At 55.2% G+C, this 230686-nt stretch carries 209 protein-coding genes, 2 tRNA genes, 2 pseudogenes and 1 other annotated feature (1 of these 214 only partly in view); of the genes and pseudogenes, 111 read left to right on the top strand and 102 right to left on the bottom strand.

Translation table 11 applies throughout. The features are described from left to right. On the bottom strand, window positions 1-1154 hold the 5' portion of the coding sequence (locus ACK13D_RS06120) for a SpoVR family protein (RefSeq protein ID WP_010260586.1). Its footprint begins 382 nt before the window's first position; the window shows 1154 of its 1536 coding nt (coding positions 1-1154); the start codon lies at window positions 1152-1154; the stop codon falls past the left edge of the window. A 504-nt stretch (window positions 1155-1658) separates the two neighbouring features. On the opposite strand from ACK13D_RS06120, the gene ACK13D_RS06115 reads away from it, so the two are divergent. Beyond that, window positions 1659-2960, top strand: coding sequence for a D-amino acid dehydrogenase (locus tag ACK13D_RS06115; protein WP_010260588.1), 1302 nt, complete (start codon window positions 1659-1661; stop codon window positions 2958-2960). Between the two features lie 19 nt (window positions 2961-2979). Continuing rightward, the gene (gene dadX, locus ACK13D_RS06110) at window positions 2980-4050 is read left to right on the top strand and encodes a catabolic alanine racemase DadX (RefSeq protein ID WP_346450097.1); all 1071 of its coding nucleotides are present in this window, start codon (window positions 2980-2982) and stop codon (window positions 4048-4050) included. On the opposite strand, the gene ACK13D_RS06105 is transcribed toward dadX, so the two are convergent. From ACK13D_RS06105 to yeaG, 6 genes are all read right to left on the bottom strand, one after another. Further along, entirely contained in the window at window positions 4043-5236 is a 1194-nt protein-coding gene (locus ACK13D_RS06105) for a multidrug effflux MFS transporter (protein WP_346450098.1), read from the bottom strand. The two genes, dadX and ACK13D_RS06105, sit on opposite strands and share 8 nt — an antisense overlap. A gap of 127 nt (window positions 5237-5363) precedes the next feature. Further along, a complete protein-coding gene (wbaP, locus tag ACK13D_RS06100) occupies window positions 5364-6830 on the bottom strand; it encodes an undecaprenyl-phosphate galactose phosphotransferase WbaP (RefSeq protein WP_346450099.1) in 1467 nt (488 codons plus the stop codon). A 377-nt stretch (window positions 6831-7207) separates the two neighbouring features. Beyond that, entirely contained in the window at window positions 7208-7441 is a 234-nt protein-coding gene (locus ACK13D_RS06095) for a DUF1480 family protein (RefSeq protein WP_010260598.1), read from the bottom strand. 78 nt (window positions 7442-7519) lie between these two features. Next, entirely contained in the window at window positions 7520-9247 is a 1728-nt protein-coding gene (locus ACK13D_RS06090; protein WP_132498747.1) for a potassium/proton antiporter, read from the bottom strand. A gap of 248 nt (window positions 9248-9495) precedes the next feature. Next, window positions 9496-10770, bottom strand: coding sequence for a YeaH/YhbH family protein (locus tag ACK13D_RS06085; RefSeq protein ID WP_061901390.1), 1275 nt, complete (start codon window positions 10768-10770; stop codon window positions 9496-9498). A gap of 89 nt (window positions 10771-10859) precedes the next feature. Beyond that, a complete protein-coding gene (yeaG, locus tag ACK13D_RS06080) occupies window positions 10860-12794 on the bottom strand; it encodes a protein kinase YeaG (protein ID WP_010260606.1) in 1935 nt (644 codons plus the stop codon). A 420-nt stretch (window positions 12795-13214) separates the two neighbouring features. On the opposite strand from yeaG, the gene ACK13D_RS06075 reads away from it, so the two are divergent. Then, window positions 13215-13964, top strand: coding sequence for a MipA/OmpV family protein (locus ACK13D_RS06075; RefSeq protein ID WP_010260609.1), 750 nt, complete (start codon window positions 13215-13217; stop codon window positions 13962-13964). A gap of 72 nt (window positions 13965-14036) precedes the next feature. Next, window positions 14037-14888, top strand: a complete 852-nt coding sequence (locus tag ACK13D_RS06070) for an aldo/keto reductase (RefSeq protein WP_418795926.1) — start codon at window positions 14037-14039, stop codon at window positions 14886-14888. Here the strand turns inward: ACK13D_RS06070 and ACK13D_RS06065 are convergent. Continuing rightward, on the bottom strand, window positions 14885-15784 hold the full coding sequence (locus ACK13D_RS06065; protein WP_122888819.1) for a D-hexose-6-phosphate mutarotase: 900 nt from the start codon (window positions 15782-15784) through the stop codon (window positions 14885-14887). The genes ACK13D_RS06070 and ACK13D_RS06065 overlap by 4 nt on opposite strands. 74 nt (window positions 15785-15858) lie before the next feature. Further along, window positions 15859-16857 (bottom strand): glyceraldehyde-3-phosphate dehydrogenase, encoded by a 999-nt coding sequence (gene gapA / locus ACK13D_RS06060; protein WP_003852747.1) that lies wholly within the window; start codon window positions 16855-16857, stop codon window positions 15859-15861. Between the two features lie 341 nt (window positions 16858-17198). Between gapA and msrB the strand changes: the two genes are divergently transcribed. Then, a complete protein-coding gene (gene msrB, locus ACK13D_RS06055; protein ID WP_010670269.1) occupies window positions 17199-17609 on the top strand; it encodes a peptide-methionine (R)-S-oxide reductase MsrB in 411 nt (136 codons plus the stop codon). 5 nt (window positions 17610-17614) lie between these two features. Next, window positions 17615-17896, top strand: coding sequence for a YeaC family protein (locus ACK13D_RS06050; protein WP_003852750.1), 282 nt, complete (start codon window positions 17615-17617; stop codon window positions 17894-17896). Window positions 17897-17925: 29 nt separating this feature from the next. Here ACK13D_RS06050 and pncA read toward each other — a convergent pair whose 3' ends face one another. The 3 genes from pncA to sppA all read right to left on the bottom strand — a co-directional run bounded on the left by pncA (window position 17926) and on the right by sppA (window position 21512). After that, on the bottom strand, window positions 17926-18534 hold the full coding sequence (gene pncA / locus ACK13D_RS06045) for a bifunctional nicotinamidase/pyrazinamidase (protein ID WP_010260626.1): 609 nt from the start codon (window positions 18532-18534) through the stop codon (window positions 17926-17928). A 16-nt stretch (window positions 18535-18550) separates the two neighbouring features. Beyond that, window positions 18551-19564 carry an asparaginase gene (gene ansA, locus ACK13D_RS06040; protein ID WP_033787679.1) on the bottom strand — a complete coding sequence of 338 codons (1014 nt, stop codon included), beginning with the start codon at window positions 19562-19564 and terminating at the stop codon, window positions 18551-18553. Between the two features lie 85 nt (window positions 19565-19649). Beyond that, a complete protein-coding gene (sppA, locus tag ACK13D_RS06035; protein WP_418795923.1) occupies window positions 19650-21512 on the bottom strand; it encodes a signal peptide peptidase SppA in 1863 nt (620 codons plus the stop codon). A 173-nt stretch (window positions 21513-21685) separates the two neighbouring features. Here sppA and ACK13D_RS06030 point away from each other — a divergent pair, with 173 nt between their 5' ends. From ACK13D_RS06030 to ACK13D_RS06020, 3 genes are all read left to right on the top strand, one after another. Beyond that, window positions 21686-22237: an NAD(P)H nitroreductase gene (locus ACK13D_RS06030; RefSeq protein WP_010260634.1), complete on the top strand. Its 552-nt coding sequence runs from the start codon at window positions 21686-21688 to the stop codon at window positions 22235-22237. Between the two features lie 197 nt (window positions 22238-22434). Continuing rightward, window positions 22435-24351 (top strand): DNA topoisomerase III, encoded by a 1917-nt coding sequence (locus ACK13D_RS06025; RefSeq protein WP_163851736.1) that lies wholly within the window; start codon window positions 22435-22437, stop codon window positions 24349-24351. Continuing rightward, a complete protein-coding gene (locus ACK13D_RS06020) occupies window positions 24348-24659 on the top strand; it encodes a DUF1496 domain-containing protein (protein WP_010670267.1) in 312 nt (103 codons plus the stop codon). The genes ACK13D_RS06025 and ACK13D_RS06020 overlap by 4 nt, the downstream gene beginning before the upstream one ends. A gap of 33 nt (window positions 24660-24692) precedes the next feature. On the opposite strand, the gene xthA is transcribed toward ACK13D_RS06020, so the two are convergent. The 5 genes from xthA to ACK13D_RS05995 all read right to left on the bottom strand — a co-directional run bounded on the left by xthA (window position 24693) and on the right by ACK13D_RS05995 (window position 27371). Then, window positions 24693-25499 carry an exodeoxyribonuclease III gene (gene xthA, locus ACK13D_RS06015; protein WP_010260640.1) on the bottom strand — a complete coding sequence of 269 codons (807 nt, stop codon included), beginning with the start codon at window positions 25497-25499 and terminating at the stop codon, window positions 24693-24695. 159 nt (window positions 25500-25658) lie between these two features. Continuing rightward, a tRNA-Tyr gene (locus ACK13D_RS06010) sits at window positions 25659-25743 on the bottom strand. A 38-nt stretch (window positions 25744-25781) separates the two neighbouring features. Further along, a tRNA-Tyr gene (locus tag ACK13D_RS06005) sits at window positions 25782-25866 on the bottom strand. 144 nt (window positions 25867-26010) lie between these two features. After that, complete coding sequence (gene purU / locus ACK13D_RS06000; protein WP_003852258.1) at window positions 26011-26859, bottom strand: formyltetrahydrofolate deformylase; 849 nt, start codon at window positions 26857-26859, stop codon at window positions 26011-26013. A gap of 56 nt (window positions 26860-26915) precedes the next feature. Beyond that, on the bottom strand, window positions 26916-27371 hold the full coding sequence (locus ACK13D_RS05995) for a YchJ family protein (protein ID WP_256844641.1): 456 nt from the start codon (window positions 27369-27371) through the stop codon (window positions 26916-26918). A gap of 96 nt (window positions 27372-27467) precedes the next feature. On the opposite strand from ACK13D_RS05995, the gene rssA reads away from it, so the two are divergent. The 5 genes from rssA to ACK13D_RS05970 all read left to right on the top strand — a co-directional run bounded on the left by rssA (window position 27468) and on the right by ACK13D_RS05970 (window position 32976). Then, the gene (gene rssA / locus ACK13D_RS05990; RefSeq protein WP_010244341.1) at window positions 27468-28373 is read left to right on the top strand and encodes a patatin-like phospholipase RssA; all 906 of its coding nucleotides are present in this window, start codon (window positions 27468-27470) and stop codon (window positions 28371-28373) included. Between the two features lie 99 nt (window positions 28374-28472). Further along, the gene (rssB, locus tag ACK13D_RS05985; RefSeq protein ID WP_010244345.1) at window positions 28473-29489 is read left to right on the top strand and encodes a two-component system response regulator RssB; all 1017 of its coding nucleotides are present in this window, start codon (window positions 28473-28475) and stop codon (window positions 29487-29489) included. Between the two features lie 193 nt (window positions 29490-29682). Further along, window positions 29683-30591: a UTP--glucose-1-phosphate uridylyltransferase GalU gene (gene galU / locus ACK13D_RS05980; RefSeq protein WP_008925296.1), complete on the top strand. Its 909-nt coding sequence runs from the start codon at window positions 29683-29685 to the stop codon at window positions 30589-30591. Between the two features lie 22 nt (window positions 30592-30613). Beyond that, window positions 30614-31954: a UDP-glucose dehydrogenase family protein gene (locus ACK13D_RS05975; RefSeq protein WP_031593141.1), complete on the top strand. Its 1341-nt coding sequence runs from the start codon at window positions 30614-30616 to the stop codon at window positions 31952-31954. A 14-nt stretch (window positions 31955-31968) separates the two neighbouring features. Beyond that, window positions 31969-32976: an NAD-dependent epimerase gene (locus tag ACK13D_RS05970; protein ID WP_010244357.1), complete on the top strand. Its 1008-nt coding sequence runs from the start codon at window positions 31969-31971 to the stop codon at window positions 32974-32976. Window positions 32977-33063: 87 nt separating this feature from the next. Here the strand turns inward: ACK13D_RS05970 and hns are convergent, their stop codons facing one another. Then, window positions 33064-33471: a histone-like nucleoid-structuring protein H-NS gene (hns, locus tag ACK13D_RS05965; protein WP_010244359.1), complete on the bottom strand. Its 408-nt coding sequence runs from the start codon at window positions 33469-33471 to the stop codon at window positions 33064-33066. Between the two features lie 409 nt (window positions 33472-33880). On the opposite strand from hns, the gene tdk reads away from it, so the two are divergent. Further along, entirely contained in the window at window positions 33881-34501 is a 621-nt protein-coding gene (gene tdk / locus ACK13D_RS05960; protein ID WP_010244362.1) for a thymidine kinase, read from the top strand. A gap of 67 nt (window positions 34502-34568) precedes the next feature. Here tdk and adhE read toward each other — a convergent pair whose 3' ends face one another. Then, window positions 34569-37256: a bifunctional acetaldehyde-CoA/alcohol dehydrogenase gene (adhE, locus tag ACK13D_RS05955; protein ID WP_010244364.1), complete on the bottom strand. Its 2688-nt coding sequence runs from the start codon at window positions 37254-37256 to the stop codon at window positions 34569-34571. 460 nt (window positions 37257-37716) lie between these two features. Here adhE and ACK13D_RS05950 point away from each other — a divergent pair, with 460 nt between their 5' ends. The 7 genes from ACK13D_RS05950 (at window position 37717) to oppF (ending at window position 46328) form a co-directional block, all read left to right on the top strand. Then, entirely contained in the window at window positions 37717-38364 is a 648-nt protein-coding gene (locus ACK13D_RS05950) for a YchE family NAAT transporter (RefSeq protein ID WP_010244367.1), read from the top strand. A gap of 582 nt (window positions 38365-38946) precedes the next feature. Then, on the top strand, window positions 38947-40572 hold the full coding sequence (locus ACK13D_RS05945; RefSeq protein WP_418795917.1) for an ABC transporter substrate-binding protein: 1626 nt from the start codon (window positions 38947-38949) through the stop codon (window positions 40570-40572). A 156-nt stretch (window positions 40573-40728) separates the two neighbouring features. After that, window positions 40729-42369: an oligopeptide ABC transporter substrate-binding protein OppA gene (oppA, locus tag ACK13D_RS05940; protein ID WP_418795915.1), complete on the top strand. Its 1641-nt coding sequence runs from the start codon at window positions 40729-40731 to the stop codon at window positions 42367-42369. A 92-nt stretch (window positions 42370-42461) separates the two neighbouring features. Further along, window positions 42462-43382 (top strand): oligopeptide ABC transporter permease OppB, encoded by a 921-nt coding sequence (gene oppB, locus ACK13D_RS05935; RefSeq protein ID WP_010244379.1) that lies wholly within the window; start codon window positions 42462-42464, stop codon window positions 43380-43382. Between the two features lie 14 nt (window positions 43383-43396). Continuing rightward, the gene (oppC, locus tag ACK13D_RS05930; RefSeq protein ID WP_010244382.1) at window positions 43397-44305 is read left to right on the top strand and encodes an oligopeptide ABC transporter permease OppC; all 909 of its coding nucleotides are present in this window, start codon (window positions 43397-43399) and stop codon (window positions 44303-44305) included. A gap of 11 nt (window positions 44306-44316) precedes the next feature. Next, entirely contained in the window at window positions 44317-45330 is a 1014-nt protein-coding gene (locus ACK13D_RS05925; protein WP_010244386.1) for an ABC transporter ATP-binding protein, read from the top strand. Beyond that, entirely contained in the window at window positions 45327-46328 is a 1002-nt protein-coding gene (oppF, locus tag ACK13D_RS05920) for a murein tripeptide/oligopeptide ABC transporter ATP binding protein OppF (RefSeq protein ID WP_010244389.1), read from the top strand. Before ACK13D_RS05925 ends, oppF begins: the two co-directional genes overlap by 4 nt. Before the next feature lie 48 nt (window positions 46329-46376). Here oppF and ACK13D_RS05915 read toward each other — a convergent pair whose 3' ends face one another. Next, window positions 46377-46700 carry an HI1450 family dsDNA-mimic protein gene (locus ACK13D_RS05915; protein WP_003853921.1) on the bottom strand — a complete coding sequence of 108 codons (324 nt, stop codon included), beginning with the start codon at window positions 46698-46700 and terminating at the stop codon, window positions 46377-46379. Window positions 46701-46745: 45 nt separating this feature from the next. Continuing rightward, entirely contained in the window at window positions 46746-48206 is a 1461-nt protein-coding gene (gene cls / locus ACK13D_RS05910; protein ID WP_010244396.1) for a cardiolipin synthase, read from the bottom strand. A gap of 170 nt (window positions 48207-48376) precedes the next feature. Here cls and ACK13D_RS05905 point away from each other — a divergent pair, with 170 nt between their 5' ends. Beyond that, a complete protein-coding gene (locus ACK13D_RS05905) occupies window positions 48377-48550 on the top strand; it encodes a YciY family protein (protein WP_003853917.1) in 174 nt (57 codons plus the stop codon). Window positions 48551-48604: 54 nt separating this feature from the next. Here the strand turns inward: ACK13D_RS05905 and ACK13D_RS05900 are convergent, their stop codons facing one another. Continuing rightward, a complete protein-coding gene (locus ACK13D_RS05900) occupies window positions 48605-48832 on the bottom strand; it encodes a hypothetical protein (protein WP_223563847.1) in 228 nt (75 codons plus the stop codon). A 448-nt stretch (window positions 48833-49280) separates the two neighbouring features. Here ACK13D_RS05900 and ycgZ point away from each other — a divergent pair, with 448 nt between their 5' ends. After that, on the top strand, window positions 49281-49523 hold the full coding sequence (gene ycgZ / locus ACK13D_RS05895; protein ID WP_010244401.1) for a regulatory protein YcgZ: 243 nt from the start codon (window positions 49281-49283) through the stop codon (window positions 49521-49523). A 224-nt stretch (window positions 49524-49747) separates the two neighbouring features. Here the strand turns inward: ycgZ and ACK13D_RS05890 are convergent, their stop codons facing one another. Together ACK13D_RS05890 and ACK13D_RS05885 are read right to left on the bottom strand one after the other, a co-directional pair. After that, a complete protein-coding gene (locus ACK13D_RS05890) occupies window positions 49748-49933 on the bottom strand; it encodes a hypothetical protein (protein ID WP_010670260.1) in 186 nt (61 codons plus the stop codon). Between the two features lie 77 nt (window positions 49934-50010). After that, the gene (locus ACK13D_RS05885) at window positions 50011-50307 is read right to left on the bottom strand and encodes a YciI family protein (protein WP_010244407.1); all 297 of its coding nucleotides are present in this window, start codon (window positions 50305-50307) and stop codon (window positions 50011-50013) included. A gap of 197 nt (window positions 50308-50504) precedes the next feature. Between ACK13D_RS05885 and tonB the strand changes: the two genes are divergently transcribed. Further along, window positions 50505-51284: a TonB system transport protein TonB gene (gene tonB, locus ACK13D_RS05880; protein ID WP_418795912.1), complete on the top strand. Its 780-nt coding sequence runs from the start codon at window positions 50505-50507 to the stop codon at window positions 51282-51284. 36 nt (window positions 51285-51320) lie between these two features. Here tonB and yciA read toward each other — a convergent pair whose 3' ends face one another. From yciA to ACK13D_RS05860, 4 genes are read right to left on the bottom strand one after another with little or no spacing between them, the layout of a single operon-like run. Continuing rightward, window positions 51321-51743 carry an acyl-CoA thioester hydrolase YciA gene (gene yciA / locus ACK13D_RS05875; RefSeq protein WP_010244413.1) on the bottom strand — a complete coding sequence of 141 codons (423 nt, stop codon included), beginning with the start codon at window positions 51741-51743 and terminating at the stop codon, window positions 51321-51323. A 58-nt stretch (window positions 51744-51801) separates the two neighbouring features. Then, window positions 51802-52341, bottom strand: coding sequence for a septation protein A (locus tag ACK13D_RS05870; RefSeq protein WP_010244416.1), 540 nt, complete (start codon window positions 52339-52341; stop codon window positions 51802-51804). Window positions 52342-52392: 51 nt separating this feature from the next. Further along, window positions 52393-53127: a YciC family protein gene (locus tag ACK13D_RS05865; RefSeq protein ID WP_010244420.1), complete on the bottom strand. Its 735-nt coding sequence runs from the start codon at window positions 53125-53127 to the stop codon at window positions 52393-52395. Between the two features lie 27 nt (window positions 53128-53154). Beyond that, a complete protein-coding gene (locus tag ACK13D_RS05860; protein ID WP_187506979.1) occupies window positions 53155-53571 on the bottom strand; it encodes a YkgJ family cysteine cluster protein in 417 nt (138 codons plus the stop codon). A 249-nt stretch (window positions 53572-53820) separates the two neighbouring features. Here ACK13D_RS05860 and ompW point away from each other — a divergent pair, with 249 nt between their 5' ends. After that, on the top strand, window positions 53821-54456 hold the full coding sequence (gene ompW, locus ACK13D_RS05855) for an outer membrane protein OmpW (protein ID WP_029519099.1): 636 nt from the start codon (window positions 53821-53823) through the stop codon (window positions 54454-54456). A gap of 56 nt (window positions 54457-54512) precedes the next feature. On the opposite strand, the gene ACK13D_RS05850 is transcribed toward ompW, so the two are convergent. The 6 genes and pseudogenes from ACK13D_RS05850 to ACK13D_RS05825 all read right to left on the bottom strand — a co-directional run bounded on the left by ACK13D_RS05850 (window position 54513) and on the right by ACK13D_RS05825 (window position 61540). Continuing rightward, the gene (locus tag ACK13D_RS05850) at window positions 54513-54827 is read right to left on the bottom strand and encodes a BON domain-containing protein (protein ID WP_010244430.1); all 315 of its coding nucleotides are present in this window, start codon (window positions 54825-54827) and stop codon (window positions 54513-54515) included. Window positions 54828-54976: 149 nt separating this feature from the next. Further along, window positions 54977-55780, bottom strand: coding sequence for a tryptophan synthase subunit alpha (gene trpA, locus ACK13D_RS05845; protein ID WP_010670255.1), 804 nt, complete (start codon window positions 55778-55780; stop codon window positions 54977-54979). Beyond that, window positions 55780-56970, bottom strand: coding sequence for a tryptophan synthase subunit beta (gene trpB / locus ACK13D_RS05840; RefSeq protein WP_010244436.1), 1191 nt, complete (start codon window positions 56968-56970; stop codon window positions 55780-55782). Before trpB ends, trpA begins: the two co-directional genes overlap by 1 nt. A 46-nt stretch (window positions 56971-57016) precedes the next feature. Further along, window positions 57017-58378, bottom strand: a complete 1362-nt coding sequence (trpCF, locus tag ACK13D_RS05835; RefSeq protein WP_336998732.1) for a bifunctional indole-3-glycerol-phosphate synthase TrpC/phosphoribosylanthranilate isomerase TrpF — start codon at window positions 58376-58378, stop codon at window positions 57017-57019. 2 nt (window positions 58379-58380) lie between these two features. After that, window positions 58381-59975: pseudogene (trpD, locus tag ACK13D_RS05830) on the bottom strand (bifunctional anthranilate synthase glutamate amidotransferase component TrpG/anthranilate phosphoribosyltransferase TrpD). Continuing rightward, window positions 59975-61540: an anthranilate synthase component 1 gene (locus tag ACK13D_RS05825; RefSeq protein ID WP_010670253.1), complete on the bottom strand. Its 1566-nt coding sequence runs from the start codon at window positions 61538-61540 to the stop codon at window positions 59975-59977. Before ACK13D_RS05825 ends, trpD begins: the two are co-directional and overlap by 1 nt. 23 nt (window positions 61541-61563) lie before the next feature. Next, window positions 61564-61665 (bottom strand) — a sequence feature (Trp leader region). 153 nt (window positions 61666-61818) lie between these two features. Between ACK13D_RS05825 and rnm the strand changes: the two genes are divergently transcribed. Together rnm and ACK13D_RS05815 are read left to right on the top strand one after the other, a co-directional pair. Further along, complete coding sequence (rnm, locus tag ACK13D_RS05820; RefSeq protein ID WP_010244449.1) at window positions 61819-62703, top strand: RNase RNM; 885 nt, start codon at window positions 61819-61821, stop codon at window positions 62701-62703. A 12-nt stretch (window positions 62704-62715) separates the two neighbouring features. Next, a complete protein-coding gene (locus tag ACK13D_RS05815; protein ID WP_003853883.1) occupies window positions 62716-63336 on the top strand; it encodes an L-threonylcarbamoyladenylate synthase in 621 nt (206 codons plus the stop codon). 10 nt (window positions 63337-63346) lie between these two features. On the opposite strand, the gene ACK13D_RS05810 is transcribed toward ACK13D_RS05815, so the two are convergent. Beyond that, window positions 63347-63994 carry a hypothetical protein gene (locus ACK13D_RS05810; RefSeq protein WP_010244455.1) on the bottom strand — a complete coding sequence of 216 codons (648 nt, stop codon included), beginning with the start codon at window positions 63992-63994 and terminating at the stop codon, window positions 63347-63349. 779 nt (window positions 63995-64773) lie between these two features. Between ACK13D_RS05810 and rluB the strand changes: the two genes are divergently transcribed. After that, window positions 64774-65664 carry a 23S rRNA pseudouridine(2605) synthase RluB gene (gene rluB, locus ACK13D_RS05805; RefSeq protein WP_010670251.1) on the top strand — a complete coding sequence of 297 codons (891 nt, stop codon included), beginning with the start codon at window positions 64774-64776 and terminating at the stop codon, window positions 65662-65664. A gap of 54 nt (window positions 65665-65718) precedes the next feature. Here the strand turns inward: rluB and cobO are convergent, their stop codons facing one another. Together cobO and ACK13D_RS05795 are read right to left on the bottom strand one after the other, a co-directional pair. Then, window positions 65719-66309, bottom strand: a complete 591-nt coding sequence (cobO, locus tag ACK13D_RS05800) for a cob(I)yrinic acid a,c-diamide adenosyltransferase (RefSeq protein ID WP_111533853.1) — start codon at window positions 66307-66309, stop codon at window positions 65719-65721. After that, window positions 66309-67070, bottom strand: coding sequence for a YciK family oxidoreductase (locus ACK13D_RS05795; protein ID WP_010244466.1), 762 nt, complete (start codon window positions 67068-67070; stop codon window positions 66309-66311). The genes cobO and ACK13D_RS05795 overlap by 1 nt, the downstream gene beginning before the upstream one ends. Window positions 67071-67243: 173 nt before the next feature. Between ACK13D_RS05795 and sohB the strand changes: the two genes are divergently transcribed. After that, window positions 67244-68290, top strand: a complete 1047-nt coding sequence (gene sohB, locus ACK13D_RS05790; RefSeq protein ID WP_010244469.1) for a protease SohB — start codon at window positions 67244-67246, stop codon at window positions 68288-68290. A 31-nt stretch (window positions 68291-68321) separates the two neighbouring features. Here sohB and ACK13D_RS05785 read toward each other — a convergent pair whose 3' ends face one another. Beyond that, the gene (locus tag ACK13D_RS05785; RefSeq protein WP_167423074.1) at window positions 68322-68570 is read right to left on the bottom strand and encodes a YciN family protein; all 249 of its coding nucleotides are present in this window, start codon (window positions 68568-68570) and stop codon (window positions 68322-68324) included. Window positions 68571-68941: 371 nt separating this feature from the next. Here ACK13D_RS05785 and topA point away from each other — a divergent pair, with 371 nt between their 5' ends. From topA to acnA, 4 genes are all read left to right on the top strand, one after another. Next, window positions 68942-71566 (top strand): type I DNA topoisomerase, encoded by a 2625-nt coding sequence (topA, locus tag ACK13D_RS05780; RefSeq protein ID WP_418795907.1) that lies wholly within the window; start codon window positions 68942-68944, stop codon window positions 71564-71566. A gap of 184 nt (window positions 71567-71750) precedes the next feature. Continuing rightward, window positions 71751-72725 (top strand): HTH-type transcriptional regulator CysB, encoded by a 975-nt coding sequence (cysB, locus tag ACK13D_RS05775; protein WP_003853865.1) that lies wholly within the window; start codon window positions 71751-71753, stop codon window positions 72723-72725. Window positions 72726-73221: 496 nt separating this feature from the next. After that, window positions 73222-73380 carry a YmiA family putative membrane protein gene (locus ACK13D_RS05770; protein WP_071778593.1) on the top strand — a complete coding sequence of 53 codons (159 nt, stop codon included), beginning with the start codon at window positions 73222-73224 and terminating at the stop codon, window positions 73378-73380. A gap of 601 nt (window positions 73381-73981) precedes the next feature. Further along, window positions 73982-76663: an aconitate hydratase AcnA gene (gene acnA, locus ACK13D_RS05765; protein ID WP_033769164.1), complete on the top strand. Its 2682-nt coding sequence runs from the start codon at window positions 73982-73984 to the stop codon at window positions 76661-76663. A gap of 342 nt (window positions 76664-77005) precedes the next feature. Here the strand turns inward: acnA and ribA are convergent, their stop codons facing one another. Continuing rightward, window positions 77006-77599: a GTP cyclohydrolase II gene (gene ribA / locus ACK13D_RS05760; protein WP_010244482.1), complete on the bottom strand. Its 594-nt coding sequence runs from the start codon at window positions 77597-77599 to the stop codon at window positions 77006-77008. Window positions 77600-77826: 227 nt separating this feature from the next. Between ribA and pgpB the strand changes: the two genes are divergently transcribed. From pgpB to yciH, 5 genes are all read left to right on the top strand, one after another. After that, window positions 77827-78585 (top strand): phosphatidylglycerophosphatase B, encoded by a 759-nt coding sequence (pgpB, locus tag ACK13D_RS05755; RefSeq protein ID WP_010244484.1) that lies wholly within the window; start codon window positions 77827-77829, stop codon window positions 78583-78585. Between the two features lie 134 nt (window positions 78586-78719). Continuing rightward, window positions 78720-79028, top strand: a complete 309-nt coding sequence (locus ACK13D_RS05750; RefSeq protein ID WP_010670247.1) for a LapA family protein — start codon at window positions 78720-78722, stop codon at window positions 79026-79028. Window positions 79029-79034: 6 nt separating this feature from the next. Then, window positions 79035-80204: a lipopolysaccharide assembly protein LapB gene (gene lapB, locus ACK13D_RS05745; protein WP_010244490.1), complete on the top strand. Its 1170-nt coding sequence runs from the start codon at window positions 79035-79037 to the stop codon at window positions 80202-80204. A gap of 198 nt (window positions 80205-80402) precedes the next feature. Continuing rightward, complete coding sequence (pyrF, locus tag ACK13D_RS05740; RefSeq protein WP_022625580.1) at window positions 80403-81122, top strand: orotidine-5'-phosphate decarboxylase; 720 nt, start codon at window positions 80403-80405, stop codon at window positions 81120-81122. Further along, a complete protein-coding gene (gene yciH, locus ACK13D_RS05735) occupies window positions 81122-81445 on the top strand; it encodes a stress response translation initiation inhibitor YciH (RefSeq protein WP_010244495.1) in 324 nt (107 codons plus the stop codon). The genes pyrF and yciH overlap by 1 nt, the downstream gene beginning before the upstream one ends. Before the next feature lie 77 nt (window positions 81446-81522). On the opposite strand, the gene osmB is transcribed toward yciH, so the two are convergent. Then, window positions 81523-81738: an osmotically-inducible lipoprotein OsmB gene (osmB, locus tag ACK13D_RS05730; RefSeq protein ID WP_003853848.1), complete on the bottom strand. Its 216-nt coding sequence runs from the start codon at window positions 81736-81738 to the stop codon at window positions 81523-81525. Window positions 81739-82085: 347 nt separating this feature from the next. Between osmB and araD the strand changes: the two genes are divergently transcribed. From araD to ACK13D_RS05715, 3 genes are all read left to right on the top strand, one after another. Then, complete coding sequence (gene araD / locus ACK13D_RS05725) at window positions 82086-82784, top strand: L-ribulose-5-phosphate 4-epimerase (RefSeq protein WP_010244508.1); 699 nt, start codon at window positions 82086-82088, stop codon at window positions 82782-82784. A gap of 218 nt (window positions 82785-83002) precedes the next feature. Next, window positions 83003-83986, top strand: coding sequence for a 2-keto-3-deoxygluconate transporter (kdgT, locus tag ACK13D_RS05720; RefSeq protein WP_010244511.1), 984 nt, complete (start codon window positions 83003-83005; stop codon window positions 83984-83986). Window positions 83987-84130: 144 nt separating this feature from the next. Further along, window positions 84131-84997 (top strand): crotonase/enoyl-CoA hydratase family protein, encoded by an 867-nt coding sequence (locus ACK13D_RS05715; RefSeq protein ID WP_003853843.1) that lies wholly within the window; start codon window positions 84131-84133, stop codon window positions 84995-84997. Between the two features lie 12 nt (window positions 84998-85009). On the opposite strand, the gene pdeR is transcribed toward ACK13D_RS05715, so the two are convergent. From pdeR to ACK13D_RS05690, 5 genes are all read right to left on the bottom strand, one after another. Further along, complete coding sequence (pdeR, locus tag ACK13D_RS05710) at window positions 85010-86995, bottom strand: cyclic di-GMP phosphodiesterase (RefSeq protein WP_010244518.1); 1986 nt, start codon at window positions 86993-86995, stop codon at window positions 85010-85012. A 159-nt stretch (window positions 86996-87154) separates the two neighbouring features. Beyond that, window positions 87155-87445: a YbdD/YjiX family protein gene (locus tag ACK13D_RS05705; protein ID WP_010244521.1), complete on the bottom strand. Its 291-nt coding sequence runs from the start codon at window positions 87443-87445 to the stop codon at window positions 87155-87157. Continuing rightward, window positions 87438-89507, bottom strand: a complete 2070-nt coding sequence (locus ACK13D_RS05700) for a carbon starvation CstA family protein (protein ID WP_010244523.1) — start codon at window positions 89505-89507, stop codon at window positions 87438-87440. Before ACK13D_RS05700 ends, ACK13D_RS05705 begins: the two co-directional genes overlap by 8 nt. Before the next feature lie 201 nt (window positions 89508-89708). After that, window positions 89709-91643, bottom strand: a complete 1935-nt coding sequence (locus tag ACK13D_RS05695) for an exoribonuclease II (protein WP_010244527.1) — start codon at window positions 91641-91643, stop codon at window positions 89709-89711. 112 nt (window positions 91644-91755) lie between these two features. Then, window positions 91756-94059, bottom strand: a complete 2304-nt coding sequence (locus tag ACK13D_RS05690; RefSeq protein WP_418795905.1) for an FdhF/YdeP family oxidoreductase — start codon at window positions 94057-94059, stop codon at window positions 91756-91758. A gap of 261 nt (window positions 94060-94320) precedes the next feature. On the opposite strand from ACK13D_RS05690, the gene ACK13D_RS05685 reads away from it, so the two are divergent. The 4 genes from ACK13D_RS05685 (at window position 94321) to ACK13D_RS05670 (ending at window position 99609) form a co-directional block, all read left to right on the top strand. Next, window positions 94321-95907, top strand: coding sequence for a PTS transporter subunit EIIC (locus ACK13D_RS05685; RefSeq protein ID WP_086905469.1), 1587 nt, complete (start codon window positions 94321-94323; stop codon window positions 95905-95907). Between the two features lie 186 nt (window positions 95908-96093). Beyond that, window positions 96094-97638, top strand: coding sequence for a methyl-accepting chemotaxis protein (locus tag ACK13D_RS05680; protein WP_061901407.1), 1545 nt, complete (start codon window positions 96094-96096; stop codon window positions 97636-97638). Between the two features lie 151 nt (window positions 97639-97789). Further along, the gene (locus tag ACK13D_RS05675; RefSeq protein WP_052271812.1) at window positions 97790-98521 is read left to right on the top strand and encodes a YoaK family protein; all 732 of its coding nucleotides are present in this window, start codon (window positions 97790-97792) and stop codon (window positions 98519-98521) included. Window positions 98522-98712: 191 nt separating this feature from the next. After that, entirely contained in the window at window positions 98713-99609 is an 897-nt protein-coding gene (locus tag ACK13D_RS05670; RefSeq protein ID WP_029519092.1) for a LysR family transcriptional regulator, read from the top strand. 5 nt (window positions 99610-99614) lie between these two features. Here ACK13D_RS05670 and ACK13D_RS05665 read toward each other — a convergent pair whose 3' ends face one another. The 5 genes from ACK13D_RS05665 to sapC form a co-directional block, all read right to left on the bottom strand. After that, window positions 99615-100727 (bottom strand): CMD domain-containing protein, encoded by a 1113-nt coding sequence (locus ACK13D_RS05665; RefSeq protein ID WP_159226461.1) that lies wholly within the window; start codon window positions 100725-100727, stop codon window positions 99615-99617. A 217-nt stretch (window positions 100728-100944) separates the two neighbouring features. Further along, window positions 100945-101733: an enoyl-ACP reductase FabI gene (fabI, locus tag ACK13D_RS05660; protein ID WP_010244547.1), complete on the bottom strand. Its 789-nt coding sequence runs from the start codon at window positions 101731-101733 to the stop codon at window positions 100945-100947. A 141-nt stretch (window positions 101734-101874) separates the two neighbouring features. Continuing rightward, a complete protein-coding gene (gene sapF / locus ACK13D_RS05655; RefSeq protein WP_010244550.1) occupies window positions 101875-102678 on the bottom strand; it encodes a putrescine export ABC transporter ATP-binding protein SapF in 804 nt (267 codons plus the stop codon). Between the two features lies 1 nt (window position 102679). Then, window positions 102680-103675: a putrescine export ABC transporter ATP-binding protein SapD gene (gene sapD, locus ACK13D_RS05650; protein WP_418795902.1), complete on the bottom strand. Its 996-nt coding sequence runs from the start codon at window positions 103673-103675 to the stop codon at window positions 102680-102682. After that, window positions 103676-104566, bottom strand: a complete 891-nt coding sequence (sapC, locus tag ACK13D_RS05645) for a putrescine export ABC transporter permease SapC (RefSeq protein ID WP_010670235.1) — start codon at window positions 104564-104566, stop codon at window positions 103676-103678. 173 nt (window positions 104567-104739) lie between these two features. On the opposite strand from sapC, the pseudogene ACK13D_RS05640 reads away from it, so the two are divergent. Continuing rightward, window positions 104740-105029, top strand: a pseudogene (locus ACK13D_RS05640) (Arm DNA-binding domain-containing protein); the annotation flags it as partial. Between the two features lie 68 nt (window positions 105030-105097). Here the strand turns inward: ACK13D_RS05640 and ACK13D_RS05635 are convergent. Further along, window positions 105098-105301 (bottom strand): hypothetical protein, encoded by a 204-nt coding sequence (locus ACK13D_RS05635; protein ID WP_010244562.1) that lies wholly within the window; start codon window positions 105299-105301, stop codon window positions 105098-105100. Between the two features lie 583 nt (window positions 105302-105884). Between ACK13D_RS05635 and ACK13D_RS05630 the strand changes: the two genes are divergently transcribed. Then, window positions 105885-106295: a helix-turn-helix domain-containing protein gene (locus tag ACK13D_RS05630; RefSeq protein ID WP_418795899.1), complete on the top strand. Its 411-nt coding sequence runs from the start codon at window positions 105885-105887 to the stop codon at window positions 106293-106295. Between the two features lie 205 nt (window positions 106296-106500). Here the strand turns inward: ACK13D_RS05630 and ACK13D_RS05625 are convergent, their stop codons facing one another. The 4 genes from ACK13D_RS05625 to sapA form a co-directional block, all read right to left on the bottom strand. After that, complete coding sequence (locus ACK13D_RS05625; protein ID WP_111533848.1) at window positions 106501-107391, bottom strand: hypothetical protein; 891 nt, start codon at window positions 107389-107391, stop codon at window positions 106501-106503. A 295-nt stretch (window positions 107392-107686) separates the two neighbouring features. Continuing rightward, a complete protein-coding gene (locus tag ACK13D_RS05620) occupies window positions 107687-107893 on the bottom strand; it encodes a hypothetical protein (protein WP_010244571.1) in 207 nt (68 codons plus the stop codon). Window positions 107894-108063: 170 nt separating this feature from the next. Next, on the bottom strand, window positions 108064-109029 hold the full coding sequence (sapB, locus tag ACK13D_RS05615) for a putrescine export ABC transporter permease SapB (protein WP_010244573.1): 966 nt from the start codon (window positions 109027-109029) through the stop codon (window positions 108064-108066). Beyond that, window positions 109030-110652 (bottom strand): ABC transporter substrate-binding protein SapA, encoded by a 1623-nt coding sequence (gene sapA, locus ACK13D_RS05610; RefSeq protein WP_031292936.1) that lies wholly within the window; start codon window positions 110650-110652, stop codon window positions 109030-109032. Between the two features lie 171 nt (window positions 110653-110823). On the opposite strand from sapA, the gene ACK13D_RS05605 reads away from it, so the two are divergent. Further along, complete coding sequence (locus ACK13D_RS05605) at window positions 110824-111027, top strand: hypothetical protein (protein ID WP_072014594.1); 204 nt, start codon at window positions 110824-110826, stop codon at window positions 111025-111027. Here ACK13D_RS05605 and ACK13D_RS05600 read toward each other — a convergent pair. Genes ACK13D_RS05600 through ACK13D_RS05590 form a run of 3 tightly spaced genes read right to left on the bottom strand, consistent with a single transcriptional unit; the run spans window position 110988 to window position 112299 of the window. Next, window positions 110988-111416 carry a hypothetical protein gene (locus tag ACK13D_RS05600; protein ID WP_033757796.1) on the bottom strand — a complete coding sequence of 143 codons (429 nt, stop codon included), beginning with the start codon at window positions 111414-111416 and terminating at the stop codon, window positions 110988-110990. The genes ACK13D_RS05605 and ACK13D_RS05600 overlap by 40 nt on opposite strands. Then, window positions 111394-111810 (bottom strand): polymorphic toxin type 44 domain-containing protein, encoded by a 417-nt coding sequence (locus tag ACK13D_RS05595; RefSeq protein WP_418795895.1) that lies wholly within the window; start codon window positions 111808-111810, stop codon window positions 111394-111396. Before ACK13D_RS05595 ends, ACK13D_RS05600 begins: the two co-directional genes overlap by 23 nt. A gap of 3 nt (window positions 111811-111813) precedes the next feature. After that, window positions 111814-112299, bottom strand: a complete 486-nt coding sequence (locus ACK13D_RS05590; RefSeq protein WP_346451096.1) for an Hcp family type VI secretion system effector — start codon at window positions 112297-112299, stop codon at window positions 111814-111816. Between the two features lie 424 nt (window positions 112300-112723). Here ACK13D_RS05590 and ACK13D_RS05585 point away from each other — a divergent pair, with 424 nt between their 5' ends. Further along, window positions 112724-113959, top strand: coding sequence for an MFS transporter (locus tag ACK13D_RS05585; RefSeq protein WP_346451098.1), 1236 nt, complete (start codon window positions 112724-112726; stop codon window positions 113957-113959). A 92-nt stretch (window positions 113960-114051) separates the two neighbouring features. Here ACK13D_RS05585 and pspF read toward each other — a convergent pair whose 3' ends face one another. Then, window positions 114052-115053, bottom strand: a complete 1002-nt coding sequence (gene pspF / locus ACK13D_RS05580) for a phage shock protein operon transcriptional activator (protein ID WP_010670227.1) — start codon at window positions 115051-115053, stop codon at window positions 114052-114054. Window positions 115054-115217: 164 nt separating this feature from the next. Here pspF and pspA point away from each other — a divergent pair, with 164 nt between their 5' ends. The 7 genes from pspA (at window position 115218) to tyrR (ending at window position 121141) form a co-directional block, all read left to right on the top strand. Beyond that, window positions 115218-115883 carry a phage shock protein PspA gene (pspA, locus tag ACK13D_RS05575; RefSeq protein WP_010244588.1) on the top strand — a complete coding sequence of 222 codons (666 nt, stop codon included), beginning with the start codon at window positions 115218-115220 and terminating at the stop codon, window positions 115881-115883. Window positions 115884-115918: 35 nt separating this feature from the next. Continuing rightward, the gene (pspB, locus tag ACK13D_RS05570) at window positions 115919-116146 is read left to right on the top strand and encodes an envelope stress response membrane protein PspB (protein WP_010244592.1); all 228 of its coding nucleotides are present in this window, start codon (window positions 115919-115921) and stop codon (window positions 116144-116146) included. Then, a complete protein-coding gene (gene pspC, locus ACK13D_RS05565; protein ID WP_354438319.1) occupies window positions 116143-116493 on the top strand; it encodes an envelope stress response membrane protein PspC in 351 nt (116 codons plus the stop codon). Before pspB ends, pspC begins: the two co-directional genes overlap by 4 nt. 61 nt (window positions 116494-116554) lie before the next feature. Further along, a complete protein-coding gene (gene pspD, locus ACK13D_RS05560; protein WP_010670225.1) occupies window positions 116555-116803 on the top strand; it encodes a phage shock protein PspD in 249 nt (82 codons plus the stop codon). Beyond that, complete coding sequence (locus tag ACK13D_RS05555; protein ID WP_069026332.1) at window positions 116784-118181, top strand: YcjX family GTP-binding protein; 1398 nt, start codon at window positions 116784-116786, stop codon at window positions 118179-118181. Before pspD ends, ACK13D_RS05555 begins: the two co-directional genes overlap by 20 nt. Next, complete coding sequence (locus ACK13D_RS05550; protein WP_163851601.1) at window positions 118178-119239, top strand: YcjF family protein; 1062 nt, start codon at window positions 118178-118180, stop codon at window positions 119237-119239. Before ACK13D_RS05555 ends, ACK13D_RS05550 begins: the two co-directional genes overlap by 4 nt. Before the next feature lie 336 nt (window positions 119240-119575). Further along, on the top strand, window positions 119576-121141 hold the full coding sequence (tyrR, locus tag ACK13D_RS05545; RefSeq protein WP_010244616.1) for a transcriptional regulator TyrR: 1566 nt from the start codon (window positions 119576-119578) through the stop codon (window positions 121139-121141). Window positions 121142-121191: 50 nt separating this feature from the next. Here tyrR and tpx read toward each other — a convergent pair whose 3' ends face one another. Further along, window positions 121192-121695 (bottom strand): thiol peroxidase, encoded by a 504-nt coding sequence (gene tpx, locus ACK13D_RS05540; RefSeq protein ID WP_052271823.1) that lies wholly within the window; start codon window positions 121693-121695, stop codon window positions 121192-121194. A 146-nt stretch (window positions 121696-121841) separates the two neighbouring features. Between tpx and ycjG the strand changes: the two genes are divergently transcribed. Further along, the gene (ycjG, locus tag ACK13D_RS05535) at window positions 121842-122825 is read left to right on the top strand and encodes an L-Ala-D/L-Glu epimerase (RefSeq protein WP_064691347.1); all 984 of its coding nucleotides are present in this window, start codon (window positions 121842-121844) and stop codon (window positions 122823-122825) included. On the opposite strand, the gene mpaA is transcribed toward ycjG, so the two are convergent. Then, window positions 122800-123507 carry a murein tripeptide amidase MpaA gene (gene mpaA, locus ACK13D_RS05530; protein ID WP_010670220.1) on the bottom strand — a complete coding sequence of 236 codons (708 nt, stop codon included), beginning with the start codon at window positions 123505-123507 and terminating at the stop codon, window positions 122800-122802. The genes ycjG and mpaA overlap by 26 nt on opposite strands. 152 nt (window positions 123508-123659) lie before the next feature. On the opposite strand from mpaA, the gene ACK13D_RS05525 reads away from it, so the two are divergent. After that, a complete protein-coding gene (locus ACK13D_RS05525; protein WP_323170170.1) occupies window positions 123660-125279 on the top strand; it encodes a peptide ABC transporter substrate-binding protein in 1620 nt (539 codons plus the stop codon). Between the two features lie 117 nt (window positions 125280-125396). After that, window positions 125397-126380 (top strand): zinc transporter ZntB, encoded by a 984-nt coding sequence (gene zntB, locus ACK13D_RS05520; protein WP_010244630.1) that lies wholly within the window; start codon window positions 125397-125399, stop codon window positions 126378-126380. A gap of 486 nt (window positions 126381-126866) precedes the next feature. Here the strand turns inward: zntB and ttcA are convergent, their stop codons facing one another. The 4 genes from ttcA to ACK13D_RS05500 form a co-directional block, all read right to left on the bottom strand. Further along, a complete protein-coding gene (gene ttcA, locus ACK13D_RS05515; RefSeq protein WP_039386354.1) occupies window positions 126867-127802 on the bottom strand; it encodes a tRNA 2-thiocytidine(32) synthetase TtcA in 936 nt (311 codons plus the stop codon). A 306-nt stretch (window positions 127803-128108) separates the two neighbouring features. Next, complete coding sequence (locus ACK13D_RS05510; RefSeq protein ID WP_182504707.1) at window positions 128109-128267, bottom strand: hypothetical protein; 159 nt, start codon at window positions 128265-128267, stop codon at window positions 128109-128111. Window positions 128268-128959: 692 nt separating this feature from the next. Next, entirely contained in the window at window positions 128960-129220 is a 261-nt protein-coding gene (locus ACK13D_RS05505; protein WP_022625602.1) for a hypothetical protein, read from the bottom strand. 213 nt (window positions 129221-129433) lie between these two features. Beyond that, window positions 129434-130090, bottom strand: coding sequence for an MgtC/SapB family protein (locus ACK13D_RS05500; RefSeq protein WP_250327530.1), 657 nt, complete (start codon window positions 130088-130090; stop codon window positions 129434-129436). A gap of 184 nt (window positions 130091-130274) precedes the next feature. Between ACK13D_RS05500 and ACK13D_RS05495 the strand changes: the two genes are divergently transcribed. Next, window positions 130275-130550: a putative hemolysin gene (locus ACK13D_RS05495; RefSeq protein WP_003853763.1), complete on the top strand. Its 276-nt coding sequence runs from the start codon at window positions 130275-130277 to the stop codon at window positions 130548-130550. A 31-nt stretch (window positions 130551-130581) separates the two neighbouring features. On the opposite strand, the gene ACK13D_RS05490 is transcribed toward ACK13D_RS05495, so the two are convergent. Continuing rightward, on the bottom strand, window positions 130582-131574 hold the full coding sequence (locus tag ACK13D_RS05490; protein ID WP_010244644.1) for a 2-hydroxyacid dehydrogenase: 993 nt from the start codon (window positions 131572-131574) through the stop codon (window positions 130582-130584). Window positions 131575-131720: 146 nt separating this feature from the next. Here ACK13D_RS05490 and ACK13D_RS05485 point away from each other — a divergent pair, with 146 nt between their 5' ends. Genes ACK13D_RS05485 through ACK13D_RS05475 form a run of 3 tightly spaced genes read left to right on the top strand, consistent with a single transcriptional unit; the run spans window position 131721 to window position 134886 of the window. Then, on the top strand, window positions 131721-134351 hold the full coding sequence (locus ACK13D_RS05485; protein WP_310735844.1) for a YdbH family protein: 2631 nt from the start codon (window positions 131721-131723) through the stop codon (window positions 134349-134351). Further along, window positions 134348-134536 (top strand): YnbE family lipoprotein, encoded by a 189-nt coding sequence (locus ACK13D_RS05480; protein ID WP_009090058.1) that lies wholly within the window; start codon window positions 134348-134350, stop codon window positions 134534-134536. Before ACK13D_RS05485 ends, ACK13D_RS05480 begins: the two co-directional genes overlap by 4 nt. A gap of 11 nt (window positions 134537-134547) precedes the next feature. Then, the gene (locus tag ACK13D_RS05475) at window positions 134548-134886 is read left to right on the top strand and encodes a YdbL family protein (protein WP_033779117.1); all 339 of its coding nucleotides are present in this window, start codon (window positions 134548-134550) and stop codon (window positions 134884-134886) included. 64 nt (window positions 134887-134950) lie between these two features. Here the strand turns inward: ACK13D_RS05475 and azoR are convergent, their stop codons facing one another. Beyond that, a complete protein-coding gene (gene azoR / locus ACK13D_RS05470) occupies window positions 134951-135550 on the bottom strand; it encodes an FMN-dependent NADH-azoreductase (RefSeq protein ID WP_010244651.1) in 600 nt (199 codons plus the stop codon). Between the two features lie 258 nt (window positions 135551-135808). Here azoR and hrpA point away from each other — a divergent pair, with 258 nt between their 5' ends. Then, on the top strand, window positions 135809-139711 hold the full coding sequence (hrpA, locus tag ACK13D_RS05465) for an ATP-dependent RNA helicase HrpA (protein WP_346450179.1): 3903 nt from the start codon (window positions 135809-135811) through the stop codon (window positions 139709-139711). A gap of 58 nt (window positions 139712-139769) precedes the next feature. On the opposite strand, the gene ACK13D_RS05460 is transcribed toward hrpA, so the two are convergent. The 5 genes from ACK13D_RS05460 to rstA all read right to left on the bottom strand — a co-directional run bounded on the left by ACK13D_RS05460 (window position 139770) and on the right by rstA (window position 145074). Continuing rightward, on the bottom strand, window positions 139770-140579 hold the full coding sequence (locus ACK13D_RS05460; RefSeq protein WP_010670211.1) for a trypsin-like serine peptidase: 810 nt from the start codon (window positions 140577-140579) through the stop codon (window positions 139770-139772). A 277-nt stretch (window positions 140580-140856) separates the two neighbouring features. Continuing rightward, a complete protein-coding gene (gene asr, locus ACK13D_RS05455; RefSeq protein WP_071785070.1) occupies window positions 140857-141384 on the bottom strand; it encodes an acid resistance repetitive basic protein Asr in 528 nt (175 codons plus the stop codon). Between the two features lie 159 nt (window positions 141385-141543). Then, the gene (locus tag ACK13D_RS05450) at window positions 141544-143031 is read right to left on the bottom strand and encodes a carboxypeptidase M32 (RefSeq protein WP_346450180.1); all 1488 of its coding nucleotides are present in this window, start codon (window positions 143029-143031) and stop codon (window positions 141544-141546) included. Window positions 143032-143050: 19 nt separating this feature from the next. Next, window positions 143051-144352, bottom strand: coding sequence for a two-component system sensor histidine kinase RstB (gene rstB / locus ACK13D_RS05445; protein WP_010244663.1), 1302 nt, complete (start codon window positions 144350-144352; stop codon window positions 143051-143053). Next, complete coding sequence (gene rstA / locus ACK13D_RS05440) at window positions 144349-145074, bottom strand: two-component system response regulator RstA (protein ID WP_010244666.1); 726 nt, start codon at window positions 145072-145074, stop codon at window positions 144349-144351. Before rstA ends, rstB begins: the two co-directional genes overlap by 4 nt. 178 nt (window positions 145075-145252) lie before the next feature. On the opposite strand from rstA, the gene ACK13D_RS05435 reads away from it, so the two are divergent. Continuing rightward, entirely contained in the window at window positions 145253-145666 is a 414-nt protein-coding gene (locus tag ACK13D_RS05435) for a hypothetical protein (protein ID WP_010244668.1), read from the top strand. A 127-nt stretch (window positions 145667-145793) separates the two neighbouring features. Here the strand turns inward: ACK13D_RS05435 and ACK13D_RS05430 are convergent, their stop codons facing one another. Further along, window positions 145794-147185, bottom strand: coding sequence for a basic amino acid/polyamine antiporter (locus tag ACK13D_RS05430; protein ID WP_033757764.1), 1392 nt, complete (start codon window positions 147183-147185; stop codon window positions 145794-145796). 206 nt (window positions 147186-147391) lie between these two features. Next, the gene (ydgH, locus tag ACK13D_RS05425) at window positions 147392-148345 is read right to left on the bottom strand and encodes a DUF1471 family protein YdgH (RefSeq protein ID WP_010244673.1); all 954 of its coding nucleotides are present in this window, start codon (window positions 148343-148345) and stop codon (window positions 147392-147394) included. Window positions 148346-148885: 540 nt separating this feature from the next. On the opposite strand from ydgH, the gene pntA reads away from it, so the two are divergent. Together pntA and pntB are read left to right on the top strand one after the other, a co-directional pair. Next, window positions 148886-150418, top strand: coding sequence for a Re/Si-specific NAD(P)(+) transhydrogenase subunit alpha (gene pntA, locus ACK13D_RS05420; protein ID WP_187511979.1), 1533 nt, complete (start codon window positions 148886-148888; stop codon window positions 150416-150418). Between the two features lie 3 nt (window positions 150419-150421). Beyond that, window positions 150422-151810: a Re/Si-specific NAD(P)(+) transhydrogenase subunit beta gene (gene pntB / locus ACK13D_RS05415; RefSeq protein WP_010670206.1), complete on the top strand. Its 1389-nt coding sequence runs from the start codon at window positions 150422-150424 to the stop codon at window positions 151808-151810. 46 nt (window positions 151811-151856) lie between these two features. Here pntB and uspE read toward each other — a convergent pair whose 3' ends face one another. Together uspE and ACK13D_RS05405 are read right to left on the bottom strand one after the other, a co-directional pair. Continuing rightward, window positions 151857-152813 carry a universal stress protein UspE gene (uspE, locus tag ACK13D_RS05410; protein ID WP_010244683.1) on the bottom strand — a complete coding sequence of 319 codons (957 nt, stop codon included), beginning with the start codon at window positions 152811-152813 and terminating at the stop codon, window positions 151857-151859. A 117-nt stretch (window positions 152814-152930) separates the two neighbouring features. Continuing rightward, entirely contained in the window at window positions 152931-153683 is a 753-nt protein-coding gene (locus ACK13D_RS05405) for an FNR family transcription factor (RefSeq protein ID WP_010244686.1), read from the bottom strand. Between the two features lie 317 nt (window positions 153684-154000). Here ACK13D_RS05405 and smrA point away from each other — a divergent pair, with 317 nt between their 5' ends. Further along, window positions 154001-154567, top strand: coding sequence for a DNA endonuclease SmrA (smrA, locus tag ACK13D_RS05400; protein ID WP_346460904.1), 567 nt, complete (start codon window positions 154001-154003; stop codon window positions 154565-154567). Here smrA and ACK13D_RS05395 read toward each other — a convergent pair. Further along, entirely contained in the window at window positions 154564-155484 is a 921-nt protein-coding gene (locus tag ACK13D_RS05395; protein ID WP_010670205.1) for a LysR substrate-binding domain-containing protein, read from the bottom strand. The two genes, smrA and ACK13D_RS05395, sit on opposite strands and share 4 nt — an antisense overlap. Window positions 155485-155806: 322 nt before the next feature. On the opposite strand from ACK13D_RS05395, the gene ACK13D_RS05390 reads away from it, so the two are divergent. The 4 genes from ACK13D_RS05390 (at window position 155807) to ACK13D_RS05375 (ending at window position 162383) form a co-directional block, all read left to right on the top strand. Beyond that, window positions 155807-157141: an MFS transporter gene (locus ACK13D_RS05390; RefSeq protein ID WP_010244695.1), complete on the top strand. Its 1335-nt coding sequence runs from the start codon at window positions 155807-155809 to the stop codon at window positions 157139-157141. Between the two features lie 67 nt (window positions 157142-157208). Next, window positions 157209-158552: a 2-oxoadipate dioxygenase/decarboxylase HglS gene (hglS, locus tag ACK13D_RS05385; RefSeq protein WP_418795884.1), complete on the top strand. Its 1344-nt coding sequence runs from the start codon at window positions 157209-157211 to the stop codon at window positions 158550-158552. Window positions 158553-158983: 431 nt separating this feature from the next. Continuing rightward, on the top strand, window positions 158984-160504 hold the full coding sequence (locus tag ACK13D_RS05380; RefSeq protein ID WP_346450184.1) for a carboxylesterase/lipase family protein: 1521 nt from the start codon (window positions 158984-158986) through the stop codon (window positions 160502-160504). Between the two features lie 217 nt (window positions 160505-160721). Continuing rightward, on the top strand, window positions 160722-162383 hold the full coding sequence (locus tag ACK13D_RS05375; RefSeq protein ID WP_346450185.1) for a methyl-accepting chemotaxis protein: 1662 nt from the start codon (window positions 160722-160724) through the stop codon (window positions 162381-162383). Here the strand turns inward: ACK13D_RS05375 and ACK13D_RS05370 are convergent. Further along, window positions 162344-163222, bottom strand: coding sequence for a LysR substrate-binding domain-containing protein (locus ACK13D_RS05370; protein ID WP_346450186.1), 879 nt, complete (start codon window positions 163220-163222; stop codon window positions 162344-162346). The two genes, ACK13D_RS05375 and ACK13D_RS05370, sit on opposite strands and share 40 nt — an antisense overlap. Window positions 163223-163348: 126 nt before the next feature. On the opposite strand from ACK13D_RS05370, the gene ACK13D_RS05365 reads away from it, so the two are divergent. Next, window positions 163349-164515 carry a methionine aminotransferase gene (locus ACK13D_RS05365; protein WP_346450187.1) on the top strand — a complete coding sequence of 389 codons (1167 nt, stop codon included), beginning with the start codon at window positions 163349-163351 and terminating at the stop codon, window positions 164513-164515. Between the two features lie 60 nt (window positions 164516-164575). Further along, window positions 164576-165352 (top strand): transporter substrate-binding domain-containing protein, encoded by a 777-nt coding sequence (locus ACK13D_RS05360; protein ID WP_418795882.1) that lies wholly within the window; start codon window positions 164576-164578, stop codon window positions 165350-165352. A 36-nt stretch (window positions 165353-165388) separates the two neighbouring features. On the opposite strand, the gene pepT is transcribed toward ACK13D_RS05360, so the two are convergent. After that, complete coding sequence (pepT, locus tag ACK13D_RS05355) at window positions 165389-166615, bottom strand: peptidase T (RefSeq protein WP_418795881.1); 1227 nt, start codon at window positions 166613-166615, stop codon at window positions 165389-165391. A 127-nt stretch (window positions 166616-166742) separates the two neighbouring features. Between pepT and ACK13D_RS05350 the strand changes: the two genes are divergently transcribed. Next, on the top strand, window positions 166743-168338 hold the full coding sequence (locus ACK13D_RS05350; protein WP_346450191.1) for an ABC transporter substrate-binding protein: 1596 nt from the start codon (window positions 166743-166745) through the stop codon (window positions 168336-168338). A gap of 349 nt (window positions 168339-168687) precedes the next feature. Here the strand turns inward: ACK13D_RS05350 and ACK13D_RS05345 are convergent, their stop codons facing one another. After that, complete coding sequence (locus tag ACK13D_RS05345; RefSeq protein ID WP_418795880.1) at window positions 168688-169602, bottom strand: LysR family transcriptional regulator; 915 nt, start codon at window positions 169600-169602, stop codon at window positions 168688-168690. Window positions 169603-169742: 140 nt separating this feature from the next. On the opposite strand from ACK13D_RS05345, the gene ACK13D_RS05340 reads away from it, so the two are divergent. Both ACK13D_RS05340 and ACK13D_RS05335 read left to right on the top strand, forming a co-directional pair. Beyond that, window positions 169743-171164 (top strand): M20 family metallopeptidase, encoded by a 1422-nt coding sequence (locus ACK13D_RS05340; protein ID WP_228312137.1) that lies wholly within the window; start codon window positions 169743-169745, stop codon window positions 171162-171164. Then, on the top strand, window positions 171161-172429 hold the full coding sequence (locus ACK13D_RS05335) for an MFS transporter (RefSeq protein WP_010244731.1): 1269 nt from the start codon (window positions 171161-171163) through the stop codon (window positions 172427-172429). Before ACK13D_RS05340 ends, ACK13D_RS05335 begins: the two co-directional genes overlap by 4 nt. Window positions 172430-172504: 75 nt before the next feature. Here the strand turns inward: ACK13D_RS05335 and aldA are convergent, their stop codons facing one another. Continuing rightward, window positions 172505-173941 (bottom strand): aldehyde dehydrogenase, encoded by a 1437-nt coding sequence (gene aldA / locus ACK13D_RS05330; protein WP_010244734.1) that lies wholly within the window; start codon window positions 173939-173941, stop codon window positions 172505-172507. Between the two features lie 196 nt (window positions 173942-174137). Here aldA and ACK13D_RS05325 point away from each other — a divergent pair, with 196 nt between their 5' ends. Further along, complete coding sequence (locus ACK13D_RS05325) at window positions 174138-174404, top strand: DksA/TraR family C4-type zinc finger protein (protein WP_010244737.1); 267 nt, start codon at window positions 174138-174140, stop codon at window positions 174402-174404. A 3-nt stretch (window positions 174405-174407) separates the two neighbouring features. Here ACK13D_RS05325 and ACK13D_RS05320 read toward each other — a convergent pair whose 3' ends face one another. After that, window positions 174408-174506: a YoaK family small membrane protein gene (locus tag ACK13D_RS05320; protein ID WP_008925225.1), complete on the bottom strand. Its 99-nt coding sequence runs from the start codon at window positions 174504-174506 to the stop codon at window positions 174408-174410. Between the two features lie 43 nt (window positions 174507-174549). Next, window positions 174550-174873 carry a hypothetical protein gene (locus tag ACK13D_RS05315; protein ID WP_010244743.1) on the bottom strand — a complete coding sequence of 108 codons (324 nt, stop codon included), beginning with the start codon at window positions 174871-174873 and terminating at the stop codon, window positions 174550-174552. Window positions 174874-175232: 359 nt separating this feature from the next. Between ACK13D_RS05315 and rhaT the strand changes: the two genes are divergently transcribed. Continuing rightward, window positions 175233-176267: an L-rhamnose/proton symporter RhaT gene (rhaT, locus tag ACK13D_RS05310; protein ID WP_010670192.1), complete on the top strand. Its 1035-nt coding sequence runs from the start codon at window positions 175233-175235 to the stop codon at window positions 176265-176267. A gap of 347 nt (window positions 176268-176614) precedes the next feature. Here the strand turns inward: rhaT and rhaR are convergent, their stop codons facing one another. Then, the gene (gene rhaR, locus ACK13D_RS05305; RefSeq protein ID WP_062757684.1) at window positions 176615-177478 is read right to left on the bottom strand and encodes an HTH-type transcriptional activator RhaR; all 864 of its coding nucleotides are present in this window, start codon (window positions 177476-177478) and stop codon (window positions 176615-176617) included. 11 nt (window positions 177479-177489) lie between these two features. Continuing rightward, window positions 177490-178311 carry an HTH-type transcriptional activator RhaS gene (gene rhaS / locus ACK13D_RS05300; RefSeq protein WP_029519526.1) on the bottom strand — a complete coding sequence of 274 codons (822 nt, stop codon included), beginning with the start codon at window positions 178309-178311 and terminating at the stop codon, window positions 177490-177492. A gap of 291 nt (window positions 178312-178602) precedes the next feature. Here rhaS and rhaB point away from each other — a divergent pair, with 291 nt between their 5' ends. Genes rhaB through rhaM form a run of 4 tightly spaced genes read left to right on the top strand, consistent with a single transcriptional unit; the run spans window position 178603 to window position 182481 of the window. Next, window positions 178603-180075 (top strand): rhamnulokinase, encoded by a 1473-nt coding sequence (gene rhaB / locus ACK13D_RS05295; RefSeq protein WP_418795937.1) that lies wholly within the window; start codon window positions 178603-178605, stop codon window positions 180073-180075. Beyond that, complete coding sequence (locus ACK13D_RS05290; RefSeq protein WP_010244756.1) at window positions 180068-181324, top strand: L-rhamnose isomerase; 1257 nt, start codon at window positions 180068-180070, stop codon at window positions 181322-181324. The genes rhaB and ACK13D_RS05290 overlap by 8 nt, the downstream gene beginning before the upstream one ends. A gap of 10 nt (window positions 181325-181334) precedes the next feature. Beyond that, on the top strand, window positions 181335-182177 hold the full coding sequence (gene rhaD / locus ACK13D_RS05285) for a rhamnulose-1-phosphate aldolase (protein WP_045140329.1): 843 nt from the start codon (window positions 181335-181337) through the stop codon (window positions 182175-182177). After that, window positions 182167-182481, top strand: coding sequence for an L-rhamnose mutarotase (gene rhaM, locus ACK13D_RS05280; RefSeq protein WP_010670186.1), 315 nt, complete (start codon window positions 182167-182169; stop codon window positions 182479-182481). Before rhaD ends, rhaM begins: the two co-directional genes overlap by 11 nt. Window positions 182482-182528: 47 nt before the next feature. Here rhaM and ACK13D_RS05275 read toward each other — a convergent pair whose 3' ends face one another. Then, a complete protein-coding gene (locus tag ACK13D_RS05275) occupies window positions 182529-183179 on the bottom strand; it encodes a TetR/AcrR family transcriptional regulator (protein WP_159226441.1) in 651 nt (216 codons plus the stop codon). A 307-nt stretch (window positions 183180-183486) separates the two neighbouring features. On the opposite strand from ACK13D_RS05275, the gene bhsA (ACK13D_RS05270) reads away from it, so the two are divergent. Both bhsA (ACK13D_RS05270) and bhsA (ACK13D_RS05265) read left to right on the top strand, forming a co-directional pair. Beyond that, window positions 183487-183744 (top strand): multiple stress resistance protein BhsA, encoded by a 258-nt coding sequence (gene bhsA / locus ACK13D_RS05270; protein ID WP_010244768.1) that lies wholly within the window; start codon window positions 183487-183489, stop codon window positions 183742-183744. A 37-nt stretch (window positions 183745-183781) separates the two neighbouring features. Continuing rightward, entirely contained in the window at window positions 183782-184039 is a 258-nt protein-coding gene (gene bhsA / locus ACK13D_RS05265; RefSeq protein WP_010670183.1) for a multiple stress resistance protein BhsA, read from the top strand. Between the two features lie 61 nt (window positions 184040-184100). Here bhsA (ACK13D_RS05265) and ACK13D_RS05260 read toward each other — a convergent pair whose 3' ends face one another. The 4 genes from ACK13D_RS05260 to ACK13D_RS05245 form a co-directional block, all read right to left on the bottom strand. Next, a complete protein-coding gene (locus tag ACK13D_RS05260; protein ID WP_010244774.1) occupies window positions 184101-185285 on the bottom strand; it encodes a sugar transporter in 1185 nt (394 codons plus the stop codon). A 174-nt stretch (window positions 185286-185459) separates the two neighbouring features. Further along, the gene (gene cybB, locus ACK13D_RS05255; RefSeq protein ID WP_418795878.1) at window positions 185460-186002 is read right to left on the bottom strand and encodes a cytochrome b561; all 543 of its coding nucleotides are present in this window, start codon (window positions 186000-186002) and stop codon (window positions 185460-185462) included. A 112-nt stretch (window positions 186003-186114) separates the two neighbouring features. Beyond that, window positions 186115-186375, bottom strand: a complete 261-nt coding sequence (locus ACK13D_RS05250) for a hypothetical protein (protein ID WP_031592383.1) — start codon at window positions 186373-186375, stop codon at window positions 186115-186117. A gap of 167 nt (window positions 186376-186542) precedes the next feature. Then, window positions 186543-187796 (bottom strand): MFS transporter, encoded by a 1254-nt coding sequence (locus ACK13D_RS05245; protein ID WP_418795877.1) that lies wholly within the window; start codon window positions 187794-187796, stop codon window positions 186543-186545. 95 nt (window positions 187797-187891) lie between these two features. On the opposite strand from ACK13D_RS05245, the gene ACK13D_RS05240 reads away from it, so the two are divergent. The 4 genes from ACK13D_RS05240 (at window position 187892) to ACK13D_RS05225 (ending at window position 192502) form a co-directional block, all read left to right on the top strand. Further along, window positions 187892-188785 (top strand): LysR family transcriptional regulator, encoded by an 894-nt coding sequence (locus ACK13D_RS05240; protein ID WP_010670180.1) that lies wholly within the window; start codon window positions 187892-187894, stop codon window positions 188783-188785. 130 nt (window positions 188786-188915) lie between these two features. Continuing rightward, the gene (gene mlc, locus ACK13D_RS05235) at window positions 188916-190133 is read left to right on the top strand and encodes a sugar metabolism global transcriptional regulator Mlc (RefSeq protein WP_010244790.1); all 1218 of its coding nucleotides are present in this window, start codon (window positions 188916-188918) and stop codon (window positions 190131-190133) included. A gap of 113 nt (window positions 190134-190246) precedes the next feature. Beyond that, window positions 190247-190945 carry a dethiobiotin synthase gene (bioD, locus tag ACK13D_RS05230; protein ID WP_045140332.1) on the top strand — a complete coding sequence of 233 codons (699 nt, stop codon included), beginning with the start codon at window positions 190247-190249 and terminating at the stop codon, window positions 190943-190945. A 180-nt stretch (window positions 190946-191125) separates the two neighbouring features. After that, a complete protein-coding gene (locus tag ACK13D_RS05225; protein WP_010670178.1) occupies window positions 191126-192502 on the top strand; it encodes a nucleobase:cation symporter-2 family protein in 1377 nt (458 codons plus the stop codon). 508 nt (window positions 192503-193010) lie between these two features. On the opposite strand, the gene osmV is transcribed toward ACK13D_RS05225, so the two are convergent. The 4 genes from osmV to ACK13D_RS05205 are packed head-to-tail and all read right to left on the bottom strand — an operon-like array spanning window position 193011 to window position 196449. Beyond that, the gene (osmV, locus tag ACK13D_RS05220) at window positions 193011-194147 is read right to left on the bottom strand and encodes an osmoprotectant ABC transporter ATP-binding protein OsmV (RefSeq protein ID WP_418795874.1); all 1137 of its coding nucleotides are present in this window, start codon (window positions 194145-194147) and stop codon (window positions 193011-193013) included. Further along, the gene (gene osmW, locus ACK13D_RS05215; protein ID WP_010244802.1) at window positions 194147-194794 is read right to left on the bottom strand and encodes an osmoprotectant ABC transporter permease OsmW; all 648 of its coding nucleotides are present in this window, start codon (window positions 194792-194794) and stop codon (window positions 194147-194149) included. Before osmW ends, osmV begins: the two co-directional genes overlap by 1 nt. Before the next feature lie 9 nt (window positions 194795-194803). After that, window positions 194804-195715, bottom strand: a complete 912-nt coding sequence (locus ACK13D_RS05210; RefSeq protein WP_010670177.1) for a glycine betaine ABC transporter substrate-binding protein — start codon at window positions 195713-195715, stop codon at window positions 194804-194806. A gap of 17 nt (window positions 195716-195732) precedes the next feature. Beyond that, the gene (locus tag ACK13D_RS05205; protein ID WP_010244807.1) at window positions 195733-196449 is read right to left on the bottom strand and encodes an ABC transporter permease; all 717 of its coding nucleotides are present in this window, start codon (window positions 196447-196449) and stop codon (window positions 195733-195735) included. Window positions 196450-196841: 392 nt separating this feature from the next. On the opposite strand from ACK13D_RS05205, the gene ACK13D_RS05200 reads away from it, so the two are divergent. After that, window positions 196842-198308, top strand: a complete 1467-nt coding sequence (locus tag ACK13D_RS05200) for an MDR family MFS transporter (protein ID WP_192072680.1) — start codon at window positions 196842-196844, stop codon at window positions 198306-198308. A gap of 39 nt (window positions 198309-198347) precedes the next feature. On the opposite strand, the gene ACK13D_RS05195 is transcribed toward ACK13D_RS05200, so the two are convergent. After that, entirely contained in the window at window positions 198348-198644 is a 297-nt protein-coding gene (locus tag ACK13D_RS05195; RefSeq protein ID WP_033757708.1) for a DUF1161 domain-containing protein, read from the bottom strand. A 44-nt stretch (window positions 198645-198688) separates the two neighbouring features. Then, window positions 198689-199012, bottom strand: coding sequence for a DUF1283 family protein (locus tag ACK13D_RS05190; protein WP_010244816.1), 324 nt, complete (start codon window positions 199010-199012; stop codon window positions 198689-198691). 280 nt (window positions 199013-199292) lie between these two features. Here ACK13D_RS05190 and ACK13D_RS05185 point away from each other — a divergent pair, with 280 nt between their 5' ends. Next, window positions 199293-199619: a YnfA family protein gene (locus ACK13D_RS05185; RefSeq protein WP_029519527.1), complete on the top strand. Its 327-nt coding sequence runs from the start codon at window positions 199293-199295 to the stop codon at window positions 199617-199619. A gap of 31 nt (window positions 199620-199650) precedes the next feature. Here ACK13D_RS05185 and ydfG read toward each other — a convergent pair whose 3' ends face one another. After that, entirely contained in the window at window positions 199651-200397 is a 747-nt protein-coding gene (gene ydfG / locus ACK13D_RS05180; protein WP_010244822.1) for a bifunctional NADP-dependent 3-hydroxy acid dehydrogenase/3-hydroxypropionate dehydrogenase YdfG, read from the bottom strand. Between the two features lie 401 nt (window positions 200398-200798). On the opposite strand from ydfG, the gene guaD reads away from it, so the two are divergent. The 5 genes from guaD to dcp all read left to right on the top strand — a co-directional run bounded on the left by guaD (window position 200799) and on the right by dcp (window position 208792). Beyond that, window positions 200799-202127 (top strand): guanine deaminase, encoded by a 1329-nt coding sequence (gene guaD / locus ACK13D_RS05175; RefSeq protein ID WP_010244825.1) that lies wholly within the window; start codon window positions 200799-200801, stop codon window positions 202125-202127. Next, window positions 202124-203566 (top strand): xanthine dehydrogenase small subunit, encoded by a 1443-nt coding sequence (gene xdhA / locus ACK13D_RS05170; RefSeq protein WP_418795869.1) that lies wholly within the window; start codon window positions 202124-202126, stop codon window positions 203564-203566. The genes guaD and xdhA overlap by 4 nt, the downstream gene beginning before the upstream one ends. Continuing rightward, entirely contained in the window at window positions 203556-205922 is a 2367-nt protein-coding gene (xdhB, locus tag ACK13D_RS05165) for a xanthine dehydrogenase molybdopterin binding subunit (RefSeq protein ID WP_187500058.1), read from the top strand. The genes xdhA and xdhB overlap by 11 nt, the downstream gene beginning before the upstream one ends. Next, the gene (gene xdhC, locus ACK13D_RS05160) at window positions 205909-206685 is read left to right on the top strand and encodes a xanthine dehydrogenase accessory protein XdhC (RefSeq protein ID WP_187495574.1); all 777 of its coding nucleotides are present in this window, start codon (window positions 205909-205911) and stop codon (window positions 206683-206685) included. Before xdhB ends, xdhC begins: the two co-directional genes overlap by 14 nt. 61 nt (window positions 206686-206746) lie before the next feature. Then, complete coding sequence (gene dcp / locus ACK13D_RS05155) at window positions 206747-208792, top strand: peptidyl-dipeptidase Dcp (protein ID WP_418795866.1); 2046 nt, start codon at window positions 206747-206749, stop codon at window positions 208790-208792. Window positions 208793-209138: 346 nt separating this feature from the next. Here the strand turns inward: dcp and hpxO are convergent, their stop codons facing one another. Continuing rightward, window positions 209139-210296 (bottom strand): FAD-dependent urate hydroxylase HpxO, encoded by a 1158-nt coding sequence (hpxO, locus tag ACK13D_RS05150; RefSeq protein WP_418795864.1) that lies wholly within the window; start codon window positions 210294-210296, stop codon window positions 209139-209141. A gap of 619 nt (window positions 210297-210915) precedes the next feature. On the opposite strand from hpxO, the gene ACK13D_RS05145 reads away from it, so the two are divergent. The 5 genes from ACK13D_RS05145 to ACK13D_RS05125 all read left to right on the top strand — a co-directional run bounded on the left by ACK13D_RS05145 (window position 210916) and on the right by ACK13D_RS05125 (window position 214608). Next, window positions 210916-212097 (top strand): glycosyltransferase family 4 protein, encoded by a 1182-nt coding sequence (locus ACK13D_RS05145; protein ID WP_022625633.1) that lies wholly within the window; start codon window positions 210916-210918, stop codon window positions 212095-212097. Window positions 212098-212164: 67 nt separating this feature from the next. Next, on the top strand, window positions 212165-212410 hold the full coding sequence (locus tag ACK13D_RS05140; RefSeq protein WP_418795862.1) for a hypothetical protein: 246 nt from the start codon (window positions 212165-212167) through the stop codon (window positions 212408-212410). A gap of 31 nt (window positions 212411-212441) precedes the next feature. Continuing rightward, entirely contained in the window at window positions 212442-213596 is a 1155-nt protein-coding gene (gene ampC / locus ACK13D_RS05135) for a class C beta-lactamase (RefSeq protein WP_418795861.1), read from the top strand. An 89-nt stretch (window positions 213597-213685) separates the two neighbouring features. Further along, window positions 213686-214138, top strand: coding sequence for a type II RES/Xre toxin-antitoxin system antitoxin (gene parS / locus ACK13D_RS05130; protein WP_010244850.1), 453 nt, complete (start codon window positions 213686-213688; stop codon window positions 214136-214138). Then, window positions 214138-214608, top strand: a complete 471-nt coding sequence (locus ACK13D_RS05125; protein WP_033771790.1) for an RES family NAD+ phosphorylase — start codon at window positions 214138-214140, stop codon at window positions 214606-214608. The genes parS and ACK13D_RS05125 overlap by 1 nt, the downstream gene beginning before the upstream one ends. Before the next feature lie 39 nt (window positions 214609-214647). Here the strand turns inward: ACK13D_RS05125 and ACK13D_RS05120 are convergent, their stop codons facing one another. The 3 genes from ACK13D_RS05120 to ACK13D_RS05110 form a co-directional block, all read right to left on the bottom strand. After that, window positions 214648-216471: a glycoside hydrolase family 15 protein gene (locus ACK13D_RS05120; protein WP_418795859.1), complete on the bottom strand. Its 1824-nt coding sequence runs from the start codon at window positions 216469-216471 to the stop codon at window positions 214648-214650. Between the two features lie 93 nt (window positions 216472-216564). Continuing rightward, window positions 216565-217458, bottom strand: coding sequence for an SDR family oxidoreductase (locus ACK13D_RS05115; RefSeq protein ID WP_010244858.1), 894 nt, complete (start codon window positions 217456-217458; stop codon window positions 216565-216567). A gap of 264 nt (window positions 217459-217722) precedes the next feature. Beyond that, the gene (locus tag ACK13D_RS05110; RefSeq protein ID WP_045140340.1) at window positions 217723-218757 is read right to left on the bottom strand and encodes a LacI family DNA-binding transcriptional regulator; all 1035 of its coding nucleotides are present in this window, start codon (window positions 218755-218757) and stop codon (window positions 217723-217725) included. Window positions 218758-218978: 221 nt separating this feature from the next. Between ACK13D_RS05110 and ACK13D_RS05105 the strand changes: the two genes are divergently transcribed. The 4 genes from ACK13D_RS05105 (at window position 218979) to ACK13D_RS05090 (ending at window position 224193) form a co-directional block, all read left to right on the top strand. Further along, window positions 218979-220004 carry an ABC transporter substrate-binding protein gene (locus tag ACK13D_RS05105; RefSeq protein ID WP_033757674.1) on the top strand — a complete coding sequence of 342 codons (1026 nt, stop codon included), beginning with the start codon at window positions 218979-218981 and terminating at the stop codon, window positions 220002-220004. An 87-nt stretch (window positions 220005-220091) separates the two neighbouring features. Next, the gene (locus tag ACK13D_RS05100; protein ID WP_191917039.1) at window positions 220092-222317 is read left to right on the top strand and encodes an ABC transporter permease; all 2226 of its coding nucleotides are present in this window, start codon (window positions 220092-220094) and stop codon (window positions 222315-222317) included. Beyond that, entirely contained in the window at window positions 222314-223375 is a 1062-nt protein-coding gene (locus ACK13D_RS05095; protein ID WP_033757668.1) for an ABC transporter ATP-binding protein, read from the top strand. The genes ACK13D_RS05100 and ACK13D_RS05095 overlap by 4 nt, the downstream gene beginning before the upstream one ends. Window positions 223376-223398: 23 nt before the next feature. After that, window positions 223399-224193, top strand: a complete 795-nt coding sequence (locus tag ACK13D_RS05090) for an inositol monophosphatase family protein (RefSeq protein WP_263056025.1) — start codon at window positions 223399-223401, stop codon at window positions 224191-224193. 33 nt (window positions 224194-224226) lie between these two features. Here the strand turns inward: ACK13D_RS05090 and ACK13D_RS05085 are convergent, their stop codons facing one another. Then, complete coding sequence (locus ACK13D_RS05085; RefSeq protein ID WP_320513185.1) at window positions 224227-224664, bottom strand: GNAT family N-acetyltransferase; 438 nt, start codon at window positions 224662-224664, stop codon at window positions 224227-224229. 180 nt (window positions 224665-224844) lie between these two features. On the opposite strand from ACK13D_RS05085, the gene hipB reads away from it, so the two are divergent. The 5 genes from hipB to ACK13D_RS05060 all read left to right on the top strand — a co-directional run bounded on the left by hipB (window position 224845) and on the right by ACK13D_RS05060 (window position 230438). Continuing rightward, the gene (hipB, locus tag ACK13D_RS05080) at window positions 224845-225093 is read left to right on the top strand and encodes a type II toxin-antitoxin system antitoxin HipB (protein ID WP_022625644.1); all 249 of its coding nucleotides are present in this window, start codon (window positions 224845-224847) and stop codon (window positions 225091-225093) included. Next, window positions 225093-226406 (top strand): type II toxin-antitoxin system HipA family toxin, encoded by a 1314-nt coding sequence (locus ACK13D_RS05075; protein ID WP_346457732.1) that lies wholly within the window; start codon window positions 225093-225095, stop codon window positions 226404-226406. The genes hipB and ACK13D_RS05075 overlap by 1 nt, the downstream gene beginning before the upstream one ends. Before the next feature lie 104 nt (window positions 226407-226510). After that, on the top strand, window positions 226511-226717 hold the full coding sequence (locus ACK13D_RS05070) for a type II toxin-antitoxin system MqsA family antitoxin (protein WP_010244885.1): 207 nt from the start codon (window positions 226511-226513) through the stop codon (window positions 226715-226717). 178 nt (window positions 226718-226895) lie between these two features. Next, complete coding sequence (locus ACK13D_RS05065) at window positions 226896-228317, top strand: M24 family metallopeptidase (RefSeq protein WP_418795854.1); 1422 nt, start codon at window positions 226896-226898, stop codon at window positions 228315-228317. 75 nt (window positions 228318-228392) lie between these two features. Continuing rightward, the gene (locus ACK13D_RS05060; RefSeq protein ID WP_010244891.1) at window positions 228393-230438 is read left to right on the top strand and encodes an FUSC family protein; all 2046 of its coding nucleotides are present in this window, start codon (window positions 228393-228395) and stop codon (window positions 230436-230438) included. Window positions 230439-230686 lie beyond the last annotated feature (248 nt).

Genomic DNA, 230686 nt, shown 5'->3' with positions numbered 1-230686 from the left:
AAACTCTCATCCTTGAACTCGCGCATCGCAAAATGCAGCGTTTCCAGCCAGTCGGAACCGGCGATATCCGGGAACCAGTAGCGATCCTCCTCGGTCGGCGACTGACAGATACGCTTGATATCCTGCATCATCGCGAACCCTAACGCATAGGGGTTGATGCCGTTATACCACTGACTGTTATAGGGCGGCTGAAACACGACGTTGGTGTGGCTGTGCAGGAACTCCATCATAAAGCGTTCCGACACTTTGCCTTCATCATAGAGGTGATTGAGGATGGTGTAGTGCCAGAATGTTGCCCAGCCTTCATTCATTACCTGGGTCTGTTTCTGCGGATAGAAATACTGGCTCACCTTGCGCACAATGCGCAGGATCTCACGCTGCCATGACTCCAGCAGCGGGGCGTTTTTCTCCATAAAATAGAGCAGGTTTTCCTGCGGCTCAGAGGGGTAGCGCGCGGCTTCAAAGGTCACGGTCTCTTTCTCACGCCGTGGCAGCGTTCGCCACAGGGTGTTCACCTGACTTTGCAGATACTCTTCACGGCTTTTCTGCCGCGCCTTCTCCTCCTGCAGAGAGATTTTCTGCGGGCGCTTATAGCGATCGACGCCATAATTCATTAAGGCATGGCAGGAGTCGAGCAGCCGCTCTACCTCTTCGACGCCATAGCGCTCTTCGCAGTCACTGATATAGTTTTTGGCGAACAACAGGTAATCGACAATCGACCCGGCATCCGTCCAGCTGCGGAACAGATAGTTATTTTTAAAGAAAGAGTTGTGGCCATAGCAGGCATGCGCCATCACCAGCGCCTGCATGGTCATGGTGTTCTCTTCCATCAGGTAGGCGATGCAGGGATTAGAGTTGATGACAATCTCATAGGCCAGACCCTGCTGACCATGCTTATAGCGCTGCTCGGTCTCGATAAACTTTTTGCCGAATGACCAGTGTGAATAGTTGATTGGCATGCCGACGCTGGAGTAGGCATCCATCATCTGTTCAGAGGTAATCACTTCGATTTGGTGCGGGTAGGTATCAAGCCGGTAGAGTTTAGCCACCCGGTCGATCTCGGCTAAGTAGACATCAAGCAGTTCGAATGTCCAGTCTGGTCCGTCATTGAGTCGTTTGCTGTCTCTGATGGCTTCGTCAAAGATTGTCGTCATAGCGCACCTCTTTTTTGCAAACCGGCTGACCCGAAAGACAACCCGTTCTGGTTATTTAAGGCTTCATCCTGAAAAAGGGAACCCGAAAAAAACTGAGCGAACACAACAATGATAGCCCACTGTCGCTTATCCGAAATGCGAACTCAAACGAATTCTTTGGCACAAAATCATTAAGAGTGGTGCGGCAGAGAATTTAACAGCCTTTAATACTAGCCTTATTATAAATTGCGGAATCTAATCCTGTTTATAAGCGGAATGTATGGGGTTGAATGAATCTCCTGCAACAGGCAGATTTAACTGCCTTCGTTGTCATTTATTTCTGTGTTTAAGGATTAAGACGCATAAAGCGCTGAAATTGGCCGTGCGACAAGATTTTAGTTACCTGAAAAGTAAAAAAGATGTGAAATGGATGGTGAAATTCTGTGGTGGTGTCCGCTATGTAAATCCGCTGACTATCATCAGTTGAACAGTGAATTATGCTTTTACAGGTCGGGTGGGGGAGCTATGCACGTTGTAATTCTTGGAAGTGGTGTGGTCGGGGTGGCAAGTGCCTGGTATCTGGCGCGTGCCGGACATCAGGTGACGGTCATTGATCGTCAGCCCGCCGCAGCGATGGAGACCAGTGCAGGGAATGCCGGTCAGATCTCTCCGGGTTATGCCGCACCCTGGGCAGCGCCCGGCGTGCCATTGAAAGCGGTGAAGTGGATGTTTCAGCGCCACGCGCCGCTGGCTATCCGGCTGGATGGCAGTAGTTTTCAGCTGGAGTGGATGTGGCACATGCTGCGCAACTGCGACATCAATCACTATCAGCAGAACAAAAGCCGCATGGTGCGGATTGCCGAATATAGCCGTGACTGTCTGAAAGCGCTGCGCAGTGAAACCGGCATCGCCTATGAGGGCCGTCAGGGCGGGACGCTGCAACTGTTCCGTACCCAGCAGCAGTTCGACAGCGCCAGCAAAGATATTGCGGTGCTGCGCGACGCGGGCGTGCCCTATGAGCTGCTGCAGGCGCATGAACTGTCTCGCGTTGAACCGGCACTGGCGGCAACCCAGCATAAACTCACCGGCGGATTACGCCTGCCCAATGATGAAACCGGCGACTGTCAGCTCTTTACTCAGCGGCTGGCAAAAATGGCCGAAGAGGCGGGCGTGGTCTTCCGCTTTAATACTCCGGTCGACCACCTGCTGCGCGATGGCAATCGCATCTATGGCGTGAAGTGCGGCGATGAGATTATCAAGGCGGACAGCTATGTGGTGGCGTTCGGTTCCTACTCGACCGCGCTGTTAAAAAATGTCATCGATATTCCGGTCTATCCGCTGAAAGGCTATTCACTCACTATTCCGATTAAAAATCCTGATGCCGCACCGGTTTCAACTATCCTGGATGAGACCTACAAAGTGGCGGTGACGCGGTTTGACGATCGTATTCGTGTCGGCGGCATGGCGGAAATTGTTGGTTTTAACACCAAACTCACCGAAGCGCGGCGGGAAACGCTGGAGATGGTGGTCAGTGATCTCTATCCTGAAGGCGGTCATCTCGCGCAGGCGAGTTTCTGGACCGGTCTGCGTCCGATGACGCCAGACGGTACGCCGATTGTGGGCGCCACACCGATCTCTAATCTCTGGCTCAATACCGGTCACGGTACGCTGGGCTGGACGATGGCGTGTGGTTCTGGTCAGTTGCTGGCCGATCTCATCTCCGGTAAAAAGCCGGCCATTGCGGCGGATGACTTAGCGGTGTTCCGCTACTTACCCGGTTTCGCGGCGACCTCATCGCCGCTGCGTAACGCCAACGCAACTCGTTAAGTATTCAGGGAGAGAGAGGATGTCACGTCCGATTGTCGCTATCATCAACCAGCAGGCGTTACATCATAACCTGACTGTTGTTCGCCAGGCGGCACCCGCCTCCCGCGTCTGGTCAGTGGTGAAAGCTAATGCTTATGGCCATGGCATTGATCGCGTGCGCGAGGCGTTATCTGCCACTGACGGCTTCGCGCTTCTTAATATGGAAGAGGCGATCCAGCTGCGCGAACAGGGCTGGAAAAAGCCGATTCTGCTGCTGGAAGGTTTCTTCCAGCCAGAGGATCTGCAGCTGATTGACCGTTATCGTCTCACCACCAGCGTACACAGTAACTGGCAAATCAACGCGCTGGCCAGTGCCAGACTTGCAGCACCGGTTGATATCTATCTCAAAATGAACAGCGGGATGAACCGGCTGGGTTTTCGCCCGGAACAGGTCAACGGTGCATGGCAAAAGCTGCGGGCGCTCAGTACGGTAGGTGAGATGACGCTGATGGCCCATTTTGCCGATGCGGAAAATCCGCAGGGTCTGATTGCGCCACTGCAGCGCGTAGAGCAGGCGGCTGAGGGGCTGAACTGCCCGCGATCGCTCTCCAACTCCGCCTGCACCCTGTGGCATCCTGAAGCGCACTTTGACTGGGTCCGTCCCGGCATCATTCTGTATGGCGCGTCGCCCAGCGGTGACTGGCAGGACATTGCAGGCAGTGGCCTGAAGCCAGTGATGACCTTAAGCAGTGAGATTATTGCGGTCCAGCAGCTACAGGCGGGCGATGGAGTGGGTTACGGCTACCGCTATCACGCCAGTGCAGCGCAGCGAATTGGCGTGGTGGCCTGTGGCTACGCGGATGGCTATCCACGGCATGCCCCGACGGGTACGCCCGTCTGTGTCGATGGTGTGATGACTCAGGTGGTTGGTGCGGTTTCGATGGATATGATCACCGTCGACTTGACCCCCTGTCCCCAGGCCGGTATTGGCTCAGCCGTGGAGCTGTGGGGTGAGCAGGTGAAAATCGATCAGGTGGCAAAAGCGGCCGGAACGGTAGGGTACGAGCTGATGTGTGCGCTGGCACCCCGCGTTCCGGTAACCGTTATTTAAGCGCGGTCAGGCTGCCGCGCATCTTTCTGCTGCAGCGCCAGGCGATAAAGGCCAGCGCTGCACCCAGCAGCATCATCAGACTCAGCGACAGCTTCTCCGGCACCGGCAGCGCCACAATGACCAGGCTGCCTGACGCGCCACCGGCCATCTGAATGAATCCCTGCAAGGCGGACGCCACGCCCGCCTGTTGCTGATAGGGCTCCAGCGCATAGCTGGTGGCCGGTCCCACCGTAAAGGCCAGCCCGGCAACTGAAACGGCCACCGGGAACATGTAAAGCGCCCAGTGCGTCTGCATCTCCGCCGGGAAGATCTGCATCCCCGCAACCAGCAGCACCGCGCCCATCAGCATAGTGAAAAACCCCATCGCCAGGCAGAAAGGGCGACCCGCTTTGCGAATCGCTTTATTCACGAACATGCTGACAAACATGATCCAGAAACCGTTGGCGCCAAAAGCAAAAGAGAACTGGATTGGCGTCAGCCCGCCTTCGGTCATTAATACCTGCGGTGCCAGCGACACGTAGGTCAGCACCATGCCTAGCGCACCGGCATTGGCGAACGCGAACGCCAGAAAGCGCGGCTGACGCAGGATCGCGGCATACTGTTTAATCGGTAATCCTTTCACCCGCAGGGTATCCGCCGGGCGCGTCTCTGGCAGCCAGATAATCACCAGCAGCGTAATCAGCACGCCGTAGGCGCAGAGAAACCAGAAGGGTGCGCGCCAGTCAAAGGCGCTGGCCAGCAAACCGCCCAGCAGCGGAGCCAGGGCCGGGACGATGTTTAATGCGCCATTCAGGAAGCCATACGCACGGGCGGCATCATCACCGCTCAGGCGATCACGCACGCCGCTAAAGGCCACGACCGCGCTGCAGCAGACGCCACAGCCCTGCACCAGGCGGGCAAGGACGAACAGCGGGAATGAGGTAGCGGTGGCGGCGATGGCACTCCCCGTGATGTAAAGCGCCAGGCCCAGCAAGGCGATCGGCTTACGGCCATAGTTGTCCACCAGCGGGCCGGTCACCAGTTGTCCCAGCCCCATGACCAGCAGAAACAGGGGAATGGTGGTCTGCACCAGATTAACCGGCGTATCCAGCCCTTCTGCGATTTGTGGCAGCGTGGGCAAATAGAGATCGATGCCTAAGGGTGCCAGCAGCACCAGGCTTAATAACAGCAGAGTAAATTTTTGCATAACAACCAGAGGGTAAGCGTTCTGTTAAAAAACGATCGCAGAGGGTAATGATTCAGCGGCAAAAAAGATAGAGGAAGTCGTGCGGAAAGTGCGATGCCTGCTGTAAACAGGCATCGCAGAGGTCTGATTAGTAAGCGCCGTCGCGGCGTAACACCACGCCTGCGGTTTTGAACAGGATCGCAATATCGGTCCAGAGCGCCCAGTTTTTGACATACCAGGAGTCAAAATAGACGCGGGTATCATAGTCGATATCGTTACGTCCGCTGACCTGCCACAGACCGGTCATACCCGGCTTGGCCATCAGGTAGTAGTCGACATCACCGGCATAACGCTCCAGCTCAGCTTCAATCACCGGACGCGGGCCAACCAGGCTCATCTCGCCACGAATCACGTTCCACAGCTGCGGCAACTCGTCCAGGCTGGTTTTACGCAGGAAACTACCAATCCGGGTCACGCGCGGGTCATTCTTCAGTTTGAAATCTTTGTCCCACTCAATTCGTGCCTCTTCGCTGGTTGCCAGTAATTTCTCCAGCACCTCTTTGGAATTGGTCACCATGGAACGGAATTTCAGACATTTGAATTTTTTGCCATTCTGGCCCACACGCTCGTGACCATAAATGGCATTGCCGCCATCACGTTTTACCATATAACAGAGCAGGGCGAAGATTGGGCCGAGGAACAGCAGCAACATCGACGCCACCACGATATCAAAGGCGCGCTTCATGAAACGGGAGGAGTGTTTCGCCAGGTTGTTGCTGACGCGCAGAATCATCACTTCATGGCTGAAGATAAAGGACATGTCCGTGCCGTAAAGCGGCACGCCGCGCAGCGTCGGGATCACTGAAACTGAACGGCAGTTCATTTTCGACAGGAATTTCAGCCAGCGATCGCGCATCGGCTGCTGCTCATACTCCATCGCCACAATAAACTGCACGTTGTCGCGGTCAATGGTCTGCCAGTTGATATCTTTCCAGGTGATCACCGGCACGCCATTCACGCTCTGCTGAGCCGGGACATCATCGACCGAGATAAAGGCCTGTACGTTGTAGCCCAGAATCTCTTCACTCTGCAGCGCCGCGTAAGCTTCGGTGGCGTTTCTGCCGGAGCCAATAATGATGGTCTCTTTCTGCCACTGACCCGCCTTGTGAATGGCGCGTTTAACCAGAGCACGCATCAGCGGCAGCAGCAGCAGGGCATATGTCCAGCTGAAGACCCACACCATGCGGGAGAAGTCCCATTTAGAGAAGGCGATCAACGCGAGGTCGAGCAGCGAGAAAACAAATAATGTTTTAATGATCTCTTTCAGCTCAAACCAGAAGGGTTTGCGATAGGTATAGTGACGCAGGCGTACCCAGAACCAGCCGGTACACATAACTGACATAATAAACTGTGCCACAAAACGATATTCAATTTGATGAGGTGGAATAAAGGAATCCAGCTCGCCCCAAATACCCTGTATCGTCGCGGCAGATAAAAACAGTGCGAGGTTAAGTGCAATCAGATCGGAAAAGCTCAGGGCGAATTTCACGATGATATTTTTACGCGTGCCGCTCCACGAGCGGCTCGGGCTATTCATTATCAATGTACTTGCCATAAAACCTGCTCTCTTTCTCAAGTAAAAGATGGCCTGACCAGAATCATGTACGCGCTCAGGGGTGGGCTTCTGAAAAATTAAAAAATAATTTTCAGTCTGTTGCAGTCAGTAAAGCCAGTGCAGCTGCAAAAAAGATAACGGCTAAAGCGTGATAGTACTCACGAAATGTTGCAGCATTGAGAATGAGTATGCAGGAGTTATTTGACAGAGTTAATACGGAAAAAATCTGAAAACATCAAAAGTGATTAAAGTTTTAAATGGCTAAGTTTTGGTTTTTACTGGATAAAATAAGGCGGGAGTTGGTTATAACCAAACTGTTTAAGACGCTTTTTAGGAATTACCGCCAAATCTTACGACTGGCGGTAGTGGTAACGGACTCAGGCAGGTTTTTTTAAAATCCAGCGGTCCTGCTGTTTATCGTAATGACCAATCTGCAGATCCACCGGTTCTCCGTCAATCCATGCCGGAACGCTGGTATCGCGATCCCAGCCATCAAGTTGGGTAATTAAGCCGGGATTGGTGTGACAGGGGATGCTGACGGTGTCGAGGTTCTCACTGTCAAGATCGGCATCAACAATCTCATAACGACCAATTTTAACCACGTGTCCCATTCATTTCTCCCGTTTTTGCTGGCATAGACTTTTAAGCTTAGCGTATCGACAGAAAATAACGTGGCTGAATGATTAGGATTATTCCTTCTCTTCAGCCGGACGGACACCAATCTTCACAATACGGTTATCCTCTTTCTCCGCGACGGTCCACGTCAGCTGATTCCACTCAACCTGATCGCCAACCACCGGCGCGCCGCCCAGCATACTCAGCACCAGTTGTCCCAGCGACTGCTGATCGTTGGTGTTCTCATCCAGTTCCAGTCCGTAAATCTGCGCAATATCGCGCAGGCGAGCTTCAGCATCCAGAATAAAGTCACCAAAGAAACGCTGGTCGAGGGAAACCGGCGGCGACTGGCTGAACATCTTACCCAGCGCCGGCAGATCGCGCTCACGGCCAATCACGCAGATGACGTCGTTCTCCCTGAGACGCGTCCCATCATTCGGATGCATCAGCACATTGTCACGGAACAGGGCGGCGATGCGGGTCTCACGCGGCATCTGCAGGTCACGCAGTGCGGCGCCGACGCACCACTTGTCAGCGCTGAGCTGGTAGACAAACTGCTCCCACGGATTTTCGGGGTGGATATCCAGACCGATACGGCTGATAGGCGATGCGGTAGGCGGCACCACTACTTTGGCTTTTTTCGCTGCAAAGCCCAGCGAGGTGCCCTGCAACATCAGGGAGACCAGCACCACAAAGAAGGCGATATTAAAATAGAGCGACGCGTTTTCTAATCCGGCCATCATCGGGAAGACCGCAAGGATAATCGGTACCGCGCCGCGTAAACCGACCCAGCTGATAAAGACGCGTTCGCGGGTGGTAAAACTGCGAAACGGCAGCAGACCAATAAAGACCGACAGTGGGCGCGCAACCAGAATCAGCCATAGCGAGAGGATCATCGCCGGAACCGCGATATGCCACAAATCAGACGGGGTTACCAGCAATCCCAGCACGATGAACATGCCAATCTGACTCAGCCACGCCATGCCGTCAAAGGTCTGCAGAATGCCGTGACGGTTGCGAATCGGCCTGTTGCCCAGTAAAAAGCCGCACAGATAGACCGCCAGGATGCCGCTGCCCTCTAATACCGTGGTCAGGGCGAACACCAGAATGCCGCCACTCAACGCCAGCAGCGGATAGAGCCCACCGGCCAGACTGATACGGTTAATCAGCTGCTGTAGCGCCCAGCCGCCGCCCAGGCCCAGCACAATACCCAGACCAAACTGCTGCACCAGATGCACCAGGAACATCCAGTCAAGGCCGCTGCGGCCCTGCTCGATCATCTCAATCAGCGTAATGGTCAGGAACACCGCCATCGGATCGTTACTGCCCGATTCAATCTCCAGCGTGGAGCTGACGCGCTCATTCAGACCTTTGTCACCCAGCAGGGAGAAGACGGCGGCGGCATCCGTGGAGCCGATGATCGCGCCAATCAGGAAGCCCTGCATCATATCCAGGTTAAACAACCAGGCGGCGACCACACCGGTTAAGCCTGCGGTAATCATGACCCCGACGGTCGCCAGCGACAGCGCTGGCCCCAGGGCAACTTTAAATGAGCTGGCTTTGGTCCGCATGCCGCCATCCAGCAGGATAATCGCCAGCGCCAGGTTCGAGATTAAGTAAGCCGCCGGATAGTTATCAAAGGCGATGCCGCCGATACCATCAACCCCGGTCAGCATGCCCAGGGCAAGGAAGATCACCAGAATGGGGATGCCCAGTCTGGATGAGAAAGAGCTGAGCAGAATGCTCGATGCGACCAGCACGGAACCGATGATAAACAGACTGTAGACAATAGTGTGGTTCAAACCCGATCTCCTGAGATATGACAGTGCGGTGCAGCGACTGGTGACAAATATCCATGCTATCTCTGAAAGATAATGTTTTATCAAGGAGTTGTCATTGTGAAAATGATCATTATACGAATTGCTTAACAGCATATGGAATCAGATTAATGTGAAGAATGAGGGGGTTGGCAGGCAAGCGGCAGAAAACAGACTGTTTTAGCAGGTTATTCTGAAGATAAAAAAAGCCGGCGATGAGCCGGCTTAGTGCATCAGGCTTCCGTTGCCTGTTTATGGAACAGCGATCGGAACACCGGGTAGATATCTTCCGGCTCACGAATGTGTTCGATAGCAAAGTTATCGAACGTCGACTGCAGATGCTCATACTCGCGCCACAGCGTCTGATGTGCACGGCGGGTAATCTCGATATAACTGTAATAACGCACCACTGGCAGAATATGCTTCGCCAGGATCTCGTGACAGAGCGGTGAATCGTCGGCCCAGTTATCGCCATCCGACGCCTGCGCAGCATATATGTTCCACTGCGCCGGGTCATAGCGCTCTTTCACCACCTCATCCATGAGTTTCAGTGCACTCGAAACGATGGTGCCACCGGTCTCCTGGGAGTAGAAGAACTCCTGTTCATCCACCTCTTTGGCCTGCGTGTGATGACGAATGTAAACCACATCAACATTCTTGTAGGTGCGGCTCAGGAACAGGTAAAGCAGGATATAGAAGCGTTTCGCCATATCCTTGGTGGCCTGATCCATGGATCCGGATACATCCATCAGACAGAACATCACTGCCTGGCTGGAAGGCTCCGGCCGTTTCTCAAAGTTTTTGTAGCGCAGGTCGAAGGTGTCGATAAAAGGCACCCGATCGATACGCGCCCGCAACTCGGCGATCTCTTTGCGCAGCCGCTCCTCCTCCAGAAGCTGAGCCGGTTCAGAGTTCTCAATCTCCAGCAGCGTTTCTTCCAGTTCGTGCAGCATCCGGCGTTTACCCGCCGTCATCGCCGTACGACGCGCCAGCGAGTTCTGCAACGAACGTACGACGCTGATATTGGCAGGCACACCGTTGGAGGTGAAGCCGGCACGGTGGGTCTTATACTCATTCAACTGACGATGCTGGTTCCGGCGCAGGTTAGGCAGGGCGAGATCTTCAAACAGCAGGTCCAGATATTCATCTTTCGATATCTGAAAGACAAATTCATCCTGACCTTCACCATCCTGACTGGCATTGCCCTGGCCACTGCCGCCGCCACCGCCACCCTGCGGGCGCTCGACCCGGTCATTCTGCACAAAATGATCGTTGCCCGGATGGACCCGATGGCGGTTGCCGCCGCGTCCCTGATGGAAAATTGGCTCATTGATGTCGTCAATCGGGATAGAGACAGACTCACCGCTGCTTACATCGGTCACCGAGCGTTTATTGATGGCCTCGGAGATCGACTGCTTAATTTGCGACTTATAACGGCGCAAGAAGCGCTGGCGGTTTACCGCGCTCTTGTTTTTGCCGTTAAGTCGGCGATCGATGAAATAGGCCATGGTATTCCCCCAAACTACATTGTAAGCAGGCCGGGCAAACCCGACCTTGTCAGACCGGTATCACTTACCGGCAAGCTTACAGACTCTTATCAGGACGATTTACGCACACGCAAATACCATTCACACAGCAGGCGAACCTGTTTGCGGGTATAGCCTTTTTCCATCATGCGATCGACAAAATCATCATGCTTTTTCTGCTCATCGGTAGAGGTCTTGGTATTAAACGAAATCACCGGCAGCAACTCTTCCGTATTTGAGAACATTTTCTTCTCGATCACGGTGCGTAATTTCTCGTAACTGGTCCAGTTCGGGTTGCGGCCGTTATTGTGTGCCCTGGCGCGCAGCACGAAGTTGACGATCTCATTACGGAAATCTTTCGGGTTACTGATGCCAGCGGGCTTCTCGATTTTCTCCAGTTCCGCGTTGAGCGATTCACGATCAAACAGCTGTCCGGTATCGGGATCGCGATACTCCTGATCCTGAATCCAGAAGTCGGCATAGGTCACATAGCGGTCAAAGATGTTCTGACCATATTCAGAGTAAGATTCCAGATAGGCGGTCTGAATCTCTTTGCCGATAAACTCAGCATATTTGGGGATCAGATAGCCTTTGAGGTGCTCAAGGTATTTCTCGGCCTGATCCTGTGGGAACTGTTCGCGCTCAATCTGCTGCTCCAGTACATAGAACAGGTGCACCGGGTTGGCCGCCACTTCGGCGTGGTCAAAGTTAAATACCCGCGACAGAATCTTAAAGGCAAAGCGGGTTGAAAGGCCGTTCATCCCCTCATCCACACCGGCGTAATCATGATACTCCTGCCATGACTTCGCCTTAGGGTCGGTATCTTTCAGGCTTTCACCATCGTAGACCCGCATTTTGGAATAGATGCTGGAGTTATCCGGATCCTTGAGACGTGACAGGATAGAGAAGCGTGCCAGCGTTTCCAGCGTACCCGGTGCGCAGGGCGAGGTCGCCAGCTCACTGTGATTAAGTAACTTGTCGTAGATTTTGATCTCTTCAGAGACCCGCAGGCAGTAGGGCACCTTGACGATATAGACACGGTCAAGGAACGCCTCATTATTCTTGTTATTACGGAACGTCACCCACTCTGATTCGTTGGAGTGCGCCAGAATAATGCCGTTAAACGGCAGCGCCGAAATCCCCTCGGTGCCGTTGTAGTTCCCTTCCTGCGTCGCCGTCAGTAAGGGGTGCAGCACCTTGATAGGCGCTTTGAACATCTCAACGAATTCCATGATGCCCTGGTTGGCACGGCAGAGTGCGCCGGAGTAACCGTAAGCATCAGGATCGTTTTGCGCGTGGTTTTCCAGTTTACGGATATCCACTTTACCGACCAGCGCAGAGATATCCTGGTTGTTCTCATCACCCGGTTCAGTTTTGGCAATCGCCAGCTGTTCCAGGATCGACGGCCAGACTTTCACCACTTTGAAACGCGAGATATCGCCGCCAAAGTCGTGCAGTCGCTTAGCGGCCCACGGCGACATGATCGTGCCGAGATAACGGCGCGGCACGCCATACTCTTTTTCGAGAATATGCGCATCTTCCTGCGGGTTAAACAGGCAGAGAGGGTGGTCATTAACCGGGCTGCGTTCCCCGTCGGCGCTCAGTACATAGATGGGTACCCGCTGCATCAGCGACTTAAGCCGTTCCGCCAGTGAGGATTTACCGCCACCTACCGGCCCCAGTAAATAGAGGATCTGTTTCTTCTCTTCCAGTCCCTGAGCGGCATGTTTCAGGTAGGAGACGATCTGTTCAATCGCTTCCTCCATGCCGTAAAACTCCTCGAACGCCGGATAGCGTCCCATCACACGGTTGGAGAATATTCTGGAAAGGCGTGGCTCCTGAGCAGTATCGACCATTACCGGCTCTCCGATAGCCATTAACAGTCGCTCTGCAGCGTTGGCGTATGCACTGCGATCCTGCTTACAGATAGCAAGAAATTCCTGCAGTGTGAACTCTTCGTCCTTGGCAGCTTCATAACGCTGACGATAGTGATCGAATATATTCATAGCGATGCCCGTCCTTTCGTTTTTAGCACAGGTAAGGAGCGTAATTAGAGGCTTATAGCAGCTCCCGGAAGATATTCTCTGTTGAGTACAGCAACCCTTATGCCAACCTGATCTTTCTTATCGGGATACACAACTTTTGTGGTTACTCTGCTCGTACAAAATGTCTGCTGTTACTTCTAACTGTAGATGGCTTCTAGGAAATTTCCTCCACGGGTTTGGGTTAATGAGGGGAAGATCAACTGTACAGCGGGTCTGTTGTGAGATGCGTTCTTATGGGTGATGCTTTAACTTAACGTGTTTTTAACCTTTAATGCCACTTTCATCGATCAGTCACTTAAAGGATTTCGATATAAGTTAATCCAGCCGTGAAAAAACGTTAGACTTCCTGTTTGATTGTTATATTTATGGAATGAATAAATTGTGAACCAATTCAAATTTAAGACGCTTGTTGCACTTCTGCCCTGTTATTTACTGGCCACGCACGCGAATGCCGCACCGCTTTCCATTGGCGCATCGGTCATCTATGCCGATTCACCTTATCGCGGCGGCCAGGACCGGTATATCCCGCTTCCGGTTATCAATTACGAGGGTGAAGACTTCTGGTTCCGCAGCCTGCAGGGCGGCTACTACCTGTGGAAAGATCCTCAGAACCAGCTGTCACTGACGCTGCTGGGTTCACCGCAGGAGTACAAACCCAGCGACAACGACCTGGGCGACATGAAAGGGCTGGATAAACGCCGCATGACGCTGATGGGTGGCGCAACCTATCGTCACACCGCTGACTGGGGGATTGTCCGTACCTCATTGCTGGGGGATGTGCTCAATAACAGCAATGGGATGATCTGGGACCTGACATACCTCTATCGCTTCCAGATGGGTGACTTCAGCCTGACGCCGGGCATCGGGGCCACATGGAACAGCGCCAATCAAAACCGTTATTACTATGGGGTATCCGGGCATGAAAGCGCCCGTACCGGCATCAGCCGTTACAACCCGGATGACAGCTGGTCACCTTATGTGGAACTGAGCGCCAGCTATCAGATTGCGCCGCAGTGGAATGCCAGCGTTATGGGGCGTTATATCCGTTTCGACAGCGAAATCAAAGACAGCCCGATGATTGATAAAAGCGGGCAGGCGTTAATCTGGACGGGTGTCAGCTATACCTTCTGATAACGCACCAAAAGAGGGCATTTATTGCCCTCTGTTCTTTTACAGGGCCTCAGAATGGGGCGGGAGAGCAGAATGCGTAACACGATTAACTTTGCCGGTTTTGGCGATCTGCCGGTGATCGGTCAGGGCACCTGGTATATGGGTGAAAACCCGGCGCAGCGTGCTGATGAAGTCGCTGCATTGCAGGCGGGTCTTGAGTGCGGCTTGAAGCTTATCGATACCGCCGAAATGTATGCAGATGGCGGAGCCGAAGAGGTGGTCGGGCAGGCACTGCTGGGCCGTCGCGACCGGGCGCTGCTGGTCTCCAAAGTTTATCCGTGGAATGCGGGCGAAGTGGATGCCATTGCAGCCTGTGAGCGCAGCCTGCAACGTCTGCAAACCGATTATCTCGATCTCTACCTGTTGCACTGGCGCGGCAATATTCCGCTGGAAGAGACACTGCGCGCGATGGAACGCCTGCAGCAGCAGGGCAAAATTCGTCACTGGGGCGTATCGAATTTTGACACCGATGATATGGCCGAACTGTGGGATGAAGAGAAGGGCGAGGCCTGCGCGACCAATCAGGTGCTCTATCATCTGGCTTCACGCGGCATTGAATTTGATCTGCTGCCGGCATGTCAGCAGCGTGGCGTACCGGTCATGGCTTACTGTCCGCTGGCCCAGGCCGGACGGCTACGTGACTCACTCTTTACCGATCCTCAGCTGACTCAGATTGCACAGCAGAAGGGCATCAGCGTGGCGCAATTGCTGCTGGCCTGGGTGATTCGTCAGCCAGGAGTGATTGCCATTCCTAAAGCCAGTTCAGTGGCCCACGTTCAGGATAATGCGGCGACGCTGGAGGTGGAACTGACCGATGAGGATTTGCAGCTCATCGATCGCGCCTGGCCAGCGCCACAGCATAAGTTGCCGCTGGATATTGTTTAGCCGTTAACGTTGTCGCTGGCTGCGGCTTTCTTTTTGAGACGGAACGTCGTGGCCAGTCGTGCCGGTTTTTCTCCCGCGCTGCGTAACGGTTTGCTGATACGCGCCGTCTCCACACAGACCATGGTCTTATAGCCCTCATTCGCCATATCCGTCATGCTGCAGGAGAGTTCCACACCCGGATTCCACGTGACAACGTCACTATGATGATGGTGGTACACCTCGATCTGCCGTTCTCCCGCAGTATCATTAATCACTGAACAATCTTCTGCTGCGGTAAAGATACGGTCGATGCGTCCAGGATAACGCTGTTTGCCGTCGCTGCTGGCCACCTCGCCGTTATTCACTTTGTCGATATAGCTATTGCCCAGACCCGAGACTTCCACACCGTTGATGTCGCTGACGGTAAAGTAGCTGTGCAGAGCCGCCGTCGCTTCAAAGTCACCATAGGCTTCCAGCTCAATCTCACAATGCTGGCCCAGCCGGAAGCGGGCAATCAGGGTGAATTCATGCGGCCAGAGCTTCAGCGTCTGAGGGTTGCTCTCCAGCACCAGCGTCAGCATGACGCCATCTTCATTTTCATCATGCGCCGTGAGCTTCCACGGCTGAACCCGCGCAAAGCCGTGTGCCGGTTCGCCCGCCGGGCCGAACCACGGCCAGCAGATCGGAACGCCGCCACGAATCGCCTTACCCGGTGCAAAGAGACTCTTATCACTCAGCCAGAGTACCGGCTTTTCGCCGCTGGGTTGCCAGGCGATGAGGTGCGCGCCCTGAAGCGTAATGGCTGCCCGCACTTTAGGGTGACTCACAACAATGGCGGGGAGTTCACCTATCTGGCGCTGGGTGAGGTAAGGGGAGATCTGCGTGACCACCGGCAGAGAAAACAGTTTATCTTGCATGTTCGATTCCTTCCTGTGCGGATCAAAAAAAGGGCGACCGAAGTCGCCCTTATTCTCAATGATGTCTGACTGCCTTATTTAGCAGAAACCAGTGCAATCAGGTCGAGAACTTTGTTTGAGTAGCCAGTTTCGTTGTCGTACCAGGAAACCAGTTTCACAAAGTTGTCGTTCAGCGCGATACCGGCTTTAGCGTCAAACACTGAAGTCAGGATTTCGCCGTTGAAGTCGGTAGAAACCACGTCATCTTCAACGTAGCCCAGAACGTCTTTCATCTCACCTTCTGCAGCCGCTTTAATTGCAGCACAGATTTCTTTGTAAGAAGCCGCTTTTTCCAGACGCACGGTCAGGTCAACAACGGAAACGTTAGGGGTTGGTACGCGGAATGCCATACCGGTCAGTTTGCCGTTCAGCTCTGGCAGAACTTTACCAACGGCTTTAGCTGCGCCAGTTGATGAAGGAATGATGTTCTGCGATGCGCCGCGGCCGCCGCGCCAGTCTTTATGAGAAGGGCCATCAACGGTTTTCTGGGTAGCAGTGGTGGCGTGAACGGTCGTCATCAGACCTTCAACGATGCCAAACTTGTCGTTGATCACTTTTGCCAGCGGTGCCAGGCAGTTAGTGGTACAGGATGCGTTAGACACGATATCCTGGCCATCATATTTGTCGAAGTTTGCACCACGAACAAACATTGGGGTGTCATCTTTAGATGGACCGGTCAGAACGACTTTCTTAGCACCTGCGGTGATGTGTTTACGCGCGGTTTCGTCGGTCAGGAAGATACCGGTTGCTTCAGCAACAACGTCAACGCCCACTTCATCCCACTTCAGGTTGGCCGGATCACGTTCAGCGGTAACACGGATTTTTTTACCGTTAACCACCAGTGCGCCATCCTGAACTTCTACTGTGCCGTCGAAACGACCGTGAGTAGAGTCATACTTCAGCATGTACGCCATGTAATCCGCGTCCAGCAGGTCGTTGATAGCAACGATTTCGATGTCAGAACGCTTTTGAGCAGCACGGAAAACGATGCGACCGATACGGCCGAAACCGTTGATACCTACTTTGATAGTCATATATTCCACCAGCTATTGGTTAGTGAATAAAAGGTTGCCTGTAAAATTACAAAAACCTTACCAGGCGTCAAGCGGAATCGTGTCAATTGTTGCGACAAATCAATTCGCCTGAGAGGAATTATTCGATGCGCAACCGCTTGCGCGCCGCCAATGATATCGCGCTTCGTTGAATCAATCGCCGAATATATAGGGATGCTCCGGATAAAAGGTGATCGATGTCACAAATCCGCTTAGCAGAGAGCAGGCTGAAAGGGTGAGCACAAAAAAAGACCCGGGTTATGTTGATCATTTGTTAGAATAATAGTCGAATTTTTCAGAATGGCACTGCCCGGAATCCTAAAATGGCTAAAGACACCGCACCCGAAGCAAAAATTGCACAGTTGACTGAAATGCAACGCTACGTCACTCAGCAACGCGGAACGGAACCGCCTTACAGCGGCGCACTGCTGCACAACAAGCAGGAAGGGATCTACCACTGTCTGATCTGTGAGGCGCCACTTTTTCTCTCTGAGACGAAGTATGACTCTGGCTGTGGCTGGCCCAGTTTCTACCAGCCGGTCAGTGATGATGCGATTCGCTATATTGAAGATGATTCACACGGCATGCAGCGTATTGAGATCCGCTGTGGCAGTTGCGATGCGCACCTGGGACATGTCTTCCCTGACGGCCCGCAGCCGACCGGCGAACGCTATTGTGTTAACTCCGCCTCGCTGAATTTCACCGACGAGCAGGGCGAACAGACCAAAGGGTAATGGCGATGAAGGAACAGCTTGAAGCAATGCTTGCATCGATGACGCCTGAAGTCTATCAGCGTCTTGCCACGGCGGTTGAGATTGGTAAATGGCCGGATGGCGTGGCACTGACCCAGGAGCAGCGCGACAATTGCCTGCAGCTGGTCATGATGTGGCAGGCGCGGCACAACGACGCGCCCCAGCACATGACCATCGGCAAAGGTGGCGAAATGGTGATGAAGTCGAAAAAAGAGCTCAAAGAAGAGTTTGGAATTGACCCTGACGTGACCCGCATCCATCTGCATTAAAAAAAAGCTGGCGTCATGCCAGCTCCATTTTAAATCAGAATTGCGCCCTGAGCCGTCATCTGGGCAAAGGCAATTTCACTGTCTTCGGGATTCAGATTGACGCCGCGGCAGCCCTCTTTAACCACCTCAACGTGGTATCCCAGCTCCAGCGCATCCAGCACGCTATATTTTACGCAGTAATCCGTCGCCAGCCCCAGCATCACCAGATGGGTGATCCCACGCTCACGCAGCCAGCTGTCCAGCTCGGTCTTACGGCGATGGCCATTGTCGAAAAAGGCGCTATAGCTGTCGACATCCTGATCCTGGCCCTTATGGAACGTCGCATCGAACAGTGAGCGATCCAGACCTGGATGAAAATCAGCGCCAGTCGAGCCCTGAATGCCGTGATCGGGCCACCAGATCTGGGCCAGACCATTTAACTCGCCCAGCGTGTAAACCGGTTCGCCGGAAACCGAGGCAAAACTGCCGTGATCGGCCGGATGCCAGTCCTGCAGCGCCAGTACGCATTCACCGTTTTCACGGAACAGTCGCGCATAACGATTCGCCACCTCGACCGTATGGTCACCCTCATGGACTGCCATCGGGCCGCCGGGGCAAAAATCGTTCTGAATATCAATAATGATGAGTGCCCGCTTCATTACATATCGCTCCGTTTCAGTCTTCAGTCAGTTCGCCGCGCAAATTCTGCTGCATTCTGGCTCGGATTTGATCGGCCGAAAGATCCTGGCTGAGTAAAAAGTGTAGCTTTGTCAGCGCCGCTTCCACGGTGAGGTCAAATCCGCTGATGACACCAGCATGTTCCAGCGCATTGCCGGTAGCGTATCCGCCCATATTCACTTTGCCGGAAATACACTGGGTGAGATTTACCACCACGATGCCACGCTCGCTGGCCTGCTGCAATTCTGCCAGAAATTCCTTGTTCTGCGGTGCATTACCCACACCATAGGAGCGCAGGATCAATGCTTTGACTGGCTGACGCAGAAAGTTACGCACAACGTCGGCTGAAATGCCGGGATAGATGGTGACCACACCGATGGGCTGAGGCGTAATGGTGTGAACCTTCAGTTCACCCTGACCGGCTGGGGCAGGCGGTGTATTGAGGCGACGAATATGAATGCCCGCTTCCAGCAGCGCAGAGAGGTTGGGCGAAGCAAAGGCGTTGAAGCCGTCTGCATGTGCCTTGGTGGTCCGGTTACCGCGATAGAGCGTGTTATTGAAAAACAGCGACACTTCGCTGATCGGATAGTTGGCCGCCACATAGAGCGAATTTAAGAGATTCTGCTGACCATCTGAACGTAATTCCGCTAACGGAATCTGCGAGCCCGTGACGATAACCGGCTTGGCCAGATTTTCCAGCATAAAGGAGAGTGCTGAGGCGGTAAATGCCATGGTGTCGGTGCCATGCAGGATCACAAAACCATCATAGCGATCATAGTTCTGACGGATATCTTCTGCGATAGAGTGCCAGTCCTGCGGGGTCATGTCGGAAGAGTCGATCAGCGGCTGATACTCATGAATGGTGAAATCAGGCATCTCAGGGCGGTGGAACTCCGGCATGTTAGCCAGCTGTTGCTGCAGGTGTCCGGAGACGGGAATATAACCCTGCGCCGAACGCTGCATACCGATCGTCCCGCCAGTGTAGGCTACGTAGATGTTTTTCTTTTGCATTAGAGAACTCAGACTCGCCATAAAACGCGCAGTATAAGGGGAATAGCGGGGAAAAGCAGCCCGACCAGCGGCCGGGCTGCGAGGTTTATCGCACTTCGCCGCAGTTCAGGCAGAATGCATAACGGTTCTGAGGATCGTTCTGCTTGTCGAACAGACCAGGCTGGGCTTTCATAGCACTCATCACATCCAGCATCGGTGCTGGCAGCCAGGCTTTCAGCGTATCAGGCAGGACAGCCTGCACCGACGCGTTCATCTGGCTCAGCATCATATCCAGGAAGCTCGGGTCATCCTGATACCAGCTCAGCTGCGGATTACTGACTTTCGCCAGCTCGCCCGCCTTCTTCACGGCATCATCGAAGTCACCCAATGCATCAACCAGACCATTGGCTTTCGCATCGCTGCCGGTCCAGACGTGGCCCTGTGCAATGGCATCAATCTGCTCTGGGGTTTTGTGACGTGACTTCGCCACCAGACCGACAAAGTTGCGGTAGCCATTTTCGATGGTCAGCTGCATCAGTTGCTGAACTTCCGTTGGCAGCGCTTTGGTGGTTGAGATATCCGCCAGCGGTGAGGTCGCAACACCGTCTGTGTGCACGCCAATACTGTCCAGGCTGTTCTCCAGCGTATTGATCACGCCGAAGATGCCAATCGAGCCAGTCAGCGTGCTGGGGTTCGCCACAATGTAGCTGGCAGGGGTTGAGATCCAGTAACCGCCAGACGCCGCCATGCCTCCCATCGAGACCACAATCGGCTTACCGGCCGCCTGCGCTGCCGCCAGCTCTTCACGAATCGCTTCCGAGGCGGTGACGCTGCCACCCGGGCTATTCACCCGCAGAATAATCGCTTTGATTTTCGGATCGAGACGCGCATCGCGGATCTGCGCCGCCGTCGTGTCGCTACCGACGTTGCCCGGCGTCTCTTCACCATCCATGATGGCACCGCTGGCCATGACTACCGCGATGTTGCCATCCTGCTGCGTGGAGGTGGTTTTCACGCTGTAGTCATAGATGCTGACGCTACGGTAATCGTTGCTCTGCTTATCCAGACCAAAGGTTTTTACCAGCTCCTGATCGGCTGCCGCACGTGAACCCAGGGCATCGACCAGCTTGTTATCCAGCGCATATTGCGCGGTATCGCCTTTCACGGCGTTTAATCCGGCAATAATCGCAGCAGCACCGGGGAAGAGTTGCTCCGGCGTAATCTGGCGGTTCGCTGCCATGGTGTTCAGGTAGTTCTGCCACAGCTGACCGACCCAGCGGCTGTCTGCATCCCGTGCGGCAGGGGACATGTCGTCACGCAGGAACGGCTCAACCGCTGATTTGTAGGTCCCGACACGGAAGACGTGTGAGGTGACTTTCAGCTTCTCCAGCAGGGTTTTGTAATAGAGTCCGTTGGTGGCGAAACCATGCAGATCTACGGTGCCCTGTGGTGACAGATAGATTTTGGTGGCGTAGCTGGCAAGGTAATACTGCGCCTGGCTGTAGCTGTCGCCCAGTGCATAAATCGGCTTGCCGCTGTCGCGGAATTCGCGCAGCGCTTTACCCACATATTGCAGTGAAGGCTGATCGCCACCGGCAAATTCGCGTAAATCGAGCACCATGCCTTTAATGTTGCTGTCATCTTTTGCCTGACGAATAGCGTCGACCACATCAAACAGCGAATTTTCCTGTAAACGATCACTGCTGGCACCCAGCAGCTGGCGGCCAATTTTGCTCAGACGATTGCTTACCGACGGTTTATCCACCAGCACGCCGCTGAGATCCACTTTCAGTGCGCCTTGCTGAATCGGCGCTGAACTGCCGCCCGACCCGCTGACCTGCAGCCAGATCCCTACACCCACAACAATCAACAAAATCAGGAAAATATTCAGAATAAATTCCCTGATAAAATTCAGTACCCGCCAGCTCCAGCGGAACAGACCTGCAATTATTCGCCACAATGTGCGCATCAGACTCTCCATAAATATGTAGCAGGAAGTGGCCGCCGCGCGGACCAGACTTCCCCGACGAGCTCATCCTAAAGAGCGGCGTGTTAAAAGTCAGCAGGAAATCACTGCGCACTGTTACAAAAAATCTGCCTGTGCCAGGATAACTGCAACATTACAGAGATCGGGAGAGAAACATGGACGCACTGGAGTTACTGGTCAACCGACGTTCGGCCTCACGCCTGACTGAGCCGGCACCTGCGGGTGACGCACTGGAAAATATCCTGCGGGCTGGTATGCGCGCCCCGGATCACGGCACGCTGCAACCCTGGCGCTTTATCATTGTGGAAAATGAGGGTCGCGACCGGCTGAGCCAGCTGCTGGAGCAGGCAGCACGCGATAAACAGCTGGATGAAAAGGCGATTAACAAAGCGAGCCAGTCACCTTTTCGGGCACCGATGATCATTACGGTGGTGGCACATTGTGAAGCGCACCACAAAGTGCCGCGCTGGGAGCAGATCGCCTCGGCAAGCTGTGCAGTGATGGCCATGCAGATGGCGGCCGTCGCTCAGGGTTACAACGGTATCTGGCGCAGTGGTCCCTGGACCGATGACGAGCAGGTACGCCAGGGGTTTGGCTGCCGCGAACAGGATGCTATCGTCGGCTTTCTCTATCTGGGCACCCCGCAACTGAAATCCAGCACCACGGTGCTCCCACCTGACACGGCGCCTTTCGTCCGTTACTTCTGACTACAATGCTTGTCCGGTTCCGGCAGGGTGCATTTCAGCCCTGCTTTTTGCACGGTTCCTGTGCGAACGATCGCTAACGCCGCGCATCACACTTACGCCAGCGGGCCTGCCAGGCTAACATAGCCCCAGTATTCAAACCGACAGCGGACAACCGGTTATCACTGCGTTCCCCCTGATGTTAAGGATTACCTGATTCAATGCGTTTGTTTATTGCGGAAAAACCGAGCCTGGGGCGTGCTATCGCAGATGTGCTGCCGAAACCGCATCGACGCGGTGATGGATTCATCGCCTGCGGCAACGATCAGATCGTCACCTGGTGTGTAGGCCATCTTCTGGAGCAGGCGCAACCCGACAGTTATGACAGCCGTTATGCGCGCTGGTCGCTGGCGGATTTACCCATCATTCCGGAAAAATGGCAGCTAAAACCGCGTCCCTCGGTCGCTAAGCAACTGAAAGTGGTTGAGGGCTTGCTGGCGCAGGCGAATGAAGTGGTGCACGCCGGTGACCCGGATCGGGAAGGGCAGTTGCTGGTGGATGAGGTGCTCGACTACCTGAACCTGCCGGCTGAAAAACGCAGCAAGGTGCAGCGCTGTCTGATTAACGATCTCAATCCTCAGGCGGTGGACCGGGCAGTAAACCGCCTGCGTGAAAATCGCGAGTTTATTCCGTTGTGCGTCTCGGCGCTGGCCCGCGCCCGGGCGGACTGGCTCTATGGCATTAACATGACCCGCGCCTGGACGCTGCTGGGACGCAATGCAGGCTATGATGGCGTACTGTCGGTGGGCCGGGTGCAGACGCCGGTACTTGGGCTGGTGGTCCGGCGCGATGAAGAGATCGAGAACTTCGTGCCGAAAGATTACTTCGAAGTGAAAGCGCACATCCTCACGCCTGACGGCGCCCGATTTATCGCCAGCTGGGTCCCCAGTGAAGCCTGTGAACCGTGGCAGGATGAAGAGGGCCGCCTGCTCAAACGCGCGCTGGCGGAGCATGTGGTGGCGCGTATTACGGGCCAGCCGGCGATCGTCACTGCTTACAGCGATAAACGCGAAAATGAGGTGGCGCCGCTGCCCTTTTCCTTATCCAGCCTGCAGATTGAGGCCGCTAAACGTTACGGGCTGAGTGCGCAGACGGTGCTGGATACCTGCCAGCGGCTTTACGAAACCCACAAACTGATTACCTATCCCCGTTCGGACAGCCGCTATCTGCCTGAAGAGCATTTTGCCGGTCGTCATGCGGTGTTAAAGGCGATACAGGCGCATCAGTCACAGCTGACCCCACCGGCAGATTTCGATGCCGATCGCAGAAATCGTTGCTGGGATGATAAAAAAGTGGATGCCCACCACGCCATTATTCCAACGGCCCGTGCCAGCGCGGTGAAACTCAGTGAAAACGAGCAGCATATCTATGAACTGGTGGCGCGCCAGTATCTGATGCAGTTCTGCCCGGATGCGGTATTCCGCAAATGTGTCATCGATCTCGATATTGCCGGCGGAAAATTCGTGGCGAAAGCGCGCTTCCTGGCGGAAGCGGGGTGGCGTGCGCTGCTGGGCAACAAAGAGCGTGATGAAGAGAACGACGGCATGCCGTTGCCGGTGGTAGCGAAAGGGGATGAGCTGCTGTGTGAGCGCGGAGAGGTGCTGGCGAAGCAAACCCAGCCGCCACGCCCGTTTACCGATGCCACCATTCTTTCTGCAATGACCGGCATTGCCCGTTTCGTTCAGGATAAAGAATTAAAGAAAGTACTGCGTGCGACCGATGGTTTAGGAACGGAAGCCACACGCGCCGGCATTATCGAATTACTGTTTCGTCGTGGCTTCCTGGTGAAGAAGGGCCGCTATATCAATTCTACGGATGCCGGACGCGCCCTGATTCACTCCCTGCCCGATCTGGCAGCACGCCCGGATATGACGGCGCAGTGGGAATCGACACTGACGCGTATCAGCGAAAAGGCCTGCCGCTATGATGAATTCATGCAGCCGCTGGTGCAGACCTTAACCGGTCTGATCCAGCAGGCGCGACAGCAGCCTGCGGCGCATGCATTTCGGGGATTACCGTCCACCGGACAGAAACGTCCGGTGCGCAAAACCAGGCGTAAAGTGAAGGAGACGGAATGAGGCGTTATTCAGTATTACTGCTCGTGGCCCTGTCGCTGGCGACCAGCGTGGCGCAGGCCAACAGTCGTTATCAGTCGATGCCACAGCAGGGCAGCAACGGTGGTAACACCGATGTCGTGGTGGATATGCCACCCGAGGCATGGACACAGGCAGAGAGACGTCAGCCAGACTGTCTCCGCTGCTGTATCTTTGAGAACCGTAACTACACGGAAGGCGCGGTGGTGAAATCAGAGGGGGTGTTGCTGCAATGTACCCGTGATGAACACTCCATCGGCACCAATAACCTGATCTGGAAAATAGTGAAATAGCCGTCGCGTGGCGCTCTGCCACGCGACCGTCAGTTAAAAGCGGAAGGTTGACCAGATGGGCGCGTGGTCAGACGGTTTTTCCATGCCCCGGATCTCATAATCAATGCCGGTCTCAACGCAGTGCGACGCCAGGGTTTTGCTCGCCAGCACCAGATCGATGCGTAACCCGCGATTATCATCAAACCCTTTCGAACGGTAATCGAACCAGGAGAAGCGATCCGCAACCTCCGGATTGTGCTCACGCCAGGTATCAACCAGTCCCCAGCCCAGCAGGCGGTCCATCCACTCGCGCTCTTCCGGCAGGAAGGAGCATTTGCCGGTGCGCAGCCAGCGCTTGCGGCTCTCCTCACCAATACCAATATCCCGATCGGTGCTGCTGATATTCATGTCGCCCATAATCAGAACCGGCTTATCAGCAGGCAGATCCTCGGTCAGCAGACGTTGCAGATCGCGATAGAATTTCTCTTTAGCCGGAAACTTGGTGGGATGGTCGCGGCTCTCGCCCTGCGGAAAATAGCCGTTAATTACCGTGATGTCGCCAATCGGGCTGGGAAGTTCCGCGATGATCAGGCGGCGCTGGGATTCTTCGTCATCACCCGGGAAACCCCGGCTCACTGACACTGGCTCAGCTTTGGTTAACAGGGCAACGCCGTAGTGACCTTTCTGTCCATGATAGAAGACGTGATAGCCGAGCTTTGACACCTCTTCCAGCGGGAACATGTCGTCATGGACCTTGGTTTCCTGCAGACCGATAACATCGGGCTGATGCTGTTCGACAAGTGCCTGAAGCTGATGCGGGCGGGCACGCAACCCATTGATGTTAAATGAAACAAATTTCATGAGATCGACCGTTGTTCAGAAATGTCAGGCGGAGATGGTAGCGATTTTTGCTGAAAAAGTCATGGCGGAACAGGCTGAGATTGTGTGAAAGCGGGCAGGAGTGTGGGGGCGAACAGGAAGCTTAGGTATTATTTTGGGGATGATGTGCAACATACGAGATGGTGGTGGGAGAAGGATTCGAACCTTCGAAGTCTGTGACGGCAGATTTACAGTCTGCTCCCTTTGGCCGCTCGGGAATCCCACCTGGGATAGTGATGTGGCTTAAGATGATTCAGATTCAGATGGTGGTGGGAGAAGGATTCGAACCTTCGAAGTCTGTGACGGCAGATTTACAGTCTGCTCCCTTTGGCCGCTCGGGAATCCCACCATGGCCTGAATCTTTCTCTCTTAAAGCGGGGCGCATCATACCAAATGCGATAAGGGTGTAAAGCGCCCACTGGCAAAACCGCAACTGTTTGCCCACTTTTTACGCGTAGCGCTGAATCTGCAGACAATTCAGCGCACTGGCTGATTAAAGAATAATCGTGCGGTTGCCGTAAACAAACACGCGCTGCCCCAGCACTTTATACAGTGCGTTGCTCAGGACATTCTTTTCTACGTCGCGACCGGCGCGCATCATCTCATCGGCGGTGTAGCTGTGATCAACGTTTATCACATCCTGCATGATGATTGGGCCTTCATCGAGATTGTCGTTCACATAGTGCGCGGTGGCACCGATGATCTTCACGCCACGTTCATAAGCCTGATGATAGGGACGGGCACCGATAAAGGCGGGCAGGAAGGAGTGGTGAATATTGATAATCTGGTTCGGATAACGCTGCACAAAGGCGGGCGTCAGGACGCGCATATATTTCGCCAGCACCACGTAATCGGGCTGATAGCGGTCAATCTCTTCCACCATGCGGTTATCGTGCTCTTCCCGCGTCAGTCCCTCATGGCTCACCAGCACAAACGGAATGTCAAAACGCTCAACCAGCGAACGCAGGGTGTCGTGGTTACCCACTACCGCCGCAATTTCCATATCCAGGCCGCCAAACGCGCTCTTCATTAACAGATCGCCCAGGCAATGCGCCTCTTTAGTGACCAGAATCACCACGCGGCGACGACCGGCGCTGTGCAGTTCCCGGACTGAACCCTGGGGCAGGGCGCTGTCGAGGTCGGCGAGCAGGGTGTTGTCGTTGAAGATCCCTTCCAGTTCGGTACGCATGAAAAAACGCCCGGTGCGATGATCAACAAACTCATTGTTCTGCACGATATTAAGTTCGTGCTTGTAACAAATATTGGTGATTTTGGCGATCAGACCTTTTGCATCGGGACAAATGGTTCGTAAAACTTTTCTTTGCATGGTTTGCGCTTGCATCTCAATCAGAGTCCTGTCAAAGCATTAGGGGTAAAACCGCTGGGGTAGCCGTCAGCTTAACCACAACATTTTTTGTATTTTTTTTCACTGCCACACGGGCAGCGATCGTTACGCCCCACGGGCGGTGCTGTACCGTCAACATAGTACCAGCGTTGATCCTCGTGAAGAAAGCGTGAACATTCATGAATGGCCTGAATGTTGGTTTTCTCGCGGTATCGCGCAAAAAAGGTAACGAAAGCTTCGTTCTCATGGCTTCCATGATTACAACGGGTTACATTCAGGCTGAGCCAGTCGGTTCCTGGAAAACTTTCAGATAAAAGCCCTGACAGCGCCGGATGACGCTTCTCAGGATGCCAGGTCGCAACCAGATAGTCCGCATTATGCTGAACATAAGCGCAATAACGGGATCGCATAAGTTGTTCAGCTGTAACAGGAATCTGGTTACCCTGAAGAAAGGGCTCGCAACATACGCTATACTGCTCTCCGCTACAACATGGGCAGGTTTCTGACACATTATCTCCCGGGAATGATGGGTCGGTTTTACAAGCGCGCTATGTTAGCTGACCCCGTGTTGTGATGCTACGTATTGACGGCAGGACCAGACAGAAATGAGAAAGGTAAAAATTGGATTGGCTCTGGGTTCTGGAGCGGCCAAAGGATGGGCGCATATCGGCGTGATCAACGCGCTGGAGCGTGCAGGTATTGAGATCGACGTCGTTGCGGGCTGCTCTGTCGGGGCATTAGTCGGATCTGCCTATGTGAATAACCGCCTGCCGCTGATGGAAAAATGGGTCAGTGCATTTCGCTACTGGGATGTTATTCGCCTGATGGATGTCTCCTGGCAGCGTGGCGGACTGCTGCGCGGTGAGCGGGTCTTTAGCCATGTTCGTCAGCTGATCCCCAATGACACGATAGAGCACTGTCATAAACCCTTTGGCGTGGTGGCGACCAACCTCAGTACCGGTCGTGAACTCTGGCTGACAGAGGGCGATCTGCATCAGGCAGTACGCGCTTCATGCAGTATGCCAGGTTTATTACCGCCGGTGGGCTACAATGGGTATTGGCTGGTGGATGGTGCCGTGGTCAACCCGGTGCCGATTTCACTTACCCGTGCCCTGGGGGCAGACATTGTTATCGCCGTTGACTTACAGCATGACGCGCATTTAATGCAGCAGGATCTCTTTTCCGTGACACCACAGAATAGCGAAGAAGAAGCCGCCGCAGCGGCATTGAGTTGGGGTGGGAAGCTGCGTCAGCGTCTGGTGAATTTCAGCCAGCGCCGTGCGTCTCAGTCACCTGGCGCGATGGAGATTATGTCCACCTCTATCCAGGTGCTGGAAAATCGCCTGAAGCGGAATCGCATGGCAGGCGATCCGCCCGATGTTTTGATTCAGCCGGTCTGTCCGCAAATTTCGACGCTGGACTTTCATCGTGCTGAGGAAGCCATTGAAGCAGGCAAGGCCGCCGTAGAGAAGAAAATGGATGAACTATTACCACTGGTCCGTGGCAGATAATCAGGTTGTTCATTCAAAGCGGTGACTTCAGCCAATTCTTAAAGGCGCAACTGCGTTTTATGAACCACTATTGAAATATCTGGTACGCAGGGGGAAAGAATGGAAAAACCACTACTCGGCAAAAAGATACTCATTGTCGAAGATGAGGCTGTTTTCCGTTCGTTGCTGGACCAATTTTTGTTATCGATGGGTGCTGTGACGTTACAAGCGGAAGATGGTCTGGAAGCAATTGCACAACTACAACAGCATACTGTCGACCTGATTATCTGCGATCTGGAAATGCCCCGCATGAGCGGCATCCAGTTCGTTGAGCACATTCGTACCCGCGGCAACATCGTGCCGATTTTAATCATCTCAGCTACCGAGAACATGTCGGATATTGCGCATGTATTGCGTCTTGGGGTGCAGGATGTGCTGCTTAAACCACTTAAAAACTTTGAGCGCTTCCGTGAAGCGGTCTATGAGTGTCTCTATCCCTCTATGTTCACTTCGAAAGTGGAAGAGGATGAACAACTGTTCCAGGACTGGGATGCGCTGGTTCGTGATCCTAAAGCGGCTGCCAAGCTGCTCAAGCAACTCCAGCCACCGGTGCAGCAGACTATTGCCAACTGCCGGGTTAACTATCGTCAGCTGACGATGGCCGAGCAGCCTGGCCTGGTGCTTGATATCGCGGCGCTCTCCGATAAAGATCTGGCGTTCTACTGTCTGGACGTGACCCGTGCCGGTGATAATGGCGTGCTGGCAGCGTTGCTGCTGCGGGCGCTGTTCAATGGCCTGCTGCAGGAGCAACTGACCGGGCAGAAACAGCGTCTGCCGGAACTCAATGGGCTGCTCAGACAGGTCAATCTTTTACTGCGCCAGGCGAACCTGAGCGGCCAGTTCCCGTTACTGGTTGGGTACTATCATCGCGGATTAAAGAACTTAATTCTGGTTTCGGCCGGATTGAACGCCACACTCCATGTTCATGCCCATCAGATTCAGCTCAGCAATGGTGTCCCCCTTGGCACTATGGGCAGCACCCATCTTAACCAGATCAGTCAGCGCGCAGAAAACTGGCAATGCCACGTCTGGGGCGCGGGCGGGCGCATTCGGCTGATGCTATCGACGGAAGAATAAGCCGTAAAAACAGAGGAATTCTGGCGCTGAGGACAGGGCCAGAGTTTAGCTTTACAGTTGGGTAATAGTCTTAATTTCGACGGTTTGGTGCCTTCCAGGATAAATCCGTTCGATACTAACTGATATACTCATTTCCGATTTTAAACCGACATATCAAGTATTAACTTGAACGGCCTATAAGAGAGGTATCTTAATGTCTGCCAATAATACCAAAGTAAAAAAAGCGGTAATCCCGGTAGCGGGTTTGGGTACGCGTATGCTCCCGGCTACCAAAGCGATTCCTAAAGAAATGTTACCGCTGGTTGATAAGCCGTTAATCCAGTATGTCGTTAACGAGTGTATCGCTGCTGGCATCAACGAAATTGTGCTGGTAACGCATTCATCAAAAAATGCCATCGAAAACCACTTTGATACCAGCTTCGAACTGGAATCAATGCTGGAAAAACGCGTTAAGCGTCAGCTGCTGGATGAAATCCAGTCAATCTGCCCGCCACACGTCACCATCATGCAGGTTCGTCAGGGCATCGCTAAAGGTCTGGGTCACGCTGTAATGTGTGCACACCCACTGATCGGTGATGAGCCGTTTGCGGTTATCCTGCCAGACGTCATCATCGACGAATATGAATCTAACCCAACCAAAGATAACCTGGCAGAGATGCTGAGCCGTTATGAAGAGTCTGGCCGCAGCCAGATCATGGTTGAGCCGGTTGCCGATGTGACTGCATACGGTGTTGTCGATTGCCAGGGCGCAGAACTGAACCCAGGCGACAGCGCACCAATGGTCGGTGTGGTTGAGAAGCCTAAAGCGTCAGAATCCCCATCAAACCTGGCCGTTGTAGGTCGTTATGTTCTCTCTTCAGAGATCTGGCCACTGCTGGCTAAAACGCCTCCAGGTGCAGGCGGCGAAGTTCAGCTGACTGACTCCATTGCAATGCTGATGGAAAAAGAGACAGTTGAAGCATATCACCTGAAAGGCGTCAGCCATGACTGTGGTAACAAACTGGGCTACATGCAGGCTTTCGTTGAGTACGGTGTTCGTCATCCGGTATTGGGCAAAGATTTTTCTGAATGGCTCGATGGCGCAGTTGGCAACAAAAAGTAATTCATAAACACAGGATAACTCGATGAAAGTCACTGTATTTGGTATCGGCTATGTCGGTCTGGTTCAGGCTGCGGTGTTAGCCGAAGTCGGACATGACGTTCTCTGCATTGATGTCGACGAAAACAAAGTCGAAAATCTGAAAAAAGGCATCATTCCTATTTTCGAACCAGGTTTAACGCCGCTGGTAATGTCCAATTACGAAGCGGGTCGTCTGAAGTTCAGCACTGATGCTGAGATGGGCGTAAACCATGGTGTTATGCAGTTTATTGCAGTTGGTACTCCACCAGATGAAGACGGCTCTGCCGATCTGAAATATGTGACCGCCGTAGCGCGCACCATTGCGCAGCATATGAACGATCACAAAGTGGTTATCGACAAATCAACCGTTCCGGTTGGCACAGCAGACAAAGTTCGTGCGGTAATGACGGAAGCGCTGAAAGCGCGTGACGCCAACATCACTTTTGATGTGGTATCTAACCCGGAATTCCTCAAAGAAGGTGCTGCAGTCAATGACTGTATGCGTCCAGAACGTATCGTTGTCGGTACTGACAACGACGACGTGGTAGAACTGTTACGCGAGCTCTATGAGCCGTTTAACCGTAACCACGATCGTATGATCATGATGGATATCCGCAGCGCAGAGCTGACCAAGTATGCAGCAAACTGCATGCTGGCCACCAAAATCAGCTTTATGAATGAGATGTCTAACCTGGCTGAACGTTTAGGCGCGGATATTGAAAAAGTACGCCAGGGCATCGGTTCCGATCCCCGCATTGGCTACCACTTTATCTATCCTGGCTGTGGTTACGGCGGCTCCTGCTTCCCGAAAGATGTGCAGGCGTTAATACGTACCGCTGAGTCAATTGGCTATCAGCCACGTCTGTTGCAGGCCGTGGAAGATGTGAATGACAACCAGAAAAACAAGCTGCCAACCTTTATCAAACGTCATTTTGGTGACGATCTGAAAGGTAAAACGTTTGCGCTCTGGGGCCTGTCATTTAAGCCGAACACTGACGACATGCGTGAAGCCTCCAGCCGTGTGCTGATGGAAACGCTGTGGGAAGCTGGCGCATCTGTTCAGGCGTTTGACCCTGAAGCGATGGATGAAGCACAGCGTATCTACGGTCACCGCAGCGATCTTAAGCTGATGGGTACCAAAGAAGCCGCACTGCAGGGCGCTGACGGTCTGGTCATCTGTACGGAGTGGCAAAACTTCCGTGCGCCTGACTTCGACATCATCAAAAATGCACTGAAAGAAGCCGTGATTTTTGATGGTCGTAACCTGTATGATCCAGAGCGTATCAGCAAACGCGGTTTCGTTTATTATGCAATCGGCCGCGGAGCGTCTATTCAAACTGCATAATTAACGAGGGATTTATGAACTTTCTGGTCACCGGCGCCGCAGGTTTTATTGGTTTTCATGTCAGCCAGCGTCTGCTGGCCGCCGGTCACCAGGTTGTCGGTATCGACAACCTGAATGATTATTACGACGTAAATCTCAAGCATGCCCGTCTCAATTTAATTAAGGCCGATCCTGGTTTTACTTTTATTGAGATGGACCTGGCGGACCGTGACGCAATGGCGTCACTGTTCGATCAGCAAAAATTCCAGCGCGTTATCCATCTTGGCGCTCAGGCTGGTGTCCGGTATTCCATTGAAAATCCTCATGCCTACGCAGACTCCAATCTGACGGGTCACCTCAATATCCTTGAAGGTTGCCGTCATCATAAAATTGAACATCTGCTCTACGCCTCATCCAGTTCAGTCTATGGTCTGAATCGCAAGATGCCGTTCTCAACCGAAGATAGCGTTGATCATCCGGTTTCTTTATATGCAGCGACCAAAAAAGCCAACGAGTTAATGTCACACACTTACTCGCATCTCTATCAGCTGCCGACCACTGGATTGCGCTTCTTTACGGTCTATGGCCCGTGGGGCCGTCCGGATATGGCGTTATTCAAATTCACCCGAGCAATGATTGCCGGTGAGGCGATTGACGTTTATAACCAGGGCCAGATGAAACGCGACTTTACCTATATTGACGATATTGCTGAAGCCATTGTTCGCCTGCAGGATGTTATTCCACAACAGGACGACAACTGGACAGTTGAAACCGGATCGCCGGCAACCAGTTCAGCGCCTTATCGTGTTTATAATATTGGAAACAGTCAGCCTGTCACGTTGATGAACTATATCGAAGCGATTGAAAAAGCCCTGGGCATTACTGCGAAGAAAAATCTGATGCCAATGCAGCCTGGAGATGTACTGGAAACCAGTGCGGATACCGAAGCCTTGTTTAAGGCAATTGGATTCAAACCGCAGACCGGGGTCGAAGAGGGCGTTAAAAACTTTGTGGACTGGTACCGCGACTTTTACCGCGTCTGAGTATCTGCTTAAAAGAAAAAAAGGAAGCTCCGGCTTCCTTTTTTATTGCGCATCAGGCTGCCAGGAAGGCAGTCACACTGCGGGTTTTTACAGTAAAAAATCGTCCAGCTTTTTACCCTGTTCTTCCAGCGCTTTTTTAATCACGGCCGGTGTGCGGCCCTGACCGGTCCAGGTTCTTGACTCGCCTTTTTCATCGGTGTAACCATATTTAGCCGGACGTACTGAGCGTTTACCTTTTGCCGCAGTCCGTGTGTCGGTCAGCGTGTTAATCAGTTCATTCGGGTCAATACCATCAGCCAGTAGCATTTCACGATACTGATTAAGTTTACGTGTGCGTTCTTCATTTTCTGCCTGAAAATGAGACTCTTCTTCGCGGCGCTCTTTTACTACTACGTCCAGCTTTTCCAGCATCTCTTCCAGTATTTCAACGGAATACTCTCTGGCCTGGGCGCGCAGCGTACGGATATTATTAAGAACTTTTAGTGCTTCGCTCATTGTCCTGGTCTCTGAATAAGGGAAAAGTTGTGTTGCCCGCTAATAGTAGTGGCGACATAAAATAACTGCAATCATAAAAATATGTATATCACTAATTACCCAGGTGACTAAAAATAATTTTCACCAGAAAATTGCACAGTTGTGCAGAATAAAAATATTTTCCTTTAGTCCGATATCAAATAAATTTAATGTATTCAGGTCAGCAACAAAAACGTCATTGATTTGGTTGCGGGTAAAATAAGCAAAACTTATCCCGTTCGGCACTGCACATAACAGGCGCTGGAAACGGCATGCAGAGGAATAAACGGCCAGCCGTTACACTTTATTCACTCATCAACCGCAACGTATTGCCGCCGCTTTGTGGTAATATGCGCGCCATTCCATTCAGTCCTGATGAAGATACGCGCCGATGGCTCAACTCTATTTCTATTACTCTGCCATGAATGCAGGGAAATCAACCGCACTGCTACAATCCTCATATAACTATCATGAGCGCGGCATGCGTTCACTGGTTTACACCGCTGAAATCGATAATCGCTTTGGTGCCGGGCAGGTGAGTTCCCGTATCGGACTATCGTCACCGGCCTTGCTATACAACGCAGAGACATCACTCTACAGCGACATCGCTGCTGAACATGCCGTTCAGCCTGTCCATTGCGTGCTGGTTGATGAGAGTCAGTTCCTGACCCGTGAGCAGGTTAAAGCGCTGTCAGATGTCGTAGACGACCTTGATATCCCGGTGCTCTGTTATGGTCTGCGCACGGATTTTCGCGGTGAACTGTTTGTTGGCAGTCAGTATCTGCTGGCGTGGGCAGATAAGCTGGTTGAACTCAAAACTATTTGTCACTGTGGGCGCAAGGCCAGTATGGTTCTGCGACTGGATAGCGAGGGCAAACCTTTCAGTGAGGGTGAGCAGGTGGTGATTGGCGGTAACGAACGTTATATCTCAGTCTGCCGTAAGCATTATAAACAGGCGATAGAGCAGGGATCGTTGCAGGCGATCCATGGCGCTCAGACTCCGCTGAATTAACCCTATTATTCAGGCAATAAAAAACCCGCCGAAGCGGGTTTTTTATCAGACAGTCAGAACGGCACTATCAGACTTTTTTGGCTTTCTTCTCAAGCTTAATACCTTTTACCGGCTGCTCAGCAATGGCTTCGGCTACGCTTGAGAACGGTTCGACAAATTCACGACCGTAGTAGGTATCAAGCATAATCTGTTTCAGTTCAGCAATCAGCGGATAACGTGGGTTAGCGCCGGTACACTGGTCATCAAACGCATCATCGGCCAGTTTATCGACTTTCGCCAGGAAGTCCGCTTCCTGCACACCCGCCTCACGGATAGAGGTTGGAATACCAAGTTCAGTTTTAATCTCATCCAGCCAGGCGAGCAGCTTCTCAATTTTCTGCGCGGTGCGGTCGCCTGGTGCGCTCAGACCCAGATGGTCAGCAATCTCGGCGTAGCGACGGCGTGCCTGAGGGCGATCGTACTGGCTGAAAGCGGTCTGTTTAGTCGGGTTGTCATTCGCGTTGTAGCGAATAACGTTAGAGATTAACAGGGCGTTGGCCAGGCCGTGTGGGATATGGAACTCTGAACCCAGCTTATGCGCCATTGAGTGACAAACCCCGAGGAAGGCGTTGGCAAACGCAATACCGGCGATAGTGGCGGCATTGTGTACGCGCTCACGCGCCACCGGATTTTTGGCGCCTTCGGCATAGCTGGCTGGCAGATTCTCTTTCAGCAGTTTCAGCGCCTGCAGCGCCTGTCCGTCAGAGTATTCATTCGCCAGTACTGAAACATAAGCTTCCAGCGCGTGGGTCACGGCATCCAGACCGCCGAAGGCGCAGAGTGAACGCGGCATATCCATCACCAGGTTGGCATCGACAATCGCCATATCAGGCGTCAGTGCGTAGTCAGCGAGCGGATATTTCTGACCCGTCGCATCATCGGTCACTACAGCAAACGGCGTGACTTCAGAACCGGTACCGGACGTGGTGGTGATGGCAATCATGCGCGCTTTGACACCCATTTTCGGGAACTTGTAGATACGTTTACGGATATCCATGAAACGTAACGCCAGCTCCTCGAAGTGAGTTTCCGGATGTTCGTACATCACCCACATGATTTTCGCGGCATCCATCGGTGAGCCACCGCCCAGCGCGATGATGACATCCGGTTTGAAGCTGTTCATCTGCTCAGCACCTTTACGCACGATGCTCAGCGTCGGGTCAGCTTCAACTTCGAAGAACACTTCCGTTTCAATGCCGTGTGATTTCAGCACGCGGGTCACCTGGTCGGCATAGCCGTTATTGAACAGGAAGCGGTCAGTGACGATAAAGGCACGTTTCGCGCCATCCGTTGCCACTTCTTCCAGCGCAATTGGCAGTGAACCCCGACGGAAGTAGATGGATTTTGGAAGTTTATGCCACAACATATTCTCAGCTCGCTTGGCGACAGTTTTGGTATTGATCAGATGTTTTGGACCGACGTTCTCTGAAATAGAGTTTCCGCCCCACGAACCACAACCCAGCGTCAGAGACGGCGCCAGTTTAAAGTTGTAGAGGTCGCCGATACCACCCTGCGAGGCGGGGGTGTTGATCAGAATACGCGCGGTTTTCATTTTGTCGCCGAAGTAGTGAACGCGTTCGGTCTGGTTGTCCTGATCGGTATAGAGACAGGAGGTGTGGCCGATACCGCCCATGGCGACCAGTTTTTCTGCTTTCGCGACCGCATCCTGGAAATCTTTCGCCCGATACATCGCAAGGGTTGGTGAGAGTTTTTCATGGGCGAACGGCTCAGACTCATCCACCAGCTTCACTTCGCCAATCAGAATCTTAGTGCTCGGTGGCACGCTGATACCGGCCATCTCCGCAATTTTGAACGCTGGCTGGCCTACGATAGCCGCATTCAGGCCGCCGTTTTTCAGAATAATATTCTGCACCGCACTCAGTTCGGCACCCTGCAGCATATAACCGCCGTGGCTGGCGAAACGTTCACGCACCGCGTCATAGACTGAATCAACCACAATCACCGATTGTTCAGAGGCGCAGATAACCCCGTTATCAAAGGTTTTCGACATCAGAATCGACGCAACCGCACGTTTCAGATCGGCGGTTTCATCAATCACGACCGGCGTATTACCCGCACCGACACCAATCGCAGGTTTACCGGAGCTGTAAGCCGCTTTCACCATGCCCGGACCGCCAGTGGCGAGAATCAGGTTGATGTCAGGGTGATGCATCAGTTGATTTGACAGCTCAACGGAAGGTGCGTCGATCCAGCCGATAATATCTTTTGGCGCACCGGCAGCCACCGCCGCCTGCAATACGATGTCTGCAGCTTTGTTGGTCGCATCTTTGGCGCGTGGATGGGGAGAGAAAATGATGCCGTTACGGGTTTTAAGGCTGATTAATGCTTTGAAGATGGCGGTTGAAGTGGGGTTGGTCGTCGGGACGATACCGCAAATCAGGCCAATAGGTTCGGCGATGGTAATGGTGCCGAAAGTATCATCCGTGGCTAACACACCACAGGTTTTTTCATCTTTATAAGCGTTGTAGATATATTCTGAAGCAAAATGGTTTTTGATCACTTTGTCTTCGACGATGCCCATACCGGATTCGGCAACGGCCATCTTGGCAAGCGGGATTCGGGCGTCTGCGGCGGCGAGGGCGGCGGCACGGAAGATGGCGTCGACCTGTTGTTGAGAAAAGTTGGCATATTCACGCTGGGCTTTTTTTACACGTTCAACCAGTGCATTAAGTTCGGCGACATTGGTTACGGCCATGGTGTTCTCCTGAAGGAAGTTAAACTTTTTTAGTAAACAATCCTGCGCCCTGAGTATAGTCACGTTGCCATAAGGCGTTGGACTGGGTCAGAACGCCCGGATTTTCAACTGTTTACTGAACTAGTCTTCTGTTGCAGTCAGTGAGATTTTCTTCGCTGCCGCTAATACTTCCGTTGCGAAAAGATTACCTGGTTTGGGGTAGGGCAATTTTGATGCAGATCAATTTAACCGCAAGCTGACACCTTTCAGCTCCCCTTTACGCCCTTTGTTTATCAAATTGGTTACCTCTTCACGTCATCTGCCTGGTAGCGGCTAAATCCAGTCACTTTTTAATCTCTGGGGTAACGCGCTGGATGCGCCGTCATTCAACAGTATAAATAGCTGAGTCAGCATCTGGCGTCCGTGCCTGTTTTCACATACATTAGGCGCGTTTTCCCCCCCTGTGGTACGGAGTAAAGTCGTGAACCCTGCGCTGTTAGATTTATCAGGCTATATAAAATTTTTTGTCGGGCTCTTTGCGCTGGTCAATCCGGTGGGAATTATTCCGGTCTTTATCAGCATGACCCGTTATCAGGGGGTGGCTGAGCGTAACAAAACCAACCTCACTGCCAATCTGGCGGTTGCTATTATTCTCTGGACGTCACTGTTCCTTGGGGATGCGATTCTGCATGTGTTTGGCATCTCGATTGACTCCTTCCGCATCGCGGGTGGGATCCTGGTCGTCACCATTGCGATGTCGATGATCAGCGGCAAGCTGGGCGAAGATAAGCAGAATAAGCAGGAGAAGTCAGAAACGGCGATTCGTGAAAGTGTGGGGGTTGTGCCGCTGGCGTTGCCTCTGATGGCGGGGCCGGGTGCTATCAGCTCGACCATTGTCTGGAGCACCCGCTACCACAGCTGGATAAATCTGCTGGGGTTCACCCTGGCGATTGCGATCTTTGCATTCTGCTGCTGGTTACTCTTTCGGGCCGCGCCGTTAATGGTGCGTATTCTTGGCCAGACCGGTATCAACGTCATTACGCGTATTATGGGTCTGTTACTGATGGCGCTGGGCATCGAATTTGTTGTCACCGGCATGAAGTCCATTTTTCCCGGCTTACTCAATTAAACGCTCACTTATTTCAGAGAGTGAAGTGAAATAATGATCCGTAATGGTGCAGGAGGGGCATTTTATGCACCATTACGATGCAATTATTCGTTGTGCTTAACAGAATCAGGCAATTATAAATTTCATTACTGCGCGCTGGCTCACAGACTTTTTTCTGCGAAATAATGTCACTATTTTCACACGATATTCTGCTCTCTATTTTCGTGTAAGCCTCACAAACTGCCAGAATAATCACGCTATCTTAAATTTCATCACGCTGAAGCCAGATTCCCCAATATAAGTGCCAAAAAAGAGGCTGTTTGTCGCTGCTTTCCGCTCCTGAGAGGGGTTTCCAGCTAAATAGTCTATTTTTCATATCGATATGATATTTTCAGGACGAAAATTAACACTTCCGCTGCCTGACTTCTCATGATAAAAGAGAATTAGTTAACATTTTAGCTATTTTGCTTTGGCGCGCCTTCGCGGCTTCTGATAATTTTTGGCCCAACGTAAAATTTTTTCTCCGAAAGCCCAAAGTGAGAACGCTTTTTGCTTAAGCCTGTCGGGATACTTAATTTAAGGTTGGCGTTTCGCATGATTGGGATGAAGAATTTGCAGCAGCAGCGGTCAACACTCGCAGTCGTTTTGTTAATGGCTTTTTCGCCAGCCTATGCCGCCACGGTGCCGCCGGGTACAACACTGGCCGCGCAGCAACAGATTGTGATCAATAACGGCAGTGAAGTCTCCTCGCTGGATCCGCATAAAACCGAAGGCGTGCCGGAATCCAATATTATTCACAACCTGCTGGACGGCCTGGTCAATACCGATAACAGCGGGCAGGTGGTTCCTGGCGTCGCTAAAAGCTGGGAAAACCCGCAACCCACCGTCTGGATTTTTAATCTTCGGGAGGATGCGAAGTGGAGCAACGGTGAGCCGGTTACCGCCGTTGATTTCGTCTACAGCTGGCGCCGTCTGGTGGACCCGACAACCGCGTCGCCTTACTCCAGCTATCTGCAGGCAGCCCATTTTGCCAATATCGATGCCATCCTTGCCGGTAAAGCGTCACCCGATCAGCTGGGCGTGAAGGCGCTGGATGCCCATCGGCTGCAAATTACCCTGAGTGAGCCGGTGCCTTACCTGGTGGCGATGTTAGCGCATACGGCGATGAAACCGGTTTATGAGCCAGCCATTAAGCAGTGGGGGGAAGCCTGGACCCGCCCGGGTCACTACATCGGCAACGGCGCCTACACGCTAAGCGACTGGGTAGTGAATGAAAAAATTGTCGTGAAGCGTAATCCTCGCTACTGGGATAATGCGCACACCGTGATTGAACAGGGGACATTCCTGCCGATCGCCTCTGAAAACAGCGATATCAATCGCTACCGCAGCGGCGGCACGGATATTACCAACAGTGCGGTGCCACCAGAGATGTTTGGCAAGCTGCGCAAAGAGCTGGGCGATGAAGTGAAGGTCAGCCCGCTACTCTGCACCTTCTACTACGAGATTAATAACAAAAAGCCGCCGTTTACCGATGCACGGGTGCGTGCCGCGCTGAAAATGACACTCGATCGCGAGGTGATAGCCAATAAGATCATGGCCCAGGGGCAGATTCCGGCTTACAGCCTGACACCGCCTTTTACCGCCGGTATCAAACTCACTCCACCTGCCTGGTTTACCTGGACGCAGGCGCAGCGTAATGAAGCCGCGAAGAAACTGCTGGCAGAGGCCGGCTTTGATGCTGCCCATCCGCTGACCTTTACGCTGCTCTATAACACTTCCGATCAGAACAAACGACAGGCGATTGCGGCCGCGTCGATGTGGCAAAAAAACCTGGGTGCTAAGGTGACGCTGCAGAATCAGGAGTGGAAAACCATGCTGGAGACCCGGCATCAGGCGCAGTATGACGTAGTGCGCGCCACCTGGTGTGCCGACTACAACGAACCCTCAACCTTCCTGAACATGCTGATCAGCAACGCCTCGATCAACACCGCGTTTTACAGCAGCGCGATCTTTGATCGTCTGATGGCGGAGACGCTGACGGCGGGCAGCGAGGCGCAGCGCGCCGGCCTGTATCAGCAGGCTGAAACACAACTCGACAAAGACTCACCAATTGTGCCAGTTTACTACCGCGTAAGTGTGCGCCTGGTGAAGCCCTGGGTTGGCGGCTTCACGGGCAAAGACCCGCAGGACATGACAGACCTGAAGTACTATTTCATCAAAAAACACTGATCTGATCGCCCGTTCGGCGAGACAGTCGGAAAGCGCATCAGCAAACAGACCTTTTTTTGGGGTCAATCTCCCTGGTAACAGGCCAGGGAGCCCGCAGACGGGGGACGCCGGGGCAGAGCATCGCCACGGTGACGATAATAAAACTGGAGTGTAATAATGAACAACATCACGAAAAAAAGCCTGATTGCAGCGGGCGTTTTCGCCGCAGTGAGTGCCCTGGCAGGGAATGCGGCTTTCGCAGCAACGGTGCCTGCGGGCGTTGAGCTGGCCGCAAAACAGGAGCTGGTTCGCGGCAATGGCGATGAAGTGCAGTCGCTCGATCCGCACAAAATTGAAGGTGTGCCGGAAGACAACGTAGCGCGTGATCTTTACGAAGGTCTGCTGGTCAATGACAGCAACGGTAAACCGATCCCGGCCGTAGCGGAAAGCTATGAAAATAAAGATTTCAAAGTGTGGACTTTCCACTTACGTAAAAATGCCAAATGGTCCAATGGCGAGCCGGTCACCGCGCAGGACTTCGTCTACAGCTGGGAGCGTCTGGTCGATCCTAAAACCGCCTCACCGTATGCCAGCTATCCGCAGTATGGTCATATCCTGAACGTCGATGACATCATCGCCGGTAAAAAACCAGTTACCGATCTGGGCGTAAAAGCTATTGATGACCACACGCTGGAAGTCACCCTGAGCGAGCCGGTTCCCTATTTTGATAAGCTGCTGATTAACTCCGTCATGTCACCGGTTTACAAACCGGCGATTGAGAAATTTGGCGATCAGTGGACGCAGCCGCAGAACTGGGTCGGCAACGGTGCCTTTAAGCTTGAAGCGCACGTGATTAACGAACGTATCACCCTGGTGCGTAACCCGAACTACTGGGACAATGAGCATACGGTGCTGAACAAAGTCACCTTCCTGCCGATCAGTTCAGAAGTCAGTGACGTTAACCGTTACTTCTCCGAGAACGGCAGCGACATGACCTATAACAACCTGCCAATTGAGCTGTTTAAAAAGCTGCAGCGTGACAACGGTAAAGAGCTGCACGTCGATCCATATCTCTGCACCTATTACTACGAAATCAACAACCAGAAAGCGCCATTCACCGATCCGCGCGTGCGCGCTGCCCTGAAGCTGGGTCTGGATCGTGACATCATGGTGAATAAAGTGCTGGCGCAGGGCCAGAAACCTGCCTATAGCTACACGCCACCAGCGACCGACGGCATGGACATTCTGCCGCCAGACTGGTTCAAATGGTCACAGGACAAGCGTAATGCCGAGGCGAAAAAGCTGCTGGCCGAAGCGGGCTACACCGCCGACAAACCGCTGACCTTTAACCTGCTCTATAACACCTCCGATCTGCACAAAAAGCTGGCGATTGCTGCCTCCTCGATCTGGAAGAAAAATATCGGCGTGAACATCAAGCTGGAAAACCAGGAGTGGAAAACCTTCCTGGATACCCGTCATCAGGGTAACTACGATGTTTCCCGTGCGGCATGGTGTGCGGACTACAATGAACCGACTTCCTTCCTGAACACCATGCTGTCCAACAGCAGCAGTAACACCTCGCACTATAAGAGCGATGCGTTTGACAAAGTGATTCGCGACGCGATTAAGGCCCCGGATGCTAAAGCCCGTGCAGCTGACTATCAGCAGGCCGAGCAGATCATGGATAAAGACAGCACCATCGTCCCGGTTTACTACTACGTGAACACCCGTCTGGTGAAACCTTATGTCGGCGGTTATACCGGTAAAGATCCACTGGATAAAACGCTCGATAAAAACATCTACATCATCAAACACTAATAGCATTCAGGCTATCAGCAGTGGCGGCGCGTCTGGCGCCGCCTTTTAATTTTTTTTATATGTTGTGAAGCAACAGCCTGGTAGGTACGGCAATGTTAAAATTCATCCTGCGTCGCTTGCTTGAAGCGCTCCCGACGCTGTTCGTCCTGATTACCATCTCCTTCTTTATGATGCGACTGGCACCCGGCAGCCCGTTTACTGGCGAGCGCACCCTGGCACCGGAAGTGATGGCCAACATTGAGGCGAAATATCACCTCAACGATCCTATCGGTAAGCAGTATGTCGATTACCTGGTGCAGCTGGCGCACGGCGACTTCGGCCCATCCTTTAAATACAAAGATTATTCGGTCAACTACCTGGTCGCGCATGCGTTCCCGGTCTCGGCCAAACTTGGGCTGGCCGCGTTTCTGCTGGCGGTGGTACTTGGCGTCACGGCCGGAGTTATCGCTGCGCTCAAACAGAACAGCTTGTGGGATTTTGCGGTGATGGGGGTGGCAATGACCGGCGTGGTGATACCCAGCTTCGTGGTCGCGCCGTTGCTGGTTCTGCTGTTCGCCATCACCCTGAAGTGGCTGCCGGGCGGCGGCTGGAATGGTGGGCAGTGGAACTACATGCTGCTGCCGATGGTGGCGCTGTCGCTGGCTTACATCGCCAGTATCGCGCGTATCACCCGTGGATCGATGATTGAAGTGATGCACTCCAACTTTATCCGCACCGCGCGCGCCAAAGGCTTACCGCTGCGCCGCATTGTAATGCGTCATGCACTGAAACCGGCGTTGCTGCCGGTGATCTCCTACATGGGACCGGCATTTGTCGGCATCATCACCGGGTCGATGGTGATTGAGTCGATCTACGGTCTGCCGGGCATCGGTCAGCTGTTTGTGAACGGCGCCCTGAACCGTGACTACTCACTGGTGATGAGCCTGACCATTCTGGTGGGTTTGCTGACCATCGTATTCAACGCGATTGTTGACGTGCTCTATGCCGTTATCGATCCCAAAATTCGTTACTGATTGCGGAGTTCGCCATGATGTTAAGTAAGAAAAACAGCGAAGCTCTTGATGCGTTCAGTGAGAAGCTGGAAGTAGAAGGGCGTAGTCTCTGGCAGGACGCGCGTCGTCGTTTTATTCATAACCGCGCTGCCTCCATCAGCCTGCTGGTGCTGTTCCTGATCACCCTGTTCGTGATCTTTGCGCCGATGCTGGCGCAGTTCACCTACGACGATACCGACTGGGCCATGATGTCCTCGCCGCCCGATACCACCTCTGGTCACTGGTTCGGCACTGATTCTTCGGGTCGTGACCTGCTGGTGCGAGTGGCTATCGGTGGCCGCATCTCGCTGATGGTGGGCGTGGCTTCTGCGCTGATCGCGGTGATTGTCGGGACGCTCTATGGCTCGATTGCTGGCTATCTCGGCGGCAAAACAGACTCGGTGATGATGCGTATTCTGGAAATCCTTAACTCCTTCCCGTTTATGTTCTTCGTGATCCTGCTGGTGACCTTTTTTGGTCGCAATATCCTGCTGATTTTTGCTGCTATCGGCATGGTTTCGTGGCTCGATATGGCGCGTATTGTGCGTGGCCAGACGCTGAGCCTGAAGCGCAAAGAGTTTATCGAAGCGGCCCATGTGGGCGGGGTATCGACCTGGAAAATCGTGGTGCGCCACATCGTGCCGAACGTGCTGGGCGTGGTAGTGGTTTACGCCTCGCTGCTGGTGCCGAGCATGATCCTGTTTGAATCCTTCCTGAGCTTCCTGGGACTGGGTACGCAGGAGCCGCTGAGCAGCTGGGGCGCACTCCTCAGCGACGGGGCAAACTCGATGGAAGTGTCGCCGTGGCTGCTGCTCTATCCGGCAGGTTTCCTGGTAGTCACGCTGTTCTGTTTCAACTTTATCGGCGATGGCCTGCGTGATGCCCTCGACCCGAAAGATCGTTAAGGAGTTTCCCGATGACTATTCATGAATTCCAGCCAGCAATGGCGGCCCGCGCGGGAAGCGAACAGCTACTTACGGTCAAAGATTTACGCGTTACTTTTGGCACGCACGATGGTGATGTTACCGCCGTTAACGACCTGAACTTCTCGCTGCGCGCCGGTGAGACGCTGGGCATTGTCGGTGAGTCCGGTTCCGGCAAATCACAAACCGCCTTTGCCCTGATGGGGCTGCTGGCGAAAAATGGCCGCATTGGCGGTTCGGCGATGTTCAATGGCAAAGAGATCCTGAATCTGCCCGAGAACAAGCTCAATAAACTGCGCGCCGAACAGATTGCGATGATTTTCCAGGACCCGATGACCTCGCTGAACCCCTATATGCGGGTGGGCGAGCAGCTGATGGAAGTGCTTAAGCTGCATAAAGGGATGAACAACGCGCAGGCGTTTGAAGAGTCGGTGAGAATGCTGGATGCGGTGAAAATGCCGGAAGCGCGCAAGCGGATGAAGATGTATCCGCATGAGTTCTCCGGCGGTATGCGTCAGCGCGTCATGATCGCCATGGCGCTGCTGTGCCGTCCCAAACTGCTGATTGCCGACGAGCCGACCACTGCGCTGGATGTTACCGTCCAGGCGCAGATTATGACGCTGCTCAACGACCTCAAGCGCGAGTTCAACACCGCCATTATCATGATCACCCACGATCTGGGTGTGGTGGCGGGGATCTGCGACAAAGTGCTGGTGATGTATGCCGGACGCACCATGGAGTATGGCCGTGCCCGCGATGTCTTTTATCAGCCGTCACATCCTTACTCGATTGGTCTGCTTAATGCGGTGCCGCGTCTGGATGCGGAAGGGGAAAGTCTGACGACGATTCCGGGTAATCCACCCAACCTGCTGCGTCTGCCGCAGGGCTGCCCGTTCCAGCCGCGTTGTCCGCACGCTATGGATATCTGCACCCAGGCACCACCGCTGGAACCCTTTGGCGAAGGCCGTCTGCGTGCCTGCTTTAAGCCGGTGGAGGAGTTAGTATGAGCACCGTAGCTGAAAAAAGAGTGTTGCTGGAAATCGCCGACCTCAAGGTGCATTTCGACATCAAAGATGGCAGGCAGTGGTTCTGGCAGCCATCAAAAACCCTGAAAGCAGTCGATGGGGTCAGCCTGCGTCTGTATGAGGGGGAAACCCTGGGCGTGGTAGGCGAGTCTGGCTGTGGTAAATCGACCCTGGCGCGCGCCATTATCGGGCTGGTGAAGGCGACCGAAGGTCGGGTCGCCTGGTTAGGCCGTGATCTGCTGGGGCAAAGTGAAGAGGAGTGGCGCAAGGCGCGAAGCGATATCCAGATGATATTCCAGGATCCGCTGGCGTCGCTGAACCCGCGTATGACCATCGGCGATATTATCGCAGAGCCACTGCGTACCTATCATCCAAAAATGGCGCGTCAGGAAGTGAAAGACCGCGTTAAAAATATGATGATGAAGGTGGGGCTGCTGCCTAACCTGATTAACCGCTATCCGCACGAGTTCTCGGGCGGTCAGTGTCAGCGTATCGGTATCGCCCGCGCGCTGATTCTGGAGCCAAAGCTGATTATCTGTGATGAGCCGGTCTCCGCACTGGACGTCTCAATTCAGGCCCAGGTGGTTAACCTGTTGCAGCAGCTGCAGCGTGAAATGGGCTTATCGCTGATCTTCATTGCGCACGATCTGGCGGTGGTGAAACATATCTCTGACCGGGTGCTGGTAATGTATCTGGGGCATGCGGTGGAGCTGGGTACCTACAAAGAGGTCTACAGCAATCCTCAGCATCCTTATACCCGTGCGCTGATGTCCGCGGTGCCGATTCCCGATCCGGACAAGGAGAAGAACAAGCAGATTCAGCTGCTGGAGGGGGAGCTGCCGTCGCCGATCAATCCGCCATCAGGCTGCGTGTTCCGCACCCGTTGTCCGATTGCCGGTCCGGAGTGTGCGAAAACCCGGCCGCTGCTGGAAGGCAGCTTCAATCACGCGGTCTCCTGTCTGAAAGTCGACCCGCTATAATGCAAAACGCCGGGCAATCGCCCGGCGTTTTCTTATCAAATCTGACGCTTACTCACGCCACAGGATATGACAGAGTTTGTGGTCTTTCTCGCGGCACAGCAGCACGCGAGCAAAGACGTCGGTGATCGGTTCACCGTCCGCTTCACCCAGCCCAATCACCACCTCGGCGAAGAAGTCCGGGTTCAGATCGAAATCGACATGATCTTTCCAGTCTTCAGAGGGATCGAACAGCTCTGCGCCACCGCGCTCTTCGAACTGCAGATTGAAGAGAATGACGTCTGCCGGATCAAGATTGTCGACTGCCAGTTCGAGAAAAATATCGTAGGCTTGTTCCAGCGTTTCATCTTCGGTAAGGCGATTATTTAAATCCATAGTCTGTCCTGTCGGCCTGCGGCCATTTACACAATCTGGCTCGTTTTACAGTAAAGGACTGAAGAAGTAAAACAGTCGTTCGACGATGCGTTGCCACCAGGCACGTTTTGCCCAGCGCTTGCCATCCAGCAGGCGGGAACGGGCGATATAGTCATCCTGCACACAGGCGAGATCGCTGCCAAAACCCGCATCATCAACCACCAGCGTCACTTCAAAATTCAGCCATAAACTGCGCATATCGAGATTCACGGTTCCCACCAGGCTCAGTTGTCCGTCGACCAGCACGCTTTTGGTATGCAGCAGGCCATCTTCAAACTGATAAATTTTCACGCCCGCTTCCAGCAACTCACTGAAGAAGGAGCGGCTGGCCCAGCCAACCAGCAGCGAGTCATTGTGACGAGGCACAATCACGCTGACATTGACGCCACGCTGCGCCGCCGTACAGATAGCATGCAGCAGATCGTCGCTCGGCACTAAGTAGGGCGTGGTCATGATCAACTGTTCACGCGCCGAATAGACCGCAGTCAGCAGCGCCTGATGGATCATATCTTCCGGGAAGCCGGGGCCGGAGGCGATCACCTGCACGGTGTGGCCGCTCTCCTGTTCAAACGGCATAATGTTGCGATCGGGCGGCGGCGGTAAAATGCGTTTGCCGGTCTCTATCTCCCAGTCGCAGCTGAAAACAATCCCCATCGCCGTCGCCACCGGGCCTTCCATTCGCGCCATCAGGTCAATCCACTGACCGACACCCGCGCTCTGTTTAAAGAAGCGCGGATCGACCAGGTTCATGCTGCCGGTATAAGCGATGTAGTTATCAATGAGTACGATTTTGCGGTGCTGACGCAGATCCATCCGTCGCAGGAAGACGCGCAGCAGGCTGACCTGCAACGCTTCCACCACATCGATTCCGGCATTGCGCATCATGCCGACCCAGGGACTGCGGAAAAAGGTAACACTGCCCGCAGAGTCGAGCAGCAGACGGCAATGAACGCCACGGCGTGATGCCGCCATCAGCGATTCCGCCACTTCATCCGCCAGACCGCCGGGATGCCATATATAGAACACCATCTCAATGTTGTGGCGAGCCAGCTGGATATCACGAATCAACGCCTGCATCACGTCGTCGGCGCTGGTGAGCAGCTGCAGCTGGTTGCCCTTGACCCCGGCGATGCCCTGACGATGGTAGCAAAGCTCAAACAGCGAACGCGCAACGTCGCTGTGTTCGGTGGCAAAAATTTCACGGCACTGCTTAAGGTCAGTAAGCCAGCGGGCAGTGGATGGCCACATGGTGCGGGCGCGCTCCGCACGACGTTTACCCAGATGGAGTTCGCCAAAAGAGAGATAAGCGATAATCCCTACCAGCGGCAGAATATAGATAACCAGTAGCCAGGCCATCGCGGATGTCACTGCCCGTCGCTTCATCAATACGCGCAGCGTAACCCCGGCGATCAGTAGCCAGTAACCAAACACCAGCAACCAGCTGATCAGGGTATAAAAAGTGGTCATAAAGTGGACATCCCGTTCGCGCTTTCGTCCGGCAAGTTTACGTGCAGATGACGGCTAACGGAACCCTTTATCCCGGACATCCTCGATGAAGGATCCGATTTGGCATTACCGCAGAGATCTCTATAATGCCCTCGCGTATATCTCGTGTGTATGACGTCAGAGAGGAAGTGATGAAACGAAGCAGAAATGAAGTGGCGCGCTGGAGAATGTTACGGCAGGTGCATCGCCGCCGCTCGCGCTGGCTGGAAGGGCAGTCGCGGCGGTATAAGCGTATCCACTGCATTCGCCATCAGCTGGCACAACAGCAGCGTCGTTCGATTCTGTTTATTACGCAGATAATATAGCGAAAGCCCGGTGAATTCAGCCTGTCGGACAAAGCAGGCTATTCAGACTTCAAATCAGGCTTCAAAAAAAACCGATTCTGCCATCGCCCGTCGCGCTATCAGGTGCTCCTGATGCGACGCGCCACGATCGCTGACTTCGCGCATCAGACATTCCATTGAGCTGCCCAGCTCACTCGGCCTGTGGTAACCCACACGATCGTACCATTCGTAAGACCACTTACGCGATTTACGCTGATAATAAACAGTGAGCCACACTGAGCAATTAGCAGGGTAACCACTCATTACTTCTATTTTGGGGTCAACAATAGAAAGGAGCCGGGATAACAGCGGGTCGAGCAATGTAAGGGACTGGCCAGAATAAGTTTTATGCATAATGTGCCCGCGACTGTGCTGTGCATCCATTCAGAGGTTCAACTCACAAGGGGTAAATGTAGACAGCTCTGCGAGATAATTCCTCTTTAATACTAAAAAAAGGACGGAAAGATCATTTTTTAATAGTAAAACAGGTCATGCAGGCGCGGACTAAAGAGGGAATATTAACAGGATAAAAACAGCAGGCTAAAAAGTTGTACAACTTTACAGTGTTGTAATGTGCTGTTATTTATGGGTTTGTTCTCATTAAAACAAGACGATCTGATTTTTTAAGCTAAATATCTGTACAGATAGCTCGTTGTTGTATAACTTTATCGCATCGGTTATTAATCTTAAATGAATCCTATGAGGGTCAACCATGCAGACTAACGTTCGTATTCCCGCTTCAGTCTCTGACATCTCCGCGTATTTACACAGCGCCGCGCAGCCCTCACAACAGGCCATTCTTGGCTCCGTCGTGACGGAAATTATCAGTTCGGGCCGTAGTCTGAATCGTAAAGCGATCTGCTCAAAACTGATCGGCCGCTTACAGCATGTCACCAGCCCGGAAGAAGAACAGCACTATCATGCGCTGATTGGCCTGATTCTGGATCGCGGTTAACTCATCGCTGAAAATAGCCAGTGGCGGGATATTAAAGAGCGTGTATTACTGAAAGACCAGGCCGGTGTACTGCCGGTTTATTATCAATGTCGTTCAGAACAACGCTTTAATTTATTAAGATCAATTGGTCGCTGCGTTTATTCGCGAGGCAGAATATTCAGACCGGCCGGTTGCTGCGACAGAGAGTGATGTGCTGCTCTGTCGCAATGAAACCTCAGGTCTGATTAACCAGCGAGACGTTGTGTCGTCATCATCAGCGTTACGTTCACCAGCTGCAGTGCCGCCGCCAGCACGATCAGCATGACAATCCACTGCTTTTTATTACGCCAGCCCTGAGTTCGCCAGAGATAAACCGCGCTTCCGATCAGTAAAGCGATAATGGCCAGTAGCCCCAGAATGATTATCTGCATCTTTCCTCTCTTGAACGATCAAAATAAAAATGGCTTCTGTGCCAGGCACAGAAGCCATTTTCAATGCTGAGTCACGATCAGAAGACGCGTTTAAACGGCTTAACCGAAACCTGCTTATAGACGCCCGCGGCGAAGTAGGGATCATCCTGTGCCCAGGATTGTGCTTCTTCTAATGACGGGAATTCAGCTATCACGGTTGAGCCGGTAAAGCCCGCTACACCAGGATCGTTGCTGTCGACAGCAGGCATCGGGCCTGCAATGATCAGGCGTCCCTCTTCCTGCAGCAGTTTGAGCCGTGCCAGATGGGCAGGGCGCACGGCGTTACGTTTTTCCAGTGAATCTGCAGTATCTTCTGCATAAATGACGTAAAGCACTAAGGAACTCCCATTAACCAGAATTTCGCAACACGTTAAGGGATTGCCCCTCAGAGTGCAAATGAAACCTCAGAGTGGTTAATGGCTCAGCATAAAGGGCTAAAAAGCGCTTTTCTTCAGGCGGGATGGCGGGAGTTATTGAAACTGATTGCTATTTGCATTTAAAATCGCTGCTTCATTCAATCACTGCGACTGTTATGACCACGCTGACTATGCCATTACCTAAACGCACGCCTGTCTCCATGTTGTTGTCTGTTGCTTTGCATGGGGCCGTGATAGCCGGAATTCTGTATGCTTCATTCCAGCAGGTGATTGAGGTGCCCAAAGCGTCGCAGCCCATCAGCGTTACCATGGTTGCCCCTGAAGTTCAGCCTGAGCCTGCACCGGCCATCGTGGAGCCGCCTGCGCCACAGCCAGAACCTCAGCCAGAACCTCAGCCAGAACCTGAACCGGTGCCGGAACCTCAGCCCGTGCCCGAACCGCCGAAAGCGGAGCCGGTGCCGATTCCCAAACCTGAGCCTAAGCCTAAGCCTAAGCCAAAGCCCAAACCGAAACCAGAGCACAAGCGGGAGCAGCCTAAACGCGAGGTGAAGCCGCGTCAGGAGAGCAAACCGCAGGCCGATCCGTTTAAGCAGGAAGCCCCGGCGACGCAGAACAAACCGACCACGGCGCCAAAATCTACGCCGTCACCCACCTCATCGGCCTCAACCGGCCCAAAAGCACTGAACGTCAGTAAGCCTGGCTATCCACAACGCGCATTTGCACTGCGTGTAGAGGGGCGGGTACGGGTGAAGTTTGATGTGGATAGTGAGGGACGGGTGGATAACATCCAGATCCTCTCTGCTGAGCCGCGCAATATGTTTGAGCGTGAAGTTAAGCAGGCGATGAAAAAGTGGCGCTATCAGAGCGGACGGCCAGGGCAGGGTCTGACCATGAATATCGTGTTTAAGATTAATGGTGGGGCCAGCATAGAATAAAGCGTCAGGTCAGGCTGAAACAGCCTGACCTGTTTTTCATTCGCCGGGTTGCTGGTTAGCGCGACCGGCTGGCAGAGGACGGGAATTACCCTCATTGTCGACCGCCACATAAATAAACACCGCTTCCGTCGCAATGTAAGTTTGTCCAATCGGCTCAGACGACACTTTTTTGATCCACACTTCCACATTAATCGTCATGGAACTGTTGCCGGTACGAAGACAGCTCGCATGGCAGCTCACCACATCGCCCACCGCGACGGGCTTCATAAATGACATGCCGTCGACGCGAACCGTCACCACGCGTCCTTCAGCGATCTCTTTCGCCAGGATAGCGCCACCCATATCCATCTGTGACATCAGCCAGCCACCAAAAATATCGCCGTTGGCGTTGGTGTCTGCTGGCATGGCGAGCGTACGCAGCACCATTTCGCCTTTCGGCAATGTATGTTTTTCGCCCATTGCTTCCACTTCTATGCAGGTGAATGCTAAAAAAATGCCCGGCGGACCGGGCAGATGATTATTTTTGTTCCTGCTGCGGCATCTGTCGCCAGATGTAAAGCCCGCTGAGCAGGGTAAACAGTAAGGTCAGACCGGAGAGACCGAACACTTTAAAGTTAACCCAAAACGCCTGAGATAACCAAAAGGCGACATAGATGTTTACCAGGCCGCAGATAAAGAAGAACAGCGCCCAGGCAACGTTGAGCCGGCGCCAGACCGCGTCGGGCAGCTGCAGCTCTTTGCCCAGCATGCGCTGAATCAGCGTCTGCTCCATAAACCACTGGCTGTAGAGCAGGGCGGCGGCAAACAGGCTGTAGATAACCGTGACTTTCCACTTAATGAACTCATCGTTGTGGAACACCAGCGTCAGGGTGCCAAAAACCGCCACCAGCACAAAGGTGAAAATCGTCATCTTTTCCAGCTTGCGATAGAGCACCCAGCTGACAACCAGCGCCAGACCGGTCGCGACAATCAGCGCGCCCGAGGCGACAAAAATGTCATACAGCTTGTAGAAGATGAAAAAGACCACCAGGGGAAGAAAGTCGAGTAGCTGCTTCATAGTTTTTCCATTCAGAGTTGGCTGCAAATGTGCCCGAAGGCACATCGTCAATCAACGTAACAGCATATAGAGCCGATAAAGATAGATAATCAACATCGCCGAAACCACATTGCCTGCCGCGGTGAAAATCACCGACGAGACATTCAGCGGTAAAACCGTCAGCGAAGAGAAGAACAGCATCACCACCACTTTGGCCAGCAGCCAGAGCAGAATAGCGGGGGCAATCAGCTTCACATTCTTCCACGCCATCCGCATGCTGGCCCGCATGGCGGCAAAGACACCCATCTTCTCACTGGCCACCATCACCGGAGCCAGCGACAGCAGAATCGTCAGCAGAATGCCTGGCACCACCAGCACCATAAAGCCCAGTTGCGCCACCAGCGTCATCAGGAAGGTGAGCAGCAGCAGCTTTGGCAGCAGCGGCGCTGAAGCACCAATCGCCCGCAACGCACTGACACGCTGGCCGGAAGAGACCATCGGGATCAGATAGAGCATTCCGCCAAGCAGCAGCGTGTTCCCCATCAGCGCAGCGAAGGTGCTGGCCGCCGAGGCGCGCAGCAGCACCTGCTGCTGTTCCGGTGACATATTCTGCACCATCTCAAACAGCGAACCGGCGCTATCGTCACCCTGTTGCAGGAGGGCCATCTGATCGGCACCTGGCGTCAGCACATGCACCAGCATGACGGTGATAAAAGCGGCCAGCAGCGACATCAACAGCACCGTAGCCAGTTGATGGCGCGCGAAATTTCCTGTGTCACGGTATAACGAGCTTGCCGTGATAGACATGTACACTCCTTTGAGGAACCGGGTTAATTAACCCGGCGATTGTACATGTTCTGGCAGCTCGCGGGCACCCGCTGTGGCATAACTTTCTGTCATGACAGGTAAAGATGGGGAAAAAAGGGCGGGAAGACCATACCGGGCGCGGGCGCGATCGCAGGCTTCATTGTGGATACCCGCTTCGCCCGACATCGAAAATTCCCGACAGGGCGTCGGACGTTGTTCGTAAATTCCGCAGGAGACACAGCCGCCAATGTCGCCTTCAAGGGCAACGCAGCGCGGCGCGCGATCGTTCGTTCCACGCATATTGCGCATTAACAGGCTGAGCGGTTCGGTTAATGCGGTCGGCACCGGGCCGCCTGCATCATCGGCTTCGGCCCAGTAAAATGAGACGCGGAAATGGGCGCAGCAGGCGCCACAGCTGACACAAGGGTTAGTTATTTCACTCATTTGATCACCCGCCCCTCCCAGGGCATCGAACCAAAATCACCAGAGAAGATAAGCAAAATAGGCCTGGCGAAATTATTCAGCAAGGGGAATTTTGCTGCGCCAGCCCGAGCCGAAATTGATCTAAATCAATTCATTGTTTTTTAAGTAATTTATCTGAAGGGTACAGAGTGCAATTTTCTGTAAATCACGTTAAATATTTGCCAGCAAAAAGCGATGACGTTCGCGACATTAACATTAAGCAAAGGAGTGATGATGAAACTGGCAAAATGCGCGATGCTGCTGGCTCTGGCTTTTCCCCAACTGTCGATGGCCCACGAAGCAGGCGACTTCTTTATGCGTGCCGGTAGTGCCACCGTCCGGCCCACCGAAGGTTCCGATAATGTGTTAGGGATGGGCGAGTTCAGCGCATCCAACGACACGCAGCTGGGCCTGACCTTTACTTACATGGCAACGGATAACATTGGTGTCGAATTACTGGCCGCCACACCGTTCCGTCACAAGGTAGGCCTGGGCCCGACCGGAACACTGGCAACGGTACGCCAGTTACCGCCTACGCTGATGGCGCAGTACTACTTCTTTGACAGCAAGAGCAAAGCGCGTCCTTACGTTGGCGTGGGTATCAACTACACCACCTTTTACGATGCCGATTTCAATCAAACGGGCCGCGATGCGGGCCTGACCGATCTCAGCGTGAAGGATTCCTGGGGTGTGGCGGGTCAGGTCGGTCTGGATTATCAGATTAACCGTGACTGGATGCTGAATGCGTCGGTGTGGTACATGGATATTGATACGGAAGTGAAGTTTAAAGCGGGTGGCGAGCAGCAGAATATCAATATGCGCATCGATCCCTGGGTCTTCTTCTTCGGAGCGGGTTACCGTTTCTGATGATAAAGATGATAAAAAGGCCGCTAAATCAGCGGCCTTTTTTGTCTGTTAAGACGTTATTTGATCTGCATATTGTTAACAACGGACTTCACGCCCGCCACGCTGCGCGTAACCTGAACGGCACGGTTAGCCATCTGTGGTGATGAAACAAAACCGCTCAGCTGAACTTTACCTTTAAAGGTTTCTACGTTGATTTCAGTTGATTTCAGCGAGTCATCTTTCAGCAGTTCACCCTTAACTTTTGTGGTCACCACGGTGTCATCAATATAGCCACCGGTTCCCTCTTTGGTTGCGGTTGGCGCACAGGCGCTCAGTGTCAGCGCAACCACGCCCGCCAGTACAGCACCTGTCAGCAGTTTAACGAATTTCATTGCTTTCTCTCCCTGTCACAAAATGGATGCGACGTTACCGTAACGGCGCATTGTCATTGTGGTGCAGATTTTGCAAAAAGGGCAAATGGGGGAATGAAAAAAAAGGAAACAAATCATGCCTTATCGCGCGATAAGGCATGCTGGCAGGATTAACGGCTGGCGGCTTTAAGACGGCTGACAAAGTTCTTCAGCTCGCTCAGCATCACCTCAGGCTCTGAATGATGTTTTTCGATGATTCTGACAATCGCAGAGCCGGAGATCGCACCCGCAGCGCCCGCGGCGATCGCTTCCTTCACCTGTTCAGGCTCAGAGATACCAAAGCCCTGCAGCGGCGGGGCTGCATGGTATTCACGCAGCTTGTCGATCAGATGCTGCAACGGCAGGCTGGCACGGTTTTCAGCACCGGTCACGCCCGCGCGCGACAGCAGGTAGGTGTAACCCCGTCCGTGTGAAGCGATCTCGCGCAGCAGCTCATCGCTGGCGTTAGGCGGACAGATGAAGATGGGTGCCACGCCATGACGCAGCGCAGCCTGACGGAAGGGCGCGGACTCTTCAACGGGCACATCCGCCACCAGCACCGAATCCACACCCGCCTCTGCACAACGGGCATAGAACTCATCCACACCGTTGGTGAAGACCAGATTGGCGTACATCAGCAATCCAATCGGCAGATCCGGATACTTACGGCGGATAGTGGCCAGCATTTCAAAGCATTGGCTGGTGTTGGTGCCCGCCGCAAAGGCGCGTAACGTCGCATTCTGGATGGTCGGGCCATCTGCAAGGGGATCGGAAAAGGGAATACCCAGCTCCAGTGCATCCGCGCCTCCTTCAACCAGGGCATCAATCACACGCAGTGAAAGCTCCGGTGACGGATCGCCCAGCGTAACAAAAGGAACGAAAGCCCCTTCGTTATTCGCTGACAGACGCGTAAACAGTTGATTGTAACGTTCCATCAGATTTCTCCCTGCGCTGTCAAAATGTCATGAACGGTGAAAATATCTTTGTCGCCGCGGCCAGAGAGGTTGACCACAATCAACTGCTCTTTTTCCGGCTCAGCCTGAATCATCTTCATGGCGTGCGCCAGGGCGTGGGATGACTCCAGCGCCGGAATAATACCTTCATCGCGACAGAGCTGTTTAAAGGCGGCCAGCGCTTCGTTATCGGTGATGGAGACATATTCCGCACGACCGATGCTGTTCAGGTGCGCATGCTGCGGGCCTACCGACGGGAAGTCGAGACCGGCAGAGATCGAGTAAGACTCCTCAATCTGGCCATCATGGGTCTGCATCATCGGCGATTTCATACCGAAGTAGATGCCGACGCGACCGTGCTTGAGCGGCGCGCCATGCTCGCCGGTCTCAATGCCGTGGCCCGCAGGCTCTACGCCGATCAGCTTCACGCTGGTCTCATCGATAAAGTCGGCAAACATGCCGATGGCGTTGGAGCCGCCGCCCACACAGGCGAGGATCGCATCGGGCAGACGCCCCTCTCTTTCCAGAATCTGCTTTTTAGTCTCTTCGCCAATCATGCGCTGGAACTCACGCACAATCGTCGGGAAGGGATGCGGACCCGCTGCGGTGCCGAGCATATAGTGTGATGTCTCGTAGCTGCCAGACCAGTCGCGCAGCGCTTCATTACAGGCATCTTTCAGCGTGGCGGAGCCGCTGTGCACCGGGATCACTTCTGCGCCCATCAGACGCATACGGAAGACGTTGGGTGACTGACGCTCCACATCTTTTGCGCCCATATAGATGCGGCATTTCATGCCCAGCAGCGCACAGGCCAGCGCTGAAGCTACGCCGTGCTGACCCGCACCGGTTTCGGCAATGATTTCGTTTTTGCCCATGCGTTTGGCTAACAGCGCCTGACCCAGCACCTGGTTGGTCTTGTGCGCGCCACCGTGCAGCAGATCTTCACGCTTAAGATAGAGGCGGGTTTTGGTGCCTTTAGTCAGGTTTTTGCACAGCGTCAGGGCGGTAGGGCGACCCGCATAGTTCTTCAGCAGGTCGGTAAACTCGGCCTGAAACTCAGGATCTTTCTGGGCGTCGACAAACGCCTGTTCCAGCTGGCGCAGGGCTGGCATCAGGATTTGCGGAACATACATTCCGCCAAATTCGCCAAAGTAGGGATTAAGTAACGTCATTTTTTATCTTCCTTTCTCGGGCCCGCCGTTGAGCAGGCCAGGCAAATCAGTAGGCTCGCAGTGTCTGAAACACAGCGGCAATTTTACGGGCATCTTTGATGCCAGGCGCGCTTTCCACGCCAGAGTTGAAGTCCAGTCCGGCACAGCCGAGCTGCGCGGCTTCAACACAGTTATCCGCGCTCAGGCCACCGGCCAGCAGCACGTTGTTGAGCGTCTGCCCCTGCAACAGCGACCAGTCGAAACGCTGTCCGGTTCCGCCGTCGCCATTATCAAACACATAACGGTCAACATGAGGCCAGTCGCGCGCCGGTAAGGTGCCTTCAATGCGCAGCGCCTTCCAGATTTGAATCTCAGCTGGCAGAGCCGCACGCAGTTCAGCCACAAACGCCGGCGTCTCGTTACCATGCAGCTGCACCGCAGAGAGTGAAAGCGCACCGGCTTGCGTGACAATGTCACTTATAGCGGCATTGCGGAACACGCCGACGTAGCGCAGCGGCGCCGCAGCGATCACGGTCTGCGCCGTAACGGTGTCAATCTGGCGCGGTGAACCTTCCGCGAAGATTAGACCACCATAGATTGCCCCGGCTTCATAGGCGGCACGCGCATCCTCGGCACGGGTCAGGCCGCACACTTTATTGCTGCCCAGCGTGACCCGACGCACCGCTGCGGTCAGGTCGGCTTCTTCCATCAGTGCAGAACCAATCAGGAAGCCGTTGGCAAAATGGCTCAGCTCGCGAATATCGGCATAGCTGTTAATGCCTGATTCGCTGATTACTGTGACGCCGTGTGACAGGCGCGGTGCCAGCTGCCGGGTGCGGTTAAGATCGATAGAGAGGTCACGCAGATCGCGGTTGTTGATACCCACGACTTTGGCCTGCAGCGCGATAGCCCGCTCCAGTTCCTCTTCATTACTCACTTCAGTCAGAATGCCCATCTTCAGGCTGTGCGCCACGGCGGCCAGCTGACGATACTGCTCATCATCCAGCACTGACAGCATCAGCAGAATCGCATCTGCCTGGTAGTAACGAGCCAGATAGATCTGATAAGGGTCGATGATAAAATCTTTGCACAGCACCGGCTGGGTGATGGCCGCGCTGACAATCGGCAGAAAGGCGAAGTCGCCCTGAAAATATTTCTCATCGGTCAGCACAGATACCGCGGAAGCGTAGTGGCGGTAGACCCCGGCAATGGCGGCTGGATCGAAATCCTCGCGAATAATGCCTTTCGAAGGAGAGGCCTTTTTACACTCCAGGATAAACGCGGTTCTTGCACCCTGCAGCGCGTCGTAGAAATGACGGCTGGCAGGTTCAATGCTGTTCTGAAAGGTAGAGAGAGGCTGCTGCTGCTGACGGGCTTCAACCCAAATCGCTTTGTCCTGAACAATTTTTTCTAACACGGTGCCTTTCATGATTATCCTCTTGCTGCCAGTGCGACAACACGCTCATAAGCCTGTCCGCTGCGGATGGCGTTAAGCGCCTGCTGTGCGTTTTCACGCAGATCTTCCTGACCGAATACTTTAAGCAACATCGCCACGTTGACGGCGACGGCCTCCTCATGGGCCTGCTGGCCATTACCCTGGAGTAAAGAGGTCAGAATGTCACGATTTTCTTCCGGCGTGCCGCCCGCCAGCGCCTCTTTGGGATGGAAGCCAAAACCAAAGTCCTCTGGCGAGAGCTGATAGCGCGTAATTTCACCTTCACGCAGTTCGGCCACATGGGTCACGTCGTGCAGCGCCACCTCATCCATTCCGCCACCGTGAACCACCGCCGCGCGCTGATAACCCAGCACTTTCAGCGTCTGAGCAATCGGCATCACCAGTTCCGGGCTGTAGACGCCAATCACCGCCAGTGGCGGGCGTGCCGGATTGATCAGCGGACCCAGCACGTTAAACAGCGTACGGGTCTTAAGCTGCTGGCGGACCGGCATCGCGTGGCGAAAACCGGTGTGATACTGCGGCGCAAACAGGAAGCAGACATTGAGATCGTCCAGCGCCTGGCGCGCCCGGTCAGCAGGCATATCGAGATTGATGCCAAAGGCGGCCAGCAGATCGGAGGAGCCCGATTTGCTGGAGACGCTGCGGTTGCCGTGCTTCGCCACTTTCAGACCGCAGGTCGCAGCGACAAAGGCGCTGGCAGTCGAGATATTAATGCTGTTACTGCCGTCGCCGCCGGTGCCCACAATGTCCGCAAACGCATAATCAGGGCGGGGAAAAGGTTTGGCATCTTCCAGCAGCGCGGTGGCGGCTCCGGCAATCTCTTCCGGCGTTTCACCGCGCACTTTCATGGCGATCAGCGCGGCAGCGAGCTGCGTTGGCTCCAGCTGTCCGGTAATGATGGCGCTGAACAGCTGATGACTCTCAGCCTGATTCAGCGTCTGCGCCTGGTAAAGTTTTTCCAGTGTCTGTTGCATGTTTATTCTCCCTGTTACTTTGCCAGCGCCCAGGCCAGCGTCTGCTCAAGCAGGCGCGCGCCCTGAGAAGTCAAAATCGATTCAGGATGGAACTGAAACCCGCATACGCGATCGGTTTCATGGCGAACGGCCATCACCATCCCGTTGTAACTGGCGTTCACCGTCAGCTCTTCCGGCGTGTTGCTGCCCACCAGCGAGTGATAGCGCGCCACCGGCAGCGGATTGCTCAGACCGGCAAACATCGCCTCGCCGTCATGGTCGATTGAAGAGGCTTTGCCGTGCAGGATCTCGCCTGCCTGGCCCACATGGCCGCCATAGGCTTCGACAATCGCCTGGTGACCCAGACAGATACCGATAATTGGCAGACGACCACGCAGCACCCGCAGCAGCTCCGGCATACAGCCAGCATCTTTTGGCGCGCCGGGACCGGGAGAGAGCATCAGCACCGGGTTCTCCATCCGCTGCAGCTGTTCAATAAGCAGTTCGGCGGGCAGGTTGTTGCGGTAAATCACCACGTTGTGACCAAAGGTCCGCAGCTGATCAACCAGGTTATAGGTAAAAGAGTCGATGTTATCGAGCAGCAGAATATCAGCCATCAGAAGATCTCCTTGCAGTGATGGGCAGTCGCGATAGCGCGCAGTACGGCGCGCGCTTTGTTGCGGCTTTCATCAGCTTCAGCCTGCGGATTTGAATCCAGTACCACACCTGCGCCCGCCTGAACGGTGGCGACGCCGTCTTCTACGTAGGCGGAGCGGATAACGATACAGGTATCGAGATCGCCCTGGGCGGTGAAGTAGCCCACCGCGCCGCCGTAGCTGCCGCGACGGGTGCGTTCAGCCCCGGCAATCAACTGCATGGCGCGAACTTTTGGTGCTCCGCTCAGCGTGCCCATGTTCATACAGGCACGATAAGCGTGCAGCACATCGAGGTCCGCGCGCAGCGTACCCACCACGCGGGAAACCAGATGCATCACAAACGAGTAGCGGTCGACTTTGGTCAGGTCAGCCACGTAACGGCTGCCGGGCACGCAGATACGCGCCAGATCGTTACGCGCCAGATCCACCAGCATCAGATGCTCAGCCAGCTCTTTATGGTCGGTACGCATCTCCAGCTCAATGCGGCTGTCGAGATCGCGGTCCAGTGAGCCATCAGCATGGCGGCCACGCGGGCGGGTACCGGCAATCGGGTAGATCTCAATCTGACGGGAGGTGGCGTCATACTTCAGCGAACTCTCCGGCGACGCGCCAAACAATGAGAAATCCTGATCCTGCATGAAAAACATGTAGGGGCTGGGATTGCTGTTTTTCAGTGTCTCATAAGCAGCCAGCGGCGACGGGCACGGCAGCGAGAAGCGACGTGACGGCACGACCTGGAAAATTTCGCCGATGCGAACAGCCTGTTGAAGTGTGCGTACTACGTCGCAATACTCTTCATCACTCTGGCTGGTGGTCAGCGTCATCTGTTCTACCGGCTGGACCGGCAGAGCCGGTGCCGGTTGCAGCATCTGGCCGTGCAACTGCTCGATGCGGCGCTGCAGGCGCTGGAACTCGCTGGTGGATGGGCAGAACAGGCTGGCCTGCAGACGCGCACTGCGGGTCTGGTGATCGATCACCAGTAAGGTTTCTGCCAGGTAAAAACAGTAGTCGGGGCAGCGTTGCTGATTATCCAGCTCCGGCAGGGTTTCAAAACCGGCAACCAGATCATAAGCAAACAGGCCACCCAGCAGTACGGCTTCGCGCTCATCGGCAGGGGAGTTGACCAGTTGTGGAATCAGACGCAAAGCATCAAACACCGACAGTGCCTTGAGGCGGGAATCTTCATCCTGCTGATGGTCGGTGCTCTGCGGGAAAGTCAGCTCGCGTCCATCGGGACGAACCTGATTGCTGACCGACGCAGGCAGGGCCTCATCCAGCAGCGGCAGCAGGGCGCGGCCATTTTCTGACAACGCCTGAACGGTGACATTGTTGCCCATTGCGCTGACGCGCAGCGCGCTGTCGACAATCAGCAGGCTTTTTAAGTTGCGCTTGCTGTCGATGTCAGCGGATTCAAGCAGCAGGGTTGCCGGACGTGCGCCGCACAGCTGGTGAAACACTGCGGCCGGATCTTCGCGGTAGGGTGCGGTGCCGGTAATCAACTTCACTGTAGGTTTCGCATTTGGCATGATGATTTCTCTGAATTTCGCTCAAAAAAAAGCCCGCTCGGTGGCGGGCTCAGGTATTAGCACAGCGTTTACGCAAAGTGTGCACGACCCTGTCGCCCGTTTTCGGGAACATCGCGCCAACCGTTTAAATGCGTGATTACAACAGCCATGATTGAATACCCGTTACGTGTGAACTTGTGTACTAGTTAACGGGTTCAGGGCGGAAATGTCAATACACTTTTTCACTGACCGTGAAAATCGTTATCATGCTGGCCGGTTTAGTTTTTGCAGGAGTTCTCTTGAGCGATATCGCCCGTTTCCCGGTTTATGATTTACACAGCCACACGCGTGCCTCCGACGGCTTACTGACCCCAGCCGCCCTGGTGCAGCGAGCGGTTGAGATGCGCGTCGGCGTACTGGCGATCACCGATCACGACAGCGTTGCAGGGGTAGATGAAGCGCAGCAAACGGCAATCGATCACGATTTACCGATAAAAGTGCTGGCAGGCGCAGAAATCTCCACCCTGTGGGAAAACCATGAGATTCACATCGTGGGACTGAACATTGATATCCGCCATCCGGCGATGGTGGCGTTTCTGGCCGGACAACATGCCTGTCGGCAAGCACGTGCAGAAGAGATTGGTGAGCGACTGGCGAAGGCACGTATCCCGGATGCGCTGGCGGGAGCCACGCGACTGGCTGATGGCGGCATCATTACCCGCGGTCACTTTGCCCGCTTCCTGATTGAGCAGGGTAAAGCAGAGAATATGGCGCAGGTGTTCAAAAATTATCTGGCGCGTGGCAAAACCGGTTACGTGCCGCCACAATGGTGTACAATTAAACAAGCTATTGATGCTATTCATCATTCTGGTGGCTGCGCCGTGCTAGCGCATCCTGGCCGTTACGGTTTATCGGCAAAGTGGCTCAAACGGCTGGTCGCCCATTTCCGCGAAGTGGGCGGTGATGCGATGGAAGTCGCGCAGTGCCAGCAGCCACCTAATGAGCGCACGACGCTGGCGCAATACGCCAGAGATAATGAACTGGCCGCATCACAAGGTTCTGATTTTCATCAACCCTGTCCGTGGATTGAACTGGGCCGCAAACTCTGGCTGCCCGCGGCGGTTGAGCCGGTCTGGGAGCGCTTCCCGGATCTGGCTCCCAGCCTGGCAATCACGGAAAGGTGACACGAGGTTTCTATGAGTCAATTGTTTCATATTCATCCGGACAACCCGCAGCCTCGCCTGATTAATCAGGCGGTTGACTACCTGAACAAAGGCAGCGTCATTGTTTATCCAACCGATTCCGGCTATGCGCTGGGCTGTCGGCTGGAGGAGAAGGGCGCGATGGAGCGTATCTGTCGTATCCGTCAGCTCGACGGGCACCACAACTTTACCCTGATGTGCCGGGATCTCTCTGAGCTGTCGGTCTATTCGCAGGTGGGCAACTCAGCGTTTCGCCTGCTGAAAAACAACACGCCAGGCAACTACACCTTTATTCTCAAGGCGACCAAAGAGGTGCCGCGCCGCCTGATGAATGAAAAACGTAAGACCATTGGTCTGCGCGTGCCCTCTAATCCCGTGGCGCTGGCGCTGCTGGAAGCACTGAATCAGCCGATGATGTCGACCTCATTAATTCTGCCGGGCAACGATTTCACCGAGTCCGATCCGGAAGAGATCCAGCACAGCATCGGCAAGCTGGTCGATCTGATTATCGACGGCGGCACGCTGGGCCAGCAGCCGACCACGGTGGTCGATCTGACCACCGATGCGCCGGAAATTGTGCGTGAAGGGGTGGGCGATACCCGCCCGTTCCTGTAAGCCCTCAGGCTCAGGCACCGCGTGTCGGTGTCTGGGCCAGATTCGACTCTAGCCAGCTTTTAAACTGGCCGTAAGGAATATAAAGTGACACATCTTTCAGGATCACTTTGTTATTACGCCCATTTTTAATCGAGTCAGAATAGCCAACAATCACGCCGCCCAGCGTATCATCACGGTTATAAACGCCGCCGCCCGACATCCCCTGAACAACACCTGCATTGGAGGCCATGGCTATACAGGGACTTTTATTCCAGTTATTCCGAATAGCCGTACGGGCTAAATTAACTCCGGTCGATTCAACCGGCATCGCTGAAATAAAACTGTAGCCATACATTTTAACCGGATCGCCGATGTCGCTGCTGCGGAACTTAGTCAGCGTGCTGGCGTCATTCTTGTGATAAATAATCGCAAGGTCGCAATAAGGGTGATAAGACTTGACGCGCTGCACGGCAGTTTTGGCAACGTGCGCAGCTGTCAGGCTATATTCAGGCGTCAGAGGAATGCTGGTGCCCAGTGTGCCGAGACCGAGGATCGTCGGAATGCCAGTCACGCTCATATCTACGTGCTGCATCGCCGTACGACTGTACTCAGTATGGCCCACAGAACACCCGCTCAGCACCAGTGCAGCAAGCACCGGGCACAGCAACAGGTTTTTCATGATGGGTTTCTTTATTCAGGCATGTCGGGAAATCCCTGGTGAAGATTTTTGACATGCAAGCAAGGTTCATCACTGAACCGTATTAACGCAACAACTCCGGATGCGCCGGTTTATTGGATTAATCTAAAAAGACTATTTTTATAAACGAATAACAAAAGCCGGACTTCATTGTTGCAGGACCCCTCTGTCGTGAGTCCTGCTTTTTATTGTGCTACAGGAATAAAGTATATCAGCTTAATAGTGTCGTACAATTTATTAAAGCTAATAAGAATCAAATGTCCTTGAAAATAAGGCCTTAAATAAATCTGCGTTAGAAAAAATCTGGGTTTTTTGTATTTACCGAGCGGTTATAATGGATTAAGTCATTAAAACAGTTGTTTGTGCTAACTTTAATGTTTTTTTAAGAAGAATAAAAGCAAGGGAAAACCAGCGAAAGTGTAAGATAGTGTTAAGGTTTTTATCACCAGAACATTACGTTGATGAAACTAAAGTGGTTAGAAAATTTAATTGTCATCAGCTATAAAGTTTTTAATACATGCATTTTATTAATCTTATTCCTGTCAGATGCACGGGGATTATTTAAATCAGCGTCAGATATTATCAGATCTAAAACTATCAGAGGCTGACCCTTCTTAATTCGCTTCAGACCCACTCATAAAGCGCGTTACTTCAGGGGTAAATGCCTGTATAATGGGGCCGAATTAATAGGTTAACCTGTTGATTCAGAAAGAATTATCACCCTACCGTGACGCCTGGGAAGGCGACAAAGAGGAAGCTCAATGAGCGAAAAGTTACAGAAAGTCTTAGCGCGTGCCGGTCATGGCTCGCGTCGTGAAATCGAATCAATGATTGCCGCTGGCCGTGTCAGCGTCGACGGCAAGATCGCCACCCTGGGCGACCGCGTTGAAAGCAGCAAATCTCTGAAAATCCGTATTGATGGCCATCTGGTCTCGATTGCTGAATCAGCAACCGAAGTTTGCCGCGTGCTTGCTTACTACAAACCAGAAGGTGAACTCTGTACCCGCAGCGATCCTGAAGGGCGCCCAACGGTATTTGACCGTCTGCCTCGTCTGCGCGGTTCACGCTGGATTGCCGTTGGCCGTCTGGATGTGAACACCTGTGGTCTGATGCTCTTCACCACTGACGGTGAACTGGCGAACCGCCTGATGCATCCGAGCCGTGAAGTGGAACGTGAATATGCGGTGCGCGTCTTTGGTCAGGTCGACGATGATAAAATTCGTCAGCTGAGCAAGGGCGTTCAGCTGGAAGATGGCCCGGCTGCCTTTAAAACCCTGAAATTTGGCGGTGGAGAAGGGATCAACCAGTGGTACAACGTGACCCTGACCGAAGGACGCAACCGTGAAGTGCGTCGTTTATGGGAAGCGGTCGGCGTGCAGGTCAGTCGTCTGATGCGTGTTCGCTACGGCGATATCACCTTACCAAAAGGCCTGCCACGCGGTGGCTGGACCGAACTGGATCTGCCTGCGGTTAACTACCTGCGTAATCTGGTGGAGATGGATGATGAAACGGTTACCAAACTGGTGGTCGAAAAAGATCGTCGTCGCACCAAAGCGAACCAGATTCGTCGTGCCGTGAAACGTCACAGTAAAGTGAGCAGCACCCCACGTGCACCACGCCGCAATCCGGGCAGCAAACGTAACTCCGGTTAATCACGTTGCCCGATCGCTAAAAACGCAGCCCCAGGGCTGCGTTTTCTTTTTCTGTTACCAGTCAATTCCCTGCTGAGCCTGTATCCCGGCATCAAAAGCGTGCTTAACCGGCCGCATCTCAGTCACCGTATCCGCCATCTCAGTCAGGCTGCGATGACAGCCACGTCCGGTAATGATGACGCTCTGATGCGCCGGGCGCTGTTGCAGGGCCGCTATCAGCTCTTCCAGTGGCAGATAATCCATGCTGACCATATAGGTGATTTCGTCGAGCACCACCAGATCCAGCTGCTCATCGGCCAGCATCCGTTTTGCATGCTGCCACACCGCCAGACAGGCAGCGGTATCCGTTTCGCGGTTCTGCGTATCCCAGGTAAAGCCGGTTGCCATCACCTGAAATTCAACACCGTGCTGTTCCAGCAGGTTTCGCTCGCCATTCGGCCAGTCACCTTTAATGAACTGGATAGCCGCCACGCGTTTGCCATGACCGGTGGCGCGGAGTGCGGTGCCAAAGGCCGCAGTCGTTTTGCCTTTGCCATTGCCGGTAAAGACCATCAGGATGCCACGAACCTCCGTGGCTGCAGCAATACGCGCATCTACCTGTTCTTTTAACCGTTGCTGACGCTGTTGATGACGATCCTCAGCCATTATTCAGCGGCTCCCGGTTTTCTGCCTGGCTGGGCATCAAAGCTGATCCCGGTTTTGCGACGGCTGTCATCACCCATCAGATAAAGGTAGAGCGGCATCAAATCGGCAGGGGTTTTCAGCTTATTGGCATCTTCCTGCGGGAACGCGCTGGCACGCATTTTGGTTCGCGTCCCGCCCGGATTAATACAGTTCACCCGCAATGCCTGCGTTTTATACTCATCAGCCAGTACCTGCATCATGCCTTCGGTAGCAAATTTAGAGACGGCGTAAGCCCCCCAGCCCGCGCGACCGGTACGGCCCACGCTGGAGGTGGTAAACACCAGTGAACCGGCATCAGATTTTAACAGCAGCGGCAACAGCGCCTGCGTCAGGAAGAAGGTGGCGTCCAGGTTGATGTTCATCACCTGCTGCCAGACCTGTGGGTCGAGCTCAGCCAGCGGCACAATCTCACCGAGGATACCGGCGTTATGCAGCACGCCGTCAAGACGCGGAAACTGCTGTGCCAGCTGTTCTGCCACCTGCTGACAACGTTCCGGTGTCGCTTCGGCCAGATCGAACACCACAGTGTGAGCAGGACAGAGATTGAGTTGATTGATCGCCTGTTCGACCTGCTGAAGCTTCTCAGGGTTACGGCCCATCAGGATCACTTCTGCGCCATAGCGGGCATAAGTCAGCGCCGCTTCCCGGCCAATGCCATCTGAAGCGCCAGTGACCAGGATAATGCGATGATTGAGCAGGTCGCTTTTCGGTTGATAATGCACAGCGGGGTCCTCCAGCGAAAACAGCATGATTCCGCTTTATGCCTGAATTTACGAATGGGCGCAATCGCCAACCCACGCATTCTGTGCCAGCTGCTGGCATTTCAGGCGACGAAGCGGGGCAAAACGGCTAAACTGGCGAACTGTTTTTGATTCTCAGTTTACTAAGGCGACCTATGGATTTTATTTCAACGTATGGACTGTTTTTAGCGAAAGTGGTGACACTGGTGGTTGCCGTCGCTGTGATTGTCATGATTGTGATGAATGCCGCGTTACGCAAACGGGCACAAAACGGTCAGCTTCGACTGACACATCTGGATGATGACTATCAACAGATGAAAGAGGATTTGCAGCTGGCAAAAATGAAGCCTCAGGCACAAAAAGTCTGGCTGAAAAATCATAAGAAAAGTGAAAAGCTGAAAGCCAAAGCGGAAAAGCAGGCGGCGAAGCAGGGGCAGACAGACAGTGCGAAGCCCACGCTCTATGTACTCGACTTCAAAGGCAGCATGGATGCCCATGAGGTGACTTCACTGCGCGAAGAGATTTCAGCCGTGCTGGCCGTCAAGCAGCCTGGCGATGAAGTGCTGCTGCGTCTTGAAAGCCCTGGCGGCGTGGTTCATGGCTATGGCCTGGCAGCCTCGCAGCTGCAGCGTCTGCGCGATCAGGGTCTGCGCATCACGGCGGCCGTGGATAAAGTGGCGGCCAGCGGCGGCTACATGATGGCCTGCGTAGCCGATCGTATTGTGGCGGCACCTTTCTCGATTATTGGCTCCATCGGCGTGGTCGCGCAGATCCCCAATTTCAACCGCCTGCTGAAACGGAACGATATTGATATTGAGCTGCATACCGCCGGACAGTACAAGCGCACGCTGACGCTGTTTGGTGAAAACACCGAAGAGGGACGTGAGAAATTCCAGGAAGATCTCGACGAAACGCACCTGCTGTTCAAGCAGTTTGTCCACCAGATGCGCCCGTCACTCGACATCGATCAGGTGGCAACCGGTGAACACTGGTATGGACGCCAGGCGCTGGACCTCGGACTGGTTGACGAAATCGGCACCAGCGATGATCTGATCATCCGTCAGATGGATAAATTCAGCGTGCTCGGCGTGCATTATGCCCGCCGCCGTAAGGTGATGGATCGATTTACGCAGAGCGCCGGCTCGGTGGCAGAGCGCCTGCTGCTGAAACTCTGGCAGCGCGGCGAAAAGCCACTGCTCTGATGATGCGAAACCCGGCCTGCGCCGGGTTTTTTCATTCCAGGTGGTAGAGCGGCGACAGCTCCACGGCAAGGTGTTTGAACACGTTAAACACCGCCGTGGTTTTAGCCGTCGGCACTCCATCGGCATCGAGAAAAAACGGTCCGCGAAATACCAGCACTTCTCCCTGCTGAATCACCTCATCCGCCTGCATTCCCGCTAAATAATCATCATGTTCTTTGATCAGCGCATTGGCCTTTTCCAGCAACGCCTGGCGGGAAATAGCCTGAGTTGAACTCTGCATTTATTGACTCCTGTTTGACAGTACTCCAATCCTTTCTATATTACTGGCGAGTCACACGCTGTGACAAATCGGTGTAATCGATGAAAACCTGGCGTAAGTCCGGGCTGAGTGCTAATTAAGTTGCGTAACAGATTTTATCAGGTAGAGTGTGGGCGATTCCGATTTCAGGGATTTTGCACCAGGATGTGCGATGAGTTCAGATAGAAAAAGCACTCTTTATCATGCAGTTGCATAACGCCACATCATCTGATCTGAGATTGACCCCTCCGCCTTGAAATGTTAAACAGGCGCAGCAATATTGAACCCATTGGGTTTTTGGGCATCCAATCCTCTCCCGTTAAGCAGGATGTTTTCATTAGGTAAAGGTAAATATGGGTAAAGCACTCGTTATTGTTGAGTCCCCGGCAAAGGCTAAAACAATCAATAAATACCTGGGTAGTGATTACGTGGTTAAATCCAGCGTGGGTCATATCCGGGATCTGCCGACCAGTGGTTCAACCGCGAAGAAAAGTGCTGACGCCTCGACAGATAAGAAAGTCAAAGACGCTTCGACTGACAAGAAAGTCAAAAAAGTTAAAAAAGATGAGAAGGCCGCACTCGTCAGCCGCATGGGTGTTGACCCCTATCACGGCTGGGAAGCGGACTATCAGATTCTGCCCGGCAAAGAGAAAGTGGTCGCCGAACTGAAGGCGTTAGCCGCCAATGCTGACCACATCTATCTCGCAACCGACCTTGACCGCGAAGGGGAAGCCATTGCCTGGCACCTGCGGGAAGTGATTGGTGGTGATGACTCGCGCTTCAGCCGCGTCGTGTTTAACGAAATAACCAAGAATGCGATTCGTCAGGCGTTTGAAAAGCCGGGCGAACTGAATATTGATCGGGTTAATGCTCAGCAGGCGCGTCGCTTTATGGACCGCGTGGTGGGCTACATGGTCTCGCCACTGCTGTGGAAAAAGATCGCTCGTGGTCTCTCTGCCGGACGTGTGCAATCCGTTGCCGTTCGCCTCGTGGTGGAACGTGAACGTGAGATTAAAGCTTTTGTTCCCGAAGAGTACTGGGAAGTTAATGCCGCGCTGACCACGCCGAAAGGCGATGAGCTGTCGATGGACGTGACGCACAAAGGCGATAAAGCCTTCCGTCCGGTCAACCGCGACGAGACGTATGCCGCCGTCGCGCTGCTGGAAAAAGCGCGCTATGAGATCGTGGATCGTGAAGATAAGCCGACCAGCAGCAAGCCGGGCGCGCCTTATATCACCTCGACACTGCAGCAGGCTGCCAGCACCCGTCTCGGCTTTGGCGTTAAGAAGACCATGATGATGGCCCAGCGGCTGTATGAAGCGGGCCACATTACTTATATGCGTACCGATTCGACCAACCTGAGTCAGGATGCGGTCGCCATGGCGCGTGGCTATATCGAAAGCAATTTCGGTAAAAAGTATCTGCCTGAAAACGCCATAACTTACGCCAGCAAAGAGAACTCCCAGGAAGCGCACGAAGCGATTCGTCCTTCTGATGTGGAAGTGGTGGCGGAAAAGCTGAAAGATATGGAAGCGGATGCGCAGAAACTCTATCAGCTGATCTGGCGTCAGTTTGTTGCCTGTCAGATGACACCAGCAAAATATGACTCCAGCACCATTACTGCCGCCGCCGGTGATTTCCGGCTCAAAGCGAAAGGCCGTATTCTGCGTTTCGACGGCTGGACCAAAGTGATGCCTGCGCTGCGTAAGAATGATGAAGATCGTACGCTGCCTGCGGTAAGCGTGGGTGATGTTCTGGACCTGCAACAACTGCTACCCGGTCAGCACTTCACCAAGCCACCGGCGCGCTTCAGCGAAGCGTCACTGGTGCGCGAGCTGGAGAAGCGCGGAATTGGTCGTCCATCCACCTACGCCGCCATTACCTCGACGATTCAGGATCGTGGCTACGTACGGGTTGAAAACCGCCGTTTTTATGCGGAAAAAATGGGTGAAATCGTCACCGATCGTCTGGAAGAGAACTTCCGCGAACTGATGAATTATGATTTCACCGCCCGCATGGAGAGCAACCTTGACCAGGTTGCCAATAACCAGGCGCAATGGAAAGCGGTACTCGACTACTTCTTCACCGATTTTACCCAGCAGCTTGAACTGGCTGAGAAAGATCCTGAAGAGGGCGGGATGCAGCCGAACCAGATGGTGCTGACCTCGATTGACTGCCCGACCTGTAGCCGTCCGATGGGGATTCGAACTGCCAGTACCGGCGTCTTCCTGGGCTGTTCCGGCTATGCGCTGCCACCTAAAGAGCGCTGCAAACAGACCATCAACCTGATCCCGGAAAATGAAGTTCTCAATATTCTGGAAGGGGATGATGCTGAAACCAACGCCCTGCGTGCCCGTCGTCGCTGCCAGAAGTGTGGCACGGCCATGGACAGCTACCTGATCGATAACGAACGTAAACTGCATGTCTGTGGTAATAACCCGGAGTGTGATGGTTACGAGATTGAGAAGGGCGAATTCCGCATCAAAGGCTATGACGGCCCGGTAGTGGAGTGCGAGAAGTGTGGTTCGGAGATGCACCTGAAGATGGGACGCTTTGGTAAGTACATGGCGTGTACCAATGAAGAGTGCAAAAACACCCGCAAGATCCTGCGTAGTGGTGAAGTTGCTCCGCCGAAAGAGGATCCGGTTCCGCTGCCAGAGCTGGCGTGTGAGAAGTCAGATGCTTACTTCGTGTTGCGTGACGGTGCGGCGGGCGTTTTCCTCGCGGCCAACACCTTCCCGAAATCACGCGAGACGCGTGCGCCGCTGGTGGAAGAGCTTCAGCGCTTCAAAGATCGTCTGCCTGAGAAGCTGAAATATCTGGCCGACGCGCCAGCAGCCGATCCGGAAGGCAACAAAACGCTGGTGCGGTTCAGCCGCAAGACCAAACAGCAGTATGTCTCCTCAGAAAAAGAGGGCAAGGCAACCGGCTGGTCCGCCTTCTATATAGATGGCAAATGGCAGGAAGCGAAAAAGTAATCCCTGAAGGCCAGCGCTCGCTGGCCTTTTTCTGAGCCTTATATCAATCCGTTCTACTCTCTCACTTAAACTGATATAGTTGTTATAGCATTTCCGACCTTTCCTGATGCATAGCATCTCTTTACCCTCGCGACTATACGTCAACCGGGGATGCGACTCTGTAACTTACCGGGATGGAATAGATATGAAATTACAGCAGTTGCGCTATATCGTTGAAGTGGTCAATCACAATCTCAACGTCTCTTCGACGGCGGAAGGTCTCTACACCTCTCAACCCGGCATCAGTAAACAGGTGCGTATGCTGGAAGATGAACTGGGCGTGCAAATCTTTGCCCGCAGCGGTAAACATCTCACCCAGGTCACGCCTGCAGGGGAAGAGATCATCCGTATAGCGCGTGAAGTACTCTCCAAAGTGGATGCGATTAAATCGGTAGCCGGTGAACACACCTGGCCTGATAAAGGCTCGCTCTATGTCGCAACCACGCACACCCAAGCTCGCTACGCGCTGCCTGGTGTGATCAAAGGATTTATTGAGCGCTATCCTCGCGTCTCTTTGCATATGCATCAGGGTTCTCCAACCCAGATCGCCGAAGCCGTCTCCAAAGGTAATGCGGATTTTGCCATCGCCACCGAAGCCCTGCATCTCTATGACGATTTAATCATGCTGCCGTGCTACCACTGGAATCGGGCGATTGTGGTGACTGCCGATCATCCGCTGGCCGGAAAAGGGCAGGTCACCATTGAGGAGCTGGCCGAATATCCGCTGGTGACCTACACCTTTGGCTTTACCGGGCGCTCAGAACTGGATACGGCTTTCAATCGTGCAGGTTTAACGCCACGCATCGTCTTTACCGCGACCGACGCCGACGTAATCAAAACTTATGTCCGCTTAGGTCTGGGGGTTGGTGTTATCGCCAGCATGGCAGTAGATCCGGTGGCCGATCCTGACCTGATTCGCATTGAAGCCGCCGATATCTTTACCAACAGCACCACTAAGATTGGATTCCGCCGCAGCACCTTCCTGCGCAGCTATATGTATGATTTTATCCAACGTTTTGCACCGCACCTGACGCGCGATGTGGTAGATACTGCGGTTGCGTTGCGCTCCAATGAAGACATTGAAGCGATGTTTAAAGATATCAAACTGCCGTTTAAATAGAATTTAACCTCCCCGCGTAAACATAAGGCTGCCTGGTGCAGCCTTTTTTGTCTCCAGGCTTTAGCGCCAAATGAGACTCAAAAGTTTTTATGATTTTTTTGTAAATGAAACATTGATCACATGTTTCCTCATCGGGCTTTCTTAAATGCGAATTACAACACATTTTTAACTATGTCACTTTGCGGCTTGCCAGGAATATTCCCATACTCCAGTTAAGAGCTAACGTGGGAAGCCAGTAAACATAAGGTTCTTAAGTGTTATCTATAGTTTTGAGTGGATCTGTTTTTAAATTAACTCAAATTTTTTAGCGGGTTTTTTAATTAAATATTAGTTCCGGTATTAATGATTTCTTACGTTACCTGAGCTCATTGATTAATACCGTTAATCGTTGTACTCAATAAAAATAACTGGATTTTTGGCCTTAACGCGTTTAGGATTCCTCCTAAATCTTAATCGATGTTATCAATCATTTTGTTGAGAGTGATTATCAAAAACTATGAATACACGACTGACTGTACAACCGGGTTTCCCGGCAAAAAGCACCAAGGTTGAGCGTACCGGCAACACTCGTCGCAAAGCCTGGTTAACCGTATTCGCTGCCTCTGCGCTGTTTTGGGTAGTTGTCGCGTTAATGATTTGGCGTATCTGGGGCTAAAGCCATGTGGGCAAATACACTCAGCCATAAACGTTCCCTGACCTCGGGTCAGCACAAGACGGTCTCCTGTAAAGGAAAAGAACCCCTTGCAAAGGACGAAAAAGTGTCTATCCCCGATTCATGGGATTTGAGTGATAACCAGAGACTTTTTATTGAGTCGTTTCTGGACCCTAAAAACAAATAACGTTGTCAGACCATTTCTTCGTCACTGTTCTTTTAAAACCGGAATTTCCGGTGGGCCTATAAATGCCCTTACCACATCCTGTTCGACCAAAGGGTGTCGCCTCTTTCTATAAGGTGACCGCAAAAACTTTTACGCCCGATTCCGGCGAAGGAGTGAACCAAATGAATATTATTAAAATGTCCTGGCTCAGCGCGTATGCATTCTCCTTTGCGTTCTGGTCTGCGGCGGTGTGGATAACCCTGTAATTTGAATTAAAATCACCTTTTCATGATGCCTCGTGACTTCACGGGGCATTTTCGTTTGCGATCGATTGTAGCAATTTGTGTTGTAATCAAAACGTTAACGAAATTGTGGTCTATCTTTAACATAAACCTTTGTCTCTCTGAGGTTTAAAGACCATGAATGAAAGGAGGAGCTATGTCGTCTACCCTACGCGAGCAGAGTCAGGAAGTACTGCAGGTCGACACCAAAAAATATCACATCTTCAGTCTTCCCCATGCTGCTCAACACCTCGGCAATATCGATCGCCTGCCAAAATCCCTCAAGGTCCTGCTGGAAAATTTACTGCGCTATCAGGATGGTGACTCTGTTACGACGGAGGACATCCAGGCGCTGGTTGACTGGCAAAAAGATGCCCACGCCGATCGTGAAATTGCCTACCGGCCAGCCCGTGTATTAATGCAGGACTTTACTGGCGTGCCTGCGGTAGTCGACCTTGCTGCGATGCGAGAAGCAGTGAATCGGCTAGGCGGCGATGTGGCGAAAGTCAATCCGCTGTCACCGGTTGATCTGGTTATCGACCACTCGGTGACTGTCGACCATTTTGGCAATGATGACGCCTTTGAAGAGAACGTCCGGCTGGAGATGGAGCGAAACCATGAGCGCTACGTCTTTCTCCGCTGGGGCCAGAAGGCGTTTGATAAATTCCGCGTGGTGCCGCCGGGCACCGGTATTTGCCATCAGGTGAACCTGGAATATCTCGGCAAGGCGATCTGGCATGAAACCGTGAATGGTGAAGAGTACGCCTGGCCCGATACCCTGGTCGGTACGGACTCTCACACCACCATGATCAACGCGCTTGGCGTGCTGGGGTGGGGAGTAGGGGGAATCGAAGCCGAAGCCGCCATGCTCGGTCAGCCTGTCTCAATGCTTATCCCGGATGTGGTGGGTTTCAAACTTACCGGCAAACTGCGGGCGGGTATTACGGCAACCGACCTTGTGTTGACCGTCACCCAGATGCTGCGTAAGCATGGCGTCGTCGGTAAATTCGTTGAGTTTTATGGTGATGGCCTGGCCGATTTGCCGCTGGCAGACCGCGCAACCATCGCCAATATGGCACCGGAATATGGCGCGACCTGCGGATTCTTCCCGGTTGATGACGTCACGCTGAGCTACATGACCCTGACCGGACGCGATGCTGAGCAGGTAGCGTTAGTGGAAGCCTATGCCAAAGCGCAGGGGCTGTGGCGCAATCCTGGCGATGAGCCGCGTTTTACCAGCACACTGGCGCTGGATATGAACGAGGTGGAATCGAGTCTCGCAGGACCAAAACGTCCGCAGGATCGGGTGTCGCTGGGCGATGTGCCCGCCGCGTTTGATGCCAGCAATGAGCTGGAAGTGAATCAGGCGCAGAAACCCCATAAAAACGTTGAGTATACCGACAGTGATACCGGGCTGACGCATAAGCTGACCGATGGGGCGGTGGTGATCAGTGCGATTACCTCCTGTACTAACACTTCCAACCCCAGCGTCTTAATGGCGGCCGGTTTACTGGCGAAGAAAGCGGTCGAGCGGGGTCTGAAACGTCAGCCGTGGGTCAAAGCCTCGCTGGCACCCGGTTCTAAAGTGGTTTCAGACTACCTGGCCGTCGCGCAACTGACCTCTTATCTCGACGAGCTGGGCTTTAATCTGGTTGGTTATGGCTGCACCACCTGTATCGGTAACTCCGGCCCGCTGAAAGATGAAATCGAGTCTGCGATCAAAGCAGGCGACCTTACGGTGGGTGCTGTGCTGTCCGGCAACCGCAACTTTGAAGGCCGTATTCATCCGCTGATTAAAACCAACTGGCTGGCGTCGCCGCCGCTGGTGGTGGCCTATGCGCTGGCGGGTAACATGAAGATCAACCTGCAGACCGAGCCGCTGGGCCACGATCGTCAGGGCCAGCCGGTCTACCTGAAAGATATCTGGCCTTCGCCGGAAGAGATCGCTACGGCCGTGCAGCAGGTCACCAGCGACATGTTCCATAAAGAGTACGCTGAAGTCTTCGACGGTACGCCAGAGTGGCAGGAGATTAAGGTGAGTGAAGCCGCGACTTACGACTGGGATGAGGGATCGACTTATATTCGTCTGTCGCCTTTCTTTGACGATATGGAGAAAGAGCCTAAGCCGGTGCAGGATATTCGCGGTGCGCGGGTGCTGGCCATGCTGGGCGACTCGGTCACCACTGACCATATCTCACCGGCGGGCAGCATTAAAGCGGAAAGTCCGGCCGGACGGTATCTGCTGTCACACGGCGTGGAGCGTACAGACTTTAACTCCTATGGTTCGCGTCGCGGTAACCATGAAGTGATGATGCGTGGCACGTTCGCCAACATCCGTATCCGCAATGAAATGGTGCCCGGCGTGGAGGGCGGTTATACCCGACACTACCCAAGTGGCGAACAGCTGGCCATCTATGATGCGGCAATGAAATATCAGGCGGAAGGCGTGCCGCTGGCGGTCATCGCGGGTCTTGAGTATGGCTCTGGTTCAAGTCGCGACTGGGCGGCGAAAGGACCACGTCTGCAGGGGGTCAGGGTAGTAATTGCGGAATCTTTTGAGCGTATTCACCGCTCAAACCTGATTGGGATGGGCATTCTGCCACTGGAGTTTCCGCAGGGCGTGACCCGCAAAAGCCTGGGGCTGACCGGTGAGGAGCGCATTGACGTGGAAAATCTTCAGGCACTGACGCCTGGCTGCAGCGTTAAAGTGACGCTGACCCGTGCCGACGGCAGTAAGGAAGAGCTGGACACTCGCTGTCGCATTGATACCGGTAATGAGCTTACCTATTACCGCAATGACGGCATCCTGCACTACGTTATCCGCAATATGCTGGACTGAAAAAAAGCCGGGGAAACCCGGCTTTTTTTATGTAGCTTACAACGTCTGTAATAAGAAGCTGTGAGACCGTGGCTGCACAGGGAGCACGGTCAGATCGGAAAGACGCAAAAGCCGTGATCCATGACATGCCCGGCCCGCGCAATTACGCACCTCATCCCTGAGGTGCGCCCGTACCGGGCCAACGCTTTGCGTTGTTCAAAAACGCTCCCGGCGTTTTTATCCGGGCGGCGGGACGCTTTCTTCTTCTGACCGTGCCCCCTGCGCGTTGAGCTAATCCGTTGCTTGAGGATTCTCTCAGATTGGGCTTCTTAAATGGTCAGATGCCAGTGAATCCCAGCTTATTTATGACTTCGGCAGCAGATGCCCCATCTTTTCCGCTTTCGTATCCAGATAGTGCGCATTCTTAGGATTACGTCCCACGACCAGCGGCACGCGTTCAACAATGTTGATCCCGGCTTCGCTGAGGATCTCCACTTTACGCGGGTTATTGGTCAGCAGACGCACTTCATTGACGCCCAGCAGTTTGAACATATCGGCGCACAGCGTGAAGTCGCGCTCATCGGCGGCAAAGCCCAGCTGATGATTCGCTTCTACCGTGTCATACCCTTTGTCCTGCAACGCATAGGCGCGGATCTTATTCAGCAGACCGATGTTACGGCCTTCCTGACGGTGATAGAGCAGTGCGCCGCGACCTTCTTCTGCGATGGCATTGAGGGCGGCTTCCAGCTGAAAACCACAGTCGCAACGCAGGCTGAAGAGTGCATCGCCGGTCAGGCATTCAGAGTGAACGCGCGCCAGTACCGGCTCGTTATCATTAATATCGCCAAAAACCAGTGCAACGTGGTCATGTCCGGTTGCCAGTTCTTCAAAACCAACCATCAGGAAATCTCCCCATGGCGTGGGCAGTTTGGCTTCTGCCACCCGTTTAAGCTGCATGTGACTCTCCAGAACCTTCAGAGGATGCACTATCATCATGATAGTGCACAGGCCAGTGTGGCCCGACAAACGTGCAATATTGTGCCACAACCCGCAAGCGGGCTGGTAATCTCTGACACCAATTGCAGTGATAAAGCACAATTATCCAATCGGCAACGGTTATGTTATTCTTTTTTAAGCTAAAGTTATGCAATTGCTCTCTTTTGACGCCGGGATAAGGGAAGAGGATGTTTAAGATTTCGCGTCGTACCACCTTTGGAATGCTGCTGCTGCTGATCATGCCGGTTGCGGTCTGGCTGAGCGGCTGGCGCTGGCAACCAGGCGAAAGCAATGCGCTGCTGAAAGGTCTCTTCTGGATGACCGAGACCGTCACCAACCCCTGGGGCATTGTTACCAGCGTCGTGCTGAGTGCCTGGATGCTCTGGTGCCTGCGCTTTCGGCTGAAGCCAGCCATCCTGCTGTTGCTGATCATGAACGCCACCATTCTGGCCGGGCAATACACCAAATCCTATATCAAAGAGCAGATTCAGGAGCCGCGTCCCTATGTGATCTGGCTGGAACAGCATCACGGGCTGGATGAAAAGACCTTCTACGAGATGAAGCGCAAACAGCGTGGCGAGATGGTAACCTCACTGATTGCCGATGAGACGCAGATCCCAGGCTGGCTGAAACGGCACTGGGCGTTTGAAACCGGTTTCGCTTTCCCGTCGGGACATACTATGTTTGCCGCCAGCTGGGCGCTGCTGGCATTGGGTCTGCTCTGGCCGCGTCGGCACTATAAAACTGTGGTGGTGATCTTTCTGTGGGCCACCGGCGTAATGGCGAGTCGTCTGCTGCTGGGCATGCACTGGCCACGGGATCTGGCGATGGCAACCATACTCTCCTGGCTACTGGTCACCATTGCCACCTGGCTGGCGCAGCGATTCTGTGGCCCGCTGACGCTGCCGCCGGAAGAGCAAAAAGAGGTGGCGCAGCGGGAGCCCTGATTGTAATTCACCCGTAAGACCCCATATTATTAGACGGGCCTGCGTAAAAGCGGCCCGCCCGATGCTGCTGGGAGCAGCATTTTTGCTGGAGTTTTGGCATAATTCTACCCGACAACCTCACAACAGGATGCACTGTGAAATATTTGCTGATTTTTTTAGTGGTACTGGTCATTTTCATTATTTCCGTCACCCTGGGTGCGCATAACGATCAGGTCATTACATTTAACTATCTGCTGGCGCAGGGTGAGTTCAGCATCTCGACCTTACTGGCATCCCTGTTTGGCGCAGGTTTCGTGCTTGGCTGGATCATCTGCGGTCTGTTCTGGTTACGGACCCGCGTCTCCCTGGCGAATGCCAACCGGAAAATTAAGCGTATGCAGACCCAAATCGAGCAGAGTACTACCCTGGCGACCACGCCATCTTCTCCGGCTGGCCGGGAATAATCCCTGATGCATGAATTGCTGTTTCTGTTACTGCCGGTGGCGGCAGCGTATGGCTGGTATATGGGCCGTCGCAGCGCGCATCAGGATAAGCAACAGGAAGCCAACCGACTGTCACGTGAATATGTCGCTGGCGTAAACTTCCTGCTCTCCAATCAGCAGGACAAAGCGGTCGACCTCTTCCTTGAGATGCTGAAAGAGGACAGCGGCACGGTTGAAGCACACCTGACGCTGGGCAATCTGTTCCGTTCGCGCGGGGAAGTCGACCGCGCCATCCGCATCCATCAGGCTTTAATGGAAAGCGCCTCCCTGAGCTATGAGCAGCGACTGCTCGCCGTACAGCAACTGGGCCGCGACTATATGGCGGCGGGCTTATATGACCGCGCGGAAGACATGTTTAAGCAGCTCACCGATGAAACTGACTTTCGGGTGGGTGCGCTGCAGCAGCTGCTGCTGATCCACCAGGCAACCAGCGACTGGCAGCAGGCGATTGAAGTCGCAGAGCGGCTGGTTAAGCTTGGCAAAGAGAAGCAGAAAGGCGAAATAGCCCACTTCTACTGCGAGCTGGCTCTGCAGGCGATGAGCAGCGACGATCTCGATCGTGCCATGAGCCTGCTTAAGAAAGGGGAGTCGGCCGATCGCAACAGCGCACGTATCTCGATCATGATGGGCCGTATCCTGATGGAAAAAGGCGATTACGCTAAAGCGGTGGGCCATCTGCAGCGGGTGCTGGACCAGGATAAAGAGCTGGTGAGTGAAACGCTGGGGATGCTGGAAACCTGTTTCCAGCAGCTCAATCAGCCCGACGCCTGGTCAGAGTTTCTTCATCGCTGTGTTGAAGAGAACACCGGCGCAGCGGCGGAGCTCTATCTGTCTGACATCCTTGAGCAGCAGCAGGGGCCCGAAGCGGCCCAGAATTACATCAGCCGTCAGCTGCAGCGTCATCCTACCATGCGGGTGTTCCACCGCCTGATGGATTTAAACCTGCATGAGGCGGAAGATGGCCGCGCGAAAGAGAGCCTGATGGTGTTGCGCGACATGGTTGGCGAACAGATCCGCACCAAGCCGCGCTATCGCTGCCAGAAGTGTGGCTTTACCGCCCACGCACTCTACTGGCACTGCCCATCCTGCCGCACCTGGTCTTCAGTTAAGCCCATCCGTGGCCTCGACGGCCAGTAAACCGGCCGTTACAGCTGCACTGTTAATAGCTCATTATAGTTACAACATACTATAGGTTGAGTTAGCTTACAGACCTCAGCGACAGTGCATAATTTGCCAGGCAGAAGGGCAATGGCGATTGTGATGGTCAGACACCGCAGGTAGAATGCTTGCCGTTTGTCTATTGCGCCTGCGGGCGCCTGTTGCAGAGGAAATGCCATGCCTTCACCCCACAACGTGACCGCTTCGCCGATTCTGGTAGCGCTGGATTATCATGACCTCGACAGCGCACTGCGTTTCGTCGACCAGATCGATCCCCGCAGTTGCCGCCTTAAAGTAGGCAAAGAGATGTTTACGCTATTTGGCCCCTCGCTGGTTAACACTCTGCAGCAGCGCGGCTTTGAAATCTTCCTCGATCTTAAATTCCACGATATTCCCAACACCACCGCTCATGCCGTGGCGGCCGCTGCCGATCTCGGGGTCTGGATGGTCAACGTCCATGCCAGTGGCGGGGCTCGGATGATGAACGCGGCGCGTGAAGCGCTGCTTCCCTTTGGTAAAGAGGCGCCCCTGCTTATTGCGGTGACTGTACTGACCAGTATGGATGCAGAGGATCTCAAAGGGCTGGGCATTACGCTTTCTCCTGCCGAACAGGCAGAGCGACTGGCGAAGCTGACACTGTCGTGCGGGCTGGATGGTGTGGTCTGTTCCGCCCATGAGGCTGTCCGCTTCAAACAGGTTTTAGGTCAGGAGTTTGCGCTGGTCACGCCGGGGATTCGCCCGGCAGGCAGTGATGCTGGCGATCAGCGTCGCATCATGACACCTGAGCAGGCGAAGCAGGCGGGTGTGGACTATATGGTTATCGGGCGTCCGATCACCCAATCCGCTGATCCTGCCGCCACTCTGCAGGCGATCCTGCACAGTCTGGAGACACAATAATGGCGAAGGATAATCCACTGGTTTACTCAACCGACAGCGGGCGCATTACCCAGCCGGAGCCGGCGAAGGAGCGGCCAAAAGGGGATGGCATTGTGCGCATCCAGCGCCAGACCAGTGGTCGCAAGGGAAAAGGCGTCTGCCTGATTACCGGTATCGACCTGGACGACGCGGCATTGACGCTGCTGGCGGCCGAACTCAAAAAGAAGTGCGGCTGCGGGGGTTCGGTGAAAGAGGGCGTTATCGAGATTCAGGGGGATAAGCGCGATTTACTGAAAAGCCTGCTGGAAGCCAAAGGCATGAAGGTCAAACTGGCGGGCGGCTGAAAAAAAATCGGGCTACCGAAGTAGCCCGATTGTTGTGTAGATGCTTAGCGTAGCCGATTATTCTTTTAATAAGGTCTTTAGTGGACCTGATGACCGATAATACCACCGACAGCGGCGCCACCGACTGTGCCGAGTGCGCTACCATTGGTCAATACTGAACCCCCAATCGCACCCGCGCCCGCGCCAATAGCGGTGTTGCGGTCACGTTTAGACCAGTTAGAACAGCCGCTCAGTGCAACAGCTAACGTGGTTGCCAGTACAACGGCAGTGATTCGTTTCATTGTTGTTGTCATACACTTCTCCTTTGATGTGCTCACAGAGGCAACACTCTTAGTATAGCTCCGATATTTCCTCAGCCCGCTTGTGTCGCATCATTGCCGCATCCGTGTCGGCATGGAAATGTGATCACCATGGACAAACCGTTTGTAGCGGGAGAGTCGCAATGCAAACCCGACAGGGCCACGCATTGCCTGAGAGAATTCTAAGCGTTCTGGTTAAATTCCGAAGATAGAAAATTCTGAAATCACGACACATTTTTGCATTCACAGCCATTCCTTCTGCGTTTATAGCCATTTGCTCCATAACCCTTTCGCGTCCGACTCCGCAAAATTCAGGGACGATTGTCAGCAGGAGAAAATAGATGCTGGAACACCTGAAACAACAGGTTCTGGAAGCGAATCTGGATCTACCCAAATACAACCTGGTGACCTTCACCTGGGGCAATGTCAGCGCTGTTGATCGCGAACAGGGTTTGCTGGTGATTAAACCTTCCGGCGTGCGCTATGAAGTGATGAAGCGCGACGACATGGTCGTGGTCGATCTGGCGAGTGGCGACGTGGTGGAAGGGGATAAACGCCCCTCATCGGACACGGCGACGCACCGCGCGCTTTACCTCGCCTGGCCGGAGGTGGGTGGCATTGTCCATACCCATTCGCGGCATGCGACCATCTGGGCCCAGGCAGGACGACCGATTCCAGCCTGGGGAACCACCCACGCCGATGACTTCTATGGTGAGATCCCCTGTACCCGCTCGATGCGCAATGAAGAGATTCAGCACGACTACGAGTGGAACACCGGTGAGGTAATTATCGAAACTTTTGCGCAACGCGGGTTGTCTCCTTCGGCGATCCCGGCGGTACTGGTCAACTCTCATGGCCCGTTTGCCTGGGGTAAAGACGCCCACGCTGCGGTGCACAGCGCGGTTGTGCTGGAGGAGGTGGCGTATATGGGCCTGTTCAGCCAGCAGCTGACCGCTAATCTGCCGCCGATTAACCAGACGCTGCTTGACCTGCACTACCTGCGAAAGCATGGCGAGAACGCCTGGTACGGGCAAAAATAGCGAGCGGGACGCCACGGCGTCCCGTTTTTTTTAGTCTCATCTGAGACTGGTATGGCGATCTCCATCATAGTTATCAAAACAACAGGTCATTAAAAATAAAACAGCGTTTCATTTTATCGAATCGATCACTGTTTTGATTACCCCAAGTCACTACTTTGCTTGCATCGCCTTCGGGCACTTCCTGCTCCACCCTCTGGCATAGCAAAGGTGACATCCATATGCATATCAAACGTGCTATAGACAAAATTCCGGGCGGTATGATGCTCATTCCGCTCTTTATCGGCGCACTCTGTCATACGTTTTCTCCAGGCGCCGGGAAATATTTCGGTTCTTTCACCAACGGCCTGATGACCGGCACGGTACCCATTCTGGCCGTCTGGTTTTTCTGTATGGGCGCGTCGATTAAACTCAGCGCCACCGGGACGGTACTGCGTAAATCGGGCACGCTGGTGCTTACCAAGATTGCCGTCGCCTGGGTTGTGGCTGCCATCGCCTCACGGGTGATGCCGGAGAATGGCGTAGAAGTAGGGATGTTTGCCGGGTTATCGACGCTGGCGCTGGTGGCTGCCATGGATATGACCAATGGCGGCCTTTATGCCTCGATCATGCAGCAATATGGTTCCAAAGAGGAGGCGGGTGCGTTTGTGCTGATGTCTCTGGAGTCCGGGCCATTAATGACCATGGTTATCCTGGGCACCGCCGGCATCGCCTCATTCGAGCCGCACGTGTTTGTGGGGGCGGTCCTGCCGTTTATTGTGGGGTTTGCATTAGGGAATCTTGATCCGGAGCTGCGCGACTTCTTCGGAAAAGCGGTCCATACGCTGATTCCTTTCTTCGCCTTTGCTCTGGGTAACACCATTAACCTGGGTGTCATTGCGGAAACCGGACTGCTGGGCATCATGCTGGGCGTGTCGGTGATCATCATTACCGGTATCCCACTCATTCTGACTGATCGGCTGATTGGGGGCGGGGATGGCACGGCTGGCATAGCTGCATCCAGTACGGCAGGCGCAGCGGTGGCGACACCGGTGCTGATTGCCGAGATGCTGCCGCAGTTTAAACCGATTGCCCCTGCTGCCACGGCGCTGGTGGCAACGTCCGTGATTGTGACCTCCGTGCTGGTGCCGATCATCACGGCCATCTATTCAAAACGTGTTAAGCGTCTTCATGTTGCCGTGGAGCAGCGTGCCGCTATTAAGTAACCCGCCTAATCAATCCCCGACGCGCGAGTCGGGGATCTCTCTGGATTTTGTGTTGTAAATCAATCTCTCATTTGGTCTGGCCTCACTCTGCATTACGCTGATGTGGCGTATTTAACGCATCAAATATAAACAGAGGATGAGACAATGACAGTTATTAACCAAGCAACGTGCAGATTATTTACCGAAGTCGGCAACACCACGCAGTTAGTCGCCTATTACGAAGAAGGGCGTCGTACTATGTGGATGATGTTGCGTGCACAGCCCCGTCCGAGCTTCAACCATGAACTGATTGAGGAGATCATGAATCTGAGCTACGCCGCTCAGCGTTCCGGTCTGCCGATCGACTTCTGGGTTACCGGCTCTCTGGTGCCACAGATGTTCAACGCCGGTGGCGATCTGCGCTTCTTTGTCGAGTGCATTCGCAATAACCGCCGTGAGGCGCTGCGGGCCTATGCCCGTGCCTGCGTTGACTGCATCCATTCGGCAGCACGGGGGTTTGATACCGGCGCGGTGACGCTGGCGATGATTGAGGGCAGTGCGTTAGGCGGCGGATTCGAAGCGGCGCTGGCACATCACTTCATTCTGGCGCAGAACAACGCGCGGATGGGCTTTCCGGAAATTGCTTTTAACCTCTTTCCCGGCATGGGCGGCTACTCACTGGTCGCGCGTCGTTCCGGCATGAAACTGGCAGAGGAGTTGATTTGTGAAGGGGAGTCCCACAGCGCAGAGTGGTATGAAACGCGCGGACTGGTGGATAAAGTCTTCCAGCCTGGCGACAGTTACCGCGCCACCCGCACCTTTATCGATACGTTACGTCCTAAACTCAATGGCGTGCGGGCTATGCTGAAAGCGCGTCAGCGCGTGCTGCAATTGTCACGCGCTGAGCTGATGGATATTACCGAAGATTGGGTCGATTACGCCTTTACCATCGAACCTAAAGACATTGCTTACATGGAACGCCTGGTTCAGTTACAAAACCGCCACAGCGCATCACTGCGTAAAGCGGGTTAATCTGAATTAGCGTTAAACGCGGGCAGGATGCTTAGCCAGCCAATGCCCAAACTGTTCCGCGGGCATTGGTTTTGCGTAGTAGTAGCCCTGACGCCCATCGACACCACTGTTAAGGACAAACTTCTCTTCATCCGGGGTCTCAATACCCTCTGCAATCACCTGCAAATCGAGCGCCTTGGCGACGGCGACGATAGCTCGTACCAGCGATTGTGAGACGGGCTGTTTATTAATATCGCGGATAAAGCTTTGGTCGAGCTTGATGGCATTGATCGGCACTCGTGCGAGCTGAGAAAGCGACGAATAACCGGTGCCGAAGTCATCCAGATGAACCTGTGCGCCCAGCTCCTGAAACTGCTTCATCAGCCGCAGGGCTTCAGCTTCATTCTCTATCAGGCAGCTTTCTGTGAGCTCAATATCGATAGGACAGTCGGTAATATTCGCCTCATGCAGCGCCTGTTTCAGGTCAGTATAGATGCTTTGATCAATCAGCTGACGTGCCGACACGTTGACGGCGACGCGCAGAAAAATGCCCTGCTGGCGCCAGACGATAATCTGTTTCAGCACATTGAGCATGACCCAGCGTCCCAGCGGCACAATCAGTCCCGACTCTTCGGCATAGGGAATGAAATCAGCAGGGGAGACCAGGCCGCGCTCGGGTGAGTTCCAGCGTACCAGCGCTTCGGCACTGCGGACTTCACCATCACTGTCGATTTTCGGCTGGTAATGCACCAGCAGGTGATCCAGCTCCAGCGCTTTACGCAGATTGGTGTCCAGCCACAGGTACTCAAAGACCCGCTGGTTCATCTCTGCCGCGAAGACACAGAACTTGCCACGACCGTTCTCTTTGGCGTGATACATCGCGGTGTCAGCATTGCGAATAAGGCTCTCGCGATCTTCACCGTGCAGCGGCGCGAAAGCGATCCCGATAGAGCAGCCGCTGTACACTTCGATCAGTCCGATACGGAAAGGCTGACGCAGGCGCTCAAGAATGCGGGAGGACATCGCCTCCAGCGCAGCCTGGCTGGTGTGCTCAGCCAGCACCACAAACTCATCGCCACCCAGCCGGCCCAGAGTCTGGTCTTTACCCAGACAGCTAAGAATCGCCAGTGAGACCGCCTGCAGTAACTGATCGCCGAACATATGACCGTATGCGTCGTTCACTTTTTTGAAATTATCGAGATCGAGATAGACCACGCCGGTCTCATCGCGCTCAGATCGCTCCAGCGCCAGGCTAATCTGTTGATGAATTGCGTTGCGATTAGGCAAACCGGTCACCGTATCGGTGTTTGCCAGCACCCGGAGGCGTTCCTGGGCGCGTCGCTCCTCGGTTATGTCGGTGCCAGAACAGATGAGGAAAATTTCATTTTTGCCACTGCCGCTGTGAACAAACTTATTACGAAACAGAAACAGTCGCTGACCTTTTTTGGTTTTAACCCAGCGCTCCACCTCATAGGAGTTACCGTCACGGAAGAAGCCCGCGATGTTACGTCGTGACTGAGAGGCCTCCTGTTTGGTCATAAAGAGCTGAAAGACGTTACGGCCGATAACCTCATGCTCATTCAGACCGGTGTATTCTTCACTAAGACGGTTAAAACGCTGAATATTGCCGCGCTGATCGAGGATCACAATCACCGAGTTGGCTTCAGAAACCACCTGTTCGGCGAATGAAAGACCCAGGGTTAAGTCGCGGGCGACCGCTGAGGTATCGCCCCAGGCAGAAGCGGTTCCTGCCCAGGTCGCCTGGTTCACTTTGCGTCCGACAAAATGCATCGGAACATCAATGCCCTGCAGCGTCATGGTCAGATTGATGCTTGAGGTGATGACCGGCATCGCGCGTATCATGGCTGCCTGGCCGGGGGTCAACGGCAGGGCGATATTAGTTTGTGACGACTCATCTTCGGCAAAATGCAACGCATCGCTGTCCGCGGTCAGACGCCAATGAGGGCTGGTTGTACCGAAAAGGGTGTACAACAACGTTTGCCCTTGTTCATCGGTCATGGAAACTTCCTCCGGGAAGTGCTCTGCAGGCGTTATCTCATTATTTTAGCAACAGTATTCATCATCTGACGCCAGCACAAGATGCAAACCGAATATATTTTCCCATCCAGATAAGAATGGCACAAAAAAGCCCCGACGGTGCGGGGCTGTTTAGTCCGGTCAGCAGGGGCATTTGCCCAGTTTACCCGCCTGGCTGGGGAAGCGGGCATCCAGACAGTAACGGTGGAAATCGCGCTCATTCATCGGCGGCTGATCGGGATGATGGAGTCGCATATGCTGCAGATATTTTTGATAATCCTGCACCCCGACCATTAAGCGAAAACACTGTTGCAGGCCGCGCCAGAATCCCCGCCAGCTGAATGTCTGTGGCTGTGGGGCGGCGGCAGGCTGGCAGCGGATAATCTGCCACTCTCCCTGCGGACGCTGGGACTGATGAATAGCATCAGACATGACGCACCTCCTTGTTGCGCAGCGTCACAACGGACTCATGCGTAGTAGGAAGATCGCTGCGCAGCGCCCGGCGAATGACAAAGAACGCAGAGATGAGCATCGTGACCGCCACCAGCATAAAGAAGGCACACAGGGCCGCGTTAATCTGATTGCTGAAGACGATGGTCTGCATATCCGCCACGCTTTTTGCCGGGGCGATGATCACGCCTTCATCCAGCCCTTTGCGGAACTTATTCGCCTGCGCCAGGAAGCCAATCGACGGTTTTTCATGGAAGATTTTCTGCCAGCCGGCAGTCATCGAGGTGATAAACAGCCAGACGGTTGGCAGGATAGTCACCCAGGCGTAACGCTGCTTTTTCATTTTGAACAGCACCACGGTGCCGAGGATCAGCGCCATGGACGCCAGCATCTGATTGCCGATACCAAACAGCGGCCACAGAGTGTTAATGCCGCCGAGCGGATCGACCACGCCCTGATAGACAAAGAAGCCCCAGCCCGCGACCGCCACGGTCGTGCCGGCCATATTGCCCAGCCAGGAGCGGTTATTCGCCATAGAAGGCACCACGGTGCCTGCCAGATCCTGCACCATAAAGCGGCAGGCGCGGGTACCGGCATCGACCGCCGTCAGAATGAACAGCGCTTCAAACAGAATGGCGAAGTGATACCAGAACGCCATCATCGCCCGGCTGTTAAAGATCTCGGTAATGATGTGGGCCATTCCCACCGCGAAGGTTGGCGCGCCGCCTGCGCGGGACAGGATCGAGCCTTCACCCACGTCACGGGCGATGCCGCTCAGCATTTCCGGCGTGACGACAAAGCCCCAGCCGTTGATCACCTGAGAGGCGCTTTCAACGGTGGTACCAATCAGCGCAGCCGGGGAGTTCATGGCAAAGTAGACGCCCGGATCGAGCACCGAGGCACAAATCAGCGCCATGATCGCAACAAAGGATTCCATCAGCATCGCGCCATAGCCAATAAAGCGGATATGACTTTCCCGCTCCACCAGTTTTGGCGTGGTGCCGCTGGAGACCAGCGCATGGAAGCCGGAGATGGCGCCGCAGGCAATAGTAATAAACAGGAACGGGAACATCGCGCCGGAGAAGACCGGGCCGGTGCCGTCGATAAATTTGGTGACCGCCGGCATTTTCATCTCTGGCATTGCAAAAACAATCCCCACCGCCAGCCCGACAATCACGCCGATTTTAAGAAAGGTCGAAAGGTAGTCACGCGGAGCCAGCAGCAGCCAGACCGGCAGCACGGAGGCAATAAAGCCGTAGATCACCAGCACCCAGGTCAGTGAGGTGCCTTTCAGGGTAAAGAAGGGCCCCCAGTAAGGATGCTGGGCTACGTCACCACCATAGATAATCGCCGCCATCATCAGCACAAAGCCAATCAGTGAAACTTCGGCGATTTTACCGGGCCGGATAAAGCGCATGTAGACGCCCATAAACAGCGCAATCGGAATGGTGGCCGCGATGGTAAACAGTCCCCACGGACTGTTCGCCAGCGCCTTGACCACCACCAGCGCCAGCGCCGACAGGATAATGATCATGACGCCCAGCGCGCCGAGCATGGTCACCACACCGGCAAACGCACCCAGCTCCTGCCGCGCCATCTCGCCCAGTGAACGGCCATCACGACGGGTTGAGATAAACAGGATCAGGAAATCCTGTACCGCACCCGCCAGCATCACCCCGACCAGGATCCAGATGGTGCCAGGCAGAAAGCCCATCTGCGCCGCCAGAATCGGACCCACCAGCGGGCCGGCACCGGCAATAGCCGCAAAGTGGTGACCAAACAGCACCCATTTATTGGTCGGGACATAATCGAGCCCGTCGCTCAGCCGCTCGGCAGGCGTCATCCGGCGGTCGTCCAGTTCGAAAATATTGCGGGCGATAAACAGGCTGTAGAAGCGATAAGCGATGCTGTAACAGGCGACAGCGGCTATCACCAGCCAGACTGCGTTGACGTGTTCGCCGCGGCTGAGGGCCAGCATGGCGAAAGCGCCCGCGCCGATTAACGCCACCACTAACCAGATCGCACTGGTTTTGACGTTTTTCATGACTAACTCCTTGTGAGGACCGAGAGGAAAGCGATCGAAAACAACGAGTCAAACTTAATGTAATGGAATGTAAGTGAAAGTTAATCAGTGGAGAAGTGTGAAGCGGGGTACAAATTTAACTTTTTTGCAATGCGGGCGGGGTGGAAACAGACGGGATAACCGGAGTTATCCCGCCCGATTGACTGCTCAGTACGTCACTACTCAGACGGCGGGACGCGCCACGACGCTGCGGGTTTCCATGCGGACTTCGGCGATGGTGACATCAATCACATCGGTCACACGGTAAACCACTTCGCCTTTGATCTGAACGCTGCCATTTTCCTGGCTGCAGACCAGCTCATCACGCACCGCGTGAATGAACGGCGCCGGGATAAAGGCGACCGCGCCAAACTCCAGCAGGCGAACACGCATGCCACCACGTGACACATCGATAATCTCGGCGCTGAAGCGACGGTCGGTTGCTGCAAACGGCGCCAGATAACGGGCGTAGAGCCAGTCGCCAACATCACGTTCCGCCATGCGGTTCAGGCGGCGGCGCTCACTCATCGTCACCGTCAGCGCATCATCCGGACGAGCGATCTGCTCACCGCGAATAATCGCTTTCAGCAGACGATGGTTGACCATGTCGCCGAACTTACGAATCGGTGAGGTCCATGTGGCGTAAGCCTCAAGTCCCAGGCCAAAGTGCGGGCCAGGCTCGGTGCTGATCTCAGCGAAGGTCTGGAAGCGACGGATCCGGCTGTCGAGGAACTGGGTCGGCTGGGCATCAAGCTCACGACGCAGCACGCGGAAGCCTTCCAGCGTAGTGATCGCCTGCGCATCCACGGTAATACCATGGTTGGCCAGCACGGCCGCGGCCTGTTCAGCATTGGTGGCATCGAAACCGGCATGGACGTTGTAGATACCAAAACCGAGACGGTCACGCAGCACTTTCGCCGCGCAGACGTTGGCCAGAATCATAGACTCTTCGACAATGCGGTTAGCGATGCGGCGCGGTTCAGCCACAATCTCCAGCACTTCACCTTTTTCACCCAGCAGGAAGCGGTAATCCGGGCGATCTTTAAACACCAGCGCGTGAGTCTGACGCCACTCGCTGCGCGCCAGGCAGAGGCGATGCAGCAGGCGAATCTGTTCAGCAATCGCCTCACTTTCCGGCTGCCATGCGCCGCTGTTTTCCAGCCAGTCAGAGACGTCGTCATACGCCAGCTTGGCTTTGGATTCGATCCAGGCGGCAAAGAACTCAACGTCATCACCTAAACTGCCATCGGCTGCCACGGTTACGCGGCAGGCCAGGGCCGGACGGCGCACATTCGGACGCAGCGAGCAGACATCATCAGAGAGTTCGCGAGGCAGCATCGGGATGTTAAAGCCCGGCAGGTAGTTGGTAAACGCACGCTGCGCCGCCAGCTTATCGAGCTGACTGCCTTCCGGCACATAGGCGGTAGGGTCGGCGATAGCGATGGTCAGACGCAGGGCGCCATCGTCCAGGGCTTCCACAAAGAGCGCATCATCCATATCCTGGGTGCTGGCGCTGTCGATGGTAACGAAATCCAGCGCGGTCAGATCTTCACGCGTCAGATTTTCATCCAGCATCTCGCCAAAACTGACATCGGGCGCTTCACGCTCAAGGTTATGACGCGACAGCGTCACCCACCACGGCGCCAGATGGTCATCAGCTTTGACAATAAAATCGGTGAGTTCGGCATAAAAGCCGCGATCGCCTTTCAGCGGATGGCGACGCATCTCCGCCACGGCCCAGTCACCATTTTCAAACTCATGGCTGACATCGCGCGCAGGGCGACACTGGATCGCATCCTTCAGCAGGGGATGATCCGGCACAATCGACAGGCGATCGTCTTTCTTCTGAACCCGGCCAACAAAGCGGCTCAGGAACGGCTCAACCAGGGTTTCCGGCTCAGCGCTTTCGCGATCTTTATCGCTGTGGATCACGGCGGTGATGCGATCGCCGTGCATCACTTTCTTCATCTGCGGTGGCGGAATGAAGTAGCTTTTTTGCGCATCGACTTCCAGAAAGCCGAAGCCTTTTTCAGTGCCTTTTACGACGCCTTCAGCACGAGGCGTTTGCGAATGGAGCTTCTCTTTCAGCTGCGCGAGCAGCGGGTTATCCTGGAACATAATTTTTACGTTTCGTTGGCTGATTGCGGCTGACAGTTTTACGCGAATCGACGTCGCGCGGCAAGGCAAAAAGCCGGACGAGCCGGCTTTTTAGGGGGGAGTGAAAGGGCTGTCAGGCGATGCGCTGATCGGCCAGTGCCTCAGAGAGTTCCAGCTTCACCGGCACCGATTTAGAGGTCGGTGTACCACTGTCATCACCAAAGCTGTTCAGCGGCACCAGCGGGTTGGTTTCCGGATAATAGGCCGCCAGGTTACCGCGCGGAATATTGTAGGGAACCAGTTTGAATCCGCTGACGCGACGGGTAATGCCATCATTCCACAGCGTTTCGATATCGACATTCTGGCCTTCGGTAAAGCCCAGGTCTGCCATATCGTCCGGGTTGATGAACACCACTTCACGCTGACCAAACACGCCACGGTAACGGTCATCGAGGCCGTAAATGGTAGTGTTGTACTGGTCGTGCGAACGCAGTGTCTGCAGGGTAAAAGGCACGTCCTGATCAAGATTCGGGAACAGTGAGGTCGGCAGCGCTGAGGCGTTAAATTCCGCTTTCTGGCTCGGGGTATTGAAGCGCAACTCGGCTGCTGCGTTGCCCAGATAGAAACCGCCCGGGATATCGCATTTGGCGTTAAAGTCGGCAAAGCCCGGGATTGTCGCGGCAATGTGCTCACGGATCAGGTTGTAATCACCCGCCAGCTCGCGCCATTTCACTTTTTCATCACCCAGCACCGCCTCGGCGATACCGGCAACAATCCAGGTCTCAGAACGCTGTGTTTCCGCCAGCGGAATACCGATCCCTTCAGAGGCGTGCACCATGCTGAAAGAGTCTTCCACGGTAATAAACTGATTGCCGGTGGCCTGCAGGTCGCGCTCGGTGCGGCCCAGCGTCGGCAGAATCAGCCCATCGTGACCCGGCACCAGATGGCTGCGGTTCAGTTTGGTGCTGATATGCACGGTCAGACCACAGCGTGACATCGCCTCTTCGGTGCGCGGTGAGTCGGGTGCAGCGGCTGCCAGGTTGCCACCCAGTGCGATCAGCACTTTCACTTCATCACGCAGCATGGCGTTCAGCGCTTCCACGGTGTTGTGGCCTGCCGCACGCGGGGGCTCGAAATTGAAATGATTCCCCAGCGCATCCAGGAAGGCTTTCGCCGGTTTCTCATCGATGCCCATGGTGCGGTTGCCCTGCACATTACTGTGACCACGAACCGGGCAGAGGCCTGCGCCTTTTTTACCCAGCTGGCCAAACAGCAACTGCAGGTTGGTGATCTCGCGCACCGTGTCGACAGAGTGTTTGTGCTGGGTGATGCCCATCGCCCAGGTACAGATCACCCGGTCAGCGCTCTGGTAGATCGCCGCGGCTTCACGGATCTGCGCCTGCGTCAGGCCCGACTGCGCCACAATCTGCATCCAGCTGGTGTTATCCACGGCGTCGAGATACGCCTCAATGCCGTTGGTTTTAGCATTGATAAAGGTCTGATCGAACAGGCCGCTTTCACCAGCCGCCAGACGCGCGCGGTGGGTTTCCAGCAGGGATTTCACCATGCCGCGCACTGCTGCCATATCACCGCCCAGGTTCGGCTGATAATAGGAGGAGCTGATGTTGCCCGCTTTCGAGGTCACCACTTCCAGCGGTTTCTGCGGATCGGCAAAACGTTCCAGACCGCGTTCACGCAGGGTATTAAAGGTGACGATTTTCGCACCGTGATCGGCAGCGTGACGCAGGCTGTGCAGCATACGCGGATGGTTAGTGCCGGGATTCTGACCGAAGACAAAAATGGCATCTGCGTGGTCGAAATCATCCAGACGAATGGTGCCTTTACCGACGCCAATGCTGCGCTTCAGGCCGGTGCCGCTGGCTTCGTGGCACATATTGGAGCAGTCAGGGAAGTTATTGGTCCCCATCAGGCGACCAAACAGCTGATAGAGCCAGGAGGCTTCATTGCTGGCGCGACCGGAGGTGTAGAGCTCCATCTGATCCGGATGATCCATCGCCCTGATGTGCTGCGCGATCAGCGCAAACGCATCATCCCAGCTGATGGGCTCGTAGTGGTCGGTTTCCGCGTTGTAGCGCAGCGGATGGGTCAGACGTCCCTGATACTCCAGGAAGTAGTCACTCTGGGTATAGAGCGTGGTTACGCTGTGTTTGGCGAAAAAGTCGGTGTCGACCATCCGGCGTGTCGCTTCCCAGGTCACCGCTTTGGCGCCATTCTCGCAGAAGCTGAAGGTACTTTTATTGTCATCACCCCAGGCGCAGCCTGGACAGTCAAAACCGCGTGCTTTGTTCATGCGCATCAGGTTGCGCATATTTTTCAGGGCCGCTTTGCTGTCAAGAACGAAACGCGTGGTGGCTTCCAGTGAACCCCAGCCGCCCGCTGCCGCGCGATAGGGTTTGATTTGGCGTTTAAATTTCATATTGAGTGCAGGCTTTTTATAGTAGGAATTATTGTTTGGTGTTTGTTATCAGGTTATATCCTGATGGTGAAAGGAAGTCTGCAGCTATCCTCATATCTTGTCTAATTGATTGACTTAATGGTGCGATAGCTGGCGTTTATCGTGCATAAGCCAGAAATGTGATGCTGGTCAGATTTTACCCGCCTTTAACCTGCTGATAACGGGAGTTCTCCCGACAACAGGCTAATACTTGCTGTTCACAATCAGAGAGGGCACGACTCCATGAAACAGCTGACCAGCCAGATTCATGCATTTGGCAAAGCGTTGATGATGCCAATCTCGGTCATCGCTGCCGCAGGTATCTTCCTTGGGCTGGCGGCGGCCATGCAGAACCCGGCGGTCACCGGCGATGCCTTTGCGCAGATGCAGGTGCCGCAGTTAATTATCGGCTTTATTCGCAAGGTTGCCGGAGCGCTATTCGCTAATCTGCCGGTCTTCTTTGCGGTAGCGAGTGCCATCGGACTGGCGAAAGCGGAAAAACCTACCGCCGCCTTTGCCGCGGTGATTGGCTATATCGTGATGAACGTCGGTATCAGCGCGACGCTGGCGGCCAAAGGGATCACCGCCGCCACCACCACACCTGCAGCCCTGCAGCAGGCGGGCATGGACCAGACCACCGCCATGATGACCTCGGCGGAATATATCAACATGCTGGGCGTCTTTACCTACAACATGAGCGTACTGGGCGGGGTGATTGCCGGACTGGTAACGGTGGCGCTGCACAATCGCTTTTATACCCAGCAACTGCCTACCGCGATCAGCTTCTTTGGCGGACGGCGTTTTGTGCCGATTGTGACCGTAGTCTGTCTGCCACTGATTGGGGTCTTGCTGGCGTTGATCTGGCCGACCATTGGTGACGGTATCGCCTGGATTGGACAGATGATTGGCAAAAGCGGGCAGTATGGCGCTTTTCTGCTGGGAGCCTTTGAGCGCATCCTGATCCCCACCGGATTGCATCATATCCTTAACGAAACCGTGCGTTTCACGCCTATTGGCGGCATGGCGGTGGTCGATGGCCAGACCGTGGTTGGCGCACTGAACATCTTCAACGCGTCACTGACTCATCCGGGATCGATTCCCGATGAGACGCTGCGCACGGCCACGCAGTTTCTGGCGCAGGGCAAGATTCCGGTGATGATGTTCGGCCTGCCCGCCGCGGCGCTGGCGATCTATCACACCGCCCGACCCGAGCATAAACAGCGGGTCAAAGCACTGGTCATGGCGGGGGCGCTGACCTCCTTCACCACCGGCATCACCGAACCGCTGGAGTTCTGCTTTATCTTTGTCTCTCCGGTGCTCTATCTGCTGCACGCTTTCCTGACCGGCCTGTCGTTTATGCTGATGTCGATGCTGCATCTGATGATTGGCAACGTGCAGGGCGGTGTTATCGACCTGGTGGTGTTCGGCATGCTGGGTGGAGCAAAAACCCACTGGTGGTGGACGCTGGCGCTGGGCGTGATCTATGCGCCGATCTACTACTACGCTTTCCGGCTGGTGATTACCCGGATGAATGTTGAAACGCCAGGCCGTGAATCGGAGGATGAGAAACCGCAACAGGTCGCCGCGGATGAACGGACTCAGGTCATTATCAGCGGGCTGGGCGGGCAGGCCAATATCGAGGATGTCGATTGCTGCTTTACCCGGCTGCGCGTGCGGGTCAAAGAGATGAATCAGGTGGTCGATCAGACGCTGATGAGCACCGGTGCCAACGGAGTCAATCGCGTCAGCGAGCACGACATTCAGGTGATCTACGGCCCGCAGGTCGAGAAGATCGCCAACGAGGTAAAAATGGCACTGGGCGTCGCTTAACGGCAGCCTGTTTCACTCTTCGTCACAACGCTAACCGCCCGACGCCCGTGGGCGGTTAGCGCCTGTTCCAGGGCACGCTCCGCCCGCTGCCGTCCCGCTTATTGTAACTAAAAAAAGCCCAGCCCTAATGGGCCGTACCTTTCTGCCGATATAGCGACTAATCCTCTTACTTTTCGGAACACCGCGATGTCGTTAAAAAAATCCTCCCTGATTATCTTCTCCTTCCTGCTGGCGCTGTTTCTCACCAGCGTGGCAATCAGTACCTGGCTGCTAATTCAGAGCAATCACTCGCTGAATGCGGTTAACAAAGAGATCCGTGTGGTGCTCTCGGTGATTGACCCCATCAACCACAGCCGCACGCTGCGTGTGCGTCTGATGGAGTACATGAAGGAGATTGAGGGCAGTGACGCAAACAATCCCGCCACGCTGGACAGCGTTCGGACCGTGGCCGGCAAAGCGGATGCTGCATTTCAGGCCTATATGAACGCGCCGCGTCTGCCGGGCGAAGAGGCGGAAGCCGACGCCTATAGCCAGGCTTATCAGGCCTATCGTCAGCAGGGTTTACAGCCGTTGATTGAGGCGGCAGAGGCACACGATCAGGTGCGCTTTAAAAATCAGATCGCCACCGTGGTTCGCCTTGATCGTCAGTATGAAATCATTCTGGACCGGGTGCTGGCTCAGCATGAAACCTATGCCAAAAAGCTTAACAGCGATGCACAGAGTCACTTTACCTCCGGCATTACCCTGCTGGGGCTGTTTGGGGTGCTGTTTTTCGCCATCATCGTCGCCATTTACATCTTCATGAAGCGCTATGTGCTTTCGCCGATCAATGATGCGCAGGAACACTGCAAGCTGATTGCGGCGGGCGTCCTGGATACCACGGTGCCGGTCAAAGCCGGTTCGCGCAGTGAAATTCAGTTGCTGATGGGCTCGCTGGAGCAGATGCGCAGCGCGCTGACCGCCATTATTCTCCAGGTGCGCGATTCAACCCGCTCAGTCTCCACCGCCTCTCAGGAGATTGCGGCGGGCAACATCGATCTCGCCTCGCGAACCGAACAGCAGGCTGCCGCGCTGACGGAAACCGCTGCCAGCATGGAGCAGCTGGGCGCAACGGTGAAACAGAACACTGAAAACGTCTTTGAAGCCTGCCGCCTGACCAGTGAAGCGGTGAAAAACGCGGAAAGCGGCGAAAAGGTCTCGCAGGAAGTGGTGACATCGATGGCGTTGATTAATGCCAGCTCGAAGAAGATCGAGGAGATCACCACCGTGATCGACAGCATCGCCTTCCAGACCAATATTCTGGCGCTGAACGCGGCAGTCGAAGCCGCCAGGGCGGGTGAACAGGGTCGCGGTTTTGCGGTGGTGGCAGGGGAAGTCCGTAATCTGGCCCAGCGCAGCGCTACCGCAGCCAAAGAGATTGAGGGGCTGATTGCGGAATCTGTTTCGATCATCCACGCCGGTTCCGATCAGGTCAGCCGGACCGGTGAGGCGATGAGCGCCATTATCTCCTCTGTCAGCCGCGTGAATCTGCTGATGGAGCACATCTCAACCGCTTCTGATGAACAGAGTCGCGGTATCGGTCAGATTGAGCAGGCGGTTACCGAGATGGACAGCGTTACACAGCAGAACTCGGCGCTGGTGCAGGAGTCTGCCGCAGCATCTGCCTCACTGGAAGAGCAGGTGCAGTATCTGACGCAGTCGGTCTCCACCTTCCGTCTGGCAAACCGTTAATCAGGGCTCTCCGCGCTGAGTTTATACAGCGCGGAGTCCGGAGCCCCGATGCTGAGTAATGCCCGACAGAGAAGGGAGAGTTTGATTCAGTGCCTTGTGGCGCAGGGCTAATCGGCGGATTATAAGGCTTTCCAGTAAATATGGGGTGGTCATGCTAATCAGCACGGAAAGTGCCCGCAGCAACAGCGCGGATACCCGACTGGCCTGCACGCTTGCCGCTGCCGCAGGCGCACTGAATACCGCAGCCTTTGAGATCGTCGGTTTTTTTTCAGCCAACATGACCGGGAATGTCTCGCTGCTGTCCGATCATCTGGCAAAAGCGAATCTGGGGCCTGGCCTGTTTTTTCTGTCGATTGTTCTTCTGTTTATTGCGGGTTCCCTGTTTTCAACGCTGATCATTAATGCCGGGCACCGCAGAAATATCCGCACCATCTATGCCTTTGTCATCCTGATTGAGGGCAGCGCGCTGATTGCACTGGGGGTGATTGAAAATCACTTTCCGCCGCAGTCGCCCGGTGTAGTGTTGATCATGAGCCTGAGCTTTTTAATGGGGCTGCAGAATGCGGTGGTGACGCGGATCTCCAATGCCCGCGTTCGCACCACCCATATCTCCGGCACGGCGACCGATATCGGGATTGAGCTGGCAATGCTGTTTGAGGTGCTGCGGCGCACAGCGTCACCGAAAGAGGCGCCGCTCTATCTGAGCCGGCTGCGACTGCACTGTCTGACCCTGCTTTCTTTCCTTGCAGGAGGGATAGCCGGAATCGGGCTTTACCGGCTGCTTAGCTACGATTTCCTGCTGCCAGTAGGGTTCGGGTTAATCTGTCTGGCGCTGAATGCCATCTTTACTAAGCCAGCAAAACAACAGGGCGCGATGATTTAAGTGCGCAACCCTCACTGATGCGTAAACCAGGGCGGCGCGGAGTCCTGATTTCATCGATCCGCCTGCGCAAATGAACCGTGCGGTTAAAACATCCTAGCCTGCGCGGGGTAACATTCAGCCTTATACTCTGGTTGATCCTGCGAACGAGACAGTAATGCGAACAGCCTTCAACCTGCTGATGGATAATTAACATCGACATTAAACAACTCATTTACTTGTGTAACCTGGAGCGTGAACGCCATTTCGGGCGGGCCGCGGAAGCCAGTTTTGTTACACAGCCAACCCTCTCTATGCGCCTGAAGAATCTTGAGCGCGAGCTGGGCCTGCCGCTGATTAACCGCAGCAATAACTTTGCCGGATTTACCCCAGAGGGCGACCGTGTGCTGGCGTGGGCGCGGGAAATTGTTTCGGTCTATCAGGGGCTGAAGCTTGAAGTGGAATCGCTGAAGCATGGGGTGAACGGTACGCTGCGGGTTGGCGTGGTGCCGCAGTGCAGCATGGCACTGCCGCTGCTGCTGAAAGCGGTCCAGGCGCGTTATCCTCAGCTCGACTATCGCATTGCGGTGCTGAGTGCTGACCAGTTGCTGGAAGCGCTCAACAGCCACACCGTGGATGTCGGGATCGGTTTTTTCGAGATGGCAACACTGCGTGAACTCCATTTTCAGACCGAGATGCTGGCAGACCGGGGCGTTGAAGCCATATTCCATCCCGACCATTTTCCTGAGCTGGTGGGGGAAACCGCGCTGACGCTTGATGAAGTGGCACAACAGCCGCTCTGCCTGGCGGAGCCGACGCGTTATTTCCGGCGTTATCTTGATATGGCTTTTCGCGAGGCGGCGCTGGTACCCCGGGTGATCGTGGAGAGCGCCTCTGTCATGCAGCTGATGCAGTGCGCGCAGGTTGGCCTCGGGCTGCTGGTGTCGCCGGTCGGTCATCTGCTGTCCGCTTCATTACAGGGGCTGCAGCAGCGCGCCATTACGCTGCCGCCGATGGCGCGCCAGGCGGCGCTGGTCATCGCTGAGCCTGGCCGTGCCACACCGCTGGCACAGCACTTTTTCGACGAAGCGCGCGGTCTGCTGCCGGTTTAACGCGGTTACTGCGATTCGCCCAGGGCGTAAAACAGGCGGCTGTTCCAGTTGCCTATGGCGACACTCTGTATCAGCGTGAACAGCGCATCAGCCTCCCAGCCCGCCTCCATTAGCGGCTGCAGATGGGCCGCGCTGAAACGCTCTGGCGAACGGGTCAGCTGCGCTGCCAGCGCAATAATCTGCTGCTCCTGGTCTTTTGCCGCCGCGTCATCCACGCCCTCAATTAAGATCTCATTTCCGGCCAGCAGCCGGAACGCCCAGCGACTGCCCAGAATACGGGCGGCCGTCGCCTCTGCCAGAGTATTGTCCTGAGTGAGATGCTGACGCAGTTGCGCCCAGCCATAGAGCACTGAGGGATCGTGGGCCAGCAACCATACCGCGTCCTGCATTCCCGGCAGCGACTGACAGCGGGTAATGGCAGCGAGCTGCTCAGCACTGGCATACCGCAACTCCAGCGGTTTCAGCACGGGCTGCCAGCGGGCAGGCTGATCAAAACCTGCGGCCTCAGCATCCGGTGGTGCAGTGCTGCCAGGCAGCCAGCGTACCGGCTGGGCCTGCAGCGCCTGTAAACCGGCGACCACCCGCGCCTGATAACTGACAAAGCCGATCACCTGATTCAGCGTCACAATATCGGGCTCTGTCAGGCCGACCGCATCCAGGGCAGTGATTGCGCTGGCGCTGATCAGCTCAGGCTGCATCGCCAGCTGGCGTGCATACTGCGTAATCTGGGTCAGGCGATTATTACTTTCACGTGAGGAGTCGGGCCCGGGCAACGGATTGAGGCGGGCAGAGTAGTGATTACACAGCCGCTGTACACCCGCCACCTGCGCCACCGTCAGCGCCGTGCTGAGGCGATCGTAAAGCGTTAAGGTGTGCGTGAGCGTGGTGACGACGCGGTCGGGGAACAGCAGCTGTGCCAGATCGCGCGCCGCCAGCAGGGCGGGCTGATTGGTGCGCAGCAGTGACTGCACCACGTTGTCATCGGCGTAACATCCCAGCAAAAAACGGTCATCAATATGGGCGGCCTCGGGCACCAGCGGTGCGGCCTGTGAGGTACGTGGACTGGTCTGGCTCTCGTAAAACCAGTGGTTATGGCCCGGATAGCGGCGTTGTTCCATGATCAATCCTTTTGCAAATTCGGGTTCGGTATGCAGGCGGCAGAATCTGAAAATGTGCATAAACCGAAGGGCAGGCTTATCGTCGCTGATGGCCAGTCCGGGGCAAAAGATTGATCGGTGATAATTAATAGCGTTACGGTATAACGGCAGCGAAATCAGGCAGGAAGGGCGAGGCGGGAGCAAAGAGAAGGGCGAGCCAGGCTCGCCCTTGCAGAACTTATTTCAGTTCCAGTTCGTTCATTGCGGCGATGCTGAAGCCGCCATCAACGTGTACCACTTCACCGGTGATGCCGCCAGCCAGGTCAGAGCAGAGGAATGCTGCTGAGTTGCCGACATCTTCGATGGTAACGGTACGGCGAATCGGGGTGACCGCTTCGCAGTGTGCCAGCATCTTACGGAAATCTTTGATGCCTGATGCTGCCAGGGTGCGAATTGGACCGGCAGAAACGGCGTTAACACGCACGCCTTCCGGGCCCATGGCGTTTGCCATGTAGCGCACGTTGGCTTCCAGCGACGCTTTCGCCAGACCCATCACGTTGTAGTTCGGGATCGCGCGCTCAGCACCCAGGTAAGAGAGGGTCAGCAGCGCAGAGTGTGGATTCAGCATCTCGCGGCACTCTTTGGCCATCGCGACGAAGCTGTAAGCACTGATGTCATGCGCGATTTTAAAGCCTTCGCGGGTAACGGCGTTCACGTAGTCGCCAACCAGCTGCTCGCCAGGGGCGAAACCGATAGAGTGAACGAAACCGTCAAATTTCGGCCAGGTTTTTGCCAGTTCAGTGAACAGAGATTTGATGCTCTCATCTTCGGCTACGTCACATGGCAGCACGATGTCTGAACCCAAATCTTTGGCAAACTCTTCCACACGACCTTTTAATTTGTCGTTCTGGTAGGTGAAAGCCAGTTCTGCGCCCTGTTTGTGCATCGCCTGTGCAATACCGTAGGCGATGGAAAGTTTACTGGCAACGCCAGTAATCAGAATGCGCTTACCGGAAAGAAAACCCATAGCTGTAATCCTTATGGTCATTGTAGTTGGCGGCCGCATGGTTAAAAAGTGAGCGACCGACGTTAATCGACGTGCGGATTCTAGCACGTCTCTCATAAATCAGGTAAATCGGCCCGCAATTTCCGCGATATGCAGCAAAAATCAACGCTCCCGCCGCCAGGCTTCGGCACTCAATGCTTCGCCAAAGTGGCTGCTGATCAGTCGTCGGGTCAGATCGTGCAGCGGGGAGGCCAGTACATCAGCGGTGCCGCCGCGCTCGACCACTTCGCCCTGATGCATCACCAGCACCTTATCGCTGATGTGCTTCATCATTCCCAGATGCTGGGTAACATAAATGTATGCGATACCATGCTTCTCCTGCAGTTCCAGCATCAGATTCACCAGCTGGGAACGCATGGTCATATCCAGTGAGGCCAGCGCTTCATCGGCCACAATCACTTTGGGTTGCAAAATCAACGCGCGGGCCAGCCCCAGACGCTGCTTCTGACCGGGTGCCAGCATGTGCGGATAATAGCCGGCGTGATCGCGCAGTAATCCCACCTGACGCAGGGTGGCGATAATGCGTTTCTCTCGATCCTCCGCGCTGAGATCGGTATTAAGCCGCAGCGGGAACTCCAGAATCTGGCTGATACGCTGACGCGGATTCAGGGAGGTTGAGGGATCCTGGAAAATCATGCGGATGCGCTGACTGCGATAGCCATAATCGCCGAAGGTCAGCGGATGATCGTCTATCAGAATCTCACCTTCGGTAGGGGCGACCATGCCGCTGAGCATCTTCGCCAGCGTGGACTTGCCGGAGCCATTTTCGCCGATTATCGCCAGCGTCTGCCTCTCGCGTAGGGTAAAACTGACCGACTTCACCGCCTCAACGTGCTGACGGCGGAACAGGCCCGTGCGATAGCGAAAGGTTTTACTCAGGTTGCGCACTTCCAGCAGGGTCTCCATGCTACTGGCCCTCCATATTCAGCGGGAAATGACAGGCATAAAGATGCGTTTTGCTGCCGGTGAGCCGTGGCGTTTCAATACATTTGCGCTGCGCATAAGGGCAACGTGGCCCCAGACGACAGCCAATCGGCAGGCTCTCCAGCGACGGGATCGCCCCTGACAGGGTATTGAGACGGCTTTTGTGCGGCAGGGATCGTCCAAAATCGGGCATCGCCCGAATCAGCGCCTGAGTATAAGGATGGTGCGGCGTACTCATTAAATCTTCGCTCTGGGCGGTTTCTACCGTCTGACCACAGTACATCACGTTGATACGGTCCGCCCACTGGCTCATGGTGCGCAGGTCATGACTGATCAGCAGAATGGTGGTGTTGTTGTTCTGGTTCAGACGGCTCAGCAGGCGGAAAATCTGCGCCTGCGTAGTGGGTTCCATGGCATTCGTCGGCTCATCGGCAATCAGCAGACGCGGCTGATTAGCCAGCGCAATCGCGATCATCACTTTCTGGCATTCGCCTTCGGTCAGCTCATAGGGGAAGCTGCGCATTATATCTTTGTGATCTTTAATGCCGACGCGATGCAGCAGTTCGATGGCGCGGGTTTTGCGCCAGAACCAGAAGCGTTTCAGCCACGGACCTTTATACGTCCAGAGCGGGATCACCTGCATCAGCTGACGACCGATGCTTTCAGAGGGATCCAGACAGGATTGCGGCTCCTGAAAAATCATCGAGACGTTATGTCCGATAATGCGGCGGCGCTCGCGCGACGACAGGCGCAGCAGGTCGACATCATCAAATACCATGCGATCGGCGGTGACACGCCAGTTATCGTTAGTTACGCCGCAGATCGCCTTGGCAACCAGACTCTTACCGGAGCCGGACTCACCGACCAGGCCACGGATTTCACCTTCGCCCAGCGTCAGATTGACGCGATCGACCGCTTTGACCGGTCCGTCAGCGGTCATAAATTCAATGGTCAGATTACGGATATCGAGTAACGGCATTTATTCCACTCCCGCTTCGACGGCGCGACGGATGCCGTCACCGAGCAGGTTAACAATTAATACGCTGACCATCAGCGCCACACCCGGCAGCATAACGGTCCAGGGGGCGACGTAGATCAGCTCCAGCGAATCACCCAGCATCGCTCCCCATTCGGGCGAAGGCAGCTGCGCGCCCAGATCGAGAAATCCGAGTGCGGCAATATCCAGAATCGCCATCGATAGCGCGCGGGTAATTTCGGTGATCAGCAACGGTAAAATGTTAGGCAAAATGGCGTAGCGCAGGATGTTGCGGCCTCTGGCACCGTCAAGACGTGCCGCCACCACATACTCTTTTTCCAGCTCATCATGCACGGCACTGTAAATCTCGCGCACCAGACGTGGAATCAGCGCCAGCCAGACCGCCAGCAATGCATGCTCGAGTCGTGGTCCGAGAAACGCCACCACGATAATCGCCAGTAACAGCGACGGAATAGAGAGCAGGGTGTCCAGCACGTGGTTCATCACCGCCGAGCGTATGCCATGCGTCATGCCCGCCAGTACGCCCAGCACCAGCGCGCCGAGCGTGGCGAACAGCGTCACCAGAATCGCCGAACCCACCGTCGGGCCCGCACCGCTCAGCAGGCGGCTCAGCACATCCCGACCCAGATCGTCGGTGCCGAGAAAGAAGGAAACATCGCCATAATGTGACCAGGATGGCGGCAGCAACTGATAACCCAGGAACTGCTGATCGATATCGTATGGCGCTATCAGCCCGCCAAACAGACAGAGCAGCAGCAGTGCGCCAAAGCCATACAGCCCGACCATCGAAATCGGGTTGCCATAGAAATGGTGCCAGCTCTGACGAAACGCGCTGGGCAGGCGTTTTTCGGCGTAAATATTATCGGAGGGCATACGCTTTCACTTTATTGTGCTTGAGTTCGGACAACATTTCTTTATAAAAATTACTCATATCAGAGGGTTATCCTGAGGACATGCTTTATGTTTCTTTATCATGGCTGACTCTGAGTAGCGTTAATTTATGTGTTTTGTGTACGCCTCTGCGTAGACGCAAAGAAGCAAAGAAGATGTACACATTGCAGACAGACACTAAGCTCAGGAAAGCGCTGGGTAAGCGCCGCGACAAAGCAGAGGTTATCTTCAACTCGTCCGGACTGAATGTCAGGCTCTCCATTCGAGGCGGCGTGACATTTTTCTACCGTTATCGCTGGGAGGGTTAACCCGTCAGCTGTCTACAGGGGATTATCCGTCGATATCCCTGTTACAGGCAAGGAAACGGCGTCAGCAATTTCGGCTCTGGATTGCAAAGGGTTATGATCCGCGTCGGCATATCATCCTGAACAGCCTGAAAAAAGTTATATTCACCTCCGGATAACAGGCAATAAAAACCGCCCTGTTGGGCGGCGGAGTAGATCTTAGCGGAGGCTACGCTGGCCGGACCCTGGCCTTTGTCGGGTGTCCGTCAGGCCCATCGTCATGGGTGTGGTCAGGATCCGGCTCAATGATCACGATATAATCTTTACCTATCCCATCGCGCGTTAATGTTACTAAATCTCCGGCAACAGGTTTGGTGTCAAACTCATGTTCCTCTTCAACGCCGGTATCTTCAAAAATTACAGCGAATTTCATTTTTCGTCCTCTTTCTGATAAACCGCGTCGTTACCGCGAGGTTTGTTGCTGACGCCTACTTAAAGAATTTTAGACTATCCTGAAAATATCAGGCATCTCAGTGGATTACTTCATGCCGATATTATGCGCGATTACCGACTGGCTTCAGGTGTCCCGGTGTTCAGACCGCTGTGGAAGCATGTCCGCCTGGCGGTTTCAGGTGCAGACGCTATGCGCGAATGGCTCACTACTGAAACCCTGCCGGAACCCGCACAGGAAATCGTTCATGATGCTGCATGAGTAATACACCGTAAATCTTCCACGGAAGACGGATAATCCAACACCTAAGACGTTCGCCTCAACAGAGATCACTTTTTGTGCAACATTGACAGATTCTTCATCATTTCCTGATTGTTCATTGATGACTTTGAGGGATAGTCGCGTCCTGAGAGTGAACTCTTTACTAAAGGAGATAAATCGGTGGCGAGAATAAAATGAAAGGAGCTTAGACAAGGGAATTGCAAACGATCAATATAGAATTAAATTTTGTGTGACAATGGATTTGAATTAAAAGAGACCGCAAAAAACGCAAAAGGGGGATGGCATGACAGATAAAAACTTCTTTAATGCATTAATAAAATGGATTGATGATCATACGGATGAAAAAATAAGCCTGGATAAAGTGGCTAAAAAAAGTGGATATTCAAAATGGTACCTTAACAGAATGTTCACAAAGCATTGCGGAGTCAGCCTCGGGAAATATATTAATAACACCAGAATGCAGGCGGCCTCGCTGAGTTTAAGGTTTACTGAAGCCACTGTTGCAGAGGTGGCTGATCAGTTCAACTACGACTCACAGCAAACGTTCACTCGCGCCTTCTCACGACATTTTGGTATGCCTCCCGGCATCTGGCGAATCACTGATGCTGCAAAAAAATCAGATAAGGACTCTCTCTGCTTCCCCAGCGATGACACCATTTTCAGGCAGCGATTGAGAGCTTACGTAATGCCATAGGTTTACCTGATTGCATCCTCAGAAAATTATTATCTACAGGACGGCGGGGAAGGACCGCGATGCATAAAAAATTAAAATCGGCCCTGAGATTAAACGTTTTATCTTTAAACACCCTTCATGGGTGCCTGGCAATTCAGGAACGGGCGGGTTTGTGCTTATTTCCAGCCGCTCCATTGCAGAAAATAAGCCTGATTCCTAAGAAAGATTAAAAAATTGTTTTCCCCGTGGAGTGCGCATCCGCCCAGCGAAGCTTATACGTCCATTCTTTATCAAGTGAACCGATTGAAAGCCTCATCTCCTTGCCCGTCTGCTTACAGTAGTCCCGTGCCGCACCAATGTTTTTCCACATAAGTAAACTACCCGGACTAAGGTCCGAATATTTCATGTTAACGCCGCCGTTTGGCACATCAAAATAGATAATGTGTTCACTCTCAGCCATGAAGAGCAGATCCATCGCGCATGGCTCGTTCCCAACAAAAAGAATATAGCCGAAGAGCATCCTTTTCATGGCAATAATAAGCGTGATCAGGTTCTCCCTGGAATAACAGGTTATGCTGTCAGAGAAACGGGATTTAAAAAGGAAGATATAATAGTCTGCCAGCTCTTCAGGGCTGAATTGATTCATATCACAGCAGCGGCCACCCGCACGTGTGAACCGGTTGTATTCGTTGCGGCGATTCTTTTCTGTTTTAACTGAATAGCTCTCTTTTACAAAGCACACTTTATTTTTTCGGGCAAAAGAAAAGTTAAAATTTATGAAGTTGTGCTTGTTGAAATGTGACATTTTATTGGTTTTTTCAGGGAAAAGCATCGAGGCATTTTTAGCCGCCGGCACCATGATCTCATCATAAGATAGCGGGAATTTTTTCCATTGATCGACACCTATCCGTGAGTGATCCAGCAGGGCATAGGCGGCAATATAGCCACCTTGCTTTACTTTATGAAAATACGTTGCCTCATGACCTGTGCGAGATGAGAAAAACCTGATCACGTCAGGATGCATATTAACACTCCCGCCAAAACGGTTAAAACAGTGCTCATAAATGCCAGCGTCGGATTTTTCCCAGCCGTAAAGCATTCTTTTGAAGTGGCTCATATAAAATGTTAAACCTGATAGTTGTTCTGATAAACCGAGTTAAAAAGATGGCTCCTGAATGTCAGCCACCCTATGCTATCTTTTCCTGTCACTAACTCCGGACAGATGGTCTCTGCTGTGACATTTTAATCAGGGCATTATGTATTTTTTTTATCAACGTAAAGGCAAGGAAATATCAAGAATCTATCAAGCGATGTCGTTTTATTGCTTTATATTTGTGAGGGCTGCCTGACATTTATATCAAGTTTATCTGAGTCACCCGCGTAATAGCCTGACCGGGTGACTTCATTCTCTTTCAAACAATCCGCTGGCTCTGCTCCCGGCGATGCTTATGATAATCCTCATCACACTCGCTTGAACAGAAAGCAGTTTCAGCCACTACGGGCTCATCTTTGCACCAGATGCATAAGCCGTTTGGGCTTTTAAGTTTGGCCTTACGAGCTGCCAGAGAGGCAGCGAGATGCGCTTCTTCACGCTCCTGTGCCAGATCAACTTCATCCATAAATGTTCATCTCCTCATTAATTATTACGCTTCGAACTTAAATCGGTTTCTGCAGGAACAATATTCGTGTACATCAATGCCTGCTTGCAGCACGACTTCTGAAAGACAAAAGTCATATGTTTATTCTATGTTTTGCCTTAGCGCCCTTAGCGCCCTTAGCGCCCTGAGCGTTAGCGGAGGGCATACCATTCCTTATGTTTCAGCGGATTCATGGCCGCACCAATCACGTCAGAAATCACATTGACCAGAATCACCAGCCCGCCAATCACCATCACGCCAGCGGAGATCGCCGCGTAATCCTGCTGGCGAATCGCGTTGATCAGCCAGCGCCCCAGACCCGGCCAGTTAAAGACCATCTCGGTGATCATCGCCAGCGTCAGCATGGTGGAAAATTGCAGACCCAGACGCGGGATCACCGGCGGCAGCGCATTATGCAGCACATGGCGGCGGATCACGGTAAACGGCGAAAGACCCCGCGTGGCCGCCGCTTTGACATAATTTTTGTCCATCACGTCGCTGGTGCTGTTGCGTAGCAGGCGGATCACTTCCGTCGTCGGCGCCATCGCCAGCACCAGCACCGGTAAAATCAGGTGGTTCAGGACGCTGATTATCATCTCATGTCGCCAGGGCGAAGGACTCATCCAGGCATCAATCAGCGCAAAGCCAGTGACACTCTGCACCGGATAGAGCAGGTCGTGACGACCGGACACCGGCAGCCAGCCCAGCGTCAGCGAGAAGAACAGCGTCAGCAGCAGCGCCAGCCAGAAAATTGGCGCAGAGAAGCCAATCAGCGCCAGCGCACTGATGGTTTTGTCCTGCCATTTATTGCGCATCACGCCGGCACAGATCCCCAGCGGGATCCCGACCAGCAGCGCGAACAGAAACGCCAGGATGCACAACTCCATGGTGGCCGGGAAAACCTCACGCAGTTGCAGGCCAATCTCCTGACCGTTGGTGCTGGAGACGCCGAAATCAAACTGCAGCATCCCTTTAAACCAGAACCACCAGGCGTCCGAGAGCGCCGCGCCTTCCAGCGGGGCGTCAGGCGTAAAGTAGCTCAGGCTGAAGCTCACCAGCGACAGCAGAAACAGGGTAATGATCAGTAGCAGCAGGCGCCGCAAAATATAGATAATCACTTACTTTTCCTTATCGCTTTCACGATAAACCCCGGCAAACGAGGCGTTGCCAAACGGACTCAGGACCAGCCCTTTAATATCATGACGAAACGCCTGCAGCCGCAGAGAGGATGCCAGCGGCAGCACCGGCAACTCCTGCGCCAGAATCTGCTGCGCTTTGTCATAACTGTCGATGCGGCCAGAGAGTTGTTGTGATAACAGCGCATTCTGCAGCGTTTCGTCAAAGGCCGGCGAGCACCAGTGCGCGTAATTGGTCTGCGAGCGAATCGCCGCACAACTGAGCAGCGGCCGGAAGAAACTGTCTGGATCGTTACTGTCGGTGGCCCAGCCTGACAGTGTCAGATCATGATTCATCGCCATCAGCTGCGCCTCCTGAAAACGGCCCTCAACCGGCACAATGGTCAGCCGGACGCCGACCTGCGCCAGATCCGCCTGCAACAGTTCGGCGGTTTTCAGCGGGCTGGGATTCCACGACTGCGACGCGGCAGGCACCACCAGCCGCAGATGCAGATCGCTGATGCCCAGAGCCGCCAGTGCGGCACGGGACTTCTCCGGATCATAGCTTGTGATGCGCGCATCATTATCATATGCCCATGAGGCGCGAGGTAATATCGAGGCGGCGGTTTCGGCGGTGCCGTAATAGATTGACTCCATCAACCGCTCATTGTTGATCGCCAGCGCCAGCGCGTGACGCACCTCAGGGCGGTCGAGCGGCGGCTTACGGGTATTAAAGGCCAGATAGGCGATGTTCATGCCGGGACGCAGCGTCATCCGCAGGCGCGGGTCATCGCGCAGGATGGTGAGCTGACTGGCCGCGGGATAGGCAAGCACGTCACATTCACCGGTCAGAAGCTTGGAAAGCCGCCCGGTGCCGCCCGAGCCGAGATCGATCACCGCCTGTTGCAGACGCGGCACCCCTTTCCAGTAGTGAGGATTGCGCGCCAGGCGGATGTACTGACCGGTACGGTATTCACTGAGCTGATAAGGACCGGTGCCAACCGGTTGTCTGTCCATCTCTTCCTGCCGGCCCTGCGCGGTGAGCTGGTCGGCATACTCTTTCGACAGCACTGGCGCATAGTGGGTCGCCATGTGCCACAGGAACGACGCATCCGGGCTGTTTAACCTGAACTCAACCGTTCTGTTATCGATTTTCTTCACGCTCTGCACGGAGTCTGAAAATTGCAGACTGTCAAAGTAGGGATAGTTGCCGCCATTGACGTTGTGCCAGGGGTGATTGCGGTCAAACATCCGGGCGAAGCTGAACACGACATCGTCGGCGTTCAGCGCCCGGGTGGGGCGGAACTGATTCGTCTGCTGAAACTGCACGCCGCTGCGCAGATGAAAGCGATACGTTGCGCCGTTATCGCGCACTTCCCAACTGGACGCCAGATCGGGCTTGAGACGATAGGTGTAAGGATCGACATCCAGCAGGCGGTCATAGAGTTGTGCCGCCAGCGTATCGACAGTCAGCCCGCTGCTGGCCATCTGCGGATTAAAGGTGTTCAGCGTGCCGCTGACGCAATAGACGAAGCCGGTCTGACGGATATCACCCGCAGGCGCTGACCACGCAGGGGCACTCAACACGCTGAGGCTTAGCAACAGCGAACATATTAGTTTTGACATAGAACTCAACGATTTTGAGGCATTAAACAGAGTGTATCGCAAAGCGGGCATTGTCCCAAAACCTGCAACCGCTGCCAGACTGATTTTCATCATCGCGGCGGTAAAAAGAGCGTACAGAAGGTGTGGTAATGAGAAAAATTCTCAATAACTTGTTTACAGATGATAATAAGAATGATTATTATTCATCTGCGCTTCGACGGTAGCTCTGCCGAAGAAGAGCACGACATTGCTCACATTGCTTCCAGTATCGTTGCCCGCCTGTTGGCGGGCTTTTTTTTGGCTTTTGCAGAGTGGCATGTCTGCCTGGACGGGGAAGGGATTGCAAGCAAAGGGGATCAAAGTGGTGAAGCGGTGAGGAAGACCGGGACGGAATAGGGCTCCTCGTTGATGCGAATACCAGGCAAATTGTGGAAAGCGAAAATCTCGCCGTTTATCGTCAAATATACCGCCTTATCACGAACCCGAGGAAAGACGTCACCATCTGAGGTGATCAGGAAAGGCTTTAGGTCGTCGTTCAGACTTTCTTTAAAAGATTCATCGCTTCGGGATGCATCATAAAGATAAAAACGGTATGAGAAGGCAGTTGTGGCACCCGCACTGGCTTCGGTGATGTAAAGGTTAATCCGGCTGCTGACGTTAACTTTCCTGATGATCGACTGTTCAAGCGGTGATATCTGCGAAAGTCGCCAGCCTGCAAAGACAATAGTCATCAGCATCAGCATCAGAACCAGTGTGCGCTTTTTAAAAACCGGAACGTTTTGCATAATCTATCCCTGCTCTTATCCAGTATTGATCGTCAGGGTCATCTCCAAAAGGCGCTGCGCCATACCAGACATCAAATTCCTCTCTGCGGGTTCCGGCCCGGTTTTGCGCCCAACCGGCTGCGCGAAGAAGAACAGCGTCTTTTATTCCAGCGGCATGCCCCACAGCACCATAATGAAAATTACCAAAATGTTCATATTGGCTCCCATGTTGAAATTTATAATCCCATTGGCCATGTCCTTTAACCTGGTTATAAAACCAGACATATGTCAGGGCTGAGGGTCCCCTGTGAAAACGTGCAACCATCATATTGTTTATCAACGAAACTCCAGCTGGAGTAAATGATAGAATATCATAAGGAGGAGAGGGAGATGCCGCTAAGGCAGGATATCTCATGATTTATGCCTTTTCATTCCAGCTATCTGAAAAAATAATGTTACCATCACAATGCTTCCAGGTTATTTTCTCGTAAGCAAACTCAACGCATTCAAGATGATTATGTTTTTCTTTTTCAGGGTCTTTAGTGTCATGCATAATAGGCGAAATACCGATAATTCTGACATTTTCAAGTAGTATGTTGAAGTATTCTTCTTCCTGACCTGCGTAGTTGATATTGTACCATCTGAACTCGGCTGACCTTAATGTTTGTCCAGTTGCCACTGCTTTATAAAGGTAGGGCGAAGATGAATCGAATTCTTTTTGAACGATGATGGGTGCATGTTTTCTTGTCCCTGTGGGCTTGCCTGTCATAGAATCAGTCGGCAGTCTTAAGTTATGAGAAAAACCCGTAACTTCAATACTTCCCTCTCGGTCTTTAACATCTACTGAACCATTGATGCTCGCACCACCATCATCTTTCAGCCAAAGATATGCTGGAATAGCCATATTAAAAATCCTTTAATGGGTTAAGTTATATTCCTTTTGGAGGATAGTTAATGCTGGCTTCGCATAAACCTCAAGTGCATATTAAAAAAATCGAAGGCATAATGATAAAGATCAATATTTAATAATTTCATATGTAATGGCTGGGGTCTTTCCACACCATGGTTATGTAGTGCGAAATGGATTATTCAATTAATTGCTGTAAATCTGATTAAAAAGCCACTTCAACTATTAATGGGTATTGGTATCATTAATTTAGTTAAGATTCAAACTCAGAAGAGTAAATCATGTAATCCCTTGAATTATAGATTGTGTTTATATCCGCATGCATTCGATGTATCTGACGCTGGAAAGTGTAATATCGCGCTTAACTTTTACAAAAACGCAGGTACTATAAGCTCATCTTCTGGTCACCCACTTCCTGGCAATGAATAAATTCCAAAAAAACGTTCAGGCTTTTCAGCATACATCCTTTCGCTATCTCTTTTTTGGACGCCTGTTCACCGTGCTGGGCAATGGGATTGCACCCATTGCGCTGGCTTTTGCGGTACTGGATATTGGCGGGTCTGCTTCTGATTTAGGGATAGTGGTTGCGTCCCGTTCACTGTGTAACGTGCTTTTCCTGCTGGTGGGCGGTGTTGTCGCCGATCGCTACTCACGCAGTCGGGTATTAGTTTCATCGGCAGTAGTTGCCGCTGTTTCTCAGGCTATCGTCGCCTGGTCTGTACTCGATGGCTCAGCAACTGTCATTAGCCTGACTTTGCTGGGTGCCCTGAATGGTGCGGCGGCAGGCATCGCACTGCCTGCATCGTCTGCGCTGGTTCCGCAGGTAGTTCCTGCAACGGATTTGCGTCAGGCTAACGCGTTAATTCAGCTGGGTATTTATGGCGGTACGGTAATGGGGGCATCGATGGGGGGAATTATCACCAGCGCTGTCGGGCCGGGCTGGGGGCTGGCAATTGATGCGCTGGGTTTTGCTGTTTCCGCGCCGCTCTATTTCCTGATCCGTGTGAAATCGAATAAAGCCGCGGCTTCGCAAGGCAATATCCTGCTCGATATCAAAGAAGGCTGGGCAGAGTTCGCCGGACGAAGCTGGATTTGGTCGATAGTCCTTCAGTTCGCCATTATCAACGTCGCGTTCAATGGAATTGTAGAGGTATTTGGCCCGATGATTGCTGACGCCTCTTTCGGGCGGGCGCGATGGGGAATTATTGTGGCTGCTCATAGCGTAGGTTTAATTGCAGGTTCATTTCTGGCCATGAAATGGCATCCACGTCGTGACCTTCTGATTGGCGCGATGCTGGCGGGTCTTTGCGCACTTCCAATATTTATGCTGAGCCAGGATGCGTCAGCAGCACTGCTGATAGTGGGATTCTTCATTGCTGGCATGTCATTGGGCCTGTTCGGCGTAACCTGGGCGCACTCATTACAGACTCATATCCCACCGGATAAGCTGGCTCGCGTGTACGCTTATGATGCGATGGGTTCCTTTATCGCCATTCCCTTTGGACAACTGGTCGCGGGTCCGCTGGCAACACACTTTGGTATGAGTGCTGTATTGCTGATGTCAGCGCTGGCCGTGGTGATGGCTACCGCTGGCGTCGGTCTGGTTCCTGCCATCAGGCAACCTGAAAAAATGGGGGCTAAGTCGCACAACACATAATGGATAGGTGGCTCAACGTGAAAAACAGCCCGGTTTATACCGTGTTGTTAATTCACAAAGCAGAGAAAAATCATAGGTTGGGGCGGCGTTAATTAACTCTCTGCTTTTATATCGTGCTTCTTCATCATTGCGCGCAACTGATGATAGGTGACGCCTAATAAGCCAGCCGCACGGCGTTGGTTATAACGTGCCTGTTGCAGGCTGGCTTCCACCAGATCCCGCTCCTGCTGATTCTGCCATTGACGCAGATCCAGCGGCAGGGCAGGCAGCGCGCTGCTATCCGCCTCCTGACTGGTCCGGATGACAGCAATCGGTTCAGGGCGTGAAGCAAACGGGTTGATAATCACATTATCCAGCGGCTGCTCGCTGCTGTTATGACGATAGACCGAGCGCTCCACCACATTTTTAAGTTCGCGAACGTTGCCGGGCCAGTGGTAATCAAGCAGAGCCTGCTGTGCCCGTGGGGTAAAGCCGGGAAAAAGTAACAGGCCGAGCTCGCGACACATCTGGATAGCGAAATGATCGGCCATCACCAGTATATCGCTGCGTCGTTCGCGCAGTGGCGGTAACTGCACCACATCAAAGGCCAGACGATCCAGCAAATCGGCGCGGAATTTTCCCGCTGCCGCCAGCGCGGGCAGGTCTTCGTTGGTCGCACAGACCAGTCGCACATTTACCTGCAGGGAGTGATTGCCGCCGACCCGCTCCAGCTGTCCATATTCAATTACCCTGAGCAGCTTTTCCTGAACCAGCATCGGTGCCGTTGCCAGCTCATCCAGGAACAGCGTGCCGCCGTCAGCACGCTCAAAACGGCCAAGATGGCGCTTCTGCGCGCCGGTAAAGGCGCCAGCCTCATGACCAAACAGTTCAGAATCGAGCAGATTTTCATTCAGCGCGGCACAGTTCAGCGAGATAAACGGCCCCTGCCAGCGGTCAGAGAGATAGTGCAGTCGGCTGGCGATCAGCTCTTTGCCCGTTCCACGCTCACCAATCACCAGTACCGGTTTCTCAAGGGGAGCCAGTTTGGAAACCTGCTCCAGCACCTCAAGAAAATTGTTCGACTCTCCCAGGAGATTATCGCTAGTGCCTGTCATGATGAATTTCGCCACCCCTTAATCATTTTGACTATCTTAAAACAAGCGGGAAGGGCTGTAAAATTTAAAATATGATAAAAATCAATAAATTATAAAATTGGCACGCATTTTGTATTAACTCAGCAGGACTTCACGTTTTAAAACATTAAAAGAGGAACATTATTATGGGTATTTTTTCTCGTTTCGCCGACATCGTTAATGCCAACATTAATTCCCTGCTGGAGCGTGCGGAAGATCCGCAGAAACTGGTCCGGCTGATGATTCAGGAAATGGAAGACACCTTAGTTGAAGTGCGCTCCACCTCTGCACGCGCACTGGCTGAAAAGAAACAGTTGTCACGCCGTATTGATCAGGCGGAGATTCAGCAGGCTGAGTGGCAGGAAAAAGCGGAGCTGGCGCTGCGCAAAGATAAAGATGATCTGGCCCGTTCGGCGCTGATTGAAAAACAGAAACTGACCGATCTTATCGCCTCCCTGAAACAGGAAGTGGGTCATGTTGAAGAGACGCTGGAGCGCATGAAAGGCGAAATCAGCGAGCTGGAGAAAAAACTGAGTGAGACACGTGCCCGCCAGCAGGCGTTGACGCTGCGTCATCAGGCGGCCTCTTCATCACGCGATGTTCGTCGTCAGCTGGACAGCGGTAAGATCGATGAAGCAATGGCACGGTTTGAATCTTTTGAACGTCGCATCGACCATATGGAAGCGGAAGCAGAAAGCCACGGTTTTGGTAAACCAAAGACGCTGAACCAGGAGTTCACTGACCTGAAAGCGGACGATGAAATCAGCGAGCAGCTTAATGCGCTGAAAGCCAAAATGAACCGCAGTGAGTAATCATCGACGTTGCGATAAGTGATTAAGGAGAGTCAATGAGCGCACTTTTTTTCGCCATACCGTTAACGATCTTCGTGTTGTTTGTCGCACCGATCTGGTTATGGCTGCATTACAACAACAAACGCAACGGCGGTTCGGAACTGTCGCAAAGCGAAATCCAGCGCCTGCAGCGCGTGACCCAGGACGCGCAGCGGATGCGCGAACGTATTGACGCGCTGGAAGCGATTCTGGACGCCGAACATCCAAACTGGAGGCAGCCATGATTAAAGGACGCAAGTTGTGGCGCAAGCCAGATGACGGGAAATTTATGGGTGTCTGCGCAGGCCTGGCAGAGTATCTCGATATTCCGGTTCGTCTGCTGCGTGTCATCGTGGTGTTATCGCTGTTCTTTGGCCTGTTTCTCTTTACGGTGATCGCCTACTTTGTGCTGGGTTTTGTGCTGGATGTGAAACCCGCCTCTGCCTCCCAGACTGAGCGCCAGCCCAGCGCCAGTGAACTGCTGGATCAGCTGGAGAGCACCCTGCAACGGGATGAGCGCAGCGTGCGCGACCTGGAACGCTATGTGACGTCTGAAACCTTCAGCGTGCGCAGCCGCTTCCGCCAGATTTGATTCTGCTACTGTTATTGCCGGGCCTGTTTCAGGCCCGTTCGCTTACTCAATGGAGGTGTTGATGTCTTTTTCGCGATCCACTGCTTTTCGTCACCGCGCGGCACCTGCATTGAAGTCGGCCGCTAAATTCATCATTATTAATGCTGTTACCTACGGTCCCGCCGGTGTCACTGGCTGGGCAGTGAAATCGGTAGCGCGACGCCCGTTACGTCTGCTGCTGGCTGTGGCGCTTGAGCCATTGCTGAAACGCGTGATGAACCGGGTGGCATCGCGCTTCATCAGGGAGAAAGATGAAAAGACTGCAAACTGAATTGATGGCGTTGATGAACCGTGGCGTTGATCGCCACCTGCGGCTGGCGGTAACCGGATTAAGCCGCAGCGGCAAAACCGCCTTCATCACCTCACTGGTTAATCAGCTTTTAACCGTTCACAGCGGCGCGCGTTTGCCGCTGTTTTCCGTGGTGCGGGATGAGCGCCTGTTAGGCGTAAAGCGGGTACCCCAGCGTGACATGGGCACGGCCCGTTTCACCTATGACGAAGGGCTGGCACAGCTCTACAGCACGCCGCCTGCCTGGCCCACACCCACCCGCGGCGTCAGCGAAATGCGCCTGGCGCTGCGTTATCGTCCCAATGATTCGCTGCTGCGTCACCTGAAAGAGACCGCGACACTCTATCTGGAGATTGTCGACTATCCCGGCGAATGGCTGCTGGATCTGCCGATGCTGGCGCAGGATTATCTCGCCTGGTCCCGGCAGATGAACGGTCTGCTGCAGGGCGATCGTGCTGAGTGGGCAAAGCCCTGGCGAACCCTCTGCGAAAAACTCGACCCGCTTGCACCCGCCGATGAAACCCAGCTGGCAGAGATTGCCGCTGCCTGGACCGACTATCTGCATCGCTGTAAATCTGAAGGCTTACACTTTATTCAGCCCGGTCGCTTCGTGCTGCCTGGCGATATGGCAGGCGCCCCCGCGCTGCAGTTCTTCCCCTGGCCGACGGCTGATGAAACGCAACTTACTAAGCTGGCGCAGGCGGACAAGGGCAGTAACTTCAGCATGCTGCAGCAGCGGTTTAACTACTACTGTCAGCATGTGGTGAAAGGTTTCTATAAAAACCATTTCCTGCGCTTTGACCGTCAGATTGTGCTGGTTGACTGCCTGCAACCGCTTAACAGCGGACCCCAGGCGTTTAACGACATGCGGCTGGCACTGACGCAACTGATGCAGAGTTTTCATTACGGTCAGCGAACCCTGTTTCGTCGGCTCTTTTCACCGGTAATCGACAAATTGCTGTTTGCCGCCACCAAGGCGGATCACATCACCAGCGATCAGCACGGCAATATGGTGTCACTGTTGCAGCAGCTGGTGCAGGATGCCTGGCAGAACGCGGCGTTTGAGGGGATTAGCATGGATTGCATCGGGCTGGCGTCGGTGCAGGCGACGCAGAGCGGGCTGGTCGATCACCGGGGCGAGAAGATCCCGGCCCTGCGCGGAAACCGGCTGGATGATGGTGAGCCGCTCACCGTCTATCCGGGTGAAGTCCCGCCGCGTCTGCCTGGTAATGCCTTCTGGCAGCAGCAGGGTTTTCAGTTTGAACAGTTCCGGCCGCAGCAGCTTGACGTCGATCGCCCGCTGCCACATATCCGCATGGATGCCGCGCTGGAATTTTTATTGGGAGATAAATTGCGATGAGTGATCCGCTGAAGCCGCGTATCGATTTTGCCCGTCCGCTGGATGAGAGCAGCACCACGCCGCTGCGCCCGGCGCAGACTTTTGAAGCGGAAGCGCAGGCGGCGTTTCTGGCGGTGCAGGATGAAGAAGTCGCTGTCGAAGAGGAGGGCGCAGGTGAACGGGCGGTGGAGGCTGCGCTGAAACCTAAGCGCAGCCTGTGGCGCAAACTGGTGACCGCTGGCGTGCTGCTGTTTGGCGTCAGCGTGATTGCGCAGGGTGTGCAGTGGACACATGACGCCTGGCTGACCCGCGACTGGTTTTCACTGGGCAGCGGCGTGGCGGGTGGTCTGATCGTCCTGGCGGGTGTGGGTGCGCTGACCACCGAGTGGCGTCGTCTCTATCAGCTGCGTCAGCGCGCCGAGGAGCGGGATGTGGGCCGTGAGCTGCTGCACAGTCATGGCATCGGCAAAGGCCGGGCCTTCTGCGAAAAACTGGCGCAGCAGGCAGAGCTGGATCAGGCGCATCCGGCCCTGCAGCGCTGGCATGCTTCGCTGCACGAAACCCACAATGACAGTGAAATTGTCCGCTTATATGCGCAACTGGTGCAGCCGGTGCTGGATCGGCAGGCGCGGCGCGAAATCAGCCGTCATGCTGCGGAAGCCACGCTGATGATTGCGGTCAGCCCGCTGGCGCTGGTGGATATGGCGTTTATCGCCTGGCGTAATCTGCGGCTGGTCAATCGCATCGCGGCTATTTACGGCATTGAGCTGGGCTACTTCAGCCGCATCCGGCTGTTCCGTCTGGTGCTGCTCAACATGGCCTTTGCCGGGGCTTCCGAACTGGTGCGGGAAGTGGGTATGGACTGGATGTCGCAGGATATTGCCGCCCGTCTTTCCACGCGCGCCGCGCAGGGCATTGGCGCGGGTTTGCTGACTGCAAGACTGGGCATCAAAGCGATGGAGCTGTGCCGTCCACTGCCGTGGCTGGAGCAGGATAAACCACGGCTCGGCGATTTCCGTCGTGAGCTGCTGGGCCAGTTGAAAGAGGCGTTGCAGAAGGGCGGTAATAAGTCAGCCTGACGCTCTCGTGACAAATTAAAGGCGGCATTGCCGCCTTTATTCTTTAGTGTGGCTGGCGCAGCACCTGTCGGGAGTCGATGACCAGACACTCACCCCGACAGCCCGACTCATCAGTGATCACCGGATCCGCTGGCAGCGTGTAGGCCATTCCATTTTTCTCCCTGATAAAATGCGCCATCCCGGCAAACATTTGTGACCACTCATCAGGATTTTCTCGGGCAGTACAAAAGTCCGCCATACGCGCCGGAGCTGTCAACTTTTCCTGACAGATCCCTTTCTGCAGGTGCGCGACTTAGCGTATTATTGTCTTATCTGAACCTGATTAAGGCGAACGCAATGCGTCTGGAAGTGTTCTGTCAGGACCGACTCGGTCTGACGCGTGAACTGCTCGATCTGCTGGTGGCACGCAACATTGATTTACGCGGTATCGAAATCACGGCGCTGGGCCGCATCTACCTGAACTTTTCTGCACTGGAGTTTGATGCCTTCAGCAATCTGATGGCTGAAATCCGGCGTACACCGGGCGTAACAGATGTGCGCACGGTAGCGTACATGCCCTCTGAACGCGAGCATCGTGCGCTGAGCGCCCTGCTGGTGGCGATGCCGGATCCGGTTTTCTCCATCGATCTGAAAAGCAAGGTTGAACTGGCTAATCCGGCCGCACAGAACCTGTTTAATCTCGATGAAGAGAAGATGCGCAACTTCAGCGCCGGTAACCTGATTAACGGCTTCAACTTCATGCGCTGGCTGGAGAGCGATCGGGTTGAAGCGCAGGCGCAGCATGTGGTCATTGAGGGCCGCGATTTTCTGATGGAAGCGCGTCCTATTTATCTGCCGGGCGAAGAGGGCCAGATCAACAGGCCAGTGGGGGCGATGGTGATGCTGAAGTCGACAGCCCGCATGGGTCGTCAGTTGCAGAATCTGGTGGTCACCGATGAATCGGAGTTTGACCATATCATTGCTGTCACGCCGAAGATGCGTCAGGTGGTGGATCAGGCGCGGAAACTGGCGATGCTCGATGCGCCTTTACTGATTGTTGGCGACACCGGCACCGGGAAAGATATGCTGGCACGCGCCTGCCATCTGCGCAGTGCCCGCGGCAAGAATCCCTTCCTGGCGTTGAACTGTGCCTCTCTGCCCGATGATGTCGCCGAAAGCGAGCTGTTTGGTCATGCCGCCGGAGCCTATCCGAATGCGCTGGAAGGTAAGAAGGGCTTTTTTGAGCAGGCTAACGGCGGCTCTGTGCTGCTGGATGAGATTGGTGAGATGTCGCCGAGAATGCAGACCAAGCTGCTGCGTTTTCTCAATGATGGCACCTTCCGCCGCGTCGGTGAAGAGCATGAAGTGCATGTCAATGTGCGGGTAATCTGCGCTACGCAGAAAAACCTGATTGAGCTGGTGCAGCGCGGGGAGTTCCGCGAGGATCTCTTTTACCGGCTCAATGTGCTGACGCTGCAACTGCCGCCTCTGCGCGATCGTCCGCAGGATATTCTGCCGCTGACCGAGATGTTTGTTGCCCGCTTTGCGGATGAGCAGGGGATGGCGCGTCCGCGACTCTCGCCGCAACTTAACGCTTTTCTGACTCGCTACGCCTGGCCTGGTAACGTGCGTCAGCTTAAAAATGCGCTTTATCGGGCGTTAACCCAACTGGAAGGTTACGAACTGCGTCCGCAGGATATCGTGTTGCCTGAACAGGCACTGGATGTGTCACTGGGCGATGAGGCGCTGGAAGGGACGCTGGATCAGATCACCAGTCGTTTCGAACGGTCGATTCTGACGCGGCTCTATCTCTCCTATCCCAGCACACGAAAACTGGCAAAACGGCTTGGTGTGTCGCATACGGCGATTGCGAATAAATTGCGGGAGTATGGTCTGGGGCAGAAGCGCACCGAAAGCGAGTAAACGGCAAACAGAAGATGAGAAGCGGATAACCTGGTTATCCGCTTTTTTTATTACTTCAGCGAGGTCAGCGCAGCGTCATAATCAGGCTCAGTGGTGATTTCATCAACCAGCTGGCTGTAGATCACTTTATCGTTCTCATCCAGCACAATTACGGCACGTGCGGTCAGACCTTCCAGCGCACCATCGGCAATTTCCACGCCATAATCATATTTAAACTCTGAGCCGCGCAGGGTCGACAACGTCACCACGTTGTTCAGGTTTTCTGCGCCACAGAAGCGCGACTGGGCAAACGGCAGATCGGCAGAGATGCATAACACCACGGTGTTATTCAGTTCGCTTGCAGCCTGATTGAACTTGCGCACCGATGAAGCACAGACACCGGTATCTACGCTCGGGAAAATGTTCAGAATTTTGCGTTTTCCTGCATACTCAGAGAGCGCGACGTTGACCAGGTTTTTCGCTACCAGCGTGAAAGCTTTGGCTTTATCGCCAGCCTGAGGAAACTGACCAGCAACCGGTACGGCGTTACCCTGAAAATGAACAGTCTGAGACATAGTGATTCCTTTTAATGATAAAAAAGATCTGACACAAAACGGCTAAAGATAGCCGTTGTTTATGACATAAATGTTAAGGGTTTACGAGTTCAATTGTGGAATTTAACGTGGCGGTCTGCCACTGCGTCGCACATTGTGGAGTGGAAATGAGAACGGTAAAAAGTTATCCCGAAGCCTGGCCGTTGCACACGCCGTTTGTCATTGCCCGTGGAACCCGGACTGAAGTCAAAGTGGTGGTGGTTGAAATTGAGGAAGACGGAGTAAAAGGCGTTGGCGAAGCGACGCCTTATGCGCGCTATGGTGAAAGCGAGGCGTCGGTGCTGGCGCAAATCGCCGCGCTGCTGCCCGCGCTGCAACAGGGCATGACGCGCGAGGCGTTACAACAGGCGCTGCCCGCCGGGGCGGCGCGCAACGCCATTGACAGCGCACTATGGGATCTCGCCTCACACCAGCAGCAGAGCAGCCTCTGGCAGCTTAGCGGCGTAACCGCACCTGAGGATGTGGTGACCGCGCAGACCGTCAGCATTGATACTCCCGAGGCGATGGCCAGCAGCGCGCTGGCGCTGTGGCAGCATGGGGCAACACTACTGAAGATTAAGCTGGATAATAATTTCATTACCGAACGGCTGATGGCGATTCGCGCCGCCGTGCCGGACGCGACCCTGATTGTGGATGCCAATGAATCCTGGCACGCTGAAGGTCTGGCGGCGCGCTGTCAGCTGCTGGCGGACATCAATGTGGCGATGCTGGAACAGCCCCTGCCAGCGGGTGAGGATGCGGCGCTGGAGAACTTTATCCATCCATTACCGATCTGCGCCGATGAGAGCTGTCACACCCGCGAAAGTCTGGCGGCACTGCGAGGTCGTTATGAGATGGTCAACATTAAGCTGGATAAAGCGGGCGGGCTGACCGAGGCGCTGGCGCTGGCCAATGCGGCTCTGCAGCAGGGTTTTGCGGTAATGCTCGGCTGCATGCTCTGCACCTCGCGGGCGATACGCGCCGCACTGCCGCTGGTGCCGCAGACCCGCTTTGCCGATCTCGACGGGCCGACCTGGCTGGCGGTGGATGCAGAACCGGCGATTAAAGTGCGCAACGGTCAGCTGATCATTGCTGCCAGCGCAGCAGATTAACCATCATCTCCAGGTAGGTTTCAGTGGCTTCATCCACTGAAATCACCGGCATTTCAGCGGTCACGCAGGGCAGGCTGAGATCTTTACACCAGCTGCCGAATGAGCCTGGTGTGTCATAACCAACGCTGCTGACCCGCGGAAGGCCGGTGTGGCTGGCCAGCCAACCACCAATCTCTGCCTGATGCGGGTCGTCAATACAGCCCAGCGGTTCATGCCATGAGACGATCCAGCGTGGTTTCAGCTGATGAATCAGCGCGCAGAGCGCCTGGGTTTCCGGTTCAGAAGCCGGATGAGCCCCGGTCGAGAGCGCCACATCACGCTCATCGGCAGCGCTGTTCCAGCGATACACCGTCTCGCCTGACTGCCAGTTCGCCGCCGGAAAGTTGCGGTTGAGATCGACGCCGTTAGCGTTCGCGCGCAGTCCGAGCTGACAGCCATCAGGATTGACCGCTAACACCACGTGGTGCCGACGCATTCCATCAGGCAGCGTCCGTAATGCGGCGGAGAGGGTGGCGATGGCCGCATTCTCATCACCGTGAGTGCCTGCCAGAATCAACCCGCTCTCGGGATCGCCCAGCGGCGCCGGAAACCAGAGCAGCGGCGCACCCAGCACTGAGCGGCCATACTGCTGATAGGGGACGTCCAGTTTGCCGCGCAGGGGACGTGGATGGAGTGGCGACATAGTTATTTCCTCAAAGGGTTTTACTAAAAGTAGCGGAAAAGCCGTGCGCGGAAAATAGCTATTTATCTGTCAGCCATTTGCGCTAAAGTGCCCTGCACAAGTTGCATCGGCAACAGACTGATGCAGCGCTTCTTTGGGGTAAAGGAGTGATAATGGTCAAGACCTTTCGCATGACGCTGGCAGCAATCAGCCTGAGCAGCATCATCACACCCGCCATCGCGGCGAATCCACCCGCTGGCGCACAGCTGGCTGAACAGCAGCAGATCGTTCGCCATATTAAAGATGAACCCGCTTCGCTCGATCCGCTTAAAGCGGTAGGCCTGCCTGAAATTCAGGTGATACGCGATCTGTTTGAAGGACTGACCAATCAGGATGCGCAGGGCAAAATCGTGCCGGGCGTGGCGCAGAGCTGGAGCAGCAGTGATAACAAAACCTGGATCTTTACGCTGCGTAATAACGCGCGCTGGTCGAACGGTGATCCGGTCACGGCTCAGGATTTTGTCTACAGCTGGCAGCGCCTGGTCGATCCGAAAAACAGTTCAGCCTTTGCCTGGTTCGCGGGCTTAAGCGGTATTCAAAATGCGGCAGCGATAACCAAAGGCGAAATGACGCCCGACAAGCTGGGTGTGGTCGCACAGAGTAAAAACCAGCTGAAGGTGACGCTGGATCGTCCGGTGCCGTGGTTTCCGGCGCTACTGGCTAACGTGGCGCTTTTCCCGGTGCCGCAGAAAATTATTGCGCAACAGGGTGACAGCTGGACGTCACCCGGCAAACTGGTGGGCAACGGGGCCTATCAGCTCAGCGAACGCGTAGTGAACGAAAAAATCGTACTGACACGTAATCCTCACTACTGGGATGATGCCCATTCGGTGCTGACGAAAGTGACTTTTGTGCCGATTAATGAAGAGTCGAGCGCCACTAAACGTTATCGATCCAACGATATTGATATCACCGAATCCTTCCCGAAAAACATGTATGCGCTACTGAAGAAAACTCTGCCCGGAGAGGTCTACACACCTGACCAGTTAGGCACCTATTACTACGCGTTTAACACGCAGAAAGGGCCGACGGCCGATGTGCGGGTTCGCAAAGCGCTCTCCTGGTCTATCGACCGGAAAGTGATTGCTGAAAAAGTGCTGGGAACCGGTGAGAAACCGGCGTGGCACTTTACGCCAGATGTGACAGCAGGCTTTAAGCCACTGCCCACGTTCATGCAACAGCACGATCAGAACAGCCTGAATGCACAGGCCAAATCGCTGCTCGCTGCTGCCGGTTACGGTCCCGGCAAGCCGCTGAAACTCAAACTGCTCTACAACACCTCTGAGAGCCACCAGAAGATTGCGATTGCTGTGGCCTCAATGTGGAAAAAGAACCTCGGTGTGGATGTCACGCTGGAGAACCAGGAGTGGAAAACCTATATCGACAGCCGTAACAGCGGAAACTTCGATGTGATCCGCGCCTCGTGGGTCGGTGACTACAATGAACCCTCCACTTTCCTGAATCTGCTGACGTCGGGCAACAGCAGCAACATCGCGCGCTTTAACAACGCGGATTATGATGCGGTTATCGCCAAAGCCAGCCGGGAGAGCAGCGATCAGGTACGTAACAGCGATTACAACCGTGCCGAGCAGATCCTGGCTGAGCAGGCTCCGATCTCCCCCATCTATCAGTACACCAATGGCCGCCTGATTAAACCCTGGGTCAAAGGCTATCCCATCACTAACCCTGAAGATGTCGCCTACAGTCGCGAACTGTGGATTGAAAAGCACTGAGTGCAGGTGGCCGGTCAACCGGCCACCCTCTGACATCTTTCTACACAGCCCGGAGATTGCAACTCAACACCGTCACGCTAGACTGTATCGTATTGATTTTAGTAGTGAGGCGACGGTGTGGACGTAATTGAAGGAAAAGCATTACAGGTTTCAGATGCCATAATTTCCTGCCAGCTGGATGGCAAGGGCGGGATGATCCCGATTGCTGAAGATGAAGTCATCCAGTGTGAGCAGCCCTGCTGGCTCCATCTGAACTATACCCACCGTAAGAGCGCGGAATGGCTGCAGTCGACGACACAAATCCCTGATGCCGTGCGAGACGCTTTAGCGGGCGACAGTATGCGTCCACGCGTCAGCCGGCTGGGCGACGGCTTTATGATCGTGCTGCGCAGCGTCAACCACAACAGCGATGCGCGTCGCGACCAGCTGGTGGTGATGCGGGTATTTATCAACGATAAGCTCATCGTCTCGACCCGGCGGCGTAAAGTTTCTGCCGTCGATGAAGTCCTCACGGATTTGCAGAATGGTAACGGCCCGATTGACTGCGGCAGCTGGCTGGTCGATATCTGTGATGCCCTGACCGATCACACCAGCGAGTTTATCGAAGATTTACATGACAAAATCATTGAGCTGGAAGATGCGCTGCTTGACCAGCGGATGCCGGCACGAGGTGAACTCGGCCTGCTGCGCAAACAGCTGATTGTGATGCGGCGGTATATGGCACCGCAGCGGGATGTCTATGCGCGGCTGGCCAGTGAAAAACTGGCCTGGATGGATGACACCGAACGCCGCCGGATGCAGGAAATCGCCGATCGGCTGGGACGCGGGCTGGATGATCTGGATGCGGGCGTGGCGCGTACCGCGATTCTGGCTGATGAAGTTGCTTCTGCGATGGCGGAGTCGATGAACCGACGTACCTACACCATGTCACTGATGGCGATGATTTTTCTGCCAGCCACCTTCCTGACCGGCCTGTTTGGCGTCAACCTGGGCGGTATTCCAGGCGGCGAATGGCGATACGGTTTCTCTATCTTCTGTCTGCTGCTGGTGGCACTGGCCGTCGGGGTAGCGGGGTACCTGCGCAAGCGGCGCTGGCTCTAGCGTTATGCGTAGCGTATCGGTTATCTGCGCTGAAAATCCCGTAAAGGACGCAAAAGCTGATCGACATCAAGAACCCATTGTCGCTGCTGACGCAAACTCTCTCCCGCAGGTGAATGCAACGTCAAGCGATGGGCGTTGCGCTCCATATTGTCTTACTTCCTAATTTAGAATTAATGCATAGCACATTTAATTCGAAACATGCCGGCCCGTGTGCCGGCTTTTTTTTTGCCCGCCTGGCTGTAACGCCGTTCCTTACCTAAGCTTAAAGTCCATTCGCAACAAAAGGAGTACGGCATGAGCGCGATTCTTAACAGCGAGCCGATCCCCACGGATCCGATCCCGATTCCTGAGCCTATTCCTCAGCCACAACCCCAGCCTGATCCGCCGACAGATCCGGAATTTCCGCCGATAATGGATCCACCACCGCATCGCAACATATAAAAAAAGGGCGTGCTGCCAGCAGCACGCCCTTAACCTTTCCAGCACTTATTTAATCTGAATCACATCCAGACGCGCGCTGGTATCCGGGGCATCCTCTTCATCAGCCCGCCAGCCAACAGGCTGCAGCGGCAGAGATTCCCGGTCAAAGGCGAGATCCCCGCCGTCAACCACCGCATCGCCATGCTTAATGCCTTTAAAATCGAACAGGTTGATATCCGCCATATGTGACGGCACCACATTCTGCATCGCGCTGAACATGGTTTCGATACGGCCAGGATAGCGCTTATCCCAGTCTCGCAGCATATCGGCTACCACCTGACGCTGCAGGTTCGGCTGAGAACCGCAGAGGTTACACGGAATAATCGGGAACTGACGCGCTTCTGAGAAGCGGATGATATCTTTCTCGCGGCAGTAAGCCAGCGGACGGATCACAATCTGCTTGCCATCGTCGCTCATCAGCTTTGGCGGCATGCCTTTCATTTTTCCGCCGTAAAACATGTTCAGGAACAGCGTCTGCAGAATGTCATCGCGATGGTGGCCCAGCGCAATTTTAGTACAGCCCAGCTCAGTTGCGACGCGATAGAGAATGCCACGGCGCAGGCGCGAGCAGAGTGAACAGGTGGTTTTGCCTTCCGGGATCTTATCTTTGACGATGGAGTAGGTATCTTCTTCGATAATCCGATACTCAACGCCCTGCGACTCAAGATATTCCGGCAGGATATGCTCAGGGAAGCCCGGCTGTTTCTGGTCGAGGTTAACGGCAATCAGGCTGAAGTTGACCGGCGCACTTTTTTGCAGACTGCGCAAAATTTCCAGCATGGTGTAGCTGTCTTTGCCGCCCGACAGGCAGACCATGATGCGGTCGCCTTCTTCAATCATATTAAAATCTGCAATGGCTTCACCGACGTTACGACGCAGACGTTTTTGCAGTTTATTGAGGTTGTACTGTTCTTTCTTGTCAACCGTTTGATTATCTTGCATTTTTACCTATCTCAAAATCCAGAAAGCGTAGCTAAAGGGCAAATTGCCGTGCGCGTTCAGCCAGACACTTCACTGCGGTGTCACGAATATGCAGCGTATGGTACGGATTGTTGCCGCGAATGCCAGTACTGGAGTGAAGTAATCAGCGGATAGCCGCCCGGGGAATCCGGCAGAGACTACCCGTTAAGGGAGCAGCGACATAAATCGATGCGGCGGTACTCAGTGAAAAATGAGGGCATGCCTTACCAGGTCATTACCCAAAAATTGCGGGCTGATGTGTCACGGATAGCGTTCAACTATGCGATGTCAGCTGGCTGGCACCTCTTTCCACTGGCAATCGATTTCATCATTGTGCGCAGAACAGGATGGCAGTGATGCCTGGTAAGCATCAGCCCGCGCATTCTCTTTTTTTGCCGCACAACCCGCAGTCATAAAAATGATTGAGATAATTAACAGATATTTCATCAGAGCGACCCGTTAACAAAAAAAAGAGCATGCACCGCTATTAATCAATCATGCATAAACGGAGTCCTGTTTATGCTTATCTGATTTTAAATTTCCCTTCGAATTGTTGCTATAAATTCGCAGGGAGTTAAATATCCTGATGCACTGTTAATTTCATTAACGCCTGAATCTGAAAAACGCTGCTGTTGAATATGCGTTGACACTGCCGGGTTATAATTGGGAATACGTAAGATGCACAGGCATCAGTGTTTTTTTGTATCCCATTAAATCTGAATCGATTTTACTGGCACATATCGCCACGTCCAAAACTGTTGCTTTTCAAAGCAGACGGGTGAAATTAAAGCCATTAAAGTGAATGTGAAAGTTAAAAAGGGCGGCTTTAATTTTTACACTCATAACTGTTTTTCCTGAGAGACTTGCTGTGACTTCATCGTTCCGCACATCATGATGGTAATGCGGGCAGCGTAACAAATCGTTAAATTGCTGGCTATATATGTGAATAAGGACGGAGCAAACTTTAAATTCGATGAGACATCCGGTAAACACTCACGATATAAAAATTATGGTGTCCGATTTATATTGACGCTGATACTCTTTTTACTCTGCTATGTTGCAGTCATGTATTGCGGCGTTTTGTTGCTGGTAAACCGACACGGATTACTGCATTTCCTGCTGCACTGAATTTATTATTGCTAGCCACAGGCTTTAAAAATCCAGCGATAAGCATGATGTAAAAAATGTCTGAGCATTTCCAGCAAACTTTCAGCGCCTTCCCCCACCAGACACTGTCCGGTCTCAAGCGCATTATTTACGGAATTACGATGATCCAGGATCATCATGATGGCCATAGCGCCCGCAATCAGCGTAAAGATAAGCATGCTTAGTACTGGCCAGCTACTTTTACGTACAGAAGCGGACAGGGTTTCGTCACGATGGTCAGAGTTCTGGCGCATTTTTCACCGGATAAATGGTTACCTTAATAAACAATCACGGATTATGACATTAATTCCCGGCGGGCTCTATATCTCAGGTCAGGCTGCATGATTCTGATAATAGATGAATCTGATGGAGAGGGCAGAAGGCAGTGCGTACCGATAACTCCCTTCTGCAACGTCCTGGCGCTGAACGGCCTGTGTTCAGCAGGAATGATCTTTATGGAAAGGAATTTACATCATCTCCAGCGACTGAACTCCTTTGATCTCAATGACCTTATCATAGAGGTGAGCATCGTTTGATTTGCGGGACAGCGTCACCTGAACGCTGAGCTCACACAGACCACTCTCCTCATCCCGGTTAATCACCGTCACATTGCCGTAGCGAATGCCTTCCCGCTGCATGACCAGCAGCACCAGCGGCACACTTTTGGGCTTAAGAAAAACCAGCAGCGTATGATGTTTACCGATGAGAAAATGGCTCAGGCGGCGGAAGACTTCCAGCACCACCAGCGCCAGCACTGTGCCATAAATGCCTATCTCATACATGCCGCTACCAATCACCAGACCAATCGCCGCAGTCACCCATAATCCCGCCGCCGTGGTTAAGCCTTTCACCACCTGCTTCTGAATCATAATGGTGCCTGCGCCAAGGAAACCCATGCCGCTGACTACCTGGGCAGCAATACGGCTGGGATCCAGTGCCACATGGTCACTATTGAGCATATCGGCGAAGCCATATTTCGATACCAGCATAAACATCGCACTGCCGATACCGACCAGAATATGGGTACGCAGTCCCGCTTCTTTGGCCCGCATCTGGCGCTCCATGCCGATCAGGCCGCCGAGAATACCGGCCAGCGCTATGCGAATTAACATATCCATTAACATGGCTTTACTCCGAATTAATAAGGGCCGAAAAAGGGTGACAGTTCAGCGATAACAGGTAAACAAGATAATTCTGCTTGCAAATGACGCCGGAGAATTTTGTAAAAAGCTGTTTCACCTCTCGACCCGTTGTGCTGCCTGACATATGCTGAGCCAGCCTTTTCCCCCACTTCCCGGAGTCCGACTGATGAAAGCAGCCACCTTTTTGCTGGCCGGTGCCGCATTATTACTCTCTGCCTGCAGCAGCAACAGTGATGATAACGAGCCACCGCAACAAGCCACCGCCGCCCACATCCAGCCACGGGTGGTGATGTCTTCCCTGGCAGAAAGCACCTGTTCGAATGCGGGCGGAACGCTGGCATTTTCGCATCAGCTGGATGGCTCAAGAGTGGGGATGTGTCAGTTAGTCAATGGACGTCGCTGTGATGAGCAGGCGTTAATTGGCGGGAATTGCGCGCGCTGATGATCAGGCCGGATTGCTCCGGCCCGCACAGTCAGGCAGAGAGTCGGTTCGGGCAGTTTTCACCCCGGTCGAGCTGGCTGAGATTATTCAGTGTCGTTTCAGAAATGGCGGTCAGCGCTTCGGCGGTTAAAAACGCCTGATGGCCGGTGAACAACACGTTATGGCACGCCGACAGACGGCGGAACACATCGTCCTGAATCACATCATTCGACTTATCTTCAAAGAACAGATCGCGTTCATTCTCATAAACATCCATGCCGAGCGCGCCGATTTTCTGCTGTTTCAGCGCGTCAATCGCCGCCTGTGAATCAATCAGGCCACCACGACTGGTGTTGATAACCATCACCCCATCACGCATCTGTTTAAACGCGTCGGCGTTGAGCAGATGATGATTTTCCGGCGTCAGCGGACAGTGCAGCGTAATGACGTGGGATTCAGCAAACAGCGTCTTCAGATCGACATATTCCGCGCCCAGTTCCAGCGCCTGCTCACTCGGGTAGGGATCATACGCCAGCAGCCGCATACCAAAACCTTTCAGAATCCGCATCGTCGCGATCCCGATTTTACCGGTACCGATAACACCCGCGGTTTTGTTATGCATGTTAAAACCGGTCAGGCCGTCGAGCGAAAAGTTTGCGTCACGGGTACGCTGATAAGCGCGATGAATACGGCGATTCAGGGTCATCATCAGGCCGATAGTATGTTCAGCGACCGCTTCCGGTGAGTAGGCCGGCACGCGCACCACTTCCAGACCCAGCTCTTTTGCAGCAGCCAGATCAACATTATTGAAACCGGCACAGCGCAGCGCGATATATTTCACACCCAGCCCGGCCAGCTCTTCCAGCACCGGGCGACTGCCGTCATCGTTTACAAAGATACAGACGGCATCGCAACCCACAGCGGTTTTGGCGGTGCTTTCAGAGAGTAAAAAGTCAAAAAACACCAGTTCAAAGCCGAACTGCTGATTGACCTGCTCAAGGTATTTCTGATCGTAATGTTTGGTGCTGTAAACCGCGATTTTCATCGTTGTGCTCCTGCAGAGGTGATAGAGCAAGGATAACGTTTTCTGACTGACTTTGCTGAAACAGCTGACTTGTGTCCGGCGCAGACCTTCACCTCTGGCAGATTACATGCCATCATCGTTGTCAGGATACTGTAAGGAAAAGGATTATGGCTTTTATGCCACGGATGTTCCGGCGACGGCTGGCCGCCATTCTGGCGCTGATTCTGCTGCTGCTCGGCCTGATCTTGACTGTCACGCAATGGCTGCCGCGGCTGGTCGGCATCTGGCTACCTGAAGATACCCGCATTGAGCTGTCGGGCGCACCGCGCTGGCGGGAGGGTGGCCTGTGGTTGCCACAACTTCGTTATCTCGCAGGGGATTGCTCCCTGGCAACGGTAAAGGCGGTGTCACTGGGCTGGCATCAGTCGCGCTGGAAACTGAATGCGTCAGAGCTGACGCTGGATAGCACCTGCCTGCAAAAATTACCTGCCAGTGATGGCAGCACGGCAGCCCCCAAAACGCTGGCCGAATGGCAGGCAATGCTGCCTGGCGCCGACGTTCATCTGGGCAAATTAATCGTTACGCCGTGGCAGACGTATGCGGGCGCGCTGGATCTGACGCTGGAAAAAGATCGTCAGCAACTCAGTTATCAGGGCGATAATCTGCAGCTGGCGGCAACGCTGACCGGTCAGCAGCTCGCTATCACTCGCCTGACGCTCACCCATCCTGCACTTCCTGAACCTGTCACGCTGAGTGGTCATCTGGCGTTACCCACCTTTGCCACCGATCTGCCGGTGAACGGCGAGGTGACCGGACAGCTGGCGCTGGACGCGCTGCCGCATCCCCTGAAGCTGACGCTTAACTGGCAGCAGCAGCAGGGCGAGCTACGCGTGGCAATGGCCGAAGTGACCAGGCCGCTTCTCAGACTGCCGTGGCAGATCAGCCGCGATCAGATTCGGATTGAAAAGGGCGAATACTTCTGGCCGCTGGAGGCTCAGCCGCTATCAGGGTTTGTTAACCTGACGCTGGATAACTGGCAGTCTGGCCTTGAAAGTAGCCAGATTAGCGGTCGCGTTAACCTGCTGACCCAGGGACGCGGCGGCAAGGGTAACGTGGTGCTCGGCGTTGGTCCCGGCAACCTCAGCCTGACCAACAGCAACCTGCCGTTTCAGCTAACCGGCGAAAGCAAGCTGGCCGACCTGCAACTTTACGGCTCCATTCCGGGCGTGCTCAGCGGCTCGATCCTCGATCCTCAACTGGTGCTGCAACCTAAATCGCTACTGCGCCTGCGGGGCCGGTTGCTGTCAACGCTGGAAGTGGACGAAGCGCGCTGGCCGCTGGCGGGCGTACGACTCTCCTCGCAGGGTATTGATGGCCGCCTGCAGGCCATTCTCAATGCGCACGATGCCAGTTTTGGCCGCTTCCGGTTGCATCTCGATGGCCGCGCCAATGATTTCTGGCCCGATAAGGGCGAATGGAACTGGCGCTACTGGGGAGGTGGCGAGATGCTGCCGCTGCAGGCGCGCTGGGATGTTAAAGGCACGGGCGGCTGGCACGACACCCTGATCCATCTGGATACCTTGTCCACCGGTTTTAATCAGCTGGCGTATGGCAGTGTCAACGTTGCAAAACCGCGTCTGACACTGACTAAACCGGTAAACTGGCAGCGTGATGCGGCGCATCCGGCGTTCAATGGGCATTTCCGCCTGCAGGCAGGAGAGACCCGCTTCAGCTATGGCGGACATCTGGCAGACTCCACGCTCGACTTTGAGGCTAAAGGTCGTGATCCCGGCTATTTTATCTGGCGAGGCAGTTTACAGGCGGGCAAGGTTGGCCCGCTGCGTGTTAACGGCCGCTGGGATGGCGAACGGCTGCGCGGCCAGGCCTGGTGGCCGGCACAGTCGCTGACGGTGTTTCAGCCGTTGCTCAGCCCCGACATGAAAATGCAGATCCAGGGCGGCCGTTTGCAGGCACAGGTCGCTTTTTCCGCCGCAAGTGAACAGGGTTTCCAGGCGGGAGGCCACTGGACGGTAAAACAGGGCAGCATCTGGACGCCTGACAGCCAGGTTAACGGTATCGACTTCTCGCTGCCGTTCAGATTCCATGAGCAGCAATGGCAATTTGGTCAGCATGGCCCGGTATCACTGCGCATTGCCGAGGTTAAGAACCAGTTTGCGATGCAGAATATTCGCGCTGACCTGCAGGGTAACTGGCCGTGGTCCGAACAGGCGCCGCTGACGTTGCAGGATGTCAGCCTTGATCTGCTGGGCGGACAAATTACGCTGCCCGCTTTGCGCATGCCGCAGCATGAGCCAGCCCGGGTGTCGCTGCGCAATATCAGCCTCAGCGAGCTGGTGACGGCGCTGAAACCTAAACAGTTTGCCATGTCGGGCAAGGTCAACGGTGAGCTGCCGCTGTGGCTCAATAATCCACACTGGCTGGTGGAGAAAGGGTGGATTGCCAACAGCGGTCCGCTGACCTTCCGGCTGGATAAAGATATGGCGGATGCGATTACCCGCAATAACGTGGCGACGGGCGCCGCGCTGGACTGGTTACGCTATATGGAAGTCTCCCGCAGCTGGGCCACGATCAATCTGGATAATCTTGGCGACCTCACCATGGAGGCGCAGGTGCAGGGCGTCAGCCAGTTCAGTAACCGTCGTCAGACGGTTAATCTCAACTATCATCATCAGGAAAACCTGTTTCAGCTCTGGCGCAGCCTGCGCTTTGGCGATAATTTGCAATCCTGGTTAGAGCAACATGCGAATTTGCCATCCAACAAGGACACTTCACCATGAGCCTGAGGGCACTACTGGTTCTGGCAGCCGGACTGCTGAGCATCGGCTGCGTGCCGCGCATTGAAGTCACGGCACCTAAAGATCCCATCACCATCAACATGAACGTGAAAATCGAACATGAGATCCACATCAAAGTCGATAAAGACGTGGAAGCGCTATTGAAAAACCAGAGCGGTCTGTTCTGAGGAGAGCAACGATGAAACGCATAAGCGCGGTGCTGTTCCTCGCTCTGACGATGGCGCAGCCTGCCTGGGCACTGACGCTGGATCAGGCGCGGCAATCGGGGCGGGCAGGTGAAACGCTCTCTGGCTATCTGGCGGCACGTGCGCAGGATAGTGAAACGCTGGCACTGGTGCAGCGTATTAATGCCGGACGTCAGCAGGAGTATCAGCGACTGGCAGAACAGAATAATCTCTCCACGGCCGATGTCGCCAGTATTGCCGGACAGAAGCTGGTGAGCCGTGCGGCAGCGGGGGAATATGTGCGCGGCATTAACGGTCAGTGGCTGAGAAAAGCGGCAGAAAGCAGTCAGTAACCGGCGAAAAAAAACCGGGCGCATGGCCCGGTCTTTTACAGCGTCATCCTGAGATGAGTGAGACTTATGCCGTCACGATCTGCTTGATAGCGTCTTTCGCTTCAGCGGTCGCTTTGCTGGCCACTTCCGGACCGTAAGCGATGCCTTCAGCAAACACGAACTCAACGTCAGTGATGCCGATGAAGCCCAGGAACAGCTTAACGTAAGGGGTCAGCAGGTCAGTTGGGGTATCTTTGTGAATGCCGCCACGGCTGGAGATAACGACTGCCGTTTTGCCTTTAACCAGACCTTCCGGGCCTGCTTCGGTGTAGCGGAACGTCACGCCAGCACGGGCAATCAGGTCGAAATAGTTTTTCAGCTGCGTCGGGATGTTGAAGTTGTACATTGGCGCGGCAATCACCACTTCATCATGAGCCTGCAGTTCTGCAATCAGTTCATCCGACAGGTCCAGAGCCTCCTGCTGACGAGGTGACAGCGGGGTATCAGAGGGACGCATTGCACCCACTAACTCGCCATCCAGTACCGGGATCGGGTTAGCCGCCAGGTCACGGACGGTAACCTCTTTACCCTGGGCCTTTGCCTGTTCGATGTAGAAGTCAGCGAGCTGGCTTGATTGTGAGTAGCCTGCAAGAATGCTTGATTTCAGAACTAAAACTTTGCTCATGGTGGTTTCCTGTCTGTTACGCGGAAGACTTTCCGCTCAATGGTTTACACTCTACGGTTATCGATGGCGCGGTGAAAGCGCAATATTTCGAGACCCATGTTCGAATTTATTGAATAAGCGTAACCGGGGCCAGCCGCCGGAACAGTTCAGAATGTGCTATGATGCGCGCAATTATTTTTTATTGAATCAGCTGGTTATCCCGGCTTGCAGGGCGCTGCTTCAGGCAGCGACACCGTCTGAGTAAGGTACGTCACTATTATGTCATCTCCCGATACTTCCCCACTGGCAGCGCTCTGGTCACGCCTCGAGGGTGTAATGCTGCGCGATCGCCAGCGGTTACAGCGCCGTTTACAGGGTGCCAGAAAAGCTAAAAATCCCGAGGCACAGCAGGGCATTGCCAGCGAGCTTGAGCAGGACTTTATCGCTGCCGAGCAGCGCGTGGCCCAGCGCCGTGCGGCCACGCCAGCCATTACCTTCCCGGACAATCTGCCGGTCAGTCAGAAGCAGCAGGATATTGCTGAGGCGATTCGCGATCACCAGGTAGTGATTGTCGCCGGTGAAACCGGCTCGGGTAAAACCACGCAGCTGCCGAAAATCTGTCTGGCGCTGGGGCGTGGTGTGACGGGTCTGATTGGTCATACGCAGCCGCGCCGTCTGGCCGCACGTACCGTGGCGAATCGCATTGCCGATGAGCTCAGCACTTCGCTGGGCGGCTGCGTCGGCTATAAAGTACGGTTTAACGACCAGGTCAGTGACCTGACGCAGATTAAACTGATGACCGACGGGATTCTGCTGGCGGAGATCCAGCAGGATCGTCTGCTGATGCAATATGACACCATCATTATTGATGAAGCGCACGAACGCAGCCTGAATATCGATTTCCTGCTCGGTTATCTGCGAGAGCTGTTGCCGCGTCGCCCCGATCTGAAAGTAATTATCACTTCCGCCACCATCGATCCACAGCGTTTCTCGCGTCATTTCAATAATGCGCCGGTGATTGAAGTCTCAGGCCGGACCTATCCGGTTGAAGTGCGCTATCGGCCGGTGATCGAAGAGGCGGATGACAGCGATCGTGACCAGCTGCAGGCGATTTTTGATGCCGTAGATGAGCTGGGCCGGGAAAGTCGGGGCGATATCCTGATCTTCATGAGTGGTGAGCGTGAAATACGTGATACCGCCGACGCGCTGAACAAACGCGATCTGCCACACACCGAAGTGCTGCCGCTCTATGCACGGCTGTCGAACGCCGAACAGAACCGGGTGTTTCAGTCGCACAGTGGCCGTCGTATCGTGCTGGCGACCAACGTCGCGGAAACCTCACTGACGGTGCCGGGGATTAAATATGTGATCGATCCCGGTACGGCGCGTATCAGTCGTTACAGTTTCCGTACCAAAGTGCAGCGCCTGCCGATTGAACCGATATCACAGGCGTCTGCCAACCAGCGTAAAGGGCGTTGCGGCCGCGTTTCAGACGGTATCTGTATCCGCCTTTACGCGGAAGATGACTTCCTGAGTCGTCCGGCCTTTACCGATCCTGAAATCCTGCGCACTAACCTGGCGTCAGTCATCCTGCAGATGACCTCGCTGGGCCTCGGCGATATCGCCGCCTTCCCGTTTGTGGAAGCGCCCGATAAGCGCAATATCCAGGATGGCGTCCGCCTGCTGGAAGAGCTGGGCGCGCTGACCCTGAACGAAGAGACCGGTCACTACAAGCTTACCGGTTCCGGGCGTCAGCTGGCGCAGCTGCCGGTGGATCCCCGCCTGGCGCGGATGGTGCTGGAAGCGCAGAAATTTGGCTGCGTGCGCGAAGTGATGATTATCACCGCAGGCCTGTCGATTCAGGACCCGCGTGAGCGTCCGGCAGATAAAAAACAGGCGTCCGATGAGAAGCACCGGCGCTTTGCCGACAAAGACTCCGACTTCCTCGCCTATGTGAATCTCTGGAACTACCTGGCGGAGCAGCAGAAAGCGCTGTCCGGGAATGTTTTCCGCCGCCAGTGCAAAAGCGATTTCCTTAACTATCTGCGCGTGCGGGAATGGCAGGATATCTACACCCAGCTGCGGCAGGTGGTGCGTGAACTTGGCATTCCGGTTAACAGTGAACCGGCTGAGCTGCAGCCCGTCCACTGCGCGCTGTTAAGCGGTCTGCTGTCGCATATCGGGCAGAAAGACACCGATAAGCAGGAGTATACCGGCGCGCGCAATACCCGCTTCGCGATCTTCCCTGGCTCCGGGCTGTTTAAAAAGCCGCCGAAGTGGACCATGGTGGCGGAACTGGTCGAGACCAGCCGCCTGTGGGGCCGCACGGCGGGCCGTATTGAACCAGAGTGGATTGAGCCGCTGGCACAGCATCTGATCAAGCGCAGCTACAGTGAACCGCACTGGGAGAAATCGCAGGGCGCGGTGATGGCCACCGAAAAAGTCACGCTCTATGGCCTGCCGATTGTCGCCGCCCGTAAAGTTAACTATGGCAGCATCGATCCCACCCTGAGCCGTGAACTGTTTATTCGTCACGCGCTGGTGGAGGGCGACTGGCAGACCCGACACGCCTTCTTCCGCGCAAACCAGAAGCTGCGCAGCGAAGTGGAAGATCTGGAACACAAATCCCGTCGCCGCGACATTCTGGTTGATGACGAAACGCTGTTTGCTTTTTATGACCAGCGCATTGGCAAAGAGGTGGTCTCGGCGAAGCATTTCGACAGCTGGTGGAAACAGGCCAGTCGCGAAAACGCAGAACTGCTGAATTTCGACAAGCAGATGCTGATCAAAGAGGGCGCGGATAAAGTCAGTCAGCTCGACTACCCCAACTTCTGGCATCAGGGCAACCTCAAACTTAAGCTGAGTTATCAGTTTGAGCCTGGCGCAGATGCGGATGGCGTGACGGTACATATTCCGCTGCCGCTGCTGAACCAGGTAGAGGATAGCGGTTTTGAGTGGCAGATCCCCGGTGTACGCCGTGAACTGATCATCGCACTGATTAAGTCGCTGCCTAAGCCGCTGCGCCGTAACCTGGTGCCTGCGCCCAACTACGCCGAGGCGTTCTTAGGAAGGGTGAAAGCGATGGAGATGCCGCTGCCTGATGCGCTGGCGCGGGAATTTCGCCGCATGACCGGCGTCACGCTGGAGCGGGAAAGCTGGCAGTGGGAACAGGTGCCCGATCATCTGAAAATGACGTTCCGGGTAGTCGACGAGCACAACCGTAAACTGCTGGAAGGCAAAGATCTCACTGCGCTTAAGGCACAGCTGAAAGACAAAGTGCAGGAAACGCTGTCGAAAGTGGCGGATGACGGGCTGGAGCAGAGCGGGCTGCATATCTGGAGTTTTGGCGATCTGCCACGCAGTTATGAACAGAAGCGCGGCAGCTACCAGGTTAAAGCCTGGCCTGCGCTGGTCGACGAGAAAGAGAGCGTCGCCATTCGTCTGTTTGACAGCGAGCAGGAGCAGCAAAAAATGATGTGGCGCGGTCAGCGTCGCCTGCTGCTGCTGAATGTGCCGTCACCGGTTAAATATCTGCACGAGAAGCTGCCGAACAAAGCCAAGCTCGGACTCTACTTTAACCCTTATGGCAAAGTGCTGGAGCTGATTGACGACTGCATCGCCTGTGGCATCGACAAGCTGATGGGGGAAGCGGGCGGTCCGGCCTGGGATCAAACCTCTTTTGAGCAGTTGCGTGACAAGGTGCGCGGCGAACTCAATGAAACCGTAGTGACCATCGCGAAGCAGGTCGAGCAGATCCTGACGGCTGTCTTCAACATCAATAAGCGTCTGAAGGGCCGGGTCGATATGACCATGGCGCTGGCGTTATCTGACATCAAAGCGCAGTTAAGTGGCCTGGTTTATCGCGGCTTTGTCACCGGCAACGGCTGGCAGCGACTGGCCGATACGCTGCGTTATCTGCATGGGATTGAGCGCCGACTGGAAAAACTGCCTGCCGATCCGCACAGCGATCGTGCGCGGATGTTAAAAGTGCAGGCAGTGGAGCAGGCTTATCAGGCGTGGCGCAACAAGTTGCCGCCGCAGCGTCAGGATGATGAAGAGGTGCAAAATATCCGCTGGATGATCGAAGAGCTGCGAATCAGTTACTTTGCTCAGCAGCTGGGTACGCCTTATCCCATCTCAGATAAGCGTATTCTGCAGATGATGGAGCAGATAGCGGGTTAAACGCCGGGATGCGCGCCGTAACCGGCGCGCATCCGATGATGGGGAGTGAGAGTGCGGACTACTGCGCGAGGGATTCCAGCTTATCTTTAAACGAGGTGACCGAAATCGCACGGTTATCAGCCAGGTAGCGATCTTTCGCTGCCGGTGCTGAGCTTTGTACCGCGATTAACTGCCAGCCTTTATCGCTGTTGAGCAGCAGTGGCGAACCACTGTCACCTGGCAGGGTGTCACACTGATGCGACAGCACGGCGCGCTGCGCCCAGCCGGTAATCAGGCAATCGCTGTGGGAGTAAAGCGTGTCCAGATGATCAGCCGGATAGCCCGCCTGCGTCACTTTGCGTCCGGTCAGCTTCAGCGCCGCAGTGAGATCGCTGCGTGAGCCATCGAACAGCGGAATAGGCGTAATCGCTGAGGGCGGATTGCGTAAAATCACGATGCCGTAATCATAGGGGGCTGCACTGCTCGGCACGATCCAGCCTTCACCATCCGCTTTTAACTTTGACGCCAGCGAGGGTTCAACCCGCGCATCAATATCATGAAGCTCGTAGCGCCAGCCTTTATCGCTGGCCATAAATCGCAGCGCAACCGGCTTATCGAAATTACCCGGCGGGGCAAGCAGGCAGTGTCCGGCGGTCAGCGCCAGATGCGGAGAGATGAGTGTGGCAGTACAGAGGTTGCCGCTTTCGGTTTCCAGCTGACCAATGGCATCCCAGGGGGCAGCGGTAATATCGGTGATTGCCTGGCGATGATCCTTGCCGAAGAACAGCATCTTAATTTCAGCAGGAGTAGGCGAGTCATCGTCATCATCGGCATGAACCGTGGTGGCAAAGCTGAAGAGTCCAACCATTAACAGGGTAGCCAGGCGCATAGAAATCTCAATGGCGAGAAAAAATTAACGTTATTGTTATTACGTAAGTACGGTAACTATAGTCGGTGAGCGTTGAAAAAGGGAGTTTTATTGGTTAATCAGTACGCTACAGCGGTTAAACAAAAAAGCTTGCTGCAACAATGCCACACAGGATCATCACCAGCAGAATAATTTCGAAGCGATAGCGACGCACCATATCATCCACTCCAGTAAAGAAACACCCGGCAGAACCGGGTGTTTTTAATCATCATCTCGTGGCCGTGCGCTGAAGGCGACCTTAGTTTTTAGCTGCTGGTTTCACAACTTTTTTGTGGTGAACTTTTTTAGCAGCCTGAGCTTTCTGGGCAGCTGGTTTAGCTACTTTTTTGTGGTGAACTTTTTTAGCAGCCTGGGCTTTCTGAGCGGCTGGCTGAGTGGCTTTTTTGTGGTGAACTTTTTTAGCGGCCTGGGCTTTCTGAGCAGCTGGTTTAGTGACTTTTTTGTGGTGAACTTTTTTAGCGGCCTGGGCTTTCTGTGCAGCAGGTTTAGCTACTTTTTTATGGTGAACTTTTTTTGCAGCCTGCGCTTTCTGCGCGGCATCTTTTTTCACAGCTTTTTTGTGGTGTTTCTTAGCAGCCTGCGCTTTCTGAGCCGCTTTATGGTGTTTCTTGTGCGCAGTTTTGTGAACGGTTTTAGCCGGTGCTGCAGCGGTAGTAGTGGTTGTTGCGGCTGGCGCAGCAGCTGGAGCAGCTGTGGTGTCAGCAGCGAAAGCAACAGAAGACATACCCATAGCAGCGGCGACAACCAGTGCAAATAATTTTTTCATTGCAAATCCCTCGAAGACTATTTTTTCATGTGTAGCCCACTGCGGGGCCGGTGAAGAGACTATAGGGATATCAATGAACGGTGTCCGTGGGTGTTTGGTATCGGCGTGTAACCGATTGTACAAAGGCGGGAAAGGGCGGTCAGCAGACCGCCCGAGAGCTTAGCTATTCAGGTAACGTTGTTCAAGGTGCTGGCGGAAGAAAGCCGGATTCAGCGCTTCGCCGGTGGCGTTGATCAGCAGCTGATCGGTGGAGAAGCGGCTGCCGTGCTGCCAGATGTTCTGTTGCAGCCAGTCGAATACCGGCTGCAGCTCACCGTGCTGAATCAGCTCGCTGAGCTGAGGAATCGCAAGATGTACCGAGCGGAACAGCTGTGCGGCGTACATCGCGCCCAGCGTATAGGTCGGGAAGTAGCCAAAGGCGCCGTCGGTCCAGTGAATATCCTGCATACAGCCATCGCGGTAATTACCCCGGGTATCCAGACCCAGCGACTGCATCATTTTCTCATCCCACAGCGCCGGGATATCCTCAACCTCAATCTCGCCTTCAATCAGCGCCTGCTCGATTTCATAGCGCAGAATGACATGCGCCGGATAGCTGAGCTCATCGGCGTCAACCCGGATCAGTCCAGGCTTAACCTGCTGGGTCAGGCGCACAAAATTATCCGCCTGCAGGGCAGGCTGATCGCCAAAGGTGGCGATCACCTGCGGCAGAATGCGCTGCAGGAATTCGCGGCTGCGACCAAGCTGCATCTCCATAAACAGGCTTTGTGATTCGTGGATAGCGGTGGAGCGCGCCAGCGCCACCGGCTGCCCGCGCCACTGCTGCGGCAGATTCTGCTCATAGCGGGCGTGGCCGGTTTCGTGGATCACGCCCATCAGGGCGCTGAGAAACTCATTCTCGTTGTAACGGGTGGTAATGCGCACATCTTCCGGCACGCCACCGCAGAAGGGATGCGCACTGATATCCAGCCGGCCATGGTTAAAGTCGAAACCCAGCGTTTCCATGATGCTCAGGCCGAGCTGACGCTGAGCAGGCAGGGCGAACGGTCCCTGCGGCGTGACAACAGTCTGTTTCGCCTGTTTTTCCACGACCTGCTGTAACAGATCGGGCAGCCAGGTTTTCAGTTCGCCAAAGGTTTCATCCAGCCGGGCGCGGGTCATCCCCGGTTCATAAAGATCCAGCAGCGCATCGTAACGCGAGCAGCCAGTGGCGTCGGCGCGGCGCTGGGCCTCTTCGCGGCTCAGACGCACCACCTCTTTGAGATTGGTGGCGAAGCCCTGCCAGTCGTTGGCGGGACGCTGAGTGCGCCATGCATGTTCACATACCGAGCCGGCGATTGATTTGGCTTCAACAAAATCATCAGGCAGCAGGGTGGCCTGCTGGTAAGCGCGCTGCATCTCGTTGAGATTGGCCCGCTCAACATCGTTGAGTGACTGCTGCTCTGCGGCCCTGAGCCGCTCACCAACCTGAGGGGCAGTGAGGATCTGGTGCTGCAACACGCTCATTTCGGCCAGCGCTTCACCACGCGCCTGACTGCCGCCCGGCGGCATGGTGGTTTGCATGTCACATCCGGCGATGGCCGTGACGTGGCTGAAACGGGAAAGGCGCAGGAACGTCTTGGTAAGTTGTTGATACGCTGAGGTCACGTAAGACTCCTTGTGGTTTTTAACGCAGCGGAATTTCCCGCAAGGTTAGATCAACCGGCCAGCAAAAGCGAACGCTGGCGCCGCCCAGTGGACTGGACTCAATGGTCACATTGCCGCTCAGCGCCTGGGCAATAGAGTGAACAATCGCAAGTCCCAGTCCGCAGCCGCCTGTAGCGCGATCGCGGCTGGGGTCCAGCCGGACAAAGGGTTCGAAAACCCGCTCACGCTCTTCAGGCGGAATGCCGGGACCGTCATCTTCCACCTGCAGACACCCTATCGGACCGTCGAACCACAAACTTACGCGCAGCCGCTGTTGCGCATAACGCAGCGCATTGTTGACCAGGTTATCCAGTACCCGCTCCATCAGGCGGGTATCAGAAATGCCGATGTTTTCACGCTGCGGCAGCTCAAGGTCGAGCCGCACGTCGGGATTAATGGTGCGGAAATCGTCAAGCCGTTCGCGCAGCCAGTTGGCCAAATCCAGTGTTTTCAGATTGAGATCGACGCGCGGCCGATCAAGACGTGCATAGGTCAGCAGCTCCTCAATCAGGCTTTCGAGCTGGCCGATGTCGCGATTCAGCGCCACCCGTTCGCCATCCGTGAGGTTGTCGCTCATCTCCAGCCGGTAACGAAGGCGCACCAGCGGAGTGCGTAGCTCATGCGCAATACCGTCAATCAACTGCTTCTTACTGGCGACCAGCGTATTGATGTTCTCAGCCATCTGGTTAAAGGCGATACCGAGCCGGAACAGGCTGGAGGTGCTGTCAAAATGGGTGCGCACGTCCAGCTCGCCACGGCCAAAGCGCTGTGCCGCTTTTTCCAGTCGCTGCATCTCCTGCCAGTGGGGGCGCAGCCAGATAAACACCGGCAGCGCCAGCGACATCCCTATAAAGATCAGCAGGGCAATATCCAGTAGTCGCATCTGATGCAGATAGAAGAGATAGGGAATCGGCCCGACTGACAACACGTAGTGGCTGCGCGGAATGTGCTGCAAAAAGGTGTATTGATCGTCGAGCGCCACGATCTCTCCGGCGCGCAACCGACGCATGTTGCCTTCATCAAGCTGATATTTATTCATCGGCTCGATGTGCAGGTCGAACGACAGGCCGAGATCGAGACTCTTGATGGTTTTATTCCAGTCACGCGGCGGGATCTCGCGCAGTTCGCTGCGGATCAGGTAGAGCGAACTGGCCATCAGGTCATTCATTGACTGGCGGCCCGCACGCTCAGCGGTGAACTTGTAGACCAGCCCCACCAGCAGCGCCATCACCAGAAAGCAGACAAACAGCAGCAGATAAAACTGAATAAAAAGCTTTCTCATAGTCCGCGGGTATCCCAGGCCTGGGGCGCAAACAGATAGCCTTTGTTACGAATGGTTTTAATGCGGAACGGCTCGGTGGCGCTGTCGTGCAGCTTTTTGCGCAACCGGGAGATGGCCACGTCGATGCTGCGGTCAAGGCCGTCATAGCTGACCCCGCGTAACGTTTTCAGCAGCGCATCACGGTTGAGCGTCTGGCCCGCATGGCTGGCGAGTACCCACAGCAGATCGAAATCCGCGGTGGAAAGGGCGATCTGCTCGTCAAACAGCGTGACCTGGCGGTTCAGCGCATCGATGGTCAGCGAGCCAAAACGCAGCATACGGTTGGCGGCGGGTGCGCTGGGCGCATCGTCCGGCTGTCCCTGCTGCGACTGACGCAGATGAAGGCGCAGGCGGGCCAGCAGTACCGCCGGCGGCGTGGTTTTCAGAATGTAATCCTGCGCACCCATCTCCAGGGCCAGAATATGGTTCATGTCGCTGTCCAGTGACGTGAGCAGCACGATCGGCCCCTGCCAGTTGGCCCGCAGGTCACGGCAGATAGTCATGCCATCTTTGCCTGGCAACATGATATCCAGCATCACCAGATCGGGCTGCTGTTCGGCAATGACCGCTTCAGCACGGTCGCCGCGCATCTCGACAATCACCTCAATATCATGACGACCCAGATAGGCCGCAATCAGTGAGCCCACTTCGGGTTCATCTTCTACATAAACAATTTTGTTCATAGTTCACAAAGCAGAGACAGGGATGGACGGAAGCATATCTTTTCCTGGTCCTGAGCTCTACGTTACCGCACGAAATATCCGTGGCTTGCTGGTATATAACCGGCAAAATGTGCAATCATTAGCGCGGCCTTTTTGCGCCAGGTTTGGGATATTGATGATTATCATGAGGAGCGTTAGTGTGTCTGATAAAGAGCTGGCATCAGCCATATACCCCGACCGCATCTGCTTCAATTACAGTGACTTTCTCTCCGCTTCCTGCAAAAAGCGCTGGAGCTTCGTCGATGCTATTTATGGTGTGATGCCGATATTTGGCATGGTGACACGTAAATCGGCACACCGCTTACAGGGCAGTGACGACCCGTTAAAAGAATTAGCATTACAAATCATTTCTACTCAGGTCAGCGACGAAATTAATATCGCGCGCCTGATTACCCTTGCGGAACAACAGCAGATTAGTCGCTTCGATATTCAGCTTCCTTATCCGCTTTCGGCGGAGCAGCTGGACGCGATCCATCATGAATATTCCAGGCCGCTGAATCTGACACAGCAGGATGACCTGTTGTGTGTCTCAATACCTGTGCAGTCACACTGAGAACCTCTCCCATCAGGCTCTGAACCTGGGCAGTGCTCACCATCCTCACGTACTGTCTGTACGCCTGGTTGCTCCGCGCTGGCCGGGTTCGCACTGCCTGCAACCATTACGCCTGCCGGGCCAGGCGCTAAGTCGTCAGCTGCCACACGGCTGGCAGCGTCGCGGCAATCAGCAATCCCATTGCAATCCGCTCCAGCGAAGTCAGCGCAAACTCTGCGCGGCCACCGCGTCGTGCAAACAGAAACAGCAGCAGGCCCGGTGTATAGAGCACCACAGACATCATCAGGTGCAATGGCCCCGAGGCGTAAAGCAGCCAGATGCCATACAGGCTGGCACCGATACCGGTCGCCATCGCCAGCGGTTTATGCTGTCCGCGTACCACTTTGATCAGATATAACCCCACCAGCAGATAGGGCACCAGAATCATCTCAGAGGCGATGGTCAGCAGGTTGTTGTAATTCGCACCAGTCAGGGCAATCAGGATCAGGCAGAGCTGAATACTGCCGTTGGTCAGCCACAGTGAGGCGGCTGGCGCGTTATGGCGGTTTTGTCGGGCGATACTGCGTGGAAATGCACCCTGTTGCGCAGCAATCAGGGGCACTTCAGCGGCCATAATCGTCCAGCTCAGATAGGCACCGCACACCGAGATAACCAGACCCACCGCAATCACCGCATCGCCCCAGTTGCCCATCAGTCGGGTCATCAATCCCGCCATGGAGGGGTTACGCATCTGAGCCAGTTCAGCACGTGGAACCACGCCAAGCGACAGCAGTGTCACCAGCAGATAGACCAGCAACGCTGCCAGCACGGCGAATAATGTAGCCCGGCCCACATCCTTTTTCTGGCGCGCGCGTGCAGAGACCACCACCGCCCCCTCGACGCCGATAAAGACCCACAGGGTAATCAGCATGGTCTGTTTGACCTGCTCCCATAGCGGTTGTCCCAGCGTGACGCCGGAAAAGTCAAAGCGGAAGCGATCATAGTTGAATGCCATCACCGCCAGCACAATAAACAGCAGCAGCGGCACCAGCTTGCCGAGCGTCGCCATCAGATTAATGCTGGCAGCGGTCTGCACGCCGCGCAGCACCAGCCAGTGAACCAGCCACAACAGCACGGATGCACCCAGCATCGCCTGCCAGGTGTTGCCATCGCCAAAGATAATCCGGTCCGGCGTATCGGTGAAGAAGCTCAGGGCAGAGAAGACAATCACCAGATAGGAGACGTTGGCGATCACGGCGCACAGCCAGTAGCCCCACGCGGAGCAGAAGCCCATCAGCTCGCCGAAACCGGCACGGGCATAGGTAAAGATGCCGCCATCCAGCTCGGGTTTAAGGCGGGTCAGCAGCAGCATCGCCAGCGACAGAAAGATGATGCCGACGCCGGTAATCAGCCAGCCCAGCAGCAGCGCCGCCGGACCAGCCACTGCAGCCATATTTTGCGGCAGACTGAACACGCCTGCGCCCAGCATTGAGCTGAGCACCAGCGCCGTCAGCGCACCGAGACCTAATTTTTTCTCCAAAACAACCTTCCCGCTAGCATATATGGCTGGGTAAATCGGATTTTGTCGCTGGGTTATGTCACACCAAAGGCACAATACAGGGACAATATCCGGTAAAACAGGCGAGGGATTTTACGGAGTGTGGCAGGGGATGGCAATGCGTGACTATGCAAAACAGCGCAGGAATTATGCAAACAGCAGGGCGGCAGGCGCCGCCCTGAGGAGGATTACTTAAACAGGTCAGCCGTGACGGTCAGGTTACCGCCACTCTGGTTCTGCCACTGGCGGGTAACGTGGTAGAACTTGGCACCTTTGTCCGCCGCACGTTTCGCCACTTCTTCTGAAATCTCAGTTGGCGTACCGAAGTGACCGGTGAAGGTTACGGTATCGAACGGCTGCATCTGAGCAGCAGTAATGGCATTCACTTCCTGCACCGATTTACCGTTTGGCAGATTGACGGTATAGCGCTTGCCGGTAGAGCTTTGGGTTTCGAAGAAACGGCCCACTTTGTTGCTTGGCGTTTCAGACGAGGCCACGCCTGGAATCTCTACGTTAGCCGCCGCAGCGCCACCGGTTGCCAGTGCGGCTTTACCCGCTTCTGAATCGGCAGGAATCGCATTTGGTGTCTGCACCGCGCGCTCTTTAGCATCCGCTTTATAGACATAGGCGGTGACATACTGATTGCCACCGCTGTTGGCATCGATCTGGCGAACGATAAAGAAGGAGGCTGCGCCTTTCTGTTTTGCGGCTTTCGAAATTGCGTCGTTTACATCCGGCTGGCTGGCAAAGAAGCCGCTGACCGAAACGGTATCGAAGGGTTCGAGTTTATACGCTTCTGCTTTTGGCAGTTCGTTTACGCCGTTGAAACGACGGTAAGTCGTTGACTCTGTGGCTGCCGGGGCATCGGCTTTATAGAGGTCAGCCGTAACGCGCCAGTTACCGCTGTTACCGTTGCTGTCGTTGATCGCCTGGATGTAATAAGAGGCCGCGCCCATCTGATCTGCACGCTTAGATACCGCATCGGCAGCGTCGCCAATTGCGTTGAAACGGCCGGTGATATTAATACGTTCGAATGGCTTCAACGCGGCCGCTTTTTCTGGCGTAAGTTCCTGCGCAGCGAATGCGTTGGCTGCCAGCAGGGACAACAGAGTGGTCGCCAGAATAGTGTTCTTCAGCTTCATAAAAATAATCCTTCGCCTTACGCAAAAATGAGTACGAAAACGTGCTGGACTCTTGATGTATAACAGAATAGCCGCTGATTATTGCATGTTATAAACAGACTGTCGCAGCGATTTTTTGTGTCAGATCGCGTTATTCAACCATGATTTTTTCATTTGTTTGTCATCAAATGCAGTTATGGCCAGTTTTAGTGACAGTTACCACTAAAAGCGGTAACTATTAGCGATAAAATAGTTAATGCATTGTTAAATAAAGGTTTTTGTTGTTGATTAATTCGTCCTCGTACAATTATCTCTGGCAGATTATCTGCCTGTGAGACTATTTTGCAGTGGGATAACGCAGGTTTCTTAACAGAACACTGCATAATTGGGTGAATGTCATCACTCTGCGTGGTCGCTGTAGATCGCTCGTCACATTTTCAGTAGCTTATAAACACTTTGAAATACCTGCGTTTCGTCCAAAAGCGGCTGAAATCGCGTTTCAGTCGCGCTCTCGTGGTGCAGGTTCGGGCCATCATCCTTTAACCGATGAAAGGAAACACTATGTTAATTGGAATACCCAAGGAAAGGTTGCCAAACGAGTCGCGCGTGGCCGCCACGCCTAAGACCGTGGAACAACTCATCAAGCTGGGTTTCAGCGTCACCCTTGAGCATGACGCCGGTAAACGCGCCAGCTTCGATGATGAAAGCTATATCGCAGCCGGTGCCACACTCAGCGACAGAGAGCAGGTCTGGCATTCCGATATCGTGCTGAAGGTGAATGCGCCGGATGACGAAGAGATTGCGCTGACGCGTGCGGGCAGCACGCTGGTCAGTTTTATCTGGCCCGCACAGAATCCCGAACTGCTGTCAAAGCTGGCCGCACGTCAGGTCACGGTAATGGCAATGGATTCAGTGCCGCGTATCTCACGGGCGCAGTCGCTGGATGCCCTGAGCTCTATGGCGAACATTGCCGGTTATCGCGCCATTGTCGAAGCCGCCCATGAATTTGGCCGCTTCTTTACCGGTCAGATCACGGCAGCCGGTAAAGTGCCACCGGCAAAAGTGATGGTGATTGGGGCCGGTGTTGCCGGGCTGGCCGCGATTGGCGCAGCGGGCAGCCTGGGTGCGATTGTCCGGGCGTTTGATACCCGTCCCGAAGTCAAAGAGCAGGTGCAGAGTATGGGCGCCGAATTCCTCGAGCTCGACTTTGAAGAGGAAGCGGGCAGCGGCGACGGCTATGCCAAAGTCATGTCCGAGGCTTTCATCAAAGCTGAGATGGCGCTGTTTGCCAGTCAGGCCAGAGACGTGGACATCATTGTCACCACGGCGCTGATCCCAGGCAAACCGGCTCCGAAACTGATCACCGAAGAGATGGTCGCCAGCATGAAGCCGGGCAGCGTCATTGTTGATCTGGCGGCGCAGACCGGCGGCAACTGTGCGCTGACCGTCGCTGACCAGGTTACCGTCACGCCGAATGGCGTGAAAATCATCGGTTACACCGATCTGCCCAGCCGTCTGGCGACACAATCCTCCCAGCTCTACGGCACCAATCTGGTCAATCTGATCAAGCTGCTGTGTAAAGAGAAAAATGGCGAAATCCAGGTCGATTTCGAAGATGTGGTGGTGCGTGGCGTCACCGTGGTACGCGATGGCGAAGTGACCTGGCCAGCCCCGCCGATTCAGGTCTCCGCCGCGCCACAGGCTGCCGCTGCCGCCGCGAAGCCGTCAGAAAAGATTGAGGCGAAGCCCGTTTCACCGTGGCGTAAATATCTGCTGATCGCCCTGGCTATTGTGCTGTTTGGCTGCCTGGCAAACGTGGCACCGGCCGACTTCCTCTCCCATTTTACCGTGTTCGCGCTCGCCTGCGTGGTGGGGTATTACGTGGTCTGGAACGTCAGTCATGCGCTGCATACACCGCTGATGTCCGTAACCAATGCCATTTCCGGCATCATTGTTATCGGTGCGGTCTTGCAGATGGGCCACGGTGGCTGGGTCACCTTTATCTCCTTTATTGCCGTGCTGATTGCCAGCATCAATATCTTTGGTGGCTTCACCGTCACCCAGCGCATGCTGAAAATGTTTCGTAAGGGGTAACACATGTCTGGCGGATTAGTCACTGCAGCCTATATTGTGGCTGCGATTCTGTTCATCTGTAGCCTTGCTGGTCTTTCGCGTCATGAGACCTCAAAGCGGGGTAATATTTTCGGTATCAGCGGTATGGCGATTGCGCTGATCGCCACCATATTTGGCCCGGACAGCGGTAATGTGGTCTGGATCCTGCTGGCGATGGTCATCGGCGGCGCTATCGGCATTCGTCTGGCGAAGAAAGTCGAAATGACGGAAATGCCAGAGCTGGTGGCGATTCTGCACAGCTTTGTTGGCCTGGCCGCAGTGCTGGTGGGCATCAACAGCTATATCGACCATGCGCCTGGCCTGCCAGCGGTGATGGAGAATATCCATCTCAGTGAAGTGTTTATCGGTATCTTTATCGGTGCCGTCACCTTCACCGGCTCGCTGGTGGCGTTTGGCAAACTGTGCGGCAAAATCTCTTCACGGCCGTTAGCGTTACCGCATCGTCACAAGCTGAATCTGCTGGCGCTGGTGGTTTCGTTCCTGCTGCTGCTGTGGTTTGTTAACACCAGCAGCACGGCTGTGCAGGTGTTTGCACTCTTGCTGATGACGGTCATTGCGCTGGCGTTTGGCTGGCATCTGGTCGCGTCGATTGGCGGCGCGGATATGCCGGTCGTGGTGTCGATGCTTAACTCCTATTCAGGCTGGGCCGCCGCCGCCGCTGGTTTCATGTTGAGCAACGATCTGCTGATTGTGACCGGTGCGCTGGTGGGGTCATCCGGTGCGATCCTCTCCTACATCATGTGCAAAGCGATGAACCGTTCGTTTATCAGCGTGATCGCGGGCGGCTTTGGTACTGAAGCCAGCAGTGGCGATGAAAGTCAGGAAGCGGGGGAGCATCGTGAGATTACGGCTGAAGAGACCGCTGAGATGCTTAAGGCTTCCAGCTCGGTGATTATCACCCCAGGCTACGGCATGGCGGTAGCGCAGGCGCAGTATCCGGTCGCGGAAATGACTGCCCGACTGCGTGCGCTTGGCATCAAAGTGCGCTTCGGTATCCATCCGGTGGCGGGGCGTCTGCCGGGTCACATGAACGTGCTGCTGGCAGAGGCGAAAGTGCCTTATGACGTGGTGCTGGAGATGGATGAGATCAACGACGATTTCAGTGACACCGACACGGTGCTGGTCATTGGTGCTAACGACACGGTCAACCCGGCGGCGCAGGATGATCCCCGCAGTCCGATTGCGGGCATGCCGGTGCTGGAAGTGTGGAAGGCGCACAACGTGATAGTGTTCAAACGCTCAATGAACACCGGCTATGCCGGGGTGCAGAATCCGCTGTTCTTCAAAGAGAATAGCCAGATGCTGTTTGGCGATGCCAAAGCCAGCGTGGAAGCGATTCTTAAAGCGCTGTAATTAAAAAGGGCGGCTAATCAGCCGCCCTCTCTGTTTCTGAGGAGGATTAATCCTCCTCATCCTCTTCATCATCCAGGTCAATCGGCGATTTGAAATCGTCCGGCTTAAGCGCCAGCAGATCGCAACGCAGATGATCAATCACCTGTTCCGCCGTATTACCGAGGAATGCCGCCGACAGGCCGGTGCGTCCAATCGTGCCCAGCACCACCACACCGGCTCCCAGATGTGCCGCCAGATCGGGGATGACCTCTTCCGGCAGGCCCTTAGCCACATGGGTGAACTCTTCACCAATCGAGAACTTCTGCCGTAGCGCTTTCATTGCCACCAGATGCTGACCACGGATCGCGTCGTTGTAGACGCTGGGATCAAAATCGGGCAGTTCGATAGCAATATTGATAGGGGTAATCGGGTAGGCGCCGACCAGATGCACTTCGGTCTGATTCACCTTTTCCGCCAGGATCACCGTTTCACGAATCAGCTTCTGATTCAGGCCATCGTGATGCGGCTCTTCGCTGGCAAGATTGACCGCGACAATCGCTTTACCGCCTTCCGGCCACGGCTGATCTTTAACCATCCACACCGGACACGGGCATTTACGCAGCAGGTGCCAGTCGGTTGGAGTGAAAATCACTGACTCAAGGCGATCGTGCTGATGCGCCATCTTCAGCACCAGGTCATGCTGATGGGCGAGCACTTCCTGAATAATGGCTTCGTAGGGACGGTTGTGCCAGATCACTTTGATGTCAATTTCGACACCGGCATCAAGGTAAGCGCGGGCCTGCTCGCGGATCCATTCGGTACGCTGGCTGATCACGCCCTGGCGCATCGACGCGCGCTCATCCGGCGAAAGCAGGGTGGTCATCTCATATGAGAAGTCATAGATAGGCAGGAAGGCTTTAATTCTTCCGCCAAGACGTTGATTCAGATAGACCGCACGTCGCAGCGCGGGCTGATCGTCTTGCTGGGCATCAATGGCGACCAGAACATTTTGGTACTGGGACATGAGGCGTTCTCCTTAAACCAGAGCGACTGGAATAAAGATAGCCTATGTTGCACAGCGGAAGAAGTGAAAAAGTTACTGCCGGATCAACAAAATAAGATTTATTGATCCGGCTGAGGATCAGGCGGCCTGGTGGCTCTGACCGGCGAGCTCTTCCAGCAGGGCGTGGTTTTCAATCGTGATGTACTTGCCTTTCACCGCCAGCATACCGGACTTCTGAAAACGCCCCAGCAGGCGGCTGATGGTTTCAACCGTCAGGCCCAGGTAATTACCGATATCGCCACGCGTCATGGTGAGGCGGAATTCGCGCTGTGAAAAGCCGCGCTGGCCAAAACGACGGGAAAGGTTCCAGATAAACGCCGCCAGGCGCTCTTCAGCATTTTTCTTCGACAGCAGCAGGATCATGTCCTGATCGCCTTTGATTTCACCGCTCATCAGACGCATCATCTGCTGACGCAGGGCCGGCATTTTGCCCGACAAATCATCAAGCGTTTCAAAAGGGATCTCACACACCATTGCCGTTTCCAGCGCCTGCGCAAAGCTGGGATGGCTGGAGCCCATAATCGCGTCAAAGCCGACTAAATCGCCCGCCAGATGGAAACCGGTGATCTGCTCATCACCCTGTTCAGTGATGGTGTAGCTTTTAATGGTGCCGGAGCGAATCGCATACAGAGACTTGAGTTCATCGCCTGCTTTGAAAAGCGTTTGCCCTTTCTGAATGGGTTTTTTACGCTCAATGATATTGTCGAGCTGATCCAGCTCATGTTCATTTAGCGTAAAGGGGATGCAGAGCTGACTGATGCTGCAATCCTGGCAGTGAATGGCACAACCGCCCGACTGAATACGACGAATGCTGCGTTTTTCAGGGATCATAATGGTTTGCTCGACGATTATTGACTGGGGTCAATTTTAACATTTTTTGTGCTGAAGGGAACTCATCCGAGCAGTTTTACACTTACAAATATTATGGACTAAGCACACAACGACAAACGCTGATGTGACGGGCTTCTCAGAATCCCGACAGGGCCGGCTGTCAAGAAAACTTTCCGCTTATGTGATCTGTCACACGCTTCTGCACTGGCAGTGACTTTCGAAAAAGTGGTGTGGGCCGGTGATTCCAGCTTTTGCTACGCTAACGGGTAAAGCGTGATTTGCACATTCCATCAATTTTAACCAGGTGTGAGAAAACCATGAACCTTGATGATAATGATCTCTTTCGGGATGCCATGGGCGATGTCACGCCGTTAAAAGACACCACCACTACCTTGTGGCTTAAAGCACCCTCAACGAAGGCGCCACGAAAACCGCCAGGTGAATCGGAGGAGGAAAATTTCCTGACCCGGGGCGATCTGGAGATCGTTTCACTCAATACCCCGCTGGAATATAAAGCCGACGGCATTCAGCAGGGGATTCTGGATAAACTGCGCAGAGGAGAGTATCAGCTGGATGCCAGCCTCAATCTGTTGCGGCAACCGGTCGAAACCTGTCGTCAGGCGCTCTTTAACTTTATGATGCAGGCGCACAAACAGGGATTGCGCAATCTGCTGATCATCCACGGTAAAGGTCGTGATGATGAATCTCATGCCAACATTGTGCGCAGCTATCTGGCGCGCTGGCTAAAGCAGTTTGATGACGTACAGACCTTTTGCGTGGCCCAGACCCGGCATGGCGGGGCCGGGGCGCTTTATGTCGGATTGCGCAAAACCGATAAAGCCCGGCTTGAAAACCGCGAGCGGCATGCGAAACGCAGCCGCTAACTGTGAAACTTACGGATGGTGGACATCAGCACTTCAGCACTCAGGCTCAGTTCTGCGCCGGTGCGGGTAATGATGCCCACCGGTTCGCCCGGCCCGGAAGAGGCTATCGGCAGCGCACAAACCGCGTTGTGGCTCAGATCCTCTTTAATCGCCCCGGAAGGGACGAACCAGATGTAGTCGTAGCGAAGAGCCAGCTGGCGTGCCAGTGAAGTCGAAGAGGTCTCAATGCAGTGAGGCGGAAGGGTGCAGCCCTGTTCATCCAGCATCTGCTGGGCAATCCGGCGCGGAGCTGTGCCCTCGGGCGATATCACCACCGGCCACTGCATAGCACGCGAAAGCGTGACGTTGTCACTTAAAAGCGGGTGTTCCGGCCTGACCACCAGCTTGAGCGATTCCAGAAATAGCAATTCATAGGTCAGCCCGGTCATCATGGCGCTGTCCGCCATCCGGCCAATGCCGATGTCGAACTCACCGCCGCGCAAGCCCGCCAGCAGCACATTATTGTGAAGTGTCGCCACCTGAATGGTGGTGTTGGGCTGCAATTGATGAAAACGATCCAGGATACGTGGCAGCATCCCCATCGCGGCAGTGGTCAATGCCCCCAGCCGGATAATCACCGGCGCATCGCCCGGCTGCTCATTAAAACTCTGTCCGGCATGGTTTAGCGCGTCGAGTACCCGTACCGCATGGGTCAGAAACTGCTCTCCCATGGTGGTCAGCTGCGCGCCCAGCCGGCCACGTTCAAACAGACGAACGCCAGTCAGCTCCTCCAGCTCATTCAGGGTCTTGGAGAGGGCAGGCTGGCTGAGGCTAAGCGTCTCTGCCGCCCGGCCCAGTGTGCCTTGCTGCGCAACCGCAACAAAGGTATGTAGATGGCGCAAGCGAATGCGCTGATTGAAAAGGATATTTTTTTCCATATCCTAAACTTAATGAGAATGACCGGCTTCAGGCAACTGTTTAAAATGAATTCTGTTAACTTTGCTGCAAATTTATTTTAACAAACGAGTCGAAATGACCGCGTTACCCTTTAACTCTCTGATTAAAAAGCGCTCAGCCGGGTATGCCGCTGAAATACGCCATCCTCTGACTACGGTATATCAATAACTTAACAGCTTAAAGTTGAATAATTCTCAATATCATATAAAAATCTGACCGCTTAAGGTTAACGATCGGCTATCATTAGCGCCGTTTTTTTTACTTAAACTGATGTCAGATTTCGTTACTCCAGAGGAGTGTTCATTGACCAGCGTCGAGGCGGTAGATGTCCGCCAGCTTATCAACCAGCAGGGGCTGAGCCACTGGCAAAAGCGGCTCATTGCGCTCTGTTTTATCGTGGTGGCACTCGATGGCATGGACATTGCGATCATGGGATTTATTGCGCCGACACTGAAAGCCGCGTGGGGGGTGAGTAATCATCAGCTCGGGGTCGTCATCAGCGCAGCGTTAATCGGGCTGGCGCTGGGTGCCATGGTGGCAGGACCGCTGGCTGACCGCTATGGCCGTCGCATGATGATTATCCTCAGCGTCTTCTTTTTCGGTCTCTGGACGCTGGCAACGGCGCTGTCACAAAACATTGAGCAGATGATGCTGTTCCGTTTCCTGACCGGGCTGGGACTGGGTGCGGCGATGCCCAACGTCGGCACGCTGGTGGCGGAATATGCACCTGAGCGGCGGCGGGCTTTTATCATCACGGTGGTGTTCTGCGGCTTTACCTTTGGTGCCGCCAGCGGGGGATTTGCTGCCTCCTGGCTGTTACCGCGCTATGACTGGCACTCCGTGCTGCTGCTGGGCGGTATTCTGCCGCTGCTGGTGTTGCCATTACTGATCCGCGGCCTGCCGGAGTCGGTGCGATTTCTTATCAGCCGTGGCGCACCGGCTGCCCGCATTCACGCCATCCTCGACCGGATGATGCCGGGCAAAACCGCGCCCGACTGTGCGTTTCACGCGCCTGAGGCCACCGTGCCGGTGAGCGGCGCGATAGGCACCGTACTTTCACGCCGCTATCTGTTTGGCAGCACCATGCTGTGGGGCGGCTACTTTATGGGGCTGTTCATGGTTTACCTGATTGGCAGCTGGCTGCCGTCGCTGGTCAACACCCTGGGCATGTCAGTGACCGAAGCGGCGATTATCACCGCGATGTATCAGGCGGGCGGGACGCTGGGCTCCCTGTTTGCGGGCTGGATGATGGATCGCTTCAACGCTAATCTGGCGCTGGCGGCGATCTACGGCTGCGGCGGTCTGTTTATTGTGGCACTGGGCTTTTCACCCGCGGAAGTGGGCATGATGAGTGCCATCGCCTTTTGCAGTGGCTTCTGTTTCAACGGGGCCAATACCGGTATGAATGCCTTATCCGCCAGCTATTATCCTACCCACGCCCGCGCTACCGGTTCCAGCTGGATGCATGGAGTGGGCCGCATCGGCGCGATTTTAAGCGCCTTTGTTGGCGCAGAGATGATGTCTCTTGGATGGTCTTTCAGCGTAATCTTTCTGCTGCTGGCAATACCGGCTGTGATCACCACCCTGATGCTGCTGTTAAAAAACCGCTACGGCTTTAAGCCGATCACAGATTCGTGATTTTTTCCGCTGAGGCCAGCGTGTTGCATTACATTAGCAGCAACGCTAACGGTGTCAGGTGGATAAGATGGACAACTTTCTCAGTGCGGATCTCATCCGCACCCGTTTCTCTCAGGCGATGTCAGCTATGTATCAGCAGGAAGTGCCGCAATATGGCACGCTGATGCAGCTGGTGGCGACCGTCAACGACCGCGCGCTGGAAGCGGATATCGCGCTGAAAGATCGTCTCACCGCAGCCGATGAGATCGACCGACTCAACCTGGAACGTCACGGTGCGATCCGTGTGGGCACGGCAGATGAATTAGCCACACTGCGGCAGCTGTTCGCGGTGATGGGAATGCACCCGGTTGGCTATTACGATCTCTCTCAGGCTGGTGTGCCGGTGCACTCCACGGCCTTCCGGCCGGTCACCGATGCGGCGCTGCGGCGCAATCCCTTTCGGGTCTTTACCTCGCTGTTACGCCCTGAACTAATCGACGACCGCGCGCTGCGTGAAAAGGCGGCGGAGATTCTTGCCGCGCGCGACATTTTCACCCCCCGTTGCCGGGCGCTTCTGGAACTGCATCAGCAGCAGGGCGGATTAACCGACAAGCAGGCCACTGAGTTTGTTACCGAAGCTCTGGAAACCTTCCGCTGGCATGCCCATAGCAGCGTGGACAGTCAGACCTATCAGGCGCTGAACCAGCAGCATCGGCTGATCGCTGACGTGGTCTGCTTTCCCGGCTGCCACATCAACCATCTCACGCCGCGCACGCTCGATATTGACCGCGTACAGCAACTGATGCCGTCGCGCGGTATCGATCCGAAAACCCTGATCGAGGGACCACCGCGTCGTCAGGTGCCGATCCTGTTACGTCAGACCAGCTTCAAAGCGCTGGAAGAGCCTATCATCTTTCAGGATGGGCATCAGGGAACCCATACTGCACGCTTCGGTGAAATTGAGCAGCGCGGCGTGGCGCTGACGCCCCAGGGCCGTGCGCTCTACGATCGACTGCTCAGCGAGGCGGGCAGCGGTCAGGATAATCAGCAGCATCAGCAACATCTGGCGGCGATTTTCCGTGACTTCCCCGACGACGAAACCACGCTGCGCCAGCAGGAGCTGGCCTGGTTCCATTATCGCCTGAGTGAAAAGGGCATCGCGACGCCGCCGGCTCAGGGAGAATCGCTGGAGACCCTCATCGAAGAAGGTCGTGTGCTGGCAGACCCCATCATCTACGAAGATTTTCTGCCCGTCAGCGCGGCGGGCATTTTTCAGTCCAACCTCGGCGATCGGACGCAGGTTCGTTCGGCGGGACAGGCGAGCCGCCAGGCATTTGAAGCCGCGCTGGGCGCTGTCGTGCTGGATGAGATGGCGCTATACGAAGAGCGGCAGCAGCGCTCGCTGGCGCAGTGCGGCTTACGGCCAGACTGACGCCTCTGCGGGCAACAGGCGCGTTGCCCGCAACGCTTTCTCCGCACCCGCCCTGCTAAGGCCAGTGGACCTGAAGTGGGGCAACGCGGGTAATATGCTGACAGGACTGGGGAAAAACAACGCTTTACCGCTCAGCGCAGGTTTACCCGCGTGAGTATCTTAATCTATTAGCAGACGGACTGATTAACAGCAGCACAACCGCACGTGATAACAGAGCAACGACGCGCCACTCCGGCGCTGGCAGCGTCATTGACCCACTGCGAAAAGATAAACAACGTTGAATCATAACCGTAACTGACTCTCTGAACCTGTTGATGAGCATGTTCACGCCTGCCCCTCACGTTTCGGCATATTCTGCAAATCCCTTCCGTACCTGGACAATGCTGGCGGGCCTGCAAATAATGGAGGGACGTTTGAACAGGGAAACAGGAATGAAAAACGAAACAGGTCTGAGGATCATGACTGCTGAGGGGGAGTTGCGTGGATGCATGGATGATGACCTTTTCGTATTCAAAGGCATACCTTATGCGGCGGCACCGCTTGGCGCACTGCGCTGGCGTCCGCCACAGCCGGTAACGCCCTGGCAGCAGGTGCGCGACGCCACCGCGTTTGGGGCTTCCGGCTGGCAAAATCGCATCTACTGCCAGGCCGTGGGCGGTGGTGATCCGGGTGAGTTCAGTGAAGATTGCCTTTACCTTAATGTCTGGACGCCCGATGTCGCGCCTGTGAAACCCCTGCCGGTGATGGTATGGCTGCACGGTGGTGGCTACACCATTGGTGCTGGCGGGCTGGCACCTTACAATGGCAAGCCGATGGCTTCACGCGGTGCGGTAGTGGTGACGCTGAACTACCGGCTTGGCCATCTCGGTTTCTTCTCTCATCCGGCCCTGGATGCTGAATACCCAGTCGCCAGCACGGTGAACAATTTTGGCCTGCTCGATCAGATTGCCGCGCTGCAGTGGGTACAGCGCAACATTCCTGCTTTTGGCGGCGACCGCCGCAATGTGACACTTTTCGGTGAATCCTCTGGCGCACGCAGCGTGCTCTCACTCTGCTGTTCACCGCTGGCTGAAGGGTTGTTTCATAAAGGGATTGTGCAGAGCGCCTATAGCCTGCCGGATACGCCGCTGAAAAAAGCGCGCCAGCAGGGCATGGCGGTAGCCCGCCACTTCGGCCTGCCGCCCGATGCCAGCGCTGATGACCTGCGTGCACTGCCCGCTGATGCTTTCTGGCCGCTGGAAGGGCCGCTGGCGATCCCGCCAGTGCCGATTGCCGGCGATGCCGTTCTGCCCGAGCCGATGCTGAAAACCTTTTTAGCCGCCAGACAGCACCGTCTGCCACTGATGGCGGGCAGCAATAGCGATGAAGCCAGTGTGCTGGAATATTTTGGCGTGGATGCCACCGCAATATTGCATCAGCTGCGCGATAAAAATCGTCTCACCTATCGAACGCTTAAATGGATGTATGACATTCATGACGATCAGCGGCTGGGTCGTGCCGTGGCGCGTGATATGGCGTTTAGCCTCATGCCGTGGCTGGTGATGCGGGCGCAGCACAATGCCGGAATGCCCGGCTGGCGCTACTGGTTTGATTATGTCTCAGAGCATGCGCATGACCTCTATCCGCACGGCACGTGGCACGGCAACGAAGTTCCTTATGTTATGAATACGCTGAGCCAGATGCCCGACCCCAATGAAGAGCGTCCCTTCAGTGAGGCCGATCGGGCATTTGCTGAACGGGTCAGCGAATACTGGTTTACCTTTGCCCGTGATGCCACAGAGTATAAACACCAGCTGGAGGGCGAGGTCGTCTGGCCAGCCTGGCATCCCGGCAATGACGTGACAATGTCACTCGGTAACGAACGGCAAAGCGGACTGGTGCTGAAGCGTAACTTTATGCGTGCCCGCATGCGTCTCTTCCGGCTACTGATGACCCGAATGGTCAGGCTTTAAGCGGCTAATTTAAGTTAGCCTGCTAACCATCCAATTGCGCGAATGGAATTATTTTGCTTTTTTAAGAGTAACTTTTTGATTTTAAGAATTTTAAAGTGAAACCCACAACCGGGACGCTGTAAAATATTAGGTAACAAAACAGTTACATCTTCACTATTGCATGCCGATAAACCTCCTATGCCCGACGCTTACGGGTCAACGTGTATAGGATTTTGGTATGGGAATGCTCAAAAATTTTACCATTCGCGCAGTGATGCTCTCTATTCTGGGCCTGTTTTGCTTACTGTGGAGCGGCGTCGGGCTATATAGCATCCACTCTCTTGGCGCGCTCAGCGAAGGCAACGATGTGGATCGTCATCTGGTTGAGCAAATGACGGTGCTGAGCAAAGGCAACGATCAATATTTTCGTGTCATCACGCGCTTATCCCGCGTGATGGAAGGTAAAGCCGCAGGTAAAACACTGACCGACGAGGCTTATGCACCGGTGCAGCAGGCGCTGGATAGCATGACTCAGCAACTGGCGCGCTTTAAGCAGCTGGCACCCGGCCCAATGAACCCGGATGTGGTAGATGGCGTGATTCAGAGCTGGCAGAAGCTGCTCGATGAGGGTGTGACGCCACAGCTGCAACTGGCCCGTCAGGGGTCGCCCGATGCGTATCGCAATCAGGCAAACAATGTCACACCACCACTCAGTCGCGCTTTTGGCGTCAGCGCTGAGAAATTCAGCCAGGGCGCAGCTGAAAAGCTGGATACCACCCGGGTTGAAGTTGATCACCTCACCGCGATGACCAAAACGATTATCACCATCACGGTGATCATCGGCCTGTTTATTCTGCTGTTCACCGACCGCTATCTGGTGGCGATGCTGGTCCGTCCGCTGGAAAGCATTCGCACCCACTTTGCGGTGATTGCCACGGGCGATCTCAGCCAGCCGGTATCCGATTTCGGTCGTAACTGCGTCGGTAAACTGGTTCCGCTGCTAAGTGCCATGCAGGATAGCCTGCGTGAAGCTGTCAGCGCCATTCGCAGCGGCACCGAGAATATCTCGCGCGGTGCGGCAGAGATCTCTGCCGGTAACAATGACCTCTCTTCACGAACCGAAGAGCAGGCCGCTGCGCTGGAACAGACGGCGGCCAGTATGGAGCAACTGACGGCGACGGTGAAATTCAACGCCGACAACGCGCGTCAGGCGAGTCTGCTGGCAGAAACCGCGACCACCACAGCACAACGTGGCGGCCAGCTGGTGAGTGAAGTGGTCACCACCATGGATGGCATCTCTGGCAGTTCGAAGAAAATCGCTGAGATCACTAACGTGATTAACGGCATCGCCTTCCAGACTAATATTCTGGCGCTCAACGCTGCAGTCGAAGCGGCACGCGCCGGTGAACAGGGTCGGGGCTTTGCGGTCGTGGCTTCTGAAGTGCGTAACCTGGCACAGCGCAGCGCCAACGCCGCCAAAGAGATCGCGACACTGATTGAAGAGTCCGTTCAGCGAGTGGATAAAGGCGCTGAGCTGGTGAGCACCACCGGCGGCACCATGAATAATATTCTGAAATCGGTGCAGGATGTGGATGCGATCATGAAACAGATCGCCTCCGCCTCGGAAGAGCAGAGCAAGGGCATTTCTCAGGTGGGAACGGCCGTCACCGAAATGGACAGCGTGACGCAGCAGAACGCCTCACTGGTCGAAGAGGTCTCTGCCGCAGCGAGCGCACTGGCACTGCAGACGGAAGCCCTGCAGGCCTCCGTGTCGAAGTTCCGTCTCTCCAGCGACCGCCAGATCGCACCGGTTAGCAGCAATAAGCCTGCCGCGCCCAAAGGTCCTGTGCTGAGTGCGCCTCAGGCGAAACCGGCTGATGGCGACTGGGTGACCTTCTGATCCCTGCAAAGCCACGCCACCAGTTCCGCCAGGAACGGTGGCGCATCCTGCACGGGCCGTTGCAATAAACTGTAGACGGCACCGGTTTTGACCTCGCCAGCGAACGGCTTAATCAGCCTGCCGCTGGCAATATCACTCTCCACCAGATTGCTGTCGGCAATCGCCACGCCAAATCCCTGAATCGCTGCACTGATCGCTAAGTCCATTGTGGAAAAATGCTGGTTTCGCTTCATGCTCAGCGTCACCTGCTGCGCCTGCAGCCAGCACTGCCAGTCGCGCGTATCCGCCGTGGGATGCAAAAAGGTCATTGCAGCCAGCGCCGCCGGCGAGTCCGGGCAGGGCTGATCCGCCGCCATCACCGGCGTCAGTGACTCACTGAACAGGCAGATTCCCTCCGGATGCGGTTTGCCATAGACAATCGCCGCATCAAAGTTCTCAAGCTGCGCGGCATGATCCAGCGTCGTTGTCAGGGCCACATGCAGTTCCGGGCGCTGTTGTTCCAGCGCCATCAGCCGGGGCACCAGCCAGCGCATCGCACAGGTCGGGGCTTTCAGACGAATGCTGACCTGACTGCGGCGGACCTTTTCGCTGGCCTGAGCCATCAGCTCAAAACCCTGGCTAAGGTCGGGCAGCAGCGCGGCGCCCTGTGGCGTCAGCCGCAGACCGCGCGCATGGCGGTCAAACAGCGTCACGCCCAGCCACTGCTCCAGCGCGGCAATTTTGCGACTGACGGCGCCCTGAGTCAGGCACAGCTCGCGGGCAGCATAGGTCAGATTGAGATGACGGGCGGTCACCAGAAAGGCGTGAATGGCATTGAGCGGTAGCGATAAGCGTGACACGGTAAACCTCAGCTATGCATTTTTGTCATGGCTATTATGATGACATTTCGCTTGCCGACTCAAGTCGCAGCCCGTTGAATAGCGATTTACCGCATCTGACCGCTTATGCCCCCTGATGGAGAGACTATGTCACTGAAAACGCCTGTCGCTATCCACTCAAAATTGCCGGACGTCGGCACCACTATTTTCAGCGTGATTGGCCAGCTTTCGGCGCAGCATCGGGCCATTAATCTGTCGCAGGGCGCGCCAAATTTCCCCTGTGATCCGGCGCTGGTCGATTCCGTCAGCCGTGCGATGCAGGAAGGCCATAATCAGTATGCCGCCATGATGGGCTTGCCAGCCTTACGCGACGCACTCGCCAGCAAAGTGCAGGCGCTCTATGGACAGAAATATGATGCCGCCAGTGAAGTGCTGATCACCGGCAGCGCCAGCCAGGGACTCTATATGGCGATTACCGCGCTGGTTCATCAGGGCGATGAGGTGATCTTCTTTGAACCGGCATTTGACAGCTACGCGCCGGTGGTGCGGCTGCAGGGCGCAACACCGATAGGCCTGAAGTTGCAGGTGCCGTCATTTGCCATTGACTGGGATCAGCTGCGGGCCGCGATCACGCCACGCACCCGGATGATCATTATTAATACGCCGCACAACCCCAGCGCACAGGTGCTGACCCCCGAGGACCTCAATCAGCTGGCGGCCCTGATTCGTAACACCGACATCGTGGTGCTCTCTGATGAGGTTTATGAGCATATTCTGTTTGATGGTCGCCCGCACTGTGGGATGGCGACGCATCCGGAGCTGGCGGCGCGCAGCGTCATCGTCTCCTCTTTTGGCAAAACCTTCCACGTCACCGGCTGGCGGGTAGGCTACTGTCTGGCACCAGCAGAGCTGATGACCGAGCTGGTGAAAGTGCATCAGTTTATGATGTACGCCGCAGATACGCCGATGCAGGTCGGTTTCGCACACTATCTGCAGATGCCAGAGAACTATCTGTCGCTCAGCGCCTTCTATCAGCAGAAGCGCGATCGGCTGATCGCCCTGATGCAGAACGGCCCGTTCCGACTGCTGCCGAGCGCCGGTTCGTTTTTTATGCTCGCCAGCTATGGACATTTCAGTGACGAGTCGGACAGTGAAATGGTAAAACGTCTTATCGTCGATCACGGTGTGGCCACCATCCCGCTGTCGGCGTTTTATATGGATGGCACTGACAACAAACTGATTCGTCTCTCTTTTGCGAAAGACGAGGCGACACTAGAGGCTGGCGCGGCTGCGCTATGTGCTTTTTCTCACTGAATCACGCCACCGCGTGAGGCAGCACCGGGAACAGGTAACCAGGACTTTTCGGGGTAAATAATGAAGAAACTGAACGCGCTTTTTCTCGCTCTGGGCATGATGACATCGGTACAGGCACTGGCACAGGATTTACGTTACGGCGTGGAGTCACAATATCCGCCGTTTGAAAGCCGCAATGCAAAGGGTGAGCTGGAAGGCTTTGATATTGAGCTGGGCAATGCCATCTGCAAGGCAGGCAACTTCAGCTGCCACTGGGTCGAGAGCAGCTTTGATGCGCTGATCCCGGCACTGCAGGCGAAAAAGTTCGATGCCATCAACTCGGCGATGAACATCACCGAAGCGCGCGCCAAAAGCATCGCGTTTACTCAGCCAATCTACCGGATTCCGACCATGTTAGTGGCGAAAAACGGTGAAAATCTGGCACCGACCGCCGAGGGTCTGAAAGGTAAAAACATCGGTGTGTTGCAGGGATCGATTCAGGAAACCTATGCGAAGAAGCACTGGGAGACGCAGGGCGTGACGGTCACTTCATATCAGGATCAGAACCAGGTCTACAACGACATGGTCGCAGGCCGCCTTGATGGCACGCTGGTGATGTCCGCTGCCGGACATTCGGGCTTCCTCGATAAGCCGCAGGGCAAAGGCTTTGGCTTTATCGGCAAGCCGGTTGAAGATGACGCGATTCTTGGCTCGGGCATCGGTTACGGCCTGCGCAAAGATGACGCGTCGCTGAAGCAGTCACTGGATGCGGCGATCGCCAAAGTGCAGGGCGATGGCACCCTCAAAAAGCTGGCTGAAAAATACTTCCCGGGTATTGATGTCAGCGCGAAGCCATAATCGCAATCGGGCGCGTCCTGCGCCCGATCTCCCCGCTTAACCCGCCGCCAGATAGCAGAGCTTTTCCGCCACCTGATAGGACTTCACAAACGACGGTATTGGCAGAAACTCGAAGCGTGAGTGGAAGTTGTGCGCGCCAGTAAAGAAGTTTGGCGTCAGCAGACCTTTGGCTGACAGCGCAGCCCCGTCCGTGCCGCCACGCATCGGAATCACCTTCGGCTCAATCTCCAGCGCGGCAAAGGCACTGAAGATCAGGTCAATCGCCCGCCGATCCTCACCCAGTGCATTGCTGATGTTGCTGTAGATATCGCTGATGGTGATGCTCACGTCGCCGGTGGGATAACGCACCGCAAGATCCTCAGCCGCCTGCTGCAACTGCTGCTTGCGCGCCGCGAAGCTGGCCAGATCAAAATCACGGATTGAAGCTTTCAGCGTCGCCTTGCTGGCGTTGGCCTGAATCTCATTGAACCAGATGTAGCCTTCACGACCTTCGGTGTGCTCCGGTGTCTGCTGCCGATCAAACAGGCTGATATAGTCATGCGCCATCAGCAGCGGATTGACCAGCACGCCTTTGCCCGACATCGGATGGGCCGGCACGCCGGTAAACACAATTTCTGCTGCGGCACCGTTGAAGTTTTCGTACACCACTTCGCCCAGTTCGCAGCAGTCGATAGTCCAGGCGAAATCGACATTAAAGCGGGTTTCCAGATCGAGTGCTTTAGCGCCGCGCAGACCAATCTCTTCGTCCGGTACAAAGGCCACCACGATGTCGCCGTGGTCGCCGTTAAGGTTCTGCATCAGGGTCATTACCACGGTCACCGCCGCTTTGTTGTCTGCGCCCAGCACGCTGGTGCCGTCGCTGAAGATCACCTGCTGACCCACGTAGGGCGCGATCTCCGGATGCTCATCGCGGCGCAGCCAGATATCCTGCTCTTGATTCAGACAGAGATCGTCACCCTGCCAGGTAAGGATCTGCGGATGAATATCGGGCGACAAACCCACATCCACCGTATCAATGTGCGTAATAAATCCGATGCGCGGTGCGTCAGGACGGTTGCCACGTTTCACTGCCGTCACCGTGGCATGCTCATCAATCACCACCTCATCCAGCCCTAAGGTGCGCAGTTCATCCGCCAGCAGTTCCGCCATGGCGTGCTGGCTCGGTGTGCTGGGCAACGATGTCGATTTCGCATCGCTCTGACTGCTGACGGCGAGGTAACGGAAAAAGCGTTCGGTGAGTTGCGACTCAAGTTTGTCTGTCATCACTATTCCTTATTAGCCAGCTACGGGCGGGGTTCGCTATGGTGCCGAATCGTGCTATCAATGAAGCATCTGAATGATTCATTTAGATATTGTGATCACCGGAAGTCAATACAAAGCGAGGATGATAATGAAAATCAAGATAGCCACCTTAGCGCTTGTTACTGCTGGGATAGCGCTGGCTGGCAGCGTTAACGCCAAAACGCTGGTCTACTGTTCTGAGGGATCGCCAGAGAATTTTAACCCTCAGCTCTATACCTCGGGAACCAGTGTTGACGCCAGTGCAGTGCCGGTTTTTAACCGGCTGGTGGACTTCACGCCGGGCACCACCCATCTGGTGCCGAGCCTGGCGGAAAGCTGGGAGATCAGCCCGGATGGTACCGTCTATACCTTCCATCTGCGCAAGAGCGTGAAGTTCCAGAGCAACAAACAGTTTAAACCCAGCCGCGACTTCAACGCGGATGATGTGATCTTCTCGTTTATGCGCCAGATGGACCCGAAAAATCCCTATCACAATGTCTCTGGCGGCACCTATTCCAACTTTGAAAGCCTGGAACTCTCCACGCTGATTAAACGTATCGACCGGGTGGATGACCACACCGTGCGCTTCACGCTCGCCCATCCGGAAGCACCGTTCCTGGCCGATCTCGCCTGGTATTTCGCCTCGATCCACTCGGCTGAATATGCTGACGCCATGCTGAAAGCGGGAACGCCGGAGAAGGTCGATATGAACCCGATTGGCACTGGCCCGTTTGAGCTGGTGCAGTATCAGAAAGATTCCCGCATCCTCTACAAAGCGTTCCCGGACTACTGGCAGGGCAAGGCGAAGCTGGATCGTCTGGTGTTCAGCATCACGCCGGACGCCTCCGTTCGCTACGCCAAGCTGGAGAAGAATGAGTGTCAGGTGATGCCATTCCCGAACCCCGCCGATCTCGACAAAATGCGCGCCAACCCGGATATCACCCTGGAACAGAAGGCGGGTCTGAACACCGGCTTCCTGGCGTTTAACACCACCAAAGCGCCAACCGACAACGTCAAAGTGCGGCAGGCGCTGGCGATGGCGATCAACAAACCGGCGATCATCGAGGCGATATTTAAAGGCACCGGTACGGTCGCGAAAAATATCCTGCCGCCGGACGTCTGGAGCGCGGACAAAGATCTGAAAGATTACGACTACGATCCGGAGCAGGCCAAAGCGTTGCTGCAACAGGCCGGCGTCAAACCGGGCACCGAGATTGCGCTCTGGGCGATGCCGGTGCAGCGGCCTTACAACCCGAATGCACGCCGCATGGCGGAAATGATTCAGTCGGACTGGGCCAAAGTCGGCATTAAAGCCAATATCGTCAGCTATGAGTGGGGTGAATACCTGAAACGCGTGCGCAGCGGCGAGCATCAGGCCGCGCTGATGGGCTGGACCACCGCAACCGGCGACCCGGATAACTTCTTTGGCCCGCTCTACAGCTGCACCTCTGCACAGGGCGGTTCTAACTCTTCAAAATGGTGCTATCAGCCGTTCGAGAAGTTAATCACCGAAGCCCGCGCCGAGCCGGATCAGGGCAAACGCACTGCGCTCTATCTGCAGGCGCAGCAGATAATGCATGACCAGATGCCCGCCGTGATGATTGCGCACTCCACCATCTTCGAGCCGGTGCGCAAATCGGTCAGCGGCTATCAGGTCGATCCGTTCGGCAAGCACATCTTCTATCAGGTTGATATTAAGCAGTAAGCGGTCACAGCTATCTTTACAGGCCCATACCTCTGTGGGCCTGTGCTGTCTGGCTCAGCTCAAAAAAGAACTGACAGCAATAAATAAGCTCAACGCGAAGGGAACATGACCCGAAGAGGAAAGCGTCCCGCCGCCCGGATAAAAACGCCGGGAGCGTTTTTGAACAACGCAACGCGTTGGCCCGGCTACGGGCGCACCTCAGGGATGAGGTGCGTAATCGCGTGGGCCGAGCATGCCATGGATGGCGGCTGTTGCGACTTTCCGATCGGGTCGTGTTTCCTAAGCCAGCACTATCTGACAGCCATCCAGCGCAGACTTTAACAACCAAACTCCTTTAAGCCTGTACCTCTCATCTCATCCTCACCTGCTGATCCATCTCCGTCAGCCGCTCATGCAAAAACTGCAGAAACAGCGTCAGCGCCGCATTCCGCTGGCGGCCGGACACCGTCTGAAGCTGCAACGTTCGCTGACTCAGCTGATCCACCCCCATCGAACGCAACACCAGATTTTGCGTGTCGCGCTCAAACAACAGGGTAAACGCACTGCAAATGGTTACTGCCTGCGGGGTATGCAGCAAAAAGTGGTAGAGCGTAGCGAAATAGTCGCAGGTCAGCACCGGCTCGACCACGCAGTCGTTCATCTGACAGGAGAGGTCAAACAACTGCCGCACGGTAGTATGCTGACCTGGCAACGCCAGCGGCCAGCCATGCAGATCGGCTAGCGTCACCTGACGCGATGCCAGCGGATGCGACTGATGCATCGCCAGTAACACCGGCGCCGGCCACGAGCCGAGCACCTCAACGCTGCGCTCCGGTTGCAGACTGAACTGCAGCGCAACATCGCATTCCCCAGCCCTGACGCATGCCGCCACGCCCTGCGAGTGCGTCACATTAAGCGCAAACAGCACGCCGGGATTGGCCTGACGGAACTCCGCCAGCAGACCCGGCAGCAAACTGAACGCCATTCCGTCGGTGCAGGCGATGCGGATCAGGCTGCGGCGTATTGCTTTCAGCCCTTTAATCTCCGCCAGCGCATATTCCATATCGAGCTGACTCTTGCGCACATGATGCGCGAATATTTCACCCGCTTCGTTCAATACCATACCGCGTGCATGCCGCTCAAACAGCGGCACACCCACCTGCGTTTCCAGGCGCTGGATCTGGCGACTAATCGCCGACACCGCCACAAAGAGCTGCTCGCTGGCGGCGCTGAGCGATCCGCACTGTACGACCGCCAGGAAATAGCGGATCTCACTGCTTAACATGGTCACTCCGGCAAAACGCATCATAAAAGGGCAGGCGTGGCTTGCTTTAAAAGCAAGGCTCACTCGATAAATTAATAATTGTGGCAAAGAGAGAAGTTTGTCAAAGATAAAGCACGATAAAAAGAACAGACAGGGCAAACATGACAGAGCAACAGACCGTTGACCAGGCGATGCACTATTTCGACAGTGGCGAGTTTCAGCAGCTGCTGGCACGACGAATTTCCTGCGTGACCGAAAGCCAGCACGCCAGCAGGCAGGTGGAGCTTGAGATCTATCTGCAGCAGGAGATCGGCCCGCAGCTGGCGGCGATGGGCTTTACGCTGCACCCGTTTGAGAATCCGCAGCCCGGCAGCCCGCCGTTTCTGATCGCCACGCTCATTGAAGATCCCTCCAGACCGACGCTGCTCTGCTATGGCCACGGCGATGTGGTGTTCGGCGACGATGAGAACTGGCGCGACGGTTTATCACCGTGGCAACTCACGGCTGAAGATGACCGCCTGTATGGGCGCGGCAGTGCGGACAACAAAGGCCAGCACTGCATCAATCTCGCGGCGCTGGAGCAGGTGTGGCAGGCACGCGGTGGCGCACTGGGCTTCAACTGCAAAATTTTGTTTGAAATGGGTGAAGAGATCAGTTCACCGGGGCTGGCGGAGATTTGTCAGCAGCAGCGGGCGCTGTTACAGGCCGACCTCTTTATCGCCTCTGATGGCCCGCGACTGAACGCGGTGCGGCCGACACTGTTCCTGGGTTCGCGTGGCGCGGCGAACTTTCGTCTGACTATCAGGGCGCGCGACAACGCCTATCACTCCGGCAACTGGGGCGGACTGCTGAGTAATCCCGGCACCCAGCTGGCGAATGCGCTCGCCTGCCTGGTGAATGCACAGGGTGTATTGCAGGTCGCCGCGCTGAAACCGGACTCCCTGACCGATGCGGTGCGCGCCATCCTCAGTGATATCGAGGTGGGCGGAATGCCGGGCGATCCGGCGCTGGCCGACGGCTGGGGCGAGCCGGGTCTGACGCCTGCGGAGCGTCTTTATGGCTGGAACACGCTGGAGGTGCTGGCGTTTGAAACCGGTAACCCGGCACGCCCGATGAACGCCATTCCCGGCAGCGCCACGGCGGTGTGTCAGCTGCGATTTGTGGTCGGCACCGACTGGGAAAATCTGGTCCGGCATGTCGAAAGTCACCTGCATCAGCACGGCTTCGATAACGTCAGCGTAGAGTTTATGCGCGGTTCACCTGCAACGCGACTCGATCCGCAGGATCCGCTGGTGGCCTGGGCGCTGGACACGCTGGCCCGCAGCAGCGGTAAAAAACCGGCGCTGTTGCCCAATCTCGGCGGTTCACTGCCCAATGAGGTATTTGCCGATATCCTCGGCCTCCCGACGCTATGGGTGCCCCATTCCTATCCGGCCTGCGGCCAGCACGGCGTTAACGAACACATGCTCACCTCTGTTGCACGTGAAGGGCTGGCGATCATGACCCGCCTTTTCTGGCAACTGGGTGAAGAGGGCGAACAACTGATGTCGCGCCACCATCAGTGGCGGAGAGGTGAACAATGAGCAGCATCGCACAGAGTACTCCGCAGGTGAAACCGAGCCTGCACAAAACGCTGTTCGCTACCTGCATTGGTAACGCGCTGGAGTGGTTCGACATCGCGGTGTATGGCTTCTTCGCCAGCTACATCGCGCACGTCTTCTTTCCGGTCAGCGATCCGTCGGTGTCGCTACTGCTGACCTTCGGCAGCTTCGGCATCTCATTCCTGATCCGTCCGCTGGGTGCCATCGTGCTGGGCAACTATGCCGACCGTCATGGCCGTAAAAAAGCGCTGCTGCTCTCAATCAATCTGATGATGCTGGGCGGGGCGATCATTACCTTTATGCCGGGTTACGCCACTATTGGTCTGGCGGCGCCGCTGCTGATTATCCTGGCGCGCCTGATTCAGGGCTTCTCTGCCGGGGGCGAGTTTGGCAGTTCCACCGCTTTCCTGGTAGAGCACTTTCCCGAGCGCAAAGCCTTTATCGCCAGCTGGCAGTTCGCCACACAGGGCGCCAGTACTCTGATGGCATCGGCGTTCGGCCTGGGGCTGACACACTGGCTGAGCGAAAGCGAGATTCAGGCGTGGGGCTGGCGTATCCCGTTTGCTTTCGGCTTACTGATTGGACCGCTGGGGATCTACATTCGCCGTCACGTGCAGGAGCCCGCCAGCTTTGCGACGCAGGAGAAGGAAGCCGCACCGCTGAAAACGCTGTTCGGGCGGCAGAAAGCGCTGATCACCCTGGCGATTGGGGTGATGGTGATCTCGACCGCGGTCAACTACATGCTCAATTACATTCCGACCTACGCCACCAAAACGCTGCATCTGCCGGGGTCAGTGGCCTTCACCGCCACGCTGGTCGCAGGGATTATCCTGACGGTGGTGACGCCCATAATGGGATTGTGGGCGGAGCGGATTGGCCGATTGCCGCTGATGTGGGGATCGCTGCTGCTGTTGATGGTCACCATCTATCCCGCCTTCAAATGGATGGTCGATCACACTACGCCCACCACGCTGATCCTGCTGGTGGCGTGGATGGCGCTACTCAAGTCGGTCTATTTCTCCACGGTGCCGTCGGTGATGGCCGATCTCTTCCCGGCGACCACGCGCGCCAGCGGCATGGCGATCAGCTACAACGTGGCCGTGACGGTATTTGGCGGGTTTGCACCGCTGATTTGCAGCATGCTGATTGCCGCCACCGGCAGTAGTCTGGCGCCTGGATACTACCTGATGGCCGTGGCGGTGCTGAGTGGTATCGCGCTGCTGCGCTGCAGTAAGCGGGTGGCATAACAGAGTGGGCCGATTACTGGCCCAATCTGGTACTGACAACGTCAGGTACGGGAGGCGGTAAGATCGAGCCAGTGATTAACTGAACTGTAAATAGGCAACATGGGTCTGCAGATACTCCTCCAGACCATGTTTTCCATCGGCACCGCCGACACCCGATTTACGCCACCCGGCATGAAATCCCTGCATCGCTTCGAAGTTTTCACGGTTAACATAGGTTTCGCCGAACTTCAGCTTTCGCAGCGCGGTCATGGTGGTATTCAGATTCTGCGTATAAATCGAGGAGGTCAGCCCATACTCGCAGTCGTTGGCCAGCGTAATCGCCTCGTCAAGCGTTTTAAAACTCATCACCGGCAGAACCGGGCCAAAAATCTCCTCCTGCATAATCGCCATCTCCTGGCGCACCTCAGTCAGCAAGGTGGGTTGGAAAAAGAAGCCTCTGTCTCCGGCGCGCTTGCCGCCCAGAACCACTTTCGCCCCTGCGGCGACGGCCTCTGCCACCTTCTGCTCCACCCGATCCCGTGCTGCGGCATTAATCAGCGGACCCATATCGATATCGCTGCGTTCGGCCGGGTCGCCAAATGTCACCTGCTGAAACGCGGCGGTCAGTGCGCTGATAAAACGATCGTAAATGCCTTCCTGCACATAGAGCCGCTCTACGCAATTGCAGACCTGTCCGCTGTTAATGATCCGCGAGCTGACGACCGCCCGCACAGCCAGCTCGAGGTCGGCATCATCCATCACGATGGCAGGGGCTTTGCCACCCAGTTCCAGCGACACTTTGGTGACATTTTTAGCCGCGGCTTCCATGGTGGCAATGCCCGCACCGACGCTTCCGGTCAGACTCACCAGACCGACCTTAGGATTTGCCGCCAGCTCCTGTCCCACTTCCGGTCCCAGACCATAAACAAAGTTAATGACGCCAGCAGGCAGACCCAGCTTTTGTATGATGTCGGCAAAAAGTGCCGCATTATTCGGTGTCAGCTCACTGGGTTTGATCACGATGGTGTTTCCGGTGATCAGGGCCGGTGCCGCTTTGCGGGCAATGAGGAAGAAGGGGAAATTCCACGGCAGTATTCCGGTAGTTACGCCGATCGCTTTTTTAAACAGGAAGATATTTTCGTTGGGGCGGTCACTGTTGATGATCTCACCTTCATAGCGCCGCGCCCACTCCGCCATGTAATCGAGGTAGTCGGCGGTGAACATCACTTCGGTCTTCGCCAGCCCCTGGGTTTTTCCACCCTCAGCCACAATGGTTGCCGTCAGTTCAGGCTCACGCTGGCGGATGGCGGTGGCAATTTTGTGCAGCCAGACGCCGCGCTCTACTGCAGGCAGCGCTTCCCATCCAGGCTGAGCCACTTCTGCGGCGCTGATAGCAAGGCTGGCATCCTGACGACTGCCCTGGGGAATACGGGACAGCAACGCCTCCGTGGACGGATTGATCACTTCAATCCACCGGTCACCCTGATGGGCTACAAATTCGCCATTAATGAAATGTTGATGATGTGTTGTCATTCGCTTAGCTCTCCGCTATCGATACGTTGCAGTAATGTGATAACAGGGTGAAACAGATTGCTCAGGGCTACCTTTAGCTGATTGCCAGCTGCCGGGAGCGGCTGGCAGCCAATCACAGATATCGGTGAGTTCTGCGGCAAAAACGTCAATATGTTGTAGATTTAAAGGAGTGAAGTGGTAATAAAGGGGTTAAATCATGGCAAATGGATGGGCGTCAGAAGGCGCAGTACAGGAACAGATCGATAGCACCGTCAATGATGGCATTGAGCGGGTAAGACAGTCGATCGGACAGGGCGAAAGCGCCACCGAATGCGAGCTCTGCGGCGAGCCGATCCCCGAAGCGCGTCGTCAGGCGCTTAAAGGCGTGCACTATTGTGTGGCGTGTCAGGAAAAAATCGACAAGCAGCAGCAGACCAGCAGTTTATATAACCGTCGGGGCAGTAAAGACAGTCAGTTGCGCTGATCCTCAGGAGCCTGGCATCGCCAGGCCACTGCCAATAAACCACGCCAGAAAGCCCACGCCCGCCACAATGATGGCGATCGGAAACAGAATTCCAATTCTCATAATTTACCTGCTGCAAACAGCGATTTCAGGGGCTGCGATCTTATCATGAGATCTGCAGTACAGCGCGGTGGGTTTTCAGCAGAGTGAACAGCTGGAACTGCGTTGCATCATTTTCCTCCCGCAACACCTCACCTTTTTTATAGAGAATATGGTGAACATGTCCGAGCTGACGCCAGACCACTATCGCTGAGGCGATCAGGGCGCAATGCTGATCCGCCTGCACACACTCAAGGGTGGCATAGTGGGTTTCATCCAGGCCATTCACAAACACCTTTATCGCATCTGCAGGTAATATCGCGCGCAGATCATCCAGCATGACCTGGCTGACTGACTGCGAAAGAAACAGCGTTAACCACTTTGTCGTCATCCCATTCCCTGATCCGATCAATTTTCCCCAGTTTATACGACCTTGCCCGCGTTAATGAAAGGCTTCTTTGCACATTTGCCAACCTTCCCTTGTGAATGGCAGTCAGATCAGAATTGTGCTGCGCCACACAGCAAAAATGAAAAAAACATTGAATAATAAGTTACTTACTTAACTAATCGTCCGGTTTTCTGACAACGGTGAAATTGTGATCCCTGATGGGCACAACGGGTAAATATTGCCACTTCACTGTGGCTTCCGGCATTTATCCAAAGGCTGAGGAATTCCTGCTGAACGTAGACTGCCTGCTGAGCGGAAGCAGACAGGTTTCCGACAGGCCTCAACCTAACCGGGGAATAACAATGAACAGTGCCATTATTGCGGGTATCTTCTGGCATTTTGTCGGAGCTGCCAGCGCCGCGTGTTTCTACGCGCCTTTTAAACAGGTGAAAAGATGGTCATGGGAAACCATGTGGTCGATCGGTGGCCTGATGTCGTGGCTGATCCTGCCGTGGGCGGTAAGTGCCATTTTACTGCCAGATTTTATGGCCTATTACAGCAGCTTCTCGCTTTCGCAACTGACGCCGGTATTTCTGTTTGGCGCGATGTGGGGCATAGGCAATATCAACTACGGCCTGACCATGCGTTATCTCGGCATGTCGATGGGAATCGGTATCGCGATTGGCATTACCCTGGTGGTCGGCACGCTGATGACACCGCTTCTGCAGGGGCGCTTTGGTGAGCTCTTCGCGTCGGCGGGTGGCCGGTTAACCCTGCTGGGCGTACTGGTGGCACTGATTGGCGTCGGGATTGTGTCGCGTGCCGGGCTGTTAAAGGAGCGGGCGCTGGGGATTAACGCAGAAGAGTTTAATCTCAGAAAAGGACTGGTGCTGGCGGTGATGTGCGGCATCTTCTCGGCGGGTATGTCCTTTGCCATGGATGCGGCTAAACCCATGCATCAGGCCGCCGCTAATCTTGGCATCGATCCGCTATATGTAGCTCTGCCCAGCTACGTGATCATTATGGGCGGCGGGGCACTGGTTAATCTGGCCTTCTGTTTCTGGCGGCTGGCCACCCGGCCAGAGCTGTCGGTGCGTAAAGACTTCTCGGTCGGGAAGTCGCTGCTGATTACCAATACCGCTTTTGCGGTGCTCGGCGGCACAATGTGGTATCTGCAGTTCTTCTTCTATGCCTGGGGCCATGCCAGAATCCCGGCGCAGTATGACTATGTCAGCTGGATGCTGCACATGAGTCTATACGTCCTGTGTGGTGGTCTGGTGGGGCTGCTGATGAAGGAGTGGAAGTCTGCGGGACGCCGCCCGGTCAGCGTGTTATCAATCGGCTGTGTGGTGATTATCATTGCCGCTAATATTGTGGGACTTGGCATGGCGGCCTGATCGCGAATACAGAGACGCTGTTTTAATACAGAACGGGCCTGCTATGCAGGCCCTTAGCGTTAGCAGAATGGCGGTCAGATCGTGCCCGCTCAGGGAACACGGTCAGATCGGAAAGACGCAAAAGCCGCCATCCATGGCATGCCCGGCCCGCACGATTACGCACCTCATCCCTGAAATGCGCCCGTAGCCGGGCCAACGCGTTGCGTTGTTCAAAAACGCTCCCGGCGTTTTTGTCCATGGTGCGGGACGCTTTCCTCTTCTGAGCGTGTTCCCTGCGCCTTTTAGCTGATTTATTGCTGCTTTTGTGCAGTAAATTGCTCGACAGCGTTCAATGAAGGCCCGTTTTATTAAGACGTGGCACTTTTCAGCGCCTGGCGTGGCGCGATAAATTGCTGTCGCCAGGCGCTGGGAGGTAAACCGGTGTCACGGGTGAAGACCACCGAAAAATAGTTACTGTCATCAAAGCCGCAGCGGGCGGCAACCTCGCTAATCAGACAATCCTGGGTGCGCAGCAGATATTTTGCCTGACAGAGCTGCAGCTGACGCAGGTAATGACCGATAGTCATCCCGGTCTGCTGACGGAAAAGCTGCCTCAGCGCCCGTTCGCTGAGCTGGTTCAGCTGACAAAACTCCGCGAGATCAAAGGGGCGGGCAATCGCACCCTGTAACGCTGACATCAGCAGATCGAGCTGTTCCCCCTCCGGCAACGCCCAGGGGCGGTCGGCCGCGTAGCCGTGGCGGCGCAGAATCAGCGCCAGCTGTAAAAACAGCGCCTCCGAGAGCTGAACTGAAAGGGGGTCGCTTTTGCGGCTTTCACGCTCCAGCTGGCTGATCACTCCCCGGGCCAGCGCCATCCCTCGCGTGGTCAGCCGCCAGCCGCCTGGCGCATCCGGTCCCTGTTGCGGCAGCAGCTGATTCCAGTCAAGAGCAAGGCCAAAGCGGTCACGACAGTAGAGGATATTATCCAGCACCAGATCGTTAACGCTGTCGTAGCTGTGGCAGTCACTGTCGCGGATATAAAAAACGTCGCCACAGGTAATCAGCCAGGGGCGATCGTTGAGGACGTGCAGGCCATTGCCGCGCCAGACAATCACGATTTCACTGAACTCGTGTCGATGCGGCGGGAAAGAGGGTTGTGGCATCCTTTCGGCGACCGCCACCGGTAGAGTAGTGGCGGGAAAATAGTCATCCCGACTGAGTATCAATGCCATGATTGGCTCCTTTACATCATCTGCTGGCGCTCCGCTCGCGGTGCGCAGCCAAATTCGCGCCTGAACAGGGTTGAGAAATGGTTGCTGTCCCCAAATCCACACTGGAAGGCGATATCGGTAATTCGCATATCACTGTGACGCAGCAGATGACGGGCCTGCAACAGCCGCACACGGTTCAGGTAGCGCTGCGGCGTGCTGCCGGTTTGCTGCTTCATTTGCCGATGCAGGGTACGCAGCGACAGGGAGAAGCGATCCGCCAGTTCATCCCAGATAATCTCATCACTGTAATGCTCACCCAGCCAGTCGAGCAGACGATGCAGCCGCGCCTCCTGATCCTGACTCTGTCCGTCAATGCACGCCTCACGCAACAGCACCAGCAACTGTAAAAAGAGCTGTTCCTGACGCGCCTGTTTTTCCATCGACCAGGTATCATCCGGCTGCATCTGCGCCGCCACACTCAGCGCCTGCGTCATCACTTTTTGATTGATGCGCCAGTGGGAAGCATATTGCCCGTCCTGATCGCAGGGCAGTAAAGCCTGTAACCCGGAGAGAAAGCGAAACGCGCCGGGGCTGCGATAAAGCACGTTGGTCAGACAAAGGTTGTCGGTCTGCTCATAAAGATGACGATCGTGATCGCGCACAAAGCAGACGCAACCGGCGCACAGCGTTTGTGGCTGACCATTAAACACATGAATGCCAGAGCCTTGCTCAACCAGCACAATTTCATGGAAATCATGATGATGTTCCGGGAAGGCGGCCTGGGGTACGCGGGGTTCAATCGCAATGGCGTAATCGCCTTCGGGGAAAAAATCCGCACTGTGCAATATGGTCATGGTCATCTCTCGCTGCTTAACAAAACCGTAACGCAGTCTAATCAGCACGCTCTAACCTTACCTTGAATTTTCAGCCTGACTCAGCAGGAATCATGCTGATTTTTCAAGAAATCCTCAGCAGTTAACAGATTTGCGGCAGGGGTCACATCCTCCCGCCTTTCGCCTCTGTGATCTCTCTCACGAAGTTCTTTGCAAGTCTGCCAGGGCTTATCAGCCGCTGGCACTCCGGGGAAGGTCTTTAACCGGCCAGGTTTTTACTCTATGACCACTCAATCACAGGGAAAAGTCGCCATGACCAGGAGAAACATTGTTGCTATTGATCTCGGGGCATCCAGCGGGCGCGTCATGCTCGCAAGCTGGGATGCTGCGCAGCGCCAGCTCGCGCTTCGTGAGGTCCGGCGCTTTAAAAATAAGCGCCAGCGTCGTGCCGGTTATGACTGCTGGGATCTGACGATGCTTGAGCAGGAGATACGCGCCGGGCTGGCTCAGTTAGATGAAGAGAAGATTGTGCCAGACAGTATCGGTATCGACACCTGGGGCGTTGATATGGTGCTGCTGGATGCAGAGGGCGAGCCGGTGGGTGAGGCGGTCAGCTACCGCGATGCGCGCACCCACGGCCTGATGGAGCAGGCGCAGCACGAACTGAGCCGCAGTGCCATCTACGCCCGAACCGGCATTCAGTTTCTGCCATTCAATACGCTCTATCAGATGCGCGCCCTGCATCAGCAGCAGCCCGACTGGCAGGCCCGCGTGGCGCATGCGCTGATGATGCCGGACTATCTGCATTATCGCCTGACCGGTAATCTCAACTGGGAATACACCAACGCCACCACCACGCAAATGCTCAATATTCACAGCGGCGAATGGGATCGTGAGCTGCTCGCCTGGGCGGGCGTTGCTCCTGAATGGTTCGGTCAGCCGCAGGCATCGGGCAACACCGTCGGCCACTGGGTCAATAGCGCGGGTGTCCCGGTCCCGGTGATTGCCGTCGCCACCCACGACACCGCCAGCGCGGTTCTGGCAACGCCGCTGATGCAGGACGATGCGGCCTATCTCAGTTCCGGAACCTGGTCGCTGATGGGCTTTGAAAGTTTGCAGCCTTATGCCTGCGATGCCGCGTTACGCGCCAATATCACCAATGAGGGCGGCGCAGAAGGCTACCGCGTACTGAAAAATATCATGGGCTTATGGCTGTTGCAGCGCATCTGCGGTGAACTTCAGATTGACGATCTCAGCGCACTGATTGATCAGACGGCCCGCCAGCCCGCCTGTGTTTCACTGATCAATCCTAACGATGCGCGTTTCATCAATCCCGACAGCATGGTTAACGAAATTCAGAACGCCTGCGCAGAGCAGGGAATGCCGGTGCCACAATCTGCCGCCGCGCTGGCACGCTGCATATTTGACAGCCTGGCACTGCTCTATCGCGAGGTGATCCAGGAGCTGGCAGAGCTGCGAGGCAAACCTTTCAGCCAGCTTCACGTGGTAGGGGGCGGCAGTCAGAACCGTTTTCTTAACCAGCTCTGTGCCGATGCCTGCCAGATTCCGGTGCTGGCAGGTCCGGTTGAAGCCTCCACGCTGGGTAACGTTGGTTGCCAGCTGATTGCACTTGGCGAACTGATCGATGTGGCTGATTTCCGCTGCAGCGTCATCAACAACTTCCCACTGGAAAAATTCGAACCGCAAACTCACAGCGTCTTCAGTGCCAGTCAGGCACGCTTCGCGACGCTGAGTCAACCCGCTAAGGAACCCGCTTATGACTAAGCAGATTGAACAGGCTTTTGAACTGGCTAAACAACGCTACGCTGACAATGGAGTTGATGTTGAACAGGCCATTCGCCAGCTGGACAGCATTCCTGTCTCGATGCACTGCTGGCAGGGGGACGATGTCCGGGGCTTTGAGAACCCACAGGGCGCATTGACTGGCGGCATCCAGGCGACCGGCAACTATCCGGGGCGGGCACGCAATGCCAGTGAATTGCGCAGCGATATCGACAAGGCGATGTCTCTGATCCCAGGCGCAAAACGTCTGAACCTGCACGCTATCTATCTGGAAAGTGACAAGCCAGTCGATCGGGATGCGATTGAACCTGCCCATTTCGCCAACTGGGTCGCCTGGGCGAAAGAGCACAACTTAGGGCTGGATTTTAACCCCAGCTGCTTCTCGCATCCGATGAGTGCCGACGGTTTTACGCTGTCGCACAGTGATAAAACCGTGCGTCAGTTCTGGATCGATCACTGCAAAGCGAGTCGCCGCATCTCCGCTTCGTTTGGTGAGCAGCTTGGCACGCCGTCAGTGATGAATATCTGGGTGCCGGACGGCATGAAAGATATTACCGTGGATCGACTGGCCCCGCGTCAGCGTCTGATGAGCGCACTGGATGAGGTCATCTCAGAAAAACTGAATCCGCAGCATCATATTGACGCGGTTGAGAGCAAGCTGTTTGGCATTGGCGCAGAGAGCTACACCGTGGGCTCCAATGAGTTTTATCTTGGTTACGCCGCCAGCCGCCAGACGGCACTATGCCTGGATGCGGGACATTTTCATCCCACCGAAGTGATCTCCGACAAAATTTCTGCCGCGATGCTCTATGTGCCGCGTCTGCTGCTGCACGTCAGTCGCCCGGTGCGCTGGGACAGCGACCATGTGGTGCTGCTGGATGATGAAACTCAGGCGATCGCCAGTGAGATCGTCCGCCATCAGCTGTTCGACAAAGTGCATATCGGACTCGATTTCTTCGACGCCTCTATCAACCGGATTGCCGCCTGGGTTATCGGCACCCGTAACACTAAAAAAGCGCTGCTGCGTGCTCTGCTGGAGCCAACCGATCGTCTGCGCCAGGCCGAGAACGAGGGTGATTACACCGCGCGGCTGACGCTGCTGGAAGAGCAAAAATCATTGCCGTGGCAGGCGGTATGGGAAGCCTGGTGCCTGCGCCATGACGTCCCGGCTGATGCCAGCTGGTTAGGCGACGTCCGCCATTATGAACAACAGATTTTGAGCCAACGTTAAGGATTTCACTATGCAAAGCATTCTTTCTTCCGGGTTTGTTAAGGGAATGGTCAAAGCAACCAGCGATATGTGGCTGAAGGGCTGGGACGAACGTAACGGCGGCAACGTCAGCCTGCGTCTGCTGGAAGAGGAGGTTAAACCTTTTGCCGCTGATTTCTGCCTGCAACCGCGCTGTATTGAGCTGACACAACCCGCGCCGGCGCTGGCGAACGACTGGTTTCTGGTGACCGGGTCAGGAAAATTCATGCGTAATGTCCAGCTTGATCCGGCGGATTGTCTGGCACTGCTGCAGGTCGATGACAAAGGGCTCTCTTATAAAATTCACTGGGGCCTGTCGAATGGCGGTTTGCCGACCTCTGAACTGGCGTCACACTTTCAGTCTCATGCGGTGCGTAAAGCGGTCAGCAAGGGTGCAGACCGGGTGATCATGCACTGTCACGCCACCAACTTTATGGCCTTAAGCTATGTGATTGAGATGGATTCCGCCCGCTTTACCCGTCTGCTGTGGGAAGGGAGTACCGAATGTCTGGTGGTGTTCCCGGACGGTGTGGGTGTTTTACCCTGGATGGTACCCGGCACCGATGAAATCGGCACCGCGACCGCCGGACAGATGCAGTCACATACCCTTGTGATGTGGCCATTCCACGGTGTCTTTGGCACGGGCCCGACACTCGATGAGACTTTTGGTCTGATTGATACGGCGGAGAAATCGTCAGAAGTGATCGTCAAAGTGCTGTCGATGGGCGGTATTCGTCAGAGTATCACCACAGAACAGCTGGTTGCATTGGGTGAGCGCTTTGGTGTGAAGCCGTGGCAACCGGCGCTGGATGCAGGGCCTGCTAATGCTGCGTAAAGCCTTTGTGATGCAGGTGAATCCTTATTGCCATGCAGAGTATGAGCGTCGGCACTCACCGATCTGGCCAGAACTGGCCGAAACCCTGAAAGCGCACGGCGCGCACAACTATGCCATCTGGCTGGACGCCGAGCGGCATCTGCTGTTCGCCAGTGTTGAGATTGAATCTGAGGAGCGCTGGAACGCGGTGGCAGAAACGGAGGTCTGTCAGCGCTGGTGGGCATCAATGAAAGATCTGATGCCGTCGAATGCAGATAACAGCCCGATCAGTGAGCCGTTAAAACCGGTTTTCTTTCTGGAATAAAATCGGGAATAAAAGATGAAAAGGGCGGCATCGCCGCCCTGATATTTTTAACGCTTAGCCTGACACAGGCCGGTGAGTGTCGGCCACATCGCCATCAGCGTATCAATAATGCTCTCCAGATCGTCACGCTCAACGCCTTCACGCGCCCGCACCGACATGCCCTGCAGCATACAACTCAGATAACGTGACAGCGCGGAAATGTTTACTGACGCACTCAGTTCACCACGCTGCTGACGCGCCAGCAGAAAATCCTTTAACACATGCTCCTGCGACTGATGCTGCTGTTGCAGCATGGTGGCAATCTCTGCTGAAGCCGCCGACAGGGCGGTCGAGGTGCAGATAAAGAAACAGCCGCCGGGAGAGTCGCGTTCGGTAAAACAGGCCGCGGTGGCGCGGAAATAGGCTTCAATAGCCCGATCCACCGGTAACTGGTCATCGCCCAATGCCGCTTCACGCCATGCACTGAACTTCTCCACATAGCGCTCCATCGCCGCGCGAAACAGTCCCTCTTTATTAACAAACTCGGCGTAGAGGGTTGGCGCTTTCGCGCCGGTTGCGGCCACCAGATCGGCCAGAGAAGTTCCCTCGTAACCGTGCGTCCAGAACAGGGTCAGAGCTTTATCGAGCGCTGCTTCGCGATCGAACACTTTTGGTCGGCCGCGGCATTTCTTTACATCGCAATCCTGAACCTGACTCATACACCCTCACTGACAGTAAAACACCCTATTAAATTACCGATCATTATAAAAATGTGCAAGGCCTGGCGTGGATGCCGCCGACAAGGGTTGCCATTTTGTGCGCCAGCGCATTATTACAGCCCCTTAGGTTAAGTCAGAAAAGAGGCTGAAGCCCATAATCACGCCACTCCGCGAATAAAATAACGCTCATTAAATAAATGTTGACGACAAACCGTATCGGGGTCTATCATTTGTTTAACGGTCATTAATTAAATAGTGACAACCCATTCAGACCAACCGAATTTCAATATTGAATAGAGAGATTATTATGAAAAACATCAAAATCACCCTGGCAGCACTGGCACTGACTACTCTGACTTTTGGCGCATCTGCCGCTGACCTGGTGACCAGCGAACCTGTTAATCAGCAGCCAGTTGGCACCATCTCTGTACTGGGCGGCACCAATCTGTCTTCTGTTGAAGCGCAGCTGAGTGCTAAAGCGGATGAAGCGGGTGCGAAATCGTTCCGCATCACCTCAACCAGCGGCCAGAACAAACTGCACGGCACGGCTGTGATTTATCAGTAATTTTGATTTCAACAGAATAAGTGAGAAGGGGTTCGTTATGAAAAGTATCAATATGATGGTCGTGGCGGCTGTGCTAAGCGGTCTGTCATTTGCCAGCGTAGCGGCCCAGCAGGTCAGCAGCACACCGCTGGATCAGCAAAAAATCGGTGTTATCAGCGCAACGGGCAGTACTAATCTGCTTTCGCTGGAGCAGCAGCTGTCAGAAAAGGCCAGCGATGCAGGAGCAAAGTCTTTCCGCATCACTTCGACCTCTGGCAGCAACAACCTGCATGGCACAGCCGTTCTTTATAGATAAAGTGATCGGTAAATAACCCTGAACAGGCTTCAGATAACCCGCTTATCTGAAGCCTTTTTTATTATCCGTTACTGCGTAACTGTGGATAACGACGGAAGATATAAACACACCAGAGTAACGCCACCAGGCCAATCATCCCGCCGACATTGCCAACTTCCGCCATGCTCAGATGCAGGCTGACCTGATTACCCAGCAGCGCACCCGCGCCGATACCGATATTGTAGATACCGGACATCAGCGACATCGCCACATCCGTGGCATCCGGTGCCAGCGACAGCACCCGCACCTGCATACCCAGTCCGATCATCATCATCGCCATTCCCCAGACAACGCACAGCGTTGAGATAGCCGCAGGGCGAACGGCAGCAAAAATCAGCAGGCCCATGCACAGGGTGATCAGCGCGATGGCCGCAATCAGCAGTCCGGAGGGAAACTTATTACCGAGTGTGCTGAACAGTACGCTACCCACAATGCCCGCAGAGCCAAACAGCAGCAGTAGCAGGGTGGTGAAGTTGCCACTGGAATGGGCCACGGTTTGCATAAAGGGCTCGATATAGCTGTAAGCGGTGTAATGCGCGGTAACGACCAGCGTCACCAGCAGATACATGCTGACCAGCGCCGGACGGCGAAACAGCATCGGCACACTGCTCAGCGAGCCGGTATGTTCACTCGGCAGACGCGGCAGGATGCGCACCAGCATAATCATCAGCACCAGTGCCGAAAGGCCAATCGCGCCGAAGGTCGTACGCCAGCCAAGATACTGACCCACCACGCGGCCAATCGGCACGCCCAGCACCATCGCCAGCGCGGTACCGGTTGCCAGCATACTCAGCGCCTGAGTTTTCTTACCGGCCGGAGCGACGCGAATCGCCAGCGAGGCGGTGATCGACCAGAACACCGCGTGAGACAGGGCGATACCCACGCGTGACACCATCAGCGACCGGAAATCCCAGGCAACGGTAGAAAGTACGTGGCTGACGATAAAGATCAGGAACAGCACACCCAGCAGCAGTCGTCGCTCAATATTGCGGGTCAGCAGCATCAGCGGCAGTGAGAGCAGTGCGACCACCCAGGCATAGATGGTCAGCATGATCCCGACGTCAGCCGTCTGCATTGAAAAGTCAGCAGCGATGTCAGACAACAGGCCAACCGGCACAAATTCGGTGGTATTAAATACAAAGGCGGCGATGGCCAGCAATACCACGCGTAGCCAGGCAGTTTTACGTGAAACAGTAGTTGGTTGCATGAGGAGTCAAGTCAGTCAGTACAGCGAATCGGATGCGGCAGAAACATCCAGCGAAAGTGACCTGCGTCACAAATTACTGACCATTGTAGTGAATAAAGCGGGAAGAGAAACCTTATAAACGCCTTTTAATGCTGAAATTTTTTTATCGCCCCATCACAGGGCGATAGCCTGAGGTTATTGACCGCGACGCCGGTCGGGCATCATTCGCAGCAGAGTATTGTCTTTAAGCAGATAGTGATGGAACAGTGCGGCAGCAGCATGCAGTCCGATCAGCCAGTAACCCAGCGGTGCCAGGGTTTCATGCCAGCCAATCAGCATATCCGCCATATCAAAGTCAGGTTCAGGCGCGACCGGCATGCTGATGCCAAACAGCCACCATTCCCGACCTTTAAGATAACGCGATGTCAGGCCGAGGATCGGCAGAGTGATAAACAGGGCATAGAGCAGGGTATGAGTCAGATGTGCCAGCCCGGTTTGCCAGCGCGGCGGAGCGGGAGTAATGGGCGGTGTGCGATGCCGGGTGCGTAAAAAGAGGCGGGCAAGCATCAATACCAGGATGGTCGCGCCGGCGCTGAAATGGGTAATGATCATGGCATAACCCTGCCAGGATCCGCGCTGTACAAAACCGCGCAGTTCAATGGTGGCGTAGGCCGTCACCACCAGTAAAAAGGTGAGCCAGTGAAGGGCTATCTGAGCGCGCGCAAACTTATCCCGCATTGTGCATTCCATTAAAGAGAATCAGAAAGATTAACATAACGGAAAACAGCGGTAATTCTTAACAAATTAGCGCAGCGGGAAAAAATTTTTCCACCTTACCAGGTGGATCAGATTAACGCGAAGACGGGGTGTGCTTCAGGGCCACGCTGAGCTGGGTGGCCTGCTGGTCAACATTTTTGAGTGGACAACAGTTTTCACAGCCGATTGCGCCAGCATAATATTTTTTAGCCTGCAGGATGGCGGCATTCACATGGTAAAAACTGCCCAGAAACATACGGTTATCGATGTCGGGAAGATGGGGGCAGCCTGCGGCATGAACCACATGATTATTGTTATATCCTGATTGTTTATTGACGTAGTAGTAGAGAGCCACAGGCGTTCCTTGTTGCCGTGTTAAAAGGCAAAGCAGATGAATTATTACAATAAAAACGATTATAGCGGGAAACCTGCATTTTGTTTGCTGTGGCTCTGAATAGCGCGTTTATTGTGATAAACCGCCAGGCCCGCAGGAGAAGCCAGGCCTGGCATGAGAAGACGTTCTCAGAGTTTTTTACTGTGCAGACGCCAGGCAACCAGTAACGCCAGGATCAGCAGGACGCTGATAAACAACGTAATCCCGATCCAGCCGAAATTATGCCAGAACACGCCACCCAGCGTACCCGCGACGCTGGAACCCACGTAGTAGCTGAACAGATAGAGCGAAGAGGCCTGGCCTCGTGCCCGGCGCGCCCGGGGGCCAATCCAGCCGCTGGCGACCGCGTGGGCGGCAAAAAAACCGGCGGTGAACAGCATCATCCCAGGCAGGATCAGCCAGAGGGAGTTGAAGGCGGTAATCAGCAAACCCAGCAGCATGATGGCGGTAGCACCCAGCATCACAGGACCCCGACCCAACCGGTTGGTCAGCGCGCCCGCTTTAGGCGAACTCCAGGAGCCGGTGAGGTAGACCACTGATAACAGCCCGACCACAGCCTGGCTGAGATGCCAGGGCGCATCCAGTAAACGGTAGCCAATATAGTTAAACAGGGTGACAAAGGCTCCCATCAGCAGGAACCCTTCGGCAAACAGCCAGGGAAGACCTAGATCGCGCCAGTGCAGCCGGAAGTTAATCAGCAGATTACGCGGACGCAGCGTAATGGGCCGGAAATGGCGCGACGCAGGCAGAATCTTCCAGAACATCAGCGCCGAGGCCAGCGAAAAACAGCCGATTACCGCCACGGCGAGTCGCCATGAGAAGAGGTCAGTCAGTACACCGCTCAGCAGTCGACCGCTCATCCCGCCTATCGAGTTACCGCTGATATATAACCCCATGGAAAAGGCGACGACGCGTGCATCCATCTCCTCGCTGAGGTAGGTCATGCCGACCGCCGCCACGCCACTCAGCGACAACCCCATCAGCGCCCGCATAATCAGAATGCCGTGCCAGCTGGTCATGGTGGCCGAGACCAGCGTGCAGATGGCGGCCAGCATCAGGGCTGTGACCATCACCGATTTACGACCGATAGCATCAGAGAGCGGCCCGGTGACCAGCAGGCCCAGCGCCATCAGGCCGGTCGAGATGGAGAGTGACAGGCTGCTGGTTGCCGGAGAGATACCAAACTGCTGTGACAGCACCGGCAGAATCGGCTGCACACAGTAGAGCAGGGCAAAGGTCGCCAGCCCGGCGGAGAAAAGCGCCAGCGTCACGCGCATAAACTGTGGCGAATCCCGGCGGATATGACCTGAAGCGGCAACAGACTCTGGCGGCGCAGAGACCGCATTCTCATCCACTGTGACAGCCTGTGTTGAGCGACTCACACATCTTCCTCAAATTTAGAAAACCTGTCGTCAGCTTAGGAAAGCGGCATTATGATGTCTAATATATTAATAATCTCAAATGAGACGTTTAAGATATGAATATCGAACTGCGTCATCTGCGCTACTTTGTTGCGGTGGCGGAAGAGTTACATTTCGGGCGGGCGGCCCAGCGTCTGAACATTTCTCAGCCGCCGCTCAGCCAGCAGATTATTCAGCTGGAAACAGAAACGGGCGCAAGGCTGTTCAATCGCACTAACCGCAGCGTGCAGCTTACCGCTGCCGGACAGCAACTGCTGAGTGACGCCCGCGCGATTCTGTTGCAGGTTGAACAGGCGGCCGATCGCGCCGCCCGGCTGCATCGTGGTGAAGAGGGGGAGCTGCGGATTGGCTTTACCTCCTCGGCCCCGTTTACCGCCGTGGTCTCTGACGCGCTATTCCGGTTTCGTCAGCGCTGGCCGCAGGTACATATTCAGATGCAGGAGATTAATACCCGCCAGCAGCTCGCACCGCTTCATGATGGACGGCTCGATCTTGGCGTGATGCGCAACACGCCGCTGCCCGCCGATCTGCGTCATCAGCTGCTGCTGAGTGAGCCGCTTTATGCCGTGGTGCATAAGGCGCATCCGCTGGCTGACGCCGATAAAATCTCTGTCACTGCTCTGGCGGCGGAACCCTTTGTCTTTTTTGATCCTCAGGGCGGAACCGCGCTCTACAGCGATATTCTGGCGCTGCTGCACCGCTACCATATCAAGCCCTTTATTACCCAGGAAGTGGGTGAGGCGATGACCATACTGGGGCTGGTGGCAACCGGGTTAGGCGTTTCCATTCTGCCTGCCTCATTTCGACGGGCGCGGCTGGCCGATCTGGTCTGGTTGCCCTTAACGGAAGAGGATGCCATTTCAGAGCTGTGGCTGGTCTGGTCAGCCGGACGCGAAATAAATGCGCAGATGGAAAACATGATGGCGTTGCTGCGGCGAAACCGGCCCTGATGCGCGGGCAACACCGCATCAATCTGTGCGATAAATCACATTTCTAATCAAATATTTGACGCTGTCGCCGGATCTGGCTCACCATGGCGCATGTTTATTTAGAAGCGCGAAAATAACCGGGAGCAGGGTTGTGAATCCGGACAGTCAACCTGGCCACATTGACCAGATCAAGCAGACTAATGCAGGTGTCGTATATCGATTAATTGACCGTTATGGTCCCATTTCGCGTATCGAACTTTCCCGCCGTGCCCAGCTTGCTCCGGCCAGCATTACCAAAATTGTGCGTGAAATGCTGGACGCACATTTAGTGCAGGAGACCGAGTTTCAGGATCCCGGCAGTCGTGGTCGTCCGGCGATAGGCCTGATACTGGATACCGACGCCTGGCATTATCTGGCTATTCGCCTGCATCGCGGTGCCATGACGTTTACGCTGCGCGATCTCAGCAGCAAGGAACTGGTGGAAGAGAGCCTGCCGCTGCCTGATGAGTCTGCTCAGCCGTTACTTACCGCGCTGATTGAACAGGTTGATGCCTTCTTTATTCGTCATCAGAAGAAGCTGGAACGCCTCACGGCCATTGCCATTACATTGCCAGGGCTGATCAACGCCGCGTCAGGTGTGGTGCATCGGCTACCGGGTTATGAGGTGCGCGATATGCCGCTGGGCGATGCGCTGGCGGCGCGAACCGGCTTACCGGTGTTTGTGCAGCACGATATTTCAGCCTGGACGCTGGCGGAGTCGTTGTTTGGTGCCTCACGTGGGGCGCAGGATGTGATTCAGATTGTGATTGATGAAACCGTGGGAGCCGGGGTGATCAGTGGCGGTCAGCTGCTGCATAAAAGTGGCAGGGCGCTGGTCGAGATCGGGCATACTCAGATCGACCCGTATGGTCAGCAGTGCTACTGCGGTAATCATGGCTGTCTGGAGACCGTGGCCAGCACCGGCAGTCTGCTGGCGCTGGCGGCGCAGCGTCTGCCGGCCCAGCCCGACAGCCTGCTCAATAATCAGCCGCTGACGCTGGAGTCGCTGTGCGCGGCGGCGCAGTCTGGCGACCGTCTGGCGCGCGACACCATCGCCAGCGTGGGTCATCATGTTGGCCGGATTCTGGCGATGATGGTCAACATCTTCAATCCTCAACATATTCTTATCGGTTCCCCCCTGAATGCCGCCGCGGATGTGCTGTTTCCGGCCGTGAGCAACACCATTCTGCAGCAATCACTCCCGGCCTACAGCGCGAGTATCCAGCTGGCACCTACCGAATTTAGCGAGCCGGGAACGTTAGGCGGCGCAGCGCTGATCAAAGACGCGCTCTATAACGGACACCTGTTAGTGAAACTGTTGCAAGGTTAAGCGGGCCTAATCTTGCGCTAACGCAATCTGTTCTCATCCTCCATTCCTTAAAATGCCGGTTCGCAGCAAGGTTAATCACCGATTAACCGCAACGGTTCGAGAGGAGAAGTTGAGTGAACAGACTATTTGTTACCGGCACTGACACCGCAGTGGGCAAAACGGTGGTGTCACGCGCCCTGTTACAAAGTTTTATCCAGGCCAGGCTCAGTGCCGTCGGCTACAAGCCCGTCGCGCGCTGCGCGGTCAAAACCGCCGACGGCCTGCGTAACAAAGATGCACAGGTTCTGCAAAGCGCTTCATCCATCGATTTACCCTATCAGGCGATCAATCCGCTGGCCTTTCAGGAAGAGGAGATCTGCACCCATCCGAGCCAGATCATTGATTACGCATTGCTGACACAGGGCTTAAGCAGCCTGACGCAGCAGGCCGATCGCGTGGTCGTGGAGGGCACCGGCGGCTGGCGCAGCCTGATGAACGATGGACGTCCGCTCTCCTGCTGGGTCGTTGAGCAGCAGCTGCCGGTGGTGCTGGTGGTCGGTATCCAGTCGGGCTGTATCAGTCACGCCCTGTTAACCGCAGAAGCGATAGCGCAGGATGGACTGCCACTGTTGGGCTGGGTGGCCAATCGCATCAATCCGGGACTGGCGCAGTACAGCGATATTATTGAGATTCTGCGTGAAAAAATTAGTGCGCCGCTGCTGGGCGAGCTGCCTTATCTGCCGCGTGCAGAACAGCGTGATTTGACGCCTTACATCGATATTTCTCTGCTGGAGCAGAACAATCTGCACGCTGTGAGTGCAAAGATCGCCTGATTATGAAACAAACTAAGTCATCTGAGTCGGCAATGAGCCTAAAGTTTCAGGCTTGTTGTCGGCTGTCTTTAACTATTTCCATTTAGAATTGAAAGACCTGGCTCGGATATCGAGAAATCGTGGCGTCATGGCGCAGAAAATGCATTAACTCCGCTTATCACACTGAGCTGGAGCCCCATCATGTCGCACTCGCACGAGAAAGGTTTGTTATATGGGCTTGAAGCCCGCATCGGCCCCGCCCCGGCGTTTTTCGCCGCACTGCAACATCTGCTGGCCAGCGTGGTGGGAATCATCACGCCGCCGCTGATTATTGGCTCCGTTCTGGGGTTGCAGGCCTATATTCCTTATCTGATCAGCATGTCATTGTTCGTTTCCGGCTTAGGCACGTTTATGCAGGCCAGACGCTTTTATGGCATCGGGGCGGGCATGATCTGTCTGCAGGGCACCAGCTTCGCGTTTCTGGGGGTGATCCTCTCGGGTGGTCTGATGGTGAAAGGGCGCGGTGGTTCGCCGGAAGAGATTATGGCGATGCTGTTTGGCTGTAACCTGGTGGCGGCGTTGATTCCGATTCTGATCAGCCGCTGCGTTGGCTCGCTGCGCAAAGTGCTGACGCCGGTGGTGACCGGCACGGTGATCACCCTGATTGGCATCAGCCTGATAAAAGTCAGCATTACCGACTGGGCGGGCGGGCACAACGCTACAGATTTTGGATCGCCGGGAAATCTGGCGCTGGGGGCGCTGACGTTGCTGGTGATCGTGGCGCTGAACCGCTCGCGAAATCGCTGGGCTCGGCTGGTGGCGGTGGTGGCCGGAATCGCGGTGGGATGCGTTGCCGCGGCCTTGACCGGTCATCTGCAACTTAATGTTGCGCCGGAGAGCAACTGGCTGGTGCTGCCCGCGTTCTTCCGGTTTGGTTTTGCCTTTGACTGGACCATTTTCCTGCCGATCGCGCTGGTGTCAGTGATCGCGGTAATTGAAGCCGTCGGTGACCTTACCGCTAACTGCCTGATTTCACAGCAGCCGATCACCGGCAAACCTTTTCAGCAGCGGTTGCAGGGTGGCATTGTCGCCGACGGCCTGAGCTGTGTGCTGGCAGCGGTCTTCTCCGCCTTTCCCAACACCACGTTTGCGCAGAACAATGGCGTTATCCAGATGACCGGCGTCGCCAGCCGTTACGTCGGTATGCTGCTGGGAATCATGCTGGCGCTGCTGGGGCTGTTTCCCTTTATTGGCTCCCTGTTGCAGCAGATCCCGCCGCCGGTGCTGGGCGGGGCGACAATCGTGATGTTTGGCAGCGTGGTTGCTGCGGGCATCCGTGTGATGACCCAGACGCCGCTGGGTCGCCGCGAGATGCTGATTGTGGCGATCGCTTTTGGTATTGGTCTGGGCGTGGAGGCGGTGCCGGATGTGCTGAAGCAGTTCCCGCCGCTGATTAACAGTCTGTTTGGTCATGCGGTGACGACCGGCGGTATTCTGGCGATTGTGCTGAACATGGTGCTGCCGGACGAGGCGCCTGTGGTGGAAGAGGTGGAGGCGGAAACGCTGACGGAGAGCTAAAAAGCAGAAGAGCCGATGTATCTCTCACATACGGCTCAAAAATCCAAAGCGATGGGAGCATATGCCTGTATCAAAGCATCGCGGACCAGGGATGGGCCGCGCTGAGCATGCCATGGATGGCATCTTTTGCGTCTTTGCTACAGGCGTATGCTCCCTGAGCTACTACCTGAATTGACAGACAGGACAGGCCGTGACTTAACTGGCTTTAAGATGGAGTCTGCGAAGGGAACAGGGTCAGATCGGAAAGTCGCAAAAGCCGCCATCCGTGGCACGCTCGGCCCGCGCAATTACGCACCTCATCCCTGAGGTGCGCCCGTACCGGGCCAACGCGTTGCGTTGTTCAAAAACGCTCCCGGCGTTTTTGTCCATGGCGCGGGACGCTTTCCTCCTCTGACCCGGTTCCCTGCGCGTTAAGCTTGTTTGTTGCTGTCTGATTTACCCAGGCTTGGGTATATCTGCTTATATCTGCTGTTTTAATGGGCCGGTAAGACCCATTTAGGTGACGAAATTATGGATTCAGACGACGGCGGGTACGACCAGAACTGAGGTAATCCGCAATATAATCCTGCGAAATCTCACCGCTGTAGCGACCCTCTTCATCGACAATCGGCATCCAGACCGTGTTGTGCTCATAGAGTTTTGACAGCACCACGCGCAGGTTCTCTTCCGCTTTACCGGTGACCTTAAAGGTGTGCAGTCGCTCTTCACAGCGGCCACTGACGTTACGCGCCTCGCGACGCTTCACGAAGCCCAGCGGTTTGCCATCCTCATCGACCACGGTAATCGACCGCATATCGTTCTCATCCATGGTGCCAAAGGCTTCTTCCAGCGGAGTAGAGCGGCGGACGGTGATGGTCGGCTGCTGGTCAGTCACATCGCCCGCCTGCACCAGTAACAGGCGCTTAAGCGTACGGTCATGACCCACAAACGAGCCGACGAACTCATTGGCAGGGGTCGCCAGCAGTTCATCCGGGCTGGCGCACTGCACGATTTTACCCTGACCAAATACCGCAATGCGATCGCCGAGCTTCAGTGCCTCGTCAATATCGTGGCTCACCAGCATTACGGTTTTTTTCAGCTGACGCTGCATGTCGAGAAACTCATTCTGGATCACTTCGCGGTTAATCGGGTCAACGGCGCCAAACGGCTCATCCATCAGAAGCACCGGTGGATCCGCCGCCAGGGCACGAATCACACCGATACGCTGCTGCTGACCGCCTGACATCTCACGCGGATAGCGATGCAGGAATTTGGTGGGATCCAGCGCAACCATGCTCATCAGCTCGGTAGCCCGCTCGTGGCACTGCTTTTTGTTCCAGCCCAGCATGCGTGGCACGACGGTAATGTTCTCTTCGATGGTCATGTTGGGGAACAGACCAATCTGCTGGATAACATAGCCAATGTTGCGACGCAGGGTGGTGGTGTCCTGCGTACTGGTATCTTCGCCATTAATCAGGATCCGGCCACTGGTGGCGGGAATCAGGCGGTTAATCATCTTCAGCGTGGTGGTTTTCCCGCAGCCCGAGGGTCCCAGCAGCACGCACATCTCACCGGCTGGCACGTGCAGGCTGACGTTATCGACGGCTTTATTGGTCGTGCCGTTTTTCTGGGTAAAGGTTTTCGTCAGGTTTTCCAGCGTAATCATTATCGAATCCCCTTTGGAGTCAGCGCCTGCTGCAAACGGTGCAGCAGCCAGTCAAGAAAAATAGCCAGCAGACAGATCATCAATGCCCCGGCAATTAACATACGAATATCACTGCCGCTGATACCATCCAGCAGCAGCTGGCCCAGACCGCCCGCGCCAATCACGGCGGCAATCGCCATGACGCCAACGTTCATTACCACGGCGGTACGGATGCCACCGAAGATCACCGGCAGCGCCATCGGGATTTCAACCCAGCGCAGGCGCTGCCAGAAAGTCATGCCGATACCACGCCCCGCTTCTCGCAGACCGTCCGGCAGATTCTCCAGCGCGGTGTGGGTGTTGCGCACAATCGGCAGCAGCGAGTAGAGGAACACGGCGGTAATCGCCGGCAGCGCGCCAATGCCCTGACCGATGAGTGAAAACAGCGGGATCATCAGACCAAACAGCGCAATGGTGGGAATAGTCAGCACCACGGTGGCGATACCGAGAATCGGCGTTGCCAGCCATCTTACACGCACGATCAGAATGCCAAGCGGCACGCCAATCACAATTGCCAGTCCGACCGCGACCAGTACCAGCCAGCTGTGCTGCCAGCTTAAGGTGAGCAGGGTGCTCCAGTTATCCATGATGTAGTGAAGGGTATCCACAGTGCCTCCTTACAGCATGTTTTTGGATTTAAGGAAATCACGCGCCACGGTTTCCGGTGACTGATGATCGATATCGACCCGCTTGTTCAGCTCCGTTATCGCCTCATCGGTGATTTGCGCAGAAAGCTGATTAAGCGCGGTATCCAGCCCCGGATGACTCGCCAGCACATCCTGACGCACAACCGGCGTCACGTTGTAGCTTGGGAAGAAGTGCTTATCATCCTCCAGTACTTTCATGTTGAAGCCCTTAACCCGGCCATCGGTGGTGTAGATCAGACCGGCATCCACGAATCCGTCGCGAATCGCGTTATAGACCAGACCCGGGTCCATCTGGCGGATCTGCGGGCGATCCAGCGTCAGGTTGTAGGTTTTCTGCAGCGGCTTCATGCCATCTGAACGACCCGAGAACTCCAGGTCCAGACCCAGTCGCCAGTTATGATCCGGATCGGTTTTACGCACCTGCTCAATCTTCGCAACCAGCTGCGACATGGTGCTGATGCCCTCTTTTTCGGCCCGTTCACGGGTCATGGCAAAGGCATAGGTGTTGTTCATTGGTGCCGGGTTAAGCCAGACCAGCCCCAGTCTGGCATCCAGCTTTTTCACCGTCTCATATGCCTGCTGTGAAGACATCGGCTGGTTGATATGGTTAAAGATGATCAGCGAGGTGCCGGTATATTCCCAGACCATATCAATCTGCTTATTCAGCAGCGCATTACGGCCAATGGTGGTGGCGATATTGCGTTTAGGCACCACCTCGAAGCCTTTCTTCTGCAGCCAGAGCACCGTCATTGCTGACAGGATATGCTGCTCGGTGAAACTTTTGGTCGCCATCACCAGCGGTGCAGCAGCCTGTGCCGTCTGGCTTAACAGCAGTGTCGCGGTCAGCGCGACAACGCTTTTCTTAATCCAACGCGTTAGCATTGCAAAGCTCCTTGTGGTCAGGCCGCAGCGTGCGGACTCAGAAAGCGGCCCAGCGCGGCCAGCATCATATCCAGTACCAGTGCCACCAGTGCAGTGGCGACGGCGCCGAGTATCAGCGTCGGAAAGTCATTCAGATAGATGCCCGGGAAGATCAGCTCGCCAAAGCTGCTGGCGCCAATCAGGAACGCCAGTGGGGCGGTGCCGACATTGATGGCGGTGGCGATGCGCACGCCAGAGAGGATGACCGGCAAGGCATTCGGCAGCTCTACCTGACGCAGACGCTGCCATTTGGTCATGCCGATGCCGTTGGCCGCCTCAATCAGCGACGGGGGAACTGCGCTCAGACCAGAGAAGGTGTTGCGGACGATAGGCAGCAGCGAAGCCAGAAACAGCGCAATCAGCGCCGGACGGTCGCCAATCCCGATAATAACCATCGCCAGAGCCAGTACCGCCAGTGGTGGCAGGGTGTTACCGACATTGAAAATCTGCATCACGTACTCTGCCCAGCGACGTGCAAACGGGCGACTTAGCAGGATGCCGCTGGGGATACCGACCAGCAAAGCGAACAGCATTGACCAGAAGACCAAGAAGAGGTGTTGTTGCCCGAGATAAAGCAGATCGACTTTACGTGCGACCAGCTGATCCCAGCCAAGGCCCCAGATCAGCACCGCGATCACCGCGACCACTGCAAGCAGTGCCAGACCGGCGCGTCGGGCCAGTGAAGCATTTTGCATAGGAGAATCTCCCTGATTACGATCTCAATTGTTATAACAACCATAAACAGCCCGACAGGTACGGCAAAAAATGCCGCCGCGCCCAATACCGAAACTGCGATAAAATGTAGATAAAATGACTGTTTACCCACTCTTTTTCAGTGAATACTGAATAAGATGGTGTAATGCTATAGCAGCCCTTTATTGCACAAGCCAGCTTTTAAGCCACAAATCAGAGAGATAGAAACAGGTTAAAATGGTGTTAAAGCCGCGTAGCCGCTGGGCTAATGCGACAATAAAAAATTTTCATCGACTTCTGGTGACACTGTCACAGAGGGCGCAGAAAATGCGCACGCGCGGGAAACTGCATTGTCTGTTTTTCAGCTAGCCTTGCAGATTAAAAAAGGAACCCTATGACTGAAAGCGCACAACTCCAGACCGGACATCGCCACTGGGTCTTAATCGCCTGCATGCTGGCGATGTTTATGGCGGCCATTGAAGTCACTATTGTGGCCACCGCGATGCCCACCATCATTGCTGACCTCGGCGGTTTTTCGCAGTTTGGCTGGGTCTTCTCGATCTATCTGCTGACCCAGGCGGTCAGCGTGCCGCTCTATGGGCGGCTGGCGGATATGGTGGGTCGCAAAACGATGTTTTTTGTCGGCACGTCGATTTTCCTGGTGGGGTCGGTGCTGTGTGGCTTTGCCCATACCATGACCTGGCTGATCCTGTTCCGGGCGTTTCAGGGCCTGGGGGCGGGGGCGATCATGCCGCTCAGCTCCACCATCGTGGCGGATATCTATTCGCCGCGCGAACGCGCCAGCGTGCAGGGCTGGCTCTCCAGCGTCTGGGGTGTAGCGGCGATAGTGGGACCGCTGACCGGCGCGTGGCTGGTACAGCACTTTAGCTGGTCGGTGATTTTCTGGGTCAATCTGCCCATCGGCCTTATCAGCATGCTGATGCTGTGGCGCTGGCTACCGTCGCACCAGAAGGAGGAGAAGTCGCAGCCGCTGAACCTGGCGGGCAGCGGCTGGCTGATGCTCTGCGTGACGGCCTTGCTGATTGCGCTGTTGCAGGCGGAACAGCTGGGCATCTGGCTGGTGCCGTTTCTGCTCTTCTCACTGTTCGCTGGCTGGCAGCTCAGACGCCACGAGCTGCATTCAGCGGCACCGCTGTTTCCGCTGATAATCTGGCGCAGCCGGCTTATCGTGGCGGGTAATGCGGGCAACCTCATCATCGGGGCGGCCATGATGGGCATCAGCGCCTTTTTGCCCACCTGGATTCAGGGGATCAGTGGCGGTTCACCGTTACAGGCGGGCAGTGTGCTGGCGATGATGTCGATTGGCTGGCCGCTGGCCAGCACCCTCAGCGGCAGACTGATGCTGCACACCTCCTACCGCTTCACCGCCCAGCTTGGGGCGCTGTTGCTGGTGACCGGCAGTGCCTTGCTGCTGTTTTTACAGCCCGCAAGCTCACTCTATCAGGCGGGCTTTACGGCGTTTCTGATCGGTACCGGAATGGGAATGACCAGCACCACGTTCCTGGTATCAGTGCAAAATCAGGCGGATTACCAGATTCGCGGCATCTGTACCGCTTCAATTATGTTCAGCCGGATGATCGGGTCGGCGGTAGGGACGGCGATCATGGGCGCGGTGCTGAATCTCAATCTGCAGTGGCGTTTGCCGCAGGTCGAGGATCCGGTGCAGAAGATTATGTCCGAACCCAGCCGTCAGCAGTTACAGCCGGAAACCCTGCAGCAGATGACAGCAGCCATTGCCGCCTCACTGCACTGGGTGTTCGTGGTGGCACTGGTGATTGCGCTGTTTGCGGTGGGTGTGGCATGGATGATGCCGCGTCAGCGGCCGGAACAGGCGGACTAACAGGCAGGGCGACAGGATGTCGCCCTGATTTGAACAGAACTACTGGGCAGATGAGTCCTGCGAACTGCCGACACTGGCAGGTACGCTGGCTTCGTTGTCACTGCCTGAGCGCTTATAAACAATTTTTTGTGTGTCGTTCTCACAATGTCCGACGACCTGGCCACCCGCCTGATCAACCTGATCGTTGGCGACGATGTCGAGACTAAAACCCGACTCAGGTACACCGTTCTGAATAATTTTCTGGCTGATTTCGGTTTTTACCGATTCACAGGATGCCTGCGCCATCAGCGGCAGAGCAAATAACGCCGCGCTTAACAAAACCCTCTGTAGCTTCATCACGTCTTCCTTATGTTAGTCGTCGTCATTACTATAGCTCAAATTTACGGCGCTACCGGGCGACCGGAACGGCGATCCAGACAACGCAGGGTGTTGGGCTCCCAGTAGGCGTTGAGATTGAGGCTCTGCTCGCACTTGTCGCGGGTATCAAACGCACGATCGGTTTTATCAAACTCTTTTTCGACGCGGGTGTTCACTTTGTTGCGCAGCATGCGCGTGTCATTCCATTGCTCTTTATCCTGGCGCGCTGCTTCATTGCTCAGCGCGGAACTGCCATCTTCGATAATCAGACGATTAGTATTCGCAGTGGCAGTGAATGCCGCAGTGGAGAGGAGAACCATCAGCACGGCAGGGATCATTTTTTTCATCACACTATCCTTTAGTTAACGCAAACATCGCCATCCACGACAGCGGTTGCAGCGGGCATGCTTAGAGCCTGGCTCATCAGGGGGCATTGAGGCAGACAGTCTGAACACAGACAGCGCATAACAACCGGCGCGTACAGGGTGTACGTGAGGAGGGTGAGCACTGCCCAGGTTCAGACGGACAAATAAAACAGCCTGATGGGCCTGGCTCTTAGTATATCATCGCCGTTTCTTTGCTCACCAGCAGTGAGTCGTTTGTTTACGTTAAGGAGAGGTAAGGATGCTGATTAAAACCGCCTTGCTGTTTTTTATTACCGCGCTGGCGGAGATTACCGGCTGCTTTCTGCCGTGGTTATGGCTGAAAAAAGGCGGCTCAGTCTGGTTGCTACTCCCTGCGGCAGCAAGTCTGGCGCTGTTTGTCTGGCTGCTGACGCTGCATCCCGCTGCCAGCGGACGGGTTTATGCCGCCTACGGTGGCGTTTATGTGCTTACCGCGCTGCTCTGGTTGCGGGTGGTGGATGGCGTGAAGCTAAGTGTGTGGGACTGGAGCGGGGCTCTGATCGCATTCAGCGGCATGCTGATTATCGTGATGGGCTGGGGACGCGGGTAACGCCAGCCGTGAGGGCTGGCGCTGCAGGGAGTTAAGGTTTATGCACTTTCAGCCCCGCCAGCGTCTGGCTGACCGGCATCATCTCAAGGCTATTGATGTTGACATGTTTAGGCAGTGTGGCCACCCAGTATACGGCTTCTGTCACATCTTCCGGCGTTAAGGCGGTAGCCCCTTCGTAGACCTGACCCGCTTTGTCATCATCGCCCTTAAAGCGCACGTTGGAAAACTCTGTGCCACCGACCAGACCCGGTTCAATGTCGGTCACACGCAGCGCGGTGCCGTGTAAATCGGTTCGCAGATTCAGGCTGAACTGGCGCACAAAGGCTTTGGTGGCGCCGTAGACGTTGCCGCCGGCATAGGGCCAGCTGCCGGCAATTGAACCGATATTGATGATATGACCGACATCACGCTCCACCATCTGTGGCAGCAGGGCGCGGGTCATATAGACCAGGCCTTTGGTGTTGGTGTCAATCATGTTTTCCCAGTCTTCGACGTTGGCCTTGTGCGCCGGTTCGACGCCCAGCGCCAGACCGGCGTTGTTGACCAGCACGTCGATATTGCGCCATTCCGCCGGTAACTGCGCCACCGCCTCTTCAATGGCGGCACGGTTACGCACATCGAGCTGTACCGTATAAATATTCTCGCCCAGTTCATCCTTCAGCGCTTTTAAACGTTCAGCCCGTCGTCCAGTGGCAATCACTTTATGACCATTCTCAATAAAGCGACGGGTGATGCTTTGACCAAAACCGGCGGTCGCACCGGTGACAAAAATAATCATCTCACTGTTCCTTATGCCATTTTCAGAGTCGATGGCTTCACCATAGCATTTCATTTCCGCTTCTGCGCGTGGAAAAACTGCCTGACCTGTAAACGGATTTTAACGGGTAGCCAGCTGCGCCTTTTCAGGGCAGATTGCACCGTTAAAGGGCAGGTTTGCGGGTAACCCGCCATACTCAAAATGTTCAGGGCGCGCAATATTGAGTAGCAACCGTTTGCATCCGTTCCGCAAACGGTTGCTAAGCCATCTCAGTCCTTATTTGTTGCGCAACTTTCCTCTTTTAACTTATTTGACTGATATTTAAAGAATTTATTCTATTTCAATTCTGGCACGCAGGTTGCACAGGATTATTCAGATAATCATCTGCAGATATAACATCGCGCTTTCAGAAAGGACTACCCATGCTTTCAGCAACCGACACGGCGATACGTGCCAGCTTCTTTGACTTTACCGGCGTGGTGGATCGTCCCGACGACCTGGCCGGCCAGGCCCGCTATCTTGAGGATGCGGTGCTGCTGCTGCGTGATGGATGCGTAGTGGGGCTGGATAGCTGGGAGAATAGCGAGGCGATGCTGGCGGGGCATCCGGTCATCGACCTGCGCGGCAGACTGATCGTGCCGGGCTTTGTCGATACCCACATTCACTATCCGCAGACAGAGATGATTGGCGCATTTGGCGAACAGCTGCTGGAGTGGCTGAATCACTACACCTTCCCGGTTGAAGCGCAGTATCACTGTCCCGATCACGCTGCGCGGATGTCCGCCTTCTTCCTGCATCAGCTGCTTTCCAACGGCACCACCAGCGCGCTGGTGTTTGGCACCGTCCATCCGCAATCGGTGGAGGCGCTGTTCAGCGCCGCCGAAGCGCTGAACATGCGGCTGATTGCCGGGAAAGTGATGATGGATCGCAATGCGCCCGACAACCTGATCGAAACCCCTGAACAGAGCTACCAGCAGACCCGGGCGCTGATTGAGCGCTGGCACCAGCGCGGACGCCTGAGCTACGCCCTGACGCCGCGCTTTGCGCCGACCTCATCCCCACAGCTGCTGGAAAAAGTGCAGCAGCTGCGTCAGGAGTTCCCGGATACCTGGCTGCATACCCATCTCAGCGAAAACCCGCAGGAGGTCGCCTGGGTCAAAGAACTGTTCCCGGAGCGTGAAGGCTATCTGGATGTTTATCATCATCACCAGCTGACCGGCCGCCGCAGCGTCTTTGCTCACTGTCTGCATCTGGAAGAGAACGAATGGCAGTGTCTGCACGATACCGATTCATCCATTGCTTTCTGTCCCACCTCAAACCTGTTTCTCGGCAGTGGCCTGTTTAACCTGAAACGCAGCTGGCAGCAGGGGGTGAAAGTGGGGATCGGCACCGATGTCGGCGCGGGCACCACCTTTAATATGCTGCAGACCCTGGGCGAAGCCTACAAGGTGGGCCAGCTACAGCACTACCGGCTCAGCGCGGCCGAAGCCTTTTATCACGCCACGCTGGGCGGGGCGCGCGCGCTGGATCTCGACCACGTCATCGGAAATTTCAACATCGGTAAAGAAGCGGATTTTGTGGTGCTGGACCCGGCGGTTTCTGCCCTGCAGCAACTGCGCATCGGCAACAGCAAAGATATCTGGGAAAAACTGTTTGTATTAATGACGCTCGGCGACGACCGCAATATTGCCCAGACCTGGGTAGCCGGTCGTCCGGTCTGGCAGCGCGACGCACAGGAGCAAGCCGCATGATCCAGTTTCTGTTAAATAACCAGCTGGTCAGCGAGGACGCGCTCGACCCCAACCTCACGGTGCTCAACTACCTGCGCACCCGTCAGCAACGCCCTGGCACCAAAGAGGGCTGTGCATCTGGCGACTGTGGCGCCTGCAGTGTGACTCTGGGCAAAGCCGTCGGGGGAACAATGCAGTATGAAACGATCAACAGCTGCCTGACGCTGGTCTCCGCGTTACAGGGCAAGCAGCTGATTACGGTTGAGGATCTGCGTCACGGCCGCGCACTGCATCCGGCGCAGCAGGCGATGGTCGACTGTCACGGCTCGCAATGCGGATTCTGCACGCCAGGCTTTGTGATGTCGCTGTTCAGCCTGCAAAAAACCGCTTCGGGCTGGGATCGCCATCAGGCGGAAACTGCGCTGGCGGGCAACCTCTGCCGCTGTACCGGTTACCGGCCAATTATGGCCGCCGCCAAACAGCTCTGCTCGCAGCCGGTGACAGACCAGTTCGATCAAGGTGCCGCCGCAACCGTGCAGCGGCTTGAGGCGCTGGCAACCCCGGAGATGCAGGAATTAGGGGGTGAGGGTCGCCGTTGCTTCCTGCCCAAAACTCCGGCTCAGCTGGCGGCGATCTATCTGGCACATCCCGAGGCGAGGCTGATTGCCGGTGGCACCGATCTCAGCCTGCAGATTACCCAGCAGCATAAAAGAATACCGTTGCTGATTGCGCTGGAGCAGGTTGCCGCGCTCAAAGTCTGCAGCGAATTTGATGACCACTACCTGCTGGGCGCAGGGGCTTCGCTGCAGCAGGTCAGCGAATTTCTTGCCAGCCGCATTCCCGGCGTCAGCGAGATGCTGCAACGCTTTGCCTCGCTGCAAATCCGTCTGCAGGGCACATTAGGCGGCAACATCGGTAACGCTTCCCCCATTGGCGACGCCTCGCCGGCGCTGCTGGCCTTAAACGCCAGCCTGTTGTTACAGCGCGGTGAGCAGCAGCGCAGCCTGCCGCTGGATCAGTTCTTTACCGGCTATCGCCAGACCCGGCTCGAAACAGGGGAGTTTATTCGCGCCATTCGCATCGATAAAGTGACGGTGTCACCTGATTTTGTGGCCTGGAAAGTGTCCAAACGGCTGGACGATGATATCTCCGCCGTGTTCGCCGCCTTTAATCTGCAGATTGAACAGGGCGCTGTCAGCAGTGCCCGCATCGCCTTTGGCGGCATGGCGGCAACACCACAGCGTGCCCGTCACTGTGAACAGGCACTCATCGGTGAGCCGCTGAATACCGTGACGGTGTCACGCGCTGCCGCGGCGCTGGCAGAGGATTTCCAGCCGCTCTCCGATTTCCGCGCCAGCAGTGACTATCGTCTGCAGGTCGCGCGCAACCTGCTGCGCCGCTACTGGCATCGCCACAACGGCGAAATAACCTGTATTGAGGTGGCCCGCTATGTCTCATAACCGTCCTGAACTCAACGAAGAGGTCATTAAGGCGCAGTATGCCGCTGATTTACAGAGCGGCGTTGGTCGCAGTAACCGCCATGAGAGCGCGGAAAAACATGTCTCCGGCGAGGCGCGTTTTATTGACGATAAGCCGGAGCTGCCGGGTCTGCTGCATCTCTGTCCGCGCCTGAGTGAGTATGCTCATGCGCGCATCCTGCATATTGATGTGCAGCCCTGTTATGCCGTTCCCGGCGTCGTCAGCGTCCTGACCTGGCAGGATGTGCCGGGCATCAATGATGTCGGGCCGCTGGAGCCGGGCGACCCGCTGCTGGCCCATGACAAAGTAGAGTATCTGGGACAGATCGTGATCGCGGTGGCGGCGGAATCCCCTGAAGCTGCCCGTCTTGGCGCGGCCGCTGCGGTAATTGAATATGAGGTGCTGGAACCGCTGCTGGATGTGGAACAGGCGCTGGCACATGGCAGCTTTGTGCAGGAACCTCACATTCACCAGCGCGGTGATGTGGAAGCGGCCCTGGCGCGTGCGCCGCATCGGGTCAGCGGGGCGTTTCACATTGGCGGCCAGGAGCATTTCTATCTGGAAACCCAGACGGCAATGGTTATTCCCGGTGAAGATCAGCAGTTGCAGGTCTTCTCCTCAACCCAGAACCCCACCGAAGTGCAGAAACTGGTGGCGGAAGTGATGGGCATCAGCCTGAATCAGGTGACGATAGATATGCGCCGGATGGGCGGTGGCTTTGGTGGTAAAGAGACGCAGGCGGCCGGTGTCGCCTGTCTCTGCGCCATCGTGGCGCGCCAGACCGGCCGGGCGGCGAAGATGCGGCTTTCACGTCGCGACGATATGCGCGTCACCGGCAAACGCCATCCGTTCTTTGTGCGCTACGAAGCGGGCGTTGAAGAGGATGGGCGTCTGTGCGGCATCAAAATCGATCTGGCCGGAAACTGCGGTTATTCGCTGGATCTTAGCGGATCGATTGTCGATCGTGCCATGTTCCACGCCGATAACGCCTATTACCTCGGGGATGCACGGGTAACCGGCTATCGCTGCCGCACGAACACCGCCTCGAACACCGCCTATCGGGGTTTTGGCGGGCCGCAGGGTATGGTGGCGATTGAACAGATCATGGATCACATCGCCCGTGAGCGCGGGCTGGATCCGCTGGCGCTGCGCAAGCGTAACTACTATGGCAAGCAGGATCGCAACATCACTCATTATCACCAGCAGGTAGAGGATAACCTGCTGGATGAGATTACCGAACAGCTGGAGCAGAGCAGCGACTATCAGGCTCGCCGCGCGGAGATTAAGGCGTTTAATGCCCGCAGTCCGCTGCTGAAACGCGGTCTGGCGCTGACGCCGGTAAAATTCGGCATCTCCTTTACCTCCAGCTTTCTCAATCAGGCGGGGGCGCTGATTCTGATCTACACCGACGGCACGGTGCAGCTTAACCACGGCGGCACCGAGATGGGCCAGGGCCTGAACACCAAGGTGATTCAGATTGTCGCCGAAGTGCTGCAGATTGAGATCGATAAAATTCAGATCACCGCTACCGACACCGGCAAAGTGCCCAACACCTCGCCAACCGCGGCCTCCAGCGGGGCTGACCTCAATGGAAAAGCGGCCCAGAATGGTGCTGAGATCCTGCGCGATCGCATGACCGCCATGCTCTGCGGGCTACACCAGTGCGACGCGGCGGCGGTGAGCTTCCGCAACGGGGTGGTGCGCGCCGGGGATAAACATTACACCTTCGCCGAGGTGGCGAAGCTGGCGTGGCTGAATCAGGTTCCGCTCTCCGCCACCGGCTACTACCGCGTGCCGGGGATTCATTACGACCGGGTCGCGGGTCGCGGGACGCCGTTCTATTACTACGCTTACGGTGCAGCCTGCTGTGAAGTGGTGATTGATACTCTGACCGGCGAATCCCGCCTGCTGCGTGCCGACATTCTGCATGACGTCGGTGCCTCGCTGAATCCGGCCATCGACATCGGCCAGGTTGAAGGAGGCTTTGTACAGGGCGTCGGCTGGCTTACCTGCGAAGAGCTGGTGTGGAGTGATAAAGGCCAGCTGCTGACCGATGGCCCGGCGAGCTACAAAATTCCTGCCATCAGCGACGTTCCGGCGGACCTGCGGGTCACGCTGGTGGAGAACCGTAAAAACCCTAAAGACACGGTGTTCCACTCCAAGGCCGTAGGTGAACCGCCGTTTATGCTGGGCATCGCCGCCTGGTGTGCCCTGCAGGATGCGGTCGCCAGCGTCTCCGATTACCGGCAGCACCCACTGCTGGACGCGCCTGCGACGCCGGAGCGCATCTTCTGGGGCGTGCAGCGCCTGACGGGAGGGGTTGATGATTTATCATGACTGGATTGGCGTGCTGCATCAGTTGCGTGAAAAACGTCAGAGCTGCGTATTAATCACCGTGCTCAGTGAGCACGGTTCGGTGCCGCGCGACAGCGGCAGCAAAATGGTGGTGACGCAGCAGGAGAGTTATCTCACCATCGGTGGCGGTCATCTGGAGTTTGAGTGCATCGCCCAGGCCAGGGCGATGCTGCAGAGTGGGGCAACTGCGCCACACACCGAGGATTTCAGCCTTGGCGCGCGGCTCGGACAGTGCTGTGGCGGCAAAACCACGCTGCTGTTTGAGCCGCTGCTGCAGGCGCAGCCGGAGATCTACCTTTTTGGCGCAGGCCATGTGGGACAGGCCCTGGTCAACCTGCTGGCAACGTTACCCTGTCACATAAACTGGATCGATAGCCGTCCGGCGCAGTTCAGCCACGTTCCGGCTGGCGTGGTGACGCTTCAGCCTGACGACCCACTCGACTGCGTAGCACAGGCACCCGCAGGCAGCTACTTCATCATCATGACCCATCATCATCCCCTCGACTTCGAACTGTGCGAGGCGGTGCTGAAGCGCGGCGATTTCCGCTATGCCGGGGTGATCGGTTCTGAAACGAAAAACCAGCGTTTCCGCTACAGGCTGGCGGGCAAGGGTGTGGCGAGCGAACCGCTGGCGCGCCTGCGCTGTCCGATTGGCCTGCCGGACGTCAAAGGCAAGCTGCCCGCCGAGATTGCGGTGGCGATTGCCGGTGAAATCATCAGCGTTTATCAGCAGCACGTCGCCTGAGTTGTCGCCTGCGCGGCAACCTGTCAGGATAAGACTTTGCGATGCCCACCAGGAGCGAACCATGAACGCCCGTCAGAATCCCTTCTTTAGCGTCAGCACACTGCCTTACCAGACTCCTCCTTTTGACCAGATTGAGGAGCAGGATTTCCTGCCCGCGCTGCAGGCGGGCATTGAGGAGAAGCGTCAGGAGATCGAGGCGATCGCACTGAACAGCGACGCGCCCAGCTTTTTCAACACTTATGAGGCGCTGGAGAGGAGCGGACAACTGCTCAACCGGGTGAATCTGGTGTTCAGTGCCATGACCTCGTCGCATACCAGCCCGTATCTGCAGCAGGTGGATGAGGAAATTGCGCCTCAGCTCACCGCGCTCAACGATGACATCATGCTTAACCGCCCGCTGTTTTCGCGGCTCGATGCGGTCTATCTGCAGCGCGCTAAACTGGATGCTGAATCAAAACGGCTGGTTGAGGTGATCTGGCAGCGTTTCCAGCTGGCGGGGGCTAATCTGCCGGAAGCGCAGAAACAGCAGCTCAAGACACTGAATCAGGAAGCGGCCCGCCTCGGTACCCGCTTCACCAACAAATTGCTGGCCGCCACTAAAGCGGGCGGGCTGGTCGTCGATGATCTGCAGAAGCTGGCGGGACTCTCACCGGCCGATCTGGCGGTGGCGCAGGCGGAAGCGCAGGCACGCGGACTGGAAAAGCGCTGGCTGCTGGTGCTGCAAAACACCACCCAGCAACCCGCACTACAGAGCCTGGCCGATCGCGCAACCCGTGAAGCGCTGTTTAAGGCGGGCGTCACGCGCACTGAAAAAGGCGATGAGAACGACACCCGCGAGCTGGTATTACGTCTGGCGCAGGTCAGGGCGGAGCAGGCGCGGCTGCTGGGATTTGCCAGCTATGCCGAGTGGAAGTTACAGGATCAGATGGCCAAAATGCCTAAGGCGGCGCTGGCGTTTATGCATAACATCGTGCCTGCCGCGCGCGGTCGTGCGGAGCGTGAAGCGGCGGCTATCCAGCAGACCATCGATCAGCAGCAGGGCGATTTTACCCTGCAGGCCTGGGACTGGCGTTTTTATGCCGAACAGGTGCGGCGTGCCCGTTACGATCTGGATGAGAGCCAGATTAAGCCCTACTTCGAACTGAATTCGGTGCTGCAGAATGGCGTGTTCTGGGCGGCGACGCAGCTCTATGGCATCCGTTTCACGCCGCGACAGGATCTGCCGGTTTATCATCCCGACGTCCAGGTCTATGAGATTTTTGACGCCGATGAGACCCCGCTGGCGCTGTTTTACACCGACTTTTTTAAGCGCGACAGCAAAGGCGGCGGTGCCTGGATGAGCAACTTCGTCAACCAGTCTACGCTGCTCGACAGCAAACCGGTGATCTACAACGTCTGTAACTACACCAAACCGCCAGCCGGTGAACCGGCGCTGCTGAGCTGGGACGACGTCATCACGATGTTTCACGAGTTCGGTCACACGCTGCACGGTCTGTTTGCCAGCCAGCGCTATCCGAGCCTGTCGGGAACGGAAACCCCGCGCGATTTCGTCGAGTTTCCTTCGCAGATCAACGAGCACTGGGCCAGCGAGCCAGCGGTGTTCCGCAACTACGCTCGCCACTATCAGACTCAGGCGCTGATGCCCGCTGAGCTGCATGAAAAAATCGTCCGGGCCGCCACGTTCAACAAAGGCTACGAGATGAGCGAGCTGCTGGCTGCCGCGCTGCTGGATCTGCACTGGCACAGCCTTAACCGTGATTCCGCGCCGCAAAGCGTGGAGGGATTCGAGCAGCAGGCGTTACAGAGCGATAATCTGGCGCTGACGGCGGTGCCGCCGCGCTATCGCTCAAGCTATTTCCAGCACATCTGGGGCGGTGGCTATGCAGCAGGTTATTACGCCTATATCTGGACGCAGATGCTCGCCGACGATGGCTATCAGTGGTTTGCGGAACAGGGCGGACTGACGCGCGAGAACGGCGACCTCTTCCGACAGAAAATTCTGTCCCGGGGGAACAGCAGCGATCTCAAAACACTGTATGAAAGCTGGCGGGGCGGGCCTCCGCAGCTGGAGCCCATGCTGAAAAATCGTGGTCTGGCGGAGTCATAACCAAAAGGGCTGTCACGCTGACTAATGCTGGTCAGTTAAGATTAGATTTGTAAAGGCTGTCACGGTCAAACGTGGCAGCTTTTTTTCCGGGCGAGCGAGCCGTAGTGCGGGCCAGCGCACCTCTGCTGCTGCCGGGCCGTCCTCGCGCCGCTCACGCAGTACCTACGGCTTTGACGGCGTGCCGACGAACCGTTCGGGGATCGGCCCTCCGTCAGGCAGAGGAATGAAGTGAAGGAACCGCGCAGCGGCGCGAGGACCGCCAGGCCCTGTCCGGCACCAGACTGCGCTATCACCTGTCGCTTAACTGACTGGCATTAGTCACGCTGACAGCCCGGTTTTATTAGTGTTAACCCAGCGGGCCACCTTCAATGGTTTCGCACATTCCGGCCAGCACCCGTTCACCGGTTTCGCTTTTCAGAGAGTCATACCATTCTGCCGTGATCGCCGGATCGCGCGCATGGGTGACGTCACAGCGTTTGCGCGCTTTCAGCACCAGATCTTTTACCCGTTCAACCCGTCGCGCCTGATAGCGCAGCAGTGCATCTTCAATACCCAGTGAATGAGAAGTCAGCGTCGAGGCCAGTACCACGGCATCTTCCATCGCCGCGCAGCCGCCCTGGCCGATATCGGGCGTGGTGCTGTGGGCGGCATCGCCCAGCAGGGCCACACGTCCTTTAACAAAGCGGCTGAAAGGTTCAATGTCGTGGATCTCAACCCGATTGGTGGTGTCAGGATTGATTGCCGCGATCAGCTGCTGTACCGGCTCCGCCCAGCCCTGAAAATAGCCGGTTAAGTCCGCTTTCACCGTGCTGCGATCCTGCGGCAGTCCCTTCGGCAGCGGCACATCAAAGAAGAAGTAGAATCGATTGCCGCTGACCGGCATCAGCGACACCCGCTTGCCGTCACCGACAAAGGTGGTCCACTGATCGGCGGGCGCAATCCTCTCATCTACAGTGACCAGGCCATTCCAGTTAACGTAACCGGCGTAACGTCGTTCCAGTTTCTGCTCCAGCACATACTCTCGGATCACCGAATGGGTGCCATCGGCGGCAATCAGGAAATCGCCGGTGGCCTGAGTGTTGTCGGAAAAGGTGGCAATCACGCCACTACCGGTCTGCTCGACCTGGATCACCCGCTTACCAAACTGCACCCGTTCACGCCCGAAGGTATCAATCAGCATCGCCTGCAGTTCTGCCCGCGCCACCGGACAGGGATATTCGCCAACCTGCTGCACCAGCGGCGCCATACTGAAGCGGGTCAGGGGGGCGCCGGTGGTGCCATCGTGATAGGCCATATAGGCCATGTTCCCGCCCAGCTCACGCAGCGCGGTTTTCATGCCCAGCGCATTCAGGCATTTAACCCCGTTGGGCCAGATGGAAATCGCCGCGCCGACGGGCTTCATCTCCTTTACGGCTTCAAAGACCTCAACGTCAATTCCGGATTTCTCCAGCGCAATGGCACTACTCATGCCGCCTATACCGCCACCAATCACGATTGCTTTCATAATGCTCTCCTGTCTGCATACGTCACTTCCTGCAACTTTTGTACCAGAGAGATGGTGGTAGAGAGTTTCATATAAATAACAATGTAAATCATAGGCTTAATGTATAATGGGGGGCACCTGACTCCCGCCTTCCTCTTAATCAGTTGCACTGAATTGTGGCAAACGGGCGTGCAAAAAGGGTGCGGCTATAACCGTACTGCATCATTTGTTTCATTATCGCCCGTCTGTGTCTGTGTTAATCATCAGCCAGTGGAACGCGTCGGGCACTTTTCAGCATGGTCATTCTTATTACTTTAAAAGTTATTAACTAAAATCCTCATCCGCTTCGCTAATATTCCTGACAATTAATTAAACATTTACATAACAACTGGCGCGAATATTTCCCGGAAAATAATCGCTATATTCAATAAGGGGTTAGCCTGACACAGTTAAACACACCTGTTAATAAAAAATGCAAATTCATAACCAGACACAATTGTGTCTGTTTTAGCACCGTGCGCAATCATTAGCAAAAGCGTTCAGGCCGCGTCATTACGGGCTTTTAGGATATTGCTCAGACCCGCCAGTCACGATCACGTGATATAGATCACTCCGGACACAAGGACTCTGGAAGGCGAACATGAAAATTGGAATCACGAATAACCAGTATCCGGAGCAGCGTAATATCTTAGTTAATCCGGATAACGAATATATCAATCTGAAAAAGAGCAATCTGTTCTATTTTATTAACCCGCTACGAACCCGATTGCTCAAAAAAAATAAAACCTTTGTCTTTCAGCCTGTGCCTTTTTCAGGGGCATCGCGGGCTGACATCCTGCATCTGTTCAATGAAGTGGCGATAACCCATCAGAAGTGGGTCGCGTCGTTTGAAACGGAGCTGCCGCGTGTGCTGCCGGTGGCGGGCGTCGCCAAGCAGGATAACCCCGAGCTGAAACGCCTCATTCCTTATCTGTTAAAAGATAACTGCCTGGGGTTGATTGCCATCTCAGATGCCACCCTGAACATTCAGATGAAACTGTTCAGGCCGGATATTGCCCAGCAAATCCGCCGTAAAACCCTGGTGCTGCATCCGCCGCAGAAGCTGTTTGTCCAGCAGAAAACGCCGCGTCAGCCCGGTATTCTGAAACTGACCTTTGCCGGTAACGAGTTCTACCGCAAAGGCGGGGCTGAAGTTGTGCTGGCGATCAGTGAGCTGATTGAAGAGCGCAAACTGGAAGAGTCGCAGCTGGATGTGCAGCTGATTGGCGATCTCGCCAAGCGTCGTAACGTGGCGCACCGCCAGTTCCAGGATGATGAGACGTTCTATAGTGGCATTGAGAACCGCATCAAACGCTATCGCTGCTTCACGCATCATTCACAGATGGATAACGGCGCCCTGATGCAGCTGTTCCGCCAGAGCGATGCCGGACTGCTACCAACCTGGCAGGAGACGTACGGTTTCTCGGTACTGGAGATGCAGGCTAACGGCTGCCCGGTGATCACCAGCAACGTGCGCGCGTTGCCAGAGATTAATCCTGCCAGCGCAGGCTGGGTGATTGCGAGTCCGCTTAACGCTGACCGTGAATACAGTATTACCTCGCCAGAGCAGAAAACGCAGCTACGCCAGTCGCTGGTGGAGGGGCTGAAATCGATACTGCTCGCCATTATCGACCGTCCTGAGATGCTGCAGGAGAAAGGTGAGGCGGCGATTCTGCGCATCAAAGATCAGCATGACACCCAGCGTTACATTGCCCGGCTCAACGATATCTACAGCCGTGGCGTGATTAATGTCACTCAACATCCCCCTGTAGTCTCAATTTGATTAGATTTCTCTGACGGGGCGCGCCAGACTGGCCATACTTAGTGCAGCGTCCCTCTGGAGAACTCTTATGAAAATGATCATCAGCCTGCTGCTGTCCGGATTACTGGGCAGCAGCGCCTTCGCTCTGCCCGCACCGCTTTTTCCGGCCCGCGCGCCCCTGGCACAGCTGACGCCCGTCGCTGCCCGCTGCGATGTCTCCGCCTGTCAGACCAACTGCTACACAGAACAATCGCACTGCAACACCCGGGACAACGGTGGCTGCAGTTCTCAGGCTCAGATGTGCGTCCAGGCCTGTGCCGACCAGTGTAAATAATTTAATTGAGTGAAGAATCCCTTAGTTGCCAATGAAAAAGTCTTTGTTTTATCTCGCGTTATTCTCTCTTTCTGCCAGCTGTGTCGCCGCCGATCTCTCTTCACAGCAGGTTACTTCTCTGGTTAAAGCCGCGATCGAACCGCTGATGGAGCAGCAGGAGATCCCCGGCATGTCGGTGGCGGTGCTTTACAAAGGCCGGGCGCAGTTTGTGAACTTCGGCGTGGCCGATCTCGAATCACGCCGCCGGGTCACGGAAAACACGCTGTTTGAGCTGGGCTCCGTGAGCAAAACGTTTACCGGCACCCTGGCTGGCGTCATGATCCGCAACGGCGAAATACGCCTTAACGATCCGGTGCAGAAGTACTGGCCGCAGCTGACCGGTGAGCAGTGGCGTCCGGTGCGGATGCTGCATCTGGCGACCTATACCGCGGGCGGACTGCCTTTACAGTTGCCGGATGACGTCACCGATCAGGCTTCGCTGCTGCGTTTCTATCAGGAATGGCAGCCAGAAGCAGCGCCCGGCACGCTCCGGCAGTACTCTAACGCCAGCATCGGTCTGTTTGGTTCGCTGATGGTGAAGGGCGATTATGAGCAGGCGATGGCGCGAAATGTGTTTCAGCCACTGCGTCTGACGCGCACCTATATCACCGTGCCGCCCTCGATGATGCTGGACTACGCCTGGGGCTATAAAAATGGCCAGCCGGTACGGGTCTCACCCGCCATGCTGGATGCAGAAGCCTACGGCGTTAAATCCACCGCGCGTGACATGCTCACCTTTATGCAGGCAAATGTGGATCCTAACCGCCTCTCTTCGGGGAATGCCGTGCTGCGTAATGCCATTCGCACCGCGCAGGCGCGCTACTTCAAAGTCGGCACCTTGTTTCAGGGACTGGGCTGGGAGATCTACGACTGGCCGGTGACTGCCGACACGCTGATGGGTGACAGCGATAATGGTGTTGCGCTGCAACCCCGCCCGGCAACGCTGCTCAATCCGGTCGGGCCGTCGCAGAGCGCCAGCTGGGTGCATAAAACCGGTGCAACCAATGGATTTGGTGCCTATATCGCCTTTATTCCTGAGAGGAACAGCGGCGTCGTGATACTCGCCAACAAGAATTACCCTGATCCGCTGCGTATAAAGGCGGCGTGGCAGATTCTGCAGGCGTTACAGCAGGAGAAGCCTGAGTAACAGGCATCACGCTTGCTCAGCGACGGGGTAAAGCTGGCACCGCCTGTTCATTTGCGCTAAAATAAAAATCAAATGAACAGGAGGCTGCTATGTCTATCGCCATCTACACACCCGCTCAGCATCGTCGCGACAATTCGCTGCTGCATGCTCTGAATCTGCCGGAAACACTGCCTGATGCGCACCAGCGTATTGCGGTAGGGTTCAGCAGCGGCGTGCTGAAACGCACGGCGTCGTTGTCTACTTTTGACGAGGGCTGGCTGTGCCGTCTGGCGGGCATTGATCGCACCACCTACAACCGCAAAGTTAAAGATCCGCAGCAGACCTTTTCGCCCGATCAGAGCGGACGGATCTACATGCTGATTCGCGTCCTCTCTGCCGCCAGCAAACTGTTCCGCGACGACAGGCAGCGTCTGGTGCAGTGGCTGGAAACGCCCGCCAAAGCGCTGGGCGGTAAGAAACCGGCGGAGATGACCACCACGGTGGCGGGTGCAGAAGCGGTGATTAACCTGATTGGCCAGCTTGAGCATGGCGTGATTACCTGATGGCGGTACGTTTCTTTCGCCTGGTGAAGAGTGAGTATGCGATAACCGCCTTTGATGGTTTTGGTGCCCGCACTTACGGGGGGCGCTGGAATTCCGTGGGAACGGTCTGTGTCTATATGGGATCAAGCCGGGCGCTCTGTGTACTTGAGGCGCTGGTTCATCTCACCATTCAGGATCTGTCACACGACTACTCAATGCTGTCGATTAGCGTCCCTGAATCGCTGATTACCGAGCTCTCGCTGGAGGCACTACCCGATGACTGGCAGGCCGATCCTGCGCCATCGTCCACGCGGCAAATTGGTGACGACTGGCTTGCCAGCCCGGATAACGGCCTGGTGCTGAAGGTGCCGAGCACGCTGACCGGTGAGTGGAATGCACTGTTCAATCCCCGTCATCCGGCAGCGGCTGGCATCATTAGTAAGGTGGTGGTGGAGCCATTTTTCTTCGACCCGCGTTTCAGGCTGCAGTAGGGCGCGGATTCGCCACTTTTCTCACCGCAACATCTCACATCACGCAGGCGCCTGCGATTCCGATAGCGCCTGCGCCGCGCAGATCAGCGCCAGATGACTCAGCCCCTGTGGCATATTGCCGCGCCAGCTCTGGCTGCGGACGTCATACATCTCATTGAAGATATCGACATTACCGTGGCCGTTCAGTGTAGCCAGGATCTCCTGCATCGCCTGTTCTGCCTCATCCGCCTCACCCATCTCTGCCCAGGCTTCCACCAGCCAGAAGGCGCAGGCGAGAAAGGTACTCTCTTCTTCTCTTACCCCGCTGTAGCGATAGAGCATGGCGCTGCCGTCACCCAGTTTTTGCCGGATAGCACGGTAGGTCGAGAGCATCCGCTGCGGATTGACCGCGTTGCCGTAGCTGTGAACCAGCGCCAGCGACGCGTCGAGGCGATCGTCACTGCCGGCGTAAAAGAGATAAGCCTGCTGTTGCTCTGACCAGCAGTGAGACTCAATCCAGTCGCGGATACGGTCACGTTCCCGCTGCCAGCGTCCCAGCCAGGTCGGTTCGATATGCTGGCTTTCTGCCAGCGCCACCGCCCGATCCAGCGCCATCCAGCAGGCCATTTTGGAGTGGGTGTAGTGTTGCAACTCCGGCAGCTCCCAGATGCCGCAATCCTTCTGCCGCCAGTGATCGGCGCAGCAGTTCGCCAGCTCGCCCAGCATGCGCGAGGTGGTGATATCCAGCACGTGTCCCGCCTCGATAAAATGCTGGGCTGTCACCAGCATGTCGCCATACATACTGAGCTGCAGCTGGTCGCGGGCATTATTGCCGACCCGCACCGGCTGAGAGTTCTGATAGCCGCTCAGCGGCGGATAACGCTCGGCGGGGACCTCATCACCATTCAGGGCATAGCAGGCGCGCAGCCTGACGCCATGGCGCATGATGGTCTGCGACAGCCAGGAAAAGGCCGCCTTACAATCTTCCAGCGCTCCGAGATAGACGAAGGCTTTAATAATCAGGCAGGCATCGCGCACCCAGGCGTAGCGGTAATCATAATTTTTCTCGCCGCCGATCCTCTCCGGCAGGGAGGTGGTGGCAGCAGCAGCCAGCGCGCCGGTCGGGGAGTACCAGAGAAACTTCAGCGACAGGGCTGAGCGCTTCACCAGCGTCGGGTAGCGGCCCTCATAACTCAGGCTCTCCACCCAGCTGGTCCAGCCGGTGTGGCTGGTTTCAATCCGCTGATCGATAGCCTCCAGCGGCGGCACCGCCAGTGGCTCTTTCTCGGTCACCAGCAGCGCGCAGAGCGAGCGGGAACCGGCATAGGTACGCAGCGTAGCGCAGACCTGCTCGTCATCCAGCTCTGTGATCTGAATATCTTCGCTGGTGCGCAACATCGCCATGATCTCCGCGATGTGAAACACCTTGCCTTTCTCATTATCGGCCACCCACGGTGAACGGGTTTCGGCGGCGGTGCCGAAGCGCAGGGTGATCGCTAATTCCACTTCACCGCTGACACCCTCTATGCGGCGAGCCAGTTCGCACCAGGGCAGACGGCCCGCCAGCGTGCTGTTAATCGATTCGGTCAGCAGCACGGTGCCGTCACGGGTTTCGAAGCGGGTCTCCAGCACGTTGCTGTTATCGCGGTAGCGGCGTGAGACCTGATAAGGCGCACGCGGGACAATCTGGAAGTAACCACCGAGTCCGGCATCAAGCAGGCGATCAAACAGGGGCTTTGCGTCGAGATTGGGCGCGCACCACCAGTCAATGGAACCGTCCGGCGCAATCAGCGCAACAGAACGGCCTTCACCAATGGCGGCATAATCACCCAGGCCCGCAAAGCCCTCTTTTCTGACCGGCGAATGAAAGATCGGGTTTTCCATAATCTGCTTCCTTATATCACGGTGGCGAGGTTTCTTAAGCGGGGCAAAAGCGGGACAAAAAAATGGCCGCGTTATGCGGCCACCTGAGTGAGATTACAGCGTACCGGTGCCGCCATCAGAACACCAGACCTGCCCGGATGAGTAACTGCTCTCGGTTGAGGCCAGGGTAACGTAGAGTGGGGCGATCTCAACCGGCTGGCCCGGACGGCCCATCGGTGTATCGGCACCAAACTGCTTCACTTTCTCCATCGGCTGTCCGCCGCTGGACTGCAGCACGGTCCAGTACGGCCCTGGTGCAACGGCGTTGACCCGGATACCGTCACCACCCAGCTGCTTCGCCAGGGATTTGGTAAAGGCGACGATGGCCGCTTTGGTCTGCGCATAGTCGAGCAGAATATCGCTGGGTTTAAACGCCTGTACGGACGAGGTATTAATAATGGACGCACCGCGTGGCAGATATTCCAGCGCCGCTTTGGTGATCCAGAACATCGCATAAACGTTGGTTTTAAACGTCGCGTCAAAATCTTCCGTACTCAGGGTTCGGATGGACTCATTAAATTGCTGACGCCCGGCGTTATTAACCAGAATATCCAGGCCACCTAATTTATCGGCTGCCTCTTTGACCAGCTGCTGACAGAATTCTTCAGAACGAATGTCGCCCGGAATAGCAAAAACTTTACGGCCTTCCGCTTCGATTAATTTAATCACTTCATCGGCGTCGGGCTGTTCTTCCGGCAGGTAGTTAATCACCACATCTGCGCCTTCACGGGCATAAGCGATAGCCACCGCGCGGCCAATACCGGAGTCACCGCCGGTGATCAGCGCCTTGCGGCCGGTCAGTCGGCCCGTGCCGCGATAGCTGGTTTCACCGTGGTCGGGAACCGGGATCATTTTGCTGGCCAGGCCTGGCGCCTGTTGTGGCTGGTCCTCAAAAGGAGGTTTAGGAAATTGATCCAGATCGAGCGTCTTGTTAGTTGGTGTAGCCATTGTATGCTCCTTGAACAGAGTTATCTGAGACATTAAGCCTGGCACAAATGTGATATTTGTCACATCTGACTGCTGATTCATTGAGCAGTTAAAACCAGAAGAACTTAATAATGCAGATAAAGCGTAGACAGAAAATCGGAACACTGTGCAGTAGCGTCCGATTATTTTTCAGTGCAGGGGCCGGATATTTAAAGCGAAGCGTAAGATCGGTTGTGGATTATTTCAGGGCGTAATTACATAGCGGAAGAAAATAAAAAAGGGCGGTTAACCGCCGCGTACCGAACCGCGCCAGACCACATCTACCGGATATATTCTCCGCTCCTGCTGCTGTTCATTTTTTGGCATCAGTGTCTCCGGTTGCGCTTCCGTCTCTATCAGCCAGGCAATGGCGTCGCGGGCGAACTGTTCCACCGGCTGTGCAAAGGTCGTGAGGTTGTAAGAGGCCCAGCCCGACTGCGCGATATTATCGTGTCCGATGATGCAGAGATCGTCCGGAATACGCAGCGCAAAGCGGTGACGCGCCTCATCCATAAAGCCGCAGGCGAGCAGGTCGGTGGCACAGTACACCGCATCAGGGCGAACTTTACGCGTCAGCAGACGCTGGGCCAGAATCTGGCCGCTTTCGTAAGAGGTGGTGCCGAACCGCTCCACCTGGACCGTGACGCCCACTTTCTGCGCGGCGGCCAGAAAATCCGCTTCGCGCTTCAGCAGACTCGGCGTTCCCGCCAGCGAATTCACAAAGGCGATGCGGCTGCATCCCGCCCGCACAAACGCGTTAACCGCCATTTCTGCGGCGGGGCGGGAGTCAAGGTTGATACTGAGCGTGCCGGGCAGGGATTCGTCGCGGTTAATCAGCACCAGATGCTGACCATGTTTGTAGCAGAGCCGGGTGATACCGCTGTCCGGCATGCCGGAGAGAATAATCGATGCGTCGGCGCGAAAATTAATCGCCTGCTGCAGCGCGGCGGAAACGCGCGCATCGGATCGGTCAGTGTTAATCAGCATCGCCACTTTTCCCGCTTCCTGCAGATACTGGGTCATCCAGCGCACCAGGCTGGCACGGTAGGGCGTGTCCACCTCGGAGGCAATTAAGCAGACGATGCCGCTGCGGTTGCGCACCAGGCCGCGCGCCAGATGATTGACGTGATAGCCCAGTTCCTCCGCCGCTCTCATCACCCGCTGACGGGTAGCATCTGACACGCTGGCTCCCGGTGTAAAAGTGCGGGAGACCGCTGAGCGGGAGACGCCCGCCCGGTCAGCCACATCCTGCGCACTCACCACCGCCTTTAGCTGCTGCATGTTCTCTCCTCGCCTGACATTGTCTGCACTGAGTTTGCCTGAAGTTGCAAGCCTGTGCAAAAAATACAGACGGGCGAAAGGTTTCAAATTTGTGACAGCGACTGACAATTGCTTAACAACTGAATTGACACTGCAGCATGGCCGCCGTACTAATCTGCACATATGTTTGCACACATGTGCAAAAGCTGGCGCGCCTGCGTCATCCAGCCCAGGAGAACACCATGCGTTATTCCTCTCTGCTCGCTGCTGTAATTGTCTGCCCTATAGTGCCGTTTGCTGCCTCGGCGGCGGGCAATCTTAATATGATCTGCTCAGCCGATGTGGTGGTGTGCGAACAGATGACCACGCTGTTCAGCCAGTCCCATCCCGATATTAAACTCAGCATGGTGCGGCTCTCTGCCGGTGAAGCCTATGCCCGTATCCGCAGCGAGGCACGCAATCCCCGTACCGATATCTGGTGGGCCGGTACCGGCGATCCGCATATGCAGGCCGCCGAAGAGGGGCTGACCCAGGCCTATAAATCGCCACTGCTCGATCAGCAACAGCCCTGGTCACAAAAAGTGGCGGAGATCTCCGGTTATCGCACCGTGGGCGTTTATGCCGGTGCGCTGGGCTGGGGCTATAACACCAGACTGCTGGCGGAGAAAAAGCAGAAAGTGCCTGCCTGCTGGGCGGATTTACTCGACCCTGGCTTTAAAGGCGAGATTCAGATCGCCAATCCCAACTCTTCCGGCACGGCCTATAACACCCTGGCGACGCTGGTGCAGATCATGGGCGAAGACAAAGCCTTTGACTACCTGAAGAAGCTCAACGCCAACATCTCGCAATATACCAAGTCCGGCTCTGCTCCGGTCAAAGCCGCCGCGCGCGGTGAAACCACTATCGGCATTGTCTTTATGCATGATGCCGTCGCGATGGAAGTGGATGGCTTCCCGATTAAGCCCGTCGCGCCCTGTGAAGGTACCGGCTATGAGATTGGTTCGATGTCGATCATCAAAGGGGCTCGAAACCTGGCCAATGCCAAAGCCTGGTATGACTGGGCGCTCAGCGCTGAAGCACAGTCGCATATGAAAGAGGCGAAATCGTTCCAGCTGCCCTCTAACCGCAAGGCGGAGATCTCTGAATATGCACCGCGCTTCGAGAACATCAGGCTGATCGATTATGACTTTAAAACCTATGGTGACTCAGCAAAACGCAAAGCGCTGCTGGGCCGCTGGGATAAAGAGATTGGTGCCAGCGCACAATAACGGTGGTGCGCCCCGGCCACCTGAGCCGGGTCTGTGCCAGACCGCGGTGGCGTAAGCCTGATGTCCGCTTCCTGATCGAGGTGATTTATGAATGCGCACAATCGTCGCTTAACCGGCGCGCTGCTGGCGGGAGTCATCGCGCTGACGCTGCTGCCCTGGTATAGCCTGGAGCAGGGCTTCTTCTCGGGTGACTGGCTGTTCAGCTTATGGGGTGATGAGACCAATGCGCCTGCGCTGGGGCAGCTCGCGTCACACAGCTGGCTGGGCATCGCCGTGGCGCTGTGGCTGCTCTCTGCTGGCAGCGCCTTTCTGCCCCCGGGCCGCACCCGCAGCACGCTGCTGCTGCTGTTCAGCACCTGCGGCATTCTGTTTCTGGTGCTGGAAGGGCATGCCATCGGTTTCAGTGGCTGGAACTGGTTATGGCTGGAGAACCTCACCGGCCCGCTGGCGCAGGGACAACCCGCGATGGGCGCGGGTGCGCTGCTGCTGCTGACCATATTTTTGCTGATTTTCGCCTTTGCCCTGGCGGAGCGCGGCGTGCTGAGAGGCGATGCCTTTGTGGTGGCGTCGATTGTGCTGCTGGTGGCGCTGGTTACGACCTTTGTGCTCTATCCGGTGCTGAGCCTGTTTGTCGCCTCGGTGCAGGATATTGATGGCAGTTTTAAACCTGACGGACTGATTGCCAATATGCAGGATCCCGCCATCTGGAGCCTCGGCTGTTTTACCGGTGGCACCTGCGGCACCGCCTGGCGCACGCTGGGACTGGCGCTGATGACGGCCAGTGGCGCTACGCTGCTGGGACTGGCGTTTGCACTGGCGGCGACGCGCACCTCGCTGCCGTGTAAAAAAGCGCTGCGGATGCTGACCATTCTGCCGATTATCACGCCGCCGTTTGTCATCGGTCTGGCGCTGATCCTGCTGTTTGGCCGCTCCGGCGTGGTCACCGAATCGCTGGCGACGCTGTTCGGCATCGAGCCGGGCCGCTGGCTCTATGGCATGACCGGCATCTGGATTGCCCAGGTACTCTCCTTTACCCCCATCGCCTTTCTGGTGCTGATTGGGGTGGTCGAGGGAGTCAGTCCGTCACTGGAAGAGGCGTCACAGACCCTGCGTGCCAGCCGCTGGCGCACTTTCTCCCGCATCTCGCTGCCGCTGATGGCGCCGGGGCTGGCCAACGCCTTCTTAATCAGCTTTATCGAAAGCATGGCCGATTTCGGTAACCCGATGGTGCTGGGCGGCAGTCACGGCGTGCTGTCGACGGAGATCTTCTTCTCCGTGGTTGGCGCACAGAATGACCCGAGTCGCGCGGCGGTGCTGGCGATGATCCTGCTGGGCTTCACCCTGGCCGCTTTTCTGGTGCAGCGCGTCTGGCTCTCCGGCAAAAGCTTCGCCACTGTCACCGGCAAAGGCGACGGCGGCCGTCATGTGATGCTGCCGCGTCCGGTGCGCTACAGCGTCTATGGCATGGTGATACCCTGGGGTCTGTTCACCCTGGTGATCTACGGCATGATCATGATTGGCGGCTTTGTGCAGTCCTGGGGGCTGAATAACAACCTGACGCTGGATCACTATATCCGCGCCTTTAGCGTCAGCGTTAATCAGGGGCAACTGGTCTGGAGCGGCGTCGCCTGGAGCTCTTTCTGGACCACGCTGGAGATCGCCCTGATTGCCGCGCCGCTCACGGCCATTGTCGGACTGCTGACCGCCTGGCTGATTGTGCGACAGAAGTTTGCCGGTCGTCAGACCTTTGAATTCATGCTGATGCTGAGCTTTGCCATTCCCGGCACGGTGATTGGTGTGAGCTATGTGATGGCGTATAACCTGCCGCCACTGGAGATCACCGGTACCGCGATGATCCTGATCGCCTGCTTTGTCTTCCGTAATATGCCGGTCGGCGTGCGTGGTGGTATTGCGGCGATGAGCCAGCTGGATAAAAGCCTGGATGAAGCTTCACTGACGCTGGGCGCAAACAGTTTCCGCACCCTGCGTAAAGTGGTGCTGCCGCTGCTGAAACCGGCCATCAGCGCCGCGCTGGTGTACGCCTTTGTGCGGGCCATTACCTCTATCAGTGCGGTGATTTTCCTGGTCAGCGCCCAGTACAACATGGCGACCTCGTACATTGTCGGGCTGGTGGAGAACGGTGAGTATGGCGTGGCGATTGCCTACTCCTCGGTATTGATCGTGGTGATGCTGCTGATCATTGGCCTTTTCCAGCTGCTGGTGGGCGAACGTCGCCTGCGTCGTGCAATCCAACCGGCGGTGATTATTGCCGCACCCTCTGCATCCACTCTGACTCAGGAGAGAGCCGTATGACGACCATTAACGCCGGATCGGTAGTGTTTGAACATGTCGCAAAGCGTTTTGCCGGTTTTACTGCCGTGCCGGATCTGTCGCTCACCGTAGAGCCGGGTACGCTGGTGACGCTGCTCGGGCCGTCCGGCTGCGGCAAGACCACTACGCTGCGACTGCTGGCCGGGCTGGAGCATCCCACCGCAGGGCGGATTCTGATTGGCGGCAAAGATGTCACCCATCTGCCCGCCAACGAGCGCGACGTGGCGATGGTGTTTCAGTCCTACGCGCTGTTTCCCCATATGAACGCCATCGACAATATTCTCTACGGGCTGCTTTCCTCGGGCATGAACAAACGCGAGGCGCAGGACAGGGCGCGCGAGGGGCTGAAGCTGGTGGGTCTGGAGAGTCAGGGGCAGCGGCTGCCGTCGGAGCTCTCTGGCGGACAGCAGCAGCGTATTGCGGTCGCCCGCGCGCTGGTGCTGGAACCGCAGGTGCTGCTACTCGATGAGCCGCTGTCGAACCTTGATGAGCGTCTGCGCCGTCGGGTGCGCACCGACATCCGCGATCTGCAGCAGCGGCTCGGGTTTACGGCGGTTTATGTGACCCATGACCAGGAGGAGGCGCTGGCGGTCTCCGATAAGATTATTGTCATGAAAGAGGGGGATATTGCCCAGCAGGGTGCGCCGGAGACGCTTTACCATTCGCCCAATTCGGTCTTTATCGCGGACTTTATGGGGGAGGCGAATATTCTGCCCTGTGAAGTGGAAGAGGCGGATGCGGATGACGCGCTGGTCCGCCTGGGTAATCAGCGCTTCCGGGTACGAGGTGCCGGTGCAAAAACCGGCAGTGCTCAGCTGGCGGTGCGACCGCAGTTTATTACATTGTCCGGCGACGGTCAGGGGGCGCTGCAGGGGGAGGTCATTCACAGCACCTGGCTGGGTGACCATATCGAATATGAAGTCGCCACCGAACTGGGCGCGCTGTTCATTATCGATCCGCAGATGGAACAGCGTCTGCCGCTCGCCACCACAGTTGGCGTCAACTTTAAGCCGCAGGGCCTTGCCCTGATTGCCCGTTAATCTGACTAACTCAAGGAGTTCGCATGGAATCGCATGATGAAATAATGGCGCGTCTGGCTTTAGCGGAAGCCGTTGCCCGTGAAGGTGGCGCGACGGCGTTATCTTACTTCAACCGTCGCGAGACGCTGGTGGTGGAGACCAAGTACGATTTGCAGGATGTGGTGTCGATTGCTGACCGTGAAGTGGAGCAGCTGATTGCCAGCCGTATACGGGATGCGTTTCCCGATGATGGCTTTCTGGGTGAGGAGTCGGGACTGCAGGTGGGAGAGTCTGACTACACCTGGGTGGTTGATCCAATCGATGGCACCAGCCCGTTTCTCAATGGGATGCCGAGCTGGTGTGTTTCCGTCGCGGTACTGCGCGGCGATGTGCCGGTCATCGGGGTGATTTTCGCGCCGACCTATCAGGAGTGCTACGTGGCGGCACTGGGGCAGGGCGCGACGCTCAACGGTCATCGTCTGCAGGTCGATCCCACACGCACGCTGCAAAACCACGTTACCGGTTTTGGTGCCAACAGTTATGTCAGCCCGCAGCAGGTAGGCGAGATTGTGGCAGCGCTGCTGTCGGCAGGCGGTAACTTTATCCGCATTGGTTCCGGCGCACTGATGCTGGCCTGGGTTGCCGCCGGTCGGGTCGTGGGTTACTACGAACCCTATATGCACGCCTGGGATTGCCTGGCGGGTTACTGCCTGGTGAAAGAGGCGGGCGGCTGGTACCACCCGTTTAACACCGAAGGCAATCGCATCACTAAAGGCGCGCAGGTCCTGGCCGTGGCACCGGGAGCAGAAGCAGATCTGCGGCGCATTGCCGGTTTGTAATTATGTGAACCTGTCACGCTGATGGTACTGCGGTCAGCGTGATGCCCTTGGCCGTAACGTTTTGGTCAGATAGTGACGCTGCATACCGGTTTGCGGAAAATCGGGCAGGGACATCTGCGGCTGATAACCCTGTTTCTGATAAAACGGCAGGGCCTGAAAACTAAAGGTATCCACCAGCGCATAGAGACATCCCATCTTTCCCGCCTCCTGCTCTGCGGCTTCCAGCAGTGCGCTGCCCAGACCACTGCCACGGAGCGTTTCGTCCACCCAGAGATAATCGATACAGAGCCAGTTTCCTTTGCGTGCGGCGATCACTCCCCCGCGCAACGTTCCCTGTTCGTCCCTGTGAGAAACCGACAGCGGTCCCCAGTTATCGCGGCTGATAAATTGCCGGTTGTAAGCCCCCAGTCCTGCCAGCAACGCTTCCCGATCGTCGTCGTTGACCTGATGGGTAAGGGTAAATGTGCTCATCCTCGTCCTCTTTTAATTGTGGTTCCTGTTTATCCCCTGAAAAGGATAATTGTGCGATTATCCGCTATAGGGTATAAAGTAACTATTATCCCCTTTAGCGGATAAATGACATTTTATACCCTATCGGGGATAACACGGCTGCGCTATGCTTACAGCCTGTGATCCAGAAGGAGTCACCCCATGATATACAGCCCGCTACAGCTGGCAAACCGGCTAAAGCTCATTCGTCAGCGCAATGGCTGGACCCAGAGTGAACTGGCGAAAAAGGTCGGCCTGAAACAGGCCACCATCTCTCACTTTGAAAATGCCCCTGACAGTACCTCGCTGGCAACGCTGTTTAAGCTGTTACAGTCGCTGGAGCTGAGTCTGGAAGTTCAGGAGAAAGAGGAGGCCAGTGCGCCTCAGCTGCATGATGAGGATGAGTGGTAATGCAAAGGCTGATTGCGTGGATGAACGGCGAGCGGGTAGGCGTACTCACCCGGCAGCGAAACGGCGCTCATGAGTTTCAGTATGATACCGGCTGGCTGAGTAATCCTCTCTCCAGGCCGCTGTCACTTTCGATGCCGTTGCAGGTAAAGGCTCTCACCTCACACGCCGTGATTAACTTCTTCGATAACCTGCTGCCGGATAGCCCATTGATTCGCGACAGAATTGTGGCGCGTTACCAGATTAAATCCCGTCAGCCGTTTGATCTGTTGCAGGAAGTGGGACGTGACAGCGTCGGGGCGACTATGCTGCTGCCGCCCGATATGCCACTGCCCGCACTGCAGGCCCGCTATGAGGTACTGGATGAAACCCGGCTCGAAAGCGTGCTGTCAGCCTATCAGTCAGATATCCCGCTGGGGATGCTGCGTGAAGAGACCGATTTCCGTATCTCGGTCGCGGGGGCGCAGGAGAAAACCGCACTGCTGCTGACCGATGAAGGCTGGAGCATTCCTGCCGGTGCCACGCCCACCTCGCACATCATTAAGCTACCGATAGGAGAGATTAAACAGCCGGCCGCGACGCTGGATATGCGTGAAAGTGTGGAGAATGAGTATCTCTGTCTGGCGCTGGCCCGTGCACTCGGTATCGACGTGCCGCAGGCAACGATTATCCGTGCCGGACAGATGCGCGCCCTGGCGGTAGAACGTTTCGACCGCCGCTGGTCACGCGATAAAACCCGGTTGATTCGCCTGCCGCAGGAGGATTTTTGTCAGGCGCTGGGACTGCCGTCTTCAACCAAATATGAGTCGGATGGCGGGCCGGGCATTGCGGAAATCATGCAGATACTGATGGGATCGAGCAACGCCATCGAAGATCGCTATCGCTTTATGATGTTCCAGGTGTTTCAGTGGCTGATTGGCGCAACTGACGGTCACGCCAAGAACTTCTCGCTGTTTATTGAGCGCGGCGGCAGTTATCGACTGACTCCCTTTTATGATGTGATCTCCGCTTACCCGGTACTGGGCGGCACCGGTCTGAACAAGCGAGCGCTGAAACTGGCGATGGGTCTGCGTGCCACTAAGGGGAAGAAAACAGAGATCGACAAAATCTTCCCGCGCCATTTTATCGCCACGGCAAAAAGCGTCAGTTTTGATCGTGACAGTTTGCAGCAGATCTTCGACTTCTTTATTAAGGCCTTTCCCCAGGCGGTGGTCTCGGTGCGCGATACCTTGCCGCCCGATTTCCCGCAGCACATCGCCGACGCCATTTTCAGTCATTCACTGATTATGCTGGAGCGGTTGCGGGACAAAGAGTGATGGCGCTTATGAGCTGGCAATATCCTGAAAAACCTCTCCTCCTGTGTATGGCTAAAAGCCTGTCGGCTATGCTTATCTGACAGGCTTAACAGGAGAGTCATGGTATGAAGTGTCCGGGATGTGAAGGAGAGGCGTTTGTGTACGCCACGCGCGATGTCAGTCTTAATACGGGTAATCCGGAGGACGTTGTGCCAGATGTAAAGGGCGATCACTGCATCCGCTGTGGAGCGGTGATTATGAATGCCGGAACGTCGGAGTTATATCCCGAAAAGGCTGAAGCGCTGGAGAATGCAGGCGTGCCCATCAAATAACACAGAGAGCCCGTTTAGCGCGGGCTTCTTTGTCTCTGTTACAGGTGAATGTCCCTCTTTTGATAACACGCAACGAGTAAGTTGTGTGATTGTGGCACCCTACAGGTTAAACCTCAGGTTTACCCTGGGAACGGAAATCACAAACCCCCGTCAATCAATCTGGCCACTGGAGTGCGTTATGGATGCCAATCGCTATGCCCTGGAAACAATCCCGTCACCGCCGGCATTTCCCGGTGCTGCCAACCCTGTAATATCTGATGAAACACTGCATCGCCGTCTGGCCGCCATTATTGAGCGGATGCAGCAGCAGCAGATTGCGCAACTGATTATCTATGCCGACAAAGAGCACGGCAGCAATTTTGAGTATCTGGCGGGATTCATTCCGCGCTTTGAGGAGGCGCTGCTGGTGGTGACTCAGCAGGGCGAGCTCACCTATATCATGGGTAATGAGAACCTCAAGCTGGTGCCGTTTGCCCGCAATCCGGGACGCTGTCTGCATGCGGCGGTCTTTTCTCTGCCCAACCAGCCTATGCGCGGGGAGCAGCCCCTGGATCAGCTGTTAACAGAGGCAGGGATAGTGGCGGGAGAACGCACCGGGCTGGTGGGCTGGAAGTTATTTACCGGCAGGCAGCAAGGGATGTTTGATCTGCCGCAGTTCATCTATGCCGCGGCGGCGCAGGCAGCGGGCGGCGATGCACAACTGGTAAACGCCACCGGATTGTTTATCTCGCCTGACAACGGTGCACGCTGCGTTAACGGCGCCGATGAAGTGGCATTTTATGAGGCCGGGGCCAATCTTGCTTCAACCGCGATGCTGGCTGCGCTGGATAGCGTAGCGCCGGGCGTCACAGAGAAGGTATTAGGCGCACGTCTGAATGCAGAAGGGCAGCCAAACACGGTGGTGACGATTGCCGCGACCGGCGATCGTTTCGCCCAGGCCCGGCTCTATCCGTCTGATAAACGGATTGCGACAGGCGAGAAGCTTTCTCTTACCACCGGCTACAAAGGCGGGCTGACCAGCCGCTCGGCTTACGTGGTCAGTCAAGCTTCTGAGTTACAGTGTAACGTCTCCGACTGGCTGACCCGGCTGGCGATCCCCTATTATCACGCGGTGGTCAGCTGGCTGGAGCAGCTGCGGATCGGGATCACCGGCGGCGAACTCTATTCGCTTATCGAAACGGTTCTGCCGAAAGCGCAGTATGGCTGGCATCTTAATCCGGGGCATCTGGTGGCTGACGAAGAGTGGTTAAGCTCGCCCATCTATCCCGATTCAGCCGTGACACTGAAAAGCGGTATGCTGCTGCAGATCGATATTATCCCGTCGGTGCCGGGTTATGGCGGCTGCAGTATCGAGGATACGGTCGGACTGGCGGACGCGGCGTTGCGTGATGAGCTGGCGCGTCGTTTTCCCGATCTCTGGCAGCGAATGACTCAGCGCAAAGCGTACCTGACAGATGTGCTGAGGATTGAGCTTGCCGAAGAGGTGATTTTGCTCTCGAACACGGTAGGCTATCTGCGCCCTTTTTTACTGGATAAGCGCCGTGCGCTGGTGCGCCAGCAGGGGCTTAACCGGCCTGATGCGGCCGGTAATAATTTGTAAAATTTAACTGAGAGTAAAACGCAGGCGCATCTGTCAGGATACGCGCCTCAGAAAGTTCCTGGTTGCTCTCATTCGATGAAATGGTTTACCAAAAACGCGGTTTTGTTTGCCTGCAAAACCTCCTTTGCCGCGTTTATCGCACTCTCTGTGGCGCTCGTTCTTAACTTCGAAAAACCCGCCTGGGCGCTCACCACGGTGTTTGTCACCTCGCAACTCTATGCAGCATCGACCGTCTCGAAATCGCTGTTTCGCCTGCTGGGCACGCTGCTGGGCGGCATCTTTATTCTGCTGATCTACCCCGAAACGGTGCAGTCGCCAGTGTTGTTCAGCCTGTGCGTATCGCTATGGGTAACGGTTTGCCTCTGGCTCTCTCTGCATGACCGCACGCCGAAGAGCTATATCTTTATGCTGGCTGGCTACAGCGCAGCGATTATGGGATTTCCTGACGTGGAGTCACCGTTGGCAATCATCAACACCGTAGTTTCACGTATTGAGGAGATTACGCTGGGCATCCTTTGCAGCACGCTGGTTCACCGGCTGGTGTTTCCGGTTTCGATGCATCATCTGCTGGGGCAGAGCGTTAATCTCTGGTTTCAGAATGCGCGCAAACTCTGTGATGAACTGATCAGCGGAATGGCAAAGAACAAATCGCTGGAGCGCGAAGATATCCTGATTCAGATGGCGGGTTATCCGTTGAATGTTGAAACGCTGCTGACCCACTGCGTCTATGAGGGCGAAGCGGCGCGTAATGTCATCCGTCTGGTCAGCGTACAGTATCAGCATCTGACTTATCTGCTGCCGACACTGACGGCGATTGAGTCACGGCTGGGTGTGCTGGCCGAACTCAATATTCGTTTTCCGCCGTGCGTCACCGACGTGTTTCAGCAGTTCCTGTTGTGGCTGCACCACGATCGGATTAACGATATTGCCGGACTGCGTGAAGCGATTGCTGCCAGTCAGGCAACCCTGGAGCACGAATGGCGGGCCGGGCTGCTGGCAACCGAAGAGAGCCTGCTGCTGATTGGTCTGCTTGAGCGGCTGGCTAACTTTGTGCGCATTGCCGATGCTTATGAGAATGTCAGTGCGCGCGCAGGGGATCTCTACAGCCACGGGGATGGGGCGGCGATCCGCAATATCCGGGAACACCGGCATATCGACAAGGGACTGTTACGGCTGTCCGCGCTGACGGCATTTCTGGCGACCTTCCTCTCCAGCCTGTTCTGGATTGGCAGCGGCTGGGCCGATGGGGCGAATGCACCTCTAATGGCGGCGATTATCAGTTCATTTTTTGCTGGTGTCGATTCCCCGGTAACGCCGATGAAGCTGTTCGTGAAAGGGGTGATGATTGCGCTGGTGGTCAGCCTGTTCTACATCGCTTTTCTGATCCCGCAGGCCAATACCTTACAGGCGCTGATGATCATACTGCTGCCCGGTCTGATGCTGCTGAGCCTGGTCATTGCCAATCCGGCGACCAATCTGGTAGGGCTGAGTGTCGCCATTCAAATCCCCGGTTTTATCGGCTTAAGCCATCACTATGTCCCCAATCTGATCGTCACGCTGAATGCGGCCATCTCCTCGATGGTGGGGATTATGTTTGCGGTGGTGCTGACGGCGTTGATTCGCAACAAACGGCCGTCATGGATCGCCAGAAGAGCGGTGCAACGGGGACTGCGCGATCTGTTAGGGTTTATTAAAATGGTGGAGCGCAATTCCGCCACGCTACTGTCACGGCAGCAATTTATTGCGCGGATGCTCGACCGGGTGAATATCATTCTGCCGCGTAAAAGGCTCGATCCGGTGCCGGATATCGTGGTGGGGGGGTATCTGATTACTGAAACCTGGCTGGGCGCCAACTGTTATGACTTCTACGCACGTTATCGTGAGGTGCTGGAGAGTCATCAGATTGATAGTGGTCAGATGTTTCACGAGCTGGCGCTATACCTGAAGCGCAAGATGAAGTCGCTGCAGTTAGCGCCACATCAGGATCTGCTGGAAGAGCTGGATCTGTTGCTGCTAAGACTGGAGCCGATCGCCCGAGAGGAGAGTGTGGCTGTTGCGCCCTTAATCCATCTGTTTAATATTCGGGTATCACTGTTTCCACATCAGCGCTGGCCAGATTAACCCGGTATAACAGGGCTGGCTGGTGGGGCTAAGAGAGCGCTTGCCGGGACCAGAGCGGACAATCTTATTTTAGTTACATCATACATTAGATCTTAATTAAATTGAGAATCAGGCAGCGTGCCCATTTATTTGTCTTGCAGGAAAATAAGGTCAGCAGAGTGGAAAGGTTGGTTTGTAAAAATGGCCAGCAATGGCCTGAGCGTGAAGCGCAGGCATTATACCGATTTTAAATCAGACTGTTGCATTCA

It is taken from the genome of Pantoea sp. K16 (assembly GCF_048452805.1).
GTDB lineage: Bacteria > Pseudomonadota > Gammaproteobacteria > Enterobacterales > Enterobacteriaceae > Pantoea > Pantoea agglomerans.
Note: the sequence above shows the minus strand (reverse complement) of the source record. Positions and strands in the feature narration are given on the sequence as shown.

Bases quoted from the DNA above. Each gene is read 5' to 3' on its own strand.
- ACK13D_RS05590 (WP_346451096.1), bottom strand. From the start codon at position 112,299: ATGGCTATTCCAGCATATCTTTGGCTGAAAGATGATGGTGGTGCGAGC.
- xthA (WP_010260640.1), bottom strand. From the start codon at position 25,499: ATGAAATTTGTTTCATTTAACATCAATGGGTTGCGTGCCCGCCCGCAT.
- ACK13D_RS05810 (WP_010244455.1), bottom strand. From the start codon at position 63,994: ATGAAAAACCTGTTGCTGTGCCCGGTGCTTGCTGCACTGGTGCTGAGC.
- pntB (WP_010670206.1), top strand. From the start codon at position 150,422: ATGTCTGGCGGATTAGTCACTGCAGCCTATATTGTGGCTGCGATTCTG.
- kdgT (WP_010244511.1), top strand. From the start codon at position 83,003: ATGCATATCAAACGTGCTATAGACAAAATTCCGGGCGGTATGATGCTC.
- hns (WP_010244359.1), bottom strand. From the start codon at position 33,471: ATGAGCGAAGCACTAAAAGTTCTTAATAATATCCGTACGCTGCGCGCC.
- ACK13D_RS05275 (WP_159226441.1), bottom strand. From the start codon at position 183,179: ATGAGTCAGGTTCAGGATTGCGATGTAAAGAAATGCCGCGGCCGACCA.
- yciA (WP_010244413.1), bottom strand. From the start codon at position 51,743: ATGGGCGAAAAACATACATTGCCGAAAGGCGAAATGGTGCTGCGTACG.
- mpaA (WP_010670220.1), bottom strand. From the start codon at position 123,507: ATGTCGCCACTCCATCCACGTCCCCTGCGCGGCAAACTGGACGTCCCC.
- acnA (WP_033769164.1), top strand. From the start codon at position 73,982: ATGTCGTCTACCCTACGCGAGCAGAGTCAGGAAGTACTGCAGGTCGAC.
- ompW (WP_029519099.1), top strand. From the start codon at position 53,821: ATGATGAAACTGGCAAAATGCGCGATGCTGCTGGCTCTGGCTTTTCCC.
- ACK13D_RS05085 (WP_320513185.1), bottom strand. From the start codon at position 224,664: ATGAGCACATTTACCCTTACCCATCAGGTCAACGACGACGATCGGGAA.
- ACK13D_RS05195 (WP_033757708.1), bottom strand. From the start codon at position 198,644: ATGAAGCTACAGAGGGTTTTGTTAAGCGCGGCGTTATTTGCTCTGCCG.
- pspA (WP_010244588.1), top strand. From the start codon at position 115,218: ATGGGTATTTTTTCTCGTTTCGCCGACATCGTTAATGCCAACATTAAT.
- ACK13D_RS06020 (WP_010670267.1), top strand. From the start codon at position 24,348: ATGAGGCGTTATTCAGTATTACTGCTCGTGGCCCTGTCGCTGGCGACC.
- ACK13D_RS05325 (WP_010244737.1), top strand. From the start codon at position 174,138: ATGGCAAATGGATGGGCGTCAGAAGGCGCAGTACAGGAACAGATCGAT.
- adhE (WP_010244364.1), bottom strand. From the start codon at position 37,256: ATGGCCGTAACCAATGTCGCCGAACTTAATGCACTGGTTGAACGTGTA.
- sohB (WP_010244469.1), top strand. From the start codon at position 67,244: ATGGATTTTATTTCAACGTATGGACTGTTTTTAGCGAAAGTGGTGACA.
- ydgH (WP_010244673.1), bottom strand. From the start codon at position 148,345: ATGAAGCTGAAGAACACTATTCTGGCGACCACTCTGTTGTCCCTGCTG.
- ACK13D_RS05495 (WP_003853763.1), top strand. From the start codon at position 130,275: ATGAAAGCAGCCACCTTTTTGCTGGCCGGTGCCGCATTATTACTCTCT.
- rssB (WP_010244345.1), top strand. From the start codon at position 28,473: ATGGAAAAACCACTACTCGGCAAAAAGATACTCATTGTCGAAGATGAG.
- sapC (WP_010670235.1), bottom strand. From the start codon at position 104,566: ATGCCCTCCGATAATATTTACGCCGAAAAACGCCTGCCCAGCGCGTTT.
- ACK13D_RS05290 (WP_010244756.1), top strand. From the start codon at position 180,068: ATGACTAAGCAGATTGAACAGGCTTTTGAACTGGCTAAACAACGCTAC.
- oppC (WP_010244382.1), top strand. From the start codon at position 43,397: ATGATGTTAAGTAAGAAAAACAGCGAAGCTCTTGATGCGTTCAGTGAG.
- ACK13D_RS05090 (WP_263056025.1), top strand. From the start codon at position 223,399: ATGGAATCGCATGATGAAATAATGGCGCGTCTGGCTTTAGCGGAAGCC.
- ACK13D_RS06070 (WP_418795926.1), top strand. From the start codon at position 14,037: ATGCGTAACACGATTAACTTTGCCGGTTTTGGCGATCTGCCGGTGATC.
- ACK13D_RS05625 (WP_111533848.1), bottom strand. From the start codon at position 107,391: ATGAGCCACTTCAAAAGAATGCTTTACGGCTGGGAAAAATCCGACGCT.
- uspE (WP_010244683.1), bottom strand. From the start codon at position 152,813: ATGTCCCAGTACCAAAATGTTCTGGTCGCCATTGATGCCCAGCAAGAC.
- sapA (WP_031292936.1), bottom strand. From the start codon at position 110,652: ATGTCAAAACTAATATGTTCGCTGTTGCTAAGCCTCAGCGTGTTGAGT.
- parS (WP_010244850.1), top strand. From the start codon at position 213,686: ATGTCTATCGCCATCTACACACCCGCTCAGCATCGTCGCGACAATTCG.
- oppB (WP_010244379.1), top strand. From the start codon at position 42,462: ATGTTAAAATTCATCCTGCGTCGCTTGCTTGAAGCGCTCCCGACGCTG.
- ACK13D_RS05620 (WP_010244571.1), bottom strand. From the start codon at position 107,893: ATGGATGAAGTTGATCTGGCACAGGAGCGTGAAGAAGCGCATCTCGCT.
- cybB (WP_418795878.1), bottom strand. From the start codon at position 186,002: ATGCGGGATAAGTTTGCGCGCGCTCAGATAGCCCTTCACTGGCTCACC.
- ACK13D_RS05675 (WP_052271812.1), top strand. From the start codon at position 97,790: ATGCTAATCAGCACGGAAAGTGCCCGCAGCAACAGCGCGGATACCCGA.
- ACK13D_RS05490 (WP_010244644.1), bottom strand. From the start codon at position 131,574: ATGAAAATCGCGGTTTACAGCACCAAACATTACGATCAGAAATACCTT.
- osmV (WP_418795874.1), bottom strand. From the start codon at position 194,147: ATGATTACGCTGGAAAACCTGACGAAAACCTTTACCCAGAAAAACGGC.
- ACK13D_RS05115 (WP_010244858.1), bottom strand. From the start codon at position 217,458: ATGGCTACACCAACTAACAAGACGCTCGATCTGGATCAATTTCCTAAA.
- oppA (WP_418795915.1), top strand. From the start codon at position 40,729: ATGAACAACATCACGAAAAAAAGCCTGATTGCAGCGGGCGTTTTCGCC.
- ACK13D_RS05890 (WP_010670260.1), bottom strand. From the start codon at position 49,933: ATGCAGATAATCATTCTGGGGCTACTGGCCATTATCGCTTTACTGATC.
- tdk (WP_010244362.1), top strand. From the start codon at position 33,881: ATGGCTCAACTCTATTTCTATTACTCTGCCATGAATGCAGGGAAATCA.
- ACK13D_RS05070 (WP_010244885.1), top strand. From the start codon at position 226,511: ATGAAGTGTCCGGGATGTGAAGGAGAGGCGTTTGTGTACGCCACGCGC.
- pntA (WP_187511979.1), top strand. From the start codon at position 148,886: ATGTTAATTGGAATACCCAAGGAAAGGTTGCCAAACGAGTCGCGCGTG.
- trpA (WP_010670255.1), bottom strand. From the start codon at position 55,780: ATGGAACGTTACAATCAACTGTTTACGCGTCTGTCAGCGAATAACGAA.
- ACK13D_RS05585 (WP_346451098.1), top strand. From the start codon at position 112,724: ATGAATAAATTCCAAAAAAACGTTCAGGCTTTTCAGCATACATCCTTT.
- gapA (WP_003852747.1), bottom strand. From the start codon at position 16,857: ATGACTATCAAAGTAGGTATCAACGGTTTCGGCCGTATCGGTCGCATC.
- msrB (WP_010670269.1), top strand. From the start codon at position 17,199: ATGGCTAAAGACACCGCACCCGAAGCAAAAATTGCACAGTTGACTGAA.
- ACK13D_RS05695 (WP_010244527.1), bottom strand. From the start codon at position 91,643: ATGTTCCAGGATAACCCGCTGCTCGCGCAGCTGAAAGAGAAGCTCCAT.
- ACK13D_RS05200 (WP_192072680.1), top strand. From the start codon at position 196,842: ATGACTGAAAGCGCACAACTCCAGACCGGACATCGCCACTGGGTCTTA.
- ACK13D_RS05945 (WP_418795917.1), top strand. From the start codon at position 38,947: ATGAAGAATTTGCAGCAGCAGCGGTCAACACTCGCAGTCGTTTTGTTA.
- ACK13D_RS05690 (WP_418795905.1), bottom strand. From the start codon at position 94,059: ATGAAATTTAAACGCCAAATCAAACCCTATCGCGCGGCAGCGGGCGGC.
- ACK13D_RS05120 (WP_418795859.1), bottom strand. From the start codon at position 216,471: ATGGAAAACCCGATCTTTCATTCGCCGGTCAGAAAAGAGGGCTTTGCG.
- purU (WP_003852258.1), bottom strand. From the start codon at position 26,859: ATGCAAGCGCAAACCATGCAAAGAAAAGTTTTACGAACCATTTGTCCC.
- ACK13D_RS05210 (WP_010670177.1), bottom strand. From the start codon at position 195,715: ATGCTAACGCGTTGGATTAAGAAAAGCGTTGTCGCGCTGACCGCGACA.
- ACK13D_RS05815 (WP_003853883.1), top strand. From the start codon at position 62,716: ATGAGTCAATTGTTTCATATTCATCCGGACAACCCGCAGCCTCGCCTG.
- ACK13D_RS06095 (WP_010260598.1), bottom strand. From the start codon at position 7,441: ATGGGACACGTGGTTAAAATTGGTCGTTATGAGATTGTTGATGCCGAT.
- ACK13D_RS05100 (WP_191917039.1), top strand. From the start codon at position 220,092: ATGAATGCGCACAATCGTCGCTTAACCGGCGCGCTGCTGGCGGGAGTC.
- ACK13D_RS06085 (WP_061901390.1), bottom strand. From the start codon at position 10,770: ATGGCCTATTTCATCGATCGCCGACTTAACGGCAAAAACAAGAGCGCG.
- ACK13D_RS05205 (WP_010244807.1), bottom strand. From the start codon at position 196,449: ATGCAAAATGCTTCACTGGCCCGACGCGCCGGTCTGGCACTGCTTGCA.
- yeaG (WP_010260606.1), bottom strand. From the start codon at position 12,794: ATGAATATATTCGATCACTATCGTCAGCGTTATGAAGCTGCCAAGGAC.
- ACK13D_RS05095 (WP_033757668.1), top strand. From the start codon at position 222,314: ATGACGACCATTAACGCCGGATCGGTAGTGTTTGAACATGTCGCAAAG.
- pdeR (WP_010244518.1), bottom strand. From the start codon at position 86,995: ATGACCGATGAACAAGGGCAAACGTTGTTGTACACCCTTTTCGGTACA.
- bhsA (WP_010244768.1), top strand. From the start codon at position 183,487: ATGAAAAACATCAAAATCACCCTGGCAGCACTGGCACTGACTACTCTG.
- ACK13D_RS05925 (WP_010244386.1), top strand. From the start codon at position 44,317: ATGACTATTCATGAATTCCAGCCAGCAATGGCGGCCCGCGCGGGAAGC.
- tpx (WP_052271823.1), bottom strand. From the start codon at position 121,695: ATGTCTCAGACTGTTCATTTTCAGGGTAACGCCGTACCGGTTGCTGGT.
- rstA (WP_010244666.1), bottom strand. From the start codon at position 145,074: ATGAACAAAATTGTTTATGTAGAAGATGAACCCGAAGTGGGCTCACTG.
- ACK13D_RS06025 (WP_163851736.1), top strand. From the start codon at position 22,435: ATGCGTTTGTTTATTGCGGAAAAACCGAGCCTGGGGCGTGCTATCGCA.
- ACK13D_RS05915 (WP_003853921.1), bottom strand. From the start codon at position 46,700: ATGGATTTAAATAATCGCCTTACCGAAGATGAAACGCTGGAACAAGCC.
- rhaD (WP_045140329.1), top strand. From the start codon at position 181,335: ATGCAAAGCATTCTTTCTTCCGGGTTTGTTAAGGGAATGGTCAAAGCA.
- xdhB (WP_187500058.1), top strand. From the start codon at position 203,556: ATGTCTCATAACCGTCCTGAACTCAACGAAGAGGTCATTAAGGCGCAG.
- rhaT (WP_010670192.1), top strand. From the start codon at position 175,233: ATGAACAGTGCCATTATTGCGGGTATCTTCTGGCATTTTGTCGGAGCT.
- yciH (WP_010244495.1), top strand. From the start codon at position 81,122: ATGGCGAAGGATAATCCACTGGTTTACTCAACCGACAGCGGGCGCATT.
- ACK13D_RS05595 (WP_418795895.1), bottom strand. From the start codon at position 111,810: ATGAGATATCCTGCCTTAGCGGCATCTCCCTCTCCTCCTTATGATATT.
- rhaB (WP_418795937.1), top strand. From the start codon at position 178,603: ATGACCAGGAGAAACATTGTTGCTATTGATCTCGGGGCATCCAGCGGG.
- ACK13D_RS05700 (WP_010244523.1), bottom strand. From the start codon at position 89,507: ATGAAAAACGTCAAAACCAGTGCGATCTGGTTAGTGGTGGCGTTAATC.
- ACK13D_RS06030 (WP_010260634.1), top strand. From the start codon at position 21,686: ATGGACGCACTGGAGTTACTGGTCAACCGACGTTCGGCCTCACGCCTG.
- pspD (WP_010670225.1), top strand. From the start codon at position 116,555: ATGTCTTTTTCGCGATCCACTGCTTTTCGTCACCGCGCGGCACCTGCA.
- rstB (WP_010244663.1), bottom strand. From the start codon at position 144,352: ATGAGAAAGCTTTTTATTCAGTTTTATCTGCTGCTGTTTGTCTGCTTT.
- ACK13D_RS05680 (WP_061901407.1), top strand. From the start codon at position 96,094: ATGTCGTTAAAAAAATCCTCCCTGATTATCTTCTCCTTCCTGCTGGCG.
- trpCF (WP_336998732.1), bottom strand. From the start codon at position 58,378: ATGAAAGGCACCGTGTTAGAAAAAATTGTTCAGGACAAAGCGATTTGG.
- ACK13D_RS05850 (WP_010244430.1), bottom strand. From the start codon at position 54,827: ATGAAATTCGTTAAACTGCTGACAGGTGCTGTACTGGCGGGCGTGGTT.
- rhaR (WP_062757684.1), bottom strand. From the start codon at position 177,478: ATGGCATTGATACTCAGTCGGGATGACTATTTTCCCGCCACTACTCTA.
- ACK13D_RS05240 (WP_010670180.1), top strand. From the start codon at position 187,892: ATGAATATCGAACTGCGTCATCTGCGCTACTTTGTTGCGGTGGCGGAA.
- ycgZ (WP_010244401.1), top strand. From the start codon at position 49,281: ATGCAGACTAACGTTCGTATTCCCGCTTCAGTCTCTGACATCTCCGCG.
- ACK13D_RS05600 (WP_033757796.1), bottom strand. From the start codon at position 111,416: ATGCAAAACGTTCCGGTTTTTAAAAAGCGCACACTGGTTCTGATGCTG.
- tyrR (WP_010244616.1), top strand. From the start codon at position 119,576: ATGCGTCTGGAAGTGTTCTGTCAGGACCGACTCGGTCTGACGCGTGAA.
- ACK13D_RS05340 (WP_228312137.1), top strand. From the start codon at position 169,743: ATGACAGAGCAACAGACCGTTGACCAGGCGATGCACTATTTCGACAGT.
- rssA (WP_010244341.1), top strand. From the start codon at position 27,468: ATGAGAAAGGTAAAAATTGGATTGGCTCTGGGTTCTGGAGCGGCCAAA.
- ansA (WP_033787679.1), bottom strand. From the start codon at position 19,564: ATGCAAAAGAAAAACATCTACGTAGCCTACACTGGCGGGACGATCGGT.
- hipB (WP_022625644.1), top strand. From the start codon at position 224,845: ATGATATACAGCCCGCTACAGCTGGCAAACCGGCTAAAGCTCATTCGT.
- pncA (WP_010260626.1), bottom strand. From the start codon at position 18,534: ATGAAGCGGGCACTCATCATTATTGATATTCAGAACGATTTTTGCCCC.
- oppF (WP_010244389.1), top strand. From the start codon at position 45,327: ATGAGCACCGTAGCTGAAAAAAGAGTGTTGCTGGAAATCGCCGACCTC.
- ACK13D_RS05900 (WP_223563847.1), bottom strand. From the start codon at position 48,832: ATGAGTGGTTACCCTGCTAATTGCTCAGTGTGGCTCACTGTTTATTAT.
- galU (WP_008925296.1), top strand. From the start codon at position 29,683: ATGTCTGCCAATAATACCAAAGTAAAAAAAGCGGTAATCCCGGTAGCG.
- ACK13D_RS05060 (WP_010244891.1), top strand. From the start codon at position 228,393: ATGAAATGGTTTACCAAAAACGCGGTTTTGTTTGCCTGCAAAACCTCC.
- ACK13D_RS05870 (WP_010244416.1), bottom strand. From the start codon at position 52,341: ATGAAGCAGCTACTCGACTTTCTTCCCCTGGTGGTCTTTTTCATCTTC.
- ACK13D_RS05075 (WP_346457732.1), top strand. From the start codon at position 225,093: ATGCAAAGGCTGATTGCGTGGATGAACGGCGAGCGGGTAGGCGTACTC.
- ACK13D_RS05335 (WP_010244731.1), top strand. From the start codon at position 171,161: ATGAGCAGCATCGCACAGAGTACTCCGCAGGTGAAACCGAGCCTGCAC.
- ACK13D_RS05505 (WP_022625602.1), bottom strand. From the start codon at position 129,220: ATGCGCCAGAACTCTGACCATCGTGACGAAACCCTGTCCGCTTCTGTA.
- ACK13D_RS05975 (WP_031593141.1), top strand. From the start codon at position 30,614: ATGAAAGTCACTGTATTTGGTATCGGCTATGTCGGTCTGGTTCAGGCT.
- ACK13D_RS05860 (WP_187506979.1), bottom strand. From the start codon at position 53,571: ATGAGTGAAATAACTAACCCTTGTGTCAGCTGTGGCGCCTGCTGCGCC.
- ACK13D_RS05630 (WP_418795899.1), top strand. From the start codon at position 105,885: ATGACAGATAAAAACTTCTTTAATGCATTAATAAAATGGATTGATGAT.
- smrA (WP_346460904.1), top strand. From the start codon at position 154,001: ATGAACCTTGATGATAATGATCTCTTTCGGGATGCCATGGGCGATGTC.
- pgpB (WP_010244484.1), top strand. From the start codon at position 77,827: ATGTTTAAGATTTCGCGTCGTACCACCTTTGGAATGCTGCTGCTGCTG.
- cysB (WP_003853865.1), top strand. From the start codon at position 71,751: ATGAAATTACAGCAGTTGCGCTATATCGTTGAAGTGGTCAATCACAAT.
- ACK13D_RS06065 (WP_122888819.1), bottom strand. From the start codon at position 15,784: ATGCAAGATAAACTGTTTTCTCTGCCGGTGGTCACGCAGATCTCCCCT.
- lapB (WP_010244490.1), top strand. From the start codon at position 79,035: ATGCATGAATTGCTGTTTCTGTTACTGCCGGTGGCGGCAGCGTATGGC.
- topA (WP_418795907.1), top strand. From the start codon at position 68,942: ATGGGTAAAGCACTCGTTATTGTTGAGTCCCCGGCAAAGGCTAAAACA.
- ACK13D_RS05460 (WP_010670211.1), bottom strand. From the start codon at position 140,579: ATGCGCCTGGCTACCCTGTTAATGGTTGGACTCTTCAGCTTTGCCACC.
- ACK13D_RS05500 (WP_250327530.1), bottom strand. From the start codon at position 130,090: ATGTTAATGGATATGTTAATTCGCATAGCGCTGGCCGGTATTCTCGGC.
- ACK13D_RS06105 (WP_346450098.1), bottom strand. From the start codon at position 5,236: ATGCAAAAATTTACTCTGCTGTTATTAAGCCTGGTGCTGCTGGCACCC.
- asr (WP_071785070.1), bottom strand. From the start codon at position 141,384: ATGAAAAAATTATTTGCACTGGTTGTCGCCGCTGCTATGGGTATGTCT.
- dadX (WP_346450097.1), top strand. From the start codon at position 2,980: ATGTCACGTCCGATTGTCGCTATCATCAACCAGCAGGCGTTACATCAT.
- osmB (WP_003853848.1), bottom strand. From the start codon at position 81,738: ATGACAACAACAATGAAACGAATCACTGCCGTTGTACTGGCAACCACG.
- ACK13D_RS05685 (WP_086905469.1), top strand. From the start codon at position 94,321: ATGAAACAGCTGACCAGCCAGATTCATGCATTTGGCAAAGCGTTGATG.
- xdhA (WP_418795869.1), top strand. From the start codon at position 202,124: ATGATCCAGTTTCTGTTAAATAACCAGCTGGTCAGCGAGGACGCGCTC.
- ACK13D_RS05480 (WP_009090058.1), top strand. From the start codon at position 134,348: ATGAGCCTGAGGGCACTACTGGTTCTGGCAGCCGGACTGCTGAGCATC.
- ACK13D_RS05555 (WP_069026332.1), top strand. From the start codon at position 116,784: ATGAAAAGACTGCAAACTGAATTGATGGCGTTGATGAACCGTGGCGTT.
- ACK13D_RS05350 (WP_346450191.1), top strand. From the start codon at position 166,743: ATGAAAATCAAGATAGCCACCTTAGCGCTTGTTACTGCTGGGATAGCG.
- ACK13D_RS05320 (WP_008925225.1), bottom strand. From the start codon at position 174,506: ATGAGAATTGGAATTCTGTTTCCGATCGCCATCATTGTGGCGGGCGTG.
- trpB (WP_010244436.1), bottom strand. From the start codon at position 56,970: ATGACGTTACTTAATCCCTACTTTGGCGAATTTGGCGGAATGTATGTT.
- ACK13D_RS05665 (WP_159226461.1), bottom strand. From the start codon at position 100,727: ATGGAACAACGCCGCTATCCGGGCCATAACCACTGGTTTTACGAGAGC.
- hrpA (WP_346450179.1), top strand. From the start codon at position 135,809: ATGTCATCTCCCGATACTTCCCCACTGGCAGCGCTCTGGTCACGCCTC.
- hglS (WP_418795884.1), top strand. From the start codon at position 157,209: ATGGACAACTTTCTCAGTGCGGATCTCATCCGCACCCGTTTCTCTCAG.
- ACK13D_RS05360 (WP_418795882.1), top strand. From the start codon at position 164,576: ATGAAGAAACTGAACGCGCTTTTTCTCGCTCTGGGCATGATGACATCG.
- ACK13D_RS05605 (WP_072014594.1), top strand. From the start codon at position 110,824: ATGATTATTATTCATCTGCGCTTCGACGGTAGCTCTGCCGAAGAAGAG.
- ACK13D_RS05785 (WP_167423074.1), bottom strand. From the start codon at position 68,570: ATGCAGAGTTCAACTCAGGCTATTTCCCGCCAGGCGTTGCTGGAAAAG.
- sppA (WP_418795923.1), bottom strand. From the start codon at position 21,512: ATGCGCACATTGTGGCGAATAATTGCAGGTCTGTTCCGCTGGAGCTGG.
- ACK13D_RS05065 (WP_418795854.1), top strand. From the start codon at position 226,896: ATGGATGCCAATCGCTATGCCCTGGAAACAATCCCGTCACCGCCGGCA.
- dcp (WP_418795866.1), top strand. From the start codon at position 206,747: ATGAACGCCCGTCAGAATCCCTTCTTTAGCGTCAGCACACTGCCTTAC.
- ACK13D_RS06050 (WP_003852750.1), top strand. From the start codon at position 17,615: ATGAAGGAACAGCTTGAAGCAATGCTTGCATCGATGACGCCTGAAGTC.
- bhsA (WP_010670183.1), top strand. From the start codon at position 183,782: ATGAAAAGTATCAATATGATGGTCGTGGCGGCTGTGCTAAGCGGTCTG.
- ACK13D_RS05865 (WP_010244420.1), bottom strand. From the start codon at position 53,127: ATGTCTATCACGGCAAGCTCGTTATACCGTGACACAGGAAATTTCGCG.
- ACK13D_RS05125 (WP_033771790.1), top strand. From the start codon at position 214,138: ATGGCGGTACGTTTCTTTCGCCTGGTGAAGAGTGAGTATGCGATAACC.
- ribA (WP_010244482.1), bottom strand. From the start codon at position 77,599: ATGCAGCTTAAACGGGTGGCAGAAGCCAAACTGCCCACGCCATGGGGA.
- ACK13D_RS05315 (WP_010244743.1), bottom strand. From the start codon at position 174,873: ATGACGACAAAGTGGTTAACGCTGTTTCTTTCGCAGTCAGTCAGCCAG.
- ACK13D_RS05510 (WP_182504707.1), bottom strand. From the start codon at position 128,267: ATGAAATATCTGTTAATTATCTCAATCATTTTTATGACTGCGGGTTGT.
- ACK13D_RS05705 (WP_010244521.1), bottom strand. From the start codon at position 87,445: ATGTCTGATGCTATTCATCAGTCCCAGCGTCCGCAGGGAGAGTGGCAG.
- tonB (WP_418795912.1), top strand. From the start codon at position 50,505: ATGACCACGCTGACTATGCCATTACCTAAACGCACGCCTGTCTCCATG.
- ycjG (WP_064691347.1), top strand. From the start codon at position 121,842: ATGAGAACGGTAAAAAGTTATCCCGAAGCCTGGCCGTTGCACACGCCG.
- araD (WP_010244508.1), top strand. From the start codon at position 82,086: ATGCTGGAACACCTGAAACAACAGGTTCTGGAAGCGAATCTGGATCTA.
- ACK13D_RS05345 (WP_418795880.1), bottom strand. From the start codon at position 169,602: ATGTTAAGCAGTGAGATCCGCTATTTCCTGGCGGTCGTACAGTGCGGA.
- ACK13D_RS05260 (WP_010244774.1), bottom strand. From the start codon at position 185,285: ATGCAACCAACTACTGTTTCACGTAAAACTGCCTGGCTACGCGTGGTA.
- sapD (WP_418795902.1), bottom strand. From the start codon at position 103,675: ATGCCGTTACTCGATATCCGTAATCTGACCATTGAATTTATGACCGCT.
- ACK13D_RS05225 (WP_010670178.1), top strand. From the start codon at position 191,126: ATGTCGCACTCGCACGAGAAAGGTTTGTTATATGGGCTTGAAGCCCGC.
- pspC (WP_354438319.1), top strand. From the start codon at position 116,143: ATGATTAAAGGACGCAAGTTGTGGCGCAAGCCAGATGACGGGAAATTT.
- pyrF (WP_022625580.1), top strand. From the start codon at position 80,403: ATGCCTTCACCCCACAACGTGACCGCTTCGCCGATTCTGGTAGCGCTG.
- ACK13D_RS05190 (WP_010244816.1), bottom strand. From the start codon at position 199,012: ATGAAAAAAATGATCCCTGCCGTGCTGATGGTTCTCCTCTCCACTGCG.
- aldA (WP_010244734.1), bottom strand. From the start codon at position 173,941: ATGACAACACATCATCAACATTTCATTAATGGCGAATTTGTAGCCCAT.
- cls (WP_010244396.1), bottom strand. From the start codon at position 48,206: ATGACCACTTTTTATACCCTGATCAGCTGGTTGCTGGTGTTTGGTTAC.
- ACK13D_RS05475 (WP_033779117.1), top strand. From the start codon at position 134,548: ATGAAACGCATAAGCGCGGTGCTGTTCCTCGCTCTGACGATGGCGCAG.
- ACK13D_RS05770 (WP_071778593.1), top strand. From the start codon at position 73,222: ATGAATACACGACTGACTGTACAACCGGGTTTCCCGGCAAAAAGCACC.
- guaD (WP_010244825.1), top strand. From the start codon at position 200,799: ATGCTTTCAGCAACCGACACGGCGATACGTGCCAGCTTCTTTGACTTT.
- ttcA (WP_039386354.1), bottom strand. From the start codon at position 127,802: ATGCAAGATAATCAAACGGTTGACAAGAAAGAACAGTACAACCTCAAT.
- ACK13D_RS05365 (WP_346450187.1), top strand. From the start codon at position 163,349: ATGTCACTGAAAACGCCTGTCGCTATCCACTCAAAATTGCCGGACGTC.
- ACK13D_RS05405 (WP_010244686.1), bottom strand. From the start codon at position 153,683: ATGATCCCTGAAAAACGCAGCATTCGTCGTATTCAGTCGGGCGGTTGT.
- ACK13D_RS05145 (WP_022625633.1), top strand. From the start codon at position 210,916: ATGAAAATTGGAATCACGAATAACCAGTATCCGGAGCAGCGTAATATC.
- ACK13D_RS05105 (WP_033757674.1), top strand. From the start codon at position 218,979: ATGCGTTATTCCTCTCTGCTCGCTGCTGTAATTGTCTGCCCTATAGTG.
- ACK13D_RS05525 (WP_323170170.1), top strand. From the start codon at position 123,660: ATGGTCAAGACCTTTCGCATGACGCTGGCAGCAATCAGCCTGAGCAGC.
- pepT (WP_418795881.1), bottom strand. From the start codon at position 166,615: ATGACAGACAAACTTGAGTCGCAACTCACCGAACGCTTTTTCCGTTAC.
- ACK13D_RS05715 (WP_003853843.1), top strand. From the start codon at position 84,131: ATGACAGTTATTAACCAAGCAACGTGCAGATTATTTACCGAAGTCGGC.
- ACK13D_RS06115 (WP_010260588.1), top strand. From the start codon at position 1,659: ATGCACGTTGTAATTCTTGGAAGTGGTGTGGTCGGGGTGGCAAGTGCC.
- ACK13D_RS05635 (WP_010244562.1), bottom strand. From the start codon at position 105,301: ATGAAATTCGCTGTAATTTTTGAAGATACCGGCGTTGAAGAGGAACAT.
- ACK13D_RS05970 (WP_010244357.1), top strand. From the start codon at position 31,969: ATGAACTTTCTGGTCACCGGCGCCGCAGGTTTTATTGGTTTTCATGTC.
- rluB (WP_010670251.1), top strand. From the start codon at position 64,774: ATGAGCGAAAAGTTACAGAAAGTCTTAGCGCGTGCCGGTCATGGCTCG.
- ACK13D_RS05485 (WP_310735844.1), top strand. From the start codon at position 131,721: ATGGCTTTTATGCCACGGATGTTCCGGCGACGGCTGGCCGCCATTCTG.
- pspB (WP_010244592.1), top strand. From the start codon at position 115,919: ATGAGCGCACTTTTTTTCGCCATACCGTTAACGATCTTCGTGTTGTTT.
- wbaP (WP_346450099.1), bottom strand. From the start codon at position 6,830: ATGGCAAGTACATTGATAATGAATAGCCCGAGCCGCTCGTGGAGCGGC.
- hpxO (WP_418795864.1), bottom strand. From the start codon at position 210,296: ATGAAAGCAATCGTGATTGGTGGCGGTATAGGCGGCATGAGTAGTGCC.
- ACK13D_RS05550 (WP_163851601.1), top strand. From the start codon at position 118,178: ATGAGTGATCCGCTGAAGCCGCGTATCGATTTTGCCCGTCCGCTGGAT.
- ACK13D_RS05110 (WP_045140340.1), bottom strand. From the start codon at position 218,757: ATGCAGCAGCTAAAGGCGGTGGTGAGTGCGCAGGATGTGGCTGACCGG.
- ACK13D_RS05905 (WP_003853917.1), top strand. From the start codon at position 48,377: ATGAAACGAAGCAGAAATGAAGTGGCGCGCTGGAGAATGTTACGGCAG.
- ACK13D_RS05375 (WP_346450185.1), top strand. From the start codon at position 160,722: ATGGGAATGCTCAAAAATTTTACCATTCGCGCAGTGATGCTCTCTATT.
- fabI (WP_010244547.1), bottom strand. From the start codon at position 101,733: ATGGGTTTTCTTTCCGGTAAGCGCATTCTGATTACTGGCGTTGCCAGT.
- ACK13D_RS05140 (WP_418795862.1), top strand. From the start codon at position 212,165: ATGAAAATGATCATCAGCCTGCTGCTGTCCGGATTACTGGGCAGCAGC.
- ACK13D_RS05825 (WP_010670253.1), bottom strand. From the start codon at position 61,540: ATGCCAAATGCGAAACCTACAGTGAAGTTGATTACCGGCACCGCACCC.
- ampC (WP_418795861.1), top strand. From the start codon at position 212,442: ATGAAAAAGTCTTTGTTTTATCTCGCGTTATTCTCTCTTTCTGCCAGC.
- ACK13D_RS05395 (WP_010670205.1), bottom strand. From the start codon at position 155,484: ATGGAAAAAAATATCCTTTTCAATCAGCGCATTCGCTTGCGCCATCTA.
- rhaS (WP_029519526.1), bottom strand. From the start codon at position 178,311: ATGACCATATTGCACAGTGCGGATTTTTTCCCCGAAGGCGATTACGCC.
- azoR (WP_010244651.1), bottom strand. From the start codon at position 135,550: ATGAGCAAAGTTTTAGTTCTGAAATCAAGCATTCTTGCAGGCTACTCA.
- rhaM (WP_010670186.1), top strand. From the start codon at position 182,167: ATGCTGCGTAAAGCCTTTGTGATGCAGGTGAATCCTTATTGCCATGCA.
- ydfG (WP_010244822.1), bottom strand. From the start codon at position 200,397: ATGATTATTTTTGTCACCGGTGCGACCGCCGGTTTTGGTCAAAGCATC.
- cobO (WP_111533853.1), bottom strand. From the start codon at position 66,309: ATGGCTGAGGATCGTCATCAACAGCGTCAGCAACGGTTAAAAGAACAG.
- sapF (WP_010244550.1), bottom strand. From the start codon at position 102,678: ATGGAGACCCTGCTGGAAGTGCGCAACCTGAGTAAAACCTTTCGCTAT.
- ACK13D_RS05380 (WP_346450184.1), top strand. From the start codon at position 158,984: ATGAAAAACGAAACAGGTCTGAGGATCATGACTGCTGAGGGGGAGTTG.
- pspF (WP_010670227.1), bottom strand. From the start codon at position 115,053: ATGACAGGCACTAGCGATAATCTCCTGGGAGAGTCGAACAATTTTCTT.
- xdhC (WP_187495574.1), top strand. From the start codon at position 205,909: ATGATTTATCATGACTGGATTGGCGTGCTGCATCAGTTGCGTGAAAAA.